Source organism: Paraburkholderia sp. CHISQ3, from assembly GCF_030464945.1.
GTDB classification, from domain to species: domain Bacteria; phylum Pseudomonadota; class Gammaproteobacteria; order Burkholderiales; family Burkholderiaceae; genus Paraburkholderia; species Paraburkholderia megapolitana.
Genome location: NZ_JALPRG010000012.1, coordinates 1 through 230,054, shown reverse-complemented (window position 1 = coordinate 230,054; position 230,054 = coordinate 1). Strand labels below are relative to the sequence as shown.

Genomic DNA, 230,054 nt, shown 5'->3' with positions numbered 1-230,054 from the left:
ACGCGAGCTGGATACGGATAATGCGGCCGATGTCGCGCAATCATCGTTTGAGCGGGCACTGCGCTACGCGCAAAGTCACGAGGTACACTCGCCGCGCGGTTTGCTGTTCGGTATCGCCCGCAATCTGCAGATCGACGGTGGCCGCCGCTTCGCGCGCGTGTCGTGGCAATCGGTCGACGAGGTCGAAGACGATATCGACCGGCTGGCGTGCTCGGAGGTGACGCCCGAGCGTTCGCTCGCGGGTCGCCAGGCAGTCGACCAGCTATGCGATATCATCGACGCCTTACCACCCCGTTGCCGGGAAGCCTTTGTCCTGTGCAAACTGCATCACATGACTTATGAAGAAGCCGCCGATGAAATGGGCATCAGCCCTACGGTCATCCGCAAATACCTTGTGCAAGCATTGCGCGAGTGCCGTGTCGTGCTCGGTTAGCACGCGGCCAGCCACGCTCGTACCTTGGGAATCGTCAGGCCCATGCCGCTGAGTCAGTCCGAACGCGACGCCGCCGACGATCTGTTCGCCTCCGCGAAGTTCGGCGACATCGCACAGCAAAAGTCAGCGCAAACCGCCCTCGACACATGGACCGGCGGGGATTCCGAACGTCTGGCGCATGTCGCCGGTCTCGAAGCCGCCAATCGGGCGCTCGAAATCAACGTCGGGACCTTGCGCAATCGCTATCCGCGTCACATCGAAAGTCGCGTGCCGGTTGCTGCCGCCACGATCGCGCGTGCACCGGGTCTGTCGCGCTTGTGGCCCGGCATTGCCATGGCCTGCTGCGCCATGGTGGCGGCCGCCACGTGGGTCATCAATCCGGTGCTGTCGCACCAGACCACTTCATCCGCGGTCGGTCAGCAACTCGCCTTCGATCTCGATGACGGCAGCCGCGTCCTGCTCAACACCGATACCGCGGTGCGCTTCGTCAACCGGCTGCATTCGCGCGAGCTGACGCTGGAGAAAGGCGAAGCCATGTTCTCCGTCGTGCATAGCAGCGTGCGGCCGTTCCACGTGTACGCCGGCACCGCCGATATCCGCGACGTCGGTACGCAGTTCAGCGTGCGTCTGCTGCCAACCGGCGTGAGCGTCGCGGTACTTGAAGGCCGCGTATCGGTGACGCCATCCGCCGACACACCACCCGCCCTGCTCACCGCCAACCAGGCGCTGCGCACCGACGGTGCGACGATGGTGGCGGTCGACGGACCACAGGCGGTCAACGCGATGCTGAGCTGGAAAGACCAGCGGCTCGATTTCGACAATACGAGCATCGTCGATGTCATCGGGGATCTGCAGCGCTATCGGCCCAAGCCGATCGTGCTGGCCGACAACAAGGCGGGCAAGTTTCGCGTGAGCGGCGGCTTCTCGATCGCCGATCCGGAACAACTGCTCAAGACACTGCCCTCCGTGGCGCCGGTGACAGTTACCATGAAGCCGGATGGCACAGCCGTCATTGCATCGCGCCACTAGCCTGCAGCGGCAACCGGAAAGCAAAGTTCGTCATCGCAGGACACCCGATGTTATCCCGTCATCTGTCGCGCGCCCGGCCGCCTGACACTTTTATCGTGCCTGCCGCATGCAACGTAGATCGCCTGGACCTTGAATGAGAACGAGCTGGACAAGCAAGGCCCTTGTGCAATATCGGCTGGCAACGCTCGCGGGTATGCTGGGCGCGCTCGGCCTGGCAAGCCTCGCTGTTCATGCGCAAACGATCATCGCGCTGCCGGCCCAGGCGTTGTCGCTCTCGCTCTCGCAACTGGCCCGCGAAGGCGCGGTCAATATCCTCGCGCCATCGGAACTCACCGCCAATCACAACGCGCCCGCGCTGTCGGGCAAGCTGACCGTCTCCGAAGCGCTGCACCGGTTGCTTGAAGGCACCCAGCTCACCGTGCAGCAGCGCGACGAGAAGACCTACATCATTCACGGGCCGCCCGCTCAGGCCGCAGCATTGCCGCTCCGCCCGAGCGATGTCGTCACCGTCCTGCCGCCGGTGATGGTCAATGGCACGAACGCGATGAACGACCTCGGCTTTGCCGCGCAATCAAGCTCCCTGGCAACGCGCACCGACACACCGATCATCCAGATCCCGCAGTCCATCGCCGTCGTCACGCAGGACACCCTCGCAAGCCAGCAGGATCAATCGGTGCGGGACGTGCTGCGCAATATCAGCAGCATCACGATCGATCGGGTCGGGAGCTACAGCGCACAGGGTTTGCCTTACATCCGCGGATACGCCGCGCCCGTGCTGCTAGACGGATTGCCGGTCGCGTTGAGCCAGTCCGACATTCCGTTGTCGCTGCCCCCCGTCGCCATATCTCGCGTCGAGGTGCTCAAGGGTGCGGACTCGATTCTTGCGGGGAGCATGGACGCGGGGGGACTCGTCAATATCGTCACGAAACGCCCACAGGCCGACCCCGTGCAGCGCCTTACCGTGCAGGCCGGTTCGTACGGCGACTGGTTGACCTCGCTCGACCTGGCCGGTGCGATCACCGACGATAAAAAGCTGACCTATCGATTCGTGATGTCCGGCGAGCGTGCCGGCCAGGATTCCATCGGCTACGACGGCAAGCGCAATTTCTATGTCGCGCCGTCGATCGGCTGGCACGATGCGCAGACCACGCTGGTGGTGGGACTGCAACAAAACTCGGACCGGGAACCGTTTGCGCCGAATTCGCTGCTGCTGCCAACCGGTCCGATGAACCTGTCGTCCCCGCTTGGTCGCCCGGATGACCGCTACCTGATCAACGACACGGCGGTGTACTACGACTACACGCGCAAGCTCACGAGTTCGCTGACGTTTCACAGCAAGGCGCGCTACGACGCGTCGAGCCAGGACTCGCGGGAGTACCTCATCACGGCGTTACCGTCCCCCAGCGGGACCACCTTTCTGCCGCAAACCAACCAGATACAGCAGGATCAGATCAGCGTCGACAACAACCTGCAGTTCAAGACTCGCACCGGGCCGATCACGCATACGCTGCTGGGCGGTTTCGCGTGGTCGTCGGACCGGTATGCCCAGACGCTCGGCAGCGGGACGTCGGTGACCGTACCCATTCCGGTGCCGCCGTTACCACCGGTCGCGATAACGAGCGTCAACAAGATTCCGTCACAGCGAGATTCCCTCACGACGCTATACGTGCAGGATCAGATGACGTGGGGACCGCTCCACGTGCTGGTTAATCTCGGGCGTAGCCAGGTCTGGACCACCCACGATGCCCCAGGCATTCCCTCCGCACGCGTGACTAACTGGTCCCCGAGCATCGGCATTGCGTACCAGTTGACCGATAGTCTGGCCATCTTTGCGAACACCACGCACAGCTTCCTGCCGCAGTACACGTTTCCCACTTTCAACGGAAGCGTCCCGCAGCCCAGAATCGGTCATTCGATCGATACCGGTATGAAGTTCAGTCTGCTCGACGATCATCTGACGGGGACCGTTGCACTGTTTCGCAGCAAGGAATCCCACGCGGTACAAGACGACTTCAATCACCCGAACTTCTATGCAGTCGTCCCGGATATCGCCTATCGCGGCGTCGAATTCGACATCACGGGCCGTCTGCTGCCTGGCTGGAATGTCATCGCGAGCTATACGTATAGCAATGCGCAGGCGCCCAACGGCGAAGTCGGACAACTGCCGGCTCACGTAGCAAGCCTGTGGACGACCTATGACTTCCAGAATGCGTTCCTGCATGGCTGGGGCGCAGGGATCGGGGTGTGGGCCCGCACTCATTACAACGCGATCGATGCTACTGGAAACCTGTACCGGCAAGCCGGTCAGACACGCACCGACGTGAGCGTCTATTACCACGCCAAACGCTGGTCGGCGACGCTTAGCGCGAAGAACATCTTCAACCGCGCGCTGTATGACGACTACGCGGACCAACGGCTCGAACAACAATCCGGTCGCCTGTTCTTTCTGAGCGGCACGTACGACTTCTAACGCATTCGCGTAACAGCATGCCGGTCATGATGGCTGTATTACCAGCTTCATGATCGCGAATCTTCTTTCTGCTGATTCCACTGGTTCTCTTCCCTGCCTCGTTCGTCTTTAATAACAACGGACTCCGGAATATCGCGCGCATCTATCGCGTTATTCGATCTGCATTACGCGCAGGAGCGTTTCCATGGAATTAAAGGCAGGCATGACCACTCAGGTTCTGGATACCACCGACGCGAAGTTCGAGATCGACGTCGCGCACACGACGTCGCCGGTGCTGCTGTACTTCTGGGCACCATGGTCGGAGCCGTGCGGTGCGATCGATCCGTTACTCGACCAGGTTGCGCGACACCATACGAGCCGCCTGAAAATTGTCAGGGTGAACGTCGACGAACATGAAGCGATTGTTAAACGCTTCGACATCCACCGTATTCCAACCGTGCTGTTCTTCGACAAGGGCGATCTACACACCGCGCTCGTTGCACCGTCCGTTGCACGCGTGCAGGTACTGATCGAGGATCGCTTTGGATCCGACATGCCGTGGAACGCTGCGCGGGCCGACGAACTCTGCGCATCGTCGGCGCTTGCCTTCCAGGGTCAGGCAGCACGCAAAAAGATCTGTCTCAAGCGCCTGCGCGACACGGTTTTCAGTGCCGAGCATCCGCCCTCCCGCTGTGCTGCCGGCGATACCGGACACTTCGTCGACGAGGTGGGCGTACCGGGCGTGCTCGGTGACATGATCGATACGCTCTGGCGTCTGACCTGTGCGACTGAAGGGGCTGCCTATGCACGTGCGCGCACGATCGCGCTGATCGAGGCGATCCCTCTGGGAGCAGACCTGAGCAGTGTCGCACCGGCGGTCACGCATGGACTGCTGCACGATCGCCGCTGGGGACTCGTCCGATACGCGCCGGAAGGCAACGCCCGCGAGATCTTCGCGCGGCTCGCCGTGTTGCATGCTCGCGAACTCATCGGCACGCGGGTCGATGACCGGGCCTGGCTAGAGTTGGCACGCGATGCGATTGCACTCGCGGATGTTCACAGCCTGCGTCAGTCGGAAGACACGGCGACACCGCTGGATCTGCAACAGATCTTCATCGAACAGATGGAACACGTCGCCCGTCCGCTCGCACGACTGGACCTCGACATGTTGCTGCAGATGGTTCTGTCGCTAACCTATGCACGCGAGCAGCCCAGGTTCTGGACCGACGAAGACGAGCGCAACACGAGGATGATGGGGGACGCGGCGTTACGCGAAGTCGAGCGACAATGCGGACTCAAACCTCCCGACGACGATATCGAAACCGTCAACCGATGGCGTCATCAGGTACGCACGCTGATCGACAAACTGGAAGCGACCCAATCTACCGCGGACCCGACAACCTCCGTGCGCCTCGAGATCTGGAAAAGCCATAGGGACTCGCTTGCGGCAGAGCTTTATTCCACTGTTTGCGAACTCATGGTGAGCCGCTTCGACCGTGCGCCGAAAACCGTCGTGTTGCACTAGATCAGATCAGTCGAGATGTTTTTTCAGAAAGACCTGCATCAAGGAAGCAATCTCGTCGACCTGCTCGTCGAGCGCGAAATGACCCGCATCCAGCAGATGAATCTCGGCAGCAGGTAGATCGCGCCCGAAGGCCTCTCCCCCGGCAGCAATGAACGAGGGATCGTTACGTCCCCACACCACGAGGGTCGGTGGCTTGTGCTCGCGCAACCACGACTGCCATGCCGGATATGCAGCGACATTCGTCTGATAGTCGTATAGCAGCGCCCCCTGGATGTCGCGTTGACCGGCTCTGGACAGGTGGGCGTCCTCATCGGTCCAGGTGTCCGGGTTGTAGCGTTCGGGATGCGACGTGCCGGCGGTATGGCGCTGTTCGTTTGCCGCCGGCGACATGAACGTATCGAGCACTTCAGGGTGCGCCTTGGGATCGGCCCAATACTGCGCAATTCCCGTCCATTTGACGCCTAGCCCTTCGCGATAAGCGTTGGCATTCTGGATCACGAGCGCCTGCACACGCTCCGGATGCGCGAGCATGATCCGGAAACCGACCGGGCCGCCATAGTCGTGCAGATAAAGGCTGTATCTGTCGATACCCAGTTTCTCGAGCAGATGGTTAGTGGTTTGTGCGAGATGATCGAACGTGTAGGTGTACGACGATGGCGGCGGCGCATCGCTTTGACCAAAGCCGGGGAAATCGGGTGCTACGAGGTGATAGCGGGTTGCCAGCAACGGAATCAGCGTGTCGAATTCGCGCGACAAGGACGGATAGCCGTGTAACAGCACGATTGTCGGTGCGTTCTTCGGGCCCGCCTCGCGATAGAAGATCGAAGTGCCGTCGACCATCACGCGATGATAGGAAGTCGTAGCCGACGTCGACTCCAGCATGGCAGCCTGCGCGGTGTGAGCAACCATCAACGCAGCAACCGTTCCCAACAGAATTCGAGCTTTCACAGTGGTAATCCTCTTGCGCGCGAGGCAATCAAATTACCACGGCAGCAGCAGCGTCGCAGCCAGGTGCGCATGACGGTAAAATCGCGCATGGCGATGGCGCCCGCATGAGAGGTGGTAGTTTGACCGAGCTTGAACAGGGTTTCATTTTGACCCGGCATTGGCGCGACACACCGGCCGGTACGGAAGTCGATTTCTGGCTGGCAACGGACAGCGGGCCCCGCCACATCCTCCTGCGTCACCAACCCTCGGTGGCATTCATTCCCGCTGGACATCGCGAACGCGCCGAAACCATTCTGCGCCGCGAGGCACCGCTCGATCTACGGCCACTCGATCTGCGCGACTTCCATCATCGGCCGGTCATGGGTCTTTACTGCCCGCAGTACCGGCAACTCACTAGCTTCGAGAAACGCCTGCGGCAAGGCGGTGTCGACGTCTACGAAGCCGATATCTTTCCGCCCGAACGCTACATGATGGAGCGGTTCATCACTGCTCCCGTGCACTTCAGCGGCGATGTGCAGCGCGACGGTTCGCTGCTGAACGGCGAACTAAAACCGGCCAGCGGTTATCGTCCTTCGTTGAAGCTCGTGTCGCTCGATATCGAAACCAGCGCGCAGACCGAGCTCTATTCGATCGCGCTGGAAGGTTGTGGGCAACGCCAGGTGTATATGCTGGGACCTCCTAACGGCGACGCAGGCGAACGCGATTTCGACCTCGAATACTGCGAAACCCGTGCGCAGATGCTCGAAAAACTGAACCTGTGGATCGAGCGGCACGATCCCGATGCGATCATCGGCTGGAATCTCGTGCAGTTCGATTTACGCGTGCTGCAACAGCACGCCGAACAGTATCGCGTGCCGTTGCGGCTCGGTCGCGGCGGTTCGGTGATGGAATGGCGCGAGCACGGTCTCAAGCAGAACCATTTCTTTGCCGGCGCTGCGGGGCGGCTGATTATCGACGGCATCGAGGCACTGCGATCCGCGACGTGGAGTTTCCCGTCGTTCAGCCTCGAATATGTGTCTCGCACGGTATTGGGCGAAGGCAAGGCGATCGATAATCCGTATCAACGCATGGATGAAATACAGCGGCGCTTCGATGAAGACAAGCCCGCGCTCGCCCGCTACAACCTGAAAGATTGCGAACTGGTTACGCGCATTTTTGCGAAGACCGAGTTGATGTCGTTTCTGCTGGAGCGCGCCACCGTTACCGGCTTACCCGCGGATCGCAGCGGCGGCTCGGTAGCGGCGTTCACGCATCTGTATATGCCGCGCATGCACCGGCAAGGCTATGTCGCACCGAATCTCGGCGATGTGGCCGGCGCGGCAAGCCCGGGCGGCTTCGTGATGGATTCCCGACCGGGTCTCTACGATTCGGTGCTGGTGCTCGACTACAAGAGCCTCTATCCGTCGATCATCCGTACCTTCCTCGTCGACCCGGTAGGTCTGGTAGAAGGCACGCTGAACCCCACTGACGAAGCATCCATACCCGGCTTTCTCGGCGCGCGCTTTTCGCGCACGCACCATTGCTTGCCGGCGATCGTCAGCCAGGTGTGGCAAGGACGCGAGGCGGCTAAACGCGAACACAACGCGCCGCTTTCGCAGGCACTGAAGATCATCATGAACGCCTTTTACGGCGTACTGGGGTCGACCGGTTGTCGCTTCTTCGACCCGCGTCTTGCCTCGTCGATCACGATGCGCGGCCATGAAATCATGCACACCACGCGCGAGCTGATTCAGGGCGAAGGCTACGAAGTGATTTACGGCGATACGGATTCCACGTTCGTATGGCTCAAGCATGCGCATGGAGAGGAAGACGCGAGCCGCATCGGGCGCGCGCTGGTCGAGCATATTAATGCCTGGTGGCGCCAGAATCTGCCGCTACGCTTCGGCATTGAAAGTGCACTGGAGCTGCAATTCGAGCGGCATTACCGGCGCTTTTTCATGCCGACCGTTCGCGGTGCCGAGGACGGCAGCAAGAAACGCTATGCCGGGCTCGTTGTTTTGCCGGACGGCAGCGAGGACATCGTCTACAAGGGGCTCGAAACGGTGCGCACCGACTGGACGCCACTTGCACAACAGTTCCAGCAGGAGTTGTACCGGCGCATTTTCACGCGGCAGCCGTATCAGGACTATGTGCGCGACTACGTGCGCGATACGCTCGCGGGCAAGCTCGACGATCAACTGGTGTACCGGAAACGCCTGCGCAGGACCCTTGAGGAATACGAGCGCAACGTACCGCCCCATGTGCGCGCGGCGCGCGTCGCCGACGAATTCAATCGCCGGCAAGGGCGGCCCCTGCAATACCAGAACGGCGGCTGGGTCAGCTATGTGATGACAGTCGCGGGACCGGAGCCGCTGGAAACGCTGCGCTCGGCGATCGACTACGATCACTACCTCACGCGGCAATTGCAGCCGGTGGCCGATGCGATCCTGCCGATGTTGCGCGACGATTTTACGACTTTGATCTCGGGGCAGCGGCAGTTGTTTTGAGGTGTGGCGCGAGCGCTGGGGCGCCCGCGACTAATCGGTATCCCCGCTATCGAACCGGTAGAACAGCCGTATCTTCGCCGCGGCATTGCGCGCTGCGGCGACGGCATGCTCCGCATCGTCTCCTACGGCTATGACGAACGCCGAGCGATCCGCACTGGCGTTGATCTCTCCACCCCGCGCACCGGGCTTTTTCAGAACACCCACCTGGCGCACATCCGGACAGCGCTCGGCCTCGTCTACGCCACGCACTTCGGCGACGATTTGCTGTTCGAGCGATCGCTCGAGCAGATACCAGACCGCAGCTGCTTTCGCTTGCGGCGTTTGACTCACCAGGTTCTCCATCGGAAGGTGCGCCATCTGCCTCGCGTAGAGGTCGTACAGATCCACCCCCGTGACCTGTTGAACGAGATCGCCGATCCTGTCCCCACCAATTCGCGTGTGCGTTTCCACGAGACGCGGCCCCTCGGCGGTCACGATGACCTCCGAGTGTGAAGGACTGTTATAAAAACCGAGCGCAGTCAGTACCTTGCGGACGTATTGCTCGATGGCTTCACGGCTGTTCTCGCCGAGCGGCGCTGGCACCACGTGCCCGTATTCGACGAAGTTGTGATCGTCCTTGTATTTGCGGGTAATTGCGACGACATGATGTTCTCCCGCTATGGAAATCGCCTCGACGCTATATTCGTCGCCCTCCAGAAACTGCTCGACCAACAGCTTGCCATCAAGCGCCGGACCCTCGAGCGCCGCGATAAAAGTCGCTACGTCCTCGACGCTGCGAAGCTTGCGCACATTGCGGCTACCCTCGCCCGCGACTGGTTTGACAATGCACGGCAAGCCGACCGAGTCGATCGCCCGGGCAAGCTCATCTTTCGTCGACGCGACGCTGAATCGGCAATAGCATAGTGCGTGCTGTTCCAGCAACCGGCGCGTCGCCCACTTGTCGCGCGTGAGCTCCACGAGCTTCGACTCGATGACGACCGGCAAGTCAAGCTCCGCGGCGATACGATTCGCCAGCACCTGCGTGCGGTCGACAAACGATGTCACAAAGTCGAGCGAATCCGCCGTATGCAATCCCTTCGCCAGCGCGATCAGCGAGGCATCGTCCGCATCGTCGTCGTGAATCAGGATGTGCCGATACTTCTTTCCAAGATCGCTCGTCAGCGCGCGTGACCTGCCGATCAGAAGTGAGACACTCACGCCCGCCGCCATTAGCCGGTCGTGACATTGCCGCATGACTCCAATGACTAGAACGTGCCTGCTTTTCATCTCCGCCTCACTAAAGCTAACCGGTTTGCTCCGATGTTGTTCGTCACGCCCGCACATCGAGGTCGTGGTGCCTTTTCAACGACTGCCTGCAGTAATACGCAAAAGATGCGGAAAAGCGCTTGTCGGTGGTAATCCAGTCGCGTGCTTCAAGTGCGAGGTCCGCCGGGATCGCCTGAATCTCGCCCGCGCTTGCCGCAAGCAACTGGAGCCTGGCCGCCCGTTCGATCAGCACCGCGAGTACACACGCCTCCTCGATCGATCGACCCGCCACCAGCTGGCCGTGATGCGCCAGCAGGATCGTTTTCTTGTTGCCAAGCGCGCGCGAGATGATTTCCCCCTCCTCGTTGCCGACGGGAATACCCGGCCATTCGGACAAGTAAGCGCAGTTGTCATACAGCGGGCACAGGTCCATTTGCGAAATCACAAGCGGTTGACCGATCATCGACAGGGCGGCCACATGCAATGGATGCGTGTGAATGACGCAATTCACGTCGGGACGCGCCCGATAAATCCACGTATGAAACCGGTTAGCCGGATTCGCCATTCCCGAGCCGGATTGCACGCGGAGATCTTCGTCGACCTCAAGCAGGTTATCGGGCGTGATCTCGTCGAACCCCAACCCAAGTGCCTGCGTATAGAACCTTCCGGGTGCCGAGCGAAAGGTAATCTGCCCTGCCAGGCCCGAATCGTGACCGTGGTCGAACAGAATGCGGCAAGTCAGTGCGAGTTTTTGTCGCACATCGAGATGCGAATCGGCTATCGCGGCTTTCATTTCCGCGTGGGCTCGTTCCACCAGACCGGCCTTCGACGCGCTCAGTCCATTTGTCATGTATTGCCTCGCTGGGCCAACGGGGTTGTGCGGCAAACGCGGCGCGTTAGTAGATCGCGCCGAACGATGTGTCGGTGCTGGTTGCCGATCCCTCCGCATCGCCATAACCTGCGTGCGGCACCGTCACCTCGCTGTGCCACGGGTCGGACCTGCGCCCACTGTCACTCGACGCGCGCTCGGTGTCCGGTTGTCCGCTTTCGCGGTTTTGCCCAGTCGCACTTCGCGACGCAGTTCCAGAAGTCATTGCATTTCCTCCACCTGTTCGCCATGAAGTTCTCACCCAACCCGGCGTTGCCGAATCGCTGAACCCTGTGCGCGTCGCGCGCGGTTTCCATCAAGACTGCCAGACGACATTTGCGCGGAGCCAGTCGGAGAACTCTCCGACCCGATCCATCAACTGCCCGTCGCTATTCGCTACCACGACTGCACTCAGCACGTCATCCGTGTACGTCGTGGCCCTTTCATGGCATTGCCCTTCGCTACCCGTCAGGCAAACGGTCGACACCCAGGGGAAAGGCATCACCAGAGGTAGCCGAAGCAAACGCTTATCCCGCGCCGGGACCCGTAAGGATGCAGCGAAGACGCCAGGTGCATGGATACGTTCAGTCTGCGGCGGCAGGCCAGCCTGCGCCCGCGCCCAGGCACGATGCAGGTTGATCCCGTAGCTGCGTTCGATCAATTCGATCGTGAGCGAACCCGCCGTGCGTGCAGCAACCTCACACAGCAGCAATCGATCATCGGACGTGTGAAATATCTCCGCGTGGAATGCCAGCGGATCGGTGGGCGGAAGTGCCTTCAATACCTGCTGTGTAAAAGCAATGAGGCGACTCGCTAGCGGTGTCTGCGGATCGATCGTGCGACTACCAAACAGGCCGCCCGTCTGATAGTCCAACGCGCCGTTGATATACGCGCACGGCGCAAAAAAGTCCTCGCCCAGCGTGGAAACCAGTCCGTTGACGTGATACATGCTGCCTGGCACAAACGATTCGATCATCTGCGATCCAGGCCTCGCGTTAAGCGCTTCTCCGGCCGCGGCCTGGCGGAGTTCCGCGAGATCGTGCACGACCGACACATTGTGTGACCCGCTGCTGTCGACCGGCTTGATCACCAGAGGAAAACCGTGCTTGCCGGCGAAGTCAAACAGATCGACTGGCGATACGCAACGTTGAAACGCAGCCACGGGAATTCCGGCCCGTACCATGTACTCCTTCATCACGACCTTGTCCCGGTACGCATTCGCGCTCTCGACACTCTGGCCCGGTATGTGCAGAAATTCCCGCAGGCGCGCGGCCCGCAGAAGATCATATTCAGAGTGAGCGACGATACGTGACAGGGACTCGCTTTGCGCAAGCTCGATGGCGGCTAGCTCCACCACACCGCCTGCATCGAGATCGGCGACTCGCTTGACGATCCGGTAACGATCCTGCGCCGGCAGTTGTACGGATGAGATGGCCAGCAAGCTCTCACTCGAATCGGAAAACCAGTTTGCGTAGTCGAACTTGATCGTTCGAGCCAGGCAAAGTATTGACATTGGGAAACTCCGACGTTGAGGGGATTAAGCAAAACACGCAATACGTCACACCGGAAAACGACACACATGTATCGCAACTGCCGGTTTATCCGTCGCCGCGCACGACCGCGAGCGCGGGAAGCCCTTCGACCTCGAGACCCTGATCCTCGATTCGAGCAGTCGACTGGGCAGCGCTCTGGCATTGCGCAATGAAAGACAGAAAACCGTGCCAGGCATCGCTACCTCGCGTCACGATCTCCGGCACGTAATCCTCGTTGAGGCGCAACGGTACGAGCGACACACTGGCGCCTTGCCCGCGCGACAGATCGATGCGCGCCACAGCGGTCCATCGTGAGGTTTCGTCAAACAGAAATCCCGATCGACGCGGAAAATGCGCGTAACGGCCGAAGCGTGCTTCCATTGCTTCGTCACTCCATCCCGCGCAATCGGCATGCTCCCGCCTGAATTTGTCCGCGTACCCCAATTGGTCGAACACGAGATGACCGAGCCCGTACAGAACCGGCATCTCGCCGATGAACTCGATCCCCCGCAACGCATGATGGTGATGACCGACGACCGCGTCGACGCCAAGTTCGCCCAACCGCCGCGCGGTTTGCCGTTCGAGCTGTGTCAGCCGGAACGGCGCGGTATGGTCGCCCCAATGCAGGTTCGCCACGACCCATTCAGCCTGCTCGCGCGCATCGCGGACCGCCTGTTCAAGCCGGCGCCAGTCCTCTTCGTTGACTTCAGTGTGGATACGCGGAGGTGCGCCGGGCACGATCGCCCCGGGAAATTGCGACGCGTAGAAATCCGTCGAGCGTAGTGCCGCAATTCCCGGACTGTTTGCTCCAGCCTCGTATCCCACGCGCAGGATGGCTGAAGCCGCTATGAACGCGACCGTCGTTTCGCGGCACGCCATCACCCGTGGCGCCCACGCTTCATGGCGCGAGCGACCCGCTCCGACCGAGCGTACGCCGATGCTGTCCAACGCCTTCAGCGTGCTAAAGAGACCCGGATGGCCGGCGTCGAGCGAGTGATTGTTTGCGAGCGAAACGACGTCGAACATCGTGAGACCCGCGACATTCTCCACCGGTGCGATAGCGATGCCGCCCCTGCCCGGCAACGGATCGACATCGCTGCCCAGCACCCCTTCGAGATTGCATGTCGATATGTCGGCATGGCGCAGCAGTGGCGCCAGACTGTGCAACGCAGATTCCGGTGCCGGGCGGTTGATCAGCACGTCGCCCGCCGCCGCAATACTTATCCTGCTAGAAGTCATGGTCGATACACATCCGAAGATTGACGGAAGATTAATGAGTCTCGGGGCAATGGGTCTTAATGCAGGTCAGGTGACGTTCGAAAACCGGAGAATAGCGTCGTAAACCCTGAGCCTCGCGTTGATTGCGATTTCGGCCGACTGGATCGCGCACAGCTCTTTCTCCGGTGAATTAGCTGTCAGATCACCAAGAATCCGGTACATGGTCTCGGCGTGGCCATCGTCGCATTCAATATGAATTCTGAAAAAATCAAGATCTTCCTCCGATACGTCGTGATGCCGGAATCCCTCGATGATTGCCGAATATAGCGATGGAACAATGGCTTCCGCCCCAAGACAAAGCGCACCCAACCCGGCAATTCCTTCGGGTTGGCGGCACAACATGAACACCGTTTGAATCTGACTCTCGGTTTCCGGGAAGGCTGCATGTTCCGCTATAGATATATCAAACCGGGTCAACAAATCGGTATAAATCTGCGAATGCGGAACATTGACGTCGTCATGCCCGAATCCAAGCTCCTCGGCAAGATTTTCCGCGAGTTTCAGGACATCGGCTCCATTTTTGAGCTGGGAAATCAGTGCGCACAGATATCGCGTGAAATAAGCCGAATATTTACCGTGCTGCACAAGAAAGTGCATCAATGCACGGAATGGAACATTTCCTTCCCGGCAACTGACGAGAAACGGATGGTCTAGAATTTTCTTTGAAAAATCAATTGCTTGCTGCTTCATATAAGGTGACATTGACGATTTTTCAACGGAAGCTTCGTCAAAATTTGCCGCGTAAACTCTCATGTTCACTCCGAAGATGATTGCTGCTCCCATGCCCCGAGCACAGCGTTAATTGTCGCAAACGCGAATTCAAAGATTAGCCGCAGTAACAAATTCTTTCATTTTCAAACATTGCACTGCAAAACATACTCAATGATGTTCAAAATCAATGATCCATCCATTTCGCATGAAGAATATGCCATTCGCATCGTATTGCCCGCGCATCATGCAGAATAAATACGAAATGATCCATCGCTATCTTTTCCAAAATTAAATCTTGACTCATTGTCACAGTCGATCCATTCTTTCGCAAGAAATTTTGATTTGAAGCTGTCACCCCGTTGACACACTTAAAATGATATGGTTTAAATAGACACAGATCATAAGCATTATCGGGCACCACAATCGGCCACCTCCATTAATTGCATTTTATTAAATGCAATTAATCGGCTATTTATTTGCCTGTCGATTATGTACAACTTCAGTCAATGCAAAGCGAGGCAATGCAGGTATGGATAATGCTATTGATAGCATCACGCAACCCCATTCAACTCCGGTTAACGAACCCGGACTCAATCCGGCACACCACGCTTTTCGCCGTTTCGAATCCAACGTACGCAGCTATTGCCGCCGGTTTCCTGCGGTATTTTCCCGGGCTCGCGATTCGTATCTGATCGACGACGAAGATAACGAGTACATCGACTTCTTCTGCGGCGCAGGTTCGCTCAACTACGGCCACAACAATCCTGTCATCAAGAACGCGTTGCTGGACTATCTGGGCACGGACGCGATTGTTCAGTCGCTCGATCTCTACACACCCGCCAAGCGGGAGTTCCTGCTGCAGTTTCAGCGCGAGATCCTCGAGCCTCGCGGCTACGAGTACAAGGTGCAGTTTTCGGGGCCGGCCGGGACCAACGCAGTCGAGGCGGCGCTCAAACTGGCAAGAAAGGTGACCGGGCGGCGTAGCATCGTCGCGTTCTCGAACGCTTTTCACGGGATGTCGTTAGGCGCATTGGGCGTATCGGCTCGCTCGTGGAAACGCAGTTCGGCGGGCACACCGCTTGACGGCGTCATCCGCATGCCGTTCGAGGGCTTTCTCGACGATGGTGTGGATTCGATCCAGATCATCGAGAGCATGCTTTTCCGCACAGGCTCAGGCAATGACCGCCCCGCCGCCATCATCCTCGAGACCGTCCAGGCCGAAGGTGGCCTTAACGTGGCATCGAACCTGTGGCTGAAACGCCTCGCCGATCTCGCGAAAGCACACGACACGCTATTGATCGTCGACGACATTCAGACTGGCTGCGGACGTACGGGATCCTTCTTCAGTTTCGAGGCCGCGGGTATCGAACCGGATCTGGTTTGCCTATCCAAATCCATCTCCGGATTCGGCATGCCAATGTCACTCGTGCTGATCAAACCGCACCTCGACAAATGGGAACCCGGTGAACACAACGCGACGTTCCGCGGCAACAACCTCGCCTTCGTCGGCGCCACAGCGGCGCTGTCCTACTGGCGCAACCGGGAATTTCAACCGTCGCTCGCACGACACGAACAACACATTCGTCAGGTACTGGAATCAATCCGGCTGGAGGCGCCCGAGCACGTCATCGAGGTCCGCGGGCGTGGTCTTCTGCAAGGACTCGTATTCCGCGATCCAAAACATGCAGCCGAAGTGTCGCGCATTGCATTCGGCATTGGCCTGATCGTCGAACTCTGCGGTGCGGAAGACGAAGTCGTCAAAGTCATGCCGCCCCTCACGATTACCGAAACATGTCTCGCGACCGGTCTCGACCGGTTACGCCAGGCCGTACGGCGATTGCGCTGAGAGCGACATGAAAATGTTCATAGCCAAAGTCGAAACCGGCCATGACAGGACGGTTCATCCGAAACTCACGCCCGAACATCGGGCGCGTTACAAAGTGAGACCCCTGGGCGAGCACTTCGATGCACAGACATGGCGCAGTTTCCGGCAGGCATGGCGCGTTCACGCTGCGCCCAATCGCCCGCTGCGCATCGACAGAAAGCGGTTTGCATTTTCGCTGCGCACAGCAGCACTACCGGCATGCGAGAAGAGTCGTGAAGCCGCACCGTCCGGCTACCTCGACAGCCTGCAGGGCGACGGTCCTGCGCACGCGTTACTGGACAACCTGTACTTCATTGAGCTCATTGCACTGTGCGTAGAAGCCATTCCGGAACATGACAGGCAGGCAGCGGTGCGAGTGGACGCGCAGTTGGTACGCATCCAGGACAGCTGCGTCGATGTCGAAACGATGCTGTTCGACCGGGCCAGGCGCCCGCGGGATGCGGTGCTCGGCGTCGTACTGATCAGGCGCAACGGCATCGTCATCGGAGACATCGACATCCTTTCCAGAACCGGTACCCGGGTGGAGAGTCTGCCGCTGTCGGATCCGCTCGATGTGATTCTGCTCGACTCCAGACAGTTCGCGCTCGGGCCGCTCTACTGGGTCGGCCTGCAGACACGCTCTCAGGGAAGCGCAGATCTCTTGACGTTGATGGTGTCCGTCGACGGCAACCCAGAATGTTCGAACCAATCCAAGAAGGAGACTTGATGTGAGTACCGTCAACTTGTACGACCCGGCTCAGGACACGGACGATCTCGGCCTCGATCACACGATTCTGAAGGATCGACTCGCGCGGCTTACTGCGGACGAGCGCCGCGAGGTAGCGGCTGCCCAGGCGCGGTTGTCGCAATCGGTATGGGACGCCGGCCTGAATTTTGAAGGCAAACCCTATCCGGTTTCCCTGCGTCCGCTTCCCATCGCGCAAAAGCTGTCGGACAGTCTCGCCGACACGGCAGAACGTTTCGTCAAGGTGTTCGACACGGTGGCGCGGCTGTATTGCAGTGAACCGCATGTAAGAGACCTGTTCCCCGCGTATCGAAACATGGAGCGGTATACCGTCGCGCTGCCCAATATGACGCCGCTCGTGAGGATTTGCCGCCTCGACGGATTGTTCGCACCGGACGGTCGCTATCAGGTTCTCGAGACCAACACCGACTGCCCCGGTGGTGTGATCCAGAACGGTCTCGCTGGCCAGATATGGGCGAAGGCAGACAACCCGCTCATCGAAGGTCTCGATCTTTCCGCGGACAGCCAGCCGTTCGTTCGCGACCCCGATAGTTTTCTGAAGGAACTGCTTGCCGCACACCTCGAGCGTACTGGCAACGCAGCCCAGAGCGCGGCGGTGGTGACGTTCAAGGGCCGCTTCACCAACGAAGTCGAGCGTATGGTGTCGGGGTTGAACCGTCTCGGTGTGGAAGCCTGGACCGTCGATGCAGCAGAACTCAAACGCAGCAACGGCCGTCTCGTCGATGCGCGGGGACGCGCAATCGATCTTGCGTATAACAAGCTCGATTTGCGCGATCTGATCGACGATCCGCAGGTCGAAGATTACCTGCAGGCCACCGCCGACGGCGAGGTCACGTTCCTTAACCCGCTGATCTGCCAGTGGCCGCTTGCCGACAAGGCGATTCTGGCCTTGCTGAGCGATCCGCAATACGGACATCTGTTTTCCGCACAGGAGCGCGAGCTGTGCGCGAAACACATTCCGTGGACCCGGCTTCTGCGTTCGGAGACCTTGAGCACCGGTATCAACGGCGAAACCACCGATCTGCTGTCCTACGCGATCCGAAATCGTAAGACGTTGATCCTCAAACCGACCAATGCGACACGCGGCGAAGGCGTGCTTATTGGTCACACCGTCGACCAGAACGCGTGGGAGGCCGCGCTGGCACTCGCGTTGCGCGGCGGCCCGCATGTGATCCAGCAATACATACAGGCAGCGCAGATCGCCGCACCCCACCCGATTAGCGGAGAAATCCAGCAGATGTGCTCCGGCGTCGACGTGTATGTGTACGGCGGACGCTTCGCGGGATTCCAGGCCCGTGCGAGCCTCGACCCGATCATGAACGTCGGCAAGCGCGGCATTCTGCTTCCAGTCGCTACCTATCAGGAGTAACCGAAACATGTCATCGACACTGAATGCACAAAGCCGGCCGCGCCTGCAACCTACCGTCGTGGTCGTGCCGCTCGACGAGCAACGGCTCGCCGTACACCGCGGCACACGTCAATCCGATCCCAGTCTGATCTTCGACGATCACAACGGCTGGAGAGGCGCGGCGCTTGCGCGTTGCACCGGGGAGCACACCCTCCAGGAAATCGCCGCCTCGTTGGACGGCACAGGGCACCCGGTAGCTGCGGCCGAACTCGCCGGGTTCTTCGAGTCGCTCGCGACTTCCAATGTTCTCGCCGACGCGACAGCGTATTCGAATGGTGAACTGACGCAGGCTCAGCAGGAACGCTATTCGCGCAACCTGAACGGATTCGCAGCGACGGCGAGCGGCGATGAAACACCAGGCAGCCTGCAGCAACGACTATTTGACGGTCATGTCCTCATGTTGGGCGCGGGTGGACTCGGCAGCCTCACTTCGCTCGCACTCGCCATGGCGGGCTGCGGAAAAATCTCCGTCATCGACTTCGACACGGTTGAACTGTCGAATCTGAACCGGCAGGCGTACACCGTGGCCGACGTAGGTTCACAAAAGGTCGAAGCGCTGCGCGCCCGTATCGCCGCGGCAAACCCGGAGGTGATCGTCAACACCGTGGCGCGCCGCTTGAACGGCCCGGGTGACGTCAAAAACGCGCTTGCCGATTTCGCTCCCGACATCGTCGTCGCCGCGATCGACCGACCGACCATCGCGGCAGACCGCTGGATCAGCGACGCCTGTTTCACGGCCGGCATACCGGCCGTGTTCAACAGTGTCTCGGCGGGCAAGGGGCTGCTCTGGTCCAAGGTTCCCGGTTCGACCGGCTGCTTCCAGTGCGATGAGTTGTGGGCTGCGCAGAATAGTCCCGAACATTACCAGGTGCGGCGCTACCGCGAAGAACACGACCTGATTCCCGCGACGTCCGCTTCCAGCTATTCGGCGATGACCGTCGGCGGCTTCATGGCGTCCGACATCATTCGTCATTTGCTGGGCAGGCCCATGGCCTCAGCCGGCAAGCTGATCGTGATCGACTTCGCGACACTTGCGGTGAGCATTCAGGAAAAACCGGCCCATGCAGATTGCAAGATCTGCCAACCTACCCGATAAACGTGACGATGAACCACGCCACTCCGTCGCTCAAGCAAGCACCCGTGGACGATCCTGCCGCATGGACCAGCAGGACGCTCGGCGGTTTCGAGACCCTGCGCTATAGCCTCGCGCCCGATGAAATAGACGCACTGAAAGCCGTGCTCGCGCAAACGAAATCTCAACGGCCGCAGTCGACCACTCGAGAGGATTTTCTTCACCCGGCGCTCGTGACGCTTTATCGCGACGTCCAGCACGCGCTGATGGATGGGCGTGGCGCGATCGTCATTAGCGGTGTGACTCAGGAGCAATTCACCGCCGAACAGTTTGAACGGATTTTCTGGGGTATCGGCACGCAACTCGGAACGGCCGCCGTGCAAAGTGCGGCCGGCGACCGGCTGGGTCATGTTCGGGTCGAGGACAACCCTAAAAATCGCGGTTATCTGTCGTCGCGCGAACTGGGCTTTCATTCGGACGCGTTCGAATTGATGGGACTGATGTGTGTCGAGCGGGCAGAGCGAGGCGGCGTAACCCGTCTGGCCAGCGGCCTCGCGGTCCACAACCGGATCCTGGCTGAGCGCCCGGACCTGCTCCCGGCACTCTATGAAGGCTACTACTACGCCACCGCTGAAGGGGCCGACGGCAAGCGGCCCGTCACACCCTACAAGATTCCGGTCTTTTCGCAGGTCGACGACAAGGCAAGCTGTATGTGCCTTAAGGCATATATGTCCGCCGCCGCCACCCGATTGAATACGACATTACCGGACGATCTGAATGAGGCACTACTGCTTTTTCTCGAGATCGCAGAACGTGAAGAGATAAAAATTGAGTTTCTTCTAAATCCCGGCGACATCCTGCTTTGTAATAATTTCGCCCTTCTTCATGCCCGCTCACCTTTTGAAAATTCCCCGGAACACAAGAGGCATATGCTGCGCCTTTGGCTCAAGGTGCCTGACGGCAGGCCTGTCGTGGCGCCCTTGCTGGAGCGCGGCGTAGAGTATGAGAGAATCTGGCTCGAGCAAACCACGCTCGAACAGCCTTAGCCCTTTTTACCCCGACATAACGGTACCGCGCCCGGCAGAGGTGCGGACCGGTCATTATCCGAGAAGCATTTTTTGCCATGATATTGCTCTTCGTTCATGACTAGAGAAAAGCCAGAATTATCCAATCCGGATATCGAGATCCGTTTGACAGACGTCGAGCAACCGGAGGCACGCGACTTCATTAGTCGCAAACTCGACGAATATAACGATTCGATTACGAACCAGGCAGATAACAGGGTTCTCGACGTCCTGATTACCGACCCGGTGACGAAAGAAGTCGTGGGTGGCCTGGTCGGACGAACGTCGCTCGGTCTTTTTTTCATCAACCTTGTCTATGTGCCGGAAAATCTTCGCAAAGGCGGTATCGGCACAGCCATGTTGAAAGAGGCGGAAGCGGAAGCGAAGCGGCGTGGCTGCAGCCGGGCGGTCCTTTTCACGATCACGTTTCAGGCCCCAGAGTTTTATCTGAAGCACGGTTATCGGATCTTCGGCGAAATTCCCTGTGAGCCCGAAGGGACAGCCCGCATTTATATGGTCAAAGTGCTCGAGGCCGGATGCTAACTGGCTCCGCGCGACTGCTCCCGCCATGACAGAACTCACCTCGATTCCCGCGCATCGGCTTGCGCGTCTGATCGCCCTTGGGGAATTGTCGCCGGTCGACACCGTCGATGCGTTTCTTGACCGGGCAGCCCGGTTGTCGCCCCGGCTCAACGCATTGAGTGCGCTGTATGCCGACGAGGCACGAGCCGCAGCCATCGTTGCGCAGCGCTCCATCGAAACCGGTTCGGCACCCGGTCCGTTGCACGGCGTCCCGATTGTGCTGAAGGACTCGATCGACATCGAAGGAAAACCGACGACAGCAGGCTCTGCGCACTTTCGGAATCGCATCGCATCCCGCTCAGCGCAGGTTGTCGACCGTCTGCGGGCCTGCGGCGCGATCGTGATCGGCAAAACCCGGATGGTCGAGTTCGGTCTCGGCGCCATGGGTCTGAACGAGACCTTCGGTACGCCGTGGAACCCCTGGCAGATGCACGCGCATTACGCACCCGGCGGTTCGAGCAGCGGTGCCGCCGTGGCAGTCGCCGCCCGCATCGCTCCATGGGCGCTCGGCACCGATACAGGCGGGTCCGCACGCATACCCGCGGCCTGGTGCGGCGTTGTGGGCATGAAGCCGACACAGGGGCACTTCAGCATGAACGGCGTCGTGCCGCTCAGTCCTACGCTCGATGTGATCGGTCCGATCTGTCGTACCGCGGAAGAGCTCGCCTATCTATTCCATGCGCTAACCCACGATCCTCGCGTATCCACCGCGGCGTCCACGCCCAACGCGCAGCCCGGCTGGGCCGGTCATGCGGCGCGGGAGGTTCGCCGTGACGGCTTGCGAGGATATCGACTCGGCATGCTGAGCGCCGGCGAGCTCGCGGGTGTCGACAGCAATGTGCTCGCCGGTTATCACGCGGCACTCGAGGTCTTCGCATCGCAAGGCGCCACACTCGTGCCACTTGCATTGCCGCGGCCGCTGCAGGAATACCGGGTCCGGACGAGCGCGATCACGTTTCGCGAGGCATACGAACTGTATGGCGAACTGGCGCGAGATCCAGCGTCAAAACTGGACTCCGCAGTGAGGCAGCGTCTGCTGCACGCCGCGCAATACTCACGTGAAGACTACACAGCGACGCTGGCCGCACGACCACAGTTGCAGCAGGAATGTGCGGCGGTGCTGGCACGCGTCGATGCACTGCTCTCACCGACCACCCAAAACCTTCCGCCGCTGGTGTCGGACGCCGCTCGTGCCGATCCGCCCAATACGTTTACCCGCTTCGTCAACTTCCTCGATCTCTGTGCCGTCTCCGTTCCGACCGGCCTGACGAAGGAGGGATTTCCAACCGGTCTGCAGATTATCTGTAACGGCCACCACGACACTACCGCGCTGGAAATCGCGATCGAATATCAACGCGTCACCGCCTGGCATACCCGAATACCCCCGCTCTAACGGTGCATGTCCAGGCATCCCGTGCCACCCCCGTCCTTCATTAACTTCGTCCGAGCGACTACTCAATGAACCTGACAAACCACCAGCGCATGACCCTGTTTGCCACGAGCATCAGTTACGTGGTCGTGATTCTGGACACGTCGATCGTCAACGTGGCACTGGCGAAGATTTCACAAGGTCTGGGAACCGATATCAGCGGACTGCAGTGGATCGTCAACGCGTATGTGGTTGTATTCGCAAGCCTGTTGCTCTCAGGTGGCGCACTCGGCGATATGTTCGGTGCACGCAAGGTCTACATCCTCGGCCTCGCAATCTTTACCGTCTCCTCCTTGCTCAGCGGCTGCGCGCCGACGTTACCCCTGCTGATTACGGGGCGGATTCTTCAGGGCGTCGGTGCATCGCTCCTTGTCCCCTGTTCACTTTCGCTCCTGACGCACGCGTACCCCGACAGCAAGGAGCGCGCAAAAGCGATCGCTTCATGGGCCAGTTGGGGAGGCGCTGCACTGGTGCTCGGCCCCCTGGCAGGCGGCGTCCTGCTCGCCGTCTTCGACTGGCGCAGTATCTTTCTCGTCAACGTTCCGATCGGCCTGGTCGGTATCTGGTTGACGCTAAGAACGGACAGCGACGTCGGCGACCACGGTGGCCGGCGCCTCGACTTGCCGGGGCAGCTCAGCGCAGCCACCGCGATGATTCTATTGACGGCGGCGCTGATCGAAGGCGCACAGTATGGGTACAACACGATCTGGGTCGTTGGCGCATTCGCCGTAGCTGCGCTGTCGGCACTTTCGTTCGTCGTCATCGAACGCAAAACGCGCTCGCCGATGTTGCCGCTGTTCCTGTTTACCAATCCTGTTTTCTCGTGGATCTGCTACATCTTCCTGTCGGGATCGGCGGCCTTCTTCGGCATGCTCTTCGTGTTGAGTCTTTACTTCCAGCGAGTCGCGGGCTATACGCCATTGCAAACAGGTATCGCACTGTTGCCACTATCGCTATTCGTCATGGCGGGCAACATGGCTTCAGCGAGACTCGCGCACAAAATCGATCCGATGAGCCTGATGTTTGCAGGTGCCGCGATTCGCCTCGTCGGATTTGCCGGTGTGGCGTTTGCCAGCACGGACTATTCGTACCTGTTGATCGCTCCGCAGTTGCTCCTGATCGGCTTTGGCGGCGGTCTCGGCTCGCCGATGTCGACATCGGTTTTCATGTCGACGGTCGACAAGCAATACTCCGGAATTGCATCGGGTGTATCGAGGGCGACAGGACAGGTGGGCTCGGCGATCGGCGTGGCCATTTTCGGCGCTTTCGTCGCGGACATGCATCAAATCGCTCAGGGAATGCGTATTGCGGCAGCAATATCCGCAGCGCTCACTGCGTCGATCGTGCTGATCGTCTGGTACCTGTCTCGCCGCAGTACCCGTGCGGTGTGCTGAACACAGCCAGCAGAACGCGCGACCGGAACCGGTCTGCTGGTTGCGCGCTCACGCCACACCCGAATGCGTCCAGCTCCCCTCCACCTCGATCACCGTCTTCACCGAATTCGCGAGATAGCACGACTCGTGCGCTTCATGATGCAGGTGCCGGAGCGCTTCGTCGTCCGGCACTTTCGTTCCGCCGAACACGACGAGTGGCCTGAGCACAACCCGCGTCACGACTTCCTTTCCCGCTTCGTTATGCCCCATCTCTCCGAGCGCTTCGTCGCGATACGACTCGATGGCATATCCCGCCTGCGAGGCGATGTCGAGGAACCACAGCATATGGCAACTCGAGAGCGCCGCGACATAGCCTTCTTCCGGGTCCACGCCGGCAGGATCGGAGAACGGCACACGCACGACGTGCGGCGAACTCGACGCGGGCACGACCGCCCCGCCATCGAAACTCCATTGATGCGCGCGGCTATAACGTCGATCGGTAAACCGGCTGCCGTTGCTGCTCCATTCGACGGTCGCGGTGTGGGTTGCCATCTGATCGCATCCTTATGAAAGAAATCGTGCAGGAGAAACTGTGTGTGCGGCACGCGTTCAGATCGGCGTCAGCACGGCCTCGCCGGCAAAGTGCCGTTGCGCATTGACGAGAAAATTCTGCATCGATGCCCCGATCGCTTCCGGCGACGATCCGGCCACATGCGGCGTCAACACGATGTTCTTCAGATGCACGAGCGCCTGTGGCAGATGCGGCTCGCCCTCGTAGACATCGAGCCCCGCGCCGCCGAGCGTACCCGCTTCGAGCGCGGCAGCCAGCGCCGCCGTATCGACGACACTGCCGCGCGACACGTTCACGAGAAAGCCCTGCGGCCCGAGCGCGTCGAGCACCGCCCGATCGACCAGATGATGCGTGCCCGCACCACCCGGCGTCGCGATGACGAGAAAGTCACTCCACTCGGCCAGCGCCACCACGCTCTCGAAGTACCGCAGCACCGACCCTTCGCGCGGCTTACGGTTGTGATAGCCGGTTTCGATATCGAAGCCCGCCGCGCGCCGCGCGACTTTCAGTCCGATATTGCCGAGCCCCAATACGCCGAGTCGCTTGCCCGATACGTTCGGCCTCAACGGCAGCTTGTCGCGCCAGACGCCGTCGCGCGTCGCCTGGTCGCGTTGCGCGATGTCGCGCACCGCCGCGAGTAACAGCGCGAACGCGTGGTCGGCCACGCAGTCGTCGTTGGTGCCGGCGCCGTTGACGAGCACGATGTCGCGGGCACGGGCGTAATCGACGGCGATGTTTTCGTAGCCCGCACCCAGCGCACTGACGAACTCGAGATCGGGAAGTTGGTCGATCTCGGCGGCGGTCAGGCCGGTCGTGCCGTTGGTCAGTACCGCGCGGATCGTCGCACCGTGCGTCGCGATGATCTGCTTGCGCTGCTCGGGCGTCGGGGCGTAAAGGATGTCGAAGGAGGCTGCGACGCTCGCGTAGCTATCGTCGCGAAGGGAAATCAGGACCAGCAGGGAGGGCTTCATGACCTGGGCGCGTTGTGTGGAGACGGCGACAGGCGAAAGTGTAGCAAGGAGCGGCATGGCGCGCTTCGGGATCTGCCTTTAAAACTTCCGCTTACCGGGTCATCGCCCGGGCAGCAAGCTAGCCGGCCTGCGCCGGAAACCGCAATTCGAAGCGCGCCACGCCCGGCGTCGGACACTGAGCGCTCGCCGTGCCGCGATGCAGGTTCATGATCGCCTTGACGATCGCAAGTCCGAGTCCGTTCGATTCGGTGAACTGGCTGCGCGCCGCATCGGCACGATAGAAGCGGTCGAAAAGACGCTGCAGCTGCTCCGGCGCAATCGCCGCACCGTCGTTCTCGACGACGACAGTCGCGCCCTGCCCGTCCTGGGTGCCGGTCAGGCGCACCACCGTATCGCGCGCACCGTAGCGCACGGCGTTCACTACGAGGTTGTTGATCGCGCGCCGGCACAACAGCGGGTTCGCCCACGCGACCCCGTCCGCCGATACGGCGAAGCGCATGCCGCGTTCGTCCGCGATGCCTTCGAAGTAGTCCGCGATCTTGTGCAGTTCGTCGCTCAACGCAACCGGCGAACGCTCGATCGACAGCCCTGCGTGATCGGCCTGCGCGAGAAACAGGATGTTCTCCGCGATATGACTGAGGCGGCTCAGCTCTTCGAGATTCGACTCGAGCACCTGCTGATACTCGGCCACATCGCGCGGCTGTGCGAGCGTCACCTGAGTCTGGCCGATCAGCGCGCCGACCGGCGTGCGGATTTCGTGCGCGAGATCGGCGGAAAACTGCGAGAGCCGCTGATAGCCGTCCGCAAGCCGGTCGAGCATCGCGTTGAAGGCAAGCGTCAGCTGGCGCAGTTCGACCGGTGCATCGTCGCTATTCAGTCGCACAGCGAGATTGGTCGGGCTGATCTGCGCGGCGTGTGTCGCGATGTGCCGCACCGGCCGCAGTCCACGCCGCAATACGACGTACGCGAGCAACGTCGTCGCCAGCATGCCCGCCAGCGTCGCGGCAACGATCAGGTCGCGATACGCGGCCAGCATGCGTTTCTCGGCGGTCATCGGGTGCCCGGCGATGATTTCGACCGCCGCACCGTCCTCGCGAGCCGGTGCGAGCGCGACGGCCCAATGCATGATGACGCCGTTCGGCAGACGTGTCTGTTGAATATCGGCGAGCGTGGGCAGCCGCTGCACATCCAGCGTGCGTAGCGCCGGCACCGGCACGTTCTGCGGATTGACGTCGATGAATGACGTTTCGCCCGGCCGGCGAAACAGCAACACGTCCTGCTCGGCGCCAAGCATCGTTTCGAACAGCAACGGTCGGTCTTTCAGCTCGCTGACGGTGTACATCTCGCGCACGAGCCGGCTGAAATGTTCGACCCGGCCGAGCAACACGAGGTCGGCGCGGCGCTGCAGCGACACCTGCGCGGAGCCGTAGAAGTACGCACCAAGCGCGCCGTTCACGAAACACGCGATCAGCGCGAGCAGGATCGTGGTGCGGGTGGTGAGCGAGCGCGACGTCCAGAGCTTCATGTCTCGAGACCGAACGTGTAGCCGATGCTACGCACCGTGTGAATCAGCTTGCGCTCGAACGGATGGTCGATCTTCGCGCGCAACCGCTTGATCGCGACATCGACGACATTCGTATCGCTGTCGAAGTTCATGTCCCACACTTCCGATGCGATCTGCGTGCGCGACAACGCCTCGCCCTGCCGCTTCACCAGCAGATGCAGCAGCATGAATTCCTTGTTGGTGAGCGCAATCTCGATACCCTCGCGCGTCACGCGCCGGCGCAGCACATCGAGCTTCAGGTCTGCGACTTCGAACACATCCGCTTCGCGCACGATGCCGCGCCTGAGCAACGTGCGGATGCGCAGCACGAGTTCGGTGAACGAGAACGGTTTGACGAGGTAATCGTCGGCGCCGAGTTCGAGACCGTGGATACGGTCGCTGACGTGATCGCGTGCGGTCAGGAAGATGACCGGCAGGTCGCGCCGCGCGCGCAGCGTACGCATGATTTCCCAGCCGTCGATGCCCGGCAGCATCACGTCGAGCACGACCAGTTCATAGGCATGCTCGAGCGCCATGTGCAAGCCGTCCGTACCGGTGCGCGCGAGATCGACTGCATAGCCGCTCTCGCGAAGCCCTTTTTTCAGGTAGTCGCCGGTCTTCGGGTCGTCTTCGATGACGAGAATGCTCATGGTTGCTGAATCGTCCGCGGGCGCGCGTGCAGGGAAACTACAGGGTAACGCGCATTCATCAAGAATGTTTTGCCGCATTCTAGCCGGCTGTCTCCGGGAATTAATGACGTTTTTGTCATCCAGAAGTCAGACGCACGAGCCATCTCGCGCACTACGCTTCTCCCGTCCTTCACCACCGGGAAACACCATGAAACCTGCTGCACCCAGCGCCGTACACCATTTTTTGCGCGCAGTCGCCGCGCCTGCACTGATCGTCGCCGCCTTCGCTACGACGGCGCCCGCCGCCTTCGCACAGGCCAGCGCGCCGGCCGGTGTGCGCGGCACGGTCACTGCGCTCGCAGGCGACACGCTCAAGGTGCATGAGAACAGCGGTCAGGATGTCGACGTGAAGCTCGCCAAAGACACGCCGATTCGCGGTGTCACGCTCGCAAACATCGGCGACATCAAGGCGGACAGCTATATCGGCACGGCCGCGATCCCGCAGGCCGACGGCACGCTCAAAGCACTCGAAGTCCACGTGTTCCCGGCCAGCATGCGCGGCATGGGCGACGGCCACCGCCCGTGGGATCTGGGCGCGAACAGCTCGATGACGAACGGCACGGTGGGTAGCGTCGTCGTGAGCAACGGCCGCACGGTCACCATCAACTACAAGGGCGGCGAAAAGAAGGTCGTGATTCCTCAGGATGTGCCGATCGTCAATCTCGAACCGGGCGACCGTTCGCTGCTCGTGCCGGGCGCGCACGTGGTGCTGTTTGCGCACAAGGAAGCTGATGGTTCGCTCGCGGCGAACTTCATCTCGGCGGGCAAGAACGGCGTCGTTCCGCCGATGTGATTGCATGCGCCACCGCATGCGCGTGCTTGATTGCGTGCGGCGGCGCTTCGATTCGATCGTCTTCTGGTTTCCCTCATTGCCATGCCGCAGAACCCCTCGCGCGTCGTCGCGCATCCGCTGGTCGTCCGGATCACTCATTGGGTCAACGCGTTCGCGATGACCTGCATGATCGCGAGCGGCTGGGCCATCTATAACGCCTCACCGATCTTCGCGTTCCGCTTTCCAGTCTGGGCGACCGTCGGCGGTTGGCTTGGCGGGTCGATTGCGTGGCACTTCGCCGCGATGTGGCTGCTGTGCGCGAACGGCCTCGTCTATCTGACCTACGGGCTCGCGAGCCGGCACTTGCAGCGGCAGTTGCTGCCGGTTCATCCGCGCGAGGTGGTACACGACGCGCTGCTGGCAATGCGCCTGCGCCTGCCGCACGAAACGGGTCGCTACAACGCCGTGCAGCGCGCACTTTATGTCGCGGTGCTGCTGCTCGGTGTGCTGCTCGTTGCGTCCGGACTGTCGATCTGGAAACCCGTGCAGTTCGCGTGGCTCACCGCGTTATTCGGTGGCTTCGACTTCGCGCGCAAGGTGCATTTCGGCGCGATGGCGGGCGTGGTCGGTTTCGTCGTCGTGCATCTCGCACTGGTCGTGCTCGTACCGCGCACGCTACCGCCGATGTTCACCGGGCGCGCGATGAAACCGCGCAACACACAGAAAGGCCACCACGCATGAACGACCGGCACAATCTGTCCGCGGGCCGTCCCGACGACACCGACGTTGCACCCATCGAAACGCCCCGTGCGGCAAAGCCCGAACGCATCGTACTCGCGGATCACCGTCCGCAACTGGAACGCCTGCAGCGCCGCCTGTTTCTACGCTCTACGTTGTCCGTCGGCGCGCTTGCCATGCTGTCCGGCTGCAACATGCAGGACGGCGATTCCGTCGACAAGGTGTTATGGGCGATGTCGCGCTGGAACGATCGCGTGCAGGCGTGGCTCTTTAGCGGCACAAAGCTCGCGCCAACCTATGCGGCAAGCCAGATCACGAAGCCGTTTCCGTTCAACGCGTTCTATCAGGAGTTCGATGTGCCGGAGATCGACGGTGCGTCGTACGCGCTCGAGGTGTCGGGGCTCGTTGCAAACAAGCGCTCGTGGTCGCTCGCGCAATTGCGCACGCTGCCGCAGGCGTCGCAGATCACGCGGCATGTGTGCATCGAAGGATGGAGTGCGATCGGCGAATGGCGCGGTGTGCCGTTTCGCACGTTTCTCGAGCGCATCGGCGCCGATACGACGGCGCGCTATGTCGGCTTCAAATGCGCGGACCGCTATTACTCGAGCCTCGATATGGCGACCGCACTGCATCCGCAGACGCAATTGACGCTCGACTTCGGCAGCGAACCGCTGCCGCCGAAGTACGGTTACCCGCTCAAGCTGCGCGTGCCGACCAAGCTCGGCTTCAAGAACCCGAAGCATATCGCCGAGATCTTCGTGACCAACACGAACCCGGGCGGCTACTGGGAAGACCAGGGCTACAACTGGTTCAGCGGGCTCTGAGCAACGCGCGCTTCCCAAAGAGCCTTCACTCAAACCGCCGTCACGTACTGTCGAACCGGCGGCAGGCTGCGCGGAGCCGGCGGCTCGAACGCATTGCGCATCCGTCGCACTTCGTCGACGGGGCTCAGACCGAACAACCGCTTGAATTCGCGGCTGAACTGCGACGCGCTTTCGTAACCGACCTTGCCCGCCGCCGCGCCCGCATTCAGGCCATCCTGAACCATCAACAGCCGCGCGTGATGCAGGCGCGTGGTCTTCACGTACTGCATCGGCGAAGTGGCCGTCACGGCCTTGAACTGCGCGTGGAAGACGGCGAGGCTCATGCCCGCTTCGCTCGCAAGCGTCTCGACATCTAGCTCGCTCTCGTAGTCCGCATGAATGCGCCGCAACGCCTTCGCAATACGGCCGAAATGATGCTGATGCGTGAGCGCCGCGCGGATCGCATCGCCCTGCACGCCCGTCAGCACCCGATAGCAGATCTCGCGGACCATACCGGGCCCGAGGATGCGCGCATCGAGCGGCGACGCCATCACTTCGAGCAGCCGTAGTACCGCGCAGCCAAGCGTCGCGTCGAGCGGCGTCGAATAGATACCGCGCGGCTCATCGTGGGTCGCGCCGCGCGTGTCGTTCAGCATCAGCACCAGTTCGGCCACGACGCCCAGGTCCACGCGGATCGAGATGCCGAGAAACGGTTCTTCCGGGCTCGCCTCGGTCTCGCATTCGAACGGCAGCGGCACCGACATCACAAGATACTGCTGCGCGTCGTAGAAAAACGTCTGTTCGCCGATATAGCCGCGCTTGCGACCCTGGCACACGATCACGATGCTCGGTTCGTACATCACCGGCTTGCGCTCCACGGGCCGGTTCGAACGCATGAGCTTGACGCCGTCGAGCGGCGTCTGCGTGAAACCTTCGGCGGGCGCGAGCACATCGAACAGCTCGACCATGCTCTGCTGCGCCGCCGAGGCTGCGGCATCGAGGGACGCGCCGAAGGCAGGCGGTAATGAGGAGGGAGACGGAATCGGGTTCATCGCGGGAATCTGCGCTTATTGATAAACAGGCTTGAAATCTAGCATTAAACAGGTTGTGGTGCTTGCCCCGGAGAGAAATAGGCAAACCTTCAAGATATTCAGGTATTCCCCAGGACGCGCCCGGCCCCTACGATGGGAACCCTGTTGCAACGGCGTTCGAAACAGCCGGAACCACCCCGGAAACGCCCCCGAAGCCCCCTTTTACGCTCGCACACGCTGCCTCTCGACGAGGTTCACAGCATCCGCCGTGAACCTCGCCGCGCGGCCGGCTGGCGGCACTCACCCATCTGCAGGAGCGACCATGACGACAACCCAGGCCTACGCGGCCCACAATCCGAATTCGAAGCTGGTGCCGTTCACTTTCGATCGCCGCGCGCTGCGCGATCTCGACGTGCAGATGGACGTGCTGTTTTGCGGCGTCTGCCATTCCGATCTGCACCAGGCGCGCAACGAATGGAAGAACTCGATTTACCCGGTGGTGCCGGGCCATGAAATCGTCGGCCGTGTTACCGCGGTCGGTGCCGGCGTCACGCGTCATCGCGTCGGCGATCTCGTCGGCGTGGGCTGTCTCGTCGACTCGTGCCGCACCTGCCCGAGCTGTGCCGAAGGGCTCGAGCAGTATTGCGAGAACGGCTTTGTCGGCACCTATAACGGCGCCGACCGCATCACCGGCGACATCACGCTCGGCGGTTATTCGACCAGTCTCGTCGTCGACGAAGCATTCGTGCTCGGCGTACCGGACAACCTCGATCCGGCCGGCGTCGCGCCGCTGCTGTGCGCAGGCATCACGACGTACTCGCCGCTGCGTCAATGGAACGTCGGTCCCGGCCACAAGGTCGGCATCGTCGGGCTGGGCGGTCTCGGCCACATGGGCGTGAAGTTTGCCCGTGCGCTCGGCGCGCACGTCGTGCTGTTCACGACATCGCCGTCGAAGATCGAGGATGCGAAGCGGCTCGGCGCGCACGAAGTCGTGATCTCGAAGAATCAGGAGGAAATGGAGGCCCACCTGAACAGCTTCGATTTCATCCTCAACACGGTAGCCGCACAGCACGACCTGAACCCGTTCATCAACCTGCTGAAACGCGACGGCACGATGACGCTGGTCGGCGCACCGGAGCACGATCATCCGTCGCCGCAGGTGTTCGGCCTGATCTTCAAGCGCCGGCGTCTGGCCGGTTCGCTGATCGGCGGAATCGCCGAAACGCAGGAGATGCTCGATTTTTGTGGCGAGCACGGCATTACGTCGGATATCGAAGTGATTCCGATGCAGCAGATTAACGACGCATACGAGCGCATGTTGAAGAGCGATGTGAAGTACCGCTTCGTCATCGATCTCGACTCGCTGAGGCAGTAAGACAGGCAGCAGGACACCGCACCGCATTTCCTCCTGGGGGCTGCGCTCGCGCGCGGCCTCCTGTCCCGCTCCCCGCCTTACGCATGGCTCGTTGCGCCGGTTCACCTCCCTGATGGGAAGGTGCACCGGCTGCTTGCCGTGCACGCTGTCGACGTTTTACGCGTTACCCGCAATCAATTCGTTTCGTTCACTCTGGAGATGTCCCGTGATCGACCGTATTCAGGCGATGCGCACTTTCGTCCGCATCGTAGACACAAACAGTTTTAGCCGCGCCGCAGAGTCGCTCGACATGCCGCGCGCCACCGCCACGACCGTCGTGCAGAATCTGGAGGCCCTGCTCGGCACTGCGTTACTGACGCGCACGACGCGCAGGCTCAGCCTCACCACCGAAGGCGCCGCGTACTACGAACGCTGCGCGCAGATTCTCGCCGACATCGACGAACTCGAAGCCGGTTTGCGCGGCACCACCGATGCGTTGAGCGGCCGTCTGCGTGTCGAGATGCCGGGCGCGGTCGCCACCGAACTGGTGTTGCCGGCGCTCGACGATTTCCACATGCGTTTTCCGCACGTGGATCTCGCGATCGGCATCAGCAATCGCAGCATCGATCACATCGCCGAAGCCGTCGATTGCAGCATCCTGCTCGGCGAGCTGCCCGATTCGGGTCTCGTCGCACGGCGCCTCGGCACGCTCGATCACGTGACCTGCGCGAGCCCCGCCTATCTGGAGCGCTACGGCACGCCGCTCGAACTCGACGATCTCGCCACGCACATCGCGGTGAACTGCATGTCGTCGCAGAACGGCCGTGCGTGCGACTTCGATTTCGAAGTCGGCGACAACGCGACGCGTGTGAAGGTGAACGGCTTCGTGAAGGTCAGCGATGAGCACGCGTATCTGACCTGCGGCCTGCAAGGGCTCGGTCTGATCCAGCCGTCGCGCATCGCCGCGCAGGCGTACCTCGATTCCGGCGCGCTACGCGAAGTATTGCCGCAGTGGAAGCCGGTGCCGATGGCGGTATCGGTGGCGTATGTGAAAAGCCGGCGCGTGTCGCCGCGTGTGCGTGCTTTTGTCGACTGGCTTGCGCAACTGTTCGAGCAGGCCGGGCATGTGGAGAAGGACTTGCAGCGTGTGCGGCAGTTGCTGCGCGGCGGGTTGCATCCGGCTTGATGGTTGGGCCTGCCTAGTGATCCAATGTAGCAATCCAACGCTCAAGCGGCCCGACCCGGCCGCCTGAGCGTTATCAGTTCTGCGGCAGCTTCACCGGTACCGGCCGCGTCAGCAGATCGACGTAGTAATCGAAAAAGCGCGCGTTGTCGAAGCGCTTCACGATCGTCATCTTCTGCAGGCCCGCCGGCGGATTGCTCGCGTAGCCGGTGGCCTTCCCGTCGTTTGCACCGACGCGCGTGTCGACATCGACCCACTCGTCGACGGTCTGCGTCGCGAACGTTGGGTCCATCAGGTACGCGATGGTCAGCGTGTCCCAGACGCTCGTCGTGTAGTTGGGATTGGTTTCGAAGCCGTTCTTGCCGTCGAAGCCATAGCCGTTCAGCTTTTTGAACATCCGTGTGATGACGGTCTGGTGTTTGGGATCGTGTGCGATACGGTCGTAGGTCGCTTTGTCCATCTTTACCGTGTCCGTTACGTCGAGCGGCACGACCACCTGCTTGACCGGCAGACGCAACACCTCCCGCGCGGCCACCGGGTCGAACCACCAGTTGAACTCCGCGGTCGGCGTGGTGTTGCCGGGCACATCGATCGCGCCGCCCATGTAGATGATCTGCTTGATCATCGGCACGATTTCCGGATGCTGGCGCGTCGCGAGTGCGATGTTAGTCAACGGGCCGATCGCGAGGATCGTCACTTCGCCAGGATGCTGCTTCACGCTGTCGACGATGAAGTCGACAGCGCTCTTGTGCTGCACTTTGGTGTGCGTCGCGAAACCGTCGGGCGGCGCGACGAGGTCGGCGTTCGACTTCGGCTCAGGCGTGCCCCATGCCCCAAGATAGCCGTCGCCGCCGGGGAATTGCGCGAGCTCCTGCTTGATCGTCGCGTAGTCGTGCGAGAGCGGATAATTCGCACCCACATAGACACCGATACGGTTGCCGGCCCCAAGCCGCTCCATCGATTTCAGCGCATCCGCTACGCCTTGCTTCAACCACTGGTTGCCGCTGACGACCGTGATGCCGAGCACATCGATCTGACCTTGCGCCTGCAACTGCACCGCCATCACGCCCAGCTGGCCATCGTCGCTCAACGTGTTGTAGTCGCTGTCGATGATGACCTTCGGACCACCTGTATGCACGGTGCCTCCGTATGCGGTCCCTGCCGCGATGCCAGTTAATCCTGCTGCGCACGCCAACGTCACGATCAATCGCTTCACACACTCCTCCTGTTTTATTCCTGTTCTGTCCGGGCTCTACGCATCGTCACGTTCGCCGAACGCGGCATGCCGGAAGGCGGTCCATCATAAGCGTAAACATCGCGCAGACAAAACGTCATGCCGCGTGCATGGCATGCGCGGCAACGTTCGTGTGAATGGGTTCGGTGATGGAGATGAACAGCAGCGAGCGCCGACTGATTCGTGCGCGTCGCATACCATGCGCAAAAGAAAAAAGCCGCGACAGAAGTGTCGCGGCCGTCGTTCAGGGTTGGTGTGCCTGGTTCGCATTCGGGCACGCAGGGTCTTTGCCCCAGTGCCCATCGCATACGTGCCAGCGACACATCTGCTCGTCGAAGAAGCCGCGTGCGCCGCATTCTTTCACGCGCTGCGCGAGCGTGGTGGCCGGCGCGCTTGCGGCAGCCGGCGGCGCGGCTTTCGCAGCGCGTGCACTCTTCGCTGCCGCAGTATCCGTTTTCGCACCGGCAGGTTTAGTACGGGCAACGAGCGCCGCCAGCAGATCGGCATCGGAATCCGTACGCGCGCCGGACTTCGCATCGCGCGCGGCCGGCTTCTTCGCCTGCGCAACCGCAGTGGCCGAACTCGCATGATGCGCGTTGGCGGCTTCACGCTTCGCGCGCGCTGAACTTGCTGCGTGCTTCGCACTGCTGCCAGCCAGCGTCGTCTTCGCCGCTGCGGCAGGCACCGCGACAGCGGATGCGGACACCGCGGAAGCCGCCGGCGGCGATACACCGCTCGCCTCTTCGGCGCCGCTCGCGAGTGCACGCGACAGACGGTTATCGCCATCGGCACCCGAAGCGCCAGCAGCCGTTGAATCGGACGCGGCCTTATTCGTCGTATCTTCAGAGATGATCGTGGCGGCCTGCGGTGCCGACGCCTGATTGTCGGCTTTCGCCATGACCTGAGCTGTCGCGCTCGCAGCAACCGGCGCGACCGGGTTTGCGCTGGCGGGGACCGGCACGGCGGCAACGGTGGCGGTTTGCCCTTCGCCGCGATGCTGAAGATGCCATGCGCCCCAACCGCCTGCCGCGATTACCAGCAGCGCGACGATGACGATCGGTGCGCGGGAACGCTGTTGTGGTTTATCGGGAGGTGGTGCAACGCGGCCCTCCAGATTCGCGAGAATGCGCGAGCCATTGGCTTGCGCAGCGTTCTCCTTATCGGAAAGCAGGCTGGGAGGGGCTTTGTTCGAATCGGAGCTATCCGGCGCACTCATTCACTGTCTCTTTGAAACCTGCTCATTGAATTCAGGCTTATTTAGCCGCGATAATACGCTTGAGCCCATGTTCGGGCTGGCCTGATTCTAAGAGCAAGCATTACAAAATACAATTGTTTCGAATTTTCCGGGGGTTCTTTGATTGCTGTTGCACTGGTTGCTTATTTTGCCATCGCCGTCCTTGTGGCAGCCATTCTGCTATTACCGTCGGTACGGGCATCACTTTTTGGCGGCGTATTCAATCTGCATAACCGCATAGTACGCCGGGCTTCGCGGGGCGCCGCACACGCGCGTGGCACAATTGCAAAATCGGCAAGAATTTCGCAATCCACGCTCGGCGATATGCAAAATTTACTTGTGCGCCGGCGCTTGCTGATTTTTACGACCACAGGTATTCTTGCGACGCCGCCATTGGTGGCAATTGCATTACGCGGACGACAGTTTTTTCAATATGACGACACTATCAGGGTGCCCGACGAGAAAATAGCCGCACTCCTGAACGGCGAACAACTCGTCCCACCGCCGCCGTTGCCACCCGAGATTTTCGAGACGCAGGAAGTTCAGCAGATCCGGCCCGCGCTAAAGGGCGCAAGCCGCGACTGGAATCTGCTCGATGCTGACTTCAGGACACGCTTATTGCTCGTTTACAAAATGATGCACGAGCAATACGGTTATGAAATGGCTTTGCTGGAAGGTTATCGCAGCCCGGAGCGACAAAACCAGCTGTCGAAAATGGGGGGAGTCACGAATGCCGCTGCGTTTCAGAGCTACCACCAATATGGCCTCGCCGCGGACAACGCGTTTTTGCGCGACGGCAAGCTCGTCATTACGGAAAAAGATCCCTGGGCCATGCGCGGTTATCAACTGTACGGACAGTGCGCCGAACAGGTTGGCCTGACATGGGGCGGCCGCTGGAAGTTGATGGACCTCGGGCACGTCGAATATCACAAACCCGGCTTCGTGATGGGAAAGTCGAAACCGCTCGTCGTGCCCAGCCAATGACCTTATCCCCGATCCGCGGACACTGTTTCGCAACCCAAATCCGCTACGCTCGCGAGCGCGCACCCGCATACGGACGCGCAACGCCCGCCGCTACACCGCACCCCGCTACAACGAATAGCGATAGCCCCAACAGCAGCAATCAAGGCACCAGGACCTGAACGGCATATGCGACGCTTTCTCAACGTGTTGACCCATCCCCGCACGCTTTCCATCGTCGGCCTGATCGCGCTGGCAGCGGTGCTGTTCATAGCAGCCGATACGCTGCAGATCCCGTTGATATGGCCTGCGATCGCAGTCGGCGTCATCGTCGCGCTGTGGCTGCTGGTGTGGCTGATCAGAGTGCTGCGCACCCGGCGGGCCAACAGCAAGCTCGGCGACATGCTCGAGCAGCAAGCCGAAGCGGGCAAGACGACAGTCGCCGCCACCCCGGCCAAGCAGGCCGAACTCGATGCGCTGCGCCAGCGGCTCGTCGAGACCGTAAAGACGATCAAGACGTCGAAAATCGGCCAGATGTCGGGCGGCTCGGCGCTGTACGAAATGCCGTGGTACATCGTGATCGGCAACCCGGCGGCCGGCAAAAGCAGCGCCGTGCTGAATTCCGGATTGCAGTTTCCTTTCACCGAAAAGAACGAAGCGGTGATTCACGGCATCGGCGGGACGCGTAACTGCGACTGGTTCTTCACGACCGAAGGCATCCTGCTCGACACCGCGGGCCGCTACTCCGTGCACGAGGAAGACCGCAGCGAATGGCTCGGCTTCCTCGGCCTGCTGAAACGCTACCGGCCGAAGGCGCCGATCAACGGCATCATCGTCACCGCGAGCATCGCGGAGCTGACCGGCAATCGCCCCGAGTTCGCGATCAACCTCGCGAAGAACCTGCGCCAGCGCGTGCAGGAACTGACCGAAAAGCTCGAAGTGTTCGCGCCGGTCTACGTGATGTTCACGAAGGTCGATCTGATCACCGGCTTCACCGAGTTCTTTACCGGCAACGACCGCCAGGAATACGACCGCGTGTGGGGCGCCACCCTGCCCTACGAGCCGGACGAAAAGCGCGATGTCGTCGCACAGTTCGACGAGCGCTTCGAAGAACTCTACGAAGGGTTGAAGGAAATCAGCATCGCGCAGATGTCGATCAACCGCGGCGCCAAGCTTTCGCCGGGACAACTGAGCTTCCCGCTCGAGTTCTCGACGATCAAGCCGGCGCTGCGCGCGTTCCTCGCCACGCTGTTCGAAACCAACCCGTTCCAGTACAAGCCGATTTTCCGCGGCTTCTATTTCACGAGCGCGCTGCAGGAAGGCGAAACCAACAGCGCCGCCGCGCAGCGCATCGCGACGCGCTTCGGGCTCGCCACCGACAGCCTGCCCAAACAGACCAGCGCGTTCTCGAAGAACGGCTTCTTCCTGCGCGACCTGTTCTCGAAGGTGATCTTCGCCGACCGTCAGACCGTCAGACAGTTTGCAAGCCCCGCGAAAGCGCGCTTCCGGTACATGACGTTCTTCGGCTTCGTCGCCGCGCTGGCCATCGCGCTGGGCGGCTGGACATGGTCGACGATCGGCAACCAGCAGCTCACCGCGAACGTGCAGGCCGACCTCGACAACGTCGTGAAACTGCAGCAGAACCGCAACGATCTGCAGTCGCGCCTGCAGGCCATGGACATTCTCGAAGACCGCATCGAACAGCTCGAACAGTTCCGCCGCGACCGGCCGCTGTCGGTGTCGCTCGGTCTGTATCAGGGCGATCGTCTCGAGCAGCATCTGCTGACGCAGTATTACAGCGGCGTAAAGCAGATCATGCTGGCGCCGGTCTCGCAGAATCTCGCGTCGTTCCTGAAGGACGTCAACACGCACCCCGATCAACTCGCACCGATGACGCATGCGCCCGATTCCGGCGCAGTGCAGGTGTCAGCACATTCGGCGATGGCGGCAAACAACCAGGGCGGCCTGTATAGCGACGCGTCGCCGACCAACGTCGAAGATGCGTACAACGCGCTCAAGACCTACCTGATGCTGTCCGACAAGCGCCACGTCGAAGCCGCGCATCTGACCGATCAGATCGCCCGCTTCTGGCGCGGCTGGCTCGAGACGAATCGCGGCAACATGCCGCGCGACCAGATGATCAAGAGCGCCGAGCGGATGATCACGTTCTATCTGTCGCGCGTCTCGGACGACGACTGGCCGATGGTCGACGAGAATCTGGCGCTGGTCGACCAGACCCGCGAAAACCTGCGCCACGTCGTGCGCGGCATGCCGGCACGGCAACGCGTGTACGAAGAAATCAAGGCGCGCGCGTCGACCCGCTTCGCACCGATGACCATCGCGCGCATTGTCGGCGAAGGCAACACCGCGCTGGTCGCGGGCAGCTACGCGATTCCCGGCACGTTCACGCGCGAGGCGTGGTTCCAGTACGTGCAAGGCGCCATCCGCGATGCCGCGACCAAGGAACTGCAGGCGAAGGACTGGGTGCTCAACACCTCGGCCACCGACGACCTCACGCTCGAAGGCAGCCCCGAGCAGATCCAGAAGGCCCTCGTCGCGATGTACAAGGACGAGTACGCGATGCACTGGCAGAAGTTCATGCAGGGCATTGCGGTGCAGAGCTTCGGCAGCTTCAATCAGGCCGTCGATGCAATGAACCGGCTTGGCGACCCGCAGGATTCGCCGATCCGCAAGGTGCTCGAAACTGCCTACGACCAGACTTCGTGGGACAACCCGTCGCTCGCCAACGCGAACCTGAAGCTCGCGCAGACCGGCGTGACGAGCTGGTTCAAACGCCTGTTCTCGTCGCACACGCCGTCGGCCGTCGGCCAGCTCAGCGCGAATATCGACATCAACGGCAATCCGGTCGAAGTGCCGATGGGGCCGATCGGAGTAGAGTTCGCGGGCCTCGGGCGGATCGTCTCGACGCAGGACAATACGTCGATGCTGCGCGGCTATATGGACACGCTGTCGAAGGTGCGGACGCGCTTTAACATCCTCAAGAATCAGGGCGACCCGGGGCCGGGCGCGCGTCAGCTGATGCAGCAGACGCTCGACGGCAGCGGCTCCGAGCTGGCCGATTCGCTGAAGTACGTCGACGAGCAGATGCTGACGGGCCTCACCGATACGCAACGCAAGGCGCTGCGCCCGCTGCTCGTGCGGCCGCTGATGCAGGCATATGCGGTCGTGATCCAGCCGGCCAGCGTCGAAGTCAACAAGGTGTGGAACGCGCAGGTCTACCAGACCTTCCAGAGTTCGCTCGCGACCAAGTATCCGTTCTCAGGCAGCGCGAGGGTCGAAGCCGCCGCCAGCGAAATTGGCCAGGTGTTCGGTCCGGATGGCTCCATCGCGAAGTTCGTCGGTACAACGCTCGGGCCGCTCGCGGTACGCCGCGGCGATACGCTGACCGCGCGGACGTGGGGCGACATGGGCCTCGCGTTGACCCCCGACCTGACGAACGGCTTCGCGCGCTGGGTGGCTCCGCTTGCGGGCGGCGCTGCAGGCGGCGGCGGGGGTGGCGGTGGCGGCGGTTCATCCGAGCCGCAGACCGTGTTCCAGATCCTGCCGCAACCGGCCACCGGTACGACCGAGTACACGATCGCAATCGACGGGCAGCAACTGCGCTATCGCAACACGCCGCCGCAGTGGACCAACTTCGTGTGGCCGAACCCGTCCGGTTCGCCGGGTGCCACGCTGTCGGCGACGACGTTCGACGGCCGCACGATCCAGCTCGTCAACGAGCCGGGCCACTACGGTCTCGAGAAGCTGATCAACTCGGCGCAGCGCAAGCGCCGCCCCGACGGCACGTTCGATCTGGTGTGGACGCAGGGCAATGTGTCGGTGGAAGTCAGCATGCGCATCATCAGCACGTCGACGCCGACTAGCGCCAGCACCGGCAGCGGTAGCGACACGCCGCAAGCGCAGAGCCTGCGCGGGCTGCAACTGCCGTCCTCGGTCGTCGACGTGAGCGCTGGTGCGAACGCCGCGGCCGCGATCGCGACGGGTATCACGCCAGGCGCCCCTGGTGCACCCGGCTCGGCACCGGCCACGGCAACCGCCAATCGGGCCCCGGCCACCACGGGAGGTGCGCAATGACGCCGACTGTCCAGGCGCAAATCGCCTATTTCGGCAAGATCCCGTCGCGCGGCGACTTCGTGAAGAGTGCGCACAACCCGCAACTGCTACAGACGCTCGACCGCTGGATCGCGCAGGCCATGGAAATGCTCACCGACGATCCACGCTGGAAGATCGTCTACGAAAACGCGAAGCCGATGCATTTCGCGTTTCTCGGTTCGCGCAGCAAGCTCGCAATTGCCGGTCATATCGTCGCGAGCCACGATCTGTCGTCGCGGCGCTTCCCGTTTCTCGCCGCAACTGCGCTCGAAGTCGAGCGGCCGCTGGCGTTCCTCGCGCGCAGTCCGCTGGCATTCGCGCGGTTGTGGTCGCGTGTCTCCATGCAGATGAAGCCGCTGCTCAGCGCCACTGAACCCGCGGGCGCACTGCAGGCACTCGGCGACATGCAGGTGCCGATCGATATCGGCGCGCCGGGCAATCCGCATGACGGCACGTTCGACGACTTCGTCGAACATCAAACGCTGTCGGGCCTCGAACAGATGCTGCTCGCGAGCGGCCACCCGGTGCGGCTGCGCGGTGCGATGCTCGCGCTCGGTTCGCTGCTGCGACCCGTAATGCAAAGCGGCTCGTCGCACCTCGAGCGCGGTCTCACATTGCCGCTACCGACCGATCCGTTCTATCGCACGCTGATCGCCGCGTTCTGGCTCGAACTGATTGCGCCGTTTGTCTCGCAGGCCGATTTCGAACTGGCGATCTTCATCGGCACGATTGCGGAGCGCGAGCGGCTCATCATCGGCTTTAACGGCGCCTCGGCGAAAACGCTGCACAGCGTGGTCGATCCGCAGGCCTATGCAACGCACAACATCGACATCGACGACCCCGAGTGGATCAACGATCACGCACAGAACGATCATGGCATCAGCAAGCTGGTCAGCTACCTCGATCAACCGCAACTGTCGCTGCGTGTCAGCATCGATACGTTCCGCGAAGCCTTCATCGGGGGAGTAACGCAATGACCTTCTACTTCGGCACGATCCGCCGTACGTTGCCCCTCGCGCTGCTCGTCGGCGCGCTGGCGAGCAGTCCCGTATGGGCGGACGACGATGGCGGCGGCGCCCGTGTCACGCCGATCGACAACAGCGGCGTGCAGGTCCGTACGACCGTGCTGCCGGCCACGCCCAATGCGACGACAGGCGCTGCAGCAGCCACCATTACGCCGGCCGCGGCCAATCCCGTTCCCGGACAGGTCGTGGTGGGCGGCAAGGTGCCCGACGAAGCGACCAAGGCCGCCGTGCTCGGCCAGTTGCGCAACACGTATGGCGCAGGCAATGTCGTCGATCAGATCGAAGTCGGCGATGTCGCGACGCCGCCGAACTGGGCCACCAACGTCCAGAAGCTGCTCGGCTCGCAACTTACGCAGATCCACAAAGGGCAATTGACGATCGACGGCACGCAGATCGACGTGAAGGGCGAAGTCCCGAACGAATCGCAGCGTCAGAAGATTGCCAGCGACATGGCCAACGCGCTGAATCCGACCTACACGATTCGCAACGGTCTGCGCGTGAGCGCGTCCGAACAGGGCGTGCTCGACCAGACGCTCGCGAATCGCACGATCGAATTCGAAACCGGCAGCGCGACGCTGACACCGCAGGGCACGCTGATTCTCGATCAGATGGCGGCGGTACTCGCGAAGCTGACGACGCGGACCGTCGCGATCATCGGGCACACGGACAACTCCGGCGCCCGCGCATCGAACATCGCGCTGAGCCAGGCACGCGCCGACACGGTGAAGGGCTATCTGATCGCGAAGGGCATTCCGTCGCAGCAATTAACAGCGACCGGCGTCGGCCCCGACCAGCCGATTGCCTCGAACGATACGCCCGACGGCCGCGCGCGCAACCGGCGCATCGAGTTCCGCGCGGGCTCGTAGTACACGTCCGTCACACGCCTCGGGATTCTCGAGGCTTCCTTCATGCAGGCGCAAAACAACGCGGCCGGCATCGCAATCCTGCGAGCCGGCCGCGTGTCTTTTCAGACCGCCTGGTCAATCGATCAGCTACCGCCTGTATCCGCCTGCTTCACACCGAGCATCTCGCGAATGTGCGAGAGCGAAGCGTCGTCCTTCACCACAGTCGAAAGCCACTGGTCGAGCGGCATGCCGGCCCACTCCGCAGCTTTGTCCGCCAGGTAGGCGACGGGGCTGTGCGGTTCGGTGGCACGAAAGAACTTCGCGACTGCACGCAACTGGTCAACAGCCTGCGCGCGGGTCTGGATTCCGGCCTGCGGGACCACCGGCGTTGCGGTGTGCGAGCTCGGCGTCGACATGTTTCCCTCCGGCAACGACGGGGTCTTGAAACTGGGTTCGTTACGCTCGGGGATATCGGACGGGCGTGTGACTTTCGGCGCGGCGTTGAGATCGACACCGACTTCGCGCGCGAACCGCTCGGCGAGTCGATAAACGCTCTCCTGAGCCTCCTTGATCTGACGGAAACTCGGCGACGCATCGCCCGCGCGGCGATTCAGTTCCTGTTCGAGGTCGAGCACCGCCGCTTCAAACGCTCGCAGATCGGCCAGCAGCGCCAGGTAAAACGTCCCCGGTGTGATGCGCCTGGCCGCATCGATCTGTTCGACCGACGGTTTGCCGCGTGCAATGTCGTCCGCGTTCTCCGGGTCGCGCTTTACCGCTTGCGCGACATGTGTAGCGACTTCCCAGTCGATCGTGCTGTAGCGTGTGCCGGAGGTGAGCGGTATCGCGCGCAGCAACTCCACCGAGCGCCCCACCAGCCAGCCGACATTGCCGAGCCGGTATTCGGTGTCGTCGCCTTCAGGCAACGGATGCACCTGCTCCCAGAAACGCTCGCACAGGCCCGTGAGCAGCGCGTAGCCCTGCGTCAGACCTGTTACGCCGTCTTCGATCGCCCAGCCCTCGGTGAGCCAGACAGCGAGCCGCAAGTCCTTCGTCTTCGTCTGCAGCAGATCGGTGCTGCGCTCGACGACAAACGACCAGTCGGCTTCCTTGACGTCGGTGATCCATTCGCCCTGGTCGAGCGTCGCGTCTTCGAAACGGCGCGCGTTCTGGATCGCGTCGAAGTCGGACGAGAACAGCATGTCGTCGCCGCACGGCGATGACTCGTTGATGGGCGCTAGCAGCGCGTTAAGATCGGTCGGCATGACGGATGCAATGAATGCGATAGATGTCGGTTGTGAAGCTTCAGACTACCGTGTAATCGAACGCGCCCGATTCGTCGGCGCGCACCGTGATCTTCTCGATCGCCGCACCTTCGGCGATCCGTTCGAGCACCTCCTGCGCGATCTCGGGCAACAGCGTGCCGTTCAGGATGTGATCGACATTGCGCGCGCCCGAATCGACTTCGGTGCAGCGCGCGAGCACGGCTTCGACCAGCGAATCGTCCCATTCGAACGTCGCCTTGTGATTCGCCTCGATGCGCCGGCGAATCCTGTCGAGCTTCAGTTCGATGATCTCGACGAGCACGTCGTCCGAAATCGGATAATACGGCACGACCTTCATACGGCCGAGAAACGCCGGCTTGAACGCCTTGTACAGTTGCGGGCGCAACGTCTCGGTGAGTGCATCGGCGTCGGGTAGTTCTTCCGCGCTCTTGTTCAGACACTCCTGCATGATCGCCGTTGAACCGACGTTCGAAGTCAGGATGATGAGCGTATTGCGGAAGTCGATTTCGCGCCCTTCCGCGTCGTCCATGGCGCCTTTGTCGAACACCTGGAAAAACATTTCGAGCACATCGGGGTGCGCCTTCTCGACTTCGTCGAGCAGCACGACCGAATACGGATTGCGCCGCACAGCCTCGGTCAGCACGCCGCCCTCGCCGTAGCCGACATACCCCGGCGGCGAGCCTTTCAGGCCCGACACGCTGTGCGCTTCCTGGTACTCGCTCATGTTGATCGTGATGAGCTTGCGTTCGCCGCCGTACAGGATATCGGCAAGCGCCAGCGCGGTTTCGGTCTTGCCGACGCCAGACGGGCCGACGAACATGAACACGCCGCGCGGCTTGTTCGGGTCTTCGAGACTCGCGCTCGCGGTCCGCACGCGCTGTGCGATTGCTTCGAGCGCATGGTCCTGGCCGATCACGCGCGCGCCCAGCAGCGTCTGCAGATTCAGCACAGTCTGGATCTCGTCCTTGACCATCCGCCCGAGCGGAATACCGGTCCACGATGCAACGATTTCCGCGACCACGTGGCCGTCCACCTGCAGCGGCACCATCGGCTGGCCCGCTTGCAGCGTCTGCAATTCGTTCACGCGCTCCGTCAGCGTGGTGCGGGCAGTTTCCGCTTTCTGCGCCTGCTCGGCATCCGCACTACCGCCGCGCGCCGCATCGATGTCCGCGCGCAGCGTACCGATTTCCGTCACCAGCGCGCGCTCCTTTTCGTAGCGCGCTTCGTCGGTAGCGACCGATTGCAGATCGGCTTCCCGGCGCGTGCGCAGTTCGGCAAGCCGCTCGTCGTGCGTGGCACCGCTTGCCGCCTCACGTTCGAGCGACGCGATTTCCGCATCGATGCGCTCGATACGTTTCTTCGTATCGTCGATCGCGCCCGGTGTCGAACTGTGCGCAAGCGCAACCTTTGCACACGCGGTGTCGAGCACGCTGATCGCCTTGTCCGGCAGCTGACGTCCGCTGATATAGCGATGCGACAGACGCACGGCTTCGGTGATCGCATCGTCGAGCACGCGCACGTTGAAGTGCTTTTCCATCAGGCCGGCCATGCCGCGCAGCATCGCCGCGGCCAGCACTTCGCTCGGCTCTTCGATCTTCACGACCTGGAAGCGCCGCGCGAGCGCCGCGTCCTTCTCGAAGTACTTCTTGTATTCGCTCCACGTCGTCGCGGCAATGGTGCGCAATTCGCCGCGTGCAAGCGCTGGCTTCAGCAGGTTCGCCGCATCGTTCTGCCCGGCCTGACCGCCCGCACCGATGATCGTATGCGCTTCGTCGATGAACAGAATGATCGGGTGCGCGCTTTTCTTCACTTCGTCGATCACGTTCTTCAGGCGGTTTTCGAACTCGCCCTTCACGCTCGCGCCGGCCTGCAGCAGACCCATATCGAGCACGTGCAATGCAACGCCGCGTAGCGGTGTCGGTACATCGTCGGCGGCGATGCGCAACGCGAGCCCTTCGACTACCGCCGTTTTACCGACACCGGCCTCGCCGGTCATGATCGGATTGTTCTGGCGGCGTCGCATCAGGATGTCGATAGCCTGGCGGATTTCGGCTTCGCGGCCGATCACCGGATCGATCTTGCCTTCGCGGGCACGTTGTGTGAGGTTGGTCGTGTAGGTGTCGAGCGCGGGCGTCTTCGACACGGTTCGCTGCGGCGCGTCGACCGCATCCTGTGCGGCGCCCTCCGGCGTCGCCGCGGTGCTGCGTTCCACTTCGCACGAACTGGCCGTCAACTCGTCGAACTTGTGCTTCAGGTCCGTCACGCGCACGCGCGCGAGCAGCGGCGACATGCGCTGCGCAAACTGCGCGAGGTCCGGAGCAGTCAACAGTGCGAGCAGCAGATGGCCGGAGCGAATGCGGCCGATCTGCGAATCGAGCGAAGCGATCAACCACGCCTGTTCGAACAGCGCGATCAGATGCACGGAAAAGACCGGTGTGCGCGTATTGCCGGTCTTCACGCGTTCGAGTTCGTGCTCGAGATCGGCGCGCAACGCGTGCGCATCGATGCGGCTCGCGCTCATCACCACCGATACGTCGCTCGCGGGTTCATCGAGCAATGTCAGCAGCAGATGTTCGAGATCGACTTCATAGTTGCCACGCGACAGACACAGGCTCGCGGCCCGTTCGGCTGCCTGCCGGCAGGTGGTGTTCAGTTTCGCGATCAGGGTTTTCAGCGGCGTACTCATGTCGTGCGATCCAGGTCTGGGTTTCAACGCTTATGGGTCAATGACGGTCAATGTATGACGTGCAACTCGTAGCGTGCGTCGGCGCGGTCGCGATCGGCATCGTGCGTGCAGAGGAACGCATCCCAGCCGAGCCGCGCGCCGGCGCCGAGATGGCTCGGCCCGACTTCGTCGCGTCGCAGCACCAGCGATACTTCGTATTCGAGCGTGACACCGGCCAGCAGCGTCAGCATGCGTTCGAGCGCCACCGCGCACTCGGAACCGGGCAGAAACGCTTCATAGTCGCGCTTCGACAACGGACCGACCACGAGCCGCGCACGCATGTCGCGCTGCCAGACGCGCTCGCCCGCAAGCGCAGTCGCGCCGAGCAGTGCGTTCACCTGGCCCAGCACGGTCAACTGGTCCTTCGGTACGTCGTACCACTTGCCGACAAACTGATCGACCCGCACCGGCACCTTGAAGTAATCGGACAACGTGCGCTGCAGGTAGGCCGCCGATACCGGTCGATGCCGTGCGGCCAGCGCATAGCCGGCAATTGCTTCGTCGAGCAGCGCGCCGGTGCCGTCTTGCAGGCTTTCGCGCGAGTCGTCGTTGGCGACGCCGGCAAGCGAAAGCAGCAGCGGCAGATAACGTTCATCACGATCCAGCTCGTAGTGCAGCGGTAGCCGGTATTTCTTCCACGCCGCATAAAACAGCGCGGTCGCGCGGTTCGAAAAAACGTCGAAGAATTCGCGCGCGGCGCGATCGCGCTTCAGATACTCGCGCGCGACAATCTGTTCGGTGTAGTGCAGCGGCAACGCGCCCTGCCCGCCTAGCAGGCCGAAGAACGCGGGCGTCAGATCGACGCGCTGCACTTTCTCGTCGTCGAGCGCCGCGCTGCGCTGCGCCTTTTCCCTGAGCGCCACGCCTTCGGTGTCGTACGGTAGTGTGCTCTCGATCTCGCTCGGCGGAAAGCCAAGCGAGATCGAGTTGCGAAAAGCGATGCGCCGGGCCACGACGTCGCCTGGACGCAGCGAGGTGTCGCCGTCGGTAAACCAGCGTTCGAGCAACCGCACCGCCTGGAAGAACTCGAAGCGGTGAGGCTCGTCGAGCAGACGCTCGATTACGCCAGGATCGATTCGCCGCTGCGGGGTTTGCATCGCAGAATTTCCTCGCCGGTGCGCTTCGACAGCACGACCAGTTGCACAAAGCTGTTCAGGTGAACGTAGAGCCCGAAAAACGTATCGATGACCCGCACGAACGCGCCAAGGCTCGTGCCGACAAAATGCTCTTCATCGATCGTCAGGCGGATTTCGATGCCGCGCACGAAGGTAGCGAACGGCTTGCCGGGCAGCCACTGCACGGCCGCATGCTGTTCGATGCCGGTGATGCCGTCGATATAGCGCGCCGACACCGCCGTGCGCCGCAGATCGTAGAGCACGAGCATTTCCTTCAGCGCGGCCAGACCGTTGCTCGCGAGCGAGACATGATTCAGCGCGAGATGCGAGATCAGGCGCCAGTGCGCGGCGCGGCCGCGCTCGAAGTGCACGCTCGGCGTCGGCCGGCGCAGCATCGAGATGCTGCCGGTCAGCGAACCGCCTTCGAGAAACAGGTCGCCGCCTTCGAGCCCAACCGCGAGACTCGCCGGCAAGTCGCGATTCGTGCAGGTCAGCTCGATGCTCAACGTATCGGTTTGCGGCGACGACGGTTCGAAGTCGATATCGACGATCGAGATCTCGGTTTCGTAGCCAGGACTTTTTTGCGCCACCCAGTCGTTGCGCCGCGAGAACCAGTAATGGCCCATACGCGCGGCTTCGCCGTGATGCAGCGAATAGAACGGCCGGAATTCGATCACGGTTTCTTCGTGCGCCTGCTGGCGCACGAGTTGCACCGAGTCGATCGAATAGACCTCGTAGGCGAACGCGCGCCGCGATTCCGCAATGACCGGATACGAAATGGCCTGATGGCTGACGCGCACCGGTTCGCCGTGCTGCTTGAACAGATTGACGACCGGCGTGCAGAAGAGCCGCATGTGATGCGATGCGAGACCGTCGAGCAGTCGCGCGACGTGCGAGTCGCTACGCACTTCCTTCAGGACGATGTGCAGCGTGAGCCGCTGGCAGCGGCCGCTTGCGCGTGTCATCGCGGGCAGATCGAAATCGACGAAGTTGAACTTGTCGGGGAAGGCGAAGTATTCGGTCAGCAGCCGGTACGCTGGGTGCGACTTCGCCGGGTAGTCGATCAGCGCGTCGTCTTCGCTGTAACCGACCTCGGCGAACGGCAGCGTGCGCAACGCCGTCCACACGCCGCGCCGGTCGCCTTCCACATAGGCCGCGAGCCCGTTGACGAACAGGCAGTCCGACAACGCGGCGATAAACGACTGCTCGCCGTGCAGATAGGCACGCAGCTTGTCGATTTTCATCGCACTGAGATCGAGTTGCGGCGAGGTCGACTCGAACGTCACCGACACGATTGCGGTGGCATTGCCAGGCAGCACGGTTGCGCTCGGCGCCATGGCCACCGACGTGTACTTCGCCTCCGAAATCCGGATCGGCGCGAGCGTGACGTCGTAGGCGGTACGGAAACGGCATTGCACGCCGCGAATCGGGCGCGATTTGAATTCGGTGCCGCGCTCGATGGTGGCGGGTTCGGTCAGATGGCTGAACGCAGCAGCCGTGCCGAGCTGCGCGATCGAACAGGAAGGAAACGGCCGCAGATAATGCGGGTACAACACCTCGAGCAACGCCTCGGTGAACTCGGGGTAATCGTCGTCGAGTTTCTTGTTGATGCGCGCGCCGAGCAGCGCAAACGATTCGATCATCCGCTCGACGTGCGGGTCCTCGCAGTGCTCGCCCGACATGGCGAGACGCGCCGCGATCTTGGGATATCGCTCGGCAAAATCGCGCGAATAACGCCGCAGGAAAGATAATTCGCGCTCGTAATACGGCAGCAGTTCTTCCATCAATCGTCCCCGAACTCCCCGTTGCTTCCCGGTCGATCTCGCCGCCGCTGCCGTGGCGCGTCCCGGCCAAGCAGCGGATTAAAGCTTCGCGCGTGCGCGCGTCACCGAATACTGCAGCGTCGACGGCTGCAGCATCGCATCGAAACTCACCGGCTCTTCCGCCGGATGCACAACCAATAGCGCCTGGATAGCGAAATTCAGTGCGTTGGTAGACTGCTGGCTCATTTCGAGCGTCACCGCCACCTGCTGCAGGCGCGGCTCATGCCGCTCGATCGCCGCCTGGATCGACTTGCAGATGAACGTGCGGTCGTAATGACTCGCGAGGCTCAGCCCGGCGAAGTCGTTCAATCCATAGGTCAACACCGATTTGCGGCACTCCGGCAGCGCCAGGAGTTCATGCTCGGTCAATGCGATGCGCGTATTCAGAATCGCTTCGACATCGCGCGCGACCGTTGCCTTCAATTCTTCCAGCGACAATTGCCGCATGGCCGGAGAAGCCGGCAAATGCGGTTCGTCGTCAAACAGCTTGTCGAGAAAACTCGGTTCGAATCGCTTCATCGGGAAGGGTAGAACCGGTGGTGATGCATCATGTCGCCTCGAGAGGGTTGCCATGCAGAGTCTTGCGGACCGCCTGATGGACCCCGAGCGACCAGCAGGCGGCTACCTGCGCGCAGCAACACGCGCGGTAGCCGCCTCAACCATCAGACAGCGTAGGTCTTGTCGTTCTTCGTCAGGCTCCACGCGCCTTGTACGTTACCGCCCTGGCCACCGCCGACGTTCTGCTGCGTGTACGTCCACTGCACAGCAGCGTACTTCAGCGAAAACTCTTCCGTCGGCAAGCCTTCGCCCACGACGGACGGCGTGACGCTCGAGATGATCACGTACTTCATCTTGAGCTGCATGTACTTGACGCGCTTGCCTTCACCGTCGGCACGCATGAAGTCGACCGTCACCTCATCGAATGTCGTGCCACCCGACGCATGCTGATACAGCAGCGGGCTGACCAGATCCATTTCTTTCGTGAAGCGCATGTCGCTGTGTTCGCAGCGCTCGGACGTGCCGCCGCCCGACGACGAAGTCGTGGCGGAACGCGGTTGCAGAATCGAGTGGCTCCATGAGGTGCACTCGATCCACTTACCGTGATCCTTATCCGCCGATTCGCCCTGAATTGCCGGGCTACCGAACTTGAGATAGATGTCCTTGTTGGCCATGATGCTTCAACTCCCCAGATAGGTGGTTTCTACAGCACGCCCGGGAAGCCCGGGCATTTTTGACTTCGTTTGATTCTCAAGAGCCGGCCGGCTTCGGCAGATCCGCGACGAGCCGCAGGGAAATCGACAACTCGTCGAGCTGGAAGTGCGGACGCAGGAATGCCACCGAACGATACGAACCAGGCTTGCCCGGAATCTCCGAGACCTGGATCGACGCTTCACGCAACGGAAACTGCGCTTTCTGCTCTTGCGGCGCGTTGTCGTCGAGTAGCACGTACTGCGAAATCCAGCGGTTGAGAAACACCTCGACGTTCTGCGCGGATGCAAAACTGCCGATCTTGTCGCGCATCATCGCCTTCAGGTAATGAGCCACACGCGACACCGAGAAAATGTACTGCAGCTGCGCGGACAGAACGGCGTTCGCGTTCGCGCTGTCGGTGCTGTACTTCTTCGGTTTCTGCGTGGACTGTGCGGCAAAAAACGCTGCATAGTCCGAGTTCTTGCAATGGACGAGCGGGATAAAACCCAGATCGGCCAGTTCCTTTTCACGCCGGTCGGTGATCGCGATTTCGGTCGGGCACTTGAGCGCCACTTCGCCGTCATCGGTCTTGAACGTGTGGGTGGGCAGGTCTTCCACCAGACCGCCGCCTTCCACGCCGCGAATCGCCGCACACCAGCCGAAATCGTCGAACGCAGCAGTCAGGCGCGCAGCGAATGCCCACGCGGCGTTACACCACAGGTACTTGCTGTGATCGGTGCCGTCCACGTCTTCGACGAAGTTGAAGCCTTCCGCCGTCGCGCCGTCCTTCGGATTGAACGGCAGACGACCCAGATACCGCGGCAGTGTGAGACCGACGTAGCGCGAATCTTCGGAGTCGCGGAACGACTTCCACTTAGCGTATTCGACGGTGTCGAACACCTTGCCGAGATCGCGCGGCTTGCCCAGATCGGCAAACGACTCGAGGCCGATCAGTTCCGGCGAAGCCGAGGCAATGAACGGTGCATGCGCGGCAGCCGCGACGTGCGCCATCTGCTCGATGAAATAAACGTCTTCCGGCTGACGCGTGATTTCGAAGTCGCCGACCAGCGCACCGAACGGCGCACCGCCGAACGTGCCGAACTCTTCTTCATAGACCTTCTTGAAGAGTGCGCTCTGATCAAATTCGATGGCGGTCTTGAAGTCGCGCACGAGGTCGCGCTTCGGCGCATGCAGCGCCTTGATCTTCACGGTCGCGCCGGTATTGCTTTCCTTGCACAGATAGTCGAGCCCGCGCCACGTGCTTTCCAGTTTCTGGAATTGCGGCGCATGCATGACTGCGCTCAACTGGTCGGAAATCAAACGGTCGAGTTCGGCCACGCGCGCATCGATCGTTGCCGACAGGTTGTCGGATACAACGACGGTGCCTTCCAGCACCTGATGTACGAGTTCGCCGATCAGATCCTTTGCGCGTGCATGCTCGGAATCGGATTTCGCGACCTTGCTCTTCTCGACGATGTCGTCGAGCAACGAAGTCGCAGCGCTGGCCTCCGGTGCGCCCGCTGCCTGATTTGCAGCCGTTTGCTGATTCATCTCACACCCCGTGGCTATTCGCCCTGCTTGTCATTGTCCGGCTTGCCGTCGTGCGGGTCGCCCACGCTGCTGTCGCCCTTGAGCGTCTGCAGTTGCTGCGTATTCGTCAGCACTTCGCTGAGCAGATCCTCGAGCTTGTCGTTGCCGGCAAGCTTGTTGCGCAGATCCGCGAGCTTCGAACGCGCGTCGAGTAGACGTTGCAGCGGTTCGATCTGCGAGACGACTTCGTCCGGGTTGAAATCGGCAATCGAACGAAAGCGCAGGTCGACAGCGAACTTGCTGCCGCCTCCGGCCAGGCGGTTTTCCACCTGGAACGCCGCGCGCGGCTCGATGCCTTTCATCACGTCGTCGAAATTGTCGCGGTCGATATTCACGAACTTGCGGTCGCGTAATTTCGGCTGCTCGACTTCGGACTGTCCCGCGAGGTCGGCAACCACGCCGACGACGAACGGCAGTTCCTTGATTTCGATCGCATCGCCACGTTCAACCTCATAAGTCAATTGAACGCGCGGAGGGCGCACTTTTTGTAAGCGCTTTTGAATACTTTCTTTCTTCGCCATCGTCGGCTCCCCAGATGCAAGAAAAACTAGCGTGTGATATCAGCGATAGATAAGACGAAACTCAACGCAACGCACTGAAAGGATCTGATGCGGCACCTGAACCTTTTGCTGCTGCCGCTGCCGGCGCAACCGGTTTCGGGGCTACTGGCGCAGGTGCGGGTGCAGGCGTCGGCGCGGTTGCTACAGCCGCTGCCGTGGTGCCCGCCGTCGGCGTTGCGCCCGGCGTCGTGCCCGCTGCAGTCGCTGCGTTGTCCGTGGCCTTCGGCTTGCTGCGTACATACCTGCGTGGCTTGTGAACCGGCTTGTCGGTGACTTCGGGCGGAAACAGCGAAGCCTCGCCGAGCGTGTCGCGCAGTTCCTTCGCGAGCGCCTGGGCATCGGACTTCGCGTCGCCGGCCAGCGATGCATCCTGCCGCAATTCGCCAAGCGACTGGGTTGCCACCCTCAGCCCGGCTACCGCCAGCACGCTCTTGGCCTGCCGGTCGGTCTGATCGCGCTGCAGCGCTTCCTGCGCAGCGACGATCGCCTGTCCATAATGCGCCTGCGAGAACTGGATCTGTGCAATCCGCGACCACGGTTCTTCACGGGTCGGATCGGACTTCGCCAATGCCTGATAAAGCGCCATTGCACGATCCTGGTCGCCGCCCTTCGCGACCGTATCGGCGTCCGCCAGGCTCTTATTAAAAGCCTCCGGTGTCGGTGCAACGTTGTTCGCCTGTGTTGCGCAGCCTGCAATCACGCCGCACGCCAGTACAACCCCAGATAGTTTTAAAAAGAGTCTCTGTTTCATCGTTTTTCACCGACTTGCGATTTTTTAATTCAAGGAAAAACCGGAGTTTTGCTTTGCTTGAAGTGCGCGGGTATAGTACAGGCCAATTTTTGATAATTCAACTTTCGTGTGAAACGGCTGTGGATCAGAAAAATCGTATGCCGGTTATGTCGCGGCGCCAAGAAGAAATAGTTTCCGGCACCGAAACAAAACCAATGCAAGATGCGGAAAAAATTGCCGGATTCTTTATGGGGTAACGGTCTGTTCGATGCGCTTTGCATGAAAACGGTGCGTTCCAATTTGACTTTCCTTAACGCTTTGACAGGGGCGGCCGGCGCAAAGCCAGCTGGTATAAATGAATTCGCGTTTTATCCGTTATACAGCGATTCTTTCGGCGTGCGCAGTACTCGCCGGTTGTGCAGCCGCAGTGCCGATGCTGGGCAGTGCGGCCTCGGCAGTCATGCAGGCGACCGGTCTCACCAAGCCCGATGTGCCCGATGCGCAAAAGCCGCCGCGCAATGTCGGCCTGACGCTCTACGCCGCCCCGAACCTGAACGCCGCGAACGACAACAAGCCGCTGGCACTGGTCGTCCGGCTGTATGCGCTGAAGGACCCGACCTCGTTCCTGCAGGCGCCGTTCGACATCTTTACCGACCCCGACAAGGAAAAGAGCACCCTGGGCGGCGATCTGATCAGCGTGCGCGAAGTGACGCTGATTCCGGGCCAGCGCTACACCGTGACCGAGAAAGTCTCGCGCGAGGCACAGGGCTTTGGCATCGTCGCCCTGTTTCGCGCTCCGGCGCTACAACGCTGGAAATTCGCTTTCGATCCTGCGAAGTCGGAGAAATCCGGCATAATGATTGGCCTGCATAACTGTGCAATGACCGTAACCAACGGCACCGTGATCCCGCCCGAACAGGGATTGCCCGCACAACCGCTGAATCTGCTTTCATCGGTCAGTTGCGGTTAAAGGACCTAAAAGGAGCGACAGGACAATGTGATGGATGTCGCTCAAATGTCATTTAACAGTCTTTGGCGATTCAAGGTTGCTTTGTATGGATCTGCGGTTCGCCCGACGCATATAACAGGTTTGACATGAGTTATTCAGCTAAGGTGCTCTGGGGGGAAGGCCTTTTTCTGAGGCCGCAGCATTTTCAGCGGCAGGATGCCTATCACGAGGCACGCCTGTTCGAATCGATCCAGGCGATCCAGCCGTACAACTGGGGCGTGCGCTCGGTGCGCTTCGATCGCGACGCGCTCGGCAGCAACGTGCTGCGCGTGAGCGAGCTGTCGCTGGTGTTCCCCGACGGCGCGCTCTACTCCGCGCCGCAGGCCGACGACCTGCCGCCGCCCATCGCGCTCGACACCCTGCCCGACGGCATCAACGAATTCACGTTCTATCTGGCGCTGCATCCGTTGCGCGAGACCGGTGCGAACTATTCGGCCGACCAGAACGCGGGGTTCGTCTCGCGCTATGTGAGCGAGCAGTCGCCGGTTGCCGACCACTTCACCGACGCCGCCGAAGCCGACATCACGTTCCTGAAAACGAGCGTCAAGCTGCTCGCGCACAGCGAGCCGCGCGACCAGTTGCTGTCGGTGCCGCTCGTGCGCGTGCGCCGCACCGCGACTTCGGGGTTCGAGCTCGACGAGACGTTCGTGCCGCCGTGCCTCGCGATCGATGCTTCGCCGATCCTGCATCAGCGGCTGCGCCAGCTGATCGACGCGTTGCAGGCAAAGGTCAATGCGCTGTACGGTTTTCACCGCGAGCCGACCAAGAACATTATTGAATTCCGTTCCGGCGACATCGCGTCGTTCTGGCTGCTGCACACCGCGAGCGCGGCTTTCGCATCGCTTGCACATCTGTACCAGCACGCGGCCCTGCATCCGGAGCGACTGTTCCAGGAACTGCTGCGCCTCGCCGGCCAGTTGATGACATTCTCGAAAGGCTACGCGCTCGCCGATCTGCCGCCGTACCGGCACGACGACCCCGGCCCAGGCTTCGCGCGTCTCGACACGATCCTGCGCGATCTGCTCGAAACCGTGATCTCGACGCGCTACTTCGCGATCGCGCTCGACGAAGTGCGTCCGTCGTTCCACGTCGGTCGCCTCGACTCGGGCAAGATCGACGACAAGACGATGTTCTACATCGCGGTGTCGGCAGACATGCCGACCGTCGAACTCGTCGAAGCGGTGCCGGCGCGCTTCAAGGTCGGTGCACCGGACGACGTCGACAAACTGGTGCTGTCGGCCATGCCGGGCGTGCGCCTCGTCTACACGCCGCAGGTGCCGCCCGCTATTCCGGTACGCCCCGGCGCATGCTATTTCTCGTTCGAAACGCGCGGTGCGCTGTACGACCGCATGCTGCAGGCCCAGTCGGCGATGATCTACGCGCCTTCCGGTATTAACGATCTCAAACTCGAACTGATCGCGGTCACATCATGAGCCACGCGCCCTCCCTGTTTGGCGACGCCAGTCCGCCGTCCCCCAGCCCGTCGTCCGCGCCGCTGAGCGAACCGAACTATCAGGTACGCTCGCTGCTCGATCTGCTGTACGACGGCTTCTTCATGCTGTTCCTGCTGAAGAACGGCCGCGAACCCGGCGATGCCGGCGAATTCACATCGCGCATCCAGCAGTTTCTCGGCGACTTCGAGCGCGGCGCGAAAAAGCTGAACGTCGCCGCCGAAGATGTCTACGCGTCGAAGTTCGCTTTCTGTGCGGCTATCGACGAATCGGTGCTGTCGTCGTCGTTCAAGATCCGTACCGAGTGGGAACGTCGCCCGCTGCAACTGGTGCTGTTCGGCGAGCAGCTTGCCGGCGAGAAGTTCTATCACTACCTCGAGGAATGCCGTGCTCAGGGTGCCGCGCGCCTGCAGTCGCTCGAGGTGTTCCACATGTGTCTGCTGCTCGGCTTCCAGGGCAAGTATCTGCTCGAAGGACCGGAGAAGCTCGCTTACCTGACGGGCCGCCTCGGCGACGAAATCGCGCGCATCAAAGGCAAGCGCGCGCCGTTCGCACCGCACTGGGCGCTGCCCGACCAGGTCGCGCACCGGCTGAAGCGCGAAGTGCCGATCTGGGCCATCGGCGCGGTGTTCGCGCTGGTCGCGCTGCTCGCGTATCTGGGCCTGAACACGTATCTGCGCGATTCGACGTTGCGCACGCTCGCACCGTATTCGCAGGTCGTCCAGCTTGGGCCGCAGTCGGCCAACCTCACCATCTCGCTGCCATAAGCGTGTGAAGCGGGGCGCGCGGTGTAACGCGCGCCCTGTCCTCAACCGTCAGCCCGCGCGCCACACATCGCGCAGAATCGCGAGTCCTTCGCGAATCCCCGCTTCGTCCACCCCGCCGTACCCGAAACCGATCCCGCTGCGCGCACTGCTCCCCGCGTAATACGCGCCGAGCGATTCGAGTCGCACGCCCTTGTCGCGCACGCGTTTCAGCATTCGCTCGATCTCGTGCGGCTCCACATTCGCGAACGCCGCCAGATGCAAACCGGCATCGGACGCAATCGGCTCGAGCGAGCCGGCGAAATCGCGCTGCAGACACTCCAGCAGCACGCGTCGCCGCGTCCCGTAGATCTCGCGCATCTTGCGCACGTGGCGCGCCAGATGCCCTTCGGCGATGAACGCCGCGAGCGTATCCTGCGGCAGCACTGCCGGATGCCATTCCGCGTGCTGCCTGAGCGAGACCAGCGGTCCCTGCGCCCACGCCGGCGCCACGACATAGCCGAGCCGCAGCGCCGGGAACAGGCTCTTCGAGAACGTTCCGACGTAGAACACCGAGGCCGTGCGGTCGAGTGTCTGTAGCGCGTCGAGCGGCCGGGCGCCGAGACGGAATTCGCCGTCGTAGTCGTCTTCGACGATCACGGCGCCGTGTGTCTGGGCAAACTCGAGCAGCGCGGTGCGGCGACGCATCGACATCGCCGTGCCGAGCGGAAACTGGTGCGACGGCGTGACACAGATGATTCGGGCATCGGCGGGTAAGAGATCGACGATGAGCCCTTCCTCATCGACCGGGACCGGCACCACGCGCGCGCCGGCCAGCGCGAACGCGGCGCGCATCGGCGGATAACCTGGGTCCTCGACGGCGACTGTCGTGCGGCCGGGCGTTACCAGAATCCGTGCGAGCAGGTCGAAGGCCTGTTGCGCACCGGCCGTGACGATCACGTCGTCCGCCCGGCAGGCCACCGCGCGCGCAAACGCGACGTGCGCCGCGATCGCTTCGCGCAGCGCTGCACGGCCCTGGGCATCCGAATAGATGGCAGGCGCTTTGGCTAGCGCCCGGATAGCCCGGCTCGACAGTCGCTGCCAGATATCGAAGCGCAAAAACGCCTGCTCTGGCACGCCGAACTGGAAATCGCGCGGCGCGGGCGCCGGCATCGGCACATACGGCGCCGGCGCCGCGCGCCAGTACGCGTTCAGCCGCGGGTCGCCGTGCCGCGGACCGTCCGGTTGCGCGAGCGGCTGCGACTGTGGCTGCGCAGGCGTCCGGGCAGACGGCAGCGGCAACACCTGGGCCACATACGTGCCGGCCTTGCGACGCGTCACCAGATAACCCTCGCTGAGCAGCAGGTCGTAGGCGGCGATCGCCGTATTGCGCGATACACCGCACGCTTCGGCAAACGCCCGCGTGGCCGGCAGGCGCAGACCCGGCTTCAACCTGCCGTCCAGAATCGCCGTACGCAGTTGCCGATGCAGCTCACGCAGCAGATTGCGGGAATCGCGCGGCGGCAGTTCCAGTGGGAATTCGAAGGGGGAAGACAGCATTGAGGAAGACACGGTCGCCGTCGATTCTGGTTCCATAAAATTCCTCATTTATGGCGCTTTATACGTACCAGAAGAATGCCTATTCTGCGTCTATGGCGCAAGCTTTCCTGTTCCTCTTGAACCCTGCTCGATGCGAGGTTGCTCATGATCGATCTGTACTTTTCCCCGACGCCGAATGGCCTCAAAGTCCGGCTTTTCCTCGAAGAAACGGGCTTGCCGTATCGCATCGTCCCGGTGAGTCTGAGCAAAGGCGAGCAGTTCGCGCCGGCCTTTCTCGCCATCTCGCCGAACAACAAGATTCCCGCGATCGTCGACCACGCGCCCACAACCGGCACCGCACCCGCCGCCGGCGAACCGCTGCCAGTCTTCGAGTCTGGCGCGATCCTGCTGTATCTCGCGGAAAAGTCGGGGCGCCTGCTCGGTTCATCGGCGGCGGAAAGGGTCGAGATCCTGCAATGGCTGTTCTGGCAGATGGCGGGGCTCGGCCCGATGGCCGGCCAGAGCGGCTACTTTCGCGTCTATGCGAACGAACGCGTGCCATTCGCGATCGACCGCTACACGAAGGAAACCGCGCGGCTTTACCGGGTGCTCGATACGCGCCTCGCCGGCCGAGCGTTCATTGCCGGCGATAGCTACTCGATCGCCGACATCGCGTGCTACCCGTGGATCGTGCCGCACGAACCGCACGGCCAGGACCTGCGCGATTTTCCGAACCTGCGGCGCTGGTACGAATCGATCCGTACCCGCCCCGCCACGCAGCGCGTGTACGAAGGCGTCGCCGATGTTTATACGCAACCGGGCAAGCCTGTGCAGCAAGCTGCCGTTGCTGGCGGCGGTTGAGCCTGCCGCACCAAAACCACCCGCAGCTGAAATCCAGATACCAGGGAGCATTGCCATGAAACGGTCCGATCTCGCTATGCTGATTTCGCTCGCCGCGCTATGGGGCGCGTCGTATCTGTTCATCCGCATGGGCGCGGGCCAGTTCGGCGCCGTGCCGCTCGCCGGCGCACGCGCCGCGCTCGCCGCGTTGATGCTGACCCCGCTGCTCGCGCTGCGCGGCGCAGGCGGCCTTCGTGAGCTGCGTATGCACTGGAAGCCGATCGCGCTCGTCGGCATCACGAACTCGGCGTTGCCTTTCGTGCTTTTCAGTTTCGCCGCGCTGACGCTGCCCGCCGGGCTCTCGTCGATATTTACCGCAGCGACGCCGCTCTTCACCGCGGTGATCGCGTGGCTCTGGCTGAGCGAGAAGTTGAGCGGCATGCGCGTCGCCGGTCTGGCGGTCGGCTTTGCCGGCGTGTTGTGGCTGGTGTGGGACAAGACGGCACTTGCCGCACACGGTGCCGCGGGCCTACATGTCGCTACGCACACCGCGATGCATGCAACCGCGCTCGCGATTGCCGCGTGTCTCGCAGCCACCCTGCTCTATGGTTTTTCGGCGAACTTCAGCAAGCGCCGTCTTGGCGGTGTCTCGCCGCTCGCGGTTGCGACCGGTAGTCAGATCGTATCGGCGGTCGTGCTTGCAGTGCCCGCTGTTTCCTTGTGGCCAGCAACTGCGCCGGCGCCGCACGCGTGGGCCGCGCTGTTCGCGCTCGCGCTTGCTTGCACCGCATTTGCCTACGTGCTGTTTTTCCGGTTGATCGCCAGTGTTGGGCCGTCGCGCGCGATGACGGCGCTGTTCCTGATTCCCGCGTTCGGTGTGCTGTGGGGCGCGCTCTTTCTCGGCGAAACGTTCACAGCGGCGATGGCGATCGGTTGTGGCGTGATACTCGCGGGTACGGCCTTGACTACTGGCGTACTGCGTCTGCCGTCGCGGCGCGAGGCGCCGGTGGTGCGCTCCGCAGCCGTGGCATGCCGCGATCGGTCAGCATGTCCGGCAACGGGATCGTGAGTGAAGTCTCGCGTCTGCAAATGCAACGCCAGACAGCGGATGCACACACCGTGGCATGCCGCGCTCAACCAGCGTGGCCCGCAACAGGATCGTGAGCGAAGTCACGAGTAGTGGAAGTATCGGCAGGATCGTGAGCGCGCCGGGCGCGCGTTCGCGCTTCGCCGACCACACGTGCCAGCGTCGCGGCACTCATCCTCGCTGCGATATCGCGCACGTAGTCGTGATGCCGTGTATCGAGCGGCGCATGCAGATGCTCCGCCTGCAAATAGCGGATCAGCGCAATCCGCCGATGACCCAGCGCCATACTTTGTTCAAGCAACGTAATTGCTGCCTGCGCATCGCCGGCATCGTATGCGCGCCTGACGAGTTCGGAGGTGTGGGCGCGCGGCATCGTCGATGAACTGTGCCTGGGCGCCGCGCCGCTCAGCTCGCCACGCCCGGCGCAGCGGCACGGGCTAACCACGCGTCGTAGTCGGCGCGGGTGCAGTCGAGTTCGACGCCGATGCGGCGCGTACCCTCGCGGATCTTCGGCTTGTGCAACGCCAGCGTCAGTGCATCGAGCGCGGGCCACTCGCCGAACGACAGCACGGCAAGTTCGACGGCCAGCGTTTCCAGCGTTCTGGTGTGCGGCTTCGTCGACAGAAACGCCGTTACGCGCTCGCAATACTGCTCGTAGTCGATCAATCCGTGCGCGCCGGTTTCCGACGGCTCACAGCGATATACGAGGCTCGCATCGAGTGCGATCGGCTGGGCGGCAGCATGCTCGTGCGGATGGATACCGATACGCGTTGCGACGCTCAGTTCGTCGACGAACACGCGCCAGCCGCGCCCCTGTCTCGCTACCAAAGGCGCGGCAAACGCGGCGACCGGTGCGTCGAATGGCTTCATGACATGAGCGGCTCGGCCGCGTCGAGCATGATGCGCACGAAGTAGTCGGCAAAACTACGGCGCACGACCAGTTCATACGTGGTATCGGCCACCGGAATCAGCACGATCGATGCCTTGAAGTAGTGGCTCTGCGCGCACTGCCCCGGTGCGAACACGCGTGGATGCAGATCGAGCGGACAACCGCGTGCAATCACCTCACGCACCTTCTCGCCGCTAATCTCCAGCACGGTATATCCGCTACCGATATCGACCGCCGCGGCGAACTGCCCTGCCAGCGCCGCCGTGAGCTTGCCTTCGAGCGTCGCCGCCTGTTGCTGCTGCGAACGCACGAGCCACTCGTCCGGGCCGAGCCACAGCACGTCGTAGCCGTTGCCGCGCACGACGGTATTCGGTTTGACCGGCAGCCGGCAGCCCGTGACGCTTTCCACTGCGTTGACGAACGCGGCATCGGTCGCATCGCCGCGCAGATTCACGAGATCGCGAAACGGCCGTTCTTCGAGCCGGAACTTCTTCGCGGCGCCCGCCTGATGCGCCTTCAACAGATCGCCGACTCCGACGAGCGGCGACTCCGCCTGCACGATCGCCGACGCAGTGCCCGGTACATTGCTTCTGGTTTCATTCCACATGTTGACGGACTCCTTCGGTGTCGTAGAAAACCGGGCTCGCGATCTTCGCTGCGATCTGCTTGCCGCTCGCGAGCGGAATCGTCACGCTCTCGCCCATCTTGTCGAGGCCGCCCTTCACGACTGCCAGTGCAATCGAACGCTTCAGGATCGGGCTGTAGTAGCTCGACGTCACGTGCCCGAGCATCGGCGCGGTAGCGCCCTGGAACGGCCCGGCGACGATCTGGCTGCCCTCCGGAATCACGTATTGCGCGTCGTCGGCAAGCAGACCGACGAGTTGCTTGCGGCCCGCCTTCGCGGTATCGGAACGCGCGAGCGAACGCCGGCCGAGAAAGTCCTTCGACTTCGCAACGAGCCCGCCCATGCCGAGATCGTGCGGCGTGATCGACCCATCGGTGTCCTGCCCGACGATGATGTAGCCCTTCTCCGCGCGCAGCACGTGCATCGTTTCCGTGCCGTACGGCGTGATGTCGAATTCAGCGCCCGCGGCCATCAACGCTTCCCACACCGCACGGCCGAGATTGGCCGGCACATTCACTTCATAGGCCAGTTCGCCCGAGAAGCTGATGCGCATCACGCGTGCGGCCACACCCGCCACTGTGCCTTCGCGATACGTCATGAACGGGAACGCGGCGTTGGCGAAGTCGATGTCGCTGCACACTTTCTGCAGGACCTTGCGGCTCTTCGGCCCGACCACGGCGAACGTCGCCCAGTGATCGGTGACCGATGCGAGCCGCACTTTCAGGCTCGGCCATTCGGTCTGCAGCCAGCGTTCGAGCCAGGTCAGCACGCGCGCCGCGCCGCCTGTCGTCGTGGTCATCATGTAGTGCTGGTCGGCGAGACGCACGGTCACGCCGTCGTCGAACACCATGCCGTTTTCGTCGAGCATCAGGCCGTAACGGCACTTGCCGACTTCGAGCTTGCTCCACGGATTCGTGTAGACCCAGTTCAGCAGTTGCGCCGCATCCGGGCCTTGAATGTCGATCTTGCCGAGCGTCGATGCATCGAGAATGCCGACGCTGTTGCGCACCGCGAGGCACTCGCGCGCCACCGCTGCATGTAGGTCCTCGCCCGCCTGCGGGTAGTACCACGGACGCTTCCAGTTGCCCACGTCCTCGAAGGCCGCACCATGTTCGACGTGCCATTCGTGGATGCAGGTCTTGCGAATCGGATCGAGCAGGTCGCCCAGTTCGCGGCCGGCAAATGTGCCGAACGTAACCGGCGTGTAGTTCGGCCGGAACGTCGTCGTGCCGGTTTCGGGAATCGTCTTGCCGAGCGCGTCGGCGAGAATTCCCATCCCGTTGATGTTGCCTAGCTTGCCCTGATCGGTGCCGAAGCCCATCGCCGTGTAACGCTTGACGTGTTCGACGGATTCGAAGCCTTCGCGCGCTGCGAGCAGGATATCGGCGGCCGAGACGTCGTTCTGGAAATCGACGAACTGCTTCGGACCGCGCGGCGCCGCCTCGCGACTACCGACGAGCCACAGCGGCAACAACGGTGCCTCGGCGATGTCCGCCGCCTGCGGGGCCTGCGGACGCGGTGCATCGAAGCCCGTTGCCTTCGCGGCCTCTACACCCGCATCGACGGCGAACCGCAACCCGCGCGCGAGACTGAATTCTCCGGCCGCGGCGCCGATACTCGATTCGGCCTGCGCGGCCTTGCCCGGTACGAAGCACGCCTTGTCGTCGTTCCAGTGCGCCTTGCCGCCCGACTGTGCGAACAGATGCAGTACGGGGCTCCAGCCACCCGACATCGCGAGCAGATCGCACGGCACATCGGCTTCGCGTGCGCCGACCTTGCCGTTCTCATAAGCGGCGACTTCCACCGACGCAACCCGCAGCTTGCCCTGCGCCGCCGTCACGACCTTACCGTTGAGCACTTTCACGCCATGCCGGCGCGCCGCGGCGGGCAACGCGCCGTTGCCCTGCTGGCGCGGATCGATCACGGTCACGTTCGCGCCGCACGCCTTCAGGTCGAGCGCGCACTGATAGCCATCGTCGTTGTTGGTGAACACCACCGCCGTGCGGCCCGGCAACACGCCGTAGCGATGCACGTAGGTCGATACCGCCGATGCGAGCATCACACCCGGCAGATCGTTGTTGCCGAACACGATCGGACGTTCGTGCGCACCGGTCGCGAGAATCACGCGCTTTGCGCGGATCTTCCACAGCAGTTCGCGCGAACCCTTGCGCATCGATACCGGCAGATGATCGGTCAAACGCTGCGTCACGGTGACGAGGTTGTGATCCTGATATCCGAACGCGGTACTGCGGCTCAGTATCTTCACATCGGGCAGACGTGACAGTTCCGCCTCGATTTTCTCGACCCATTGCAGCGCGGAACGTCCATCGATTTCCGCGCGGCACGACAACAGGCTGCCACCCAGTTCGCGCTGATCGTCGACGAGAATCACGCGTGCACCGGCGATACCGGCCGCATGTGCTGCGGCGAGACCCGTCGGGCCACCGCCCACGACCAAGACGTCGCAATGCGCATAGCACTTGTCGTAGCGATCGGCATCGAGCGTATCGGGCGCCTTGCCAAGACCCGCTGCTTCGCGAATCTTCTCTTCGTACTTCGGCCACCATTTGCGCGGCCACATAAACGTCTTGTAGTAGAAGCCCGCAGGCAAAAAGCGCGAAAACTTCTGGTTGATCGCCATGCGGTCGTGCTCGAGGCTCGGCTCCGCGTTCACGCTAGTCGCGACGAGCCCCTGATACAGCTCGACCTCGGTGGCACGTGCATTGGGCACCGTGTAGGCGCCGCGCTCGAGCTGAACCACTGCATTCGGTTCCTCGACACCCGCGGTCACGATGCCGCGCGGCCGGTGATACTTGAAGCTACGCGCAACGAAGTGCACGCCGTTCGCAAGCAGCGCGGACGCCAGCGTATCGCCCTGAAAACCCTGATATGTGCGGCCGTTGAACGTGAAAGTCAGCGGAATCGCGCGGTTGATGCGCCCACCGGCGCCGAGGCGGTCTTTCTGGCTCATCAGGAATTGCCCTCGCTGGGGGTGCTGGCCGGCGTCGGCCGGTCGAAGGTTTCATAGCCCTGGAACGCATACGACACGGTGTCGCGTGTCGCCATGAACCAGCGGCGGCAACCCTGTGTGTGCAGCCATTGCTCGCGATGCACGCCGCGCGGATTCTTGCGCATGAACAGGTAGTCGCCCCACTGTTTGTCGGTCAGGGCATCGGTATCGAGCGGACGGGCAATATCGGCCTCGCCGCCGCAGGAAAATTCGGATTCGGCGCGCGGTCCGCACCACGGGCATTCGATCAGCAACATGTGGTTATCTCCGTTGTGCGTGGGGTTAGTGCGCGACTGCGGCCGCGCCGTGTTCGTCGATCAGGTGACCGGTGTAGAAGCGATCGAGCGAGAACGGCGCGTTCAGCGGATGCGGCTCGTCCTTCGCGATCGTGTGTGCGAACACCCAGCCCGAGCCCGGCGTCGCCTTGAAGCCGCCGGTGCCCCAGCCGCAGTTGAAATAGAGGCCCTTCACATCGGTCTTGCTGATGATCGGGCACGCATCCGGCGACACATCGACGATGCCGCCCCACTGCCGGTTCATGCGCACGCGCGAGAACACCGGGAACATTTCGACGATGGCCTGCAGCGTGCCTTCGATGATGTTGAAGCTGCCGCGCTGGCCAAAGCCCGTGTACTGGTCGACGCCCGCGCCGATCACGAGATCGCCCTTGTCGGACTGGCTGATGTAGGCATGCACCGCGTTCGACATGATCACCGTGTTGACGACCGGCTTGATCGGCTCGGACACCAGCGCCTGTAGCGGATGGCTTTCGAGCGGCAGCCGGATGCCGGCCATATCGGCAAGCGTCGACGTGTTGCCAGCCGCGACAACCGCGACCTTCTTCGCCTTGATAAAACCCTTCACCGTATCGACACCGATCACCGCGCCGCCCTCGCGGCGAATCCCGGTGACCTGGCAGTTCTGGATGATGTCGACGCCGTGTTGATCGGCACCGCGCGCAAAACCCCACGCAACCGCATCGTGACGCGCGACACCCGCGCGCCGCTGGATCGATGCACCGAGCACCGGGTAGCGGCTATTCAGATTGATGGTCGGCTCGATCGCCTTGATCTGCTCGGGCGTGAGGAATTCGGCATCGACACCGTTGAGCCGGTTCGCGTTCACGCGACGCTCGGTGTCGCGCACGTCCTGCAGCGTGTGCGCGAGATTCATCACGCCGCGCTGGCTGAACATCACGTTGTAGTTAAGGTCCTGCGAGAGCCCTTCCCACAGCTTCATCGCCTTCTCGTACAGCGCCGCCGATTCGTCCCACAGGTAGTTCGAACGCACGATCGTCGTATTGCGCGCCGTATTGCCGCCGCCGATCCAGCCTTTCTCGAGAATCGCAATGTTGCGCACGCCGTGCTCTTTCGCGAGGTAATACGCCGTGGCGAGCCCATGCCCGCCGCCGCCGACGATCACCACGTCGTATTCGCGTTTCGGCTCGGGGCTCCTCCACTGACGCTCCCAGTTCTCGTGATACGACAACCCGTTGCGAAACAGACTGAATATCGAATAGCGGCTCATGTGACGGGTTCCTTGCTGATTGCTTTTCTGATGATCGGTTGGTTCAACATTCGGCTCAACTTTCAACTCAACATTCGATGACGTTCACGGCCAGGCCGCCGCGTGACGTTTCCTTGTATTTGGTTTTCATATCGGCGCCGGTTTCGCGCATCGTCTTGATCACGTTGTCGAGCGACACGTAGTGCTGGCCGTCGCCCTTCAGCGCCATCCGCGATGCGTTCAGCGCCTTGATCGCGCCCATCGCATTGCGCTCGATGCAGGGAATCTGCACGAGGCCGCCGACCGGGTCGCAGGTCATGCCGAGGTTGTGTTCCATGCCGATTTCGGCGGCGTTCTCCACCTGGGTCGGGGTGCCGCCCATCACCGCTGCAAGCGCCGCCGCAGCCATCGAACACGCGACGCCGACCTCGCCCTGGCAGCCCACTTCGGCACCGGAGATCGATGCGGTTTCCTTGTAGATGATGCCGATCGCGGCTGCGGTGAGCAGGAAATCGACGATGCCGGCGTCGTTCGAACCGGGCACGAACTTGACGTAGTAATGCAGCACCGCGGGAATCACGCCCGCCGCGCCGTTGGTCGGCGCGGTGACGACGCGGCCGCCCGCGGCGTTTTCCTCGTTGACGGCCATCGCGTAGAGGTTGACCCAGTCGAGCATCGACAGTGGATCGCGCAACGATTCTTCGGAGCGCTCGCGCAGTTGTGTGGACAGATCGGCGGCACGGCGCTTCACGCGCATCGGACCGGGCAACTCGCCGCGCTCCTTGCAGCCGCGCTCGACGCAGGCCGCCATCGTGCGCCAGATGGCGAGTAGACCATCGCGCACCTCCTGTTCGGAACGGGACGCGCACTCGTTGCGCAACGTAACCTCGGCAATCGACAGCCCGCTGTCGCGACACACGCGCATCAGGTCGTCGCCGGTACGAAACGGATACGGCACCTCGCCGCCCGCTCGCACACCGTTCACGCGATCACCCTCGCGATTGACGACGAAACCGCCGCCCACCGAGTAATACTCTTTCTCGACCAGCAACTGGTCGTTCTCGTCGAAGGCCTGGAAGCGCATACCGTTCGGGTGCACGACGCCGGTACCGGCCATCAGCTTGCGGTAGAACGACAGATGCTCGCGCTCGTCGAACTGCACCGCTTGCTGGCCGAGCAGCCGCAGCGACTTCTGCGCACGGATCTCGGCAAGACGCGGCGCGATCATATCGGGGTCGATCGTATCGGGCAGATGGCCTTCGAGCCCGAGCAGCACCGCCTTGTCGGTGCCGTGGCCCTTGCCGGTTGCGCCGAGCGACCCATACAGCTCGATCTTGACGCGCCGCACAAAGCCGAGCAGATTGGCGTCCTCGACGTGCGAAGCGAAGCGGCACGCCGCGATCATCGGGCCGACCGTGTGCGAACTCGACGGTCCGATGCCGATCTTGAACAGATCGAAGACGCTGACGTTCATGGGGAGCTGCCTCGCGAATGGGGGCGGAAATCGGCGCGGCGCGCGTTTCTCCAGGATGGCGCCAGTACACCAAAGCGTAAAATCCGCCGATAGAACAAAAACGGCATCGACGTGGGACGGCGACGCCACGACGGGGTTGCCGGCCCGTGCCGTTCGTTTCTGCGATGGTTCACGGCGGAAAAGCGCAAGTCGCGGCGCACCCGATCGGCGACGCTAGGACCATCGCGCCGCCCCAGCAGCTCGCCCGATACCACAGCAGGCCCAGCTTCACGATGAAAACCGCAGAACCGTTACCACTCGCCTCCATCGACGGCGCGCCGAAAGAGCGCATCCGCTTCGGCATCGTCTTGCTGCCGAACTTCACACTGACCGCGTTCTCGGGCTTCGTCGACATGTTGCGGCTGTCCGCCGACGAAGGCGATTACAGCAAACCCGTGCGCTGCTCGTGGAGCGTGATCGGCGATACGCTGGCGCCCGTGCGCGCGAGTTGCGGCATCCAGATCACACCGTGGGAAACCTTCGCGAGCGCCGAGCCGTTCGATTACGTGGTCGTCGTGGGTGGCTTGCTGCATTCGGGACCGCAGGCCAGCGACGAAACGCTGCAGTTCATTCGCGAAGCCGCGCGCACCAGTGCGACGCTGGTCGGCATCTGCACCGGCGTGTTCGCGCTGATGCGCGCCGGCGTGCTCGACGCGCACCGGATCTGCGTGAGCTGGTTTCACTATTGGGACTTCGTCGAACGCTTTCCGGCCGTGAATTCCGACCTGCTGATCGCCGACCGGCTGTTCGTGATCGACCGGCGGCGCATTACGTGTTCGGGCGGTCGTGCGTCGATCGACGTCGCCGCCGCGATCCTGCTCAGGCATTTCGAGCATGCAACTGTGCAGAAGGCGCTGCGCATCCTGCTGGTCGGCGAAATGCAGAAAGGCAATGCGCCGCAACCCCATCCACCGGGGCTCGAACCGGCCACGCATCCCAAAGTGAAGCGCGCGATCCTGCTGATGGAACAGCACGTCGGACGATCGCTGCCGCTCGAAGAACTCGCCTGCAAGCTCGACCTGTCGCCGCGGCAGCTTGAGCGTCTCTTCAAGGCAGAGACCGGCAAAAGCCCGCAGGTCTTCGCCAAACAGGTGCGGCTGCGCACCGCGGCCTGGCTGCTGACCAGTTCGGATCGCACCGTGGCCGATATCGCCTCGAGTTGCGGTTTCTCGGATGCCTCGCACCTGGGACGCGAATTCCGCAAGCAGTTCGGCGTGCCGCCGGTGATGTTTCGCGAGCAACGAGGTGCGGCCCCCGCCGACGATGCGGCGGCGATCAATGAAACGTTTCCGGGGCGGGTGGACGTGTACTAGCGTCGTTTCTTCGTTGACGACCGGTTCTGGACCATCAGGAATGTTCATTCCTGGTTCTTTTGTGTGACCCGGTACAGAACCACAATATGCACAACGGTTCTGTCTCCCCGCGCGTCACTCATTGGATGAACAAGCTATCGTGAACCTCGCCATCATTCGATGCGTGTGCGTTGTCCTCCTCACCATGACACTCTCCCATACCGTTGCTGCGAATCCGCCCGGGAAGATCGGCTATCTCGGGCCGGCCGGCTCGTGGACACATCAGGCCTGTCTGGATCTCTATGGCCCGGACGAACTGGTTCCACTGGACCGGGAAGCACTGTTTTCGGCGTACGCATCCGGGAAGATCGAGCGCGCGTGTATACCCGTGACGACCTCCGCCGTCGGCATCACACCCTATCTGGATGCCGTACTCGATTTACCCGACGTACAGGTCGTCGCGGAGTACCCGAAGATGCTCGGCTACAGCCTGCTCGCGCGTCCCGGAACCCGTCGCGAAGATATCCGGCAGGTCTATGCGCATCCGGTCGCATTTGAAGAGGTGAAGCCCTGGCTCGACAGGGAAATGCCAACTGTCACGCGCGTAGCGGCAAGCAGCGGCGGCGCCGCGGCACAGACCGTCGCACAGAGCGACACGCACGACAGCGCGTCTTTCGGTCCGAAAATCGGCGGCACGATTTACGGACTGGTGTCGCTTGCCGATGGCATCGAACAGGGACCGCAGAACGTGACCCGGTGGTGGGTACTCGGTAAAACCATGCCGGCGCCGACGGGCCACGACAAGACCTCCCTGCTCGTCGAAGTCGCCGATGAGCAACTGTCCGGTCTGCTGTCGTCGTTTGCCGAGGCCGGAATCCAGGTACTGACGATATACGAACGGCCAAGCAAAAAAACACTCGACACCCATCGCTATCTGATCGAGGTCGCGGGCCACGCTCACGAGGGCGCACTCAAAACGTACCTGCCCGAACACAAGGACATTCGCGTCCTCGGTTCCTATGCCCGAAGGTACTGACAAGGCGTGTCCCCATGACAGAAAGCACTCAGTTCGCCCGACTGGCGAACTTCGGCCTCGATGGATCGTGCACGGGCCCACATGCGTCGCGCACCGGCACACAGGGACCACGTATGAGAAAGCACGAGACGCTAACAACCGAGACGTGGCACATGGACGATGCCACGGCCGGCACGTGGGTACGCGCCGCGCATCTAGGGCGTCGTAAAAGGTACGGCAAAGGCGCCACGATCTATCGGCAAGGCGACCAGGGGTCCACGTTCTACTTCCTGCTGTCCGGTCGCGTCCAGGTGTCCATTTTTCAGAACGACGGCGCCGAGTTCATTCTCGAGGTCATGGGATGCTGGTCGATGTTCGGTGAAAGCCCCGCAGTAGACGGCTATCCGCGCATCGCCACGGCAATCACCGTTGAAGACTCGGAGCTGCTCGAATTCGACATCGGGGTCATCACAGCGGCCATACCCTCAAACCCGGAGCTTGCGATTTCGTTGCTACGCGTCATCGCGCTCAAACAGCGCATCCTCGCATCGCGCATTCAGTACCTGGCGCTCCCCAAGCCGGAAATGCGTATTGGAGAACTGTTGGGACGACTGTCGGATCTGTACGGAGAACAGTACGACGGATGCACGCTGATCACGATTTCCCTCACGCACGAGCAGATCGCGGCGATGACCGGAGCGACACGCGTGACCGTTACGCGTGCGCTGAAACGATTGTCGGAAGTCGGCGCTATCGAGATCAAGCAGCGCCGCATCTGGGTGCTCGATCCGTCGAAACTTCTCGGTTGATTTCGTAAACGCCTATACAGACTTGCATCCCGCTCGTCCGTAGAGTCCGGTACATCGGCAATCCTGCCGTGTGCCCTCTACGTTACGAGAAGGAAAAGTCATGAGCAGAATAGAACGATTGCGCCTCCCCGAAGACGACGCGACTTTCGGCAGCAACCGTGTGTTCGATCTCTTCCAGTATGCGCCGGCCGTCACGGCCAACGGCCTCGTGTTTATCGCAGGACAGATCGGCTTGCGCGCCGACGGTTCGATCCCCGAGTCGCCCAAAGAACAGATCGATGTGGCCTTCAGGCGGATCGAAGCGATCCTCACGCATCTGCATCTGGATTTCACGGACATCGTCGAACTCGTGTCCTATCACGTCGATGTCGGCTCGCAGCTGGCGGATTTTCGCGCGGTGAAAGAGCAGTACATTCGCGCGGATTTCCCGGCATGGACGATTCTCGGTGTCGCGGCATTGGCGCGTCCGGAACTCATCGTTGAAATCAAGGTGGTCGCGGCAACGCGCGACGCTTGAGGCTTAACGCGCACTTAAGCGTTGCTGAAAATCAGGAACCGGATATGACCACCCAGGTTAAAACAGATGGATTCGCTTTCGTCGAGTTCGTCTCGCCACGCCCCATTGAACTCATCGAGTTGTTCGAACGTCTCGGCTTTCGCCGTCGCGGCCGCTCAGCACACGACATGGTCTTGATGACCCAAGGCTCGGCCACGTTCATCGTGAACGGGAATCGCAATGCGTTCCAGCAACAGCACGGAGCGTCCGTGCGCGCAATCGGCATTCGCGTCGACGATGCGCGTGTCGCACTGGAACAGGCGCTGGCCGGCGGTGCGCGTGTTGCATCGCCGGAACACGAAGGCGCATTCGTCATGGACACGCCCACCATCCTCGGAATCGGCGATAGCCTCGTGTACTTCGTCGACAGCGACTTTCGCGCGGCGTTTCACCTGCCGGTCGAACCGCGCGACGTACCAGCCGGCGACGCAAACATCGTCGCGGTCGATCACACGTCGAACATCGTGCGTCCCGACAATCTCGATCGTTGGGCGGACTTCTATCGCGACAACTTCGGATTCGTCGAGAAGCAATATCTCGAGGTTAAGGGTGACAGGTCGGGTATGCGCGCGCGATCGATGGTCAGTCCGTGCGGGCGCGTGTCGATTCCAGTCGCGGCAGCGGCGCACGACAAACCCGGCGTACTCAACCAGAACGACGAGTTTATTCGCGACTACGGCGGCGAAGGGATTCAGCACATCGCGCTGCTGACTTCCGATATCGAGGACACGATCGACAAGCTCACCCACGCCGGGATCGAATTCATGGTGGCACCTTCGCAGACCTATTACGGCGGTATCGATGCGCGTCTACCGGCGCATGGGCTCGACGTGAATCGTCTCGCCGGTCGCGGCATTCTCGTCGACGGTACGGGGTCGCAACGTATCCTTCTACAGCGCTTCACCCGACGTCAGATCGGGCCCGTGTTCTTCGAAATCATCGAACGACGTGGCGAGGACGGATTCGGTGAAGGCAATTTCAAGGCGTTGTTCGAATCGCAGGAGAAGGATCAGCAGGAACGGGGTTCGCTGCAGTCATAGTCGCTATGCGGCGAGCGGACGCTGGTCAATGTGTCCGAGCAGTGAGGTCACGCCGCGCAGCGTGTTTCGCTGATGCCATTGAAGCGCGTCGAGATTGGTCAGGCGCAGGTCGGGGAGCCTTCGCAGGATCGTTCCCAATGCAGTCTCGAGCTCGAACATGGCTAGACGAGCGCCGAGACAATAGTGGATGCCGCCTGAGAACACGAGCGGTGCATTCGCGCTCTCTGGCCGCTCGATAAGCAACGTGTCCGGCTGGTCGAATTGCATGGGGTCGCGATTCGTCGCGCCAAGCGACAACAGGACGATCGTTCCTTTCGGGACGGCTACGCCGTGGATGTCGGTATCTTCAAGTGCCACGCGTTGCACGATCTGTACGGAGCTGTCGTAGCGCATGCATTCGTTGATCGCTTGCGTCAGGAGCTCTGGATGCGCTCGTAGTTTTTCGAGCTGGTCGGGATGCTTGTGTAGCGCAATCAGTGCGTTGCCGATCATGTTCGAGGTCGTTTCATGACCTGCGGCGAAAATGAAGATCACGTTCCAGATGATTTCGTTTTCGCTGAATGTCTCGCCGTTGTCGTTTATCGACAGCATTGTCGATATTAGGTCGGTGCCTGGGTGCGATCGGCGGGTTGCGATGACGTCTTTGAAGTAACGTTCGAGGTTTTCCAGGGCGGTGTTGGCTGCTGCTATCTGCTCCGGGCTGAGAGGGGCGGCTTCGAGGGTCTGGGCTAACCGGCCGACGTTCGCACCTAGCGCCGGAGCGTGATCGAGCGGTACGTCCATTATTTTGCAGATGATCCTGATGGGCATCGGCGCTGCGAATTCCGACACGAGATCGATTGGACGGTTTGCCTCCAGTGCGTCGATCAATTCGTCTGCCGTCGACTGCGAGATATCTCGCAGCAGATCGATTTGCCTTGAATTGAAGGCTTTCATGAGCAGCGCCCGCAGTCGTGTGTGTGCGGGGGGATTCATCATCAACAGCATTTTTGAAAGCGCCTGGAAAGCTGGCTGACTTACTCCAGCTTCGCCGTAGCGCGTACGGACGGCCTCCAGATAGCTTTTCCCCATCTTTCGATCAGCCAGCACGGTCCGGGCAATGTCGGCATGCCCGGTTATTAGCGTTCGGGGCGCAATAGGAACAAGATTGCCGGCTTGCCGAAGGAGTTGATAAACCGGATAGGGATCGCGGTAGAAATCGGGGGAGGCGAGATCGGTATAGTTCATGAAAGTAAGGTTGGCAGACGCCGCTGCACTGCCAGCCGGCGCGTTTCGTTATTTCCACTTGGCGATCTTAGTTAGCTTCGCCAGCCTTTTCCTTCTCTTGCAAAGGCGACTGGAATGTGCACGAGTTATCCGCGGCTCGACTGCACATTCGGGTCGTTCCAACCGGGGAGGCCGAAGGCGACGCAAATCTCCTCGGCTACCGTATCGGCTGACTGGTCTACTTCGACGCGGACGAAGTGATACCCATCGTTTATCCCGACACTGCTCAGTATCTCGCGCGCCTCTGGCTCTGTAGCAAAAGCAAAGGCGTCACGAATGCCGGAGGGATTGGTCTTCGACCAGAACGGCGTACCGGAGAGAGTTCCGAGGTAGACACCGCGCGTATCCGATACGGCGACATAGACGACCTTCTTGCCGTCGAGAGTCGGAAGCAAGCCGCGCTCGGCCGCGTAACGTGCTGCGTCCCTGACGTTCCTGGTGCGAGCTTTCGCTACTACCTCGGGAAATACTCGCTTCAGAACATCCCGTTCACTGATATCGAGTGCCGACGCGATGTCCTTCGCGGTGTTACCGGATGCGACGGCCTTGAGTACCCGAAGATCGCGAGCGTTGAAATTGCGATCATTAAGATCCTGCGCGCGTCGGGCCGCCAACTGCCAGTCGAATATTTCAGCGCCGAGGCCACGAAGAAAAACCGTATTTTCCTGGAAGGGGCGCTCCCCACCGTCGGCCGGAAGTGTGGGCGAGGTAATGTAAAACATCCCGAAATCATTCGTCCCCGGACGATGCGTAGGAAACCCGGCCCAACTGCATAACCCACAACCCCGGGCAGTAACACCCATGTCGCGCCAGCTACCCGTCAAGTTGTCCAGCAAGCCTATGGAGGAGCTATAGATAGGTGTGTTGGACGCAGCCGCGTGAGTGAGGAAAGGATCGATTGCGAACCACCGCTTTTCTACGAACATCTGCAGGAATCCGTTGTCGCCCGAGGCGAGCACCCGATACGTGCGCGGTTGACGTGTCTGCGGGTCGGAAGTCACATAAATTACGCCGAATGCATTAGCCCCAAACGGGCTAATCATTCCCAGGATCGTGCGACATAGCTTCGCTTCCGAAGTAATACCGGCCAATGTCTGAATTTGATCCGTCACCGGGTCACCCCGGTCAGTCGGGCGGGACCGGAACCGGCCAGTCAGAAATTCTGTGCCGCGCATGCTTAGATGGATGTCCGGATCATGCGAAACCAGATCTTCAATTCGAAGCGCGGTGTCCGCATATACGACCGTAAAGCTGATTTCACCTTCCCGCCCAGCTCCAATAAGCGTTTCGCGCTCGACAACCACGTCGGCATCTTGCTCAAAGATGCGTAACCTGTTTTCGTAGTCGTGCCCCGTAGATACAAACATCTTTACCAAACGCTTTACTTCCGAACCCATACCCCCTCCATCCGCACTGCTATCGCCTCAGTCATGCTCGCCTAGACTCGTACCAATCCGGAAAGCGGCACCTAGCCTCTTTCCTTGCTATGTCGCCCCTCGTTTCTTCACAACGACATGCGAAGCAACGCCAATTTGCGACCTCGAACAAATATGCTTATTGCATACTCCTTCGCAGGAAAAGATTTCTTACTAGCTTCGATAAAAATCCATTTCCCTATTTAACTGCGTTCGATTGAGAGAGTCCGCTGTGATCTTACTCTCACGATAAATATTGCGTGTGGCAGTTGGCAAGACGGGGGAATAATCAAATGCCTTTGGGAATCGCGGCGGACAATCTATTCCAATGACACGCTCGGTCGGCGAGTATGAGTTAAATCGCACCGCTTTGCGTCTCGAAGAGACCGCTGCGCGTTCGATCTGGACGACAATTCGTTCGGTTCTTTAACGCACCAATGGAACAGAGGGTTTCTGGCCCATTTTCCACGCTTGCAGTGCCTCCTCTGACGTCGTCAGGCTCTCGACGAATCTAGAGACCTCGGCATCCGTAACAAAGCTCGCCGCCGAACTCGCCGCGAGAATCGCTGCGCTTTCTTGCGGCTTTGCGATGGCAAAACCCTGGACGTAGTCGACGCCGATTTCCTTCAGCGCACGCAGCGTGTCGATATCTTCGACCCATTCGGCGATGCTGCGCATGCCGAGGTTGCGCGCGAGCGCGACGATCGCCTCGACGATCGCGGTGTCTGCCGGATGAGCGCACATCGTGCGAATAAACTCGCCGTCGATCTTCAACGCATCCGCCGAAAGATCTTTCAGGTAGCGGAACGACGTATAGCCCGCGCCGAAATCGTCGAGCGCAATCTTGCCGCCCATCTCATGCACGCGCGCGATGAAACGCTGCGTGTTCTCGAGATCGTGCAGCGCAACGCTCTCGGTGATCTCGAAGCACAGGTAGTGCACCACCGACCGGTAGCGGCTGAACAACGCGAAGATATCGTTGACGAACTGCTCGTCGTTCAGCGAACCACCGCTCAGGTTCACGCAGATAAAACGCGTATTCGGCAACGCGGCGCGATTCGCATCGACCCATTCGAGTACGGTGGTCAACACCCAGCGATCGATCGCGGCGATGTTGCCAGATTCCTCGGCGGCGACCACGACCTTGCCCGCCGGTAGCGTCGAACCATCCTGCGCACGCATGCGCAACAACACCTCGAAGTTCAGAGAGGCGGTCGGTGCACTCAGCGACATGATCGGCTGCATCACGACGAAGAGACCGGCCGGCACGCGGTTCTGGCCGAGCGATTCGACGAGCATGCGTTCCTTCGCGCGCTCCTCGAAGGCGGCCGAGCCCTTGCGATACGTGACGAGCCGCGCATGCGCGACGCGCTTGGCCTCGCGGCACGCGCGATCCGCGTTCGATAGTGTGTCCTGGACGCGCGCGCCCGTCGAACATTCGACAAGCCCGATCGAGGCCTTCACCTGGAACGAGCGCCGGCCAACCCGATACGGAGCTGCACTCAACACGGTGATCAGTTCGTGGCACTGTTCAATCGCATCGTCGATCTGTGTGTTACTCATCACACAGACGAATTCATCACCACCGATCCGGCCGACCGGATAGCGCTCTTCGAACAATGTCCGCGTGCGCACGGCGACCTGCTTCAGGACTTCATCGCCGGCACGGTGGCCGAACAGATCGTTGATCAGCTTGAAGCGGTCGAGATCGATATACGCAAGCGCCCACGGTTGCGGATCCGTCGCCTGAACGGCAATGGCTTTCTCCACACCGCGGCGGTTCAGCGAACCGGTGAGCGGATCGTGCTCGGCGAGAAAGTGCAGTTGCTCGATAGCCTTCGCCCGCTCCGTGACATCCTGCAGCGACCCCTCTATCCAGCCATTCGAATGCGTCGCTTTCAGCAGAAAACGACGCTGCCGGCCCCCCTTGCTCGCCACACCGTCGAGTTCAAGTTCGCCGTCGCTGCCTTTGGCCGCGAGTGTCTGCAACGCATCCCACGCACCTGGCTCGAAGTAGTCGTTCCAGCGGCGCACGCGATAATCGGCGCGACGCAGATCGAGCATCGTGCGCAGTGCAGGATTGGCGCGCACGAAATTACCGTTGCCGTCGAGCGTGAAGAGACCGATCGGCGTAACCTCGTATGCGTTGCGCAACTCGATCTGCATCTGCCGCCTGCGCTCGCGCTCGGCACGCACCTGTTCGGCAATGGCAAACGCCGCCATCATGCTAGACGACAACGCAGCGACGACCGGATTCACGCCGCCGAACAATAGCTTGATGCCGAAGGCGGCACTCAGCACCTCCGAAAACGTCGAGAACAGCACGACCGCCATCGATGCGACATACCACATCACCGTGCGTGAGCGCGCTAACCAGACGAGCCGCCCAAGAAGGAAAATCAGCACGGCCATGCAGAAGCTGCCCAGCACCCATAGCACAGGGATGAAGTGCGCGTAGCTGAGCGTAAGCGATGCGACGAACAACACCAGACCGTTGTACTGGACGACGCGCAATACCCTCCGGTAGCCGACCCGCTTCAGCTCGCGCCGAAACAGCTGGCCGAACAATGCGACCGTCAGCAGGTAATACACAGCGAACGTGATCTGTCGTAGCGGCTGCATCGCTTCCGGTGCGATCGTGTGACCGAGCCACTCGGTGTCCCAGCCCATCGCATTCGCACACAATCGCAGGTTGCCGACGAGCCACGCGGCGAAGATCACGTAGGTCAGTTCGCGATTGATCAACGCGGTGACGAACACGAACACGGCGAGCGTCAACAGGCCGCCAGCGATAAGTGCAGAACTTTCTTCGAAATCGAGCGCGGACACCGCAAGACCAGACCGGTCCCACGCGAACACGTTAATGTAGGCCGGTCCCGAGAACGTGCCACGACAGAGGATCGACTCGGCACTCGTGAGCGTACCGAGTTCGACGGAAAATCCGGCTTTCACCGGACGCATCTGGCCGCTGGTAGACGTGCGGCTGGCAGTTCCAAGCGGTGTCATCGTCGAGGCAACCCAGCACGCCAACGTTTGCGCATGACGCGACGGAAATTCGATGAGCAAGGGACGCGCCGGCTGCATAGCAGGCGCATCGAAGGTAAACCAGATGGGGGATTCGGCCAGCTGCGTGCTGTAACGTCGCGTGCCGGAGGCCTGCTGCAACAGTTTCATCGCTGCCGCGGGTGCAAGGGTTGCGCGATTGTCGTGGATCGCGCGCAATGTAAGCGGCATTGCGCCACTCGACTCGAATCGGTGCGGCGACCACAACAGGATCAGGACGCTGGCAGCCGCAATCAGCACTGGCACAACGTAGACCGAAAATGCATATAGCAACCGGTCGATGCCCGCGCGCATATATCTTGACCGCGAAAATAGAGCCGCCGGTTCCATACGTAGTTGTCCCCTCATGCACCATGGGCGTCGCGAAGGCGATGGCGAAAACCTCAAAAATTCGCCATCGCCGTGCTGGACTAGCCAGCCTTCCGGAGTACCTCGTTCTGATCGCCTAGGCAATTTGCGAATCTCTGGGGCATCCTACCGTTTCCGCCCCGAAAGATAAATGCACAGAATTCAGATCGATATCCGGATGATAAGTTTGAAAAAAGAACGGGCATAGCGGATGCCGGACCGCTTCCCAACGCTTTTGCACGAGCGCGACCGGCTTCGCCATTACTCTGTGCGGCAAACCACCAACATGCGCCATTGGCAGAAATTGTTCCTTTGCGAAAACGTCAATAAATAACATCGCATCGTATTCGCGGTCCAGCGGCGCGCGCGCGGTAATCACCATCCAGTCGATCTGCTCTTGTTCGCTATACAGAAATAGCGCCTTGCACAGCGCGATCTTGACCATTCTTCCTATGGTACCTCCGGCTACCCCAAGCCGCGTCGCTTCCACGAGCCGACTCCCGCTCAACCACTCCGGCAACACCACCGACTGCTCAAGCGCAAGCGGCGCCATCTCGTTGCTCTGAATACGCATCGTCCCGAGCGGCCCACCATCAAGTTTCGACTCAGCAAGCAGCACGACCGTACCGGGTTCGCGATCGCTATTTTCTATCGTCATTTTGTCTGCAAAATCTGGTAAATGACGACGATAAGCAATACGCCGCATTTGCACGGCTTTCTCAAGGCCGTTGTCATCGGCAACGATACGAATGGTAAAAGGCAAGCGCTCCTGTTTCAGTAAGGTCGGTTGGGCCGGAAAGTCCGGGCTATCGGCGTGTTCGCGGAGAAATTGAGTCTCTATCACCGCGGAATTAAGGCGATCCATTGTGTGGCCTCTTTTAAGTGACAAGATAGGAAAACGCCATGCCGAGACACGAAAAGCGTGCAAACGGCATGACCGACCTAGCCTCTCACGAAGTCAAATTCCGGGGTGAGCGCTACCGAATTTTTCCAGGCAAATTCCGGTGGGCATACATAAAATGCGAACCCGCCGGTTCATATTTGAACGATCAGGGGGCCTAATCGGGGAAAGAGGAACACAAAAGAAACGGGCCCGTATCGCCGGTGTAGCAATGGCGATACAGGCCCGTTTCTATCTGCTGGAACCGCTGGCGCGTAGCGATGAGGCATCCGCGCCTCATCTACGCACCGCCCGGCGTACTCAGGATTCTTCAGCCCATACGATGTTTTCCCGCGCCACGAGCGTGGTCGCAGCCGACGGTCCAAAGGTACCTGCGGTATACCCGCGCGGCCGGTCGCTCGATTGCTTCCAGCCTTCGAGGATCGGATCGGCCCATGCCCAGGCCGCTTCCAGTTCGTCGCGGCGCATGAAGTGCGTGAGTCGGCCGCGCACGACGTCGATCAGAAGACGCTCGTACGCTTCGGCACGTCGCTCGGTGAAAGCCTGCTCGAGATCGAGATTCAGGTTCACGGGCAGCATGTGCATGCCGCTACCGGGTTCTTTCGCGAGCATCTGCAACTGGATCGATTCCGCCGGCTGCAACTGGATGACGAGCCGGTTGCCGTAGTTGCGCGGACCGCTCGGGATGATCGAGAACGGCAGGTCGGCGAACTCGATGACGATCTCCGATACCTTCTTCTGCATCCGCTTGCCGGTACGTAGAAAGAACGGTACGTTCGCCCAGCGCCAGTTGTTGATATGCACACGCAGCGCAACGAAGGTTTCCGCGCGGCTATCGGCCGGCACGTTGTCTTCCTGCAGATAACCCTTCACCGGTTCGCCGCCCACCGCGCCCGCGGTGTACTGGCCACGTACCGTATCGTGCGCGATGTCTTCGGGCGTCATGCGGCGCAGCGAGCGCAACACCTTCAGCTTCTCGTCGCGCACGGCGTCGGGATCGAGCGATACCGGCGGCTCCATGGCCACGATGCACAGCAGTTGCAGCAAGTGGTTCTGCACCATGTCGCGCAATGCGCCGGTTTCGTCGTAGAACCCCGCGCGGCTACCGACACCGACCGTTTCCGCCACCGTGATCTGCACGCTCTTGATATACGGCGCCTGCCACAGCGGACCGAAGATCGCGTTGCCAAAGCGCAGCACCATCAGGTTCTGCACCGTTTCCTTGCCGAGGTAGTGGTCGATCCGGTAGATCTGCGCTTCGTTGAAATGCGTGCCGACCGACGTATTGATCGCCTGGGCCGATGCGAGATCCGAGCCGAGCGGCTTTTCGAGCACGACGCGCGAATGCTCGTCGACGAGCCCCGCCGACGCGAGGTGATCGCAGATCGTCGTGAACAGGTTTGGCGACGTCGCGAGATAGAACACCCGCCGCACGCCGGGACGCGACACCTGAGCGAGCCGCGCATAGTCGTCGCCCGAACCCACGTCGACCTGCACGTACTCGAACAGCGCCAGAAAACGGTCCCATGCGGCTGCGTCGATGACCTTGTCGCCGACAAAAGGCTTCGAGTGCTCTTCCATGAACGACAGGTACTCGTCGCGCGACCAGGGCCGGCGGCCGATGGCGAGAATACGGGTATCGGCGGGCAGATTGCCGTGCACATGCGCCATGTACAGTGCGGGCAGCAGCTTGCGGGCCGACAGATCGCCGCCGCCGCCGAAGATGATCATGTCGAGCGGAAGGTCGGGCGAAGCAGGAGCGGTCTGGGTTGTCATGGTGCGGTCGCAGCGTCGTGGTAAAGGTCGGCGCGAAAAACGGCGGTGCGGCGGCGTCTTGCCGGGCCCCGCTTTTTTCGCAAGACGCCTATGGTGCAACGTTTTGGGAATGTTTGCACAGCAGCATGCGCCACCTGAGCGACACTTTTTTGTCGATGTGAGCTGCTTTGCATGTGCCGCGGTTCAGGTCGCGGCCGGTGCCGGCTTGCTGGCTGGCCCGTGCGGCGCGGCTACGAAGGCTGTGAAGGCTGTGAGGGCTACGACCCGTGCGCCGAAGCAAGCGTGCTACGCGCGACGCGGCAGGCAGCCAGGTCCCACGCCGCGCAGCCAACCGACTTGAAGACGACCGGCCGGTCGGCCGGGGCCGCGGATGCAGGGCGCTCCAGCGCCGCCGCGATACCCGTAACAGTATTCCAGTCGACCCCCGCCTGCAGGAAATCGCCGGCCTCGTGCTTCGCGCCGGCCAGATCGTCGGCAAAGAGCGCGCTGCCCAGCACCGTGCGCGATCCGAGTTCGATCATCTCCGGCGTAAAAGCGCCAACGCCGATCACCAGCCGGTCCGTGCGCGGCGCTTCGTCGTACACGGCGGCGCGACTGGTCGTCAGTGCGATCACGAGATCGACCGCGACCGGGGTTTGCGCGTCGTTGCAGGCTTCGAGGCTACGCACCTTCGTGCCATGCGCCGCGCAGAATGCCCTCGCCCGCTCCGGTGCACTACCGCGCACCCGCACATGGGCATCCGGATACAGTTCGCCAATCGCCTCCAGATGGTTCGCCGCCTGCGTGCCGGTGCCGATCAGCAGCACGTCGCGCGGCGCCGCACGACCGAGTGTGGCGACGCCGAGCATCGACATCGCCGCGGTGCGGCGCCCGGTCACCGTCGGACCGTCGAGGATGAACAGCGTCTCGCCGGTATCGGCGTCGAAGGCCATCACCTGACCGTGGATCGTCGGCAGCGAGCGCTCGCCGTTGCGCGGACAGACGTTGACGAGCTTGTGGATTGCGAGGTCGGGCGCGGTAGCGGGCATCGACAGCAGGATGCCGCCGTCGTTGAGCGGCACGACCAGTCGCTCGGGGCTCACGATGCGCCCGCTCGCGTAATCGCCGGTGGCGCGGCGCAACGCTTCGACGAGCGCCGCATAAGGCGTAACGCGCGCGGTTTCGGCGGCGTCGTAGATCTGCGTGGTCCTGCTGCTCATCCTGCGCTGCTCCTGTTGTCGATCGTTATCGATGCGCGGCGTCGCGCTCGCTCAGCGCACCAGAAAACCATAGGTCAACGGATCGCGCTCGTCGACCAGCCAGTTCGCGAAGCCGCAGATATGTGCGTCTCCCTCGATCTCGGGAATCACCGCATCGAAAGTGCCCAGCTTCGTTTCCGCCAGCACCCGGCCGCGAAACACCGTGCCGATCACCGATTCGTTGACGAGCGTCGCATCGCGCGCCAGCTCGCCGCGCAGATACAGCTGGGCGACGCGGCCCGCCGTGCCCGAACCGGTCGGCGAGCGATCCACCTCGCGGTCGGCGAACACGCAGCAGTTCGCCTGCGTCGAGCCCGCATGACGCGGCGCGTTATCGATGATCGTGCCGTAGATATGGTTGATCTCGGGAATCTGCGGATGCTCGACCTTGAACGCCGCGTTCGCTGCACGCTTTACTTCGGCGCCGAACTGGATCAGCCGGTCGACCGCGTTTTCGCGTACTTCGAGTCCGAACGGCTTGCCCGAAGTATAGAAATAGAACGCGCCGCCGAACGCGATATCGCCGCGCACTTCGCCGAACGACGGCGTATTCACCGTGACGTCGCGCTGCCAGATGAACGACGGCACGTTGACGAAACGCACGCTGCCCACATGATCGCCGTCCCATTGCACGAACGCTTCGATAAAGCCGCACGGCGCATCGATGCCGACGCGCGTTTCCGGTTCGCTGCGTTCGACCCAGCCGAGCGCGACGGCCGTGGTGGCGAGTGCGATCACGCCGTGTCCGCAGTAGTCGCTATAGCCTTCGTTGTGGACGAAGATGATGCCGAAATCGGCGCCTTCGCTGACTGGCTCGGTTAGATAACCACCGTACATATCCGCATGACCGCGCGGCTCGAGCATCAGCGCGCGCCGTAGATGATCCGCGTGTTCCTTGAGCCACGTGCGACGCTCGACGATGGTCTTGCCGGGGAATTTCGGCAGCCCGCTCGTCACGATCCGGAACGGCTCGCCGCCGGTGTGCACCTCGACCGTACTGATGACGCGATTCAGTTTCATGTTGCTGCGTGCCCTTCTTGTACGTCCCCGACCATCCTGTTCTCCTCGATGCTGTTTTATACTGGCCCAAAATCTAGACCACATTGGATTTCGCATCAACCAGTTTCAAAATAATCGCGGCGATCTGGTTTGAAAGCAGATCAGCCGTCTTGTGCTGTTTCCCCGCAGTCCTCGAATCCTGGCGATATGGTCACGACAACTTTCGCATCCGAGAGCGCGTTTCGCCCGAAGCAGATCTACGAGCAGGTGTCGGAGCGGATCCGCGCCGACATCCGCGGCGGCCAGTTCGCGCCGGAAACGCGACTGCCGTCCGAGCGTGAACTGGCCGCGCGGTTCGGCGTTGGCCGGCCGGCGGTGCGCGAGGCGATCGGCGCGCTGCAGAACGAAGGGCTCGTGCTCACGCGGCGCAACTCCGGTACCTATGTTTGCGCGGATGCGCTGCAACGCCTTTCGGCCGTACCGCCCGACAATATGGCGCCGGCGGCGGACCCCGACTTCAGTCCCAGTTCGACGCTCGACGTGCGGCTAATCCTCGAGCCGGCCATCGCCCGGCGTGCCGCTGCGCACGGGCGACGCGATCCGCTCGCCGAGCACTATCTCGCGCAGATGGATTCGATCGTCGACGTGACCGATGCGGGGCAGCGGGCGCTGTGGAACGATAGCGACCGGCTGTTTCATCGCCAGCTTGCGGTGATGACCGGCGATGCGTTACTCGTGAAGATCGCCGATGAAGTCGCGAAGACGATGGATCAGCCGTTGTGGAAACGGCTCAAGGACGATGGGATCGATGACCCGGCGCGCATCCGGCTTTATGTGTCAGAGCATCGGTTGATTTATGAGGCGATTGTCGGCGGGGATGCGGATGCGGCGGCGTTTTATGTGGAGCAGCACATTATGCGGGTGCGGCGGGATATAACGCCGAAGTAACGCGGCGCTGTGCTTACTCAGCGCGAGTCAACACAATCCCCCGACTCGCATAAAACCTCGCCAGCACATCAAACGGCAGATAAGCATCCTGCTGATACGGCGCAACGCCCGACGGATTATGAAACCACACACCGTCACGATCGCGCCCGTGCAGCAGGATCAGATGACCGCCGCGCCTGCTGTTCGAACGGTCGGGATAGCGAACCTCCGGGCTCACCGAAACGATGACCAGCGTCTCGCTATCGATCCGCGCGGCAATATCCTCGATCGCGATATCCGTCAACACATCCGCCTGCAAACCGAAATCAGCGGCTACCCAGTTCGCGAACGGCCGATAGATCAATCCATCGACACCGCCGTCGTCACGCATCCGGTAAACCTCGTGACGTAACGCGTCGTCGAGCAGCATGGCGCGCGGCGCATGCGCGATGCGCCAGAAGTCCAGCGCCGATTCAAGACAGGTCAGTCCGCACAGACGTTTCGCCCAGAACCGGTAGCGCTCGGGATCGACAAAACCGCTGCGCATCCACGCCGGATCGGCGCAAGGATCGGCGCCGTCTTCGACGATCGCACGGACCCATTCGGGACTGCCCCACTGCGTGTAATACGGCACGCCGGCATGGCGAAGTTCGGTGTCGTGCATCACAGCATGCTCCGCGGACGCTGCGTCGTACCATCCGCAAAGCGCCGCAGCCGGAACGCCGCAAGATCGAGCGAAGGCTGCCCGTCGTCGATCCACTCGGCCAGCAAACGCCCGACAATCGGCCCCATCGCGAAACCATGACCGCAAAAACCGGTCGCCACCAGCAACCCGTCTATCTGCGACGGCGCATCGATCACCGGAATCCCATCCGGCAGCACATCGATCAACCCACCCCATGCTTCCACCACCTGCGCATCCTTCAACGCAGGGAACAGCGCGCGCAATTTGTGCAGCGCACGCGGCGCATGAGCGCGGTTCGGTTGCGGCTGCGGATCGCGCGGTTGCAGCACGCGTTCGCGAGCGGGCACGACGCCAGGTATGCGGTCGCGCAGATCGCGCAGGAACGCGTCGTTCAGATGAAAACTAAATGAATCGCGCTGCGTCCACAGTTCGGGCAGGAACCAGCTGAGCGCACGCAGATGGCCGAGCGTCATGTCGACATCGACCTGCATCTCGTCGGCCAGATTGATCGTGCCGTTCGCGCGCTGGCGAATGCCGACGCCGCCGCCCCAGAACGCCGTCGCCGTGACGGGCGGCAGCGCATTGGTGCGCATGCAGGTGCCGCGCACCGTTTGCTGCGGCAGTGCAATGCCGAGTGTCGCAAGCAATTGCCAGCTACTCGCGCCGGCCGCGCAGACGAAGTGCCGCGTGCGGATCGTCCCGCGCTCGGTGACGACACCGGCAATCGCTCCACCGGCACGCTCGATAGCGAGCACGCCGCAGCCTTCGAAAAACCGCGCGCCCGCTTCGACGGCGCGGGCAGCGAACGCCGGCGCCACGCGCCGCGGCTCGGCCTGGCCGTCGCTCGGCGTGTAGAGCGCGCCGAGTGCTGCACCCTGCATGCCACTCACATGCGCATCGATCTGCGCGCGATCCAGCGTCCGTGTATCGAGCCCATACTGACGCGCGACGTCGATCCATTGCCGGAACGAAGCCCAATCGCTTTCGTCGGTGGCGGCGTAGAGGCAACCGCCCTGACGCCATTCGAGATCGAAGTTCAGCTCCGTTTCGAGCTGCGCCCACATGCCGATGCTGGCCATCATCAGCGGCACTTCGGCCGCTTCGCGACCCTGCTGCCGCACGAAGCCCCATGCACGCGTCGACTGCTGTCCGGCGATGCGCGACTTGTCGAGCACGACCGCCTTCAGGCCGCGCCGCGCGAGATAATACGCGGCGGCGCAACCCATGATGCCGGCCCCGGCGATCACGACGTCCGCGGCGTCGGGAAACGGTTCGTCAGCGGGTGTTAGTGTGGCGTGCAGCGGATACGTAGTCGTCATCGGATCGGTGTAGTGGCGAGATGCGCGTTGAGTCGAAACCCGGGCAGCGCGGTAGAAACACCCGCCGCGCCCGTGCCGCAGCATCTTCGCAGGCTCGTCCGCCGGCTGCAATCCCGCGGCACCCGCCTGCGCCGGACCGCACGCCCGTGCACAACGCCTGGCCGAGGTCGGCTTGCGGCGCCGCGCTTCACATAAAAGCAGCAACGGGGCATTTTTTTGCGGTACATTTGCTGTCCCCAGGACGTCCGACAGGCGTCCCAGGTATTGCATCGCGCCGTCTTGAACGGCTCATCGGCTATCCAATTTACATCGGCGGGCATTTTTCGCAGCATGGCCAACGAAGCAACTTCACCCGACTCCCTCGCGGTCGCCGAACGCGTCCGCGAGCTGATGAGCCGGCACGGCATCGGTAAGCGTCAGCAGACTACCGAGCTGTGCCGGATTCTCGATCTGAGCTTCTCCCAGGGGCACCGCAAACTGCGCGGCAATAGCCCGTGGACGCTCTCGCAGATCAAGAAAGTGGCCGAAGTGTACGGCGAGCCTGCCGCGCAACTGTTCGGCGCGCAATCGCTCGACCCCGGCATGGTCGGCGCCATCGCACAGGAAGCCGTGTTCTCGGTCGGCGCAATCGACATGTCGTGTACCGCATGGGTCGGTGCGGCGCTCGAGCCGGGCAGCCGGCCCGAATTCGTTGCCTATTCGAAGCTCGGCCAGTGGCGCGTGGTCCGACACGACGGCGCGCTCTATCAGAACGCCTACGAAGTCCACAAGATCGAGATCTATCCGCGCCGCGCGGAAACCGACAAGCCGCTGATCGCCGTCGTCGACGACGATCATTCATCCGCCGACAACCTGCGCGATTACCTCGAACGCAGCGGTTTCGCCGCGCTCGCCCTCTACGGTCTCACCGCGTTTGCCGAAGCGTTGCAGACCCAGGTGTTCGACGGCATCGTGATCGACTGGCTGTTCGGCAGCCAGACCTCCGCTGCCGCGATCCGCGCCGTGCGCGCCTCCGAAAACCCCGATGCACCGATCCTCGTGCTGACCGGTGAACTGCTCACCGGCAAGGCAAGCGAATCGGAGATCAGCGCGGTCATCCGCACCTACGACGTCGCGTGCTACGAGAAGCCCGCACGCATGGCGATTCTGGTCGCCGATCTGTCGAAGCGGCTCAACCGCGCATGACGTCGGGCCGCATGCGCGTGGTCAGCGCACGCTGTACCGCTTCACGCAACACTTCGTAGTGCACCGGCTTCGCCAGGCAATCGAAAAACGCAGTGGTTTCGTCCGACGGTTGCTCGGGCGCATAAGCGCTGACCACGATCACCGGCGCGCCCGCGGCCGGTCCGCTGCGCGCGGTGAACTCTTCGATGAACGCGTAGCCGTCGCGCCCCGGCATGTGCAGATCGAGCAGCACGACGTCGCAGTGATGCGTGTCGAGCCAGCCGATCGCATCGTCCGCACCGCCCAGTGCGGCCGCATCGCAGCCCATGTGTTCGACCATTTCGCGCAGCGACTCGCGCACCAGTTCGTTGTCGTCGACGATCAGCACGCGCGGTCGTGCGCCGTCGTCCGGCGCGGGTGTTGCGGCCGGCGGCGGCGCGGCCAGTTCCACCAGCCCGACCGGGATCGAAATCGTGAACGTCGTGCCTTCGCCAAGCCGGCTTTCGATCTCCAGCTGACCGCCGAACAGATCGACCAGCCCCTGCACGATCGCGAGCCCCATACCCGCCCCTTCGAAGCGGCGCGAGCGCGATGAATCGAGCTGCGTGAACTCCTTGAAGATCAACGGAATCTGCGCATGCGGCACACCTGGGCCAGTGTCGCGAACCACGATCGACAGTACGGCGGGCACGTGTGCCCCATCGAGTGCGAAACGCACGTTCACCGTGCCCTTCTCCGTGTAGCGGATCGCATTCGTGACGAGGTTGTTGACGATCTGCCGGATGCGGTGCGGATCCGAATCGACGCGCGCCGCCACACCCTGTGCATCGCCGTCGAGCTTCAGTCGCCTGGCAAGCGCCGCCACATGGTGTTCATCGATGATCGACGCCAGCAGTTCGCGCGGATCGAACTGTTCGTGCCGCAATTCGAGCTTGCCGGCGCCGAGTCGCGCGTAATCGGTCAGGTCTTTCATTTGCGCTTCGAGGTGGCGCGCCGCCGTCTCTAGCCGCCGGATGATCTTGCTGTCGCTATCCGAATGAAAGTTGAAGCCGAGCAGTTCCACCGACGAGACGATCGCGTGCAGCGGCGTGCGCAGTTCGTGGCTGATCATGCCGAGGAAGGTGTCTTTCGCGAGACTCGCTTCGCGTGCCGCACGGCTTGCCTGGTGCTCGGCTTCGAGCGCCGCGTGCTGCTGACGGATCAGGTTCGTACGCCGCCGGCCGTTCAACACCAGCAGCGCTGTCGAGGCCGTCGACAGCAACATCAGCACGAGGCCCGCCGCAAACAGCAAGCGCCGTTTCTCGATGAAGTCGCGATTGAGCGCCTCGCGGTCCGCGATGTCGGCGAAGCGCCGGCTCAGTGCGAGGTCGTTTACCTCCATCCAGTGTGCGCGCAGCACCGCGATGATTTGCGCCGCGCGAGCCGGATCATGCTGTAGTGCATCGACATCGGGGCTGATGGAGTTCAGCACGGCATCGAGGCTGTCGAGTTCGCCCTGCTGTCGCTGTGCGAGCGCTTTCTGGCTGCCCAGCATGCGCGTCGAGACGGTCACCACACCGACCTTGGACTGCACGACCTGCAAACGCAACTGGATCTTCGAGTAGTCGCTGTCGACCCCCGCCTTGTAGAGCAGCAACTGGTTCTCGAGTCGCCCATAGGCGATCTGCAACTGCGCCGCGTCCCAGTAGAAGCTGTCGTAGGTGGCGGTGAGCTGCTGGGTGACACGCGGGTTGAGCAGGTTCGCGTACAGCAGATAGCCGACCGCCGCGATCGGCGCTGCAAGCGCCGCGAGCCAGACGATGATGTAGAGCGGACGTCGCAGCGGACGCCGGATTACTTGATGATGAACGACTTGATCTGCCATATGAACTTCGAGTCTGCGGAAACGTTCATCAGTTCGCCGGGGAACGCGTCGCGCGGATAAACCAGAAACAGTGGGCCGTAATCGCTGACCTTCAGGCGCGTACCGTTCATCGCATACGCGACGATCACGCCGTAGTGCGCGGCGTCGGACACCGGAATCGTGTACGAATAGTCATCGTACGAATGAAACTCGATCTCGGTCCCGGTTGCGCCGACCGTCTTCAGGATGTCGCTGAGCAGCGGGCCCGTGAAGGTCGACTTCGGCGTCCACGTGGTCGTGGTCGCAATCGCGTGCACAGGCAACGCCAGCAGCGCGGCTTCGGTGAAATGGAACACCTTGTGCGTGGGGTCGTTGGTGTTGCGGATCTTGCCGCTCACGTCCAGCGAGAGCGGCGCAGCCTGCGCGGACGTCCAGGCTGCGAACGCGAAGACGATCCAGAGTGCCTGCCACCAGCCTTTCCTGTTGTGCATCAAAACCACCCCTTTGTCACATCGATATGGCTGTATACGCCGGCGTCGCATCGTTGCGCCCGAGCGTGGCGAACGGCCGCCCGGCATGCTGCGCCTGCCCCGCGCGTGCGTTCGCGGCCCGATTCCGTCGGCCCGGCGCAGATCCGCCGAACCGCATGCATAATATCGTCATTCCGAATACGTCTCAAAAACGCGGCCCCGCCGTCGGCGGCGCGCTTCAGCCTCACGCCCTGTGACTCATGAACCGACCCGTCCTTCCTCTGACGTACGAACAGCTCGATCACTGGATCGAATCGCTGCAGCCCGAACTGGCAGCGGAAAAATTCACGGCAGCCATCGGCATCCTGCGCGGCGGCGCACCGCTCGCCCTGATGGCGTCGCACGTCGGCGGTATCCCGGTCGCGTTTCTGCGCTGTGACCGGCGCTCGCGCCACGTAACGTGGGACTCGACGCTGCCGGTGCCGCCGCACGGCTCGAAGGTGCTGCTGTGCGAAGACATCGCGGGGCGCGGCTTCACGTTGATCGACTGCATTGCGTTTCTCGAACAACACGGCCTCGTGGTGAAGACGCTGACCGGCACGTTCGATGAAGAGAGCCGCATCCGCCCCGATTACGGGCTCGATGCGACCGGTTACTTCTCGTTGTTTCCGTGGGAACGCCTTGTATCGTCGGAACGTCATCGCGACGACTGGCCCGGCACCGACGACCAGGCGGACATCGATCCCACCGATCCCGCAAGCGACAATCAGCAGCACGCGACCTACGCGATCGATCTGGACGGCATCCTGCTGCCGGATGTACCGCCCGCCCACTACGAAGCCGACCTCGCCGCCGCGCTGAACGAACGCGACGCGCTGTCGCCTTACGAGGCGCTGCCGGGTATCGATCTGACGCGGATCCGCGCGATCGTCACAGGAAGGCCGCTCTTCGATCGCGAGCGCACGGTTGCGTGGCTCGAGTGTCACGGCTTCGGTCATCTCGAACTGGTGATGCGAACGCCCGACGCGCACGATGGAACGCCGGCCGGCACCGCCGCGCACAAAGCCGCAGCGGCGCTGCGTTGCGGGGTGACACATTTCATCGAAAGCGATCCGGCGCAGGCGTTGCTGATCGCGCGCGAGGCGCCGCTGTTGCGCGTGGTCTGGTGGGACGCGACGACGCGCACCGGCACGCTCGCCAGTGCATCGTCGTGGGGCTAACTGGCAAGTTGAAAGGCGGATTTAAAAGCGGCTAGAAACCGCGCGACCGCACAGCGTCATTCGTCAGCGCGCAGATGCGCCGCAGCGCGCTGCGATGCGACCACGATCAGCTTCATCGTCGCGCGCGTCGCCCCGACAAACAGCTTGCGTGCGATGCGCTCGTCGAACGCATCGAAGTCGACCTCGGTGAAGATCACGCACGGCGCGGATTGCCCCTTGAAGCGGTAGATCGATTCGAGCAGCACATCGCCCTCGCGATACTCCGGGCTGCCGAACAGATCGTACTTGCCGGTGAAGCTGCGCAGCCGGTGCGGCCCAAGCTGGTCGAGCTCCGTCAACACCGAACCCTCACGACCGCGAAACGACAGCACGGCGATGTCCTGGCGACGAAACCCGAGTGCCAGCGCCTGGGTAATCGCGCGCTTGGTCGCTTCGATGCAGCCTTCGGTAGCGTTCGCGTCGTCGTAGGTCGATATCGACACGTCCGAGCCATCGAACGGACTGCCCGACGCCAGTGTCGCGGCAAACGGCACCGACGCACCGACGATGTCGCGCACGTAGTCGAGAATATCGCGCGGGCTGCGGTAGTTCGTCGTCTCCTTCAGCACGGTCCAGCCCGGCAGCTCGACGGGCGGTCGCATGTAGAGATTCTGCAGCGGATCTTCGAGCCACCACCATGCGGCGCCCGGCGCGAGCAGCCGTTCGAGCGCGCTCACCCATGGTTGCTGGAAATCCTGACCCTCGTCGACGATCAGCACGTCGTATTGCCAGCGCGTATCGATCGGTGTCTGCACGAACGTTGCTTCGAGTTGCCGGAAGATGTCCGCGGCCTGGAAATCGGGCGTGCGGCCCGCGTCGCGCGCGATCCAGTCGCACAGCTGGTGATAGTTCGCGACCTTTGCCTCCGGCGGAGCCACCCGCGCGATGTGATCGGCGAGCGGCCGGTTGAAGCACACGTACAACGGCCGCTGGCCGCGCGCGACGGCATCCTTCATCACCTGCACCGCGAGCTGTGTCTTGCCCGAGCCGGCCGTGCCGATCACGCGCAAGCGGAACGGCGTGAATTCGAGGCGGCGCGCCCACGTGGCGAGTCCACCGGCAAGGCGCGTGACGAGCGTGCCGGCCTGGCCGACCAGTGCGCTTGCGTCGGGGGTTAGTGCGAGTTCGTCGGCGAGAAAAGGATGGAGTTTCGCGGCGCACGGCAAACGCGGTTCATCGGCGGGCAGCGCATCGAGAATGACCGACACGAGCCGGTCCTTGCGCGTCGCATCGACGATGCGCGCCGGGTTCACACCGGCGATCGCCGCCTCTTTGACCACATGATCGGGGCAATACAGCAGCTCTTCGATGAAATAAGTGCCCGCGCCGAACGCCGCCGTGAACCGCCGATGCAGCCCTTCGATGGTCCGCGCCAGTCCGATCGCTACATTGCGCTCCGTTTTCAGATGCACCTTCACGAGCCCCTTCGGCGTTTCGCGCAGAAAGCCGGTGCGCTGCTCGACGATCATCGTGCGCCCCGCCGGACTTACGATCACGAAGTCCGCTTCGCCGAACACCGAGAAGCCTTCGTTGAGCCGCGTCCAGTGCACACCGTGATAGACGGTGTAATCGGCGGGTAATGCATCCGCAAACAACGCGAGGGTTTCGCGCTCGCGTGCGGCGGCGCCGGTGGCGGCGAGATGCATCCAGTCGTCGGGAACAATACGGGCCATGCTGTGCCTCATCACGTTCGGGTGCGCACATTGTACGCAACGCGCGTGACGTGGCGCGGCCGTGAGGACGGCATGCTTGCAGTGCGTGTGAGCCTCTCACACAGCGGCGGTTTTTTCATCGCGCAATGCGACGCCCCGTCATCGTGTATCGTTAGCGACTGAACGCCGCGCCAGGTGCGCGGCTTGCCAAATACTGAAACGGAGATTGACCGGATGATCACACTCTGGGGACGCGCCAACTCGGTGAATGTCCAGAAACTTCTGTGGTGCTGCGACGAACTCGCACTGCCGTACGAACGCATCGACGCCGGCCTGCAATACGGCCGCAACAACGAACCCGATTACCTCTCGATGAATCCCACAGGCCGCGTGCCGACGCTTGTCGACGGCGACTTCGTGCTGTGGGAATCCAACTCGATCCTGCGTTACCTGGTCATGCAGTACGCGCCGTCGAGCTTTCTGTACCCTGTCGAACCGCGGGCACGCGCGAGCGTCGACCGCTGGCTCGACTGGTCGTTGTCCACGCTGCAACCGGCCGAACGCCCCGTGTTCTGGGCGCTCGTGCGCACGCCCGCTGCCGAGCGCGACACGACAAAACTCACCGCCGATCTGCTGAGCGTGGGCGCGCTGTGGAAGCTGCTCGATACGCATCTGCAAGGGCGCTTCTTTATCGAAGGCGAGCACTGCACGCTCGCGGACATCGTGCTGGGCTCGTATGCGAAGCGCTGGTTCGGACTCGACGGTGTCGAGCGTCCACTGCTGCCGAATCTCGAGCGCTGGTATTCGCGTCTCGGCACGCGCACCGGCTTCAAGAAGTACGTCGACCTTCCCTTGACCTGACCCACGCCGGCGCAACCATATGACAATCACGCTACATGCATGGGGCACGCCGAATGGCCGCAAGGTCACGGTTGCGCTCGAAGAAATGGGGCTGCCTTACACGATCAAGTCGGTGAACATCGGCCGCGGCGACCAGTTCGAGCCGGAGTTCCTGCGCATCAGCCCGAACAACAAGATCCCCGCGATCGTCGATACGGACGGCCCCGACGGACAACCAATCAGCGTGTTCGAATCGGGTGCGGTGCTGCTCTATCTTGGCGAAAAAACCGGCCAGTTCCTGCCGAAACCGCTACGCGAACGCGTGCCGGTGCTCGAATGGCTGATGTGGCAGATGGGCGGCTTCGGTCCGATCCCGGGACAGGTTCATCATTTCGCCGCGCTCGAATCGGAAACCGACCGGCGCTATGGCTTGCAGCGTTATTCGGAAGAAACGCGACGACTCTATGGCGTGCTCGACCGGCGCCTCGCACAGGTGGAATTCGTTGCGGGGGATTTGTCGGTGGCGGACTTCGCGATTCTCGGCTGGGCGTGGCGCCATGAACGCCATCTCGTCGATCTCGCCGATTATCCGCACGTGCAGCGCTGGTACGAGACGCTGTTTGCGCGACCGGGCGTACAGCGCGGTTTCGCGGTTCAGTTCGAGTGACGGCAGCCGCTCGCGATGCCGCTTATAATCACGCGATGAAGAACGCCAAGCCCGCTCCGGCAGCCAGAAAACCGGCTGCCGCACCGCACGACCATCACGACGATAGCGCCCACACGCATGCCGGTTCGCAGGAAAGCGCGCTTGCGCTCGCGGACGAATATTGCCGCGAACGCGGTGAAAAACTGACGCCGATTCGCCGCAAGGTACTGGAGTTGTTGCTGGAATCGGGCCGCGCGACCAAGGCGTATTCGTTACTCGACGACATGCGCCAGATCCATCCGGGCTCCGCGCCGCCTACGGTTTACCGGGCGCTCGATTTCCTGCTTTCCGCGGGGCTCGTCCACCGGATCGAATCGATCAACGCATTCACTGTCTGCCACGATCTGACGCAATGTCAGCACGGCATCCTCGTCGTGTGCCAGCAATGCGGCGACGTCACCGAGCTGCATCAACCGAAGCTGCGTCAGGCACTCGTCGCGCAGATCGAAGACGCCGGTTACCGGCTCGCTGGCGATGAAATCGAATTGAAGGGCCTGTGCGCTGCGTGCGAAGCAGCACAGCATTCCGAGAAGGTTGCGAGCGCTACCGGCAGGTAAGCGAGCAGATAAGCGCCGATTGTGCCCGGCTCAGTGCATCCCCGCCGCACGTGCATCGATTGCATCGTGCAGCAGCGTGACTAGTTCGTCCGGCTGTGCCGGCTTCATCATGAAATGCTGGAAGCCTTCGCCGATGCTGCGCAACCGGTAGCTGTCGTCGGTGTGGCCAGTCAGCGCCACGGCAACCGACGGCGCATGATCGCCGCGAATCTCGTGATCGCGTAGCCGCTGGATCAGATAGAAGCCGTCCATGGTGGGCAGGTCGAGGTCGCAGATCACCGCATCGGGCAATTCGCGTACAGCCGCTTCGACACCCTCTTCCGCGTCCGCTACCGCCACGACGCGTGCACCTTCCGATTCAAGCAACATGGTCAACGACGCCCGGCTATGCGGGTCGTCTTCTACCAGGACGATGGTTGCCTGATCGAGTCTCAAGACTGCGTTCATTTTGCGTATTTATTGCGTTGTTGCTGTAAAGCCGTTAAGAACCGGTAAGGCATGCGCATCGCATCGCTACTGCTCGCCTGCTCGCGACGCGTCTGTCGCATCTGACAATCGGACCCGCTGACGCGCGCCAAGTTGCAATTGTGGCACGCCTCGCAGACTAGACGGCCAGCAAGGCACCGAAATGAAAAACGGCGCCGCCGGCGCCGTCTCTCTCGCAGCTAGCGCCCATGAAGCCTATCCGTTGCCCGCCACCGCTTCCGCATAGCCGAGTTGCACGGAAATCGCGCGACCGGCCTCTTTCAGTAACGCGACGTAATGCGCCTTCGTATCGGCGCCACAGCGCATGCTCGGAAACGATACCGACAAACCTGCAATCACATGGCCGAAACGGTCGAACACCGGTACGGCAATGCATTGCAGGCCGTCTTCCTGCTCTTCGTTGTCCTCGCCGTAGCCCTGCTCGCGTACGCGCGGCAGGATGCTCAGCACGGCATCCGCGGAACCGAGCGTTTTCTGCGTCGATTTGCGGAACTCGATGGTGGATAGCACGTGGCGTGCCTCATCCGGCTCCATCCATGCCAGCAGCACCTTGCCGATCGCGGTGCTGTAGAGCGGATTGCGCCGGCCGATGCGCGATTGCATGCGCAAGTCGTAATCGGCATCGATCTTGTGGATGTAGACGATGCTGTCCTCGTCGAAAGCGCCTAGATGCACGGCTTCACGCGTGAGCCGCGAAATATGCCGCATCTGCACATCGGCTTCGCGCACGAGATCGACGCTTTGTAATGACTTCGCGCCGAGTTCAAACAATTTGATCGTTAGACGATAGCGGTCGGTATCTTCTTCCTGGGCGACATAGCCGAGTGCTTTTAGCGTCTGCAGAAAGCGGTGCACGGTGCTCTTCGACATCACGAGCCGCTGCGACAGCTCGCTGATGCCGATCTGGTTGTTTTCGCCAAGCGCCTGCAGGATCGCAAACACCTTGTTGACCGCCGCCACCGATTCGACGCGCTCCGCCCCGCCGCCGTCCGCGATCAGATCGGCGGAATCGGCGAGCGCGATGTCGTCCGCTTTCGTTTTTCTTGCCGCCGCTCTTGCTGCATCTCGCATAGTCACTATCCGTTCTTGCCCGACTTCAGGCCGTCAGCATAACGCGATTAATTTCTGGCCGGCATAACGCCGGGCGCCGTTCAGCGCGCGAGCCATCCGCCGTCTACCGCTAGCGTGTGCCCATGCATATAGTCCGACGCCGCGGAAGCGAGAAACACAATCGGTCCTGCGAGGTCGTCCGGCGTGCCCCAACGCCCTGCCGGAATACGCGACACGATCTCGTCGTTACGCTGCGCGTCGTCGCGTAACGGTTCGGTGTTGCGCGTCGCCATGTAGCCCGGCGCAATCGCGTTGACGTTGATGCCGCGCGCGGCCCACTCGTTGGCGAGCAGCCGCGTGAGTCCGAGCACGCCGCTCTTCGCGGCCGTGTACGAAGGCACGCGAATGCCGCCCTGAAACGACAGCATCGATGCGATGTTGATGATCTTGCCGCCGCTTTGCTGCGCGACGAACTGACGCGCGACCGCCTGCGAAAGAAAGAACACCGTTTTCAGGTTCACGTCGATTACCGCGTCCCAGTCGGCTTCGGTGAAATCGAGTGCATCGTTACGGCGGATCGTTCCGGCGTTGTTCACGAGTATGTCGATCTTGCCGAAGGCCGCGACGGCTTCCTGCACGATGCGCTCGACCGGTTCGAGCGTCGCGAGGTTCGCCTGTACGTCGATACAGCGGCGACCGAGATCGCGCACGATGCCTGGTGTGTCGCCCGGCCCGCTGTGATGCACACCGACGATATCGCAGCCGGCCGCAGCCAGCGCCTGCGCCATGCCCGCGCCGAGCCCGGTATTGCTGCCCGTGACGAGCGCCACCTTGCCGGTCAGATCGAACAGACGCGCGGCCAGCGGATTTTCACCCACAGCGGAGCGCTCAGCGCAGATCGGCGACGGCGACATGATCCATGTCCTTGAACACGAGGTTTTCGCCGACCATGCCCCAGATGAACGTATAGGCCCGCGTACCGACACCCGAATGAATCGACCAGCTCGGCGAAATCACCGCCTGCTCGTTATGCACGAGGATGTGCCGCGTTTCGTGCGGCTCGCCCATCATGTGGAAGACCGCCGCGTCGTCGGCGAGGTTGAAGTAAAAGTAGACCTCCATGCGGCGTTCGTGCGTGTGGCACGGCATCGTGTTCCACAGGTTGCCTTCTTCGAGCTTCGTCATGCCCATCGAGAGCTGACAGGTCTGCAGCACCTCCGGCACGATGAACTTGTAGATGGTGCGGCGGTTGCTTGTCTTCGGATCGCCGAGCGTTTCCGGCGAAGCCTCGGCCAGCGTGATGCGGCGCGTCGGATAAGCGGTGTGCGCCGGCGCGCAGTTCAGGTAGAACCGTGCAGGACGCGCGGCATCGACGCTGCCGAACGTCACCGACTGCGTGCCCTGGCCGATATACAGCGCCTCCTCGTTGCCGACGTCATGGCGCTTGCCGTCCACTTCGATCCAGCCCGCGCCGCCGATGTTGATCGCGCCCAGTTCGCGCCGCTCGAGCAGATAGTTCACGCCGATCGCCTTGCCGAGCGACGCCGATATCTCGACGGGCCGCGTAACCGGCAGCGCCCCGCCGACGATGATCCGGTCGATATGGCTGTAGGTCAGTTTCAGCGCGTTCTCTTCGAATACGCTTTCGACGAGGAACTGCTTGCGCAGCCCCGCGGTATCGAGCGTGCGGGCGTGCTCGCTGTGGATGCTTTGCCGGACGTCCATAGTTGTCTCCGTGATGAAGGTTCGAGGCCGCCGTGGGAGGCGTGCGACCGTCCATGCGGCGCATTAAAACATAGATTGTTTAATTTCGGAACGACGGTCCGGATTTTGTAATGGTGGCCGCTTCATACTTCATTACGCATCGACTTCGCCCGGTTTACGTAGGTGTAAACGATAGCCACAAAATCCGAAACGCCGTTCCACGTCAATGCTAAATTGCGATCCAGGCGCTGACCGCCGCGCGCTCGCAGAAGCGCGTGCCCAGCGCCGCACAACCACACCATCAAGACATAAACCGATCGGGCGCAGGCTCGTGGAGGAGCAATCCGCATGAACATCAAGAGGTCCATCGACCGCATACCGGGCGGCCTGATGCTGGTTCCGTTGCTGCTCGGCGCATGCGTGCACACGTTCGCGCCGCATGCCGGCAAAACCCTCGGCTCGTTCACCAACGCGCTGATCACCGGCACGCTGCCCATCCTCGCGGTCTGGTTCTTCTGCATGGGCGCCAGCATCAGCCTGAAGGCGACGCCGGTCGTGCTGCGCAAGAGCGGCGTGCTGGTACTGACGAAGGTCGCGACGGCAGCGCTTGGCGGTGTGATTGCCTCGCACTTCCTGCCGCCCGGCGGCATCACGTCGGGTTTTCTCACGGGGCTGTCGGCGCTCACTGTGATCTGCGTCATGAACGAGACCAACGGCGGTCTCTACATGGCGTTGATGCAGCAGTACGGTACGAAAGAAGAAGCCGGCGCGTTCTGTCTGATGTCGCTCGAATCGGGGCCGTTCATGACGATGGTCACGCTCGGCATTGCGGGGCTCGCGAGTTTTCCGTATGCGACGCTGTTCGGTGCGTTGCTGCCGTTCTTGATCGGCTTCGCGCTCGGCAATCTCGATCGAGAACTGCGGCAGTTCTTCAGCCAGGCGGTGCCGGTGATGGTGCCGTTCTTCGCGTTCGCGCTCGGCAATAATCTCGACTTCGCCGTGATCCTGAACACCGGTCTGCTGGGCGTGCTGATCGGCGTCTGCGTGATTCTTGTCACCGGGACCACGCTCGTGCTCGCCGACATCTTTCTCGCGAAAGGTAACGGGACCGCCGGGATTGGCGCGTCGTCGACGGCCGGCGCGGCCGTAGCGGTGCCGCAGATCATCGCGGGGATCGAGCCGCGCTATGCCGCGGTTGCGCCTGCTGCGACGGCGCTCGTGGCGACCTCGGTGGTCATCACCGCGCTGCTCACGCCGATCCTCACCTCGCTGTGGTCGCGCCGCTGGGGCACGCTGTCGCCGAAGCATCGCGCGGCGGCGGCATTGTCCGGCGGCGGCGCTGCGCTCGATACAGGACTGGATGGTCCGCTCGAAGCGCGTTCGAACGCGCACTGATCCTGCTTTGCCGGCAACTCATGTCGGCAACTTAGGCTGGCCCCCCATACCGGCGCCATATTGCAGCGCTATCATGAGCGCTCGCCCTGCCCGCTAACGCGGGCGGGTTCCGCGACGGCGGGCCAAGCTCTCCCGCCCGCCGGACGCGAGCACGTACCACGCGCCCACCCTCCTGCTCCCATACGACGATGCCCGCCCCCGATTCCGTCACGCTCGAAGCCCTGCGTCACGTCAGCACCGCGACGCTCACCACGCAACTGTTTAAACGCGGCCTGCGCAATACCTTCATGCAAGGCGTCGCACCGCTCGCTGCGCACAGCGGACCGAACCTCGTCGGTCCCGCGTTTACGTTGCGTAACATCCCGTCGCGTGAAGATATCGATGTGCTCGAACTGTTCGCGAACCCCGAATACGCGCAGCGCAAATGCGTCGAGACGATTCCCGCCGGTTACGTGCTGGTGCAGGATTGCCGCGGCGAGCGCGGCAGTGCGTCGTTCGGCTCGATTCTCACGCAACGGCTACAGGTGCGTGGTGTGGCGGGCATGGTGTCGGACGGTCCGGTGCGCGACAGCGTAACGATCGCCGCGCTCGGCCTGCCAGTGTTCTGCGCAGGCGCCAGCGCGCCGCCGAACCTGCTGCGCCATCACGCGATCGACATCGACGTGCCGATTGGCTGCGGCGGTGTCGCGGTTTTTCCGGGCGATGTTATTGTCGGCGACACGGACGGTGTGGTCGTGATTCCGCACGAAATGGCCGCCGATGTCGCCCAGGCCGCCGTCGAACAGGAACATCTCGAAGAATTTCTGACTGAGCGCATTCGCGACGGCGCGGCATTGCCCGGCACCTATCCGCCGAACGAGGTGACCCGCGCTGCGTACGACGCGTGGCGGCAGGCGCGCAAACGCTAAAAAAAACGCCGGCCAAGGCCGGCGTAAGGGTTCTGGCTATTCCGAGGGCGTACCAGAACCTGAGAGACGGTACTGCGTTGTGCTCCGTGTTCATGCTCGCTGCCGCACGCTGCGACGCACGTTCGATACCCGTACAACGGTTCGCACATGGCGGGAAAGTATAGCCGTGCATCATTGTTTAGTTAAGCCCAACATCTTTCTTTTCATTCCACCGGTACAGACCTGTCTACTCACGTCTGCTGCGAGTGAATCGTATGATCAATACCGCGTGTGCAACTGGTCAGCATCGCCGCCCCACCGCACGATGCAGCGCTAGAATTCGCGCATGACTACCTATATCGCCCTGTTGCGAGCCGTCAATGTCGGCGGCACCGGCAAGCTGCCGATGTCCGAACTGCGGGCAATGTGCGAATCCATAGGTTGCACGAACGTGCGCACCTACATTGCGAGCGGTAACGTTGTTTTTGCCAGCACGCTGTCGAAAGCGTCGGTCAAGACGAAACTGGAAGCTTGCCTTGCGGGTTATGCGGGCAAGCCGGTCGGCGTGGCGATCCGCACCGGTCCGGAAATGGCGGCAGTCCTCGCTGCGAATCCGTTCAAATCAACGCCGCCGAACCGCACAGTCGCGATCTTTCTGGACGCTCCGCCACCCGCCGATACGCTTGCGCAGATTAGCGGCCAGCAAGCCGAAGAGGTCGCGCTCGGCAAGCAGGAGATCTATGTGCACTACGGGGACGGCATGGCGCACACGAAGCTGAAAATTCCCGCTGCGAAAACCGGCACCGCGCGCAACATGAATACCGTCGCCACGCTTAGTGAATGGGCGGCAACCTGAAGCCTAGGCTGCGCCCAGCGCATCCACCAGCAACACCTTCAGGCTTCCTACCAGCAATGAGTCGCCGCTGCCGTGCGCCGACGCGATCGCCATGCCGAACGACGGCAATGCCGGCAGCCCTGTCTGCGTATCGAGCACCGTCAGATCGGCGGGTACCGCGCCTTCAGTGAGGACCGTGATTGCGATGCCGGCGCGGACCATCGCGAGCAGGCCGTCCTTGCTCGCGCTCTCACACGCGACGTGGTACGCAATGCCCGCGCCGTCCAGTGCGCGCCGCGCCGCCTGGTGATCGAGCGTGTCGGGTTCGGAAAGCGCGAGTGCCAGCGACGCATCGCCGTGTTCCGCAGCCCGTGCATGCGCGCCTACCCACACGAGCTTTTCGTAGCGCACGGCCGCCTCGCCGTCGTCGCCTGGCGCCAGTGAGATCAGCGCGAGGTCGATCCGCTTGTCGCGCAGCATGCGCCGCAGATGCGTCGTCGACGCACACACCAGATGCACGGCAACACGCGGATGACGTCCCGCGATCTCGCGCAACAGCGAAGGCAAAAACGTAATGCAGTAGTCGTCGGGACAGCCGAAGCGGATCGCGCCGCTCAGACTGCGTCCGGTCAGTTCGGCGAGCGCCTCGTCGTGAATGCGCAGCAGTTCGCGTGCATGCCGCAGCAGTGTTTCGCCGCGCGCTGTCAGTTCGACGCCGCGCACCGTGCGCAGCAACACCGCGCCGCCGGCGACCTCCTCGATGCGCCGCACCTGCATGCTGATCGCAGACTGCGTACGACCGACTTCGGTCGCGGTACGCGTCAACGAACGCGTGTCGGCGATCGTGACGAAGGTTCTGAGCAGGTCGATGTCGAGGTTGGTCATGATTTATCGAGGCGGATAACAACGCGGGTATCAACTCAGGTATCAAGCTAGCGAATGGCATCCATCAACGGTATTCGTTTCCTGTGTGACGGCGTTCGGTCGTAGCATCGGGTCAAGCCGGCGTCATTTGTTTTGTACCCTTCGCGCCGGCATCTTCGTACAGGAAACGCACCTCATGACGCCACTCTCCGAAACGGCATTCTGGTCGGCCGCGCAGCGCCATCTGATCCGCTATGGCGGTTCATTCTCGCCGGTCATCATCGAACGCGCCAGCGGTTCATACGTATTCGATTCGACCGGCCGCGCGATTCTCGACTTCACGTCCGGACAGATGAGCGCCGTACTCGGTCACGCGCACCCCGAAGTGGCCGACGTGATCGCACACAGCGCGCGTGAACTCACACATCTGTTTAGCGGCATGCTGTCGCGGCCGGTGGTCGAGCTCGCGACGCGTCTTGCAGAGATCGCGCCGCGCGGTCTCGAACGTTCGCTGCTGCTGAGCACCGGTGCCGAGGCAAACGAAGCGGCTATCCGGATGGCGAAGCTCGTCACCGGCAAATACGAAGTGGCCAGCTTTGCGCGCTCGTGGCACGGCATGACCGGCGCGGCCGCGTCGTCGACCTACAGCGCAGGTCGCAGCGGTTACGGCCCGGCGGCCGTCGGCTCGTTCGCGATCCCTACGCCGTATCCCTATCGCCCCGCGTTCGAGCGCAACGGGCGCTACGACTGGAACGCCGAACTCGATTACGCATTCGATCTGCTGGATCGCCAGTCGGCGGGCAGCCTCGCTGCGTTTATCGCCGAGCCGATCATCAGCTCGGGTGGATTGATTCCGCTACCGTCGGGTTATCTGCGCGCGCTGCAACGCAAATGTGCGGAACGCGGCATGCTGCTGATCATCGACGAGGCGCAGACCGGGATCGGCCGTACTGGCCTGATGTTCGAATGCGAGCGCGATGGTGTCGTGCCCGACATCCTCACGCTTTCGAAGACATTGGGTGCCGGGATTCCGTTGTCGGCGGTCTTGACCACATCGGCGATCGAGGAGCGTGCCTTCGAGAAAGGCTACCTGTTCTATACGACTCACGTGTCGGACCCGCTGCCTGCGGCGGTCGGTGTGAAGGTGATCGAGATCGTGCTGCGCGACAGGCTCGCACAGCGTGCAGCGCAGGCAGGCGAACGACTGCGTGCAGGGCTGCTCGAGATGCAGCGGCGCCATCGCTGCATCGGCGACGTGCGCGGCGAAGGGTTGCTGCTTGGCATCGAGATCGTTGCCGATCGGGACAGCAAGGCGCCGGCGCCGGAGCTATCTGCAGCGATCACCGAACGCTGCCTGCAACTGGGGCTGCACATGAACATCGTGCAGTTGAAGGGGATGAGCGATGTGTTCCGGCTTGCGCCGCCGCTGACGATCAGCGACAGCGAAATCGATCAGGCGCTGGGGATACTCGATGACAGCATGGGGTACTGCCTCAATCGACATTGAGCACAAGTGCGGCGCTTGTCTCTACGAGCGATCATCAGTCGCTCAACAGGCCCGCGCCTCCCGACAACGAAACGAGCGAGGCGCAAATCATATTGTGGCGAATGTCATAACATGGTCCGCGCGGTCATAGTGCGTGACCAATGATCCGCAGTGTCACGCACGACATTGCACACCTGTACTCTGAATTCTGCAAAAAGCGCGCTTCCCCCTTTCTTGTTTGCTTGCGCGTACTCCCGATGTCTCGTCCAGGCACGCACGTCTTCCTCAGACTCGAACTCCACGACGATCACACGTTCGCCATCTTCTGCAATGAAATCCCTGTGTGAGATATAACCTGGTACCTCGGACGCCACCACACTCATGCGGGCCAACCAGCGTTTGTAATCTTCCTGCGCATCGGGATTCAACCTGGACCTCAAGACAGTCACGATCATTTTTTTAACTCCTTCGCAAAACCGCGTTGGCGACGTTCTGGCTGGCAACACGGAGTCTAGGTGCCCACATCATTCATGTAAAATGAATAAATTAGAAAATCTTGTTCTCATTTCAAGAAAATGGATCTGACTGATCTGCGTATATTTCAGGCTGTCGCACATACGGGCGGCATCACGCGTGCTGCGGCATTGCTGCACAGAGTGCCGTCGAATATCACTACGCGCATTCAGCAACTCGAAAGCGATCTGGACGTGTCGCTCTTCATACGTGAGGGCAAGCGTTTTCAGCTATCGCCGCAAGGTAAGGTTCTGCTCGACTACGCGACCCGCTTGCTGGCACTTGCCGAGGAAGCGCGCGAAGCGATGCACGATGAAATCCCGCGTGGCGTACTCAACCTCGGAGCGATGGAAAGTACTGCGGCGATTCGGCTGCCATCGCTGCTCGCGCAGATGCATGAGCGGTATCCCGATCTGGCAGTGGAGTTGAGAACTGGCGCCCCTCGGCCTTTGATCGCACGCGTCCTTGCAGGTGAACTGGATGCCGCGCTGGTCGCTGAACCAGTCTCCGATACGCGACTCGATACGACCCTCGCCTATGTCGAAGATCTGGTGATCATCGGGCCTCGGAATCATCCGTCGATTCGGTCAGCTCGCGATTTGCGTACGCATACGCTCCTGGCCTTCGAGCCGGATTGCCCACATCGCCAGCGGCTGGAGGCATGGTGCGCGAATGACGATGTCGTCCCGCAGCGGATCATCGAGGTCGGCTCTTACCACGCAATTTTAGGCTGCTGCATCGCTGGTATGGGTGTCGCCCTGATTCCTGCTGCGGTCCTTGATACCTATACCGAACGAGACAGGCTGTCGGTGCACAAACTGAAAGGGGAATACCGCAACGTCCGGACCCTGCTCATCTGGCGTAAAGACGCTTGCGCGCCGAAAGTCAGCGCCTTGGCCAGCTTGCTACAGGAATCCACGCAAAGATGAATTTGCGTGCAACATGACGTACGTCACCGCACCGTCGTCCAGCTACCATAACGCGCAACCGCACTTTCATCAAAGTTAAACCCAAGCCCAGGCGCATCGTGCAACACCACCCGCCCATTCCGATGCCCAAGCTGCCGATCGATCAACCGCCGAAAGTTCAACACCTGATCGTCCCAGAAGAACTCGACATAACGCGCGTTCTGCGTCGCGGCAACGAGCGGCGCATGCACGTCGTGAAACCAGTGCGGACACATCACGACGCCATAGCTCGCCGCGGTCGCCGCGATGCGCCGCCACTCGGAGATGCCGCCACACACCAGCGCATCGCTCTGCAGGATCGCCGCAGCGCCCTTGTCGAGCAGTTCCTTGTGATACCAGCGGCCATAGCCGATCTCTCCGGTGGCAAGCGGAATGCGCGTGAGCTTCGCGAGGCGCGCGTGATTGTCGATATCGTCGGGAGAAAACGGCTCTTCGACGAAGTACGGATCGTACGGTTCGAAACGCTTCAGATATTGCAGCGCCTGTGTCGTATCGGTCCAGCCGTTGTTGATGTCGAGCATCAGTTCGACGTCGGGCCCGACCGCCTCGCGCGCCGCGCGCACACGCGCTTCTTCTTCGCGCGGCGACAAACGCCCTGCTTTCATCTTCACGGCCTTGAAACCCATCTCGACGTAACTTGCCATTTCTTCGCCGAGCATCTGCGGTGTCTTGCCGTCGAGGTAGTAGCCGCCGCTCGCATAGGCCGGCACCGATTCAAGATGCACAGCGCCGAGTAATTTGTGCAACGGCAAACCATGCGTGCGCGCATTCAAATCCCACAGCGCCGTATCGAGAATACTGAGCGCACGCATCACCGTCCCCGCGCGTCCATGCAACAACGCCTCCTGATACATCGCCTGCCACAATCCTTCCACCGCATAAGAATCCTTGCCGATCAGCACCGGTGCAAGCAGTTGCTCGACCGCGACCCTGAGCAATTCGCCGCCCGCACTGCCGACATAGCAGAAGCCGAGCCCTTCGACGCCATCGGTCGAGCGAACTTTCACGAGACCGTAGTGGCGCATAGACACGGTGCGGGTGGCAAACGAGGTCACGCGATCGAGCGGCACGCTCGCCGCGCACACCAAAACCGATTCGATTCTGGGCATTGCAGCACTCCTCCGTTGAACACAGTCGCGGCAAGGGCGCGACCGTCAGCAACGCAGTGTGATGGCGGCCACGGTTCAAAAACAGTATCCTTTGGCTTCTTTAAAAGATAAAACTTTTATCGATGGATTCGCGCTACCTGCAAAGCTTTGTCTACGTGGTCGAGCTCGGTTCGATCGCGGAAGCCGCGCGCCGGCTGGATCTGACGCCTGCCGCGGTGGCGCAGCGCGTCAAGATGCTCGAACAGGAACTCGGCGCGAAACTGGTGCGCCGATCGGGGCGCACGGTCGGCACGACCGAAGCCGGCGAGCGCATTCTCGAGCGCGCGCGGGCGGTGCTGCACGATATCCGCGACCTCCGCTCCGATCTCAACGATGCATCCGAGCTGGCCGGGCAACTGAGGCTCGGCGGCACGCCGACGATGATGACGAGCCTGATTCCCGATGTGCTCGCCGGGCTGCTCGCGCGTCATCCGCAGATCGACATCTATCTCGAACCGGGCACCTCGCTCGATCTGTACCGCAAGGTGGTGAGCGGCGATCTCGATGCGGCGATGATCGTGCAGCCGTTATTCGAGCTGCCGAAAAGCTGCGACTGGCGAACCTTTCGCGAAGAGCCGCTGATCCTGCTCACGCCCGCATCGATGCCGGTGAGCGATCCGCACGCGGTACTCGCGAGCGAGCCGTTCTTGCGTTATGACCGCAATGTGGTCGGTGGTCAGCTTGCCGATGCGTATTTGCGCCAGCATGGCATCCGGCCGCATCAACGGTGCGAACTCGACGGGCTCGATGCGATTGCGGTGCTCGTGGATCGCGGCATCGGTGTGTCGCTTGTGCCGGACTGGCTGATGACGCGCTTTGCAGGACTGTCGCTTGCGAAGTGGCCGCTGCCGCATCCGTTTCCGAAGCGCGTGGTTGGGTTGCTGTGGGGGCGTTCGTCGGCGCGTATGCGGCTCGTGCAGGCGTTTCTGAATACTGCGTTGGCGCTGCCGCATCGATGAGCGGCGTGTCGGCATCGAGCAAGACCCGCCCGAAGCAAAGTTTTACTGATGTCTGAAGCAACGCCCACGCAATGCATCGCCGCGCCCGACGCCGCGATAATGTCTGCTTGAAGCCGTTACTCGCTGCTCGTTGCTCGCACGCGTCGTGGCCCTTGCATGCTCCTGTCAACTTTCTGGCTCCGGACACTCGATGACCGCCCCGCTCCCTCCCGCTCCCAGCGCCGCCGACGACAACACTGCCGACAACGCCCACACCGGTCTGCGCAAAGGCCTCACGAACTACGGCGACAACGGTTTCTCGCTGTTCCTGCGCAAGGCCTTCATCAAGGGCGCGGGCTACACCGACAGCGCGCTCGATCGACCGGTAATCGGTATCGTCAACAGCGGCAGCGCGTACAACCCGTGTCACGGCAACCTGCCGCAACTGCTCGAAGCGGTGAAACGCGGCGTGATGCTCGCGGGCGGCCTGCCGATGGATTTCCCGACCATCTCGATCCACGAATCGTTTTCGCAGCCGACCAGCATGTATCTGCGCAATCTGATGTCGATGGATACCGAGGAGATGATCCGCGCGCAACCGATGGATGCGGTCGTGCTGATCGGCGGTTGCGACAAGACCGTGCCGGCTCAGTTGATGGGCGCGGCTTCGGCGGGTATTCCGGCAATCCAGTTGATCACCGGTTCGATGCTGACCGGTTCGCATCGTTTGGAGCGTGTCGGCGCGTGCACCGATTGCCGTCGCTACTGGGCGCGTTTTCGTGCCGACGACATCGGCGCCGAAGAGATATCTGACGTCAACAACCAGCTCGTTGCAAGCGTCGGTACCTGCTCGGTGATGGGCACCGCGAGCACGATGGCATGCCTCGCGGAAGCGCTCGGCATCACGGTGCCAGGCGGCGCCTCGCCGCCCGCGGTCACCGCCGACCGCATGCGCATCGCAGAGCTGACCGGCACGCAGGCGGTGCAGATTGCGCGCGAGCGCCTGACCATCGACCGCATTCTCACCGCCGATGCATTCGAAAACGCGATGCGCGTGCTGCTCGCGATCGGCGGTTCGACCAACGGCATCGTGCATCTGACCGCGATCGCGGGGCGGCTCGGCTTCGATGTCGACCTGCAGGCGCTCGACCGTATGGGTCGCGAGACGCCGGTGCTGCTCAATCTGAAACCGTCAGGCCAGCACTACATGGAGGATTTCCACAGGGCGGGCGGTATGGCGACGCTGCTGCGCGAACTGAAGCCGCTGCTGCGACTCGATGCATTGACCGTCACGGGTCGCACGCTCGGCGAGACGATCGACGACGCCGGCCCTGGCTTCGCGCAGGATGTCGTGCGACCGTTCGCCGATCCGATCTATCCGCAGGGCAGCATCGCCGTGCTGCGCGGCAATCTTGCGCCGGGCGGCGCGATCATCAAACAGTCGGCCGCGGATGCAAAGCTGATGGAACACGAGGGCCGCGCCGTCGTGTTCGAGGACGCCGAAGATCTCGCTAGCCGCATCGATCGCGACGATCTCGACGTCGCCGCCGACGATATCCTCGTGCTCAAGCGCATCGGTCCAAAGGGCGCACCGGGTATGCCGGAAGCGGGCTACATTCCGATTCCGAAGAAGCTCGCGCGGCTCGGCGTGAAAGACATGGTGCGCATTTCCGACGGCCGCATGAGCGGCACCGCGTTCGGCACGATCGTGTTGCACGTCACGCCGGAAGCGGCCGTGGGCGGGCCGCTCGCGTGGGTGCAAACCGGCGACCGGATTCGTTTGAGCGTCGCTGCGCGTGAACTTACTTTGCTTGTACCGGATGCGACGCTTGCACAGCGCGCCGAGCAGGCACCGGTCACCGAACCGACCGCGGAGCGCGGTTACCGCAAGCTTTTCCTGCAAACCGTCACGCAGGCGGACCGTGGCGTCGATTTCGACTTCCTGCGTGCTGCGCAGACCAATGGGACGACGCCGCGGAGTTAGTGCATACGGCTGTCACACCCCTTCCGCACTACGCGTGCTGGTACTGGATGCGGTGCAGTTGCGCATACAACCCGTTTTTTTCCAGCAGCTCAGCGTGACTCCCTTCCTCCGTTAGCCTGCCGTGCTCCAGAACCAGAATCCGGTCCGCCCGCTCGATCGTCGAAAGACGGTGTGCGATAACAAACACCGTGCGGCCCTTCATCAACGTATCGAGAGCAACCTGGACGTGATGCTCCGATTCGGAATCGAGCGCCGAGGTGGCCTCGTCGAGGATCAGGATCGGCGCATCCTTATAGATCGCGCGAGCAATCGAGAGTCGCTGCCGCTGTCCGCCCGACAGGCGCGCACCGTTATCGCCAACCAGTGTATCGATTCCCAGCGGCATGTCCGCTACGGTGCTCCACAAATTAGCCGCGCGTAACGCCGCTTCGACGCGCTCACGATCCGGCGTTTGCCCGTACGCAACATTCGCTGCAATGCTGTCGTTAAAAAGGATGACGTCCTGGCTAACCATCGCCATCTGGCTGCGCAAATCATGCACGTCGTAATCGACATACGGCACCCCGTCTAGCAGGATGGTGCCGCCTGTCGGATCGAAAAATCTCGGCAGCAAGTTGACCAGTGTCGTTTTGCCGCCGCCGGATGGCCCGACAAAGGCAATCATCTGTCCCGGCTTGACGCTGAACGAAATGCGATCGAGCGCCGCCCGCTCGGCGTCCGCATAACCGAACGAGACGTTCTGGAACTCCACTTCGCCGCTCGTCTGGTCGAGATGACGTCGGCCCGGAACCTGCTCCGGCGGTTCGTCGATCAGCTTGAAGATCAGTTCGGCCGCGGACATGCCGCGCTGCAATGTCTGGTTGACCGACATCAGTTGCTTGAGCGGGTTGATCGCCAATAAAGTCGCGGTGATGTACGCAACGAAACTGCCCGCGCTCCCCTGGCCGTGCAACGACTGAAACAGCGATATGGCGATCACAATGCCTATCGCGGTCGATGCGAGCAGTTGCGTAGTCGATTGCGCGAGCCCGCTCGACACGATCATCCGGATCGCGTAGCCCTTGAGGCGCCGGTTCATTGCCATGAAGCGGTCGACCTCGTATTGCTCGCCGCCGTGAATCTTCACCACCTTGTAGCCCGATACAACCTCTTCGACGATGTACGACAGACCGCTCGTCATGGTTTGCTGTTCGCGACCAAGGCGGCGCAAACGTCGATTGACCTGTGCGGCGAGCCATCCAATGCACGGAAAAACCGCTGCGATGATCAAGGTCAGCCGCCAGTTCAGGTAAAACAGGCCCGCCAGATATCCGATGGCTGTCAGGAGATTCTGCACCGACGAGAACAGCACGGATGTGAAGATCGAGAGCAGCTGGTTGACCTCGTAGACCACGGCATTGATGACCGAGCTTGCTGTCTCCCGTTGAAAGAATGATGCCTTCGCTGACACGACACGCTCGAACATGTCCTTTCTGATCTGGACCAGAATCGTGTTCGATGCATACCCAGTCAGATACCCGGAAGCAAACTGCGCGATCGCACGAACGACGGCCAGCGCGACGAATACGAGGGAAATGCGCCACCAGGCGGACGACGGGGCATCTGGAGCAAACCCGTCGTTGAGCATCGTTTTCATAAAAAGTGGTACCGCGGCCTCGGTTGCGGAAACCAGCGCGGTGAAGATCAACCCAAGCGCGAATATTCCTGCAACTGGCCGAAGGTAACCCTTCAACCGAATCACCAGAGCTTTAACAGTGAGTTTCATACCGGTTTACGAAAGCTGTTGCACATGGACCGGACAGGCAAAGTCCGGATGACTGGTCAGAAACCTCTGCCCGACATCATAATCCCGTTGAACCAACCGAATTTCCGCCACGACCTCGATGAGATGAAAGCAAAAATACGTCCGAATTTCGCGGCGCTGCGCGCCCTGGAGGCTGCAGAACGACACAGAAATTTCTCGCTTTCGGCCGAGGAACTGCATCTAACTCATAGTGCAATCAGTCATCAAATCCGGCAACTCGAAGCGGTACTTGGAAATACGCTGTTTACTCGCGTTGGCTCGGAGATGATTCCTACGCCAGCTTGCAGTCGCCTCGCAGAGCGTTTGCGGCGTGGTCTCCTGGAAATTGATGCAGCGCTGGACGAAGCCAGGACGGAAGGTCAACCATCGAGGAGGCAGCTTAGTGTTAGCGTAATGGCGGATTTCGCGAATGTCTGGTTCATCCCGCGGCTCGCAGACTTCGCCCAACTCCACCCCGATATCGATCTGACGCTGACCGTGCACAATGACTTCACGCCGCCCGATCCGCGCTCGGTGGACGTCGGAATATGGCACCGTCGCATCGACGAGCGAGGATTCCGCTCCGAGAAACTCATGAAAGATCAGGTCATAGCAGTGTGTAGTCCAGGATTTCAGAAGAAGCATGGACCACTCACGCTCGACAGATTGCAAGATATTCCTCTCCTGCATTTTCATAGCCGGTCCTGGCGTGAGTTCTTTCAAGCCGCGGGGCTTACCCGTGCAGAGCCAGGCCCCGGACCGACGTTTAGTGACGCTGCATCGTTGCTCAATGCCTCACTAGCCGGTTTGGGTGTTGCCATGATACGGGAGCAACTCGCTCGTACTTTCCTGCGCAGTGGTGCGCTCGTGCAGATAGGAGACGTGCGCATACCGGCTCATCTCGAGTACTACTTCGTCTGGCAAGAGGAGAATCTCAGGGAGTCAGCCATACGTTGCCTTTATCTATGGCTACAACAGGGCATCGAAACAACGTAGGTCAAGGTTATTCTTGTGGCGCGCGCATCGCGCGACATCGTCCAACACACGATGCCGCGCAATGCAAAATGACACAACCCCTGCTCCTAGTGGCGTCTATGGGCGTCGTGGAAGGTAACGTCTTCGCCATCGCGCAAATCGAGGACCTCACAACCGTCGTCTGTAACGGCGACGACATGCTCCCAATACACCGCGAGAGATTTGTCCAACGTCTGTGCCGAACGGGTGACATTCGGCAGGCGGATGCCCTCACCGCTACCCGCGCAAATAAACGGCTCGACCGTGATCACCATGCCTTTTTCCAGAACACGCCCTTCATTGCGGGGATCCCTGTAGTAGGGAATAAGCCATCCATCCGCATGAACCTGGCCGGTCGAATGCCCTGTGCCGCTCGGCACTCGCAGCATCGAAAAACCAAACGATTCGACATACTCCTGCACCCTGATTGCGATGTCCTGAAGTTTCGCACCTGGACGCACCAGACTAATGCCGAGGCACATTGCCTGATACCCCACTGACATCAACAGACGCGCTTCCGAACTCGTTTCCTCACCCACAATCCACATGCGCTGCGTGTCGCCACACCAGCCTTCTTTCTTTATGCTGACATCAACGCCGAAAAGATCGCCGCGCTTTAACGGAATATCGCTCGGCTCACCGCTAAAAGCGTTTTCATTATGAGCGATGGAAATGCACGCATACTCGCTGGAGTCGTAGCCGGCCAGGTCTTCGCGGTCAATCTCCGCGCCGTACTTGTTCACGATAAGGTCATACGCAATATTATTGATCTGCCGTGAGGTAACCCCGGGTTGAACGTGCGGCGTCAAGTCCTGCAAAACCTGCGCGGCAATTCGACCTGCGGCGCGCAACATCGCAATCTGCTCAGGCGTCTTGATGGAGATCTTGTTGTAGTCAACTTTTTCACTCATGATTTACTCCGGTGAGGATGATCAATTAACTTCCGCTGTTTAATGAATTTTCATTCGATGCAGTTTTTCTTTGCATCAGATGCGCTGAAAACCGGAGACCGATAAGGCTGCACGGCGACCGTTCACCTATTATTCAAATCTGAAGCGATCCGGTCCAACGAAACCTGTTCCAGCACACTGTGAAGAAAATTTGACGCGGTTTCAGACGAACCGGTCATCCTGATTTCCAGGGCCAACTAAATCCCGCTGCGTGGTGTCGGTGGGAGGGCTTTTAAGTCGCGCCGTAACGGTCCGGACACAAAAATTATTAACGTTTGAAGCAACCGGGCCGCTCTTCTTCGCGGGTCTGTGCCACGCAATACTGCGCTGGCGGATCCAGACAGCCAACGAAGGAGACGACCGCCCATGAACGCATCGACTGCCCGCCTGCGCGGCGTGCTCGCGCCGGTACTCACGCCGTTTTCCGCCGACGGCACACCGTCGGCGGCGCGCTATGTCCGGCATTGCCGCCTGCTGCTGAATCAAGGCGTGAGCCTCGCGGCATTCGGCACGAACTCCGAAGCGAACTCGCTGAGCGTGCGCGAAAAGCGCATGCTGCTCGATGCACTCGCCGAAGCCGGTCTGCCCACTGCGCGCATGATGCCAGGCACCGGTGCCTGCGCGATTCCCGATACGGTTGAATTGACGCGTCATGCGCTGGCGCATGGCTGCGCCGGCGTGCTGATGCTGCCGCCGTTCTACTACAAGGGGGTGAGTGACGAAGGCCTGTTCCGCAGTTTCGCGAGCGTAATCGATACGGTTGCCGATCCGCGTTTGCGTATCTACCTGTATCACATCCCGCAAGTTGCGCAGGTCGGCATCAGCGCGGCGCTGATTGAACGTTTATTGCGTGCCTATCCGGGCATCGTCGCGGGCATCAAGGACAGCTCCGGCGACTGGCAGAACACCGAGGTCCTGCTCGATGCATTCCAGCCCGATGGCTTCGATGTATTTGCCGGCAGCGAGACGTTTCTGTTGCGCACACTGCAACGCGGTGGTGCGGGCTGCATCACCGCGACCGCCAACGTCAACGCAAAAGCGATTGCGCGGCTCGCACGCGAATGGCACGCAGACGATGCGCCCGCGCAGCAGCAGGCACTCGATACGACGCGCGCTGCGCTCCAGCGCTTTCCGATGATCGCCGCGATGAAAGCGGCGATTGCGTGGCAATCGGGCGACGATGGCTGGGCCGCCGTACGGCCACCGCTCGTCGAACTCGATGCGGCACAGCGGCGCGATCTGGAGTCTGCGTTGACGAACATTGGCTTTCATATCGACGACGCCGCGACGCTGGCAGAACACGCAGAGGAAGTCGTGCATCCAGGCAGGTAGCGCCGCACAGCAAGCTTCGCCTACGTTCAGACGCAGCACGACAACGCCCGCGGCCACACGCAACAACTACACGTTTCGCGCCAGCGGGTCAGGAGACAACCTTGTTCATCCGCACCGCCCTTTCCCCGGCAATCGGCGCAAACACCGCCGACAGACTGTTTCGTCGTGTCGCGCTGCGCTTCATGCCACTGCTGTTCGCAGGTTACGTGGTCGCGTATCTGGACCGCGTGAATGTCGGCTTCGCGAAACTGCAGATGCTCGGCAGTCTGCACCTCAGCGAAGCCGCATACGGGCTCGGCGCGGGCCTCTTCTTCGTCGGCTACTTCCTGTTCGAGGTGCCCAGCAATCTGCTGCTGCACCGGCTCGGCGCGCGCCGCTGGATCGCGCGGATCATGGTGACGTGGGCCGTACTGTCGATGGCGACCGCGTGGGTCACGACACCGGCGATGTTCTACACCGTGCGCTTTCTGCTCGGTGTGGCGGAGGCCGGTTTCTTTCCCGGCATGATCCTGTACCTGACGTACTGGTTCCCGTCGCACCGGCGCGGCAAGATGGTGGCGGTGCTGATGGCGGGCAATCCGGTGTCGGGACTCGTGGGCGGACCGCTATCGGGCTACATCATGCATGCGACACACGGTGTGTCGGGCATGGCGGGCTGGCAGTGGTTGTTCATCATCGAGGCGCTGCCTTCGGTTGTGCTCGGCATCGTGATCTTCTGTTTTCTCGACGACCGCGTCGCCGATGCACGCTTGCTCGACGAACACGAAAAACGACTGATCCAGCAGGAGATCGATGCGACGGCTGCCACGCGTTCGCATAGTTCGGTGCGCGCGGTATTCACGTCGGCGCGCGTATGGCTCATGTGTCTGATCCTCTTCGGCATCGTGATGGGTTCGTATGCGATCGGTTTCTGGCAACCGACCATCATCCGCGGTACCGGCATCGACGATCCGTTCGTGATCGGTCTGCTCACGATGATTCCCTACGCCGCGGCCCTCGTCGCAATGATCGCCGTGGGCCGTCATGCGGATCGCACGCGCGAGCGCCGCTGGCACGTCGCCGGGCCGGCTCTGCTTGCGGCGAGCGGGTTCGTTGTGTGTGCACTGAACGGCGATCACGCGTTGCTCTCGATGGTCGGGCTCACGCTCGCCGCCGTCGGCGTCGTGACCGCGCTGCCGATGTTCTGGGCACTGCCGACCGCGTTTCTCGGCGGGACCGGCGCGGCGGCCGGCATCGCGTTGATCAACTGCACCGGCAACCTCGCGGGTTTTATCAGTCCGGCCGTAATTGGCTGGCTGAAGACCGTCACGCATACGCTGTCGTCGGGGCTTTTTGTCGTGGCGGCTTCGCTTGCGATATCGGCGCTGCTGATCGTCGTGCTCGTGCCGGCGCGGCTCGTCAACAGATAGCGCTCAGCCGCGCGCTGGAGCGTCACCGTTCGAAATAACGCGCCCGATCAAGATCGGCAATCAACCCAGGCTGCGTCGGCGTCCAGTTCAACCACGCCCGGGTTTGCTCGCTCGAGGTTGGAATATCGTTGCCAACGAACTGCGCTAACCGGCCAAAGTGGTCCGCCGCCTCTTCAGCGGAAATTGACACGACCGGCAGCTCGAGACGCCGACCAATCACACCGGCAATCTCCTTGAACGCGATCCCCTCTTCCGCGATCGCGTGATAGCGACTGCCGGCGCTGCCGCGCTCGATTGCCAGTCGGTAGACACGCGCGGCATCGAGCCGGTGCACAGCAGGCCAACGGTTGAGCCCGTCGCCCACATAAGCCGACACGCCGAGCCGCCGCGCGATATCGATCAGCCGCGGCACGAAGCCGCTGTCGCCGTCACCGTGCACCGACGGCGCGAGACGCACTGCGGACGCGTGTACGCCGCGCTCCACCAGCAACGTAGCGGCCGCTTCCGGCAGACGCGGAAACACAGCGGGATCGGGATTGCGCGTATCGTCCTCGGTCGCGAGACGACCGGGTGCGAGCAGCGCGACGCCCGACGAAACCAGCAGCGGACGATCGGAGCCGGCCAGCGCAGCACCGATCGCCTCGATCGCACGTCGTTCCACTTCGCTGTTTTCGGCGAACTTCGACATGTCGTGATTGAACGCGGTGTGAATGACGCCGTCCGTGGCGGCCACACCGTTTCTCAAACTATCGAGATCTTCAAGCGAGCCATACAAGGCCTCGCCTCCCCGCGATGCAAGCGAGTGCGCCGCGGCCTCCGAACGCACCAGACCCAGCACGTGATGGCCGGCGGAAAGAAGTTCGTTGACCACGGCCGAGCCGACAAATCCATTTGCTCCAGTAACAAAGACGCGCATCGTGCAACCTCCGGATTGAGACGAAGGATTACTATCTACGCGTCACCGCACACGATGAAGCCGTGACGTTTTAGGGGTATACGGACTAACAGGATGAGCATGGCGGACGCAAACGAAAATCTGCTTGGAGCCTACCTCAAGGATCGCCGCACGAAACTCGACCCGGCGGCTTTAGGGTTCTCCACCGCGCGTCGGCGCACGCCGGGATTGCGGCGCGAGGAAGTTGCCCAGCGCGCCCATGTCAGCGCGACGTGGTACACGTGGCTCGAACAGGGACGCGGCGGTGCGCCTTCCGCCGAGGTGCTCGAGCGCATTGCCCGGGCGCTGATGCTGACCGATGTCGAGCGCGAATATGTCTTTCTGCTGGGACTTGGGCGTGCACCGGGCCTTTCCGGACACGCCGAGCCTCGCGACGATGCAGCCGACAGCACACTACCGCGGCTGCAACACGTGCTCGATTCAATGGAATTCAGCCCGGCCGTGGTGCGAACCTCGACGTGGGACATCGTCGCGTGGAACCGCGCGGCGCTCGTGACCCTCACCGACTACGAAGTGTTCCCGCCCGAGCAGCGCAACGTCCTGCGCCGCATTTTTTTCGATCCTGCCGTGCGCGCCGCGCAGCCCGACTGGAACCGCGTCGCGCGCTTTGCGGTCGCGGCGTTCCGGGCCGATACCGTGCGTGCGGGGACGACGCAGAAGGTGCAGGCTCTTGTCGACGAACTCCACCGGCTGAGCCCCGAGTTCGCGGCGATATGGCGCGACAACGATGTTCGCGCACACGACAGCAGCACGAAACAGATTCGTCATCCGCTGGTTGGACCGATCGCGCTGGAGTATTCGGTCTTTGCGGTGCACGGGCATCCCGATCTGAGCCTCGTGACCTACACACCCGCCACACCGGCCGATGTCGAACGCATCAAATTGCTGATTGCTCGCCGTGCGAATAGCGTCGTCAGCATGGAAGATGCTGCGTGAATCGAACGGGATTGGACTGGACCGGATAGCGCGCGCGAATCGTAACAGACTGTCAAACATCGCCTTCGTGAAGTTCGTCGTCAGTCAGAATGCCTGCGACGTGCGACCCGATTTTCCAGCCACCTTTGCGGCGCCTCTTCCGGATGAAACCCCTCATGAACAAATACGCAGCAGTCGCTTTATGCGCACTCGGTGCGACGGATTTTATTTTCCCGAACATCGCGATGGCCGCCCAAAGCACCGGCATCGAAGTCGCGGTTCCAGCCTATGTCTTTCCTGGCGACCCTTTCCTCACGACGATGGAAGACCCGGTGAAGATGCCTGTGCCGCCGTCCATCGTGATCGTCAATATTGCCAACGGCGACGCCGACGAATCCATTCTCGATCATGATGCCGACCTCCTGCGCGCCAGGATCGCGGCGAGCGGCGAACACGTCAAGGTGATCGGCTACGTGCATACGACTCACGGCGCCCGGTCCGTCGCGGATGTCGAAGCCAGTATCGACCGGTATCTCGCGCCGCGTAACGGCGCGGTGCATTACGATGGCATCTTCTTCGACGAAGGTATCGCCGATTGCGGCCCGACCGCCGGTTCGATGCAATACCGCGATTACTACCGCACGCTGCGCGAATACGTCTGGTCGAAATATCCCACCAGCGCGCAGAGCCTTGAAGTGATCAACATCGGCACCGCCGTCAGCGACTGCTACCTCGATCCGGCCCATCGCGCGGCGGACGTGTTCGTCACGTTTGAAGACACGGCCGATCACTACATGACCAATGCCGTCGATGTCGGCTGGAAGTATGGCTGGGTTGGCGGCAATGTGATCGTCAACGGTACATATGCGCTGGGCACGCAGTACGATTCGACGAGCTTCTGGCATCTGGTCTACAACACCAGCCAGGCCACCTGGTCTTCCGTGCTCGATACGGCGCTCCAGCGCTACGCAGGCTATGTCGATGCAACCGATGCGTACATGGTCGGAACGTCGCTCAACCCATGGGCGCAAATGCCGAGCTATCTCAACTCGGAAGTCACGTACGCGAATACGTTGAGCCACAACTAGCGCGATCCGGCTGGGTTTTGTCCGGATAGATCCCTGCTCAACGCAACGCGGACGCGAAATCGTCGAGTTGCGTGATGCAGGTATTCCAGCCATCGAAGAACCCAAGTGTTTCGTGGCGCTCGCGCGTGGCGTTATCCGGATGCATGACACGCGCTTCGTAGCGGCTGCCCGCGCCTTCGTCGGCCATCGTGATGATCGCGGTGAAGCCAAGCCACGGTGTATTGGGTCGCCACTGCGCGGTCAGCATCGACGTAAACACGAGGCGCGCTTGCGGCACGATCTCGAGAAAGCAACCGGGGTTGTCACTGGTGCCGCCGTCGGGACCGCGCATGAGGGTATGAAACGCGCCGCCGGGGCGTAAATCGAAGGCGAGCACCTCGGTGGTCCACGGTCGCGGGCACCACCATTCCTTGAGCAGATCGGGTTCTGTCCAGGCGCGCCACAACGCGGTGCGCGGCGCGCGCAGCACGCGCGAGATGACGAGGTCGTTGCTTTCAGCGGGTTCGGCGTGGTTTGCGGGGTTTACTGGCACGACGTTGCTCCTCTTCATGAAGACGTTCGACGAAACCGACCATGCGGTCGGATCGCGCTTCCCATATGGCTCGCTGACCTGCTATCCACTGCTCGGCTTCCGACAATCTGCCTTGCATCAGCTCGCAGGTGCGCGTGCGCCCCGCCTTTCGCGTCCGGATCAGGCCGCTGCGCTCGAGCAACGAAACATGCTTCATGAACGACGGCAGCGCCATGTCGAATGGCGCTGCAAGCACGGATACCGCCTGCTCGCCCCGGCAGAGCGCGCTAACGATCGCGCACCGGGTCGGATCGGAGAGAGCGTGGAAGATGTCGCTGACGCCAGCCTGATAGTTAGCCATGTGGCTAACTATAGACCAACTGTGGTGGAGAGGAAAGTCTGTTGGCGCCGGCGCGTGCCAGTCCTTTACTTCGCGAACAACGACGCCATATTCGCAAACGCCTTGATCTCGACCGCATTACCCGACGGATCGAGGAAGAACATCGTCGCCTGCTCGCCGACTTCGCCCTTGAAGCGGATATGCGGCTCGATCACGAACGCGGTGTTCGCCGCCTGCAGCTTGTCCGCCAGCGTCTGCCATTGCGGCACCGACAGCACGACGCCGAAATGGCGTACCGGCACCGCATGGCCGTCTACCGCGTTCGTCGTGCGGTGGCCCGTTTCTTCGGGTGAGAGATGCGCGACGATCTGGTGCCCGTAGAAATCGAAGTCCACCCATTCCGGCGAGCTACGGCCTTCGGGGCAACCGAGCAGATCGCCATAGAACTCGCGGGCAGCCGCCAGGCTGTGGACCGGAAATGCCAGATGGAACGGCGGAATGACGGCGGTGGAATCGCTCATGTCGAAGATCCTGGTAGCGGTGGGGAGTGGTTTGTAACTCCGGGCGGAGTCAATGACAGCCAGTTTATGTACGAACAAAATTGCTGAAAAGCGATATATTTTCGATCTGACCACCAACAAAATCGATGAATCCGCGATGCTCCGGGAACTCAAAACCTTCGTCGCCGTTGCGCAGCACGGCACTTTCGCCGCGGCCGGCGAGCGGATCGGGCTGACCCAGTCGGCGGTCAGCGCGCAGATGCAGCGGCTCGAAAAGAATCTCGGCTTCGCGCTGTTCGATCGCACCGGGCGTTCTGCGACGCTCAACGACGCCGGCCGCGAAACGCTCGCCCTCGCCGACGATCTGCTGTCGTTGTACGCGCAGCTCGGTGGCCATACCGCGCACGCGGCGGAGCGCGGCGGCACGCTGACAGTTGGCGCAATCGCCTCCGTCCAGCCGACCTTCATGGCCGACGCACTGGCAAATTTTCGTAAAGACTGGCCCAGCTGGCGGCTGCGCATCGTACCAGGTGTATCGCTGAACCTGCTCGGCCAGGTCGATGCCGGCGAACTCGATCTCGCCGTCATCATCAAGCCGCCGTTCTCGCTGCCGCCGGATCTCGAATGCCGGACGCTCGTCACGGAGCCGTTCGTGCTGCTCGTGCCCGCGCGGCTGGCGCGCAAGCCCTGGCGCGAATTGCTCGCGTCGGAGCCGTTCATTCGCTATGACCGTCGTTCATTCGGCGGCGGTCAGGTTGATCGATTTCTGCGGCGCCTGCGCGTGAACGTGTCCGAATCGATCGAACTCAACGAATTGCTGGGGATCGTGCAACTGGTGGCGCGCGGCGCCGGTGTCGCGCTCGTGCCGCTGGCCGCCGCATTCGGTGCGTTGCCGCGCACGGTCAAGGCGCTCGCGCTCGGTGGCGAGACCTTCGAGCGCGAGATCGTGCTGGTGGAGCGGCGGCGCCGTGCCGCTGAAGCACCCGCCGCGCGGCTCGGCGAGTGCATCGCGGAGGCCGCGCAGGCGCTCGCCGGCAAAAATCGCCGGCGATAAAACCCCACCCAAAGCTTTACGTCGTTACTTCGGCGAAAACTCGTGATGCCCGCCGAAGCCGAAGCGCATCGCCGAGAGCATGCGCTCGGCAAACGACTCGTCGTCACGCGAACGAAACCGCGTATACAACGCCGCCGACAACACCTGCGCCGGCACCGCCTCTTCGATTGCAGCTTCGATCGTCCAGCGTCCTTCGCCGCTGTCCGCCACCTCGGTCGAATAGTTGCCGAGCGCACCGTCTTTCGCGAGCGCGCCGGCCGTGAGGTCGAGCAACCACGACGACACGACACTGCCGCGCCGCCACACTTCGGCCACGTCCGCAAGATCGAGGCTGAAGCGTTCGCTTTCGGGCAACTCGGTCGATGCCTTGTGCTTCAGGATGTCGAAGCCTTCGGCATAAGCCTGCATCAACCCGTACTCGATACCGTTGTGGACCATCTTCACGAAGTGGCCCGAGCCGGTCGGCCCGGTGTGCATATAGCCGTTCTGCACGCGCGTATCGCGGCCTTCGCGGCCCGGTGTGAGCGGCACGTTACCGGCGCCGGGCGCGAGCGTCGAGAGAATCGGATCGAGCCGGTGCACCACCTCTTCCTCGCCGCCGATCATCATGCAATAGCCGCGCTCGAGGCCCCACACACCGCCCGACGTACCGACGTCGACGTAGTGAATGCCCTTCTCCTTGAAGCGCACCGCACGGCGGATGTCGTCCTTGTAGAAACTGTTGCCGCCGTCGATCACGACGTCGTCGGGGCTCAGGATCGGGTACAGGTCGTTCAGCGTGTCTTCGGTGATCTTGCCGGCCGGGAGCATTAACCAGATCACGCGCGGTGCAGCGAGTCCCTTCACGAGGCCGCCCAGGTCGCTCGAACCGGTCGCGCCTTCCTTCACGAGCGCCTCGGTGGCTTCCGGGCTGTGATCGTAGACCACGCACGTATGCCCGTTGCGCATCAACCGGCGGCCGATGTTGCCGCCCATCCGTCCCAATCCCACGATACCGATCTGCATAATGTCTTCCCCCTCGTTAACTGGATTGCCGAACCCGCGCGAGCTGCTGCTTCGCCGCTTCGTAGACGTGGTCCGGCGTGAAGCCGAACTTCGTTTGCAGCGCCTTCAGCGGCGCCGACGCGCCGAATGTATGCATCGCGATCAGCGAGCCGAGACGGCCCACATAGCGATCCCAACCGAGTACGCCCGCCTGTTCGACCGCGACCCGCGCGTCGACAGCGGCCGGCAGCACCGACTCTTTATACGCGTCATCCTGCTTCTCGAAGATGTCCCACGACGGCATCGACACGACGCGCGCCGCGATGCCTTCGCTCTTTAGCTTCTCATACGCGCCGACGCACAGCGACATTTCGCTGCCCGTGCCCATCAGGATCACCTCCGGCTTGCGGCCGTCGGGCGCGTCTGCAAGCACGTAAGCACCGCGTCGCACGCCGCTAGCCGCAGCGTACTTCGTGCGGTCGAACGTGGGCAGCGCCTGGCGCGACACCACGATGCAGGCCGGCACGCGCGGATTCGACAGCGCGACGCGCCATGCTTCGGCGACTTCGTTCGCGTCTCCTGGGCGCAGCGTCGTGAGACCGGGCACCGCGCGCAGCGAGGCGAGCTGTTCGATCGGCTGGTGCGTGGGACCGTCTTCGCCGACACCGATCGAGTCGTGCGTGAAGACGTAGATCACATTGACTTCCATGAGCGCGGACAGGCGGATCGGCGGCTTCATGTAGTCGCTGAAAATCAGGAACGTCGAACCGTAAGGCCGCAGGTTCGACAGCGCGATGCCGTTGCAGATCGAACCCATCACGTGCTCGCGAATGCCGAAGTGCAGGTTGCGTCCGCCGTAGCTGTCCGCTTCGAAACTACCGGCGCCTTCGAACTTCATGTCGGTCTTCGTCGACGGCGACAGATCGGCTGAGCCGCCGATCATCCACGGCAGGCGCTTTGCAATCGCGTTGAGCACCTTGCCCGACGAGTCGCGCGAGGCAATGCCCTTTTCGTCTGCATCGAACGTCGGGATATCGGCGTCCCAGCCCTCGGGCAACGTGTGCGCTTCTATCGCGCGGAATTCTTCGGCTAGTGCGGGATATTTCGCAGCGTAGGCTTCGAAGGACGCCTGCCATTGTTCGCGCGCCGCCTTGCCGCGCGCACCGATACCTTCCTGGAAGTGCGCGTAGACGCCGTCCGGCACGAGAAAGCTCGAATCTTCAGGCCAGCCGTAAAAGCGCTTGGCGAGCTTGATCTCTTCGACGCCGAGCGGTTCGCCGTGCGCCGCCGACGTGTCCTGCTTGTGCGGCGCGCCCCAGCCGATGATGCTGTGCACGACGATCAACGTCGGTTTGTCCGTATTCGCTTTCGCCTGCTTGAGCGCGGCGCCGAACTCGGCTGCGTCGTTGGCATCGGCGACGTGCAGCGTGTTCCAGTGATAACCGCGAAAACGCGTTTCGACCTCATCGCTGTACGCGAGATCGGTATGGCCTTCGATGGTGACGCGGTTGCTGTCGTAGATCCAGATCAGGTTCGACAGCTTCAGGTGTCCGGCAAGCGATGCCGCTTCATGCGAGATGCCTTCCATCATGTCGCCGTCGCCGCATATCGTGTAGACGCGGTAGTCGAACAGCGTCGCATCGGGCTGATTGAAGTGCGACTCGTACCAGCGCGCGGCCATCGCCATGCCGACGCTATTGCCGAGCCCCTGACCGAGCGGACCGGTCGTCGTTTCGACGCCGGTGGTCATGCGGTATTCGGGGTGGCCGGGCGTCACGCTATCTAGCTGGCGGAACTGCTTGAGGTCGTCGAGCGATACCGCGGGCGAGCCGTTCGGGCGGCCGGCTTCGTCGACGGCCTGCACGCCGGTCAGGTGCAGCAGCGCATAGAGCAGCATCGAAGCGTGCCCGGCCGACAGCACGAAGCGGTCGCGATTCGGCCACAGCGGCTCGGCCGGGTCGTAGCGCAGGTGTTCCTGCCACAGGTGATAACCGACGGGCGCGAGTGCCATCGGGGTGCCGGGATGGCCGGAGTTGGCCTTCTGTACTGCGTCCATCGCGAGGGTGCGGATGGTGTCGATGGAAAGACGATCGAGATCGGTGGGTGGGTTCGGCATGCTGCGACTCCTTGGACGTCTTGTAACCGGGCGGCGCGAGGTAATCGCGTCAGGACAAGCGGAGTAACCGAGCAAGTGTAATGCCTCGTTCCAGAACGGGTGCGTAAACTGCACGCCGGCCCGCTCAGTGCGGCGGCAACCGGGTGGGCGTGCGGTTCCTCAAGTTGCTATTACCTGGAAGACTTCGCAAAACCGGTGCGCGGATGGAAAATCTTGCCGGTGCGCGTTTCAGTGTGAAAGCGCGCGATGTCGATCCTGTGTCAGCTTTCTGGCGGCTTGCAATGCGCTGAGCCGCAGCGCGCTCAAAAGAAAAGCGCCCCGAGGGGCGCTTGACTTGTATACCCGGCAGCCCTGCCTGTGGCTAGAAATTGAAGTTGTCGATATTGCTCGCATCGAAGGTCGTGGGCGGTCCGAGGATCACCTCGCCCTTCGGGCCGATGGTCCGCTTGCCGAGCTTGCCCGCATCGAACGATTCGCCTTCCTTACCCGTAATCGTGCCCGACGCGAGACCCGCCGCGGCATACGCCGCCAGATAACCGAGTTGACCCGGGTCCCACAACTGGAACGCCTGCACGGTGCCGTTCTTGACGAATGCGCGCATCTGGTTCGGCGTACCGAGCCCGGTGACAGCCACCTTGCCCTTGCTCGACGACGTCGAGATATAGCGGGCCGCCGCGGCGATCCCGACCGTCGTCGGCGAAACGATCGCCTTCAGGTTCGGATACGCCTGCAACAACCCTTGCGTTTCGACAAACGACTTCTGGTCGTCGTCGTTACCGTACGCGATCTTCACGAGCTTGATCTTCGCGTACTCGGGCTTCTTCAGTTCCTCCTGCATCCACTTGATCCATGTGTTCTGGTTCGTCGCGTTCGGCGTCGCCGACAGAATCGCGAACGCGCCCTCGCCGCCCATCAGTTTCGAAACGAGCTGGATCTGGCCGCGCCCGATGCCTTCCGCGTTCGCCTGGTTGACGAAGATCTGCCGGCCGTCCGCTGCGGTATCGGAATCGAACGTGACGACCTTGATGCCTTGCGACATCGCTTTCTTCAGGTACGGCACGACCGCGTTTTCATCGTTCGCGGCGATGACGATTGCGTTCTGCCGCTGCGTGATCAGCGTGTTGATGTACTGCACCTGCGACGACGCGCCCGCATCCGATGGCCCCACCACCTTACCTTCGCCCTTGAACTCCTTGATCGCAGCGAGGCCGCCGTCGTCGGCGATCACCTCGTAGGGGTTGTTGATCTGCTTGGGCAGGAACGCGATTTTCAGCCCGTCCTTGATGCCGGCCGCGTCGGCTGTCGTGCTTATCGTGCTTAGGCCGAGCAGCAGCGCACAGAGCGCCGTGCTGGCGGCCACCGTGCTTATGTTTCGTAATGGTCTCAACATGAGTGTCTCCTCTTCCTGATAATCGGACGTGTGCCCGAAGTTGTGATGTCGTTACCTACCGTGCTACATCTCGTGCTTTGTGTCGTACCGCGTTGCCCCTCAGGTCGACCCCGCGATAAAACGCCGGTCGCGCCGCGCCCGCCAGCGCGCGGCCAGGTTCGGAATCAGCACCGACGCGAGCAGCAACGCGCCGGTCACGATCGTCAGCACTTCGCTCGATACGTCGACGAGCGTCAGCGCATTGCGCAACACACCGACGATCAGCAACGACAACAGCACGCCGACCATCGATCCGCGTCCGCCGAAAATGCTCACGCCGCCGAACAGCACCGCCGCGATCACCGACAGCTCGAAGCCCTCGCCGTTGTCGCCGCGCGCGCTCGTAAAGCGCAGCGTATAGACGATGCCGGCGAGCGCACTGACCGTGCCCGACAGCACAAAGAGGCGCAGTCGCGCCTTCGCGACATCGATGCCGGAGAACGCCGCGGCCGTCGGGTTCGCGCCGATCGCAAAGAGACTGCGGCCGAACGCGGTGGCCTGCAGCAACACGGTGAACAGCACCGCACAAACGATCACAATCACGAACGGCAGCGGAATAAACGTTGAGCCGAGCGCGTTCATGCCGAACGCGGTATAGCCCGGCGGAAAGTCAGCGACCGCCTGATCGCCGAGCAGTACGTAGGCGAGGCCGCGAAACAACGCCAGCGTGCCGATCGTCACCGCAAGCGACGGCAGGTTCAGCTTCACGATCACGAGACCGTTCAAAAGACCCGCAAGCGCGCCAGCCGCGAGCACCAGTGCAATCACAAGCGGCATCGGCAGACCCATGTGCCACAGCACGCCCATCAGCGCGCTCGATGCACCCAGCACCGACGCGACCGACAGGTCGATGTCGGCCGCGACGATGATGAGTGTCATCGGCAGCGCCATCAGCGCGACTTCGGTCAGGTCGGCCAGCACGTTGCCGAGATTCGCGCCGCTCAGAAACTCCGGCGACAACACGCGCCCGAGCACCAGCGATAAAACGAACAGCACCACCAACAACGTTTCCCAACGCAGCGGGACCGTCGGCTTGCGCGTGCTCAATGCGGAATCGGGTTTAGCCATGATCGCGTTTTCTCATCATGCGTTTTGCCACCGAGCGGGCCAGCAGCGTATCGGCAGCGATCGCGACAACGATCAACGCCCCTTCGATCGCCTGTTCCCAGAATGGCGAGACGTGCAGCACGACCAGCGCAATGCTGATCACACCGAGCACGAGTGCACCGAGCGTTGCGCCGAGTATCGTGCCGACGCCGCCAGTGATCGCAACGCTGCCTACTACCGCGGCTGCTACGACCTGCAACTCGATGCCCTTCGCGGTGCTCGCATCGACGGTGCCGAAGCGCGCGAGCCACAACGCGCCTGCGAAACCCGCGATCGCACCGGAGATCAGAAAGCCCGTCATCACGCGACGCTCGACGGCTACGCCTGCCAGCCGCGCCGCTTCGGGGTTCGAGCCGATCGCGTAGTGCTCGCGGCCGCCGCGAAACTGCTTCAGGTACACCGAGAGACCGATCAGCACCACGGCCGCGATCAGCGCAAGCGTTGGAATGCCGAGCAACCGGCCGGTCGCAAGACGCGAGAACGCTTCGGGAAGGCTCGTGGCATTGATCTGTCCGCCATGCACCCATGCGTAATCTGCGCCACGAAAAATGTAGAGCGTCGACAGCGTTGCGACCAGCGACGGCACCCGGCCGATCGCCACGAGCGCGGCGTTGATCGCCCCCGCGAGCAAACCGATCGCGAGCCCGGCTGCGAGCGCGACGACCACCGGCATGTGAGGAAACGCGACGTACAGGCTGCCAACCGCATAGGCGCTCACGCCGACCGTCGAACCCACCGACAGATCGATATGACGCATCAGGATCACCACCGTCATGCCGGCGGTCAGCAGACTGATGATCGACACGTTCAGCAGAACGTCGCGCAGATTCTGCAGGTTCAGGAACTGCGGGCGCGCGAGTGCTGTGCCCGCTATCAGCAGGATCAGCACGACAAAGAGCGTCGTTTCGCGGCTCTGTGCAAGTGCGGCGATGAAGCCACCACGCGGTCGGACGCGTGAAGGGCCGTCGGCATGCAGATCGGCAGGACGGGTTGTCGATTCGCGCATCATGCCGCGTGCCCCAGATGACCACCGGACTGGCCAAGCGCCGCGCTCATGATGCGTTCTTCGCTCGCGTCTGCGCGCGCGATCTCCGCGCTGATACGCCCTTCGTGCATCACGAGGATGCGGTCGGCCATACCGAGCACTTCAGGCAGCTCGCTTGAGATCATCAGCACAGCCATACCCTCGCGCACCAGTTCGGCGAGCGCGCCGTACACCTCCGCCTTCGCGCCGACGTCGATGCCACGCGTCGGCTCGTCGATGATCAGCACCTGCGGATGCGTAGCCAGCCACTTGCCGAGCACGACCTTCTGCTGGTTACCGCCCGACAGCGTACCGACCGGCGCGGCGGGATCGTCGGCTTTCAGTTGCAGCCGTTTGCCCCAGCGGTTCGCCAGCTCCGTTTCGCTTCGCGCGGAAATCAGACCGAATCGCACGAGCCTGCCGAGCACCGTCATCGATGCGTTGCGTGCGATGCTCAGTTCGAGCGCGAGACCCTGCTGCCTGCGGTCTTCAGGTACGAGCGCGAGACCGGCTTGCACCGCAGCAGCCGGACGGCCCGGTGCGAGCCGCTTGCCCGCGATACGGATCTCGCCCGCGTCGAGCGGATCGATACCGAAGATCGCACGCGCAACCTCGCTACGTCCCGCACCAACCAGACCTGCGAGCGCAACGATTTCGCCCGCGCGAACGTCGAACGACACATCCTTGAACACACCAATGCGCGTCAGCCCGCGTACTGCCAGACGCACATCGCCAGGTACGACGTCGGCTTTCGGATAGAACGTCTCGAGATCGCGCCCGACCATCTTCGCCACGATCGCGGCCGTGTCGAGATCGGCGGTCGGTGCGTCGAACACCTTCGCGCCGTCGCGCATGACCGTCACGTGTTGCGTGAGCGTGAACACTTCGTCGAGCCGGTGCGTGATGAACAGGATCGCGACGTCGCGCTCGCGCAGCTTGCGCACGATCGCGAACAGGCGCTCCACTTCGGGCAGCGACAGCGCGGCGGTCGGCTCGTCCATGATCAGCACGTTTGCGTTCAACGACAGCGCCTTGGCGATCTCGATCACCTGCTGATCGGCAATCGACAGGCCACGCACCAGCCGGTCCGCGTGCAGATCGACGCCGAGCGACACGAGCAGCGCATCGACCTCGCGATGCATCGTGTCGTAGCGAATCCGGCCGAGCCGGTCCACCGGCTGCCGGCCCATATAGATGTTTTCGGCAATCGACAGATCGAAGAACAACGTCGGTTCCTGATAGATCACGGCGATGCCCGCATCGCGTGCCTGCGCGGGACTCGCGAATTCGCGCAACTGGCCGTCGATACGCAGTTCGCCCGTGTCGGCACGATGCACGCCGGCAAGGATCTTCACGAGCGTCGATTTGCCCGCGCCGTTCTCGCCGAGCAGCGCATGTACCTCGCCGCTGCGCAGCACGAGTTCGCCATCCGAGAGCGCACGCACGCGGCCGAACGACTTGCTCGCGTGGGTTAATTGCAGCCGCGAGACGGCGGTGGTCGGTTCCTGCACAGGCTGCCTCCCTCTTCGAGCGACGTGGACACGTCGCACTTCTCTTGTGAGTTTTTTGCTACTGCTTCAGATGCGGTAAATCCGCTCGGCGTTATGCCTGAACAAGGCCGAGCGCTCCGTATCGCTCGCTCCCGCGACGATCGCCGCATACGCATGCCACAGCGCGGAATACGAGCCAAACAACCGATCGACCGGAAAGTTCGATGCAAACATCGCCCGCTCTACGCCAAAAGCATCGAGCGTTTCGAGTACATAAGGACGCAGACTCTCTACCGTCCAGTCGTGATCGAACATCGCGAGCCCGCTGATCTTCACCGCGACGTTCGGGCATGCGGCCAGCACGCGCAGCCCGTCGCGCCACGCGCGATAGCCCGCTACGCTGTCGCGGTCGACGAACATACCCGCATGATTGAGAACGAACTGCGTGTCCGGATGCGCACGGGCCAGCGCTGCCGCTTCGTCCATTTGCGACGGATACACCTGCAGATCGAACGACAAACCATACCGGCGCAGCAGCGCGAAGCGCTCCTGCCACACCGGCTCGCGCATGAAATGCCGGCCCACGTAGTCGAACAGCTTCTCGCGATGTACGTTGAGAATCTGCCGCACGCCGCGCGTATTCGCGAACGATGCGTGCGCTTCGAGTACCGCCGGCGCATCGGGCGCCGCGAGATCGATCCCCGCGACGATGGCGTTGGGCATGCCGCGCGAACCGTCGGCGGCGGCGATCTGTTGCAGCCAGCGCGTCTCTTCGACCGGATCGGCGGGATCGTGATTCGCCTCGACGTGCACGACCTTCAGCACCTCGATGTCCTGCGCGTCGACCAGCAGATGTTCGAGCAGATAGTCGTGCTGCAACTCCCGCGCATCTCCGACGAACGACACACCGGGCTTCTCGAGCCACGGGTAGCGGTGCGTGCGCAGGTCCCACAGATGAATGTGCGGATCGACCACTTGCATGAAGCGCGCTCCTTGGGTGTCGGTTCAGCGGGTTAGCGGTTGCCGCGCGGGAAGCTCGAATACCGGCACGAGCGGTTGCTGGAACGGCGTGCGATCGGGTGCCGTCTGCATGATGTCGGCCATCATGTCCCACCATTTGCGCATCACGGGCAGATCGGGCAGCGCGTCCATCGTGTGGTGATCGGTGCGCGTCAGGACCGCAAACAGCGCGCCGGTGGATTCGTCGAGGAAGATGCGGTAATCGTGCACGCCCGCTTCGTGCAGCGCGTCGACCAGTTCGGGCCAGATCTCGCGATGCCGCCGTGCGTACTCTTCACGCATGCCGGGGTTGAGCGCCATCCGGAAAGCGATCGTCTCCATGCGAACCTGTCTCCGTTCATGCTCCTGCGCCTTATAGACGAAGCGTCTGGAGCGACTATAATTCCGCGGTCGATAGCGTCTCAATCCGTTGTTGGGATTGGGCGATCCAGAAACCGAATCGCACAGGTCCCATGAACCGACAAGCCGCCACGGTCGCTCTCGTCAATCGCCTCAAGTTCAAGCACCTTGCGCTGCTGGTCGCGCTCGACGACACCCGCAACGTCCATCAGGCCGCCGACGCGATCAACGTCGCGCAACCGAGCGCGAGCCGCATGCTCGGCGACATCGAGGAAGCGTTCGGTTTCCTGCTGTTCGAGCGCAACGCGCGCGGCATGCAGCCCACGCCGCTCGGCGTCGTCACGCTCGCGTATGCACGGCGCGCGCTCGCCGAACTCACCCGATTTGCCGAAGACCTCGACGTCAAGCGCCGCGGCGGCCACGGCCAGTTGACGGTCGGCGCGATCATGGGCGCGGCACCCGATCTGCTCGCGATGGCCGTCGCGTCGCTGAAAACCGAACGGCCGTTGCTCAACGTGCGGATACTCGGCGAAACCAGCGACCAGGTCGTGCAACTGCTGCATCGCCGCGAAGTCGACCTCGCGCTCGGCCGGCTCACCTCGCCGCTGCAGCACAACGATTTCAGTTTCGAGCCGCTCGCGCGCGAACCGCTCGTACTCGTAGTGCGCGTACGGCATCCGCTCATTTCGCGCAGCAGCGTTGCGTTGCACGAACTGATGGAGTGGCCGTGGGTCGCGCAGCCGATCACGAGTCCTGCGCGCGTGCTGTTCGAGGAAGAACTCGCGCGTGCCGGGCTCGCTACGCCGGTCAATCTCACCGAATGCGCGTCGATCTTCGCGACGCTGCAACTGCTTGAAAACTTCGATGCGATTGCGATGCTGCCGGAATCGGTAGTACGCGACCACGTGCGCGGCAAACTGCTCGTTGCACTGCCTATCGAAATCGGCAAGAGCCTGCCCGGCTTCGGCATCCTCACGCGCAAGGGCGAACCGCTCGCCGAACCGGCCGAACATTTCGTCGGGCTGCTGCGGCGTTTTTCGCAGCCGTTCGATACGGAGCACGGTGCGCCGCTTGTGCATACGCCGGCTCATTGAGCGGTTCATCAACGTGGTCACTGCAGGTTGACGAACAAACCGCCATCGACAAGCAACGCCGCACCCGTCACATAGCGTGCCTTGTCCGAGGCGAGGAACACGACACAATCGGCGACATCTTCAGGTGCGCCTAAACGGCCCAACGGAATGCGCTTCTCGAAGTACGCTTTCTTGGTTTCGTCGGCGAGATCTTCGGCGTTGAGGTCGGTGGCAATCGTGCCTGGCATCACCGAATTGCAACGGATACCGTACGGCCCGAGCGCGATCGCACACGACTGCATCAACGAATGAACCCCCGCCTTGGTCGGCGTGTAATGCGTCTGCATGCCGCCGCCCACCAGCGCGCTGATCGAACTGGTCGCGACGATCGCACCGCCGTGGCCCTGCTCCTTCATCTGCCGCGCGGCCGCCTGGGTCACGTAGAACGCACCGTTCAGATTCACGCCGACTGTGCGTTCGAGCACCGACGGCGGCATGTCGAGAAACGCGTGGAATGGGCAGATGCCCGCATTGCTCGCGAGCACATCGACCTTGCCGAATGCTTCGACAGTCTGGCGCACCAGGTCGACGCCGGTCTGCGGCGCGGCGACGTTGCCTTCCACCGCAATCGCGCGACGGCCCAGCCGCTCGATCTCGCCGATCACCTCGGTGATCGCAGAACGGCGACCATACGATGCGTCGTTGTCGCCCCAGTAGTTGATCGCAACGTCCGCACCTTCAGCCGCACAGGCCACGGCAATCGCCCGGCCAATGCCGCGCGAACCGCCTGTCACGATGACCGCCTTGTCCTTGAGCAGCACGGGTACTCTCCTGATCGTTGGTTGAGGGGCGTTGCGCGATTAATGCTGATACGGTCGCACCAACGCACAGTCCGGATTGAGCCGCACGCCGAAGCCCGGCGTCTCGGGCACCTTCATCCGCCCATTAACAGGCACCGGTTCGTCGAGCAGCAACGGCGTAAACATCGGCACGACTTCATCGGCCTTCGGCGCCATCATCAGAAACTCGGCGAACGGCGAGTTATGCCGCGTCACCACGAAGTGATAGCTGTACACCGACGAGCCATGCGGTATCACCATCACGTTGTGTGCATCGGCGAGCGCGGAAATACGGATCAACTCGGTGATCCCGCCGCACCAGCCCACATCGGGCTGGATGAAATCGCAGCATTGCATTTCGAGCAGCATCCGGAAGCCCCAGCGGGTCGCTTCATGTTCGCCGGTCGACACCAGCATGCCGCGCGGCACGTTGCGGCGCAGTTCGGCGTAGCCCCAGTAATCGTCGGGGGGCAGGCATTCTTCGATCCACTTCAGACCGTACTCGTGCGTGGCCTGCGCAAGACGTGTCGCGTAACGCACGTCGAGGCTCATCCAGCAGTCGTACATGAGCCAGAAATCGTCGCCGACACGGCTACGCATGTCGGCGAGCTTCTCGATATTCTTCCTGAAGCCTTCTTCGCCTTCCGCGGGACCATGCTGCAACGGCAGTTTGCCGCCGATAAAACCCATCTCTTTCGCCAGATCCGGCCGCGCGCCGGTTGCGTAGAACGTCAGCTCGTCGCGCACCGGGCCACCGAGCAACTGGAACACCGGCTCCTTACGAACCTTCGCGAGCAGATCCCATAGCGCGAGATCGACACCGGAAATCGTATTCAGCACGACGCCCTTGCGTCCGTAGTAGAGCGTCGCAAAGTACATCTGATCCCACATCTTTTCGATGTCGGTGACGAGCTGGCCTTCGAGAAACCGCGCCAGGTGCTTCTCGACGATGAACGCGCCGATCTCGCCGCCCGTCGTCACCGCGAAGCCGACCGTGCCATCGCTTGCCTCGATCTCGACGACCAGCGTGCCTAGTACGTTGATACCGAACGACTGACGGCTCTGCCGGTACTCGGGGTAGCGCGCCATCGGCGTAGCAATGTGGTCGTCGATCCAGTGACCGTCGGGCTGATCGTGATAGTCGGCGCCGCCGCCGCGAACGATGAAGGCACGCACGTGCCGGATGGTAGGCATGGCCATGTCGATGAGCTCCTGAACTTCGTTATGTTGCTTGAGGCTGTCGCCACTGCACGGCGGCGCCCTGTTCAATACGTGTCTGCTAGCGGGCGCGCTGTGCCCGGTGTGCAAGCGCGACTTGCGGCCCCGCACGACGATCGTGTGCAAATACACCGATCAGCAGCGCCGCCAGCAAACTCGCGCCACCAAGCACGACCAGCCCCGCCGAAGTCGATTGCCAGGCACGTTCGGCGACGGTGCGCAGCGTCGGCGCGATAAACCCACCGAGTCCACCGAGCGAGTTGATCAATGCGATGCCGCCCGCGGCAGCCGCGCCGGTCAGGTAGCGCGTGGGCAAGGTCCAGAACAGCGGCTGCGCGGCGATGAATCCGCTGGCCGCGCAGCACAGCGCAAGCAACCCGAGCACCGGACTGTGTGCCAGCCCCGACGCACCGATGCCCAACCCGGCCACGATCAGAAGCACGACTGCCCAACTGCGATGGCTACCCGCCTGGTCCGCGCGCCGCGGCACCCACCAGGTCACCGCCACCGCACATAGCCACGGCAACGCGGCGACCAGCCCGACGCGCAGGCCGACTTTCGTGCCGAGCAGCGCGGCAACCTGCTGCGGCAGATAGAAGATCACGCCGTACACGCTCATCTGAATCAGCAGATAGATTGCCGACAACGTCAGCACGCGCCGGTCGAACAACGCAGCAAGCACGCTCTGCGGACCATGTGCCGCTGCCTGGTTCGCGTCATCGGCAAGTGCGGCGCGCAGCGTGTCGCGCTGCGCGGCGTCGAGCCAGCGCGCCTCATCGGGACGGTTGTCGAGATACCAGAACGCCCACACGCCCACCGCCGACGCCAGTCCGCCCTCGATCAAGAACAGCCATTGCCAGCCGGCAAGACCGAGCGCGCCATGCAGATCGAGCAACAACCCCGACAACGGACTACCGAAGATAAACGCGAGCGGCGCGCCGAAATAGAACACCCCGACGGCCCGGCCACGCGCGGACTGCGGAAACCAGTGGGTCAGGTAATAAATGATCCCGGGGAAGAACCCGGCCTCGGCGACGCCGAGCAGAAAACGCAGCCAGTAGAACATCGCGGGGCTCTGCGCAAACGCCATCGCGGCTGAGACGATGCCCCACGTGACCATGATGCGGCACATCCAGATCCGCGCGCCCACGCGATGCAATAGCAGGTTGCTCGGCACCTCGAACAGCGCATAGCCGACGAAGAACACGCCCGCGCCGAACGCGAATGCCGCGTCCGACAAACCGGTGTCGTGCTGCAGCGCTTTCTGCGCGAAGCCAATGTTCGCGCGGTCGAGAAACGCCAGTACGTACATCAGCAGCAGGAACGGCAGCAAGCGCCGCATGACGGTGCTGACAGCCGCTTCCAGCGGAGCGTGCGAAGCAACCGGTTGTGCGCTCATCGAGTCTCCCGAAACGGACCGGCTACAAGCCGATGCGAAATACCTTGCCGCATGTGCCAGGCGCTCAATACGTCGCGCGACCGCCCGACAGGTCGAACACGGCGCCGGTGCTGAACGCGCAGTCTTCCGACGACAGCCACAGGATTAGCGACGCGGCCTCGTCGGGCAGAAGAAAACGGTTCATGGGGATTTTCGACAGCATGTAGTCGATGTGCTCCTGCGCCATCGAATCGAAGATTTCGGTTTTCGCGGCGGCCGGCGTCACGGCGTTGACGAGGATGTTGCTGGTGGCGAGTTCCTTGCCGAGCGACTTCGTCAGGCCTATCAGGCCCGCCTTCGACGCGCTGTAGTGCGAGGCGTTCGGATTGCCTTCCTTGCCCGCCACCGAGGCGATGTTGACGATGCGCCCGTAGCCTTGCTTGAGCATCTGCGGGACCACCGCGCGGCAGGTCAGGAACGGGCCGATCAGATTGACGTCGATGACGCGGCGCCAGACGTCCGGGGCGAGTTCCCAGGTCTTGCCGTTGCCGCCGGTGATGCCGGCGCAGTTGATCAGCACGTCGATCGCGTTGTGCCGCGCGATGGTTTTGCTGGTTGCATCGGCAACCGACTGCTCGTCGGTCAGCTCAACCGCCACCGACGATACGTCGCCGAGTTCCGCCAGTTCCCGTTCGCTTTTCGCTAGCCGCTCGGCGTCGATGTCCCACAGCGAAACCGCCGCCCCCGAGCGCAATGCGCGTTGCGCCACCGCGTAGCCTATGCCGCGCGCGCCGCCGGTGATGACGACGACGCGGCGCTCCAGATCGATCCGGTTCATTTTGTCTCCTGCATTGGAATGGTTCGTATGCCGGCCAATATACGGGGCCGTCGATACGACAACAATCCGGGTATCGGATGGAGCGATAGCAAAAGCGGATTGATGAACCTCGATCGGGTCTGGTTGCAGCTCGCCGGGGATGTACGAGAACGTGGGGAGTGCCGCCGGACGGGCGCCAGGGGGCCTGTGCGCTTCTTGCGGCTGCCGGGATGTCAGCGACCCTGGGCGCTATTTGCGGGCTTAAGGCCGTCGTGAGCCGATTACAGGCGCCGCAGCAGACCACCCTTTCAGCAGCACCTGCGTCTGACCGCGTAGCACCGCGACAATCAACTGGCGTTTTTCCACATCGAACGCCGGCCATCCGAGCAAGGACAACGCCGCGCGCGGCTTGAGATGGAACATCATGAGCTGTCCGTACAGGCTGACGGCGCGGATCGTCGTCACAGGATCGTCGGCCGCACTGCCGGTAATCCGCGCGATCAATTTCGCTGCCACCGTATGCAGCGGATCATGGATGCGCTTGCGCACGATTTCCGGCCCGATCGCCGGATCATGGCCAAGCGGCTCGCCCGCAAAGAAGAGTCGGCGGCTCTCGTTTGGGACCATGAAGAGGCAATCGCCGAGCGCTTCGTGGAGACGGATGAACACATCGATCAGCGCATTGACGCGCGCATTGCCCTCAAGCAGGCGCATCGCCTGATCCACCACCGGCGCGAGCCGCGTCCATGCGCAGGCAGCGATATGCTCCGCACACGCGCGATAGACCCCTTCCTTGTTCTCGAAGTAATACTGCAACGCCGGCGTGTTGACACCCGCCCGCGCCGCGATCTCGCGAGTCGACGTATGCTCGTAACCGTGTTCGCCGAACAGATCGATGGCCGCCTCGACGATCCGTAACCGCGTCGCTTCTCCACGCACGGATCCTTTGGTTCGAAGAGGTATCGTCACAGCGGGCCTCGATCTATATCGCCGGTTACGTGAAGCGTGTCAGGACTTCACCTCTTCCTGCTGCTGCCATCCGCCGCCGAGCGCCTTGTAAAGCGTGACGACATCCGTGGTCAGCGTCAGCGTGCTCTGGATGAATTGCTGACGTTGCTGCTCGAGGGTGTTCTCGGCGGTCAGCACGTCGATGAACGTCGATACGCCGTTCTTGTACTGGTTCGTCGCAAGCGCGAGCGCTTTCGTTTCGGCCGACACGGTTTTCTCGAGCGCCTGATGGCGGCGCAATTCCGCGCGATACGCCGACAACGCGTTGTCGACGTCTTGCAGCGCTCCAAGGACGGTCTTCCGGTAGCTCAGTGCCGCTTCGGCCTGATCCGCTTTCGCCAGTTTGAGGTTGGCGCGAAGCTGGCCGCCCTGGAAGATCGGCAGCGAGACGGACGGACCGAACGAGTAGAAGTTATTCGCCCACTTCGTGATATCGCCGGGCTTCGTGCTTTCCTGCCCCACCTGGCCGGTCAGCGAAATGTCCGGATAGAACTGCGCGACCGCGACACCAACCTCGGCGGTCTGCCGATGCAACTGCGCCTCCGCGACCCGGATGTCGGGACGACGGCGCGCGAGGCTCGCCGGCAAACCGACCGGGACCTGCGGAGGCGGTGGCGGGATCGGTGTGGCGGTTGCCAGTTCGGCGTCGAGCGCACCGGGTGCCTCGCCGAGCAGCACGGCAAGCCCGTTCAGGCTCGCGGCGATCTGCTGGTCGTATTGCGCGAGCGACGCTTCGAGCGTCCCGACCGCCGAGGTCGCGCTTTCCACATCGAGATCGGTGACGAGGCCATTCGAAGCACGCTCGCGAGTCAGATCGAGGATTTGCTGTTCGGCGACGAGATCGGCCTGAGCGGTGTCGCGGCTCGCCTGGGCAGCACGCAGTTGCGCGTAGGTTTGTGCCACTTCGGCCTGCAACGTGACGAGCGCGTCGTCGCGATTGCCGATTGCCGCCACCGTGGAGGCATTGGCCGCTTCGACCGAACGCCGCACCCTGCCGAACAGATCGAGTTCCCAGGAAGCGTCGAGCGAGCCCTGGTAGATGTTGACCGGTTTGGTCAGCGAGTCGACCAGTGCGGCAAGACCCGGGTTGCCTCCGGGCGGCGCACTGGAACTGCTGCTGGCGAGCCCCTGGCCGACGTCTTCGTGGGTGTACGACGCGCTCGCATTGATCGACGGCAGGCCGGCGGCAGCAACCGACCGTTCGCTCGCGCGCGCTTCGGCAATCCGCACCACGGCGATCTGCACATCGAGATTGCCGCGCGTCGCCCGGTCGATCAGCGACGTCAGCGTCGCGTCGTTGAAGCTGCGCCACCATTGCGGGTCGGGGTCTGCTTGCGCGGTGACACGTGTCTCGCCCGACAGCGCCGATTGCGTAGCGAGCGCATCGTGCCACGTGGCCGGTGTACTTGCCTCGGGCGCCTTGAAGTCCGGGCCCACTGTGCAGGCGCCAAGCAAAACCGCACTCGCGGCAAGGGGCAGTAGAAATTTCGCGGTGGTCATAGGTGGCCTCCTTCGCCAGCGGGACTGCCGCCCGCTTTCGATTTCGAGAACAGGAAGGTGAAGGGAATCGCGAGGAACGCGAGGAAGGCGCAGATCGCAAATACATCCGTGTACGACAGCAACTGCGACTGGGCGATCAACTGCTGGTAGAGGTGACCGACGGCGCCCTGCTGGGCAAGATCGCGCGGCACACCCGACGCCTGCAACGTGCGCGCCGTACTCGCGACCGTGTCGAGATAGGGCTGCGAATACGGTGTCTGGTGTTCGCCCAGATACGCCATACGCACCTGACTGCGTGTCGTGATCAGCGCCGTCGACAGCGAAATGCCGATCGACCCCGCGATGTTGCGGAACATCGTGAACAGCGCCGCGGCATCGCCGTTCAGCCGGCGCGGCAGCGTCAGATACGTGATCGTCGAGATCGGCACGAACAGGAACGCCAGCCCGCTCGTCTGGAACACGCGCATGAGGACGAGTGTCCGGAAGTCGAGATCGGGCGTGAGCTGGTGCGAATAGAAGAACGCCCCACCCAGCAACGCAAACCCGAATGCAATCACGTAACGCGTCTGCACCAGCGGCAGAATCTTGCTGACGAGAATGATCAAGCCGATCAGCGCGACTGCACCAGGCACGAGGATCAGGCCGGCCAGCGTCGCGGTATAGCCGAGCAGTTGCTGCGAGAGTTGCGGCAACAGCACGGCACTCGAATAGAGAATCACCGCCATCGCAAAGATCATCAGACTCCCGACCGCGAAGTTGCGATCGGCCAGCACGCGCAGATCGACGATCGGCTTTTTCGTGTACAGCAACCAGAAGACCGCACCGACGATACCGGTGACGGCGAACGCGGCCATCACGCAGATCAGCGGCGAACTGAACCAGTCGTCGGTTTCGCCGCGGTCGAGGAAAATCTGCAGCGCGCCGAGACCGAGGATGATCAGACCGAGGCCTACATAATCGAGGTCGGCTTTGCGGCGTTCGTCGCGCATCGACGGCGGATCGCGCACGAGCGCCATCACGCAGAAGAAGGTGATGATGCCGACCGGAATGTTGATGAGGAAAATCCAGCGCCAGCTGTAGTTATCGGTGATCCAGCCGCCCAGCGCCGGTCCGATGACCGGGGCTACGACTGTCGCGAGTGCGGTCACGCCGAAGGCCTGGGCTCGTTTGGCCGGCGGGAACGTATCGAGGATGATCGATTGCTGGTTCGGCTGCAAACCGCCGCCGAAAAAACCCTGCAACAGCCGGAAGATGATGATCTGCGGCAGGCTCGTCGAGATGCCGCACAGAAACGAGCAGACCGTGAACATCGCGATGCAGATCAGGAAGTAGCGCTTGCGACCGAGCAACCGCGTCAGGTAGCCCGAAATGGTCAGCACGATGCCGTTCGACACGAGATACGACGTGAGCGTCCATGTGCTCTCGTCGGTACTCGCCGACATGGTGCCCGCGATATGCGGCAGCGCCACGTTGACGATGGTCGTATCGAGCACTTCCATGAAGGCAGCGAGCGTTACGACTATGGCGATGAGCCATGGGTTGGCTCCATCGCGCGACTGCGGCACGGCTACGGCCCCGGCGCTGCTCATTGCAGGTCCACTTCGGGATCGACCGACGCACCGAGCGGCAGCGGCAAGTTCGCATCGAGACCGCTATCGATGACGATCTTCACCGGAATGCGCTGCACGATCTTCACGAAGTTGCCAGTGGCGTTCTCGGCGGGGAACGCACTGAAGCGCGAACCGGTGCCCTGCTGGATGCTGTCGATGTGCCCTTTCAGCCGGAGCTGCCCATACGCATCGACGCGGATCGAAACCTTCTGGCCGACACGCATCCGGCTGAGCTGGTTCTCCTTGAAGTTCGCGGTGATCCAGACATCGGGCGCAACAAGCGAGAACAGCGATTGCCCCGCCTGCACATAGCTGCCGAGCTGGACGTTACGCAAGGTCACCCAACCGTCCTGCGGCGCACGGATTTCCGTGTACGAGAGATTCAGTTGGGCCGCTTCGAGTTGCGCCTGCGCCTGCCGCACCTGGGCATTGGCCTGGTCGACCTGGGCCTGTGCTTGCGCAACTGTCTCCGGAATGAGCTTCGCGATATCGACCTGCGCCTGATTGTTGGTCAGCGTCGCCGCGGCGGAGCGCAACTGCGCGCTGGCCTGGTCGCGTGCCGCCTGGGTCGTGGCGCGGGCGTCGAGCGTGGTTTGCCGGCGGTCGTCGGCGGCTGCGAGCACCTGGTTCGCCGAGGCCTGGGCAACCTGCGCTTTGGCCTGAACCAGTTTGGCCGGTGCGCTGACTCTCGTCACCGTCAGGTTGACCTGGGCATTTTCGAGCTGCGCGCGGGCGACTTCGAGTGAGGCCTCGGCCTGGTCGCGCGCGGCGATGTAGTCGCGCGGGTCGATCTTGATCAGCAGATCGCCGGCCTTGACACGCTGATTGTCGCGAATCGCCAGCGTGACGACGTAGCCTGCCACTTTGGGCGCAACGGTCACGGCGTTGCCGTCGACCTGGGCGTCATCCGTTGTTTCGGTATTGCGCGTGCTGAAGTAATACCAGCCGCCTACAACGAGCAGAATGCACGCGATAACGATCGCGATGAGCACCCCTTTCCCGCCCGGTTTGCGCCCCGGCGATGTGCCGTTGCCCGGCGCACCGGGCTGCTCGTTCGGTGCGGTTGCGCCGGCGGTCTGCCCGCCCACTTCGGTGTGATCTGTAGCCATCTGGAGAGCCGTTGATTACGATCGCCAGATGCTGCGCTCCCGGTAATTTTTTGTCAAATTCAAATTTGAAATTTATTTTCGCCGCACGGGGCGACCGGGCTTGTCGCCCGTCTCCGCCTGAACGTGTTGCGCGACAGCCGCCAGACCTGCGTGGATAAAGCGTTCGAGATGGTCAATGAGCAGTTCGACTTCGACGTCCGAATCGGTGATGCCAGGCATCATCAATGAAAGCATCGTGCGGTCGGAAATGGCGAGGATCAGGCACGGTGCCACGACCGTCAGGATGGCCCGCCCCACCACGGGGTCGTCCGGCTTCACGCCGATCAACTCCGCAAGGATGTCGCCGAGGATCTTCTTTTTGGGCAGTATTTCGGTCTGGATGAAGGCCGCTTTAACCGGCGACGGCGAAAGCACCTCGCGGCTCAAGAGCCGCATTTCCCACGACGCGGCGGCAGGACTGGCGAGGCGCCGCACCACCGGCGCGATGTAGGCGCGCAGCTTGTGCCGCGCGCTTGCATCGCTCGATGCGATCTCCTGCAGCACCTCGATCGTGACGATTTGCCGGTGCGCATGCGCAAGCGTGGCCGCGTAGAGCGACTCGATACCGTCGAAATGGTAGTTGACCGATGCCGCATTCATGCCGGCTCGCTCGCAGATTTCCTTACTGGTCGCCCGGTCGTAACCTTTCTCGGCGAAAACCTCGCCGGCGGCTTCCAGTAATCTCTCGCTCGCACGCTCACCGGCGGACGGTTGGCCTGAATCGGGACGACGACGCATTTTTGTAGACATGCGCCATGCTATCGGGAAATCGATCGCCCGGTCAATTTCAAATATAGATTTGATTTTTTTACAAACAGGAAGCCAGGAGTCGGCGCCCGAACCGACGACATCCTCCCGGCCATGCCATCACGCCTGCACTTCCGGCTCGCTCACGTTGGTCTGCTCGAACGCCGGCAGCACCTGTTCGGCGAACCGCCGCATCGACGCGAGCACCCGCGCTTGCGGCAACGCGCCGAACCAGAAGCTCGCGTTGAAGTAATCGCAGCCGATACCGTCACGGATGCGCTGCAGCTGGCGCACGCATTGTTCGGCGGTACCGATCACCACGAAGTCGTCGCGTAATGCTTCGTCGGAAGGCTCATCCTGAAGCGGATCGGCGCACACCACGCCATCGACCACTTCGCCCAGTTCGTGCCGCAGCCGCAGGGTCGCGCGTCCGTTCCAGCGCACGTGCTCGATCGCGTCGCGTGCGTCGGCCTCGCTCTCGGCGACATAGACGGGCCGTTGCGTGCCGATACGCACGCCATCGAGTTGCGGTGCGAGATCCGGATAGCGCTCGCGGATATTGACGAGCTTCGAGATCGGCTCGAGCCCGCCCGTGAAGAAATTCATGCGCCGCGCGATCGCCGTTTCGATCTGGTCGCGCCGCGTCGAATTGACGACGACCCAGAACGGCATGCGCTCCTGCACCGGACGCGGATAGAGCCGCGTGCGCGGAATCTGGAACTCGGTGCCGTCGAATTCGACGATCGGATTGTGCAACGCGCGCTGCAGGACCTCGAGCGCTTCGTCGTCACGCTTCGGACGCGCACCTTTGACGAGCCCGAAACGTTGATACTGATATTGCTGGTAGCCCTTGCCAAAACCGGCTTCGGCACGCCCGCCACTGAGCACGTCGAGTATCGCCAGTTCTTCCGCGACGATGAGCGGATGATGCAGCGGCAGCGGCACGATCGCGGTGCCGAGCCGGATGCGCTTCGTACGCGCGGCGATATGCGAGAGCAGCATCAGCGGCCGCGACGAGTACGCGTAGTTCGTGAAGTGATGCTCGGCAAGCCACAGATGGCTGAACCCCAGTTCTTCGGCGGCGACCGCCACCTCGATGCCGCGCGCGAGAATCTCGGCGGACGGACGCGGCTCCGGCGCGGGCATGGTCAGGAACGTGCCGATTTGCATTTCTTCTCCTTGCTGGCGCGCGAAGCGCACGGTTTGGTAACACCCCGCTAGCACGCGTTCGCGCGCTGTGTCTGGGTACGTGGCGTATCTACTCACGAGAAATGCATAACGCACCCTGGCGAGTCATGCGACACCGGGAACATTAGATATGGCTGATTCCGCGATGTCTGTCCCGGAAAAAGCCGACATTGCCGATCAATTCGATGCGCGGTGAGTGGTTGTATCTGTGCCGGACAGACCACTCGCTCGCGTCGTTGCGGCCACCCCCGCTTCAATTCAGTATTCGTCCGACAGCGCGCTCGCGGCGATGCGCGGCTCCGGCCGGTCGTTGCTGCGCAGGTAGATCAGCGTGGCCAGTGCGGCGAGCACGGTGACCAGCGCGAGACCGTCGCTCAACCACTGGAACGCGGCAACGTAATGCTCGCGCAGCAGCGTCAGCGGCACGCCGGGCAAACTGGCGGCTGCGCCGGCGAGGTCGCCGGTGGCGAGTCGCTGTGCCGCCGCGGCAAGACCTTTACCGCCGGCAGTTTCAGTTTCCGCCGATGCCGGCAGCACCGCCCTCAAGCGAAACGCCACGATGGCGGCGAGCGCGGCGCTGACCATCGCGAGCGCGAGCCCTTCACCGGCCACGCGCGTCGTGCTGAAAATCCCGGTCGCCATCCCGGCACGCTCTTTCGGCACGACGCTCACCGACAGGCCATCCATCAGCCCCCACGGCAACCCGGCGCCGATGCCGATGACGACCATCGGCAGCAGGATCGCGAACGGCGCCGCATGCGCCGGCACGCTACCGAGCCACACCAGTGCCGCCGCGGAGATCAGCAGACCGGCCGCGGATACCACGCCCGGCGACGCGTACCGCGTGCACCGCACCGCCAGCATCGGTACGAACAGCATCGGGCTGCACAGCGCGAGCATCATCAGGCCCGCGGCAAGCGGCGTGTGACCGTCGATGCCGACGAAGCGGATCGGCAGCAACACCAGCAGCACGACGAAGCAGTAGCAGGTGGCGATCGGCAGCATCTGCACGCCGATGAAACGCCGGTAGCGGAACAGCGACAGGTCGAGCATCGGGTGCGCGGAGCGCCGTTCGATCGCGATGAACGTCGTCAGCGCGAACGCCGCCGCGACGAGCAGTACGCAGATCGCCGGATGGGCCCAGCCGATCGACGGCGCTTCGAGTATCGCCACCGTGAAAAGACACAACATCGCGGTGAAGCTGGCGACGCCGGGCCAGTCCATACGCCCGGTCGTCGGACTGAGGGTCTCGCGCATGCGGGGTGCCGCGAGCAACAGCGCAACCGTGCCGAGCACCGCCGTCGATGCAAACACCGCGCGCCAGCCAAACGCTTCGATCAGTCCGCCCGCGAGCACCGGGCCGAACGCGAGCCCAACACCGAAGGTCGTGCCGAGCAGACTGAACGCACGCGCCTGCTCGTGGCCTTCGAACTCCTGCGCGAGCGCCGCCGAGCCGCCCGCCAGCGCCGCGGCCGCCGCAATGCCCTGCGCGCCGCGCAGCACATCGAGCCAGACGATGCCCGGCGCACACGCAAGCAGCAGCGACAACAGCGCGAACCCTGCGATGCCGCTGAGAAACACACGCCGCCGCCCGAACTGGTCCGCCAGCGCGCCCGCCGCCATCAGACAGCTACCGAACGCGAGCATGAACGCATTGGTAATCCAGTTGAGCGCGACGGGACCACCACCGAGCGCACGGCCGATTGCAGGCGTCGCGATCGCGCCCGCCGAAAAACTAAGCGGCAACACGACGGCCGCGCAACATACGCCGAGCAGCACGAGCGAACGCGCTGCCGCAGGCTGAAGCGAAGAATGGGACATGACGGTTTCCGTAGAGAAGGCGGTTTGAATGCCGCCCAGTCTAATTACGGACACCATGTTGATAAATAACGCCGATGTACAATCACCACGGACTCAAATTCCGGAATCGGCCATGGAAAATCTCACTGGAATCGTCGCGTTCGTGCACACGGCCGAAGCGCTGAGTTTTATCGGTGCGTCGCGTCAGCTCGGATTGACCGCATCGGCGGTCGGCAAGAGCGTCGCGCGGCTCGAGGCACATCTGGGCGTGCGGCTATTGCAGCGGAGCACCCGGCGCGTCAGCCTGACCGAGGACGGCGAGCGCTTCTACGAGCACTGCCGGCGCATTCTCGACGCGCTCGGCGACGCCGAAACCATGATGATGCAGGCCAACGCGGCGCCGCGCGGCCGCCTGCGTGTGACGCTGCCGACCATCGGTTACCGGTTCCTGCTGCCGGTCGTGCCGGAGTTCATCGCGCGCTATCCGGAGGTCGATCTCGAGCTGGATTTCAACGATCGCATCGTCGACGTGATTGAAGGCGGTTTCGATGCGGCGATCCGCAGCGGCGAGCTCGCCGATTCGCAACTGACAGCGCGTCGGATCGGACCGTTTCGCTTCGTGCTGTGCGCAACGCCGGACTACCTTGCGCGGTACGGCGAACCCACCGTCCCCGCCGATCTCACGCAGCACATGTGTCTGCGCTTCCGCTTTCCGACCACGGGCAAGCTGCACGACTGGAACATTCGCGACCAGCCCGAGAACTTCATGACGAATTGCCACGTCGCGCTCACCTGCAACAACATGGAAGCGTTGCGCGGCGCCACGGTGCTGGGACTCGGCATCGGTTATATGCCCGACTTTCTGGTGCGCGACGACATTCGCAACGGCACGCTACGGCTAGTGCTCAAGGATTATCTCGAACACGAAGGGCAATTCTCGGTGCTCTGGCCGTCGAGCAAACAGCTCTCGCCGAAGCTGCGCGTGTTCGTCGATTTCCTGACCGAGCGGCTGTTCGCCGATACGAAAACCTAGCGCTAGCCGCGCTGCGGTCCGGCGCCGTGCGTCAGCAACGCGACGGCGTGCCGCGCGATGTCGTTCGCGGTCAGCGACTTGCGCACCGGGTCGTTGCGCCACATCTTCGACGTTGCGAGCGGCAAAATTGTCAGCCCGAGCACCGTGAGAAACACCAGCGACGGCTCGATATCCGCATTCAGCCGGCCCGCCTTCTGCCACCTGGCAATCGCCGCCACCGACTCCTTCTGATGCGCATCGCCGAAACGCTCGAACATGCGCTGCCGCAACAGCCCGCCTTCGGTGATCACTTCGCGTATCCATAACGCCGGAAACCACGGATACCGGCTCGACACATCGACGAGCCGACGCGCCAGTTGCGTGATGCCTGCGAGCGGATCGTCGGGATGCTCCCCGAACGGATTGCCGAGTTCGGCGCGTAGCGGCAGGAAGCGCTCGTCGATCAGCACGTCGATCAACTGTTCGCGAGTCTTGAAGTAGTAATGGACCATTGCCGGCGTGAATCCGGCCTCGCGGGCAATCGCACCGAGCGTCGTATCGAAGATGCCCTGCCTTGCGAACAGTTCGAGCGCCACGTCGAGTAAGCGGGCGCGCTGTTCCGGCCCGCGCGCGCTGCCCGTCGGGCGGCCGGGACGACGCGGCGGCGTGGCGGCAACGCGCGGCTTGCGTTCCTTTGGTTTCAACGTGTTAGCGGCGGATCGGGTCGTGGCCATGTAAGTGTTTCGGATTTGACGAACAGGGAATTGTCGAATATATTAATCTCGTCGTTAATTAATTTCAAGGCCGGATCCCCGGCTGCCCGTTCCCATGACCCTCGATACCACCGTCTCCGCGCCCGTTGCCAGCGCGCCTGCCCACCCACCACTGCGCCTGCTGCTTTCGGCGCTGCTGCTGGTCACGCTGCTGTCCGCGCTCGACCAGACCATCGTGTCGACCGCGCTACCTACCATCGTCGGCGAACTGGGCGGGCTGGCCAACCTGTCGTGGGTCGTGACCGCCTACATCCTCTCGTCCACGGTCGTGGTGCCGCTGTACGGCAAGTTCGGCGATCAGTTCGGCCGCAAGATCGTGTTGCAGGCCGCGATCGGCGTCTTTCTCGTCGGCTCGGTGCTGTGCGGGCTCGCGCAGAACATGACGCAACTGATCCTGCTGCGCGCGCTGCAAGGTCTCGGCGGCGGCGGTCTGCTGGTGGTGACGATGTCGGCGATCGCCGACGTCGTGCCGCCGGCTGGACGCGGGCGCTATCAGGGGCTGTTCGCCGGTGTGTTCGCGCTTGCGACGATCGTCGGTCCGCTGCTCGGCGGCTTTCTCGTCGAGCATCTGTCGTGGCGCTGGATCTTCTATATCAACGTGCCGCTAGGCCTGATGTCGTTCGCCGTGATCGGCGCGGTGTTCAAGCCGCACGTGACACAAGTCCGGCACACCATCGACTACATGGGCGCCGCGTTTCTCACGTTCGCGCTCACCGGCATCATTCTCTTCACGAGCCAGGGCGGCACGATCCTGCCGTGGTCGTCGGCGCAACTGTGGTGCACGCTGGTGATGGGGCTGATTTCGATCGGCGGCTTTATCTACGAAGAGCGCAACGCGCCGGAGCCGATCATTCCGCTCGAACTTTTTCGCGAGCGCACGTTTCTGCTCTCGAGCCTCGTCAACTTTATCGTCGGTGTCGCGCTGGTCGGCTCGGTGACGTTCCTGCCGCTGTATCTGCAGATCGTCAAGGGTTCGACGCCGACCCAGGCCGGCATGCAGATGCTGCCGATGATGGGTGGCCTGCTCGTGATGTCGGCGGTGATCGGCCGTGTGATCAGCCGGATCGGCAAGTACCGCATGTTCCCGATTACCGGCACGTTTCTGGTCAGCATCGCGTTGGTGCTGCTCGCCACACTGAAGGTCGACACGCCGCTGCACCTGATGTTCCTGTACACGGGGCTGCTTGGCTGCGGCCTCGGGATGGTGATGCAGGTGCTGATACTCGCCGTGCAAAGCGCCGCCGATCCGAAGCACATCGGTGTCGCGACGTCGGGGGTGACGCTGGCCCGTTCGATCGGCGGCTCGATCGGTGCTGCGTCGTTTGGCGCGGTGTTCTCGAATGGCGTCGCCACACGACTGCAACGGCTCGTGCCGGCCGGCACGGAACTACCCCACACGCTCAGCCCGGCGACGATCCAGCAGTTGCCCGAGGCGTTGCGCAACGACTACCTGCAGGCGTTCGCAGGCGCGCTGCACACGGTGTTTTTCTTCGCAGCCTGTTTCGCCGTCATTGCGTTCGTGCTGACGTGCCTGATCGAGGAGAAGCCGTTGCGGGCGCGGTGATGGACGCATGTTCCATCGCACGCTGCAACGCTTCGTAGACTTTCGGCCGGTTGCATTGCGACACGTTGAAACGCAGGAAGCTCGTTGCGCCATGCGACACACTGAACACGTTGCCCGGCGCGAACACGATGTTCTCCGTGAGCGCGTAACGCGCGATATCGGTGGCATCGAGCCCGTCAGGCAGGCTGGCCCAGACGAAGAGACCTGCGCGCGGTCGCGTCCAGAGCGTGAGACCCGCCGAAGTGAGACGCCGCACCGTCTCGCCCATCGCATCGGCGAGATGCACGCGCAGGTTTTCGAGGTGCCGCCTGTATGTGCCATCCACCAGCAGCCGGTGCACGACGCCGGTCGCGAGCTGGCTGTTGCCGAACGACGTCGCGAGCTTCAGATCGATGAGCGGTTCGATCCATTCGCTGCGCGCGGCGATGTAGCCGCAACGCACGGCGGCGGACAGCGTCTTCGAAAAACTTCCTATCGATACGACACGCGCCAGCCCGTCGAACGACGCGAGACGCGGCGCCGGTTCGTCCTCGAGATCCGCGAAAATTTCGTCCTCGACGATCAGCAGATCGTGTTCGTAAGCGAGCTTCAGCAAACGATGCGCTACCGCCGGCGCCAGCGTCGCGCCGGTCGGATTGTGGAGCGCGGAATTGGTCACGTAGAGCCGCGGCCGATGCGCAACGAGCGCCTGCTCGAACGCGGCGAGATCGGGGCCGACCGGCGTGTACGGCACGCCGATCACCCGCACACGATGCGCGCGCAGCAGCGCCTGGAAATTGAAGTAGCACGGGTCGTCGATCAACACCGTGTCGCCCGGTTCGAGCAGGAAACGGCACACGAGATCGAGCGCCTGGGTACCGCTGTCCGTCAGCACGATCTGCTCGGGCAGCACGGCGGTGCCATGCTGCCCGAGCCGCCATGCGAGTTGCTGGCGCAATGCCGGCAAGCCGGCCGGCGTTGCGTAGTCGGCGAGTTGCGCAGTCTGGTCGCGCGCGATCGCACGCAACGCGCGCCGCACGCCGTCCTCGGGCAGCCACGACGCCGGCAGCCAGCCGCAGCCCGGCTTCAGCGCACGCGTATCGGCTTCGAGCGACTGCCGCGTGAGCCACAACGGATCGACGTCGCGATCCAGACGCGGTCCGAGATCGGCGAGCGCAAGCGGCGGCGCATGACCCGAGACGAAGAAGCCCGACCCGCGACGCGCCACGAGCACGCCTTCGGCCACGAGCCGGTCATACGCTTCGACCACCGTCGATTTCGATACGTCGAGCGTGCCCGTCATGCTGCGCAGCGACGGTACGCGCGCGCCCGGCATCAGCGAGCGGTTGGCGATCCGCTCGCGCAATGCGTCCATGACAGTGTCGACGCGCGTGCCCGAGGTAACCCCCGTAGCAACTGGAGTGTCCTGGCCGGATCGGTTCATCTGTACTGCTCCTTTGTAAGTACAGTTTGAATGAATTGTACTGACCTGTAGCTTACCCTTTCGGCTGCACCGGCGGATACTCGCTGCTTGCGCTTCACAGGGATGCTCCGATGGACAAGACGACGGACGGTTGGCTCAGCGGCATGATTGGCGTGGTGATTTTCAGCGGCTCATTGCCGGCCACGCGCGTAGCTGTGCAGGGGCTGGACCCGCTCTTTCTGACGCTCGCGCGCGCCGCCATCGCCGGTGTGCTCGCCCTCGCGCTGCTAATCGTGTTTCGCGAAAAGCGGCCGGCGCGCAGCGACATCGTGCCGCTGCTGATCGTCGCACTGGGTGTCGTCGTGGGTTTTCCGCTGCTGACCGCGCTCGCGCTGCGTCATGTCACGTCGGCACATGCGATCGTGTTCATCGGGCTGCTACCGCTCGCCACCGCGATCTTCGGCGTACTGCGCGGCGGCGAGCGGCCGCAGCCGGCCTTCTGGATTTTCTCAGCGCTCGGCAGTACGGCGGTCGTGGGGTTTGCGGCGCGCAACGGGGTGACGGCGTCGCTCGCCGGCGATACGTTGATGCTCGCGGCGATTGTCGCGTGCGGGCTCGGCTATGCGGAAGGCGCGCGGCTATCGCGGCATCTGGGCGGCTGGCAGGTGATCTCGTGGGCGCTCGTCCTGTCGCTGCCGGCCATGCTGCCGCTCGCCTGGTGGCTACGGCCCGCCTCGTTCGACGGCGTCAGTCATGCCGCGCTGTGGGGCCTAGCGTATGTGTCGCTGTTCAGCATGCTGATCGGCTTCGTGTTCTGGTACCGCGGGCTCGCACTCGGCGGTATCGCAGGGGTGGGACAGTTGCAGTTGCTGCAACCGTTCTTCGGTCTCGTGCTGGCGGCCGGGCTGCTGCACGAACCGGTGCCGCCGGCGATGATCGCGGTTACGGTCGCTGTCGTCGCCTGCGTGGCGGGAGCCAGGCGATTTGCGCGGCGGGAGCCTGTGCGGAGCTGAAGCTACGGTTGCGATGCCGATCCACGCGATCCGCCCGATCCGCCCAAGGTGCCGGACGCAGCGATGGACTCGCAGCCCTGCGGTATCCTGACACCCTTGCCGAACAGGAGCCCTCATGAAGTTCTCGCACTACCTCGCGCTCGCCGCACTCGCGTTGCCGGTGCTGCCGCTCGCGGCGCACGCGCAAACCTCGCAGACCTATCGCTTCGGCGAAGGACAGTCCACGTTGCAGCCCGCCGCCGCGCCTCAGCCGGCGACACCGGCGGCGCAGCCCCAGATGCAGGCACGGCGACAAGCCGAAGCGCGTCCGACGAAGCGGCCGAAGCACAAGATCAAGAAGCATCGCCGGCGTATTACACCCCGGCTGTCGACTCAGTCGATTTACTCGCACCCCTGAGACACAGGCAACGCTCTACGGAATCAGGGAATCAGAATCACCGAGCCCGTCGTCGCACCGGTTTCCATTCGCCGGTGTGCATCCGCCGCGCGTTCGAGCGCCAGGCGCTCGCCGATCTCGACGTGCAGACCGCCTGCCACACGATCCAGTGTTTCGCGTGCCGCGCGCTGGTACTGCACCGTGTCACGCATGAGGCCGAGCACACTCGGCCGCGCGAGGGCGATCGAACGTGCGGGGCCGAGTTCGTCGAGCGAAACAGGCGCGGCCTCTCCGGCAACCTGCCCGACGCTCGCCACCATTCCGAACGGCTTCACTGCACCCAGCGTACGCCGCAGCGTATCGCCACCGATGCCATCCACCGCGTAGTCGACGCCCGCCCCGCCGCCAAACTCACGGGCTGCTTCGACGAAATCCTCGTCGCGATACAGCACCGCCTGATCGAGCCCGTGCGCGAACGCCAGCGCCGCCTTCTCGCGCGACCCGACCGTCCCGATCACGCGCGCACCGAGCGATTTCGCCCACTGCACGAGAATGAGTCCGAGGCCGCCCGCCGCCGCGTGGACGAGCAGCGTGTCGCCAGGCTTCAGTTCGCGTACGCGCTGCAGCAGCATCCAGCTAGTTACACCACGCAAAAGCGCGGCGGCGGCCGTTTCATCGGAGATGCCGTCGGGCACCGGCAGCACACGATCGGCCGGCAGGTTGCGCAGATTCGTGTAGCTGCCGGGCGGCATGCCGCCATACACGACGCGCTGGCCGATCTGGATGCCGTCGACACCCAGCCCCACCGCTTCCACGACGCCCGCCGCCTCGACGCCAGGCACGGCCGGCAACTGCGGCAGACGATACAGACCAGAGCGGAAGTAGACGTCGACGAAATTCACGCCCACGGCCGTCTGCCGGATCTGCACCTCGCCGGCGGCCGGCGCCGGCACCGGATTCGAAAACATCCGCAACACCCCCGCGTCGCCATAGGCTTCGAAACCGATCTGATACGCGTCACGCTGTCCCATCGCTGCACTCCATCAATTGACGATGGGCGATCATAGGCTTCGTGCATAATCGATTGGAATTCCAGATAAATCGTCAACTACTGTGCAAAATTCGACAGATAGCTCGAAGCCCGTGCCCGGCCTGCAATGGGACGACGTCCGCTACTTTCTGGCGGCGGCACGCGGCGGTAGTCTCTCCGGGGCCGCGCGCACGCTGGGCGTCCAGCATTCGACAGTCGCGCGCCGCATCGACGCGATGGAGCAGATGCTCGGCGTGCGTCTGTTCGACCGGCTGCCGCGCGGCTGGCCATTAACAACCGAAGGCCAGTTGCTGGTCGATCACGCGATGCGCATCGAAGAAGAAGCGCATGCGTTCGAACGTGCATCGCGCGGTGTGGTGTCGCTGCAGGGCACGGTGCGGTTGTCGGTGCCGCCCGGGTTCGGCAGCCATTTTCTGGTGCCCCGGCTCGCGGTATGGCGGCGTGCATGGCCTCGTATCCAGCTCGACATCGTCGGTGAAGCGCGCGCCGCGAACCTGTTTCGCCGTGAAGCGGATCTCGCGGTGCGGCTCGGCCGCCCACCGGAACCCGGGCTCGCGGCGCGCAAGCTCGGCACGATGCGGTTTTCACTGCGTGCTACCGCGCACTGGCGTAGCCGGGCGCCCAGCGAATGGGAATTCATCGGCTACAACGAAGCGCTCGCAGATGCGCCGCAGCAGCAGTGGCTCGTGCAGTTCGCGGGAGCCCGGCCGTTCGCGCTGATCGCGAACGACCTCACGTCGATCTACCAGGCGTGCCGCGCCGGTGCCGGCGTGGCCTTGTTACCGGGCTTTATCGCGAACGGCGATGATGCGTTGACCGTTCTCAATACCGACGTCGTATGCGATGTGGAACGCGAGATCTGGCTCGCCGTTCATCCTGACGTGCGACGCTCACCGCGCGTCCAGGCCGTCGCCGAAGCGATCGCGCAGGCAGTGCACGATGCCGGTGACAGCCTGTGATGCCGATGCCCGACAACACACGCAATGTGGCCGCTTTCGTTGCGCGTCATTTTTGATCTGCTTCAATTCGCTGGCTCACGCTGGCATAGTGAATCCCGAACCAGAACTCCTACTGCGCCGTGTGCGCTGTCCCGCTTCGACGCGCACGACCTATCGCTCTACCCGACACCCCATGCTCACCCTCCCCACCGACACAACCCAACTACGCGACGCCACCGACTCCGACCTGCCCGCCATCCAGGCCATCTACGCGCATCACGTGTTGACCGGCGTCGCCTCGTTCGAGGAAATACCTCCTTCCGTCGACGATCTACGAACGCGCCGCGCCGCCGTGCTGGAGCGCGGCCTGCCGTACATGGTGGCGGAGATCGACGGCAAGGTCGCGGGCTATTGCTACGCAACGCCATACCGCCCGCGCGCGGCCTATCGCCACACGATCGAAGACTCGATCTACATCGATGACGCCTTTCGCGGTCGCGGCCTCGGCCGCGTGTTGCTACAGGCACTGATCGAGCGCTGCGAAACCGGCCCCTGGCGGCAGATGATCGCGGTCATCGCGGACGGCGGCCGCGGCGGCTCCCTGTCGCTGCACGCAAGCCTCGGCTTCGAACTGATCGGCACGATCAAGGGTGCCGGCTTCAAGCACGGCCGCTGGCTCGACACCACGCTGATGCAGCGCCCGCTCGGCAAAGGCAGCGACGTCATGCCTGACGACCAGCGTCCGTGAGCAACCTGACCCCACGCGGTGACGGCCCGATCCGGCAAGCTATTTATTGGATGCGCCCGGTTCGCGGCGCGGCGCGTTAAAATCGCGGCATGCCCAAGACGCCCTCTCCCGCCGTAGCGACGCCAGCCACGCCGCGCAACGAATACACCGTCGACGAACTCGCGCGCGTGACCGACACCACCGTGCGCAACGTGCGCGCCTATCAGGATCGCGGCCTGCTCTCGCCGCCGGAAAAACGCGGTCGTGTCGGCGTGTACGACGACACGCACGTTTCCCGCTTGAAGCTGATCAACCATTTGCTCGCACGCGGCTACACGCTTGCGAACATCCAGGACCTGATCAAGGCCATCGACGAAGGCCACGACCTGCGCTCGATCCTCGGGCTCGAAACCGCGATCGGCAGTAGCTGGTCGCAAGAACGGCCGAAGAAATACTCGTTGCTCGAACTCATGCAGCTGTTCGGCGGCAAGGCTTCACCGACGATGCTCGGCAAAGCGATCGAACTGGGATTGCTCGAACGCGAGGGTCTGTCGTTCGTCGCGCGCAGCCCGTCCACGCTCGCCGCCGGGGCGACGATGGCGCGCGAAGGCGTACCGACTCCCGACCTGCTCGACGCATTGCGCGTGTCGCGCCCGCACTTCAACGCGATCGCCAAGGCGCTGGTCGATCTGGTGGTCCGCCGGCTGGACCACTACGAGGCCGGCGCGTTGCCGCCTCCCGCCGATGTCCCCGCACTCGTCGACGCTATCTGGCGTATCCGTCCGCTCAGCATGGTGCTCGTCGAAAGCGAGATGAATCGCGCGCTTGAGGAAGCATCCGGCGACTATCTCGGCGACCGCGTCGCGGGGATCATGGAGAAGATGGGCCACCTGCACGACGGCGACTCCGCGACACAAGGCACCCAGGTCAAACCGGCGGACCCGCCCAAAAGCCGCAAGAAGTAGCGCGCCCAACGCGCGGCGCCCTGCCGCGCGTCATATCCAAATCTGCATTGCTTGGTTTGCGCCGGCGTGTGTGCGTGCGACGATCTCCCGCACCTCGTAACCGCACAACCACGCACGACCACCGTTCAGAGCGTGGCTGCTGCGCATTCACCCCTGGAGCTTCCGATGAAATCTCAACCGGCGAGAAACCGGCGCCGACTCGCGCTCGCTGCCGTTGCGCTCGCGCTGTCGTTTGGCGCAACCGGCGCGGCGTTCGCACAGGACACGAGCCATGCCGGCGGCGATCGCGTGCTGCGCGTCGGTTATCAGAAAGCCGGCCTGCTCGCGGTTCTGAAAGCACAAGGCACGCTTGAAACGAAGCTCAAACCGCTCGGCTACAGCGTTAAATGGTTCGAATTTCCCGCGGGCCCGCAACTGCTCGAAGCGTTGAACGCGAACAGTATCGACTTCGGCTATACCGGCGCACCGCCGCCGGTGTTTGCCCAGGCGGGCGGCGTCGGCTTCGTGTACGTCGGCGCCGAGCCGGGCAGCAAGCTTAGCGAAGCGCTGATCGTCAAAGCCGATTCGCCATTGCGCGCCCTGGCCGATCTGAAGGGCAAGCGCGTCGCCTTGCAGAAGGGTTCGAGCGCCAACTATCTGCTGCTCGAGCTATTACGCCAGGCGGGGCTCGGCTACGACGATATCCGCCCGGTGTATCTGGCACCCGCCGATGCGCGCGCCGCCTTCGAAAAGGGCGACGTCGATGCATGGGCTATCTGGGATCCGTACTACGCGGCTGCGCAGCAGGCGCTGAAGGCGCGCACGCTTGCCGACTACACGGCGCTCCCACCCGCGGGCCTCACGTATAACTTCTACGAAGCGACCCGCGACTTCGCGCAACAGCATCCCGATGTGGTCAGCGAGATCCTCGTGCAACTGCGTGCGAGCGGCCTGTGGGTCAACCAGCATCCCGCGGAAACGGCCGCGCTGATCGCGCCGAAGGTCGGGCTCGATGCCGCGCTGGTGGAAAAATGGATACGCCGCGTGCCGTACGGCGCGACGGCCGTCACCGACGACATCGCGCGGGCGCAACAGCACGTCGCCGATGCGTTTTACGGCGCGAAGCTGATTCCGCAGAAAATCGCCGTGAAGGACAACGTCTGGCAAAACAGCAGCGCCAACGCGCGGCTTGCCGCCCAGTAAGACACCGCCGTACTTCCCCTCGTTTTTCCTGCCGGCCTTGCCGCACCGCCCTTGCGCGCGCGGCAAGGCCGGCCAGCACCGCTCTCCCCCTCCCCATAGAGTCCCCCGTCTAAACAGGGACTTGCGTCATCCGGGCTTCATCTCTATCGTTACATCAATCAATGTAACAGTTATGAGCGGATAAAAAAGGAGACAGACCGGATGAATGCGCGCACGATGCCTCCGGACGCCGCGGCGTCCATCGATACCGACGTTGCGATCATCGGTTCCGGCTTCGCCGGTCTCGGGATGGCGATCCGGCTGCGTCAGAGCGGCCAGACCGATTTCATGATCGCGGAGAAGGCCGATTCGGTCGGCGGTACGTGGCGCGACAACCACTATCCGGGCTGCGCCTGCGATGTGCAGTCACACGTCTACTCGTTCTCGTTTGCACCGAACCCGCGCTGGACGCGGATGTTCGCGCGCCAGCCGGAAATCCGCTCGTATCTGGAAGAATGCACGACGCGCTTCGGCGTGCAGCGCCATCTGCGCTTCGGTCACGAACTCGTCAGTGCGATCTACGACGAGGTGAGCCACCGCTGGCAATTGCGTTTCGCGAACGGTCAGCAGTGGTCGGCGCGCGTGCTGGTGTCGGGCATGGGCGGCCTGTCGCGTGCGGCAATGCCGAACATTCCGGGTATCGAGAGCTTCGCGGGCAAATCCTTCCACTCGCAGCACTGGGATCACACGTATTCGCTGGAAGGCAAACGCGTTGCCGTGATCGGCACCGGCGCCAGCGCGATCCAGTTCGTTCCGCAGATCGCACCGAGCGTTGCGAAGCTCGAACTGTTCCAGCGCACGCCGCCGTGGATCATGCCGAAGGCCGACCGCGCGATCAAACCGATCGAGCAGTGGCTCTTCAAGCATCTGCCGTTCACGCAAAAGATCATGCGTACGGGCCTCTACTGGATGCTCGAATCGCGCGTGCTCGGTTTTGCGATTCATCCGTCGCTGATGAAGACGGTGCAGAAGGTCGCCGAGCGGCATCTGCGCCGCCAGGTGCCCGATCCGAAACTGCGCGCGACGCTCACGCCGAACTACACGATCGGCTGCAAACGCGTGCTGATTTCGAACGACTACTTCCCGGCGCTCTCGCGTCCCAACGTGTCGGTGGTAACGACCGGCATTACGCGCATCGAGTCCGATGCGGTCGTCACTGATGACGGCGTACGTCACCCGGTGGACTGCGTGATCTACGGCACGGGCTTCCAGATCTCCGATCCGTTTCCGCGCGGCGTCGTGCTCGGTCGCGACGGCGTCGATATCGTCGATACGTGGCGCGATGGCGTGCATGCGTATCTCGGCAGCACCCTGCCCGGCTATCCGAACTTCTTCATGATCGTTGGCCCGAACACTGGCCTCGGTCATAACTCGATGGTGTACATGATCGAGTCGCAGGTCGAATACATCCTGCGCGCGCTGCAGACAATGCGCACCGAACGCGCGGCAGCCGTCGAAGTGCGCCCGCAAGTCGAGCGCGCGTACAACGAGAAGATCCAGAAGCAGCTCGATCGTGCGATCTGGTCGACGGGTGGTTGCACGAGCTGGTACCTCGATCCGCGCAGCGGCAAGAACACGACACTGTGGCCGGGATTCACGTGGCGTTTCCGCCAGGCGACGAGCAGCTTCAGCATGGGCGACTACTACGCGTACGCGCCGACTGCGGCGCACGACGCAAAGCTCGTCCCGACGCAGGACCGCAATGGCGTAACCGCCACGACGGCCTCCGCGGAAGCGACCTGAACACCCGGCACGGCAAACGTATTCCGGATATCGAAACGCACCGCACCGCAACGCAACGCAAACGCATTGAAAACGACAAAGCATCGAGAGAGACAGGAGAAAAGCGCATGAAGAATTTCACCGACAGAGTGGCCGCGATTACCGGTGCGGGCTCAGGCATGGGCCGCTCGCTCGCGATCGCCCTCGCCCGCGAAGGCTGCCACCTCTCGCTGGCTGACCGCAACGCGACGAGCCTCGCGGAAACGGCGCAACTCGCGCAGGCCGCCGCACCGCAGGTGGTCGGCGCGCCGCTGCGTATCACGACGCGCGCGCTCGATGTTTCCGATCGCACGGCGATGTTCGACTGGGCCGCCGAAACGGTTGCGCAGCACCACCGCGTGAACCTCGTGTTCAACAATGCGGGCGTCGCGCTGTCGAGCACGATCGAAGGCATGGAATACAGCGATCTCGAGTGGATTGTCGGCGTCAATTTCTGGGGCGTCGTGCATGGCACGAAAGCGTTCCTGCCGCATCTGAAAGCATCGGGCGCGGGGCACATCGTCAATACGTCGAGCCTGTTCGGCATCTTCGCGCAACCTGGCATGAGCGGTTACAACGCGACCAAATTCGCAGTGCGCGGCTTCACCGAATCGCTGCGTCAGGAACTCGATCTGATGAACTGCGGCGTATCGGCAACCTCCGTGCATCCGGGCGGCATCCAGACCGGAATCGCGCAGTCGGGCCGCATCTCGAAGAACATGATCGGTTTCATGATCGAGAGCGAGCAGCAGGGCAAGGACGATTTCGAGAAGTTTTTCATCACGACCGCTGACGAAGCGGCCCGCGTGATCCTCGATGGCGTGCGCAAGAACAAGCGCCGCGTGCTGATTGGTCGCGATGCAAAGGCCGGTGACTGGCTTGCACGCATCCTGCCCTCCGCATACCAGGTGCTGGTCGTGATGCAGACGCGCCGCATGGCGCGCATCGCGCACAAACGCGCCCTCGCACGCGATGCGGCGGCGACAAGCCGGCGCGCATGATGTGCCCGAAACGGCGCCGCTTACTGAACCACGAGAACGCTACTGTCATAGAGTCACAAGGAGCACAACGATGATACCGATTCGCCGCGACCTGCGGTTCGCACTGCCGCCTGAACGGGCCTCCGACTGGCACGCATTCGGTTCGCACGTGACGCACTATTTCAACGCGCTGTCGCTGCTGTTTCCGGCCGGCGAGCGCTTCTTCATGGACAGCGTGCGCTACTACCGCGACCAGATCACCGACCCCGTGCTGAAGAAGCAGGTGCTCGGCTTCATCGGTCAGGAAGCGATGCATACGCGCGAGCACATCGAATACAACGACCTGCTGCAAGCGGCCGGATTGCCTGCGCACAAGCTCGACAACAAGCTCGCGGCGTTCCTCAACTTCAACCGCAAGATACTGCCGCCGTCGTTCCAGCTCGCGATGACCATCGCGCTCGAACACTACACGGCGATGCTTGCGGGGTTGCTGCTCGAAGACGAAACGCGCATCGCCGGATCAGTCGAGGGTTATGCGCAGATGTGGACGTGGCACGCGCTCGAAGAAACCGAGCACAAGGCTGTTTCGTACGACGTCTGGAATACCGTCGTCAAACCGGGCCCGGCGCGCTATCTGGTGCGTACCGGCACGATGCTGGCCACCACCGTCGTGTTCTGGCTGATCGTGTTCGACTACCACGTGCGGCTGATATTCGCCGACCGCAAGCGCGGCGGCCATCTGCGCGGCATGTGGGAAGTCGTCAAGTTCCTGTACGGTCCGCGTCACGGCGTGTTTCCGCGTATCGCACTCGAATGGTTGCGCTTCTTCAAGCCCGGTTTCCATCCGTGGGATCACGATAATCGCGCGCAACTGTCGCGTATCGATGGACTGGTCGCTGCTGTCGAGGCCTCCAACGCGGGGAACCCCGCGCTGAAGGCGTCGCGCCGTGGCGTGCGAGCCGCAGCATGATTCGCGACACGCTCGTCGTCGACGCGGGCGATGTGCGGCTCGCCGTCTATGTCAGCGGCCCGCGCGACGCCACACCGATCGTGCTCGTGCACGGCTATCCGGATTCGGCCACAGTGTGGGAACCGGTACGCGCGCAACTCGATTCGCGCTATCGCGTGATCTCCTACGACGTGCGCGGCGCCGGTGCATCGGAGGCGCCCGCCGCTCGCTCGGGCTACCGGCTCGAACGCCTCGCCGCCGATCTCGCCGCCGTCACCGCGGCGACTTGCGGTACGCGGCCGTTTCACCTGGTCGGTCATGACTGGGGTTCGATCCAGTGCTGGGAAGCGGTCACGGACCCGGGGTTCCAGGGACGTATTGCGTCCTACACGTCGATCTCGGGACCGTGCCTCGACCATGCGGCGTTGGGCCTGCGCGGCGATCGCGACCAGAAGGCCGCACAGGCGGGGTCAGGCAGCAGGCTCAAGCAGATACTGAAGTCCTGGTACATCTTCTTCTTTCACCTGCCGCTCATTCCGGAACTGGTGTGGCGCCTGGGCGGCGCACGCAGCTGGCCGCTGTGGCTGCGCGTGACGGAACGCGTGCGCCCCGAGCGCGACCCCGCGCAACTGCGCAACGCGCTCAACGGCATCAACCTGTATCGCGCGAATTTCATCGACCGTCTGCTGCATCCGCGCGCACGGCATGCGCACACGCCGGTGCAGTTCATCGTGCCGACGCGCGACCGCTATGTCGGACCGCCGCTTTCGCTCGGACTCGAGCGCTGGCTTGGGCCCTATGTGCGCACTGAGATCGATGCGAGCCATTGGGTGGTGCTGCGCGATCCGTTGCTGATCGCCGCGGATATCGACAGTTTCGTTGCGCAACATGCGCAGATGGATGGCGCGGTTGGTGTTGTCGATACTGTTCGCAGCGCAACGCCTGGTGGCGGCAACGCTATCAACGCACAGGCGGCAGGCGCCTGACCATCGTCGGGTAGTCGACGACGAGACCGTCGTCGTCGACCTTCAGGTGCGTCGTGAAGCCGCTCAGCAAACCTTCGTAGCGATACTCGCGATCCCGCTCGATGCACGTGTACGCCTGGTCGACGCGTGTCACCTGTAGCTCGGGCGCGGCGATATAAGCCACTGCAATAGTCCTTCGCTCACCCTCTGCGAGTTGCAGGCGGCGAATCGGCAGCGTGTTGGTGAATGGCGTGACGGTAATGTCGATATCGATGCAGCCATCGAGCGCGGTTAGTGTCAGACCGTGTCCGTCGCGCCAGTGGCCCTCGCCGTCCGCGTGCAGTTCGAGTTCGCCGCCGCCGGTGATCTTCAAAAACGCGTACGTCACCCGCCATTGCGGATCGCATCGGACGGTGTAGTAAAGGCCGTAGGTTTGGCCATCGCGCTGCCCGATCACCGTGCTTTCGATGAAAAATCCCTCAGGTCGTGCATCGAACGTCAGATGCTCGATGCCGTCGTCGTCTTCGGATGCCCAACGCACTGTGCGCATGACCGTGCCTCCTTGGGTAGAGCCGCGCACACCCAATCCGATATCGTCGGGGCGCGCCGTTTTCGAATGGGGGTCATGGTAGCGCGATCCCCGGGTGACGCTCTGAGTGCCGGGCTGAACTGGCACCGCCCCGGGCATCTGGACCTGGCCCGGTATCGTAAGCTCGAACCAGTTGCGGCCCGGATGTGCGACCCTATGCGCGACATTGTGCACATAGGAATCGACCATGGCCTTTGAACAAGCCCCTCAGGCAGACAAATTGTCCCCGTCGCAACCGGCACGCAAAGTCATCCGCAAGCCCACGAAGGTATCGTTGCCGTCCAATCTGCTTGACCGCGCCAAAGAACTGGGCGTCAACATCTCGCGTGCAAGTGAACGGGGACTGCGAGCGGAGGTTCGTGAAGCCGAGGCGCGTTTGTCGGCAGCAGAGCATGCAGATTTCGTCGCAGAAATGAACGCACGCATCGAGCACGACAGTCTGCCGCTCGACGAACATCGGATGTTCTGATGGCTCGATTAGTCGTAGGCAACCGCGCCGGCTGAATCGCACGACCCGCCGCGCTAGTGGCTGTTAGGCATTTCTCTCATGACTCACTCTGCGGACGCACGATGATTCATACGAGCCCCATCGTCAAAGGTAAATTCAGCCGCTATGAGCCATTGCAATGGAGGGCATTGGATTGTCAGCTTGCTCACATCGCAGCATCAATGCAAACTGCGATATGAGATAGGGCGAAGCGTGGCTAGCAGTCGGTCGGTGCAATCGCTTTTCGCCGGTGCCTGCTTATGCAGATTCACTGATCGCATCAATGGGTTGCCTAATATAACGGAAGCGAGATAGGAAAAGATGGTGCCGCCATGGATGAATATGACTGCTGGTGCGTGGTGACTAGATTTGTCAAGAATAAAGAGTATGATAAGGCAATTGCTTTTTGCGAGACGGAGCCCTACTCAACGCTTCAGTATTGTCAGAATTACCTCGGATGGACGTTTTACCAGCAAGAAAAATATGAGATCTCAGCGTACTGGTTTGGTAAGGCTGCAGATCAAAATAATGGTGAAGCATCATTCGGTATGGGCAGCATCCTTATGATTCAGCATGATTTTCGTGGGGCGCTTTCTCGTTTAATGGATTCTGTGAACAATGGATATTCAAGGGCATATTTTTGGATTGCGTTAATATATTATTATGGTGGCAACGGGGTTTCTCAAGATATAGAGCAGGCAATTCGTTATTTTAAAATTGGCGCCGATCACGAATCTTTGATGGCAGAGCGCTTTATGCTATTCATTGAATCTCGAAGAGGATGGAGGGAGAGGGTAACATCGTGGGTCAGAATGATTCCATTACTGATTAAAGCCTGGGTCATTTCTGCTCGAAATCCGTATGATTTCAGGGTTGTTGATATTGATTATCAATTTGAAGGTGAATTTTCAAATCCCGACTACAAGCCCGCTCAGATCTATAATAAATAACTTATTTTCTTCGGATACGGGGTGAATTTGATTCCAGTGCAGTTTTCCGGCCAGATGCCTCTAGAGCGTGTTGGGCACTTTCCGCCGGACCTGGTAACCTGGCGGAATGACAGCACGCAAACCCTACCCGACGGATGTATCGGATGAGGAATGGAGCTTCGCCGCTCCGTACCTGAGCTTGATGAACGAAGACGCGCTGCAACGCCGATATGAACTGCGAGAAATGTTCAATGCGCTGCGCTGGATGGCGCGAGCCGGTGCATCGTGGCGAATGTTGCCGACCAACTTCCCGCCGTGGGAGTTGGTCTGCCAGCAAACGCAACGCTGGCTGAACGCGGGTTGCTTCGAGGCGATGGTCAACGATTTGCGTTCGGTGCTGCGCGTGGCGCAACAGCGTCAGGGCCAGCCCAGTGCGGTTATTCTGGATGGACGCACATTGCAGTCCACGTGCGAAAGCGGGCCGCGCGCGGGTTATGACGGTTACAAACGAAAGCGAGGCAGCAAGGTTCACATGGCCGTCGATACGCTGGGCCATCTGCTGGCTGTTCACATCACGCCGGCCAGCGAGCAGGAGCGCGCGCAGGTGGCCGAGCTTGCGAGCCAGGTTCAGCATGTCACCGGGCAGACGGTGAAAGTGGCGTTTGCCGATCAGGGTTATACGGGTGAAACCCCTGCACAGGCCGCTCTTGATAAGGGGATCGAACTGCAGGTCATCAAACTGTCCGAGGCGAAAAAGGGTTTCGTACTGTTGCCTCGCCGCTGGGTAGTCGAGCGCAGCTTCGGCTGGCTCAACCGCTTCAGACGACTGGCGCGAGACTGCGAGCGCCTGCCCGAAACCCTGGCAGGTCTGCATTTCGTTGTCTTCGCCATGCTCATGCTTGTTCATGCCGTGCCCATTATCCAAAGTGCCTAACACGCTCTAGCTTTTTTCTGCCTGCGAGAGTCCCCGAACATAACCCTTCATAAAATCCACCCACGCCCGGATCTTCTGCGGCACATGCCGCGTCGGCAGATACAGCGCGTAGACCGCCTGCTTCGGAAACCGATAGTCCGGAAGTGCATCGATCAGCGCCCCGCTGGCAAGGTCGTCGCGCACGAGCCATTCCGGCAGTAGCGCGACACCGCTTCCCCGCAGAGCCAGCGCCCGCAACACCGACGCGTTATCGGCCACGATGCGTGGTTTCGCAAGCGGACGAAATACATGCTGCCGGCCGTCGCGGTCCTCGAGTGTCCACGCGGCAATCCGCTCCAGCCGGCTATGGCCGAGTCTTGCCAGACCCGCCAACGCATCAGGTGACTCGATGCGTGTCATGCCGGTTCCAGCGAGCAGTGCTGGCGACATCACTGGCCGTACTTCATAGGTGTCGAGACAGACACCCCGATACGGCGAATCTTCGAACTGCTCGAGCCGGCCAAGCCGGATCGCCACATCGAACCGCTCGCGCGCGAGATCGACCTGCGCCGTATGCGTCTCCAGACGGACCTGCAACCCCGGATGCACCTGCATGAATTCGTGCAACGCAGGCGCGATGACCATCAGTCCGTATTCGACCGTCGATGTCACGCGCAAGCTACCTTGCATGCCGCCGTGCTCGCCACGGGCTTCCTCGATGGCGCCTTCGGCTTCCGCGAGCACGCGCAAACAGCGCTTGTAAAAGCGCTCTCCCGCGTCGGTCAATTCCACGCGGCGCGTCGTCCGCGTCAGAAGGGTGACGCCGAGTTCGGCCTCAAGTTGCTTGATGTTGAAACTGACGGCCGCCCGCGCCTGATTCAGCAAGGTCGCGGCGACCGTAAATGAACCTGTCTCCGCGACCACGCGGAATACGTCGAACCGGTTCAAGCTCACCATGGCGCCCTCTATTGTCAATATTTTTTGACCAGTCAAGCCAGATTGATCGTCTTACCGAGACGAATCGCGGACTTTACACTACGCCGTCCAATCCGGTTTCCTGCGTTCATGTCCCCTCGTTCGAAAATTGCCGTCGTCTATCTGATCGGTTTCGCCATCGATCTCGCCAACATGTTCGTGATCAACACCGCATATCCGGCGTTACAGCGCGAACTGCACGCGTCGGTCGCGCAACTGGCGTGGGTGGGCAACATGTACATGCTGGGGTTGACGGTCGTGATCCCGCTCGGCATCTGGCTCGCGCGTCGTTTCGGCGAGCGGCGGGTGCTGGTGGCATCGCTGCTGATCTTCGCGCTGGGCAGCGCGGGCGCGGCAAGCGCGCCGTCGATCGGCGCGCTACTTGTTTTGCGGCTCATCCAGGGGTTGGGCGGCGGGCTGCTGATCCCCGTAGGACAGGCGATGACCTATCGCGCCTATCCGTCGGAAGCGCGCGCGCATCTGACGTCGATCGTGATGATGGTGGCGCTACTCGTGCCTGCGCTGTCGCCGGCGCTCGGCGGCGTGATTGTCGATCACACGTCGTGGCGCTGGATCTTCTTCGGGATGCTGCCGCTGGCCGCCCTCGCCTGTGGACTCGCACTTGCGTGGCTACCCGCCGACATCGCATCGGACCACTCGCCGGCGCTCGACCTGCGCGGCCTCGCCATCAGCGTGACTGCGCTCGTTTCGCTTCTGCTCGGCCTGACCTTCTCCGGTCAGCGTGGCATGGCTGGCTGGGCCGTCGCGCCGCTTACCATCGCGTTCGTCGCGGCTCTCGCCTATGTCCGGCATGCGCATCGCTCGAAAGCGCCACTGCTCGATCTAACGCTGCTCGCACGACCGTTGCTGCGCGTCGGCATCGTGATCTATCTGTGTGTGCCGGGTGTTTTCGCCGGCGTGAATCTCATTGCCACGCTCTACCTGCAGGACGTACTCGGCCTGCGCGCAACGCAGACTGGCGCACTCATGGTGCCGTGGGCCGCCGCGTCGTTCGTTGCGATAACAACGACGCGCCGCTGCTTTACAAGCTGGGGGGCGAAGCCGCTGTTCGTCTGCGGAATGCTGACCAACTGTGCGGGCATCGCGTTGCTCGCCACACCTTTCGTCGTGCAGGACGCCGGTCGGGTACTTGCGTTCGTTGCGATGGGATTCGGCGCCAGCCTGTGTACGAGCACATCGCAAAGTGCCGCGTTTCTCGACGTGCCCGCCGACCGGATGGGCGACGCGAGCGCACTGTGGAACATCAACCGGCAGTTGAGCTTCTGCCTCGGTGTCGCGGTGCTCGGTAGTGCGCTGAACTTCCTGCTCTCGCATGGTGTGACCGGTGCCGCGCTCACGTCGTATCGTCAATGCTTTCTGCTTGCCGCGTTGCTGACGCTACTGCCTCTTCCGCTCGTCAGGCGGCTCGCAACGCACCGTTCCACCGCTAATCAACTCGCCTCCCGTTAATCGCGCCCTCACACCATGAATCCACCGAACCCGTTCTTCCAGGAAATCGTCGACGCACATGTCGACATCGAGCAATGGCTGTCGGGCCGCGCCGAAGCAGGCCGGCTTGCTGCGCTGCTGAATCGGTTCTCGTCACGCTTTTCGATGGTTACGTTGCAAGGCCTACGGTTTGATCGCACAGCAGTGGATCGGTTGTTTTCGCAGGGGCATGGCAAACGCCCCGGGCTGCGCATCGAGATCGATGAATTGCGCGACATCGATATGTGGCGCGACGGTGCGGTCGTCGGCTACCGCGAGACGCAGATCGACGAAAGCGGCAGTTGCACAGTGAGACGATCGACTGCTGTGTTGGCGTGCGACGAGTCGGGGCGTGTTACGTGGCGGCACTTGCAGGAGACGTCGGTCGCGCTGTGAGCGCGAACGTCAGGCGTGGCTAGTTGTTGCTCCTGGATTCCTCGGCGAAACCCCGCAACACGTTTCGATGATCCGACGGGCTGTCCACCTGGCTTACTCCCCGTCGTCCGCACAAATAGCCACTATTCGTGCAACGGGATGCCTTGGCGGACATCCGTACCCTATCCTCGCGATTCACCCAATCCTGCTGCACCACTCGCTTCATGCACGCCGCCCACGACCCGCAAGCCGCTGCGCTGCGCACGCTGTTGCGCAGCGTCGGCCAGATCGTTCTGCAGCCGAACGCCTGGACCGGCGCCTGCCTGCTCGCGGCATTGCTCATCTGCGAGCCGCGGCTTGCGTGCGCGGCGGCGATGGGCGCCGTGACGGCGAACGTCGTCGCGCTACTCGTCGGCGGTGACGACGCAGCCACGCGTGCCGGATTGCACGGTTTCAATGGCGCCCTCGCTGCGCTGGCCGCGTTCTCGTTCATCGCCGATCCTGCTGAAGCCGTCGCGATCGCGATCCTCGCAGCAACAGCAACCGCGGCACTCGGCGAACCGTGGTCGCACTGGCTGCGCACCCGAGGACTAAGCTGCTATTCGAGCCCATGCCTGATCGTCACGTGGAGCTGGCTGCCGTTCCATCACATCGTTGCAACGCCGACAGCAGCGGCAACAGCAACGCATGCGATCACGACCTTCGCCACGCTGGCTCCAGTCGACGCAGCGCGCGGCGTGTTCGGCGGTCTTGCGCAGATTGCGTTCGCGTCGGGTGTGCTACCGGGACTGCTCGTGTTCGCCGGCATCGCAGCCGCGTCGCGGCGGGCCGCGCTTTTCGCGCTGAGTGGAGCGGCGCTTGCGAGCGGCGCGCAACTGCTGTGCGGCGCGCCACTATCGTCGTTCGATGCCGGCCTGCTAGGATGTAACGGCGCGCTGACTGCGCTTGCGCTTGTCGACAGCGGTGTGGCAACGATGCTCGGGGCTCTGGCGATAGCGGTACTCCTGCAGCAGCTTGCGATCCGCTGGGGCTGGCCCGCGATGACCGCGCCGTTCGTGCTCGCGACGTGGAGCATGCAGTGGTTGCGGCGCCATACGTTCGATACGTTGCGCCGCGTGCCTGCGCTAGACCCGCAGTCCCACGAAGAACCGCAGGTCACGCAGGCACGAGCAACCGGATAGGCACCGCGCTTCGCATATCGCCACACCCGGCCGCACCCGCCGCCCCACGAGGAGACAGACATGTCGTTCACCCATACGCCGACCGGCCGTGTCGCCGCGACTGGTCCGATGACCGATGCCGAGCACCGGACCCGCACCGATCTCGCCGCCGCCTATCGTCTGGTGGCGCTCAACGGCTGGGACGATCTGATCTACACGCACATCTCCGCGAATGTACCGGGCGAATCCGGCCACTTTCTGATCAACCCGTTCGGTTTTTCCTTCGACGAGGTGTGCGCGTCGAATCTCGTGAAGATCGATATAGCAGGTCAAATCGTCGGCACGAGCGAGCACACCGTGAACGTCACCGGCTTCGCCTTGCATGCCGCCGTTCACGCGGCGCGTGCCGATGCTTTCTGCGTGATGCATCTGCATAACTCGGCAGGCATTGCCGTATCGATCCAGCGCGCGGGCTTGCTGCCCGCCTCACAGCACGCGCTGCGCTTTCACGGGCTGCTCGCGTACCACGATTACGAAAGCGTCGCGTTCACACCGGCTGAAGGCGAACGGCTCGTCGGGCATCTCGCCGACAAACCCGCGATGCTGCTGCGCAATCACGGCACGCTCACTGTCGGACGCACGGTCGCGGAAGCGTACGTGCTGATGGCAACGCTCGTGAAGGCCTGTGAAATCCAGTTGCTCGCGCAGGCGCGCGACCCCGAACGCGTGGACCTCGTGCTGCCGTCGGAAGCGGTCGCGGCGCGCACCGCCGAGCAGCTGTTCGACGGCGGCGCCATAGAGGGCGCACTCGAATGGCCCGCGCTATTACGCAGGCTCGACCGGCTCGATCCGTCGTTTCGCGATTGACCCCAAACATCTTTTTCTTCACGAGGAATCGTCATGCCCACGTTTCACATCGAGCTTTTCGAAGGCCGCAGCATCGAGCAAAAACGTCAGTTTGTCGAAGCGATCACGAAAGCTACCTGCGAGTCGCTTGGCGTCGAGCCGAGTAGCGTCGACATCATCCTCACCGATGTGAAACGCGAAAACTGGGCGACTGGCGGACGTTTGTGGTCGGACCCGGCCTAGCCGACACCAGACCCACCGTACCGCTTCACACCTCCCGGCGACGCACTCGCGCCGCCTCCTTCCCCAAGCCTCTGCTGCAGCGCGGTGTATTGCCGCACTCCGGGCGTAATCACCGCACACAACAAGCGTTCACCACGCTACGATACGCCCCATAAATTCCAATACTTATCAAATACTTACGCGCCGATCCGTCAACCAGACGAAACACCCCGCGCGTCCTTTCGCCGCACAGCGCACCGCAGCACAAACGCCTACCCTTGCAACATCTGCACTACGCAGTGCGCATCGACAGGGGTCGACGCGCGTAGTCAGTTTCCGGTCTCACGCATATGAACACCGCAATCTCGGCCTTCGATCTCGCGCGCATCCAGTTCGCGTTCACTGTCTCCTTCCACATCGTTTTTCCGGCGCTCAGTATCGGTCTGGCCAGCTTCATCGCCGTCCTCGAATGGCGCTGGCTGCGCACCGGCAAGGCGTACTACAAAGATCTTTGTCTGTTCTGGTCGAAGATCTTCGCAGTCGCCTTCGGCATGGGTGTCGTCTCGGGCGTCGTGATGAGCTATGAGTTCGGCACCAACTGGTCAGGTTTCTCCGCGTTCGCGGGACCGGTCACTGGTCCGCTGCTGATGTACGAAGTCATGACCGCGTTCTTTCTCGAAGCGGGCTTCCTCGGCATCATGCTGTTCGGCTGGCAGCGCGTGAGTCCGCGCGCGCACTTCGGCGCAACGCTGATGGTCGCGATCGGCACACTGATCTCGACCTTCTGGATTCTCGCGTCGAACAGCTGGATGCAAACACCGCAAGGTTTCAAGATCGTCGACAACCACGTCGTACCGGTCGACTGGTTCAAGATCATCTTCAACCCGTCGTTTCCGTATCGGCTCGCGCATATGGCGATCGCGGCGTTTATCGTCGCGGCGCTGGTGGTGGCCGCGGTCGGCGCGTGGCATCTGCTGAAGGGGCGCCGCGATCCGGCGGTAAAGAAGATGTTTTCGATGGCGCTGTGGATGTTGCTGGTCCTCGCCCCGCTACAGGCTGTGGTCGGCGATCAGCACGGTCTGAATACACGCAAGTATCAGCCGGCGAAGATCGCTGCCATCGAAGGACTGTGGGACACCGAAAAAGGCGGCACCGCGCTGAACCTGTTCGGCATCCCCGACATGCAGGCGGAAACGACGCGCTACGCGGTGTCGATTCCGCATCTGGGCAGCCTGATTCTCACGCATAGCTGGGACGGCGAGATTCGCGGGTTGAAGGAATTTCCGCCGCAGGACCGGCCCAATTCGACGGTCGTGTTCTGGAGTTTTCGAATCATGGTCGGCCTCGGCATGCTGATGATCGCGCTTGCCGTCATCGCGTGGGTATTGCGCCGACGCGGCCGGTTGTTCGAAGCGAAGTGGTTTCACAAGCTGACCGTCGCGATGGGGCCGACCGGTTTCGTCACGCTGCTCGCGGGCTGGGTTACCACCGAGGTCGGCCGTCAGCCATGGGTCGTGTACGGCGTGATGCGCACCGTGCAGGCCGTCTCGCCGCTCACCGCGCAGCAGGTCGGCATTTCGCTGATGGCGTTCGTGGTCGTCTATTTCCTCGTGTTCGGCACCGGCATCTACTACATGCTGAAGCTGATGCGCGCGGGGCCCGCTCTGCCCGGCGCTACGCCGCACGATGCGCCCACCGATAGCACGCGTCACACACACATTACGCACCGCCCGCTGTCCGCTGCCGATTAGCCGATCGACACCGCCCGACACCGAACGTTTCTGGAGATTGCCATGGATGTCACCGTAGTCTGGGCCGCGATCATCGCGCTCGGTCTTTTCATGTATGTCGTGCTCGACGGCTTCGATCTGGGCATCGGCATCGTGTTTCCGTTTTTCCCCGACGAACGCGAACGCGACCTGATGATGAATACCGTCGCGCCGGTCTGGGACGGCAACGAAACCTGGCTCGTGCTCGGCGGCGCGGGGCTCTTTGCCGTGTTCCCGATCGTCTATTCGACGGTGTTGTCCGCGCTGTATCTGCCGCTTGTGTTCATGCTCGCGTGTCTGATCTTTCGCGGCGTGTCGTTCGAGATCCGCGCGAAAGCGAAGCGCACGCGGCATCTGTGGGACCTGGCGTTTATCGGTGGCTCGACCGGTGCCGCGTTCTTTCAGGGCGTCGCACTCGGCGCGTTCCTGCAAGGCATCCCGGTTGCCGACGGCAGCTTTGCCGGCGATGCGTTCGGCTGGCTCACACCGTTCAGTCTGCTGACCGGTCTCGGACTCGTTGCCACCTATGCGCTGCTCGGCTGCTGCTGGCTTGTCGCGAAGACCGAAGGCGACTTGCAGCGCCGGTTGCATCGCATCGTGTGGCCGTTGACGCTCGTGCTGCTCGGCTTCATCGCGCTCGTCAGCCTGTGGACGCCGTTGCAGGACCCGCTCATCGCCACGCGCTGGTTCGACTCGGGGTTGTTGCATCGACTGCTGCCGGTGCCGTTCCTCGTCGCCGTGTGCGCTTTCGTCATGCATCGCGCGGTACGTGACCGGCATCACATCACGCCGTTCGTCGCGGCAATCGCGCTCGTGCTGCTCGGTTATGCCGGGCTGCTCTTTTCACTGTGGCCGTATGCGATTCCCTCGAGCATGACCTTGTGGGAAGCCGCCGCGCCACGTTCGAGCCAGGTGTTCACGCTGATCGGCGCCGCGGTGATCCTGCCGGTGATTCTCGGCTACACGATGCTCGGCTACTGGGTCTTTCGCGGCAAGGTGCGCCATGGCGACACGCATTATCACTAGGCTGGCGGCGCCGGTCCTCGCGCGGCGCGTGCCCGGTTGGGTCTGGTTCGTCGCGCTGTGGTGCGGCGGAGTCGGCGCGGCAATGCTGCTCGGCTTCGCGTTCAAGGTGCTGATGAACGCCACGCTGTTCGCGGTGGCGTAGCTGGTCGCGTTGTTGACCCGCCCTGCGGCCAACCGGCCGCTTTTGGCACATGTAATCCACCGTAAAACACCGAAACTCGTAGTGCACTTCAAAATTTGCGTAGTCACCCCGTCTACCTAACGACTCCCGGCGCAAAACAGTCGCCGGGATGCCGGGACCTGCCGCGAGGGCGGTGAAGTGTCCCGCAGCTCGAACGGCAAGGACATCGGACCGGGCCGCACGGGGGGACCACTTCACAAGAAACAACTGTTGCAGTTGGACCGGGGAACGCCAACAATACCGGGGAACCGCCGTCCGCACGGAGCTCGCAAGGCGCCGCGCAGGACAACCTGAGAGCATCCGCGCCGCCAGGCCGGAAGCCGGCCAACCGGGGGGGTGGCCGGCTTCCGGAGCCGGTTGTCCGGTAATACGGTCATTCGGCGCACAGCAGAGTAGTGAGTGAAACAGCGGATGAAAAAAACAGAGACTGAAGGCAGCAACCGGCCATGCCCCCGCGGGCACAGCATGACGAGGACGCGGGGTAGCAACACCCGGGACCGTGCACCATCGCCGCACGCGCCTCGGACCATGACGACGCGTCAATCAGGGCGCGCCGCCATCGATGCGCACCAGTCCGGCCGCAAGGCCACCGGTCGCAAAGCGGGCAGCGGGCAGCAACGGCACAACAACAGTGGCACAACAAAGCGGCAAGGCCGACTCGCGGAGACATCATGAAGTTTCTAGTGGCCGACGACCATGAACTCATCCGCCAGGGTGTGAAAGGGCTGTTGCGCGGCCTCGACCCGGATGCCCAGTTCGACGAAGCCGATAGCTGGGAAACGCTCGCCGCCGCCGCCCGGCCCGATGCGGACCACGACCTCGCGATCGTCGATCTCAACATGCCCGGCATGGGCGGCGCACCGTCGCTGGCCGTGCTGCTGAAGGCGAACCCGGCGCTGCCGGTAGTCGTGCTGTCGGCGGAAGAATCGCCCGACGAAATGCGTGCCGTGCTCGCCGCCGGCGCGCTCGGCTTCGTGCCGAAACGCCAGCCCGCCAGCGTCATGCTCAAAGCTATCGAACTCGTGCTGTCCGGCGGCGCTTATGTGCCGATGGAAGCGCTGAGCCTGCTCGGCACACGCGAAACCACCACCGCCTCTGCCACGGCATCCGCCGCCGTCGCGGCCGGCGACCAGCCGGTGGCCTCCCTTACCGAAGTGCTGACCGCGCAGCCCGTGCAGGGCCTGCAGCCGCATCAGCAGCATCTGCTGGAAAACCTCTCGCCGCGGCAGCAGGACATCATGCGGCTCGTTCACCGTGGCTGGACCAACAAGATGATTGCGCGCGAACTCGGTGTCGCCGAGGGGACCGTGAAGGTGCATCTGTCGGTGATCTTCCGTGCGCTCGGCGTGCACAACCGGTCGACTGCGATTGCGGTGATCAACGGTTGGCTCGAAGCCGGCAAGACGTTGTAAGTCACGCTGCGGGGCGCTACGACTCGTCGTTCCGTTCGTAGCCCGCAGCTTCTACACATCCCTGTATCGATAGACGCGCGGCCGCCGTCGCCATTAGCACGCTGACGCAGCGCCTTGTCAGGCGAGCTGCCCCGGTCTGCCCAACTGGATCGACGGAGCAGCGCCGACGGTGTCGGCCATCGTGTCGACCGCACTGCCCTGGACAATCCCGGCCCCACTGCCCGAAGTCGCTGCACGCGCGCTGTCCGCCTGCTGCCACAGCAGTTCCAGCGTACGCCGCAGACGCGCCGGCGTCACCGGTTTGTGCAGCACCGGAATGCCCTGCGCGGCCAGCGCCTGCAATTCCACCGACGCCATATCGCCGGTAATCAGCAGCGTCACGACGTTCTCGCGACCGCCGCGCCGCAACGCGTCGCGCACCGCGGCGAGCGCCTGCGCGCCGGTGCGGTGGTTCGCGAGCTGGTAGTCGCACAGCACCGCATCGGGCACGAAGCCGGTGGCGAGCGCCTCGAGCGCGTCGCGTTCGTCGCGCGCGCCGCGCACGATGCAGCCCCAGCGGCCGAGCAGGCTTGCGAGGCCGGCGAGGATCGACGGGTCGTCGTCGATGCACAGTACGTGCCGCCCCTGCGCCGTCAGCACGACGGCCGCCGCCGCGTCGCTCAGGCCTGCGACGGCCCGCACCGGATCGCCTAGCTCGACCGCGAAGCGAAACACCGAACCGCGTCCCGGCACTGAGCGCAGCTGCAACTCGCTGCCGAGCAGCCCGATCAGCCGCTTCACAGTCGGCAGCCCGAGCCCGTGGCCCTGGCGCGCATCGCGCTGCGGGTTGGCGACCTGATAGAACTCTTCGAAGATGTGTTCCTGCTCGGCCTGCGCAATCCCGATACCGGAATCGCGCACCTCGATAAAGCCGCCCATACGCCGGCCCGCACGCCGGAACCCCATCCAGATCGCGCCTTCCTCGGTATAGCGCACAGCATTCGACAGCAGGTTGCCGAGCACGCGCTCGAGCAGCACCGGGTCGTCGTGAATGACGATCGAGGTCGGAGCGATGCGTAGCGCCAACCCTTTCGCCGCCGCCTGCGGCCAGTACTGGTTGCCGACCCGCTCGAACAGTTCCGACAGCCGGAAGTGCATGCGGATCACCTGGGTCACGCCACTCTCGATCCGCGCGAGGTCGAGCACCTGGTTGAACAACTGGTTCAGCGCATCGACGTTGTTCACGATATGGTCGGCGGTCTTCGTGCGCTGCTCGCTGGTGGCCGTCGGGTCGTTCAGCGACGCGGCCAGCAGGCCGATCGCATGGAGCGGCTGGCGCAAGTCGTGGCTCGCGGCGGCAAAAAAGCGCGTCTTCGCGAGGCTGGCCTCTTCGGCCACGTGCTTCTGCACGGCCAGCGATTCAGCCAGATACTGCTGGTCGACCCGCGCCTCGACGACGCGGTGGAACAGCCTGCGGTAACTGATCGCGTAGACGTTGATCGCGCAGAAGAAGAACGCGAGGACGATCGCGAGGATGGTGCGATCGAACGTATGGCTGCCGATGTGCAGGACGATGGCAGGCAGCAGCAGCAAGGGCACCGAGGTCGTGAAATTGAGCCGGTCGAAGCCGTTCGACATGAACACGCCCGCCGCGAGTGTGACCAGCAACACCGTGTGCAGCAACGGCAGTTCGGCCTGCCGGCTATGGAATGCAAACCAGATGGCGAGGCCCGGCGCGCTGTACAGCAGCACGCTGCGCAACGCGTGCAGCCTGATCCAGCCACGCGGCGTCAGCGCCCCCGGCTGACGCCGGTTCCACACCCACATCGCCAGCCCGGCGCAGTTTGCGATGCCATAGAACGTGAAGCAGGCCGCGAACAGCTGCGGCGAGGGCATGTTGTGCCAGTAGATCGAAACCAGCACGGCGATCGAAAACCAGTGGCTAAAAAAAGCAATCGGGTCCTGTGCATACAGCACGCCCACGAGGTCTTCGTCGACCGCACGCTGGATTGGGTCGGCCCGCATCATGCGGTCTCCTTGTCGGGTCTGGCAATTTGAATGGTTTGACGGACGGCGCGCCGGAAAGCCGCGGCGGCCGCACCAGCATTGGCCGGGAGACAAAAAAGCACCCGCCGGGGAAATGATTCGCCCGACGGTTTACCCGGCAGTTTACCCGTCAGCTATCACTTAATCCATATAGGCGAAGTCGTATCTCAAAACGATACTGGGTGCACTTTCAGCGCGGCACACAGTCCTTGCGGACCTCGTCTCACTGCCTGTCTCATCGGCTCCCTGGCGGCTTTCCGCTTCCCGCGCTTCATGTCTCAACCCTTGATGGAGGTTTTCATGAGCGCTCTTCCGAGCCGTGAGCTGGCACGTACCCTCGACGACGCAATCCTGCCCGAACTATGGCGCCGCCGTACCCGGCTGTCGGAAGACGAGATGGTCTCGATGTACGACCTCGTACGCCGTGCGCTGCGTTCGTACCACCCGCAGGAGCTGTCGGCGCTCGGCGAAGACAAGGAAGAACTGGTCGCCCAGTTCATCTACACGAAGGTTCTGCGTCTCGCGCCGGGTCACACCGAATCGAACGCCTGTGCCGAAAGCGCCCCGTCGAACGGCTATGCGCTGTGCGCCTACTTCCGCCGCTATTTGATCGATTGCCTGCGCAGCGCGAGCCATCAGCGCAATGTTTCGATGGAAGACGAAGGCATGGAGCAGGAAATCGACCTGCACGCACATGCGCTCGAAGATCCGGTGGAAAGCGTGCTGATGGAATACGGGCTCGACGAGCACCGCGTCCGGCTGGCCGCGCGCACGTTCATCGCCGGTCTCGACGAGCCGGAGCGGATCGTGCTGGCGGGCAGCCTCGGCTGGTGCTCGGGCTGCAAAGGCGGATTGTCGGCGGTGGCTACGCAGCATCGGGTGCCCTCATATCACTACCGTGCGGTGAAACTGGGCGTCACTATGAAGAAGACGGCGGATGCCGGCGATTTTTCCAATACCAAGATCGGCCGCTGGCTCGTCAACGTGCTCGGCATCGATATCGACAGCGAAAACCGCACGGCGATCCTGATTGCACTGAATCTGCTCGCCGCCGAATCGAGCGAAGACGAAATGATCGACGCCGCTGCATAATCGCGCGTCGGCACCTGCCGCGGGCATTGCCGCGCGACCACTGAGACCTCAGATAGCCGAGGCCGGCATGGCTCGCCCGTTGCAAACGAGCGGTGCGCAGGACTTGATTTTCCGCCGACGCAATGCAGGATAGATGGGCTGAGGAGCGCTCAGCCTGCTTCCCCCAGGTTGTCCAGGGTTTCCCCGCCCTGCCCTAATCCATCAAGGTGGTCGTATGAACCGCTTATCCAGTGCCGTTGAGGCAATGCAGCCGCATTACGAAATCGTGGTCGTCGGGTCGGGTTATGGCGGCGCCATCGCGGCGAGCCGCATGGCGCGCGCCGGGCGCAATGTGTGTCTGCTCGAACGCGGGCGCGAGTTTATGGCCGGCGAGTATCCAGCCACGCCGCTCGAAGGCGTCGCGCAGGTGCAGTACAACACCAGCGTCGCTCAGGTCGGTTCACCGCTGGCGTTGATCGAAGTGCACGTCAATGACGAAGTCAACGCCGTGGTCGCATGCGGGCTCGGCGGCACGTCGCTGATCAACGCGAACGTCGCGCTGCAGGCCGACCCGCGCCTGTGGGACGATCCACGCTGGCCGGCCGCGGTGCGCGCCGACGCTGCGGGCCGTGATGTGGGCTATGCGCGCGCAACCGCTATGCTGCAGCCATCGCCGGTGCCCGCCAGCTTTCCGCGCCTGCCGAAGCTCGACGCGCTCGAACTGGCGGCCGCCAAGATGGAGATGACCGACCGCTTCTACCGACCGCCCATTACAGTCACCTTCGAAGACGGCCCGAACGCGGCCGGTGTCATGCAAAAAGCCTGCAACGGCTGCGGCGACTGCAACTCCGGCTGCAACCACGACGCGAAGAACTCGACGCACATGAACTACCTGCCCGATGCGGTCGCGCACGGCGCAGAGATTTTCACGGGCGTCGCCGTGCATTCGGTCGTGCGCGATGAAGCGCTGCAAAAGTGGTGCGTGCGCTATCAGTTGGTCGGGCTCGGTCGCGAGAGCTACGATGCGCCCGATCTGTTCGTGACCGCCGACATCGTGATCATCTCGGCAGGCACGCTCGGCTCGACCGCGTTGCTGCTGCGTTCGCAGCAAGCCGGGCTGCCGGTCTCGACCCAGCTCGGCCAGCACCTCACGGGCAACGGCGACGTGCTCGCGTTCGCCGTGAATACCGATCACGACATCAACGCAGTCGGCTGGGGCAAGCAGACCGACATCGCGCCGGTCGGGCCGACCATCGCCGGCATCATCGATCATCGCAACACGCCGGATGTGCGCGACGGTTTCGTGATCGAAGAAGGCACGCTCGCGGCGCCAATCGGCGCGGCCATGATGGGTATGTTTGGCATCGTCACACCGGTCGAAGGCGTCTCGATGCCGGGCCTGCATGCGGCGGCGGGTGGCGGCGTGCTGGATCCGGAAGCGCGCATCGTCGATAGCCTGTTGCGCGGTCCGTATCACGGCGCGATGCGCAACACCCAGACCTACCTCGTGATGGCTCACGACAACGAAAGCGGCGAGATTCTCGTCAAGGACGGGCGGGCACGCATAAGATGGCCCAAGGCTAGCCAACAGCCGATCTACGCGACCGTCGAGAAGACACTCGAAGCGGCATCGGCGGCGCTCGGCGGCACCTATGTGCGCAATCCGATGTCTACGGCCGTCCTCAACAACAGCCTCGTCACAGTGCATCCGCTGGGCGGCTGCGCGATGGCGGACGACGCGGCCCAAGGGGTCGTCAATCAGGGCGGTCAGGTGTACTCCGGCACCGCGGGCAATGCCGTGCATCCGGGCCTCTATGTGATGGACGGTTCGGTGATGCCGATCTCGCTCGGCGTGAATCCGCTCCTCACGATCTCGGCCCTTGCCGAACGCAACTGTGCGCAGCTCGCGGCGACGCATGGCTGGCAGATCGACTATGAATCGAAGGGCCGCGCCGCGCCGCCTCCGCCGCCGAAGATCGGGTTGCGCTTCACCGAAACCATGCTCGGCGATTACACGCCGATACCGGCAAACGGCGCGGCAAACGGCGCAGCAGCCGCCTCGGTCCCGATGAGCTTCACGCTAACCGTCGAATCCGACGATCTCGAACACATGCTCGCCGACCCGCAACACGAGGCGCGCATGGTCGGCACGCTGACCTGCACCGCGCTGTCGGCGCAACCACTGATGATCGTCGACGGCCGCTTCAACCTGTTCGTCGACAACGAGGAAGAAGTCGACGTCCGCAACATGAATTACCGGATGACGCTCGAATCGGTCGAGGGCAAGACGTATTACCTGTTCGGCCAGAAGATCGTCACGCATTCGTCACTGCTGAACCTGTGGTCGCAGACCAACACGCTGTACGTGCAGATGCGCGATTCCGCCGCACCCGATGCCCCGCAGATCGGTCGCGCAACGCTGATCATCACGCCGGAAAATTTCCTGCGCCAGTCGCGCACGATGGAAGTCACGAACGCACCCGACATCGAAACGCGGCTCGCGTGGACGCTGAAGTTCGGCCGCTTCTTCGCAGGCGTGCTGTTCACCGAATATGGCGGCATCGCCGCGCCGCTGCAGTACTTCGATCCAGACGCGGCGCCGCGCGCGCGCCGCACGCTGCGCGCACCGGCGCCGGTCATCACGTTCTTCAAGACCGGCGACGACAAGACACTGAAGCTCACGCGCTATCAGGGCGGCACGAAAGGACCGGTGCTGCTGATCCATGGATCGGGTGTGTCGAGCCGGATCTTCTCGACGGATCTGATCGGTACGAACCTGGTCGAGTATCTGTGCGCGGCGCAATACGACGTGTGGCTCGTCGATCTGCGCGTGAGCATCGAACTACCGAGCGCCCCCGAACCGACCACCGCCGACGCCATCGCGCGCGAAGACATTCCCGCCGCGGTCGCGAAAGTTCGCGAGCTGACGGGTGCGCCGGATATTCAGGTCGTCGCACACTGTTTCGGCGCCTTATCGTTCTCGATGTCGTTGCTGTCGGGTTTGACGGGCGTGCGCTCGGCGGTGCTGTCGCAGGTATCGGCGCACCCGGTAGCCGGCGATCTACAGACGATCAAGGCGGGCCTCCACATACCGAACATCCTCAGGCACCTCGGCATCAAGGATCTGACCGCGTACACGAAAGACGAAAAGTGGCCGAAGAACCTGTTCGACGACGCGCTACGGCTTCTGCCGGTCGGGCACTGCAACAACGCGGTCTGCCATCGCGCGACGTTCCTGTACGGGGAGCTCTACGAACACGAGCAGCTCGACGAGCCGCTGCATGAAAACCTGCACGAACTGTTCGGCGTGCACGACATGGAACTGTTCGGCCATCTCGCCACTATGGTGCGCGCGGGGCATGTCGTCGATGCGTCGGGTCACGACGTGTATCTGCCGAATCTCGATCGGATGAAGCTGCCGATCGCCTTCATTCACGGCAAGCAGAACCGCTGCTATCTACCCACGAGCACCGAACAGACCTTCGAGATGCTGGTCGAGCGGTTCGGCGGGACGCACTACTCGCGGCATGTGATCGATGGGTATGGGCATATCGATTGCATCTTCGGCAAGAACGCGGCACGCGATGTTTATCCGGCTATTGCCCAGCATCTCGACGCGTACTGAAACTACCCCTCCGCAACAACGGCCACGGCCAGCGCGTACAACGCTGCCCGTGGCCGTTGTGCGTTACAGCACCTTGCCGGGATTGAGAATGCCGTGCGGATCGAGTGCGTGCTTTATCGCGGCCATCGCCGCCAGTTCTTCGCGCGAGCGCGACACCGGCAGGTACGCGCGCTTCAGCAAACCGATGCCGTGTTCCGCCGACACCGAACCATGCAGCGGCGCGAGCATGTCGTACACGAACGCATAGACGTCGTCGTGCGCGACGCCGGGCACCGAGCGACCGTCGACGGTCAGATGCAGGTTCGAGTCGCCGATATGTCCGAAGAAGTACGTGACGTTACCGGGCCAGCGACGATCGAGCGCTGCGCGACAGCGATCGACGAAGCCACCGATCTCGCCGATCGGCACGCTCACATCGAAATTGATCGGATCGAGGCGCACTGGAAACTCGGCCGTGCATTCGCGGATCGCCCACAACGCGCGCGCGTCGGCCACCGATTGCGCGATCACCGCATCGCGGATCGTCTGCGTCTCGAGCGCCTCGGTCAGCGCGGTCGAAAAACGCTCGCCCACGTCGTCGGCATCGAAGCCTGCATGTTCGATCAACGCATAGAGCGGATGCGCGGCGGCAAACGGCGAGCGGCCGCTTGCGGTCAGCGTCACACCGAAATCGTAGAAGTCCGGCCACATGATCTCGAACGCACCGATGTCGTTGCCGAAGCGCTGCGTGAGGCGCCGCAACAACGCGACCGCCGCGTCGTAGCCATCCAGCGCGACGAGCGCGGTATGCCGCGCGGCCCGCTGCGGATGCAACCGCAATACGGCACGCGTGATCACGCCAAGCGTCCCTTCGGAGCCGATAAACCAGTGCTTGAGATCGTAGCCGGTGTTGTTCTTCACCATCTTGCCGAGCGAACTGAGCACCGCGCCGTTCGCCAGCACGACTTCGAGCCCGAGCACCTGGTCGCGCGCGGTGCCCGACTGGATCACGCGATTGCCGCCCGCATTGGTCGCCAGATTGCCGCCGATCTGGCACGAGCCGCGTGCGCCCAGATCGAGTGCGAGTTCGAAACCGGCTGCGATCGCGGCCTCCTGTGCAACCTGCAACGTCGTACCTGCGCGCACCGTGAGCGTTGCCGCCGCGGTATCGAGTTCCTCGACACCTGCAAGCCGGTCGAGCGCGAGAGCGATATCGGTGGCAGCTGGAATCGCGCCGCCTGCGAGACCCGTCATCCCGCCTTGCGGCACGACCGGTTGATACGCGTCGTGACAGATTGCCAGCGCACGCGCGACGTCTTCGGTGGAACGCGGCAGCAGCAGCGCTGCGGGACGTGTGGGCGCGTGACGCGTCCAGTCGGTCATCGAGCGTTCGCCGATCGCGTCGCCGACGCGCACGGCATCGGCGCCCAGCGCATCGCGCAACGCGGCAACGGTTGCGTTGATCGGCTTGCGCGGATCCGGCGTCATGTGGCGCTCCCTTCTGCGAGCTTCTTCCGGTAACCCATCGAGTCGTTGATGCGGCCAAGGATGTAGTCGCCGGCCGCGATCGGTTGATATCGAAGGTCCGCCTCGGCCGTGCCGAGTTCGCGCGGATCGACGCTCGCGCCGTAGGTCGGATCGTAGAACGTCGCGATCGAATAGCGCTCGCGACCCGACCTGTTGATGACGCGATGTAGCGTCGAGCGAAAGCGGTCGTTGGTCCAGCGCGCGAGCAGATCGCCGACGTTGACGACAAAGCTGCCGGGAATGGGCGGCGCGTCGATCCATGTGTCGTTGGCGATTTCGCGCACCTGCAAACCACCCACCTGGTCCTGCCACAGCAGTGTGATGCAGCCGTAGTCCGTATGTGGCGCAACGCCGAACTGATCTTCACCCGATTGCGGCGGCTGCGTCGGGTAATAAACCATCTGCGTGCGCTGCATGCGCTTCGTGTAACGCGACGCAAAAAAATGCTCGTCGATGCCGAGACCCACGGCCACCGCACGCAGCAGGTCCGCGCCGCACACAGCGAGTGCTTCGTAATAGGGGTACAGCATGATGCGCAGCGCCGGCATGAAATCAGGCCAGTTGTTCGGTCCACGCAGTGGCTGACCGGCGATCACATCGGGATCGGTTTCCGGCAGTTCGAGCCCGATGCTGAAAAACTCCTTGTAGTCGGGACGCTTTGCCTGGTACATCGTCGCGTCGCCGAGCGCATTGAAGCCGCGATGGCGCGCGTTCACAGCGACGCGGCGTTTCATCTCGGTAGAAAACGAGAAGAACGTGCTCGCGCCAGCTTCTGCCGTGTCGATCACTATCTGCGGCACACCGTGATTCACGACGTAGAAAAAACCGATCGTCGTGCACGCGTCGTAGATTTCGCGGCCGACGCGCGCGAGTGCGGCGGGATCGCCGGCACGCAGGCCAGCGAGATCGATAATCGGAATACGGGTGGCCGACGACATCGCAACACTCCTTGAAAGACAGCCATTCCGCTGACGAATAGCGACAAGCGGATGACCAACGACAGATGGCGAACAACACGCTCACAACGGCTGAATTCGCGTGAACCGAAGTTGTATATACCGCCAAAACCAAGGCGGCAAGCAGCGCTGCGATGCTCTGACGACAGTGCGACAAAGAACCTCACTGTTCTGCCGCAGCATGCACATACAAAGGCCATTGTGCACGGCTCATTGTGTCCGATGACATTGCATGAAAACCCTGGTCCACGCGTTCACGTTTCTTTATTTTTGCGAAAAATCTGCGGTATATACTGCCCTTCACATCCCACGCGTGTCCGGCTCGCCTCACGCATTGCCGCTTCCTTCACGGAGAAAAATCCATGAGCATTCTTGCAGGCTGGAAAGGTCGTTTCGCGACACTGGCGCTGTGCGCCGCAAGCGTTGCCCTGAGTGCGACCGCGCACGCGGACGATCAGCTCGCCAAAGTAAAAAAGGCCGGCGAACTGGTGGTCGGCACCGAGATGCAGTTCGCGCCGTTCGACTTCCTCGAGAACGGTCAGCAGTCGGGTTTCAACAAGGACCTGTTCGCTGAAATCGGTAAGGAACTCGGCGTGAAGGTGCGCTTCATCGATCTGCCCTGGCCGAGTGTGCTGCCCGGACTCGAAGCGGGCAAGTTCGATATGGTCGGCGGGCCGATCACAATAACGAAGGCGCGCATGGAGCGCTATACCTACACGCTACCGGTCGCCGATGCGACCGACGCACTGCTCAAGCGCACAAATGACACGTCGCTGAAGCAATCGTCGGATATCGCGGGTAAAACGGTCGGCGCGGGCAAAGGCTCGGCGCAGCTCGACCAGTTGAAAGCCTACGTCGCTACCCTGCCGAAACCGCCGGAAATCCGCGAATACGTCGATAACAATCAGGCGTACGCGGATCTTGCTGCGGGCCGCATCGCTGCGGTTGCGAACTCGGTGACCAACATCGCCTATGTCGTGAAGCAACGGCCCGAAACATTCACCGTCGTGCAACCGTCGTTCGGCGCGAAAGTCTACTTCGCGTACTGCTTGCGCAAGGACGCCGACAGCAAGCCGCTCGCCGACGCATTCAACGCCGCGCTCGTGAAGATGCACGGCGACGGCCGCCTCGCCACGCTGCAGAAGAAGTGGTTCGGCGTCGCGATGGATGCGCCGACCACACTGCCCACCCCGAACTACTGATAGCACCGCTATCGGCTCGCAGGCACCGCACCCATGTTCAGCTTCACGGTCTTCGCGCAAGGTTTTCCGCTGCTGCTGCACGCGGCGCTCGCAACCGTCGGCATCTCGCTGACGGGACTCGTGATCGGCTTTTTCGTTGCGATCGGCGTGTGCGCTGCGCGGCTGTCGGTTCATCGGGTGGCGCGTATTGCGGGCGGCGCGTATGTGTTCTTCTTTCGCGGCGTGCCGATGCTCGTGCAACTGCTGCTCGTGTACTACCTGCTGCCGTTCGTCGGCATCAACGTACCGCCGCTCGCGGCAGCGATCAGCGCGGTATCGCTGTGTTCGGCTTCCTACATTGCGGAGATTCTGCGCGGCGGCTTTCTGAGCATTGCGCCCGGGCAGATCGAGGCCGCGCGCATGCTCGGGCTGTCGCCGTTCGACATGCTGCGGCGGATTCAGGTGCCACAGGCGTTCCGGTTGACACTGCCGTCGCTCGTCAACGAGATGGTGCTGCTGATCAAGGCATCGTCGTTAATCTCGGTGGTCGGCGTCGCGGAGTTGACGCGCACCGCGCAAAATATCGCGGCCAGCACCTATCGTCCGCTCGAAGCGTATCTGGCGGCGGGGCTGATCTACTTTCTGATCTGCGGCACGCTGGCGCTCGTCGCGCACGCGGCCGAGTATCGTTTACAGCACAGCTGAGGCCACGGCGATGCAGCAACTCGACCCCACGGTCATTACCCACAATCTTCAACCGATCGCCGCCGGCCTCGCGACGACGCTCGGCACGTGGGCAGCGGGTGTCGCGATCGGCCTCGTGCTCGGCTTCCTGATCGCGGTTCTGCAACTCTTTTGCGGCCGCAACGTACGCGCCGCGTTGCGCGTCTATATCGAACTCTTCCGCGGCACACCGTTTCTCGTGCAGCTCTTTCTGCTGTACTACGGCGGCCCGTCGATCGGCCTCACGCTCGAACCGATGACAGCCGGCGTGCTCGGCCTCGGCCTTTACGGCAGCGCGTATTTCGCGGAAGCGTTCCGCTCGGGCTTCCAGTCGGTGCCGCCCGGTCACCTCGAAGCGGCAGCGTGCCTCGGGCTATCGCGCTGGCAAGCGGTATTGCGCATCCAGGCACCGCAAATGCTCCTGTTGATCGTCCCGGCGCTAACCAATCTGATCATCGTGCTGAGCAAGGAAACGGCCGTACTGTCCATCGTCACGGTGCCCGAACTGACGTTCGTGCTCACCGGCATCGGCTCGGCGACCTTCGCCTTTGTCGAAACGCTGCTCGTGCTGTGCTTCTGCTATCTCGCGCTCGTCGAACTCACCTCGCGTGCGGGCATGTGGGCCGAGGCGCGACTGATGCGCTTCATCGCTTGAATCCAGGTCCTTCCATGAACGCCATCGTCGACATGCCCTCATCCTCCCCTGCTCCCACCTCGTCGGCTCAGGGAACGCCACTCGTCCAGGTCCGCGGTCTGCACAAACGCTACGGCGAAGTCGAGGTACTGCGCGGCGTCGATCTCGACATCAGGAAGTCGGAAGTGGTCTGCATCATCGGGCCATCGGGCTCCGGCAAGAGCACGCTGTTGCGGTGCATCGCGGCGCTCGAGACCTACGACGAAGGCGAGGTGCGCATCGAAGGCGACCTGCTCGGCTATACCGAACGCAATGGGCAACGCGTCCGCGCATCGCACGGCGAGATCAACCGGGTGCGGCGCAATGTCGGCATGGTGTTCCAGCAGTTCAACCTGTGGCCTCATATGACCGCGCTCGGCAACGTCAGCGAAGCGCTGCTGCGGGTACGGCGACTCTCGCGCGATGAAGCACGCAGCCGCGCACTCGCGATGCTCGAAACGGTCGGCCTCGCGCACAAGGCCGACGCGTATCCGGCGAAACTCTCGGGCGGCCAGCAACAGCGTGTCGCGATTGCGCGTGCGCTGGCCATGGAACCGCACATCATGCTGTTCGACGAACCCACCTCGGCACTCGACCCGGAACTGGTCGGCGAAGTCTTGCAGGTGATGAAGCAACTCGCGCGCGACGGCATGACGATGGCCGTCGTCACGCACGAGATGGGCTTTGCGGCGCAGGTCGCCGACAAGGTCGTGTTTATCGATCAGGGGCAGATTGCAGTACAAGGCGCGCCGCGCGAGATCTTTCACGACGCCGGGCAGCCGCGGCTACGGCAGTTTCTGCAGAACTATTTCGATCGCAACGCGTTCTGGGCGCGCAGCGGCGAGGCGGACGCGCCATGAGCGTTGCGCACCGTCATCCCGTTGCGGCCGCCGCACCGGCGCGCTACGAACAGGTCAAGCGGCACATCCGCGGGACGATCGAATCCGGTGCGCGTCGCCCTGGCGACCGTATTCCGTCGGAGCTCGATCTCGTCGCATCGCTTGGCGTCTCGCGGATGACGGTCAATCGCGCGCTGCGCGAACTCACGAACGAAGGGTTGCTCACACGTGTGTCGGGCGTCGGTACCTTCGTCGCCGAAGCCAAACCGCAATCGACGCTGCTGATGATCGCCCACATCGGCGACGAAATCCGTTCGCGAGGTCATGAGTACACGTCCGACATCCTGCTTGCACAACGTGTGAGTGCACCGCTGCCCGTGTCGAACGCGCTCGGTCTCGCGCCGGGCGCGTCGGTGTTTCATGTGATCTGCGTGCATCGCGAGAACGGTCTGCCGGTACAGCTCGAAGACCGCTATGTGAATCCGGCGGTCGCGCCGGCATTCCTGCAACAGGATTTCTCGACGCTAAGACCGTCCGAGTATCTGTTCAACACCGTGCCTTTGCACGACATCGAACATGTCGTCGATGCGGGTCTGCCGACTCGCGAGGAAGCGGAACATCTTGAGATCGTCGAGAGCGAGCCGTGTCTGACGCTCGCTCGCCGGACGTGGACCAGCGGCGTCGCGGTAACGTATGCGCGCTTCGTGCATCCGGGCTCGCGTTATCGGCTCGGCTGCCGGTTTACGCCCGACGACTCGCAGCGTCAGGGCTGAATTCCTACGCGGGCGCTACACGGCGCCGCATTTCCCTCAAACCTTGCCGGCCAGATGAAAGCGCGACGCCGGGTGCCACAGTTGCACCGACGTCGCCACCGCCGCACCGACCCACGTGCGGCGCCAGAGCATCAGGCAAGGCTCGCCAATCTCCATCGCCAGATGCCGCCGGACATGCGCGTCCGGCTTCTGCGCATAGATACGAAACTCGGCGCGCTGGATCGGCGCGAGTCGCACCATGTAGTGGTTCGGCGTCTCGATCGTGAAGTCCTGTTCCAGGTAATGGGGAAACACCTGCGGATTCACGTAGCGATCCTCGTACTGGATCGGTTCGCCCTCTTCGCTGTGCACGATGCGCGAATGGAAGATCGGCCCTGTGGAAAGTCCGAGCGCATCGACGGCGAGCGGGTCGTCGCTCGGTTCCAGTGTGAGCACGTGGGCACTGTGACGATGACCGCGCGCCGCAATTTCGTCGGCGATGTTGCGAATTTCCAGCACCGTCGATTCGTAGTGCTGCGGCGCGACGAACGTGCCGGAGCCCTGCACGCGCGTCAGCACGCGCTCCGAGGTCAGTTCGCGCAATGCACGCGACACCGTCATGCGGGCGACGCCGAACTCTTTCACCAGCTCGGTTTCCGACGGGATCACCCCGCCCGCTTTCCACTCGCCCTCGGCGATTCGCTGCAGGACGTAGCGCTTGATCTGCTCGTAAGCCGGCATCGGTTTCACCGACGTCTTAACGCCGGGTTCCGCGCGATCCGGCCTGCTGTCGGCCCGCTCTTTTAGATTCATGTTCACGTCGACCTCGTGGGTAGTACGTCGCGTCTGCAACACAGGGTAATGCGTGCGACGCCCTCTGGTGCCTAGCGACCTGCATGTGCTCCTGCCGCGGCCGGTCGCGGATCGTTCGCAGCCGCGCCCGCGGGTCCAGCAGCAACGATCGGCGGGCCACTGTCCGTGCCGTCGTGACGCGGCGGTTGCAGGTTGTCCGGATTCGGTAGCGGCGGAGGCGCTCCATCCGCGATCAGGCGGAACGCGGCAGCCATGTCGTCGGCGAGCGGCCGGTCGTCGCGGTATGTCGCGACTACACCGCGCACGCGCCGCCACAGCGCTTCGGTATGCGGCGCACGCGCTGCATCGACCGCCTGCAGATCGTAGGCCTGTGCCGCCGCCAGCAATTCGATGGCGACAATACGCCCGGCATTATCGATGATTTCAAGCGCCTTTAATGCAGCCGGTGTCGCATGACACAAATGATCCTCCTGCAGCCCCGATGTGATCCCGCCATCGAGACTGGCCGGCGCCGCAAGCCGCCGGTTCTGCGCGACCAGCGAAGCCGCTGTGTACTGCGCGATCATGAAGCCGGAGCAGGTACCGCCCGGCTCCGCGAGAAACGCGGGCAAACCGCTGACAAGCGGATTGACGAGCCGGTCGAGGCGCCGTTCGGCCATCGCGGCGACCTGCGCAATCGCGGTCGAGAGGCTGTCCATCGCAAGCGCGATCGAAGCGCCCACTGCATGCGCCTGCGAGTAGACGCGCGGGGCTTCCGGCGTGCCGGCGACGATCGGGTTGTCGGTGATCGAAGCGAGTTCGCGATTCACGACGTCGGCGGTTGCGGTCAGCACGTCGCGCGCTGCGCCGTGTACGTGCGGGATCGTGCGCATGCTCAGCGGGTCTTGCGTGCGCTGACCGACAAACGACGCGAGGATGCCGCTGTCCGCGAGCGCTGCCCGCATCCGCGAGCCGACCAGATTGAGCCCCGGCGACACGCGCATTGCCAGCGATTCGGCATCGAACGCGGCGAGTTGCCCATGCAGGTTTTCGAAGCTCATCGCGGCGACCGCATCGGTCCAGTCGAGCAGACCCTCGGCGCGCGCCAGCGCCAGCGCCGCGAGCCCGGTCACGCACGGCGTGCCGTTGACCAGACTCAAGCCTTCCTTCGCTTCGAGCACGAGCGGTTCGAGCCCAAGCCGCTGCAACGCCTCGCGGCCGCTCAGCCGTTCGCCGCGATAGCGCACATGCCCCTCGCCGATACACACGAGCGCGATATGCGCCATATGACTCAGGTAACCGACCGACCCAAATGCCGGCACTTCGGGCAAGCAATCGGCCGCAAGCAACGCGACGAGCCGCTCGGCGACTTCAAGGCGAATGCCCGAATGACCGTGCGCGAAATTATTGACCGCTGCAGCGATGATCGCGCGCGTTTCGGTTGCGCCAAGCGGCGTACCAACACCGACCGCATGGCTCATCAGAATGTTGCGCGATAGCGTGCGCTGTTCCGACTGCGATACCACCACATCGCACAGCGCACCGACACCGGTGTTCACGCCGTACGCGCGAATGCTGCGCACGACGATCTGTTCAACGAGTGTGTGAGCGGCGTCGATACGCGCACGGGCATCGGTGGAGAGTTCGAGCGTTTCGCCAGCCGCGATGGCCGCGACCTGACGCCAGTCGAGAGGACGAACGGAACGGATGATAGCCATGATCGTGCTCAGTTGGCAGTGCGGTTGTGATGGCTCGAGACGAACTGACGGAACCGGTCCGACTTCAGTTCGCCGAATACCTCATCGGGCGTGCCGTCCGCTTCGACCTGCCCTTGATGCAGAAACATCACGCGGTTCGATACGTGCCGCGCGAAGCCCATCTCGTGCGTGACGACCAGCATCGTGCGCCCTTCTTCGGCGAGCGAGCGCATCACGCGCAGCACTTCGCCGACGAGTTCCGGGTCGAGCGCCGAGGTCGGTTCGTCGAACAGCATCACCTTCGGATGCATCGCGAGTGCGCGGGCAATTGCCACCCGCTGCTGCTGTCCACCCGACAGATGCGCCGGATAGTGACCGCGCTTTTCCGCAAGACCGACTTTCGCGAGCAGCGCTTCAGCTTCCTCGACCGCCTCGGCGCGGCTGCGCTTCAATACGCGCATCGGACCTTCGATCAGGTTTTCGAGCACCGTCATGTGCGACCAGAGGTTGAAGTTCTGGAACACCATGCCGAGTTGCGAGCGGATGCGATCCACCTGGCGGCGGTCGCCCGGTTGCAGACGGCCGTCACTGCGACGCTTCATCTTCAGCTCTTCGCCGCCGAGCGCCACCGAACCATCGTCGGGCGTCTCCAGCAGATTCAGGCAGCGTAGAAACGTGCTCTTGCCCGAGCCGCTCGCGCCGAGAATCGAGATCACGTCGCCTTCGTGGGCTTCGAGCGAGATGCCCTTCAGCACGTGATGGTCGCCGAACGACTTGTGGATGTTCTTGACCGACAATGCAACAGGAGCCGTAGCGTTCATGAGGTTCTCCTCTCCGGGAAAAGGGGCAATCGCCTAGCGCGCGGCGCGGCGGATTTCAGCGGGCGGCGTAGCCGCGGCAACAGATTGCTTGACGTTGGCAGGCGCGGCACGCAGATGCCGCGACAGACGCCATTCGAGCGCACCGAGCACCCGCACAATGACGAAATTCAGGAACAGGTAGATCAGTGCGGCGCAGATGAAGACTTCAGTGGTGCGGTAAGTCTGCTGGATGATCTGCTGCGCGACGCCGGTCACTTCCCACACCGTGACGAGACTCGCGAGCGCCGTCGATTTGACGAGCAGCACCGCCTCCGTCGAATACGCGGGCAGGCACTGGCGCAACGCAATTGGACCGATCACGCGACGCAGCAGCGCGATGCCCGACAGGCCGATCGAATAACCGGCTTCGATCTGGCCGACCGGCACCGCCATCAGGCCGCCGCGAATGATCTCGGCGGTATAGCCCGCGGTACAGAGCGCCAGCGACAGCACCGCGCACAAATACGGATCGCGCAGCATCGGCCACAAGAAACTCTCGCGAATCACACCGAACTGGCCGAGCCCGTAATAGACGAGAAACATCTGGATCAGCAGCGGCGAGCCGCGGAACACGAGAATGTAGAGTCGCGCGAAACGGTTGGGCAGCCAGTGGCGCGAGACGCGCATCGTGACGATCACGAGCGACAGCAAGCCGCCCACGACCAGCGACGAAAAGAACAGCCCAAGCGTAGTCGGCACGGCTGCGAGCAGTTGTCGCAGCGTGTCGAACAGAAAGTCGAAATCGAATGACATGATGGCGGCGTCCCGTTCAGTTGCGCGCGAAGTTGCGACGGAACGACCGCGCAATGCGCGCTTCCGCCCGGTTGAAGACGCGGTTCGAGATGCCGGTCATCAGCAGGTACAGCGCGCCGCCCGCGCAGAAGAACACGAAATACTGATGGGTCGAGCCGGCTGCAACCTGGCTCTGGCGCAGCAACTCGGCAAGGCCGGTCACGGAGATCAGCGCCGAGTCTTTCAGGCTCAGTTGCCATACGTTGCCGATGCCAGGCAGCGCGAAACGGAGAATCTGCGGAATCAGGATGCGGCGTGCCATCGTGAAGGTCGGCATGCCGATGGCGCGCGCCGCTTCGAGTTCGCCGCGCGACACCGCGAGCACCGCGGCGCGATACACCTCGGCCTGGTACGCGCCGGAGATCATCCCCACCGCAAGCGCGCCGATCACGAACGGCGGCACACCGACGAAACCTTCAGCGCCGAACCACTGGCCGATCGTGGTGACGAGCGTCGAGCCGCCGAAATAGAACAGATAGATGACGAGCAGTTCGGGCACACCGCGAAACACCGTCGTGTACAGATCGCCGAGCACGCGCGCGGCGCGAAAGCGCGATAGCTTCGCGGCGGCGATGAGTGCGCCGAACACCGCGCCGACTGCCAGCGCCGCGAGCGTCAGCGCGACCGTCATCAGTGCGGCGAGCAGCAGCACGCCGCCCCATCCGTCCGGCCCGAAACCGAGTATCTCGATCAGAGTCATGCGTGCGTCTCCTTCACTGCGTCATGTCTATCTGCTGTAACTACGACGACCACCGCACGCGCAGCCACGTGCGGCGCGATGCGCCACGACATCGAGCCATCAAGGCGTTACGTCAGTCTTGAACCATTTTTCCGACAGCTTCTTGACCGTACCGTCGGCCATCGCTGCTGCAATCGCCGTATCGAACTTCGTCCGCAGATCGCCATCCTGCTTGCGGAACGCGAGCCCTTCGCCCGGGCCCCAGATCGGACCGCCGATCTTCGGTCCAGCCAGCACGATCGACGACGTCTCTTTCTTGTCGAGATTCGCCGCGTAGTAAGTCACGTCGTCGAACGATGCATCGATGCGGCCCGCGGCCAGATCGAGATCGCGCTCAGGCGAAGTCTTGTAGACGCGGATCGTCGCGACGTCCTTGAAGTTGTCGTTGATGAACTTCGTATAGACAGTGCCCGACTGGATACCGATCGACTTGCCCTTCAGTTGCTTGCGCAACGGATCGACGGTGGCCTGGTCGGTCTTCGGGTCGCCGGTCAGCTTGACCTGCGCGGCTCCTGGCGCGGCCTTCGGCAGCACTTTCGTATCGGCGACGGCGAACGTAGCGGGCGTGGCTGCATACGGCCGCGAGAACGCAATGATCTTTTCGCGCTCGGGCGTGATCGAGATCGCGTCCATCAGCACGTCGAACTTGCCGGCCTGCAAGCCGGGAATCATGCCGTCCCAGTCCTGCGCGACCAGATTGCATTGCAGCTGGATGCGCGCACACAGGTTCGCGACCAGTTCCGGTTCGAAGCCGCCGAGCTTGCCGCCCGGCAAGGTCAGGTTCCACGGTGCATAGCCGCCTTCGAGTGCGATCGTCACCGTCTTCCAGTCTTTCGCGTGCACGGGTGCCGCGAGTACCGCCGAGGCGCCGAGTACGACGCCGATCAATGCCTTTGCCAACGTGCTGCGCTTGCCCATTGCGAATCTCCGTGATTGAGGTTGCCGGCAGCCGGCTCGACGATCGCTCGCCCCCAGCTAATTTGACTAGACAAGCTTGCCCGAGTAAAAAAAACGCCGCAAGGAGAAATCTCGAAAAAATGGATTTCGTCCGGGTAAGCCCTATAAACAAGGGGTTTAGCAGAGGATTTCAGATCGACCGGATGAGTCTGGCCGGTGCAGGCGTGCGCTGCGATGGTGCGTTTTGTCTAGACAGGTTCATGCAAGGTGCAGAGCGCGGCCCGGGCAACGCCACGGGAGGTTCGGAGCCGACCCGGCTACCAGACGCCGGGAACGAAGCGGTATCGCACCCGGGCGGCATAGGCCGCATAGCCGTCGAGTTGTTCCGCCAGCATGCGTTCCTCGAGCACCGCCCGGTAACCGAGCGCCGCCACCAGCAGCGGCGCACACGCCAGCCCCCACCACGAGCCGAGCAGCAGCGGCGTGCCGACAAAAAACGGAATGGTGGCGGCATACATCGGATGGCGCACATGCGCGTAAGGGCCGGTGTCGGCGACCTTGTGACCGCGCTCGGTCTGGAGCTTCACGACGGGCGCGGCATAGCTGTTGGCGCGAAACACCGAACGCGTAGCAATGACGCAAACGGCGATGCCGAGCGCACCGATAACATTTACCCACACCGGCACCGCCGACCACCGCCAGCGCTGCGCATCGAACGCGATCAGGACGAGCCACACAGGCCATACGATCGCGACGCTCGACATGAAGAACCGGTCCCAGCGGCTCTGCTGCTTCTGCACGATATTACCGAGCCGCTCGGCGAGCAGCGCCGGATCATGCCGTGCGAGCCACAGGCCAAGCCACACGCTGAGTGCGCCGAGTTCCAGCAGATAGCACCAGGCGCCCGGCCATGCGAGCGTGCCGGCCGCACCGAACATCAGCACGCCCATGCCGACGAGGAAAACGAAGGTCTGCGCGAACATCCGGACGATCATCGGTCACACTCCTGGCGCGAGATCGCTGACACGTTCATAGATCGACGCCACGTCGATGTCGCCGGGATCGAGGCCGAATGCATCTCGCAGGCAGGTCTCCAGTTCGCGGGCGCTGCCGAGGGTGCGTTCGCTGCCGCGGCCATCTTTCGATCGTTCGGTGAAGCGGTCGTTAAACAGCGTCAGCCGGCCGTGCGGCTGCACGCGGCACACCACCAGTTGCGTGACGAAGAGCGACTCGGGAAAGGTCGACGTGTACCAGTTCGCCGTTTCGTAGTCGATCCACTCGGCGCGCTGCAAGTCGAAACGATAGATCTTCATCCACGCATCGCCGGAACGCAGTTCGAGATCGAATGCGCCGTTCGGTGCGTCGCTAACACGCAGCGCTTCATGCGACGTCTGCTGCGTTTGCCCCGCTATCAACCGCAGCGGCTCGGTGAGCGTGACCACGCCGAAGCCGACATCGGCGATCCACGGGCCGTCGTCGAGATCGATACGCACCAGCATGTGCGTACGCGCCGTGACCGCATCGGGCTCGCGGCCCCACAGCACGCGCGCGATCAACGGTGTGACGCGAAAGCCGAGTTGCATCAGCACGCGGGCAAACAGCCCGTTCTGCTCGAAGCAGTAGCCGCCGCGCCGACGCGCGACCAGCTTGCTCACGATCGAAGCCGGATCGAGCAGCACGCGGCGCCCGGTGAGCGGATCGGGATTCTCGAACGGGATCGTATAGGCATGCAGGCGCTGCAGTTCGCGCAGCACGTCGAGCGTCGGTGTGCGCGGACCGGTGTAGCCGATGCGGGAAAAGTAACGGTCGAGATCGAGCGTAAACGACATCGTGGCGGTCCTCTTTTGCCCCGGCGCGGGACGCACCGGCTGGCAGCAATCCATCATAGCGCCGGGACGCAGCGAGCAAGCGCACTGCGCTTCGGACAACCCATATGAAGGCATAACGAAAGCATTACGACAGCGAAAAATAAGCTCAAAGATTACACCCCGTAAAGTAGATGCGAATCGTTCTCATTTATGTTGACGGGCATATTCCCCCTGCGTACGATGGCGCCAATCGCCGCATCGGACGTCGCGAACCCGGTCCGGCCATCCACTGAATCGAGGCTTTCAAAGCCGCCGGCAAACTGTCGGGTTCAGTCATAAAACAACACCGAAGGGATTCACATGAAACTCGCCCTGTTCACTGGACACGCTGCGCCTGCACGTGTGCGTCCGGGTCCTGCGCGACGCTCGCCGCTGCATGCGCGGCCGCTGTCGTCGCTCCGCAAGATCGCGCTGTATGTGGCGTTTGCGTGCTCGGCGCTGACGGCTCACGCCGCATTCGCCGAAGCGAATCCGGACGCCACGCCCGAAGCCCCCGAGGCCGACCTGAACATCAAGGCGCAGCAAACCAGCCAGTGGACCGGCACGTGGTCCCGCCAGACCCTGCTCGGCGACATCGGCGGTCTGCGGCCGTGGCTCGGCAAGTACGGCGTGACGTTCGCGCTGACCGAAACCAGCGAATACCTCGCGAACCTGCGCGGCGGTCTGCACACCGGCGGCGACTACGACGGCCTCACGACCGCCACGGTCCAGGTCGACACGCAGAAGGCATTCGGTTTGCCGGGCGGTCTCTTCAACGTCAGTGCGCTGAATATTCATGGGCAGAATCTGAGCGCCAACAAGCTCGGTACGCTAAACACCGCATCCGGTATCGAGGCGCAGGACACGACGCGGCTCTGGGAGCTGTGGTACCAGCAGTCGTTCCTGAACAAGCGTATCGACGTCAAGGTCGGTCAGCAAAGTATCGACCAGGAATTCATCACCAGTCAGTACGCGTCGCTGTTCGTCAATACGATGTTCGGCTGGCCTGCGCTGCCGTCGTACGACATGCCGTCGGGCGGCCCCGCGTATCCGCTCGCCGATCTCGGCGTGCGCGTGCGCGGCCAGATCACGCCATCGCTGACCGCGCTCGCGGGTGTGTTCGACGGCGATCCGCTCGGCAACAATCCGAACAACATCAGCGGGACGAACTTCAATCTGCATAACGGCGCGCTGTATATCGGCGAGCTGCAGTACTCGATCAACCAGCCAGCGGACGGCGAGATGGTCGGTACTGGTTCGAAGGCGCTGCCCGGTACCTACAAGCTCGGCATCTGGTACAACAACGAAAGCTTTGCCGACCAGCATCTCGACAATACCGGCCTGTCGCTCGCCAACCCGGCATCGACCGGCATCGCGAGCCAGCATCACGGTAACTACAGCATCTATGCGGTCGCGGACCAGATGATCTGGCGCCCGGACCCCGACGAGCCGCGCAGCATCGGCGTGTTCGCACGCGTGATGGGCGCACCGGGCGACCGCAATCTCGTGAGCCTCGCCGCCAACGTCGGCATCGTGATGAAAGCGCCGTTCGCCGGCCGCGACAACGACAGCGTCGGTCTCGCGGCAACCTTCATCAAGGTCGGCAACGGTATTCACGACCTCGACCAGGACACGCTCGCAGCGAGCGGCGGACCTTACGGCGTACGTACCAGCGAAACCACGCTCGAAGCGACCTATCAATACCAGGTCAACCCGTGGTGGCAGGTCCAGGGCGACGCGCAATACACGTTCAACGCCGGTGCCGGTCAGAACCCGAGCGACCCGACGCAGCCGCTACGCAACACGTTTGTTGTCGGCGTGCGCACTAACATTACGTTCTAAGCGCCCTTTGGTCGCCATGATTTATCACGCACTTACGCTTCGATCATGACCGCATTTAACGCTTTGTGCGCAGGCACGGAGACTCATATGAAACATCTCACGCGCAAGCTTTCGTCGCGCTCCGCCCGCACTGTTCTCGCTCTCGCGACCGGTGCAGTTGTGTTCGCCACCGCTGCCACCGCGTACGCAGAACCGCAGGGCTTCCTCGAAACCCTGCATCACCATACGACGCTGATCAACACGGTGCCCGACAACGGCGATCAGAACCCGTACGCGCTCGTCGTCGCGCCGGTCTCGGCGGGTACCGTGAAACAGGGCGATGTGCTGGTCGACAACTTCAATAACTCGACCAACCTGCAAGGCACCGGCAGCACGATCGTCGACTATCACCCCGACACGAAGCAGATGACGCTGTTCGCGACGATCCCGCGCGACCTGAAGGATTGCCCGGGCGGCATCGGCCTGTCTACCGCGATGACAATGCTGAAGTCCGGCTGGGTGATCGTCGGCAGCACGCCGAGCAACGACGGCACCACCGGCACAAAAGGCGCCGGCTGCCTGATCGTGCTCGACAGCCAGGGCAAGATCGCATCGACCATCGCCAGCCCCAATATCAACGACCCATGGGGCAACATGGCCGTCGTCGACAACGGCACGAGCGCGACGCTGTTCGTCAGCAATGCGGGCTTCGGCGTCGGCGCCGCGACCGGTAATCCGCCGGTCTTCAAGCAGGCCACCGTGCTGCGTCTCGACCTCGATATTCCGCAAGGCAAGGCGCCAGTCGTGAAGAAGGAAACCGTGGTCGGCAGCGGCTTCGGCGCGCAGGCCGATAAGGGCGTGTTCCTCGTCGGGCCGACCGGGCTCGCGTTGTCGGCGGATCAGAAACTGCTGTACGTGTCCGACGCAATCGGCAACCGCGTCAACGAAATCGACGATCCGATGACACGCGACACCAGTGCGGGCGTCGGCCGTCAGCTCACCGCCGATGGCCTGCTGCACCGTCCGCTCGCGATGGTCACCGCGCCGAACGGCCACCTGCTCGTCACGAACGCGTTGAACGGTCAGGTCGTCGAGATCGATCCGGCGAGCGGCAAGCAGCTCTACGCACGCTGGATCGACACCGACAAGGCACAATCGCCGCCTGGCAACGGCGACCTGTTCGGCATCGTGATGACACCCGAAGGCGACGGTTTCTATTTTGTGCAGGACGACGTGAACACGCTGGTACTGGCGAAGTAATCATGGCAAACGACTCCTCTCCCCCCTCACGGCCCGCGCGACGCGGTTTTCTGAAGGCAGGCGCGGCGACCGTCGCGGCCGGTGCGAGTCTCGGCACCGTAGGGGTCGCGCAGGCGGCGGCTCAAGCGGCGCTCGGCAAGACGCATGCGGACGATCCGCAACTGGCGGTCGAGCCGTTCTTCGCGCCGCATCAAGGCGGCATCGTCACGCCGCAGCAGAGCCATACGTACGTCGTAGCGCTCGATCTGACGACCGAAAAACGCGACGACCTGATCGGCCTGCTGCGCACATGGACCGACGCCGCTGCGCGCATGACGCAAGGCTCGCCCGCCGCATCGCTGCAAACCGCCGACGACAAATCCGCGCCCGATTCCGGCGACGTACTCGGCCTCGGCGCCGCCGGCCTGACGATCACGTTCGGTTTCGGCCCAGGGCTCTTCACGCACGAAGGCAAGGATCGCTACGGCCTCGCCTCGCGCCGCCCCGCCGCGCTCGTCGATCTGCCGCGCTTTAACGGCGATCAATTGGTGGCGGAGAAAACCGGCGGCGACCTGTTCATCCAGGCCTGCGCCAACGATGCGCAGGTTGCATTCCACGCGGCGCGGCAACTGGCGCGCCAGGCCTACGGCATCGCGCAGATGCGCTGGGGCCAGGCAGGTTTCCTGTCCGGTCCGCGCGGACAGACGCCGCGCAACCTGATGGGCTTCAAGGACGGCACCAACAATCCATCGACGCAAAGCGCGCCGCTGATGAACGAGTTCGTCTGGGCCACCTCTGCCGATACACCGTGGATGCAAGGCGGCACCTACACGGTCGTGCGCCGTATTCGCATCACGCTCGAACACTGGGACCAGATGGAACTCGGGTTTCAGGAGCAGGTGTTCGGCCGGCACAAATACAGCGGCGCGCCGATCGGCCAGAAGAACGAATTCGATGCAGTCAATCTCGACGCGCAGGACAAGGACGGCAACAACGTGATCCCCGACAACTCGCACGTGCGGCTGTCGAATCACGCCTCGAACAACGGCGCGCAGATTCTGCGGCGCTCGTACTCGTACAACGACGGCACGAACTTCTACATCGAGCGCTGGCCGCCATGGCGCCAGGAAACCGAATACGACGCCGGGCTGATCTTCATCGCGCACCAGAGCGATCCGCGTACCGGTTTCATCCCGATCAACGAGAAGCTCTCGAAGTTCGATCTGATGAACCAGTTCACGACGCATATCGGCAGCGCGGTGTTTGCGTGTCCGCCGGGCGCGCGCCAGGGGTCGTTTATCGGCGCGGGACTGTTCGAGACCTGAGCGCACGCGCAACCCTACGAACCGACACCATCATCTGAATCTGAAGAAGGAACGCTACGACCATGACTCACTCCTCGTTTGGCACTCGCCTGCGTGTGCTCGGCGCCGCCGCCAGTCTGACGCTTGCTGCCGTCGGCGCATTGCCGCTGTCCGCGCATGCCGCGTCGATCGTGCTGTACAACGCGCAGCACGAACAGGTCGTCAACATGCTGGCGAAGGACTTCGAAAAGGAATCGGGCATCTCGGTGAAGATCCGCAGCGGCGAAGGTCCGGCGCTCGCCGCGCAGATCGTCGCGGAAGGCACGGCGTCGCCGGCCGATGTGTACTTCACGGAGAATTCGCCGGAGCTGATGCTGCTCGAAGAAAAGGGGCTACTCGGCAAGATCGATCCGGCGACGCTCGCGACGATTCCCGCACGCTACAGCTCGCCGACCGGCGCATGGGTCGGCGTCACGGCGCGTGAAAACGTGCTCGCGTACAACACGACGAAGGTTCAGCCCGCGCAGTTGCCGCAGTCGCTGTTCGATCTCGCGAAGCCCGAGTGGAAAGGCAAGGTCGGCATCGCACCGAGCGACGGCGACTTCCTGCCGCTCGTGAGCGCCGTGCTCGCACTGAAGGGCGAAGCGCAAACGGTACAGTGGCTCAAAGGCCTGAAAGCAAACTCGCAGATCTTCGACGACGACGAAGGCGTGGTGGCTGCCGTTAATCGTGGCGCGGTTGCGACCGGCATTATCAATAACTACTACTGGGCCCGTCTGCACGCCGAGATCGGCGACAAGGGAACCCGCAGCGCGATTTATCACTTTGGTCATGGCGATGCGGGCGCGCTCGTCAATGTGTCGGGTGCGGCCGTGCTGAAATCCGCGCACAACGCGGACGGTGCGCAGAAATTCATCGCGTATCTGGTTAGCGAACGCGCGCAGGATCTGGTCGCGAAGAGCCACGTCGAGTTCGAGTATCCGTTGCATGCAGGCGTTGCACCGGACCCGATCCTCAAACCTTTCACCGAGTTGAGCCCGCCCGCCCTGACGATCGAGCAACTCGGCGACGACAGCCAGGCCGGCAAGCTGCTGCGCCAGGCCGGTTTGCTGTAAATGAGCGACGCCGCGTCGGCCGGCATCCCGGCCGTCGAACCACCGGTCGCGGCGCGCAGTCGCGCGCGGGCACCGCGCGGTCTGTTCGCGGCAGCGGCACTCAGCGCATTGCTGGTGCTGCTGCCGATTGCGTTTACGTTCTGGCGCGCAGCAAGCTTCGGGCTCTCCGATGCCATCGATCTCGTGTTCCGGCCGCTCGTCGGCGAACTGCTAGTCAACACGCTGCTGATTACCGTATCGGCAACGCTTGCTTCTGCCGTGATCGGTACGGCTGTGGCGTGGTTCGTCGAACGTACGCGTCTGCCTGGGCGTCGTCTCTGGGCCGTGCTGAGCGCAGCGCCGCTCGCGATGCCCGCGTTCATCACGAGCTATGCGTGGGTGTCGTTCAGCCTCGATCTACAGGATTTCGCGGGGGCGCTGCTCGTCATCACGTCCGCGTATTTTCCGCTCGTGTACCTGCCCGTTGCCGCCGCGTTGCGCAACATGGACCCTGCCCTCGAAGAGAGCGCACGCGCGCTTGGCTGCGGTCGCGTCGCTACGTTCATGCGCGTCGTGCTGCCGCAACTGCGGCCCGCGTTGCTCGGCGGCATGCTGCTCGTTGCGCTTGGCGTGCTGTCCGAATTCGGTGCGTTCACGCTGCTGCGTTTTCGTACCTTCACCACCGAGATCTACGCCGAGTACCGCACCAGTTTCGACGGCGGCGGTGCGTCGGTGCTCGCGTGTCTGTTGATCGGAATGTGTCTCGTGTGCCTTGCCGGCGAATTTCGCGTGCGCGGTGCGGCGCGCTATGAGCGCGTCGATCGTGGCGCTCGTCGTGCCGTGTTGCGCTATGACCTTGGCGCATGGCGCTGGCTCGTGGTCGCCGGTTTCGCGGCTCTTGCGATCGCTACGCTCGGTGTGCCGCTCGGCATGATTGGCTTCTGGCTCACGCAGCCGGGCGCCGCCGCCGTGACGCCCGCCGATGTCTCGCCCGAACTGCTGTTCAACGCGACGATGTCGTCGCTGGGCTTCGGGCTCGCTGCCGCCGTATTGACCACCGTGCTCGTGATCCCGCTCGCGTTTCTGCTGGTGCGCTTTCCGGGTCGTCTCGCGACGCTGTTCGAGCGCACCGTGTTCATCGCGCAAGGCGTGCCCGGTCTCGTGATCGCGCTGGCTATCGTGTCGCTCGCCGTGCATGCGTTGCAGCCGCTCTATCAAAGCGCGGCGCTGCTCGTGATCGCGTACGCGATCCTGTTTCTGCCGCTCGCGCTCGTTAGCGTGCGTGCCGCATTGATGCAGGCACAGCCACGGCTCGAAGAGACGGCGCGGGCGCTGGGTCTCGGCTGGGCACAGACGGTATTGCGTGTGCTGCTGCCGCTGGCGGGTCCTGGTCTTGGCGCGGCGGCTGCAATGGTGTTCATCTCGGTCGTCACCGAACTCAACGCGACGCTGCTGCTCTCGCCCATCGATACCCACACGCTCGCCACCCAGGTCTGGTCCGATACGTCGACCATGGCGTTCGCTGCCGCCGCACCGTATGCCGCGTTGCTGACCGGCATTTCGCTGTGCGCATCGGGGTTGCTGTTTACGCTGCTTGGTCGCTCGGCGCTGCTAGGCGAGCGCTCATGAGCGCTTGGCTGAGTGTGTGAACGCATGAGCGCATGAGCGATATCGGGCCTTCTGCAATTTGATCGGATTCACATGAGCGAACTTCGTATCCGCGGGCTGCATAAATCGTTCGACGGTCACCCGGTGCTGCACGGCATCGATCTGTCCGTCGAACGCGGCACGCTGCTCGCGCTGCTCGGCCCGTCGGGCAGCGGCAAGACCACGTTACTGCGTGTGCTGTGCGGCTTCGAACGCGCGGACGGCGGCACGGTCGAGATCGATGGCAGACGTGTGGTCGGCGACGGTCTGCATCTGCCGTCCGAACAACGGCGCGTGGGCTATGTGCCGCAGGAAGGTGCGCTGTTTCCGCATCTGTCGGTGGCGGACAACATCGTGTTCGGTTTGCCGCGCGCACAGCGGCGTGCGCGGCATCGTGTGGCCGAACTGCTCGAACTGGTCGGCCTGCCCGCTTCGTTCGCGACGCGCGCGCCGCAACAGCTTTCGGGCGGTCAGCAACAACGTGTTGCGCTGGCTCGCGCGCTTGCTCCAGCGCCGACGCTCGTGATGCTCGACGAGCCGTTTTCTTCGCTCGATGCCGCGCTGCGCCTCGAAACTCGCCAGGCCGTCGCGCAGGCGCTTGCCGCGGCAGGCGCGACTGCGGTGCTCGTGACACACGATCAATCGGAGGCGTTGTCGATGGGGCACGAAGTGGCTGTGCTCTGGCGCGGCAAGCTGATCCAGACCGCTACGCCGCAAACGCTTTACCGGCAGCCGGTGACGCGCGAGCTGGCCTCGTTCGTCGGCGAAGCGGTGTTGCTTGCCGGCGATGCACGCGGCGGTAGTGCAACCTGCGAGCTGGGTACGCTGCCGCTGTCCGTGCCGGTCGCCGACGGTGCCGTCGATGTGATGGTGCGGCCCGAGCAGATCCGCGTGCTGCATGCGCATGAGGTCGCGCCAAGTGGTGCGCCGAGCTTCGACGCTATCGTGCGGGATGTGGTGTTTCAAGGGCAGGACGCCGCGGTGACGCTGCAGATGCAGTCGGCCGCGCACACCGTCGTGCGTGCGCGTGTGCCGGGGTATCGTAGTCCGCAGTTGGGTGAGCGGGTCACGCTTACTGTCGATGGCGATGCGACAGCGTATCCGCGCGGTTGATCTCGTATCCTGTCCTCTGCGCTAGCAGATTCAGACATGCAGCGGGCTGTGGCGCGACACAGTTTCGTGCGTCGCGTGAGCGCGGGTATCCACGTGGTTGATCTCATCTCCAGGTTTTCGCTTCGGCCGACTCACATCGGCGGGTTGTTGCACGAGGCGATTTCGAAAACCGCATAAGCACGGGCATCTGCACAGTTGGCCGTATTTTCCCCTCACTGCACCGGCAGATTCACATCGGCAAGTTGTCGCGCGATGCAGTCTCCTGCGCCGGCTGGGCGCGCGTCTGCGCGCGCACCGCAAGATCCTGCACCATCTGCGCAGCCAGATAATCGCAGGTCGGCCGATCCGATTTCGCACTGCGCGCAACAACGATTTCAAGCGGCTCGATAAACGGCAACCCCTGCGCTTCGCCGAGAATGGCGAGCCGCGCCGGCACGCTGCAACGCGCGAGCGCAATCACCGCCAGACCCGCATCGACGGTGGCGACCAGACCGAGCAGGCTCGCACTGCTGTACGCTGCGCGATAGCGGATCTTCGCGGCATCGAGCGCGGCGAGCGTATGCAGACGCGCGACGCAACCGGGTTCGTACAGCCCAACCGGCAGCGGCGAGGCGGCCAGCACGGCCGGTTCATCGGATGAACCCACCCACACCATCGGTTCGCTGCGCACGAATTCGCCGTGCAGCTTGCGGTCGCGCGTGACGAACGCCAGGTCGATCTTGTTGTCGGCCAGCATCGGCGCGAGCGCCGTGCTCTGCGCGCAGACAATCTCGATCTCGACGTGCGGATAGAGATTCGAGAACCGCCGCAACACCGGCGACAGCAACGACGACACATAGTCGTCCGGCGCACCGAGCACGACGCGCCCCGTCACTTCGGGCCGCACGATTGCGGCCCATGCCTCCTGATGCAGATCGATCACGCGGCGCGCGTATTCGAGCAATGTATTGCCCGGCCGCGTCAGTGCGAGATTGCGGGTGTCGCGCGCGAACAGCGTCGTGCCGAGCATCCGTTCGAGCCGCTTGATCTGCATGCTCACCGCCGCCTGCGACCGGTGCACCGCCACCGATGCCTTCGTGAAACTCCCCGTTTCCACCACGGCGACGAAGGTGCGCAGCAAATCGATGTCGAATTCGGGGTGCATGATTTATCAATCCAGCTTATGGAATTTCTAAATTTAATTCGTTTGTCGGCGGCTTACAAGTCACGGATACTCGATCGGTCTATCGTTGCGGAGTCGAGTGTTCATGTCTTTCACCGAGCGCCAGCAAGGCGCCATCACGCTTGCCAGCGGCGGACTGCTGATGGGCACGATCGGCGTGTTCGTCGAGGAAGCGCGACTCGATGCGCTGTCGATGGTGTTCTTTCGCTGCCTGTTCGGCTTCTTCGCACTGGCCGCTTACTGCGCGTGGAAGGGCTTCTTCGCGCGCCGCCATTTCACGCGGCGTACCGTCGTGCTGGCGGTAGTGTCGGGCGTGCTGATGGTCACGCAGTGGGTCGGCTTCTTCGACGCGATCCATCGCACGAGTATCGCGGTCGCGACCGTCGTGTTTCATGTGCAGCCGTTCTGGGTCGTGCTGATCGGCGCGGCGCTGTTTCACGAGCGGCTTGGCATCGACCGGCTTGGGTGGATCTCGGCGGCGTTCGTCGGGCTGGTGCTCGCCTCGGGCGTCGCGACGAGCGGTAATCTGCAGGGCCATTCGAGCTATCTGATCGGAATCGGCGAAGCGCTCGCCGGGTCCGTGCTCTATGCAAGCGTGACGCTGATCGCGAAGAGCCTCGGCGATCTGCGCCCGCATCTGTTGACACTCGCGCAGTGCCTCGTTGGTGTGGTGTGCCTGCCGTTCATCGCACCGCTCGGCGCCGTGCATATCGGGCCGCAGCAGTGGTTCTGGCTCGTCGGCATGGGCGTGCTGCATACCGGGCTGTCGTATGTGCTGATCTACGGGGCATTGCCCAAGCTGACCACGCCCGTGATCGCCGTTCTGTTGTTCGTCTATCCGCTGACTGCAATCGCCGTCGATGCGCTCGTCTACGGCCGCGCGCTGTCGGTGCCGCAACTCGCGGGCATGGCGCTGATCGTGGTGTCGAGCCTCGGCGTCAATCTTGGCTGGCCGCTCGTGAGTGTTGTACGGCATGGCTGGCGGGTGCGGCGACCGGCGGAGTAACAGCCTTCCCGCGCCCCTCGCACCACCAACCCGCCGGCCGCTGCTCCCACAAGGACCAGCGGCCTTTCTACATCTATCGTCCCAAATCGCCTTGACATGTGACCAAATGGTCACCTATTATCCGCTCCATGGACGACGTATTCAGAGCCCTTTCCGACTCGACCCGCCGCAGCCTGCTCGATGAGCTGTTCAAGCAAGACGGGCAGACATTGAGCGCGCTCGAAGCGCGCTTGCCGATGACACGCTTCGGCGTCATGAAGCACCTGAAAGTGCTCGAAGAAGCGGGGCTTGTCGTGAGCCGGAAAAAAGGACGCGAGAAGCTGCATTTTCTGAATGCGGTCCCCATCCGGCTCATCCATGACCGCTGGGTAAGCAAGTACGCAGAGCCGTGGGTGACGGCGCTGAGCGACCTGAAAGACGAACTGGAGAAGACAATGGAAAAGGTTTACGAGATCTATATCAAGACGACACCCGAGCGTCTGTGGGAAGCCATTACGCGCACTGACCTGCGCGCCAAATACACGTTCGGCCTGCAGGTCGAATCGGACTACACACCGGGTTCGCGCCACGAGGCGCGGCCGCCAGCGCCGGCCGGCGCGAGCCGCTCGGACATGCCGATCATTGCGGAAGGCGAGAATCTCGAAGTCGATCCGCCGCGGCGTCTCGTGCAGAGTTTTCGTGCGCTGTGGAGCGACCAGGCGAAGGCCGAAGGTACGTCGCGTGTGACCTGGCAGATCGAGCCGGTCGGCGATTCATGCAGGCTCACCGTCACGCACGACCAGATGCGCGAAGGGGCATGCGAAGAACTCTATGGCGGCTGGCCGATGGTGCTGTCCGGTCTCAAGACGTTGCTGGAAACCGGGCAGTTGCTGACTACGCCGGGCTCGCTGGCTTATATGCCGGACGGACCGCAAAGCTGCGTCTGACGCACTGGCCGATACGGGGATGGCTATGTCATCCCCGTGCGTCCGCTCGTCGTCCTGGTAGTCCTGCATGACCGAATAACCCTTCCTGCACAGTTCGCCGGTTGCAACGACCGGCACGATGTCCCCCCACATTCACGAGCTTGATCTCCCGATGACGCGGACTCCGTCCGACCATCGTCGCACGCTTGTCGAAAGCGCATCTGCGTCGGAGAGGCTCGGCACTTCCACAACGAATCCCACGTTATTGACGATATTTCGATGCGTCAGCGCAGCGCCTTAGCGGCGGCCGCTCGTGCCGCCTATGAACTGAATATTGGACAAATTTCATCACTATTCGTGTTTCACGACAGATGAATTCGCGTTGCGCTTCTTTATCCATGATGCCGATGCCCTCAGCATGCATCCATGTCCCGAAACGCAGAATTGCGCGGTACCTGTATCGCGCGAACCACAGGAATGTCTCACTGATGCATCAAAACTCCCCCAGTGCTTCCGCGGCAGTACCGCGCTCCGCACGCGAAAAAATGCTTGTGCTGATCGCAGTGATTCTGGCCTGCATCAGCCTGCCTTTGAGTCTTTCGGCGGGTCCCGCTGCTCAAACCTTCATTAGTCGTGATCTTGCGGGAGGGACCGTTGCCCTTTCCTGGATCACCAATGCCTTCATGCTGGCTTGCGGCAGCACCCTGATGGTGGCGGGTGCACTCGCCGACCACTATGGCCGCAAGAAGATATTCTTTGCCGGCATGCTGGTCATGACGCTCGTTTCGCTTGCCATGCCGTTTGCGCCAAGCGTTTTGTGGCTTGATTTCCTGCGTGTGCCGCATGGTCTTGCGGCCGCCTGCGCCTATGCGGGCGGCGTCTCGATGCTGGCGCAAGAGTTTGAAGGTCCCGCGCGCGTCAGGATTTTTAGTCTTATCGGCATTGCGTTTGGCGCGGGCCTTGCCTTTGGCCCAACGCTGGCCGGCAGCCTGATCGCTTTTTTCAACTGGCATGCAGTCTTTCTCGGCAGTGCAGTGATCAGTTCAATTGCTCTTCTGTTGTGCATTTTCTACATGAAGGACAGCAAGAACCCTGCGACGCATGGCCTCGACTGGCTAGGCGCTGGCACCTTCACGCTGATGCTCACGCTCTTCACTTTTGCCGTGATTGAAGCCCCCGTGCGTGGCTGGACGAGTTCGCTGGTTCTGGGTCTCTTTCTATTGAGCGGTGTGGCGCTTGTCGTGTTTGTTGCGATCGAGTTGAAAGTCCCGAACCCCATGCTCGATCTCAGCCTGTTCCGCTATCCGCGTTTTGTGGGCGCACAGCTTTTGCCTCTCGCGACCGCGTATTCCTATATCGCGCTACTCATTATCCTGCCGCTACGCTTTATCGGAATTGAAGGGCTCAGTCCCCTCGAGGCCGGGATACTGATGCTTTATTTTTCTGCGCCACTTCTCTTCATTCCGTTTCTTTCGGCAATGCTCACCCGATTTTTTCCGGTTGGCATCCTCTCTGGTCTCGGCATGCTGATATCCGTCGCGGGACTTTTTCTGTTCACACAGGTGCCACTCGGGAATCACGGCATCCTGATGCGCGTCGATCTGCTTCTCATTGGTTTGGGCGCTGCTATTCCGTGGGGTTTGATGGACAACCTGGCCGTCAGTGTCGTCCCCAGCGAAAAAGCCGGGATGGCTATCGGTATCTTTGGCGCTTTGCGCGTCTCGATCGATAGCACGGCGATGGCCATTGTCGGTTCATTGCTGGCGTTTTTCGCCCGTCAAACATTGACCGACTTCAAGCCTGATCAGAACCCCGATGTCCTGACCTCAGGTGCTGCGCAACTTGCCGCTGGAACGTTGGCGAAGGCTGGATCGATCCTTTCGAGCTTTGATCATGCACAACTGCTCCAGGCTTATGAGCTGGCGTTCCAGAAACTGCTCTGGGTCGCGATTATCCTGACCTTGATTGCTGCTGTTCTGGTCTTTGCGTTGCTTGGGCGGGTTCGTTCCGATCATGGCGAGCTTGCACGAGACAAGGATGACGAAGCAAATCACACCATTCCTGCACCGCTATCGGAAGAAGTGCCGGTGACGGTGGAATAGCGTTCACGATGGGTCTGGCGCAAATAGTGATATCGGGCCGACTAGCGTGTCGAGCCCGATATCGATTCACTGATACCAATTCACTCACTGCGGCAGGACTTCGCCCTTCGTCTCCGGCGCAAACGGAATGATGAACAGCCCGATGACAAACGCTATCGCGGTCAACGCAACCGGCACACCGAGCGTATGCATGTGCAGCACGGCAGCGCCGAGCAGGAAGTTCACGCCGGCTCCAACGAAGCGGCCAAACGACGTGCAAAACGCAAACGCCGTCGCACGTACGCGGGTTTCGAACTGCTCGGGCAACCACAGGCTGAACAGCGCGAAATTGCCGCCAAAAAATCCCAGCACGAACAGCCACGCGATAAACGGCGCGAGCCCGTTCGGCAGATAGAACGCCCAGCCGAACGCACCGGCAATCGACACCGCCATCCCCGCGAAATAAATAGCGAGCGTTTTCTTGCGACCGATCCGCTCCGCGAGCGGCGGTAGTGCGAGACAACCGAGAATCGTCGCAATCGACAGCAACCCGGTTGCAAGCGAGGCCGTCTTGATCGCATCGCCCTTCGCCATGCCGGCGCGCGTCGCGAGCTGGATCACCGCCGACGGCTCATACACCGCCCCGGCCCACAAACCGATGATCGCAATCGTCAGCAGCGCGCAGGCCACCCACGTGCGGCGTCGATACGCAGGTCCGAGAATTTCGCGCAACGGCTTCTTCGGCGCACTGCCCGCTTCAGCCTTCTGCCATTTCTCCGATTCCTTCACGCGCAGTAGCACCAGAATCGCGATGACGACCGGCACCGCGCCGGTCAGGAACATCGCGCGCCAGCCGAAGTGCACGCCAACCGTGTAGTTGAGCGCGGCGGCCAGAAAGAAGCCGGCGTAATAACCGGTCTGTAGATACCCCGCCCCCATCTTGCGACGATCCTCCGGCCAGGACTCCGCGACGTAGGTACCGGCCAGCGCCCATTCGCCACCGATCCCCACACCCGCAATAAACCGGTAGATGCCCAGCTCCCACACGTTGTGCGAGGTCGCGGCAAGCCCCGTGAAGATCGCAAACGTAAAGATGGTTCCAGCAAGCACCTTGGTGCGCCCAAAGCGATCGGCAAGCGGTCCCCAGATGAACGACAGCCCCCAGCCGACCAGAAACAGCGCAAACAGAATCGATCCGGCGAGACCGACATTGCCCGGCGTCGCCGCGTAGCCCGAGCGCGGCAACAGCTCGGTCAGCGCAGGCGTGAGGACCAGCGCGTAGATGAACGAGTCCATCCCGTCGAGCGTCCAGCCGGCCCACGCGCCCCAGAAACCGACGATCTGCGACCGGTTTAGCGGTGTGCGTTGCCGCGCGATACGTGCGCGGTCTGTTGTTGAATTCATCATCTCCTCCGGCCATACAGTTGGAATACGTTATGCGTTGTGGTGGCGTGTCTGATTTGCCTCTTGGAAAATCGCCATTTTGTATATAATATTTGATCTTATGAGCAACGCAACCGATGGTTTTCCCCTGGCCGACGACTCCGCGTCCTTGCCCCCCATGCCCGCCGTGCCTCGGTCCAGCACGGCGCGGATGATCGCGGACGCGGTGCGGGCGGCGATCGTCGACGGCACGTTTGCGCCGGGCGCGCCGCTGCGGCAGGACGCGCTTGCGCGGCACTTCTCGGTCAGCGCGATTCCCGTGCGCGAGGCGCTACGGCAGCTCGAGAGCGAAGGCTGGGCCAAGGTGGAGGTCAATAAAGGCGCGACCGTCGCCCTGCTTTCAGCCGAGGAAGCGCGTGAGATCTATGAGATCCGCTCGGCGCTCGAAAGCCTCGCCATCGGCCTCGCCATTCCGCTGCATGACGCCTGCTCGCTACGCGCCGCCGAATCGCTATGCAAGGCCGCCGCGCGCGAACTGGACCCGTCGCGCTATGTCGCGCGCAACCAGGCGTTCCACCTGAGCCTGTATGCACCCGTCGTCCGTCCGCAGTTGGCTGAAATGATCGAGACGCTGCACCGACGCGGCGAACGTTATCTGCGGCTGAAGTTCGGCTTGCCGTTGCACAAAGGCGAGTCCGATGCAGAACACGTCGCGATCCTCGATGCCGTGCGCCGCCGCGACGTCGCTACGGCGCAGTCGCTGGTGGCCGCGCATCTGCTGGGCACTGGCGATCTGCTGTACCGCTTTATCACCGAGCGTGCGCAGGCCGATGCCGCGCAAGCCGAGCCGCGGCGCGCCCGACGCACGCGCGCTTCTCATTCCGGGAGTTGAATCCGCCGATGAACCAGCACACCGAAGCGCCCCCTCCCCCCACTGCGGATGCCGCACCCGCCGCCCGCTCCTGGACCACGCGCCGTGACGAGAAAGCGCGCCGCCTCGCGGCCATCGCACCGTGGCTCGAGGATGGCGTACTGCCGTCCGCGCGCATCGTCGATGCGCTCGAAACGCTGATCCGCCCAGGCGATCGCGTCGCACTCGAAGGCGACAACCAGAAACAGGCCGACTTCCTGTCGCGCTCGCTCGCGCAAGTCGATCCGCAGAAAATCCACGACGTGCATCTGCTGATTTCAAGCATCAGTCGACCCGAACATCTGACGCTGTTCGAGCGCGGCATCGCACACAAGGTCGATTTTTCGTTTGCGGGACCGCAGAGCCTGCGCGTCGCGCAACTGCTCGAAGACGGCCAGCTCGAGATCGGCGCGATCTACACGTACGTCGAACTGTATGCGCGGATGTTCGTCGACCTGACGCCGCACGTCGCGCTGCTGTGCGCCGAAAAGGCCGACCGGCACGGCAATCTGTACACCGGCCCCAACACCGAAGACACCCCGACCATTGCCGAAGCCGCCGCGTTCCGCCACGGCATCGTGATCGTGCAGGTCAACGAGATCGTCGATACGTTACCGCGCGTCGACATTCCGGGCTCGTGGGTCGATGTCGTCGTGCAGGCAGATCGCCCGTTCGCCGTCGAACCGCTCTTCACGCGCGATCCGCGTCACATCGGCGACCTGCAGGTGCTCACAGCGATGATGGTGATTCGCGGCATCTACGAGCCGTACGGCATCACGTCGCTGAATCACGGCATCGGCTTCGACACCGCTGCAATCGAACTGCTGTTGCCCACGTACGGCGAAGCGCTCGGCCTGAAAGGCAAGATCTGCCGCAACTGGACGCTCAATCCGCATCCGACGCTGATTCCCGCGATCGAATCCGGCTGGGTCGACAGCGTGCATTGTTTCGGCAGCGAGGTCGGTATGGAGAAGTACATCGAAGCGCGGCCGGATGTGTTCTTCACTGGGAGCGACGGCAGCCTGCGTTCGAACCGTGTGCTGTGTCAGCTGGCCGGCCAGTATGGCGTCGATCTGTTCATCGGTTCGACGCTGCAGATCGATGCCGATGCAAATTCGTCGACGGTCACGCGTGGGCGGCTGGCGGGTTTTGGCGGTGCGCCGAACATGGGTCACGATCCGCGCGGCCGGCGTCATTCGAGCACCGCGTGGCTCAAGCTGCTGAAGGACGAAGGCCCGGTATCGCGTGGTCACAAGCTCGTCGTGCAGATGGCCGAGACGTACAAGAAAGGCGGCGAACCGACCTTTGTCGATGAGCTCGATGCTATTGCGGTCGGTGCGAAGAACGGTATGCCGATCGCGCCCGTGATGATCTATGGCGACGACGTGAGCCACGTCGTCACCGAAGAAGGCATAGCGCATCTACATAAGGCCGAAGGCATCGATGAGCGGCGCGCTGCACTGGCGGCGGTGGCCGGTGTCACGCCTATCGGATTGCGTGCACAACCTGCGAAAACAGCCGAACTGCGTCGACGCGGCATCGTCGCGTATCCCGAGGACCTCGGCATCCGGCGCGGTGAGGCGAAACGCTCGCTGCTCGCGGCGCGCAGCATCGACGATCTGGTCACGTGGTCTGGTGGGCTCTATGAGCCGCCTGCACGTTTTCGTAGCTGGTGATGCGATGACTGTCTCTGTTCTCGCGTCTTCGCGCGCGCCTGCGCTTGTATCTACCACTGCTCGTATCTCGCCCACATCGGTGCGCGGCGAGCGGCACATGCGTCGCGATGTCCACGCAGCCGTTGCGCTGTCCGACACGCAACTCGCACGACTTGCCGTCACAGCGCTGATCGACGAAGCGCAGCTGACTCCAAAGCCCGCGCTCGTCGATCGGCGCGGCAGCGGTGCGCATCGAGACCTCGATCTTGCCGCGATGCTGCGCTCCGCGCACGCGCTCGAACCGACGTTCGCGGCTCTCGCACGTGCTGCACGTGGGCGCACGCCGTCAGCGGCACTGCGCAGCGAACTCGCACAGATCGGCCGCACCGGCGAACACGCAATGCTGCTGGCCACTGGCGGCAGCAACGCGCATCGCGGGGCGATCTGGATCGTTGGATTGCTGGTTGCGGGTGCGGTTATTCATTCGGCTCAGAGCGATTTTGAAGCCGACACATTGAATGCACACGCCGCACGCATCTGCTCGCTTGCCGCGCAGATTGCCTGCTTTCCCGATCGCCTCGCCGTTGCCACCGAAAGTAACGGCGAACGCGTGCGTCAGCGTTACAGCGTCGGCGGTGCGCGACGCGAAGCGCAGGACGGTTTTCCGCATGTCATCGACATTGGCTTGCCGGCACTCGTCGCAGCCCGGCAGCGTGGAACTGGCGAAGACGCCGCGCGCCTCGATACATTGCTCGCGATCATGGCGTCGCTCGACGACACCTGCCTGTTGCATCGCGCCGGCCTGCCCGGTTTGCACGCGGGCCGCACAGGCGCGGCGCGTGTGCTTGCGTTCGGCGGCAGCTCAACTTCAGAGGGTCGCACAGCACTCGCTGCACTCGAGCACACGCTGCTGTCGCTCAACGCCTCGCCTGGCGGCGCCGCCGATCTGCTCGCCGCAACCCTTTTCATCGACAGCCTGATGCGTCAGGACATCGACAGGAGTACGACCGCATGGAACATCTGACATTCGACTATCCGGCGCAACGCGCCGTCACCGCACGCGCGCATGTGGGCGTGGTCGGCTCCGGCGATCTCGAAGTGCTGCTCTCGCCGGCTGCTTCGATGACGGCAAGCGTGATCGTGCGAACCAGCGTCGATGGCTACAGCCACATCTGGAAGAGCGTGCTCGATCGTTTCTTCACGCGCTATGACGGCGCCGCGCAGATCGAGATCAACGACTTCGGCGCGACACCGGGCGTCGTCGCGCTGCGGCTCGCGGAAGCGGCAGAAGCCGCCGAAGCTGCGCAAGGCGGCGCACCGGAGCAACAGCCATGAGCACCGCCACCGCCCTTCTCGCGCCGCTGCTGCGCGAAAGCTTCATCGAGCTGTCGGCCCGCGAACGCGCTCGTGCGCTGCTCGATCCCGACAGCTTCCGCGAGTTGCTCGGCCCGTTCGATCGCCTCGAATCGCCGTGGCTACCGCTGCAGGGCGTCGTCTGCCAGGCCGACGACGGCGTCGTGATTGCGCGCGGCACGATCGACGGTGCGCCGTCGGTGATCGCGGCGATCGAACCCGCGTTCCAGGGCGGCAGCATCGGCGAGGTGTCGGGCAGCAAGATCGCCGGCGCACTCGAACTTGCTTTGCGTGACTGTGAACGCGGTCATCTCGTGCGCCCGGTCGTGCTGTTCGAAACCGGTGGCGTGCGATTGCAGGAAGCCAATCTCGGGCTCGCCGTGATCGCAGAGATCCAGGCGGCGATCGTCGCGCTGCGACGGTATGTCCCGGTGGTCGGCGTGATCGCGGGAATGGTCGGCTGCTTCGGTGGCATGTCGCTTGCGGCGGCGTTGTGCTCGCAACTGATCGTGACGAAGCAGGGACGGCTCGGCATGAACGGCCCCGAAGTGATCGAACAGGAAGCGGGCATCGACGAACTCGATGCGAGCGACAAGCGGCGTATCTGGCAGTTGATCGGTGGCGAACAACGCGTCGCGACCGGGCTCGCGGATGTTCTCGTCGACGACGATCTCGATGCAATACGCGCGGCCGTGCGCGAGGCCAGCGCGCCTCGTGCGGACGGTACGCATTCTGTGCCCCGCAGCGCGCAGGTCGACGAATATCTCGCGCGACTTATGCGCATCGATCCTGCAACCATCACACCCGAAACGATGCGCGCGGTGTTCAACACGAATCGCAAGGAGGCCGCGTGAACGACTCGAACCCGACAACCCGTGGCGCACGCTGGTTCCACGCACTCGCCGGTACGCCCGTGAGCAGCGCGCCCGTGTGGTACCAGGATGCGCCGCTTGGCGCTAACAACGCGCGCTTTATCGCAGTCGTTCCCGATCCTGACAACCGCTTTCCGCGCGCCGTCGATAACGTGGTCGGTCTCCTGCAAGGCTGGCAACTCGCGCGCGCAGTGCACGACGCGATCGCTGAGGACGCACAGCGTGCAACGAAGCGACCGATCGTCGCCATCGTCGACGTGAAGAGCCAGGCTTACGGCTATCGCGAGGAAATGCTCGGCGTGCATCTAGCGTGTGCGGCCGCTGTCGACGCCTATGCGACGGCGCGCGATGCAGGTCACCCGGTGATCGCATTGATCGTCGGTCCGGCGATGTCCGGTGCGTTCCTCGCGCACGGCTATCAGGCGAACCGGATCGTCGCGCTCGACGCGCCCGGCACAATGGTTCACGCGATGGGCCGCGAAGCCGCCGCGCGTGTGACGCGGCGCACCGTCGAGGAACTCGACAAGCTCGGTGAAACGATCGTGCCGATGTCGTATTCGATGGCGTCGTTTGCGAAGCTCGGGCTGCTCGATGAGCTGATCGGCGGTATCGATGCGGACGCACCTGACGACGCGCAGATTGCACGCGTGCGTCAGGTGTTGATCGATTCGGTTGAAAGCGCTATCGAAAGCACGCGCGCCGGTGCGCGCGATCTGTCGCATCGTCTGCAGTCCGCTAACGCGAAGACGACGCGTGCGGCGTCGATCGAAGTGCGACGGCGGCTTGCCGAACAGTGGGATGCTGTGTGATGTACGCGCACGCCGTAGTGCCGTGTGCAATCGATGCTTCGTTGCCCGTGCATCGAACGGGCCCGCAGCCGCACGACCTGCTGCGCCTGCGAGACATCCAGCACACCGACGACGAACCGCAATGGGTGCACGAAGCATGGAGGCGCGCGCCGTTCGCCGTCGTGCGGCGTGCGCTTGCGACGGAAGGCATGGTACCCGTCGGGCTGCGCGGCATCACCCGTGCGCAGCGCTACGGCACGTGGGCGAAAACGTCCGACATCGAACAGTGCATCGCCCCTGAAGATCTCCTCGACACAGAGTCCTTCACGCTGCCGGTGAGCCGACACGCGCTACCTGCATTCGTAGCACTCGCCGCACTGCGTCACGATGCGCGCTATCTGCACACGTTCGTCTGGGGGCCTACGGGCAGCGCCAGCTTCGAACTTGCAACGCACGCACTCACCGTCACGCCGACGAGCGATCTCGATCTGCTGATCCGCGTACCCGAGCCGTTGTCGCGCGCCGATGCCCTGCTTCTACTGGACGAACTGCAGCACGCCGCGCAACACAGCGGTACACGCGTCGACGCGCAACTCGAAACGCCTTCGGGCGGCATCGCGCTCGCGGAATATGCAGCCGGGAAACCACGCGTGCTCGCACGCAGCGCACACGGCCCGCATTTGATCGACAACCCGTGGAGCGCCGCTCACGGCGTCGCGTGATGCTCGCGTATCTGTTCCCCGGCCAGGGTGCGCAAAGCGAGGGGTTTCTGCATCGCCTGCCGCAACGCGCCTGCGTCGATGCAACGTTGAACGAAGCGTCGCAGGTGCTGGGTCTCGACGTGCTGACGCTCGACACACACGATGCGTTGCGCTCGACAGTTGCTGTGCAGATCGCACTCGTCGTGGCTGGCGTGGCTACCGTGCGCGCACTCGCTAGCGAACAATTGCAGGCGCGCTTCAATGCAGGGCTGTCGGTCGGCGCCTACGCAGCGGCGGTCAGTTGCGGCGCGCTCGCCTTCGACGACGCACTGCGGATGGTTCGTCGGCGCGCGCAGTTGATGGAAGCCGCGTACCCGTCGGGCTATGGGCTTGCCGCCGTGTCGGGACTCAACGAAGCACAGATCGAACGACTGGCCCTTGCGCACGAACACGATGGCTATTCGCGCGTATATGTCGGCAACGTGAATGCGCCGCGCCAGATCGTAATTGCAGGTGCCGACGACGCGCTCGAAGCGTTCATTGAACGCGCACTGGCGAACGGCGCACGCAAGGCGACACGTCTCGCAGTCGGCGTTCCGTCGCATTGCGAACTACTTGCACCTGCCGCCGACGAACTGCTCGCCTACGCCGCGACCGTTCCATTCCACGTACCGCACAGCACCTACGTCGGCAATCGTGGCGGCCGCCCCCTCTACACCGCCGATGCGATCCGCGAAGATCTCGCACTGAACATGCGCTACACGGTCCGCTGGTTCGACGCGTTGACCGCCATGCATGAAATGGGCGCCCGGGTGTTCGTCGAAGCGCCGCCCGGACAGGTGCTGACCGACATCGCTCGCGAAAGCTTTCCCGAGACACCGGCGCTCGCTGCCAGTGCGACCGGCTTCGATGCGCTAGCGGCAACGATCCGCCGCCGGCTCGACGCAATCGCGTAGCAAGATCGTTATGCGCATAAACTAATTAAATTCCTTATATTTTTTATAAATTTAACTAGCATTGCGGCAAACTGCGTGGCGTGACCCAGCGAAATGTCAGGTTGATCCGCTCACCCTGCACATTCGGCTCCTTCGGCACGCGATGCCGCCATTCCGCCTGCGTCCTGCCGCGCATCACCAGCAGGCTGCCGCCTTTCAGCTGAAACGACTGAACGACACCGGTTGCGTTGTGACGCAGATCGAAACGGCGCGCCACCCCGAGACTCACCGAGGCGATCACCGGTTGCGCACCCAGTTCCGGCTCGGCGTCCGCGTGCCAGCCCATGCTGTCGTTGCCCTGGCGATATCGGTTCAAAAGCACGCTGTTGAAGCGCGCGCCGCTTGCAGCTTCGGCAGCCGATTTCAGTTCGGCGACCGCCGGCGTCCAGCGGTCAGGCACGTTGCGAATACCCGAGTACGTGTAGACGGCATCCGGTTCACCCTGCCAGGCAGTGAGGCGCGGTAACGGTATGCGGCCCGCCGGCGTGCCCATCGTGTCTTGTTTCCACGCAACTTCGCTGGCCACGCACGCGAGAAATTGCGCGGCGGCATCGGCAGTGAGCCAGTCGGGCAACCAGGCCACATCGGGGGTGGGCAAATCGTCGAACAGGTCGAGCATCGGCATGAAGTAATCGTCGTCGGCACACACGTATGCGCGCATCGGCGTGGGCTATCAGCAAAGGAAAACACACGCGACATTATCGCGCCGGAAGGTTCGCCCAACGACGCACGAACTTGCGCTTTGATTGCAGCGGCCCGGCAAGCGCGTCAGTCGATCAGCAGCGCCACGTAGAACACTGCTGCGCCGTACGACCAGACCCGGCAACGTTCATCAAAAACGGCGCAAACACCGCCAGAAGCCCGCCCACCGGGCCTCCAGCGGCCGCCGGCAAGTGCCGGTAGAATGGACCGCCGGTCAGCCCCTGCTGTACCGGTGCACTGCTGCCCTTCTTGTCTGCTGCCTCCCTTATGCGCCGCTTTTCGCAGTTCTTCATCCGCTTGATCCTCATCGGCATCCTGTTTCACGTCTATGTCGGTTTTCGCCTGATTCCGGATCTTCCGGTCGGCGGCACCTGGCACTGGCTTGCCGCGCTCTATCTCGTGCTGTCGTGTCTGCTGATTCCGCTCGGCATGCTCGCGCGAAGCATTACCGTGACGCGACCCAAGCTCGGCGACCAGCTGGCATGGCTCGGTCTGATGCCGATGGGCTTCTTTTCGTCGCTGCTGGTGCTGACCTTCGTGCGCGATCTGCTGCTCGCCTCGCTGCTGACCGTCGATGCAATCTGGCCGCACACGATCGCGCTCGCACACTGGCGCACGAACAGCGCCGCCGCGGTGCCGTTGCTCGCTCTGCTGTCTACAGCAGTGGGATTTTTCAACGCCCGCCGACGCGCGCGCGTCGTCACGATCGACGTGCCGATTGACGATCTACCGAACGCACTCGACGGCTTCACGATCGTGCAGATCAGCGACATCCATGTTGGCCCGACGATTAAGGGCCGCTATGTCGATGCGATCGTCGATGCGGTGAACCGTCTGAAGCCGGATCTGATTGCGGTGACGGGCGATGTCGTCGACGGCAGCGTCGAGCAGTTGACCGAACACACACGTCCGTTGTCACGCCTCACCGCGCGACACGGTGCGTATCTGGTCACCGGCAATCATGAGTACTACGCGGGCGCCGATGCATGGATCGCCGAGTTTCAGCGTCTTGGCCTGCGCGTGCTGATGAACGAGCACGAAGTCATCGACCATAACGACGCGCAGCTCGTGATCGCGGGCGTGACCGATTATTCGGCCGGCCATTTCGATCCCGCGCATCGCAGCGATCCGGCCGGTGCGTTGTTGGGAGCACCGGCCGACGTGCGGATCAAGGTGCTGCTCGCGCATCAGCCGCGCACAGCGGACGCCGCCGCCGACGCCGGTTTCACACTGCAACTGTCCGGCCACACGCACGGCGGCCAGTTCTTCCCGTGGAATTTCTTCGTGCGCTTCCAGCAGCCGTTCACCGCAGGTCTCGCGCGACTGAACGGACTGTGGGTCTACACGAGCCGCGGCACCGGCTACTGGGGACCGCCCAAGCGTCTGGGCGCCCCTTCGGAAATCACGCGCCTGCGGCTGATCCCGGCTGTGCCGGGTTGATGCCCACGCACGGGCGCGGCGTGAGCGCTACTAGTATCACTGCTTCCACGCCGAACCAAGAATGATCGAGCAGAAGTTGCCGCGGTGATAATGCGAGTCCTTCAGCGCCAGAACATCCGCCTTAACGTTGCCGAAGGTCGTCTCGGGCTTGTGTATCGTCCCTTGAGCGAAGGCATCGATGATGCCTTCCTTGAAGCCTTCGCCGCGCGGATGGGCATGCGTCACCTGATCGCGCTGCTCCTGCGTGAAGTCGTGATACGCGAGACCGAGCACATCCATTTCGACACCCGCGGTAACCAGCGCGACCACCGGCTTCTTGTGCTTCGGAATGCCCGGCGTAGTGTGCAGCGCAATCGCGTCCCAGACCTGTTCGATGTCCGTTTCGGCGATGCCATGCCGCAGCAGGAAATCGCGCGCGGCATTCGCACCGTCCACCTCGAAGCGTTCGTCCTTGCTGCTATACGGTTCGACGAGTCCCATGTCATGGAACATCGCACCGATGTACAGAAGCTCCGGATCGTACTTCAGTGCCTTGCGCTCGCCGGTCAATGCGCCGAACAGAAACACGCGTCGCGAATGATGAAACAGCAGATCCGTTTCCGTGTCGCGCACGAGATCGGTTGCTTCGCGCGCCATGATGCTGTCCGGAATTTTGATACCTGCAATGGTCGTTGCCATGTGAATGTCCTCGATAGGGGAAAGATCGCGCATCGTGCGAGAGCCGCGCAACGCGCATTCGATCAGCCGATATAACTCGGCGAAATGGGATCGCTGGCCGGAAACGTCTCGGCGAGCGCTTCGTCGAGCAACGCCTCCTGGCGCTCGTGTGCAGCGTTTGCGCGATCCGCATCGGCGAACGATGCGGCGAGTACCAACCGCCGCGCGCGATGTGTCCGACGCCCAGCCGCGAGCGCGCTGCGCGTTCCTGTCCTGAGATGCTTTTTCATGGTGTTCATCCGTGAGGGGGCGATGGGCTCAGTATTGGCAATCGCCCGCCTGCGGACAACGCCAGAGAACCGTGCAACACTGCCAACCGCACGACAAACACTGCCGGGCCGCTCTTTTTGCCTACCCCGCCCTCTGACGAGACCCTCGAATGCGCAGCGTAGCCATCGCGATCTTTCCCGGCGTACAGGCGCTCGACGTCGCCGGTCCGCTCGATGTTTTCAGCGAAGCCAACGGCTTTCTGCCTGCCGGCGAGCATTACGCCGTCACGGTCGTCGGTCCTGAACGAGGCGTGCTGCGCGCATCGAACGGGCTTGCCATCGTGGCCGACAGCACCTTCGACGAAGTGCCGCAGCGTTTCGACCTCGTGCTCGTCGCGGGCGGACCGGCGTTACCGGTCGCGCAGCCCGATGCGCGTCTGACCGCGTGGATCGTGCAGGCGGCTGCGCGCAGCGCGCTCTACGGCTCGGTCTGTACTGGTGCGTTCGCGCTCGGACATGCGGGGTTACTTGATGGACGTCGCGTCACTACGCACTGGCAGCATGCGCGACAGCTCGCGGACCAGTTTCCGCGCGCACAGGTCGACTTCGACCGAATCTATCTGCGCGATGACCGGCTGGTGACGTCGGCGGGTGTGACGGCCGGGATCGATCTTTCGCTGGCGCTGGTCGCCGAAGATCATGGCCCGCGGCTCGCGCTCGCGGTAGCAAAACGGCTCGTGGTGTTCGCCCAGCGGCAAGGCGGCCAGTCCCAGTTCAGCCCGTATCTGACTGCCCCCACCGACGACGCCTCGCCAGTCGCGAAGGTCCAGCGCCACGTGATGGAACACATCCGCGAGCGCTTTACGGTTCGGGAGCTTGCCGATGTCGCGGGCATGAGCGCGCGCAACTTCGCGCGCGTCTTCGTCGAGGAAACCGGCGTCACGCCGCACGAATTCGTGGAACGCGCCCGCATGGACGCCGCGCGCAAGCTGCTGGAAAGTAGCGACGGCGTGTTGAAAGCCGTCGCCTACGACTGCGGCTTCGGCACCGCCGACCGCATGCGTGCGGTCTTCATGAAGCGCATCGGCGCGACGCCGATGCAATACCGCGAACGGTTCCGCAGCCTCGCGGGGTAGCGCGGCGCAGGTCGTTCGCCGGATCGCGGTTACTGATACCATCGTTCGCCGGCTCACCGATTATCAGGCTTGCCAGGCTTATCTGGCGTAACCGCTGGTACAGCGGCTACACCCGGTCCGCAACACTCTGCTGAAACAACCCACGAGCAAACGACCCTTCGCCCACGCGGCGATCCTGTCGTGTGCGCCTGATCGATGTCAGACATGGAATACGCAGCGAAAAAGGGCAAACGGTTCGTCCAGCGCATCTATCGCTTGCGCACGGCGGGGCTTGCGCTCGGCTTCATTTCCATCGCCCCGGTATTCCTGCAACTGCATCACGGCCCGCTGCTATGGGCACTGCTGCTGTTGTATGGCTTCGTCTGGCCGCATCTCGCACGCTACGCCGCGCTGGCAGGCGCCGTGCCGTATCGCAGCGAACAGCGCAATCTGATGGTCGATGCCGTGTTCGGCGGATTCTGGCTCGTCGCGATCCGCTTCAACCTGCTGCCCGGCGTGCTGATGCTCAGCATGTTGAGCATGAACAACATTGCGTCAGGCGGATTGCGGCTCTTTCTGCGTGGCGTTGTCGCGAATCTGGCGGGCGCGGCGATCGGCGTCGCGACACTCGGCTTCGTCCTCGCGCCGCAATCGCAGATGCACATCGTCATAGCCTGCCTGCCGGTTCTCGTGCTGTATCCACTCGCACTGGGCTGGTCGGTGTACCGGATGTCGCGCAAGCTCGCCGCGCAGACCCGAACGCTCGAGCATCTGAGTCGCACGGACGGACTCACGGGCCTGCTCAACCGGCGCTACTGGGAGGAGCGACTCGCCGCGGAATTCGAGCGCTGCAACGCGCAGCACCTCACGTCCTGCCTGCTGCTGATCGATCTCGATCACTTCAAGCAGATCAACGACTCGCGCGGCCATCTCGCCGGCGATACGGTGTTGCAGTCGTTCGCGGACATGCTGCGCGACGAATTCAGGCATAGCGACAGCATCGGGCGCTACGGCGGTGAAGAGTTCGGCGTCGTCTTGCCCGATGCGTCGCTGACCGAGGCGCGCGCAATCGCGACCCGGTTGCTCCATGCGGTCCGCGAGAAAACGAACCAGGAACACGCCGTGTCGCCGTTCACGATCAGCATCGGCATCGCGCCCTGTCCGCCGGACGGCTCCGACTATCACGCATGGCTGCTCGAAGCGGACCGCAGCCTTTATCGGGCGAAAGTGCTCGGCCGCGACCAGATCGCAGTGGCGGGCGAGCTGGAGCCTGCGTCGGGAACGCCGATCGACCCTCCTAGTGTTCATTCGAACATCAAAAAGGGTTGACCCCGCTCGTTTGCGAACATACGATGCGCGTTAAGCTCATTGAGATCAGTCGTCTGACAAATAATGACGCTAAAACACCCGATTCAGCCCGTTTTTGGTGCCTGAATGGTGTCGAGTCATGTGATGACTCATAAAACGAGCAGCTGCCGCGAAGAAAACGCGCGACACAACGGAGACGAATTTGAAGACCGTCAGAGGCCTGCGCTGGTGGATCATCGTGCTGATATGCATCGGCACGATCATGAATTACCTCGCACGCAATTCGCTCGGCGTGCTCGCGCCCGAACTGAAACACGCATTGAATTTCAGCACGCAGCAGTACTCGTACATCGTCGGCGCGTTCCAGGTCGGCTATACGATCATGCAGCCGGTGTGCGGCATCGTCGTCGATCTGATCGGGCTGCGGCTCGGTTTCGCGCTGTTCGCCGCGCTCTGGTCGGCCACCGGCGTCCTGCACGGCTTCGCGACCGGCTGGATGTCGCTCGGCGCGATGCGCGGCATGCTCGGGCTGTTCGAAGCCGCTGCGATTCCCTCGGGTATGAAGGCGGTTGCCGAATGGTTTCCGGACCGCGAAAAGTCGGTTGCGGTCGGGTATTTCAATGCCGGCACATCGCTTGGCGCCCTGCTCGCTCCGCCGCTCGTCGTGTTCCTGTCGCTGCGTTACGGATGGCAGTCGGCGTTTATCGTGACCGGTGCGCTCGGTTTCGTCTGGGCCGCGCTCTGGTATGCGGTCTACCGGTCGCCGGCCGACCATCCACGTCTCAGCACCGGCGAACGCACGCTGATCCAGCAGGGCCAGACGCATTCGCCGCCGGCAAGCAAACGGCCGGTGCGCGACATCCTCCGTTCGCGCCGGTTCTGGGCCATCGCGCTACCGCGCTTCTTCGCTGAACCCGCCTGGCAAACGTTCAGCTTCTGGATTCCGCTATATCTCGTGACCGAGCGTCACATGGATCTCAAGCAGATCGCGCTGTTCGCGTGGCTGCCGTTTCTCGCGGCCGATCTGGGCGGGATTCTCGGCGGTTATCTGTCGCCATTCCTGATGCGCTACTGCCGTATTCCGCTTATCTGGTCGCGCGTGGCCGGCGTGATACTCGGCGCGTTCATGATGATCGGGCCGGCCTGCATCGGGCTCGTCGCGTCGCCGTATGCGGCCATTGCGCTGTTCTGCGTAGGCGGCTTCGCGCACCAGATGATCTCCGCGCTCGTCAACACGCTCAGCGCCGATGTCTTCGATCCCGACGAAGTTGCCACTGCAAGCGGTTTTGCCGGCATGGCGGCGTGGATCGGCGGGCTTGGTTTTTCGCTGGTCGTCGGCGCGCTTGCCGACACCGTCGGTTACGGGCCGCTGTTTGCCTGTCTCGGTGCGTTCGATCTGATCGGCGCCACGCTGCTGGTGCTGCTGATCCGCGGCCAGACGAAGCAGGAACGCGAGCACGCTGCCTGATGATGCCGACGATGTGCATCCGCTTCATAGCTACACAAGATTCGTTCAAGGAACCTGTCCGATGACGTCGCTGCTCCACCCTCCCGTATTCGCCCTGACCCGCACCGACGGTAACGCGCTGCATTTCGCGAGCGCGGCCGGCCCGACCATTGATGTATTCGTACTCGAGGACGATATCGTCCGCGTACGTGTCTTGCCCGACGGCAACGCGCACGGTCCGCGTACCTGGGCGATCGCCCCCGGGCTCGACGACGTGCCCGTGGAAGGTCGCGACCGGCTCGATCTGTCGGGTTTCGCACTGCCCGCTTTCAGCGTCGTTGCCGGTAACGACCGTGTGCAGATCGAAACCACGCAGATTCGTCTTACGGTGACGCTGAACGGCGGCCACTGCGCGTGGGAACTGCATGATGGCAGCGAGTGGCGACGTGTGCTGCAGGATCGCGCGACCCAGGCCTACAACTTTGGCTGGTGGGACGAGCGCGTTTATCACTACCTGCGGCGCGAGCCTGGCGAGATGTATGTGGGACTCGGCGAGCGCGCCGGCTCGCTCGATCGCGCAGGCAGCCAGTACCGGATGGTCAACATCGATGCGATGGGCTACAGCGCCCGCACTACCGATCCGCTCTACAAGCACATCCCGTTCTATCTGACGTGGCAGCGCGAGACAGCGCTCGGCTTCGGTCTCTTCTACGATACGCTCGCCGATTGTTCATTCGACATGGGTCGCGAACTCGACAACTATCACGGCCACTATCGGCACTTCATCGCCGAGCACGGCGATCTCGACTATTACTTCATCGCATCGCCGGCCACACCGCTTGCAGCCGTGCGTCGCTTCACGTGGCTTACCGGACGCCCCGCGCTGATGCCGAAGTGGGGTCTCGGTTATTCTGGCTCGACGATGAGCTATACCGACGCGCCCGACGCCCAGCAACAAATGGGCGAATTCCTCGAGCGCTGTCGCGAACACGATGTGCTGTGCGACTCGTTTCATCTGTCGTCGGGCTATACATCGATCGGCGCGAAGCGCTATGTGTTCCACTGGAACCGCGACAAGTTTCCGGACATCGACGGTTTCGTGCAGCGGTATCTCGCAGAGGGCGTGCGGCTTTGCGCGAACATCAAGCCGTGCCTGCTGCGCGATCATCCCGAGTTCGAGCAGGCAGCGCGCGATGGCCTGCTGATCCGCGCACGCGATGGCGCACCGGCCTGGGTGCAGTTCTGGGACGAGGTCGGTGCGTACCTCGACTTCACGAATCCGGACACGCTCGCATGGTGGCAGGCGCACGTCACCGATGCGCTGCTGCGTCACGGTATCGCGGCGACCTGGAACGACAACAACGAATTCGAAATCTGGACCGACGATGCGCTCGCGCACGGCTTCGGCAAGCCATACCCAGCACGCGAAGCGAAAGTGCTGCAAACAATGCTGATGATGCGTGCCTCACGCGACGCGCAGCGCGCGTATGCGCCAGGCCAGCGGCCCTTTCTCGTGTCGCGCTCCGGCGGTGTCGGCATGCATCGCTATGTACAGACCTGGTCGGGCGATAACTATACGTCGTGGGAAACGCTGCGCTACAACCTCAAGATGGGACTGGGACTTGCCATGTCGGGCGTGTCGAACACGGGCCACGATATCGGCGGATTTTCGGGTCCGGCGCCGGACGCGGAACTGTTCGTGCGCTGGATACAGTTCGGCATCTTCATGCCGCGCTTCAGCATTCATTCGTGGAACGACGACGGCACCGTCAACGAACCGTGGATGCATCGCGAAGCGACCACGCATGTGTCGGATCTGATCAAGCTGCGCTACCGGTTGATGCCGTATCTCTATCATCTGCTGTGGGAATCGACGCAGCGCTACGAACCGGTGCTGCGTCCGATGTTCGCTGAATTCCCGCACGATCCTCGATGCTACGAAGACGGTGACGACATGATGCTCGGTACCGCGTTGCTCGTGGCGCCGGTGGTCGAATCCGGGCAGATGCATCGACAGGTGTGGTTGCCTGCCGGTACGCACTGGGTGTCTTACTGGAGCGGCGAGACGTTCGCCGGTGGGCAAACCGTAAGCTTCCCTGCGCCGTGGGATCAGCCCGTCATGTTGATTCGTGAAGGAACGGCCATCCCGCTGAACATCGCAACGCAGCATTTCGCCCAGCCGTCTGAGCGGCGCGCGTTTGTCGTTGCACCGTGTGTGGGTCGCGGTGTCGTCGAAGGTGTCTGTGTCGAAGACGACGGTATATCGGAAGCCTGGCGCGACGGCGAGCATGGAAGCCTGCAGTTGCGCATCGCATGCGATACCACGACGCTTTCGGTGTCGGTCGATTGGGCGGGACATGGGCGCCCGCCATTCGCTTCGATCGATCTCTTCATCCCTGAGGCGGACACGCGTCGTGTGATCGCGGCTAATGGCACGATCGCCACGGCAGCGCGCGACGCCGGATGGACGCGCTTGACACTCGATCTCCCCGCCCATGCCGGTTGAATGCGTGTGCCTCGGCCGGTACCGCGCAATGGCACACCATCCCTCACAGCGGTTGACTTCGCACGAACGCCCCGCCTAAAATCCGGCCATCCGTCGAACAGGAACCTGTATCTTGGACAGTAGCAGTAGCCGAATCCCGACTTTCCCGCTCGCCTGACCGGCAAGACCCCGCGCCCGATTTCCTCCTGCCGCCGTCTTGCCATCCGGGCAAGCGGCGCGCGTCATACCGTTTCCACGCACGTCGCGCGTTACCGCCATGCATTGCATGTTGCGTATCGGCATCGCATGTCCGTTTCGCGCGCCTGTCATGCGTATCGATCAACCTGTACGTCTGCACGTTTTTGTCTTTCATCTCATGACGCTTGAATTCCTTCTACGGCTTTTCGTCGCGTTTGCCTGTGGTGTCGCGATCGGCATCGAACGGCAGATGCGCCAGCGCACGGCCGGCCTGCGCACGATCACACTGGTCGCAAGCGGCGCGTGCCTGTTCGTTACGCTTGGCGTACTCACCGGCAACGGTACCGCCGGCGTCACGCAGATCGCTGCGTATGTCGTCTCGGGGGTCGGTTTTCTCGGCGGCGGCGTGATCATGCGCGAGAAGGGCTCCGTCCAGGGCATCAATACGGCGGCCACGTTGTGGTGCTCTGCAGCAGTCGGTGTGCTGAGCGGCAGCGGTCACTTCGGTCCTGCGATTGCCGGCACCTGCGTCGTACTGCTGACGAACACCGTGCTGCGCGAAGTCAGCCAGTTGATCAACGCGACACCCGTTTCAAACGCCGACCTTATCCGGGCGTACGTGTTGAGCGTCGTGTGCCGCGATGAAGACGAAATCCATATCCGCACGGCCCTGTCCAACGCGATGTCGTCGACGCCGCTCTCGTTCCAGAGCCTGACGAGCGAGGATGTCGCCGATCAACCAGGACGCATTCTCGTCACCGCAACTCTGAAACTGCATCCGAAAGACCAGCCGAAGCTTGAGTGGATGGCCAGCCGGATCAGCATGGAAAAGAGTGTGTCGAGCGTGAGCTGGATCGCTCAGGAAGCGGAGCCGACGCCGGAATGACGCCGTAATGCTGCATCGCCAGATGCCCTTTGCATGGGGCCTTTCCGGGCTCGCGATACCTCGCGGGTACCTCACGCCAGGTTGCAATACGCTACCGGTTGCTTCAGATATTGTTAATTCAGTATCCTCAGAGATGGACGGCGCCGTCGCCATCGACTAAGCTCCGTTCGGTGAACCCCTCACGTTCAACCATGGAGTCTCGATTATGGAACACGGCATCATTGCATGGCTCATCATCGGTGCGATCGCTGGCTGGCTAGCAGGTGTGCTGGTTAAAGGCGGCGGCTTCGGATTGATCGTCGACATCATCGTCGGCATCGTCGGTGCGTTCATCGGCGGGTGGCTGGCCGGCGTACTGGGTATTACGCTCGGCGGTGGCTGGATCGGTTCGATCATCACTGCGGTAATCGGCGCGGTTATTCTGCTGTTCATCATCCGGCTCTTCCGACGAGGAGCGTAGTGTTTCCGGCGTCAGGCAGCAGCCGCTGCCTGACGCTTTTGCGATCGACGCGTCGTTTCAGTTTGCTTTGATCGTTTTTTTGATCGCCTCATCACGCACCGCCCGGCTACTCACGTAGCAATCTGTCGCATCGGGACGGTTCGATCGAACTGCGTGCGCCGCGTCGTGCCGCACGTTGTGCAAGCTGTTCTTTCTTCTTCTCTTCCCCTCTCTTGCGTTTCTCCATTCGTTCAATACGCGGTCTGCGTATAGCGATGTGCTGCTCGTGCATTACTGAATGCCAGGCACATGCCGCGGACTCATTTGCTTATTCGATATCGAGCTTTGAGCAGCGGCCGAAGCAGCTACAGTTCATGATGTTGCTGTCCTGTCTGACTCTGCTGTCTAGATACGGAGGAACATTATGGGCATCTGGAAACCGGACCCAAGCTTCTATCCTTCGCCGCGCCTCGCTGCGCAGGCACCGCCGGAAAAGTTCGCCTACGTCGCCGCGTTCGATCCCGAACGCAAGCAACCCGACGGCATAGCAGTCGTCGACGTCGACCCGGCCTCATCGCGTTACGCGACGATCGTGAGCAACCTCGCGATGCCGAACATCGGCGACGAGCTGCATCACTTTGGATGGAACGCGTGCTCATCGTGTCTTTGTCCGAATGCGCCTCATCCGCATACCGAGCGGCGCTATCTGGTTGTACCTGGGCTCCGCTCGTCGCGTATCTATATCCTCGATACGAAACCCGATCCGCTGAAGCCCTCGATTGCCAAAATCATCGAGCCGGAAACGATCGCGAAACGGACCGGCTATTCCCGTCCGCATACGGTGCACTGCGGGCCGGGAGGTATCTATGTGACTGCGCTCGGTAATGCGGAGGGCGGTGCGCCTGGCGGTATCTTTCTGCTCGATCCGGATAGCTTCGAGCCACTCGGTCGCTGGGAAGTCGAACGCGGTCCACAGCAGCTCGCCTACGACGGCTGGTGGCATCTCGGCTACGACACGCTCGTCACGAGCGAATGGGGAACGCCCGATACGTTCGAGAACGGTCTGGTTCCAGAGATACTGCTCGGTGGGAAGTATGGACACCGACTGCATTTCTGGGACCTTACCCGGCGTAAGCACCTGCAGGAAATCGACTTCGGGCCGGAGTATCAGCTGGTATTCGAACTGCGGCCGGCTCACGATCCGACCAAGGCATATGGTTTCGTCAATTGCGTGATCAGCCTGAAGGATCTCTCGTCGTCGATCTGGGTCTGGTATCGCGATGGAAACGCATGGGGCGTGCGCAAGATCATCGATATCCCTGCCGAACCAGCCGCCGCTGAACTCCTGCCACCGATGCTGAAGTCGTTCGGCGCGGTGCCACCGCTCGTGTCCGATATCGATCTGTCGATGGACGATCGCTTTCTGTATGTGTCTTGCTGGGGAACCGGTGATCTTCTGCAATACGACGTCTCCGATCCGTTCGCGCCGAAGCTCGTGGGCAAGGTGCGGATCGGCGGCATCGTGTCGCGCGCGTCGCATCCTGGCGCGTCGAACGGTGCGCTCAATGGTGGTCCGCAAATGGTCGAGGTGAGTCGCGACGGCAAACGCGTCTACTTCACGAATTCACTGTACGGTGCTGTCGACTCGCAGTTCTACCCCGATGGTATCGACGGCTGGATGGTGAAGCTCGACGTCGCCGCGAACGGAGGCATTGCGTTCGATCCGAAGTTCTTTCTCGAGTGGCCTGCCGGGCATCGTCCGCACCAGATCAGACTTGAAGGTGGCGACTGTTCGTCGGACTCGTATTGCTATCCATGACACCCTGGAGCTCAACGACGCATCCCGCCTGGATGTGGGCCACGATCGTCGGGCTCGGCGTGTTCCATGGCATCAATCCAGCGATGGGCTGGTTGTTCGCCGTGGCGTTAGGTCTCTATCGAAAAAGCCGGCGTGTGGTGCTGCTGGCGCTCGTGCCGATTGCGCTGGGACATGCGTTTGCAGCAGGTCTGATGCTGGCCGCCGGGCTCTCGTTAAGCGCTGCCATCGGTCATACGACGCTCAACCGCGTGTGTGGCGCGCTGTTGATCGGCTGGGCCATCTGGCATTGGGTGCGAGGGCACAAGATGCGCTCGCGCGTCGGCATGCAAACAGGGTTTGTCGGGCTCGCTGCCTGGTCTTTTGCCATGTCGGGATCGCACGGCGCAGGGCTAATGTTGATACCGGTATTGATGCCGACCTGCAATGCGTTGGCGGCCGTGGGCACGGGTACGCCATCTATTGCGATGCTCGCTTTCACCGCGCTCCTGCTGCACAGCGCAGCCATGCTCGCGACGATTGCGGCGATATCGCTAGCTGTGTTCGACTGGTGGGGATTGGGCGGTCTCAGAACGAAGTGGGTGAACTTCGATTTGCTCTGGACGGGGACGCTTGCGCTGTGTGGGGTATTGCAACTGGGTGCGTAGCGGAGGCGCTTACGGTGAGGCCTGTCAGATCCGTAAACGCCAAGACCCCGCTGGTTGAGGGCGGGGTCTTGTCTTGCAGCATGAGGAGCCTGACGATTACCTACTTTCACACGGGCAATCCGCACTATCAT

205 protein-coding genes and 2 pseudogenes (1 of these 207 running past the window's edge) are annotated in these 230,054 nt (G+C 62.7%); 110 read left to right on the top strand and 97 right to left on the bottom strand.

The genetic code is table 11. The annotated features are described in order from the left end of the window. The 4 genes from M0D65_RS26490 to M0D65_RS26475 form a co-directional block, all read left to right on the top strand. Positions 1-433, top strand: partial view of an RNA polymerase sigma factor gene (locus tag M0D65_RS26490; protein WP_091018021.1) — the 3' portion only. The gene continues 122 nt to the left of window position 1, outside the view; only the last 433 of its 555 coding nucleotides appear in the window; its start codon lies beyond the left edge, outside the window; it ends in the stop codon at positions 431-433. A gap of 42 nt (positions 434-475) precedes the next feature. Next, positions 476-1,462 carry a FecR family protein gene (locus tag M0D65_RS26485; protein ID WP_266255229.1) on the top strand — a complete coding sequence of 329 codons (987 nt, stop codon included), beginning with the start codon at positions 476-478 and terminating at the stop codon, positions 1,460-1,462. A gap of 133 nt (positions 1,463-1,595) precedes the next feature. Then, complete coding sequence (locus tag M0D65_RS26480; protein ID WP_266255228.1) at positions 1,596-3,932, top strand: TonB-dependent receptor; 2,337 nt, start codon at positions 1,596-1,598, stop codon at positions 3,930-3,932. A gap of 184 nt (positions 3,933-4,116) precedes the next feature. Next, positions 4,117-5,436 (top strand): co-chaperone YbbN, encoded by a 1,320-nt coding sequence (locus M0D65_RS26475; RefSeq protein WP_266255227.1) that lies wholly within the window; start codon positions 4,117-4,119, stop codon positions 5,434-5,436. Positions 5,437-5,442: 6 nt separating this feature from the next. Here the strand turns inward: M0D65_RS26475 and M0D65_RS26470 are convergent, their stop codons facing one another. Continuing rightward, positions 5,443-6,384, bottom strand: coding sequence for an alpha/beta fold hydrolase (locus M0D65_RS26470; protein ID WP_266255226.1), 942 nt, complete (start codon positions 6,382-6,384; stop codon positions 5,443-5,445). A gap of 104 nt (positions 6,385-6,488) precedes the next feature. On the opposite strand from M0D65_RS26470, the gene M0D65_RS26465 reads away from it, so the two are divergent. Next, on the top strand, positions 6,489-8,870 hold the full coding sequence (locus M0D65_RS26465) for a DNA polymerase II (protein WP_266255225.1): 2,382 nt from the start codon (positions 6,489-6,491) through the stop codon (positions 8,868-8,870). Positions 8,871-8,900: 30 nt separating this feature from the next. On the opposite strand, the gene M0D65_RS26460 is transcribed toward M0D65_RS26465, so the two are convergent. The 6 genes from M0D65_RS26460 to M0D65_RS26435 form a co-directional block, all read right to left on the bottom strand. Continuing rightward, positions 8,901-10,067 carry an ATP-grasp domain-containing protein gene (locus M0D65_RS26460; RefSeq protein ID WP_266255224.1) on the bottom strand — a complete coding sequence of 389 codons (1,167 nt, stop codon included), beginning with the start codon at positions 10,065-10,067 and terminating at the stop codon, positions 8,901-8,903. A gap of 112 nt (positions 10,068-10,179) precedes the next feature. Beyond that, complete coding sequence (locus M0D65_RS26455) at positions 10,180-10,965, bottom strand: aldolase (RefSeq protein ID WP_266255223.1); 786 nt, start codon at positions 10,963-10,965, stop codon at positions 10,180-10,182. Positions 10,966-11,011: 46 nt separating this feature from the next. Beyond that, the gene (locus M0D65_RS26450) at positions 11,012-11,209 is read right to left on the bottom strand and encodes a hypothetical protein (RefSeq protein ID WP_266255222.1); all 198 of its coding nucleotides are present in this window, start codon (positions 11,207-11,209) and stop codon (positions 11,012-11,014) included. Between the two features lie 90 nt (positions 11,210-11,299). Continuing rightward, complete coding sequence (locus M0D65_RS26445) at positions 11,300-12,496, bottom strand: acetyl-CoA carboxylase biotin carboxylase subunit family protein (protein ID WP_266255221.1); 1,197 nt, start codon at positions 12,494-12,496, stop codon at positions 11,300-11,302. 85 nt (positions 12,497-12,581) lie between these two features. After that, entirely contained in the window at positions 12,582-13,754 is a 1,173-nt protein-coding gene (locus M0D65_RS26440) for a CapA family protein (RefSeq protein ID WP_266255220.1), read from the bottom strand. Between the two features lie 66 nt (positions 13,755-13,820). After that, positions 13,821-14,546 (bottom strand): TenA family transcriptional regulator, encoded by a 726-nt coding sequence (locus M0D65_RS26435; RefSeq protein WP_266255219.1) that lies wholly within the window; start codon positions 14,544-14,546, stop codon positions 13,821-13,823. Positions 14,547-15,033: 487 nt separating this feature from the next. On the opposite strand from M0D65_RS26435, the gene ectB reads away from it, so the two are divergent. The 8 genes from ectB to M0D65_RS26395 all read left to right on the top strand — a co-directional run bounded on the left by ectB (position 15,034) and on the right by M0D65_RS26395 (position 24,083). After that, on the top strand, positions 15,034-16,350 hold the full coding sequence (ectB, locus tag M0D65_RS26430; protein WP_266255218.1) for a diaminobutyrate--2-oxoglutarate transaminase: 1,317 nt from the start codon (positions 15,034-15,036) through the stop codon (positions 16,348-16,350). Between the two features lie 7 nt (positions 16,351-16,357). Next, the gene (locus tag M0D65_RS26425) at positions 16,358-17,095 is read left to right on the top strand and encodes a hypothetical protein (RefSeq protein ID WP_266255217.1); all 738 of its coding nucleotides are present in this window, start codon (positions 16,358-16,360) and stop codon (positions 17,093-17,095) included. 1 nt (position 17,096) lies between these two features. Further along, positions 17,097-18,503, top strand: coding sequence for a glutathionylspermidine synthase family protein (locus M0D65_RS26420; protein ID WP_266255216.1), 1,407 nt, complete (start codon positions 17,097-17,099; stop codon positions 18,501-18,503). A gap of 58 nt (positions 18,504-18,561) precedes the next feature. Next, positions 18,562-19,638 (top strand): ThiF family adenylyltransferase, encoded by a 1,077-nt coding sequence (locus M0D65_RS26415; protein WP_266255215.1) that lies wholly within the window; start codon positions 18,562-18,564, stop codon positions 19,636-19,638. 8 nt (positions 19,639-19,646) lie between these two features. After that, positions 19,647-20,660 carry a TauD/TfdA family dioxygenase gene (locus M0D65_RS26410; RefSeq protein WP_266255214.1) on the top strand — a complete coding sequence of 338 codons (1,014 nt, stop codon included), beginning with the start codon at positions 19,647-19,649 and terminating at the stop codon, positions 20,658-20,660. Between the two features lie 96 nt (positions 20,661-20,756). Then, on the top strand, positions 20,757-21,221 hold the full coding sequence (locus M0D65_RS26405) for an N-acetyltransferase (protein ID WP_266255213.1): 465 nt from the start codon (positions 20,757-20,759) through the stop codon (positions 21,219-21,221). Positions 21,222-21,246: 25 nt separating this feature from the next. Continuing rightward, on the top strand, positions 21,247-22,653 hold the full coding sequence (locus M0D65_RS26400) for an amidase (RefSeq protein WP_266255212.1): 1,407 nt from the start codon (positions 21,247-21,249) through the stop codon (positions 22,651-22,653). A 65-nt stretch (positions 22,654-22,718) separates the two neighbouring features. After that, positions 22,719-24,083, top strand: a complete 1,365-nt coding sequence (locus M0D65_RS26395; RefSeq protein ID WP_266255211.1) for an MFS transporter — start codon at positions 22,719-22,721, stop codon at positions 24,081-24,083. 48 nt (positions 24,084-24,131) lie between these two features. Here M0D65_RS26395 and M0D65_RS26390 read toward each other — a convergent pair whose 3' ends face one another. The 4 genes from M0D65_RS26390 to M0D65_RS26375 form a co-directional block, all read right to left on the bottom strand. After that, positions 24,132-24,614, bottom strand: a complete 483-nt coding sequence (locus tag M0D65_RS26390) for an OsmC family protein (RefSeq protein WP_266255210.1) — start codon at positions 24,612-24,614, stop codon at positions 24,132-24,134. A 57-nt stretch (positions 24,615-24,671) separates the two neighbouring features. Continuing rightward, entirely contained in the window at positions 24,672-25,604 is a 933-nt protein-coding gene (locus tag M0D65_RS26385) for a 2-hydroxyacid dehydrogenase (RefSeq protein WP_266255209.1), read from the bottom strand. A gap of 118 nt (positions 25,605-25,722) precedes the next feature. Beyond that, positions 25,723-27,129: a heavy metal sensor histidine kinase gene (locus M0D65_RS26380; RefSeq protein WP_266255208.1), complete on the bottom strand. Its 1,407-nt coding sequence runs from the start codon at positions 27,127-27,129 to the stop codon at positions 25,723-25,725. Next, entirely contained in the window at positions 27,126-27,797 is a 672-nt protein-coding gene (locus tag M0D65_RS26375; protein WP_091018003.1) for a heavy metal response regulator transcription factor, read from the bottom strand. Before M0D65_RS26375 ends, M0D65_RS26380 begins: the two co-directional genes overlap by 4 nt. A gap of 187 nt (positions 27,798-27,984) precedes the next feature. Here M0D65_RS26375 and M0D65_RS26370 point away from each other — a divergent pair, with 187 nt between their 5' ends. From M0D65_RS26370 to M0D65_RS26360, 3 genes are all read left to right on the top strand, one after another. Beyond that, on the top strand, positions 27,985-28,629 hold the full coding sequence (locus M0D65_RS26370; RefSeq protein WP_266255207.1) for a DUF5666 domain-containing protein: 645 nt from the start codon (positions 27,985-27,987) through the stop codon (positions 28,627-28,629). 81 nt (positions 28,630-28,710) lie between these two features. Continuing rightward, entirely contained in the window at positions 28,711-29,349 is a 639-nt protein-coding gene (locus M0D65_RS26365) for a cytochrome b/b6 domain-containing protein (protein WP_266255206.1), read from the top strand. Further along, positions 29,346-30,170: a molybdopterin-dependent oxidoreductase gene (locus M0D65_RS26360; RefSeq protein ID WP_266255205.1), complete on the top strand. Its 825-nt coding sequence runs from the start codon at positions 29,346-29,348 to the stop codon at positions 30,168-30,170. Before M0D65_RS26365 ends, M0D65_RS26360 begins: the two co-directional genes overlap by 4 nt. 29 nt (positions 30,171-30,199) lie before the next feature. On the opposite strand, the gene M0D65_RS26355 is transcribed toward M0D65_RS26360, so the two are convergent. Continuing rightward, positions 30,200-31,117, bottom strand: coding sequence for an AraC family transcriptional regulator (locus tag M0D65_RS26355; RefSeq protein ID WP_143098153.1), 918 nt, complete (start codon positions 31,115-31,117; stop codon positions 30,200-30,202). Positions 31,118-31,502: 385 nt separating this feature from the next. On the opposite strand from M0D65_RS26355, the gene M0D65_RS26350 reads away from it, so the two are divergent. Both M0D65_RS26350 and M0D65_RS26345 read left to right on the top strand, forming a co-directional pair. Continuing rightward, positions 31,503-32,555 carry an NAD(P)-dependent alcohol dehydrogenase gene (locus M0D65_RS26350; RefSeq protein ID WP_266255204.1) on the top strand — a complete coding sequence of 351 codons (1,053 nt, stop codon included), beginning with the start codon at positions 31,503-31,505 and terminating at the stop codon, positions 32,553-32,555. Positions 32,556-32,760: 205 nt separating this feature from the next. Further along, positions 32,761-33,720, top strand: coding sequence for a LysR family transcriptional regulator (locus tag M0D65_RS26345; RefSeq protein WP_266255203.1), 960 nt, complete (start codon positions 32,761-32,763; stop codon positions 33,718-33,720). A gap of 73 nt (positions 33,721-33,793) precedes the next feature. Here M0D65_RS26345 and M0D65_RS26340 read toward each other — a convergent pair whose 3' ends face one another. Both M0D65_RS26340 and M0D65_RS26335 read right to left on the bottom strand, forming a co-directional pair. Next, entirely contained in the window at positions 33,794-34,885 is a 1,092-nt protein-coding gene (locus M0D65_RS26340; protein ID WP_266255298.1) for a nucleoside hydrolase, read from the bottom strand. Between the two features lie 310 nt (positions 34,886-35,195). After that, complete coding sequence (locus M0D65_RS26335; protein ID WP_266255202.1) at positions 35,196-36,167, bottom strand: hypothetical protein; 972 nt, start codon at positions 36,165-36,167, stop codon at positions 35,196-35,198. A gap of 138 nt (positions 36,168-36,305) precedes the next feature. Here M0D65_RS26335 and M0D65_RS26330 point away from each other — a divergent pair, with 138 nt between their 5' ends. The 4 genes from M0D65_RS26330 (at position 36,306) to M0D65_RS26315 (ending at position 43,149) form a co-directional block, all read left to right on the top strand. Continuing rightward, entirely contained in the window at positions 36,306-37,169 is an 864-nt protein-coding gene (locus M0D65_RS26330; protein WP_091017985.1) for a M15 family metallopeptidase, read from the top strand. 165 nt (positions 37,170-37,334) lie between these two features. Further along, positions 37,335-41,240, top strand: coding sequence for a type VI secretion system membrane subunit TssM (gene tssM / locus M0D65_RS26325; protein WP_091017983.1), 3,906 nt, complete (start codon positions 37,335-37,337; stop codon positions 41,238-41,240). Next, positions 41,237-42,235, top strand: coding sequence for a type VI secretion system-associated protein TagF (tagF, locus tag M0D65_RS26320; protein ID WP_091017981.1), 999 nt, complete (start codon positions 41,237-41,239; stop codon positions 42,233-42,235). The genes tssM and tagF overlap by 4 nt, the downstream gene beginning before the upstream one ends. After that, positions 42,232-43,149 carry an OmpA family protein gene (locus tag M0D65_RS26315; protein WP_266255201.1) on the top strand — a complete coding sequence of 306 codons (918 nt, stop codon included), beginning with the start codon at positions 42,232-42,234 and terminating at the stop codon, positions 43,147-43,149. The genes tagF and M0D65_RS26315 overlap by 4 nt, the downstream gene beginning before the upstream one ends. 122 nt (positions 43,150-43,271) lie before the next feature. On the opposite strand, the gene tssA is transcribed toward M0D65_RS26315, so the two are convergent. The 9 genes from tssA to M0D65_RS26270 all read right to left on the bottom strand — a co-directional run bounded on the left by tssA (position 43,272) and on the right by M0D65_RS26270 (position 54,166). Further along, a complete protein-coding gene (tssA, locus tag M0D65_RS26310) occupies positions 43,272-44,390 on the bottom strand; it encodes a type VI secretion system protein TssA (protein ID WP_091017977.1) in 1,119 nt (372 codons plus the stop codon). A 40-nt stretch (positions 44,391-44,430) separates the two neighbouring features. After that, a complete protein-coding gene (tssH, locus tag M0D65_RS26305; protein WP_266255200.1) occupies positions 44,431-47,097 on the bottom strand; it encodes a type VI secretion system ATPase TssH in 2,667 nt (888 codons plus the stop codon). A 47-nt stretch (positions 47,098-47,144) separates the two neighbouring features. Beyond that, the gene (gene tssG, locus M0D65_RS26300; RefSeq protein WP_266255199.1) at positions 47,145-48,233 is read right to left on the bottom strand and encodes a type VI secretion system baseplate subunit TssG; all 1,089 of its coding nucleotides are present in this window, start codon (positions 48,231-48,233) and stop codon (positions 47,145-47,147) included. Then, positions 48,197-50,035 (bottom strand): type VI secretion system baseplate subunit TssF, encoded by a 1,839-nt coding sequence (tssF, locus tag M0D65_RS26295; protein ID WP_266255198.1) that lies wholly within the window; start codon positions 50,033-50,035, stop codon positions 48,197-48,199. Before tssF ends, tssG begins: the two co-directional genes overlap by 37 nt. 78 nt (positions 50,036-50,113) lie before the next feature. Beyond that, positions 50,114-50,593 carry a type VI secretion system baseplate subunit TssE gene (tssE, locus tag M0D65_RS26290; RefSeq protein WP_091017970.1) on the bottom strand — a complete coding sequence of 160 codons (480 nt, stop codon included), beginning with the start codon at positions 50,591-50,593 and terminating at the stop codon, positions 50,114-50,116. Between the two features lie 143 nt (positions 50,594-50,736). Next, positions 50,737-51,246 (bottom strand): type VI secretion system tube protein Hcp, encoded by a 510-nt coding sequence (locus M0D65_RS26285; RefSeq protein WP_091017967.1) that lies wholly within the window; start codon positions 51,244-51,246, stop codon positions 50,737-50,739. Positions 51,247-51,322: 76 nt separating this feature from the next. Then, the gene (gene tssC / locus M0D65_RS26280) at positions 51,323-52,816 is read right to left on the bottom strand and encodes a type VI secretion system contractile sheath large subunit (protein ID WP_091017965.1); all 1,494 of its coding nucleotides are present in this window, start codon (positions 52,814-52,816) and stop codon (positions 51,323-51,325) included. A 14-nt stretch (positions 52,817-52,830) separates the two neighbouring features. Then, on the bottom strand, positions 52,831-53,376 hold the full coding sequence (gene tssB, locus M0D65_RS26275) for a type VI secretion system contractile sheath small subunit (protein WP_091017963.1): 546 nt from the start codon (positions 53,374-53,376) through the stop codon (positions 52,831-52,833). A gap of 61 nt (positions 53,377-53,437) precedes the next feature. Next, entirely contained in the window at positions 53,438-54,166 is a 729-nt protein-coding gene (locus M0D65_RS26270) for a M48 family metallopeptidase (RefSeq protein WP_266255197.1), read from the bottom strand. A 53-nt stretch (positions 54,167-54,219) separates the two neighbouring features. Between M0D65_RS26270 and M0D65_RS26265 the strand changes: the two genes are divergently transcribed. The 4 genes from M0D65_RS26265 to icmH all read left to right on the top strand — a co-directional run bounded on the left by M0D65_RS26265 (position 54,220) and on the right by icmH (position 57,372). Continuing rightward, positions 54,220-54,402, top strand: a complete 183-nt coding sequence (locus M0D65_RS26265; protein WP_266255196.1) for a hypothetical protein — start codon at positions 54,220-54,222, stop codon at positions 54,400-54,402. Positions 54,403-54,500: 98 nt separating this feature from the next. Continuing rightward, entirely contained in the window at positions 54,501-55,115 is a 615-nt protein-coding gene (gene tssJ, locus M0D65_RS26260) for a type VI secretion system lipoprotein TssJ (RefSeq protein ID WP_091017959.1), read from the top strand. Between the two features lie 125 nt (positions 55,116-55,240). Beyond that, positions 55,241-56,587 (top strand): type VI secretion system baseplate subunit TssK, encoded by a 1,347-nt coding sequence (gene tssK / locus M0D65_RS26255; protein WP_091017957.1) that lies wholly within the window; start codon positions 55,241-55,243, stop codon positions 56,585-56,587. Continuing rightward, a complete protein-coding gene (gene icmH / locus M0D65_RS26250; protein WP_091017955.1) occupies positions 56,584-57,372 on the top strand; it encodes a type IVB secretion system protein IcmH/DotU in 789 nt (262 codons plus the stop codon). The genes tssK and icmH overlap by 4 nt, the downstream gene beginning before the upstream one ends. Before the next feature lie 48 nt (positions 57,373-57,420). Here the strand turns inward: icmH and M0D65_RS26245 are convergent, their stop codons facing one another. After that, the gene (locus M0D65_RS26245; RefSeq protein WP_266255195.1) at positions 57,421-58,908 is read right to left on the bottom strand and encodes a PLP-dependent aminotransferase family protein; all 1,488 of its coding nucleotides are present in this window, start codon (positions 58,906-58,908) and stop codon (positions 57,421-57,423) included. A 144-nt stretch (positions 58,909-59,052) separates the two neighbouring features. Between M0D65_RS26245 and M0D65_RS26240 the strand changes: the two genes are divergently transcribed. Then, positions 59,053-59,748: a glutathione binding-like protein gene (locus M0D65_RS26240; protein WP_266255194.1), complete on the top strand. Its 696-nt coding sequence runs from the start codon at positions 59,053-59,055 to the stop codon at positions 59,746-59,748. A gap of 55 nt (positions 59,749-59,803) precedes the next feature. Continuing rightward, a complete protein-coding gene (locus M0D65_RS26235) occupies positions 59,804-60,796 on the top strand; it encodes a DMT family transporter (RefSeq protein WP_266255193.1) in 993 nt (330 codons plus the stop codon). A gap of 139 nt (positions 60,797-60,935) precedes the next feature. Here M0D65_RS26235 and M0D65_RS26230 read toward each other — a convergent pair. The 7 genes and pseudogenes from M0D65_RS26230 to M0D65_RS26200 form a co-directional block, all read right to left on the bottom strand. Beyond that, positions 60,936-61,187: pseudogene (locus tag M0D65_RS26230) on the bottom strand (hypothetical protein); the annotation flags it as partial. Positions 61,188-61,219: 32 nt separating this feature from the next. Beyond that, on the bottom strand, positions 61,220-61,684 hold the full coding sequence (locus M0D65_RS26225; protein ID WP_266255192.1) for a dihydroneopterin aldolase: 465 nt from the start codon (positions 61,682-61,684) through the stop codon (positions 61,220-61,222). Next, complete coding sequence (locus tag M0D65_RS26220; RefSeq protein ID WP_266255191.1) at positions 61,681-62,310, bottom strand: sarcosine oxidase subunit gamma; 630 nt, start codon at positions 62,308-62,310, stop codon at positions 61,681-61,683. Before M0D65_RS26220 ends, M0D65_RS26225 begins: the two co-directional genes overlap by 4 nt. After that, positions 62,300-65,299: a sarcosine oxidase subunit alpha family protein gene (locus M0D65_RS26215; RefSeq protein ID WP_091017940.1), complete on the bottom strand. Its 3,000-nt coding sequence runs from the start codon at positions 65,297-65,299 to the stop codon at positions 62,300-62,302. The genes M0D65_RS26220 and M0D65_RS26215 overlap by 11 nt, the downstream gene beginning before the upstream one ends. Next, complete coding sequence (locus tag M0D65_RS26210; protein ID WP_091017937.1) at positions 65,299-65,595, bottom strand: sarcosine oxidase subunit delta; 297 nt, start codon at positions 65,593-65,595, stop codon at positions 65,299-65,301. Before M0D65_RS26210 ends, M0D65_RS26215 begins: the two co-directional genes overlap by 1 nt. A 25-nt stretch (positions 65,596-65,620) precedes the next feature. Next, positions 65,621-66,865, bottom strand: coding sequence for a sarcosine oxidase subunit beta family protein (locus M0D65_RS26205; RefSeq protein WP_091017935.1), 1,245 nt, complete (start codon positions 66,863-66,865; stop codon positions 65,621-65,623). 67 nt (positions 66,866-66,932) lie between these two features. After that, positions 66,933-68,318, bottom strand: a complete 1,386-nt coding sequence (locus tag M0D65_RS26200) for an L-serine ammonia-lyase (protein ID WP_091017933.1) — start codon at positions 68,316-68,318, stop codon at positions 66,933-66,935. Positions 68,319-68,590: 272 nt separating this feature from the next. Here M0D65_RS26200 and M0D65_RS26195 point away from each other — a divergent pair, with 272 nt between their 5' ends. From M0D65_RS26195 to M0D65_RS26175, 5 genes are all read left to right on the top strand, one after another. Continuing rightward, a complete protein-coding gene (locus M0D65_RS26195; RefSeq protein WP_266255190.1) occupies positions 68,591-69,670 on the top strand; it encodes a GlxA family transcriptional regulator in 1,080 nt (359 codons plus the stop codon). Positions 69,671-69,854: 184 nt separating this feature from the next. After that, positions 69,855-70,685, top strand: coding sequence for a prephenate dehydratase domain-containing protein (locus M0D65_RS26190; RefSeq protein WP_266255189.1), 831 nt, complete (start codon positions 69,855-69,857; stop codon positions 70,683-70,685). Between the two features lie 14 nt (positions 70,686-70,699). Next, positions 70,700-71,473: a Crp/Fnr family transcriptional regulator gene (locus M0D65_RS26185; protein ID WP_266255188.1), complete on the top strand. Its 774-nt coding sequence runs from the start codon at positions 70,700-70,702 to the stop codon at positions 71,471-71,473. Positions 71,474-71,573: 100 nt separating this feature from the next. Beyond that, the gene (locus tag M0D65_RS26180) at positions 71,574-71,990 is read left to right on the top strand and encodes a RidA family protein (RefSeq protein WP_266255187.1); all 417 of its coding nucleotides are present in this window, start codon (positions 71,574-71,576) and stop codon (positions 71,988-71,990) included. A 44-nt stretch (positions 71,991-72,034) separates the two neighbouring features. Next, positions 72,035-73,069 (top strand): 4-hydroxyphenylpyruvate dioxygenase family protein, encoded by a 1,035-nt coding sequence (locus tag M0D65_RS26175; protein ID WP_266255186.1) that lies wholly within the window; start codon positions 72,035-72,037, stop codon positions 73,067-73,069. Positions 73,070-73,072: 3 nt separating this feature from the next. Here the strand turns inward: M0D65_RS26175 and M0D65_RS26170 are convergent, their stop codons facing one another. The 7 genes from M0D65_RS26170 to lhpH form a co-directional block, all read right to left on the bottom strand. Further along, the gene (locus tag M0D65_RS26170; RefSeq protein WP_266255185.1) at positions 73,073-74,296 is read right to left on the bottom strand and encodes a cytochrome P450; all 1,224 of its coding nucleotides are present in this window, start codon (positions 74,294-74,296) and stop codon (positions 73,073-73,075) included. Between the two features lie 125 nt (positions 74,297-74,421). After that, a complete protein-coding gene (locus tag M0D65_RS26165) occupies positions 74,422-75,732 on the bottom strand; it encodes an autoinducer binding domain-containing protein (protein ID WP_091017918.1) in 1,311 nt (436 codons plus the stop codon). A 444-nt stretch (positions 75,733-76,176) separates the two neighbouring features. After that, positions 76,177-78,984 carry an EAL domain-containing protein gene (locus M0D65_RS26160; RefSeq protein ID WP_308076722.1) on the bottom strand — a complete coding sequence of 936 codons (2,808 nt, stop codon included), beginning with the start codon at positions 78,982-78,984 and terminating at the stop codon, positions 76,177-76,179. Positions 78,985-79,258: 274 nt separating this feature from the next. Next, positions 79,259-80,026 carry a hypothetical protein gene (locus M0D65_RS26155; RefSeq protein ID WP_266255183.1) on the bottom strand — a complete coding sequence of 256 codons (768 nt, stop codon included), beginning with the start codon at positions 80,024-80,026 and terminating at the stop codon, positions 79,259-79,261. A gap of 336 nt (positions 80,027-80,362) precedes the next feature. Continuing rightward, positions 80,363-81,838 (bottom strand): glucose-6-phosphate dehydrogenase, encoded by a 1,476-nt coding sequence (gene zwf, locus M0D65_RS26150; RefSeq protein ID WP_091017913.1) that lies wholly within the window; start codon positions 81,836-81,838, stop codon positions 80,363-80,365. Between the two features lie 257 nt (positions 81,839-82,095). After that, a complete protein-coding gene (gene lhpI / locus M0D65_RS26145; protein ID WP_266255182.1) occupies positions 82,096-83,037 on the bottom strand; it encodes a bifunctional Delta(1)-pyrroline-2-carboxylate/Delta(1)-piperideine-2-carboxylate reductase in 942 nt (313 codons plus the stop codon). 51 nt (positions 83,038-83,088) lie between these two features. Then, positions 83,089-84,096 (bottom strand): trans-3-hydroxy-L-proline dehydratase, encoded by a 1,008-nt coding sequence (gene lhpH, locus M0D65_RS26140; protein ID WP_266255181.1) that lies wholly within the window; start codon positions 84,094-84,096, stop codon positions 83,089-83,091. Between the two features lie 186 nt (positions 84,097-84,282). On the opposite strand from lhpH, the gene M0D65_RS26135 reads away from it, so the two are divergent. Further along, positions 84,283-85,023 (top strand): FadR/GntR family transcriptional regulator, encoded by a 741-nt coding sequence (locus M0D65_RS26135; protein ID WP_266255180.1) that lies wholly within the window; start codon positions 84,283-84,285, stop codon positions 85,021-85,023. A gap of 13 nt (positions 85,024-85,036) precedes the next feature. On the opposite strand, the gene M0D65_RS26130 is transcribed toward M0D65_RS26135, so the two are convergent. Together M0D65_RS26130 and M0D65_RS26125 are read right to left on the bottom strand one after the other, a co-directional pair. Beyond that, the gene (locus M0D65_RS26130; RefSeq protein WP_266255179.1) at positions 85,037-85,666 is read right to left on the bottom strand and encodes a C39 family peptidase; all 630 of its coding nucleotides are present in this window, start codon (positions 85,664-85,666) and stop codon (positions 85,037-85,039) included. Next, positions 85,666-87,006, bottom strand: coding sequence for an FAD-binding oxidoreductase (locus M0D65_RS26125; protein WP_266255178.1), 1,341 nt, complete (start codon positions 87,004-87,006; stop codon positions 85,666-85,668). Before M0D65_RS26125 ends, M0D65_RS26130 begins: the two co-directional genes overlap by 1 nt. Positions 87,007-87,336: 330 nt before the next feature. Between M0D65_RS26125 and M0D65_RS26120 the strand changes: the two genes are divergently transcribed. Continuing rightward, complete coding sequence (locus M0D65_RS26120) at positions 87,337-88,191, top strand: helix-turn-helix domain-containing protein (RefSeq protein WP_266255177.1); 855 nt, start codon at positions 87,337-87,339, stop codon at positions 88,189-88,191. Here the strand turns inward: M0D65_RS26120 and M0D65_RS26115 are convergent. Together M0D65_RS26115 and M0D65_RS26110 are read right to left on the bottom strand one after the other, a co-directional pair. After that, on the bottom strand, positions 88,178-90,034 hold the full coding sequence (locus M0D65_RS26115; RefSeq protein ID WP_266255176.1) for an ATP-binding protein: 1,857 nt from the start codon (positions 90,032-90,034) through the stop codon (positions 88,178-88,180). The genes M0D65_RS26120 and M0D65_RS26115 overlap by 14 nt on opposite strands. Continuing rightward, positions 90,004-90,504: a molybdopterin-dependent oxidoreductase gene (locus M0D65_RS26110; protein ID WP_266255175.1), complete on the bottom strand. Its 501-nt coding sequence runs from the start codon at positions 90,502-90,504 to the stop codon at positions 90,004-90,006. The genes M0D65_RS26115 and M0D65_RS26110 overlap by 31 nt, the downstream gene beginning before the upstream one ends. Positions 90,505-90,743: 239 nt before the next feature. On the opposite strand from M0D65_RS26110, the gene M0D65_RS26105 reads away from it, so the two are divergent. Next, a complete protein-coding gene (locus M0D65_RS26105; RefSeq protein ID WP_266255174.1) occupies positions 90,744-91,703 on the top strand; it encodes a phosphoribosyltransferase in 960 nt (319 codons plus the stop codon). A gap of 56 nt (positions 91,704-91,759) precedes the next feature. Here the strand turns inward: M0D65_RS26105 and M0D65_RS26100 are convergent, their stop codons facing one another. Then, positions 91,760-93,415 carry an ATP-binding domain-containing protein gene (locus M0D65_RS26100; protein ID WP_266255173.1) on the bottom strand — a complete coding sequence of 552 codons (1,656 nt, stop codon included), beginning with the start codon at positions 93,413-93,415 and terminating at the stop codon, positions 91,760-91,762. Positions 93,416-93,628: 213 nt separating this feature from the next. On the opposite strand from M0D65_RS26100, the gene M0D65_RS26095 reads away from it, so the two are divergent. From M0D65_RS26095 to M0D65_RS26085, 3 genes are read left to right on the top strand one after another with little or no spacing between them, the layout of a single operon-like run. Then, on the top strand, positions 93,629-94,255 hold the full coding sequence (locus M0D65_RS26095; RefSeq protein WP_266255172.1) for a glutathione S-transferase family protein: 627 nt from the start codon (positions 93,629-93,631) through the stop codon (positions 94,253-94,255). Positions 94,256-94,274: 19 nt separating this feature from the next. After that, entirely contained in the window at positions 94,275-94,901 is a 627-nt protein-coding gene (locus tag M0D65_RS26090) for a glutathione S-transferase N-terminal domain-containing protein (RefSeq protein ID WP_091017886.1), read from the top strand. Between the two features lie 35 nt (positions 94,902-94,936). Continuing rightward, on the top strand, positions 94,937-95,497 hold the full coding sequence (locus tag M0D65_RS26085) for a Fur family transcriptional regulator (RefSeq protein WP_091017884.1): 561 nt from the start codon (positions 94,937-94,939) through the stop codon (positions 95,495-95,497). 30 nt (positions 95,498-95,527) lie between these two features. On the opposite strand, the gene M0D65_RS26080 is transcribed toward M0D65_RS26085, so the two are convergent. The 4 genes from M0D65_RS26080 to kduI all read right to left on the bottom strand — a co-directional run bounded on the left by M0D65_RS26080 (position 95,528) and on the right by kduI (position 98,758). Next, complete coding sequence (locus M0D65_RS26080; RefSeq protein WP_091017882.1) at positions 95,528-95,944, bottom strand: response regulator; 417 nt, start codon at positions 95,942-95,944, stop codon at positions 95,528-95,530. Positions 95,945-96,178: 234 nt separating this feature from the next. Further along, positions 96,179-97,054: a DNA-binding transcriptional regulator KdgR gene (kdgR, locus tag M0D65_RS26075; protein WP_266255171.1), complete on the bottom strand. Its 876-nt coding sequence runs from the start codon at positions 97,052-97,054 to the stop codon at positions 96,179-96,181. Between the two features lie 80 nt (positions 97,055-97,134). Continuing rightward, entirely contained in the window at positions 97,135-97,947 is an 813-nt protein-coding gene (kduD, locus tag M0D65_RS26070) for a 2-dehydro-3-deoxy-D-gluconate 5-dehydrogenase KduD (protein ID WP_266255170.1), read from the bottom strand. Next, on the bottom strand, positions 97,922-98,758 hold the full coding sequence (gene kduI, locus M0D65_RS26065) for a 5-dehydro-4-deoxy-D-glucuronate isomerase (protein ID WP_266255169.1): 837 nt from the start codon (positions 98,756-98,758) through the stop codon (positions 97,922-97,924). Before kduI ends, kduD begins: the two co-directional genes overlap by 26 nt. Before the next feature lie 327 nt (positions 98,759-99,085). Here kduI and kdgT point away from each other — a divergent pair, with 327 nt between their 5' ends. From kdgT to M0D65_RS26050, 3 genes are all read left to right on the top strand, one after another. Beyond that, positions 99,086-100,132, top strand: a complete 1,047-nt coding sequence (kdgT, locus tag M0D65_RS26060) for a 2-keto-3-deoxygluconate transporter (RefSeq protein ID WP_091017874.1) — start codon at positions 99,086-99,088, stop codon at positions 100,130-100,132. A gap of 188 nt (positions 100,133-100,320) precedes the next feature. Beyond that, the gene (locus tag M0D65_RS26055) at positions 100,321-101,040 is read left to right on the top strand and encodes a ribonuclease activity regulator RraA (protein ID WP_266255168.1); all 720 of its coding nucleotides are present in this window, start codon (positions 100,321-100,323) and stop codon (positions 101,038-101,040) included. Between the two features lie 325 nt (positions 101,041-101,365). Then, on the top strand, positions 101,366-101,875 hold the full coding sequence (locus M0D65_RS26050; RefSeq protein WP_091017870.1) for a DUF1697 domain-containing protein: 510 nt from the start codon (positions 101,366-101,368) through the stop codon (positions 101,873-101,875). A gap of 3 nt (positions 101,876-101,878) precedes the next feature. Here the strand turns inward: M0D65_RS26050 and M0D65_RS26045 are convergent, their stop codons facing one another. Then, the gene (locus tag M0D65_RS26045) at positions 101,879-102,739 is read right to left on the bottom strand and encodes a LysR family transcriptional regulator (RefSeq protein ID WP_266255167.1); all 861 of its coding nucleotides are present in this window, start codon (positions 102,737-102,739) and stop codon (positions 101,879-101,881) included. 175 nt (positions 102,740-102,914) lie between these two features. Between M0D65_RS26045 and M0D65_RS26040 the strand changes: the two genes are divergently transcribed. Further along, the gene (locus M0D65_RS26040; protein ID WP_266255166.1) at positions 102,915-104,225 is read left to right on the top strand and encodes an aspartate aminotransferase family protein; all 1,311 of its coding nucleotides are present in this window, start codon (positions 102,915-102,917) and stop codon (positions 104,223-104,225) included. A 104-nt stretch (positions 104,226-104,329) separates the two neighbouring features. On the opposite strand, the gene M0D65_RS26035 is transcribed toward M0D65_RS26040, so the two are convergent. Then, complete coding sequence (locus M0D65_RS26035; protein WP_266255165.1) at positions 104,330-104,659, bottom strand: antibiotic biosynthesis monooxygenase; 330 nt, start codon at positions 104,657-104,659, stop codon at positions 104,330-104,332. A 120-nt stretch (positions 104,660-104,779) separates the two neighbouring features. Here M0D65_RS26035 and M0D65_RS26030 point away from each other — a divergent pair, with 120 nt between their 5' ends. Next, complete coding sequence (locus M0D65_RS26030; RefSeq protein WP_266255164.1) at positions 104,780-105,646, top strand: LysR family transcriptional regulator; 867 nt, start codon at positions 104,780-104,782, stop codon at positions 105,644-105,646. 23 nt (positions 105,647-105,669) lie between these two features. On the opposite strand, the gene M0D65_RS26025 is transcribed toward M0D65_RS26030, so the two are convergent. Then, positions 105,670-106,794, bottom strand: coding sequence for a mandelate racemase/muconate lactonizing enzyme family protein (locus tag M0D65_RS26025; RefSeq protein WP_266255163.1), 1,125 nt, complete (start codon positions 106,792-106,794; stop codon positions 105,670-105,672). Positions 106,795-106,916: 122 nt separating this feature from the next. Here M0D65_RS26025 and M0D65_RS26020 point away from each other — a divergent pair, with 122 nt between their 5' ends. Both M0D65_RS26020 and M0D65_RS26015 read left to right on the top strand, forming a co-directional pair. After that, entirely contained in the window at positions 106,917-107,792 is an 876-nt protein-coding gene (locus M0D65_RS26020) for a LysR family transcriptional regulator (protein ID WP_091017862.1), read from the top strand. 190 nt (positions 107,793-107,982) lie between these two features. Then, positions 107,983-109,755 (top strand): IlvD/Edd family dehydratase, encoded by a 1,773-nt coding sequence (locus M0D65_RS26015; protein ID WP_266255162.1) that lies wholly within the window; start codon positions 107,983-107,985, stop codon positions 109,753-109,755. A gap of 28 nt (positions 109,756-109,783) precedes the next feature. Here the strand turns inward: M0D65_RS26015 and msbA are convergent, their stop codons facing one another. Next, the gene (msbA, locus tag M0D65_RS26010) at positions 109,784-111,520 is read right to left on the bottom strand and encodes a lipid A export permease/ATP-binding protein MsbA (RefSeq protein WP_266255161.1); all 1,737 of its coding nucleotides are present in this window, start codon (positions 111,518-111,520) and stop codon (positions 109,784-109,786) included. 48 nt (positions 111,521-111,568) lie between these two features. Between msbA and M0D65_RS26005 the strand changes: the two genes are divergently transcribed. Then, a complete protein-coding gene (locus M0D65_RS26005; protein ID WP_266255160.1) occupies positions 111,569-112,534 on the top strand; it encodes a LysR substrate-binding domain-containing protein in 966 nt (321 codons plus the stop codon). Between the two features lie 86 nt (positions 112,535-112,620). Here the strand turns inward: M0D65_RS26005 and M0D65_RS26000 are convergent, their stop codons facing one another. After that, positions 112,621-113,463 (bottom strand): M24 family metallopeptidase, encoded by an 843-nt coding sequence (locus M0D65_RS26000; protein WP_266255159.1) that lies wholly within the window; start codon positions 113,461-113,463, stop codon positions 112,621-112,623. Positions 113,464-113,868: 405 nt separating this feature from the next. On the opposite strand from M0D65_RS26000, the gene M0D65_RS25995 reads away from it, so the two are divergent. After that, positions 113,869-114,834 (top strand): dihydrodipicolinate synthase family protein, encoded by a 966-nt coding sequence (locus M0D65_RS25995; protein WP_266255158.1) that lies wholly within the window; start codon positions 113,869-113,871, stop codon positions 114,832-114,834. Between the two features lie 101 nt (positions 114,835-114,935). Then, positions 114,936-116,243 carry an MFS transporter gene (locus M0D65_RS25990; RefSeq protein WP_266255157.1) on the top strand — a complete coding sequence of 436 codons (1,308 nt, stop codon included), beginning with the start codon at positions 114,936-114,938 and terminating at the stop codon, positions 116,241-116,243. Positions 116,244-116,265: 22 nt separating this feature from the next. Here the strand turns inward: M0D65_RS25990 and M0D65_RS25985 are convergent, their stop codons facing one another. Then, a complete protein-coding gene (locus tag M0D65_RS25985; RefSeq protein WP_266255156.1) occupies positions 116,266-117,159 on the bottom strand; it encodes an SDR family oxidoreductase in 894 nt (297 codons plus the stop codon). Between the two features lie 99 nt (positions 117,160-117,258). Here M0D65_RS25985 and M0D65_RS25980 point away from each other — a divergent pair, with 99 nt between their 5' ends. Then, on the top strand, positions 117,259-118,134 hold the full coding sequence (locus tag M0D65_RS25980; protein WP_266255155.1) for a helix-turn-helix transcriptional regulator: 876 nt from the start codon (positions 117,259-117,261) through the stop codon (positions 118,132-118,134). 155 nt (positions 118,135-118,289) lie between these two features. Beyond that, entirely contained in the window at positions 118,290-119,201 is a 912-nt protein-coding gene (locus M0D65_RS25975; protein ID WP_266255154.1) for a spherulation-specific family 4 protein, read from the top strand. A 37-nt stretch (positions 119,202-119,238) separates the two neighbouring features. Here M0D65_RS25975 and M0D65_RS25970 read toward each other — a convergent pair whose 3' ends face one another. The 3 genes from M0D65_RS25970 to M0D65_RS25960 form a co-directional block, all read right to left on the bottom strand. After that, positions 119,239-119,733, bottom strand: a complete 495-nt coding sequence (locus M0D65_RS25970) for an SRPBCC family protein (RefSeq protein WP_266255153.1) — start codon at positions 119,731-119,733, stop codon at positions 119,239-119,241. Further along, complete coding sequence (locus tag M0D65_RS25965; RefSeq protein ID WP_266255152.1) at positions 119,696-120,073, bottom strand: helix-turn-helix transcriptional regulator; 378 nt, start codon at positions 120,071-120,073, stop codon at positions 119,696-119,698. The genes M0D65_RS25970 and M0D65_RS25965 overlap by 38 nt, the downstream gene beginning before the upstream one ends. A gap of 65 nt (positions 120,074-120,138) precedes the next feature. Further along, positions 120,139-120,573, bottom strand: a complete 435-nt coding sequence (locus M0D65_RS25960) for a VOC family protein (protein ID WP_266255151.1) — start codon at positions 120,571-120,573, stop codon at positions 120,139-120,141. A 136-nt stretch (positions 120,574-120,709) separates the two neighbouring features. Between M0D65_RS25960 and M0D65_RS25955 the strand changes: the two genes are divergently transcribed. Beyond that, on the top strand, positions 120,710-121,606 hold the full coding sequence (locus M0D65_RS25955) for a LysR family transcriptional regulator (RefSeq protein WP_266255150.1): 897 nt from the start codon (positions 120,710-120,712) through the stop codon (positions 121,604-121,606). A gap of 24 nt (positions 121,607-121,630) precedes the next feature. Here M0D65_RS25955 and gnd read toward each other — a convergent pair whose 3' ends face one another. The 8 genes from gnd to M0D65_RS25915 form a co-directional block, all read right to left on the bottom strand. Then, positions 121,631-122,611 carry a phosphogluconate dehydrogenase (NAD(+)-dependent, decarboxylating) gene (gene gnd, locus M0D65_RS25950; RefSeq protein ID WP_091017835.1) on the bottom strand — a complete coding sequence of 327 codons (981 nt, stop codon included), beginning with the start codon at positions 122,609-122,611 and terminating at the stop codon, positions 121,631-121,633. Positions 122,612-122,627: 16 nt separating this feature from the next. Next, positions 122,628-124,706 carry a transketolase gene (gene tkt, locus M0D65_RS25945; protein WP_266255149.1) on the bottom strand — a complete coding sequence of 693 codons (2,079 nt, stop codon included), beginning with the start codon at positions 124,704-124,706 and terminating at the stop codon, positions 122,628-122,630. A 361-nt stretch (positions 124,707-125,067) separates the two neighbouring features. After that, the gene (rhaS, locus tag M0D65_RS25940; RefSeq protein ID WP_266255148.1) at positions 125,068-126,096 is read right to left on the bottom strand and encodes a rhamnose ABC transporter substrate-binding protein; all 1,029 of its coding nucleotides are present in this window, start codon (positions 126,094-126,096) and stop codon (positions 125,068-125,070) included. 99 nt (positions 126,097-126,195) lie between these two features. Continuing rightward, a complete protein-coding gene (locus M0D65_RS25935) occupies positions 126,196-127,203 on the bottom strand; it encodes an ABC transporter permease (RefSeq protein WP_266255147.1) in 1,008 nt (335 codons plus the stop codon). Continuing rightward, entirely contained in the window at positions 127,196-128,251 is a 1,056-nt protein-coding gene (locus M0D65_RS25930) for an ABC transporter permease (protein WP_266255146.1), read from the bottom strand. Before M0D65_RS25930 ends, M0D65_RS25935 begins: the two co-directional genes overlap by 8 nt. Further along, a complete protein-coding gene (locus tag M0D65_RS25925) occupies positions 128,248-129,777 on the bottom strand; it encodes a sugar ABC transporter ATP-binding protein (protein ID WP_266255145.1) in 1,530 nt (509 codons plus the stop codon). Before M0D65_RS25925 ends, M0D65_RS25930 begins: the two co-directional genes overlap by 4 nt. Positions 129,778-129,843: 66 nt before the next feature. Continuing rightward, positions 129,844-130,737 (bottom strand): amidohydrolase, encoded by an 894-nt coding sequence (locus tag M0D65_RS25920; protein ID WP_266255144.1) that lies wholly within the window; start codon positions 130,735-130,737, stop codon positions 129,844-129,846. 24 nt (positions 130,738-130,761) lie between these two features. Next, positions 130,762-131,097 (bottom strand): L-rhamnose mutarotase, encoded by a 336-nt coding sequence (locus tag M0D65_RS25915; protein WP_266255143.1) that lies wholly within the window; start codon positions 131,095-131,097, stop codon positions 130,762-130,764. 131 nt (positions 131,098-131,228) lie between these two features. On the opposite strand from M0D65_RS25915, the gene M0D65_RS25910 reads away from it, so the two are divergent. Further along, on the top strand, positions 131,229-132,209 hold the full coding sequence (locus M0D65_RS25910; protein WP_266255142.1) for a LysR family transcriptional regulator: 981 nt from the start codon (positions 131,229-131,231) through the stop codon (positions 132,207-132,209). A 17-nt stretch (positions 132,210-132,226) separates the two neighbouring features. Here the strand turns inward: M0D65_RS25910 and M0D65_RS25905 are convergent, their stop codons facing one another. From M0D65_RS25905 to M0D65_RS25855, 11 genes are all read right to left on the bottom strand, one after another. Further along, entirely contained in the window at positions 132,227-133,009 is a 783-nt protein-coding gene (locus tag M0D65_RS25905) for an SDR family NAD(P)-dependent oxidoreductase (RefSeq protein WP_266255141.1), read from the bottom strand. Between the two features lie 39 nt (positions 133,010-133,048). Further along, a complete protein-coding gene (gene rhmD / locus M0D65_RS25900) occupies positions 133,049-134,227 on the bottom strand; it encodes an L-rhamnonate dehydratase (protein WP_266255140.1) in 1,179 nt (392 codons plus the stop codon). Positions 134,228-134,306: 79 nt separating this feature from the next. Then, entirely contained in the window at positions 134,307-135,644 is a 1,338-nt protein-coding gene (locus tag M0D65_RS25895; RefSeq protein ID WP_266255139.1) for an MFS transporter, read from the bottom strand. 64 nt (positions 135,645-135,708) lie between these two features. Beyond that, positions 135,709-136,461 (bottom strand): SDR family NAD(P)-dependent oxidoreductase, encoded by a 753-nt coding sequence (locus tag M0D65_RS25890; RefSeq protein ID WP_266255138.1) that lies wholly within the window; start codon positions 136,459-136,461, stop codon positions 135,709-135,711. Positions 136,462-136,701: 240 nt separating this feature from the next. Continuing rightward, complete coding sequence (locus M0D65_RS25885) at positions 136,702-137,409, bottom strand: CerR family C-terminal domain-containing protein (protein ID WP_266255137.1); 708 nt, start codon at positions 137,407-137,409, stop codon at positions 136,702-136,704. A gap of 39 nt (positions 137,410-137,448) precedes the next feature. Continuing rightward, positions 137,449-138,948, bottom strand: a complete 1,500-nt coding sequence (locus tag M0D65_RS25880) for an efflux transporter outer membrane subunit (protein ID WP_266255136.1) — start codon at positions 138,946-138,948, stop codon at positions 137,449-137,451. Then, positions 138,945-140,537: a DHA2 family efflux MFS transporter permease subunit gene (locus M0D65_RS25875; RefSeq protein ID WP_091017803.1), complete on the bottom strand. Its 1,593-nt coding sequence runs from the start codon at positions 140,535-140,537 to the stop codon at positions 138,945-138,947. The genes M0D65_RS25880 and M0D65_RS25875 overlap by 4 nt, the downstream gene beginning before the upstream one ends. Beyond that, complete coding sequence (locus M0D65_RS25870) at positions 140,534-141,667, bottom strand: HlyD family secretion protein (protein WP_266255135.1); 1,134 nt, start codon at positions 141,665-141,667, stop codon at positions 140,534-140,536. Before M0D65_RS25870 ends, M0D65_RS25875 begins: the two co-directional genes overlap by 4 nt. A 72-nt stretch (positions 141,668-141,739) precedes the next feature. Next, a complete protein-coding gene (locus tag M0D65_RS25865; protein ID WP_091017799.1) occupies positions 141,740-142,456 on the bottom strand; it encodes a TetR/AcrR family transcriptional regulator in 717 nt (238 codons plus the stop codon). 117 nt (positions 142,457-142,573) lie between these two features. After that, positions 142,574-143,623 carry an LLM class flavin-dependent oxidoreductase gene (locus tag M0D65_RS25860; RefSeq protein ID WP_091017797.1) on the bottom strand — a complete coding sequence of 350 codons (1,050 nt, stop codon included), beginning with the start codon at positions 143,621-143,623 and terminating at the stop codon, positions 142,574-142,576. A gap of 276 nt (positions 143,624-143,899) precedes the next feature. Beyond that, a complete protein-coding gene (locus M0D65_RS25855; protein WP_266255134.1) occupies positions 143,900-145,462 on the bottom strand; it encodes an MFS transporter in 1,563 nt (520 codons plus the stop codon). A 112-nt stretch (positions 145,463-145,574) separates the two neighbouring features. Between M0D65_RS25855 and M0D65_RS25850 the strand changes: the two genes are divergently transcribed. Continuing rightward, positions 145,575-146,474: a LysR family transcriptional regulator gene (locus tag M0D65_RS25850; RefSeq protein WP_266255133.1), complete on the top strand. Its 900-nt coding sequence runs from the start codon at positions 145,575-145,577 to the stop codon at positions 146,472-146,474. 2 nt (positions 146,475-146,476) lie between these two features. Here M0D65_RS25850 and M0D65_RS25845 read toward each other — a convergent pair whose 3' ends face one another. Then, positions 146,477-147,187 carry a TetR/AcrR family transcriptional regulator gene (locus tag M0D65_RS25845; protein ID WP_266255132.1) on the bottom strand — a complete coding sequence of 237 codons (711 nt, stop codon included), beginning with the start codon at positions 147,185-147,187 and terminating at the stop codon, positions 146,477-146,479. A 94-nt stretch (positions 147,188-147,281) separates the two neighbouring features. Here M0D65_RS25845 and M0D65_RS25840 point away from each other — a divergent pair, with 94 nt between their 5' ends. Then, positions 147,282-148,790 carry an MDR family MFS transporter gene (locus M0D65_RS25840; protein WP_266255131.1) on the top strand — a complete coding sequence of 503 codons (1,509 nt, stop codon included), beginning with the start codon at positions 147,282-147,284 and terminating at the stop codon, positions 148,788-148,790. Here the strand turns inward: M0D65_RS25840 and M0D65_RS25835 are convergent. Next, positions 148,735-150,213 carry a PLP-dependent aminotransferase family protein gene (locus M0D65_RS25835; RefSeq protein ID WP_266255130.1) on the bottom strand — a complete coding sequence of 493 codons (1,479 nt, stop codon included), beginning with the start codon at positions 150,211-150,213 and terminating at the stop codon, positions 148,735-148,737. The two genes, M0D65_RS25840 and M0D65_RS25835, sit on opposite strands and share 56 nt — an antisense overlap. A 110-nt stretch (positions 150,214-150,323) precedes the next feature. Here M0D65_RS25835 and M0D65_RS25830 point away from each other — a divergent pair, with 110 nt between their 5' ends. Together M0D65_RS25830 and M0D65_RS25825 are read left to right on the top strand one after the other, a co-directional pair. Then, on the top strand, positions 150,324-151,205 hold the full coding sequence (locus M0D65_RS25830; protein ID WP_091017786.1) for a DMT family transporter: 882 nt from the start codon (positions 150,324-150,326) through the stop codon (positions 151,203-151,205). A gap of 115 nt (positions 151,206-151,320) precedes the next feature. Further along, positions 151,321-151,602 carry a hypothetical protein gene (locus M0D65_RS25825; protein ID WP_091017785.1) on the top strand — a complete coding sequence of 94 codons (282 nt, stop codon included), beginning with the start codon at positions 151,321-151,323 and terminating at the stop codon, positions 151,600-151,602. A 23-nt stretch (positions 151,603-151,625) separates the two neighbouring features. Here the strand turns inward: M0D65_RS25825 and M0D65_RS25820 are convergent, their stop codons facing one another. Continuing rightward, a complete protein-coding gene (locus M0D65_RS25820) occupies positions 151,626-152,612 on the bottom strand; it encodes a quinone oxidoreductase (RefSeq protein ID WP_266255129.1) in 987 nt (328 codons plus the stop codon). A 121-nt stretch (positions 152,613-152,733) separates the two neighbouring features. On the opposite strand from M0D65_RS25820, the gene M0D65_RS25815 reads away from it, so the two are divergent. The 8 genes from M0D65_RS25815 to M0D65_RS25780 all read left to right on the top strand — a co-directional run bounded on the left by M0D65_RS25815 (position 152,734) and on the right by M0D65_RS25780 (position 161,159). Beyond that, positions 152,734-153,591, top strand: coding sequence for a LysR family transcriptional regulator (locus M0D65_RS25815; RefSeq protein WP_266255297.1), 858 nt, complete (start codon positions 152,734-152,736; stop codon positions 153,589-153,591). A 172-nt stretch (positions 153,592-153,763) separates the two neighbouring features. Further along, positions 153,764-154,318: a GNAT family N-acetyltransferase gene (locus M0D65_RS25810; RefSeq protein ID WP_266255128.1), complete on the top strand. Its 555-nt coding sequence runs from the start codon at positions 153,764-153,766 to the stop codon at positions 154,316-154,318. 89 nt (positions 154,319-154,407) lie between these two features. Beyond that, a complete protein-coding gene (locus M0D65_RS25805) occupies positions 154,408-155,262 on the top strand; it encodes a MerR family transcriptional regulator (protein ID WP_266255127.1) in 855 nt (284 codons plus the stop codon). Between the two features lie 165 nt (positions 155,263-155,427). After that, positions 155,428-156,444: a sulfonate ABC transporter substrate-binding protein gene (locus M0D65_RS25800; RefSeq protein ID WP_266255126.1), complete on the top strand. Its 1,017-nt coding sequence runs from the start codon at positions 155,428-155,430 to the stop codon at positions 156,442-156,444. A 201-nt stretch (positions 156,445-156,645) separates the two neighbouring features. Next, positions 156,646-158,226 (top strand): NAD(P)/FAD-dependent oxidoreductase, encoded by a 1,581-nt coding sequence (locus M0D65_RS25795; protein ID WP_266255125.1) that lies wholly within the window; start codon positions 156,646-156,648, stop codon positions 158,224-158,226. Between the two features lie 107 nt (positions 158,227-158,333). Next, positions 158,334-159,245 carry an SDR family oxidoreductase gene (locus M0D65_RS25790; RefSeq protein ID WP_266255124.1) on the top strand — a complete coding sequence of 304 codons (912 nt, stop codon included), beginning with the start codon at positions 158,334-158,336 and terminating at the stop codon, positions 159,243-159,245. Between the two features lie 70 nt (positions 159,246-159,315). Next, positions 159,316-160,194, top strand: coding sequence for a metal-dependent hydrolase (locus tag M0D65_RS25785; RefSeq protein ID WP_091017770.1), 879 nt, complete (start codon positions 159,316-159,318; stop codon positions 160,192-160,194). After that, positions 160,191-161,159 (top strand): alpha/beta fold hydrolase, encoded by a 969-nt coding sequence (locus M0D65_RS25780; protein ID WP_266255123.1) that lies wholly within the window; start codon positions 160,191-160,193, stop codon positions 161,157-161,159. Before M0D65_RS25785 ends, M0D65_RS25780 begins: the two co-directional genes overlap by 4 nt. Here the strand turns inward: M0D65_RS25780 and M0D65_RS25775 are convergent. Next, complete coding sequence (locus tag M0D65_RS25775; RefSeq protein WP_266255122.1) at positions 161,134-161,688, bottom strand: putative glycolipid-binding domain-containing protein; 555 nt, start codon at positions 161,686-161,688, stop codon at positions 161,134-161,136. The two genes, M0D65_RS25780 and M0D65_RS25775, sit on opposite strands and share 26 nt — an antisense overlap. Positions 161,689-161,914: 226 nt before the next feature. Here M0D65_RS25775 and M0D65_RS25770 point away from each other — a divergent pair, with 226 nt between their 5' ends. The 3 genes from M0D65_RS25770 to M0D65_RS25760 all read left to right on the top strand — a co-directional run bounded on the left by M0D65_RS25770 (position 161,915) and on the right by M0D65_RS25760 (position 164,077). Next, positions 161,915-162,196, top strand: coding sequence for a type II toxin-antitoxin system CcdA family antitoxin (locus M0D65_RS25770; protein WP_266255121.1), 282 nt, complete (start codon positions 161,915-161,917; stop codon positions 162,194-162,196). 350 nt (positions 162,197-162,546) lie between these two features. Further along, entirely contained in the window at positions 162,547-163,164 is a 618-nt protein-coding gene (locus tag M0D65_RS25765) for a tetratricopeptide repeat protein (RefSeq protein WP_266255120.1), read from the top strand. 106 nt (positions 163,165-163,270) lie between these two features. Further along, positions 163,271-164,077 (top strand): IS5 family transposase, encoded by an 807-nt coding sequence (locus tag M0D65_RS25760; RefSeq protein WP_266255119.1) that lies wholly within the window; start codon positions 163,271-163,273, stop codon positions 164,075-164,077. Between the two features lie 6 nt (positions 164,078-164,083). Here M0D65_RS25760 and M0D65_RS25755 read toward each other — a convergent pair whose 3' ends face one another. Beyond that, positions 164,084-165,013 (bottom strand): LysR family transcriptional regulator, encoded by a 930-nt coding sequence (locus M0D65_RS25755; protein ID WP_266255118.1) that lies wholly within the window; start codon positions 165,011-165,013, stop codon positions 164,084-164,086. Positions 165,014-165,121: 108 nt separating this feature from the next. Here M0D65_RS25755 and M0D65_RS25750 point away from each other — a divergent pair, with 108 nt between their 5' ends. The 9 genes from M0D65_RS25750 (at position 165,122) to M0D65_RS25710 (ending at position 173,510) form a co-directional block, all read left to right on the top strand. After that, the gene (locus M0D65_RS25750; protein WP_266255117.1) at positions 165,122-166,501 is read left to right on the top strand and encodes an MFS transporter; all 1,380 of its coding nucleotides are present in this window, start codon (positions 165,122-165,124) and stop codon (positions 166,499-166,501) included. Positions 166,502-166,516: 15 nt separating this feature from the next. Continuing rightward, the gene (locus M0D65_RS25745; protein WP_266255116.1) at positions 166,517-166,915 is read left to right on the top strand and encodes a DUF4440 domain-containing protein; all 399 of its coding nucleotides are present in this window, start codon (positions 166,517-166,519) and stop codon (positions 166,913-166,915) included. Between the two features lie 203 nt (positions 166,916-167,118). Next, positions 167,119-168,075 (top strand): urea transporter, encoded by a 957-nt coding sequence (locus tag M0D65_RS25740; RefSeq protein ID WP_266255115.1) that lies wholly within the window; start codon positions 167,119-167,121, stop codon positions 168,073-168,075. Positions 168,076-168,135: 60 nt separating this feature from the next. Next, the gene (locus M0D65_RS25735) at positions 168,136-168,921 is read left to right on the top strand and encodes a class II aldolase/adducin family protein (RefSeq protein ID WP_266255114.1); all 786 of its coding nucleotides are present in this window, start codon (positions 168,136-168,138) and stop codon (positions 168,919-168,921) included. 33 nt (positions 168,922-168,954) lie between these two features. Further along, positions 168,955-169,143: a 4-oxalocrotonate tautomerase gene (locus tag M0D65_RS25730; RefSeq protein ID WP_091017752.1), complete on the top strand. Its 189-nt coding sequence runs from the start codon at positions 168,955-168,957 to the stop codon at positions 169,141-169,143. Between the two features lie 329 nt (positions 169,144-169,472). Then, a complete protein-coding gene (locus tag M0D65_RS25725; RefSeq protein ID WP_266255113.1) occupies positions 169,473-170,873 on the top strand; it encodes a cytochrome ubiquinol oxidase subunit I in 1,401 nt (466 codons plus the stop codon). A 42-nt stretch (positions 170,874-170,915) separates the two neighbouring features. After that, positions 170,916-171,917: a cytochrome d ubiquinol oxidase subunit II gene (gene cydB / locus M0D65_RS25720; RefSeq protein ID WP_091017746.1), complete on the top strand. Its 1,002-nt coding sequence runs from the start codon at positions 170,916-170,918 to the stop codon at positions 171,915-171,917. Continuing rightward, positions 171,895-172,059: a hypothetical protein gene (locus M0D65_RS25715; protein ID WP_170275706.1), complete on the top strand. Its 165-nt coding sequence runs from the start codon at positions 171,895-171,897 to the stop codon at positions 172,057-172,059. Before cydB ends, M0D65_RS25715 begins: the two co-directional genes overlap by 23 nt. 710 nt (positions 172,060-172,769) lie before the next feature. Continuing rightward, positions 172,770-173,510 (top strand): response regulator transcription factor, encoded by a 741-nt coding sequence (locus M0D65_RS25710; RefSeq protein WP_091017744.1) that lies wholly within the window; start codon positions 172,770-172,772, stop codon positions 173,508-173,510. Between the two features lie 117 nt (positions 173,511-173,627). On the opposite strand, the gene M0D65_RS25705 is transcribed toward M0D65_RS25710, so the two are convergent. Then, entirely contained in the window at positions 173,628-175,514 is a 1,887-nt protein-coding gene (locus M0D65_RS25705) for a hybrid sensor histidine kinase/response regulator (protein ID WP_266255296.1), read from the bottom strand. 321 nt (positions 175,515-175,835) lie between these two features. On the opposite strand from M0D65_RS25705, the gene M0D65_RS25700 reads away from it, so the two are divergent. Continuing rightward, a complete protein-coding gene (locus M0D65_RS25700) occupies positions 175,836-176,627 on the top strand; it encodes a hypothetical protein (protein ID WP_091017742.1) in 792 nt (263 codons plus the stop codon). Between the two features lie 214 nt (positions 176,628-176,841). After that, on the top strand, positions 176,842-180,231 hold the full coding sequence (locus M0D65_RS25695) for an alpha/beta fold hydrolase (RefSeq protein WP_266255112.1): 3,390 nt from the start codon (positions 176,842-176,844) through the stop codon (positions 180,229-180,231). 63 nt (positions 180,232-180,294) lie between these two features. Here the strand turns inward: M0D65_RS25695 and M0D65_RS25690 are convergent, their stop codons facing one another. Together M0D65_RS25690 and M0D65_RS25685 are read right to left on the bottom strand one after the other, a co-directional pair. Next, entirely contained in the window at positions 180,295-181,698 is a 1,404-nt protein-coding gene (locus tag M0D65_RS25690; RefSeq protein WP_266255111.1) for an FAD-binding oxidoreductase, read from the bottom strand. After that, positions 181,695-182,675 carry an isopenicillin N synthase family oxygenase gene (locus M0D65_RS25685; RefSeq protein WP_266255110.1) on the bottom strand — a complete coding sequence of 327 codons (981 nt, stop codon included), beginning with the start codon at positions 182,673-182,675 and terminating at the stop codon, positions 181,695-181,697. The genes M0D65_RS25690 and M0D65_RS25685 overlap by 4 nt, the downstream gene beginning before the upstream one ends. A 380-nt stretch (positions 182,676-183,055) precedes the next feature. Here M0D65_RS25685 and M0D65_RS25680 point away from each other — a divergent pair, with 380 nt between their 5' ends. From M0D65_RS25680 to hutC (M0D65_RS25660), 5 genes are read left to right on the top strand one after another with little or no spacing between them, the layout of a single operon-like run. After that, positions 183,056-183,895 (top strand): transporter substrate-binding domain-containing protein, encoded by an 840-nt coding sequence (locus M0D65_RS25680; protein WP_266255109.1) that lies wholly within the window; start codon positions 183,056-183,058, stop codon positions 183,893-183,895. Between the two features lie 33 nt (positions 183,896-183,928). After that, on the top strand, positions 183,929-184,579 hold the full coding sequence (locus tag M0D65_RS25675; RefSeq protein WP_266255108.1) for an amino acid ABC transporter permease: 651 nt from the start codon (positions 183,929-183,931) through the stop codon (positions 184,577-184,579). A gap of 10 nt (positions 184,580-184,589) precedes the next feature. Next, positions 184,590-185,252, top strand: coding sequence for an amino acid ABC transporter permease (locus tag M0D65_RS25670; RefSeq protein ID WP_266255107.1), 663 nt, complete (start codon positions 184,590-184,592; stop codon positions 185,250-185,252). 14 nt (positions 185,253-185,266) lie between these two features. Then, positions 185,267-186,130 carry an amino acid ABC transporter ATP-binding protein gene (locus M0D65_RS25665; RefSeq protein ID WP_301718921.1) on the top strand — a complete coding sequence of 288 codons (864 nt, stop codon included), beginning with the start codon at positions 185,267-185,269 and terminating at the stop codon, positions 186,128-186,130. Next, positions 186,127-186,882: a histidine utilization repressor gene (hutC, locus tag M0D65_RS25660; protein WP_266255106.1), complete on the top strand. Its 756-nt coding sequence runs from the start codon at positions 186,127-186,129 to the stop codon at positions 186,880-186,882. Before M0D65_RS25665 ends, hutC (M0D65_RS25660) begins: the two co-directional genes overlap by 4 nt. A 36-nt stretch (positions 186,883-186,918) precedes the next feature. Here hutC (M0D65_RS25660) and hutC (M0D65_RS25655) read toward each other — a convergent pair whose 3' ends face one another. The 8 genes from hutC (M0D65_RS25655) to M0D65_RS25620 all read right to left on the bottom strand — a co-directional run bounded on the left by hutC (M0D65_RS25655) (position 186,919) and on the right by M0D65_RS25620 (position 194,467). Beyond that, entirely contained in the window at positions 186,919-187,602 is a 684-nt protein-coding gene (gene hutC, locus M0D65_RS25655; RefSeq protein WP_266255294.1) for a histidine utilization repressor, read from the bottom strand. 143 nt (positions 187,603-187,745) lie between these two features. Continuing rightward, positions 187,746-189,371 carry a histidine ammonia-lyase gene (hutH, locus tag M0D65_RS25650; protein ID WP_266255105.1) on the bottom strand — a complete coding sequence of 542 codons (1,626 nt, stop codon included), beginning with the start codon at positions 189,369-189,371 and terminating at the stop codon, positions 187,746-187,748. 8 nt (positions 189,372-189,379) lie between these two features. After that, positions 189,380-190,171, bottom strand: coding sequence for an ABC transporter ATP-binding protein (locus M0D65_RS25645; protein WP_096723084.1), 792 nt, complete (start codon positions 190,169-190,171; stop codon positions 189,380-189,382). Positions 190,172-190,204: 33 nt separating this feature from the next. Continuing rightward, complete coding sequence (locus M0D65_RS25640; protein ID WP_266255104.1) at positions 190,205-190,963, bottom strand: ABC transporter permease; 759 nt, start codon at positions 190,961-190,963, stop codon at positions 190,205-190,207. Positions 190,964-190,979: 16 nt separating this feature from the next. Then, positions 190,980-191,702: an ABC transporter permease gene (locus tag M0D65_RS25635; RefSeq protein ID WP_266255103.1), complete on the bottom strand. Its 723-nt coding sequence runs from the start codon at positions 191,700-191,702 to the stop codon at positions 190,980-190,982. Positions 191,703-191,801: 99 nt separating this feature from the next. Continuing rightward, entirely contained in the window at positions 191,802-192,659 is an 858-nt protein-coding gene (locus M0D65_RS25630; RefSeq protein WP_266255102.1) for a transporter substrate-binding domain-containing protein, read from the bottom strand. 296 nt (positions 192,660-192,955) lie between these two features. Then, complete coding sequence (locus M0D65_RS25625; protein WP_266255101.1) at positions 192,956-193,633, bottom strand: isoprenylcysteine carboxylmethyltransferase family protein; 678 nt, start codon at positions 193,631-193,633, stop codon at positions 192,956-192,958. Between the two features lie 3 nt (positions 193,634-193,636). Beyond that, on the bottom strand, positions 193,637-194,467 hold the full coding sequence (locus M0D65_RS25620; RefSeq protein ID WP_266255100.1) for an arylamine N-acetyltransferase: 831 nt from the start codon (positions 194,465-194,467) through the stop codon (positions 193,637-193,639). 339 nt (positions 194,468-194,806) lie between these two features. On the opposite strand from M0D65_RS25620, the gene M0D65_RS25615 reads away from it, so the two are divergent. From M0D65_RS25615 to M0D65_RS25590, 6 genes are all read left to right on the top strand, one after another. Beyond that, positions 194,807-196,327: a carbohydrate porin gene (locus M0D65_RS25615; RefSeq protein WP_266255099.1), complete on the top strand. Its 1,521-nt coding sequence runs from the start codon at positions 194,807-194,809 to the stop codon at positions 196,325-196,327. An 87-nt stretch (positions 196,328-196,414) separates the two neighbouring features. Continuing rightward, positions 196,415-197,566 (top strand): hypothetical protein, encoded by a 1,152-nt coding sequence (locus M0D65_RS25610; RefSeq protein ID WP_091017705.1) that lies wholly within the window; start codon positions 196,415-196,417, stop codon positions 197,564-197,566. Positions 197,567-197,568: 2 nt separating this feature from the next. Further along, on the top strand, positions 197,569-198,870 hold the full coding sequence (gene efeB / locus M0D65_RS25605) for an iron uptake transporter deferrochelatase/peroxidase subunit (RefSeq protein WP_091017703.1): 1,302 nt from the start codon (positions 197,569-197,571) through the stop codon (positions 198,868-198,870). 62 nt (positions 198,871-198,932) lie between these two features. Beyond that, positions 198,933-199,964 (top strand): iron ABC transporter substrate-binding protein, encoded by a 1,032-nt coding sequence (locus tag M0D65_RS25600; RefSeq protein WP_091017701.1) that lies wholly within the window; start codon positions 198,933-198,935, stop codon positions 199,962-199,964. After that, positions 199,965-201,572 carry an iron ABC transporter permease gene (locus M0D65_RS25595; protein WP_266255098.1) on the top strand — a complete coding sequence of 536 codons (1,608 nt, stop codon included), beginning with the start codon at positions 199,965-199,967 and terminating at the stop codon, positions 201,570-201,572. Between the two features lie 72 nt (positions 201,573-201,644). Continuing rightward, positions 201,645-202,703 carry an ABC transporter ATP-binding protein gene (locus tag M0D65_RS25590; RefSeq protein WP_266255097.1) on the top strand — a complete coding sequence of 353 codons (1,059 nt, stop codon included), beginning with the start codon at positions 201,645-201,647 and terminating at the stop codon, positions 202,701-202,703. 229 nt (positions 202,704-202,932) lie between these two features. On the opposite strand, the gene M0D65_RS25585 is transcribed toward M0D65_RS25590, so the two are convergent. Next, positions 202,933-203,847, bottom strand: a complete 915-nt coding sequence (locus M0D65_RS25585; protein WP_266255096.1) for a LysR substrate-binding domain-containing protein — start codon at positions 203,845-203,847, stop codon at positions 202,933-202,935. 103 nt (positions 203,848-203,950) lie between these two features. Here M0D65_RS25585 and M0D65_RS25580 point away from each other — a divergent pair, with 103 nt between their 5' ends. Together M0D65_RS25580 and M0D65_RS33190 are read left to right on the top strand one after the other, a co-directional pair. Next, positions 203,951-204,871 (top strand): DMT family transporter, encoded by a 921-nt coding sequence (locus tag M0D65_RS25580; protein ID WP_266255095.1) that lies wholly within the window; start codon positions 203,951-203,953, stop codon positions 204,869-204,871. A 128-nt stretch (positions 204,872-204,999) separates the two neighbouring features. After that, positions 205,000-205,797 carry an SRPBCC domain-containing protein gene (locus tag M0D65_RS33190; protein WP_308076709.1) on the top strand — a complete coding sequence of 266 codons (798 nt, stop codon included), beginning with the start codon at positions 205,000-205,002 and terminating at the stop codon, positions 205,795-205,797. Between the two features lie 39 nt (positions 205,798-205,836). On the opposite strand, the pseudogene M0D65_RS25565 reads toward M0D65_RS33190, so the two are convergent. Beyond that, positions 205,837-205,987: pseudogene (locus M0D65_RS25565) on the bottom strand (AMP-binding protein); the annotation flags it as partial. 277 nt (positions 205,988-206,264) lie between these two features. Between M0D65_RS25565 and M0D65_RS25560 the strand changes: the two are divergent. Further along, positions 206,265-207,878, top strand: a complete 1,614-nt coding sequence (locus M0D65_RS25560; protein WP_266255094.1) for an MFS transporter — start codon at positions 206,265-206,267, stop codon at positions 207,876-207,878. 84 nt (positions 207,879-207,962) lie between these two features. On the opposite strand, the gene M0D65_RS25555 is transcribed toward M0D65_RS25560, so the two are convergent. Further along, complete coding sequence (locus M0D65_RS25555) at positions 207,963-209,261, bottom strand: MFS transporter (RefSeq protein WP_177228325.1); 1,299 nt, start codon at positions 209,259-209,261, stop codon at positions 207,963-207,965. A 100-nt stretch (positions 209,262-209,361) separates the two neighbouring features. Here M0D65_RS25555 and M0D65_RS25550 point away from each other — a divergent pair, with 100 nt between their 5' ends. The 8 genes from M0D65_RS25550 (at position 209,362) to mdcH (ending at position 216,475) form a co-directional block, all read left to right on the top strand. Next, complete coding sequence (locus M0D65_RS25550; protein WP_266255093.1) at positions 209,362-210,132, top strand: GntR family transcriptional regulator; 771 nt, start codon at positions 209,362-209,364, stop codon at positions 210,130-210,132. Between the two features lie 8 nt (positions 210,133-210,140). Continuing rightward, a complete protein-coding gene (gene mdcA, locus M0D65_RS25545; protein ID WP_266255092.1) occupies positions 210,141-211,826 on the top strand; it encodes a malonate decarboxylase subunit alpha in 1,686 nt (561 codons plus the stop codon). A 97-nt stretch (positions 211,827-211,923) separates the two neighbouring features. After that, positions 211,924-212,829 (top strand): triphosphoribosyl-dephospho-CoA synthase, encoded by a 906-nt coding sequence (locus M0D65_RS25540; protein ID WP_266255292.1) that lies wholly within the window; start codon positions 211,924-211,926, stop codon positions 212,827-212,829. Further along, a complete protein-coding gene (locus M0D65_RS25535; RefSeq protein WP_266255091.1) occupies positions 212,817-213,140 on the top strand; it encodes a malonate decarboxylase subunit delta in 324 nt (107 codons plus the stop codon). The genes M0D65_RS25540 and M0D65_RS25535 overlap by 13 nt, the downstream gene beginning before the upstream one ends. Continuing rightward, complete coding sequence (locus tag M0D65_RS25530; RefSeq protein WP_266255090.1) at positions 213,137-214,012, top strand: biotin-independent malonate decarboxylase subunit beta; 876 nt, start codon at positions 213,137-213,139, stop codon at positions 214,010-214,012. The genes M0D65_RS25535 and M0D65_RS25530 overlap by 4 nt, the downstream gene beginning before the upstream one ends. Continuing rightward, the gene (gene mdcE, locus M0D65_RS25525) at positions 214,009-214,839 is read left to right on the top strand and encodes a biotin-independent malonate decarboxylase subunit gamma (protein WP_266255089.1); all 831 of its coding nucleotides are present in this window, start codon (positions 214,009-214,011) and stop codon (positions 214,837-214,839) included. The genes M0D65_RS25530 and mdcE overlap by 4 nt, the downstream gene beginning before the upstream one ends. Further along, on the top strand, positions 214,839-215,540 hold the full coding sequence (locus M0D65_RS25520) for a malonate decarboxylase holo-ACP synthase (protein WP_266255088.1): 702 nt from the start codon (positions 214,839-214,841) through the stop codon (positions 215,538-215,540). The genes mdcE and M0D65_RS25520 overlap by 1 nt, the downstream gene beginning before the upstream one ends. Continuing rightward, the gene (gene mdcH, locus M0D65_RS25515) at positions 215,540-216,475 is read left to right on the top strand and encodes a malonate decarboxylase subunit epsilon (protein WP_266255291.1); all 936 of its coding nucleotides are present in this window, start codon (positions 215,540-215,542) and stop codon (positions 216,473-216,475) included. Before M0D65_RS25520 ends, mdcH begins: the two co-directional genes overlap by 1 nt. 55 nt (positions 216,476-216,530) lie before the next feature. Here the strand turns inward: mdcH and M0D65_RS25510 are convergent, their stop codons facing one another. Beyond that, the gene (locus M0D65_RS25510) at positions 216,531-217,133 is read right to left on the bottom strand and encodes an alpha-ketoglutarate-dependent dioxygenase AlkB (protein ID WP_266255290.1); all 603 of its coding nucleotides are present in this window, start codon (positions 217,131-217,133) and stop codon (positions 216,531-216,533) included. A gap of 350 nt (positions 217,134-217,483) precedes the next feature. Between M0D65_RS25510 and M0D65_RS25505 the strand changes: the two genes are divergently transcribed. Beyond that, positions 217,484-218,656: a metallophosphoesterase gene (locus tag M0D65_RS25505; RefSeq protein ID WP_266255087.1), complete on the top strand. Its 1,173-nt coding sequence runs from the start codon at positions 217,484-217,486 to the stop codon at positions 218,654-218,656. A gap of 36 nt (positions 218,657-218,692) precedes the next feature. On the opposite strand, the gene M0D65_RS25500 is transcribed toward M0D65_RS25505, so the two are convergent. Both M0D65_RS25500 and M0D65_RS25495 read right to left on the bottom strand, forming a co-directional pair. Next, positions 218,693-219,334, bottom strand: a complete 642-nt coding sequence (locus M0D65_RS25500; protein ID WP_266255086.1) for an HD domain-containing protein — start codon at positions 219,332-219,334, stop codon at positions 218,693-218,695. A 62-nt stretch (positions 219,335-219,396) separates the two neighbouring features. After that, the gene (locus M0D65_RS25495; protein ID WP_266255085.1) at positions 219,397-219,603 is read right to left on the bottom strand and encodes a hypothetical protein; all 207 of its coding nucleotides are present in this window, start codon (positions 219,601-219,603) and stop codon (positions 219,397-219,399) included. 149 nt (positions 219,604-219,752) lie between these two features. On the opposite strand from M0D65_RS25495, the gene M0D65_RS25490 reads away from it, so the two are divergent. The 8 genes from M0D65_RS25490 (at position 219,753) to M0D65_RS25455 (ending at position 229,923) form a co-directional block, all read left to right on the top strand. Then, on the top strand, positions 219,753-220,718 hold the full coding sequence (locus M0D65_RS25490) for a GlxA family transcriptional regulator (protein WP_266255084.1): 966 nt from the start codon (positions 219,753-219,755) through the stop codon (positions 220,716-220,718). Between the two features lie 204 nt (positions 220,719-220,922). Beyond that, positions 220,923-222,026 (top strand): diguanylate cyclase, encoded by a 1,104-nt coding sequence (locus M0D65_RS25485; RefSeq protein WP_266255083.1) that lies wholly within the window; start codon positions 220,923-220,925, stop codon positions 222,024-222,026. A gap of 181 nt (positions 222,027-222,207) precedes the next feature. Next, complete coding sequence (locus M0D65_RS25480) at positions 222,208-223,473, top strand: MFS transporter (RefSeq protein ID WP_266255082.1); 1,266 nt, start codon at positions 222,208-222,210, stop codon at positions 223,471-223,473. A 61-nt stretch (positions 223,474-223,534) separates the two neighbouring features. Further along, the gene (locus M0D65_RS25475) at positions 223,535-225,958 is read left to right on the top strand and encodes a glycoside hydrolase family 31 protein (protein ID WP_266255081.1); all 2,424 of its coding nucleotides are present in this window, start codon (positions 223,535-223,537) and stop codon (positions 225,956-225,958) included. Positions 225,959-226,313: 355 nt separating this feature from the next. Further along, complete coding sequence (locus M0D65_RS25470; RefSeq protein ID WP_091018187.1) at positions 226,314-227,021, top strand: MgtC/SapB family protein; 708 nt, start codon at positions 226,314-226,316, stop codon at positions 227,019-227,021. 205 nt (positions 227,022-227,226) lie between these two features. Continuing rightward, positions 227,227-227,481 carry a GlsB/YeaQ/YmgE family stress response membrane protein gene (locus tag M0D65_RS25465; RefSeq protein ID WP_091017649.1) on the top strand — a complete coding sequence of 85 codons (255 nt, stop codon included), beginning with the start codon at positions 227,227-227,229 and terminating at the stop codon, positions 227,479-227,481. A 403-nt stretch (positions 227,482-227,884) separates the two neighbouring features. Beyond that, entirely contained in the window at positions 227,885-229,279 is a 1,395-nt protein-coding gene (locus M0D65_RS25460) for a selenium-binding family protein (RefSeq protein ID WP_266255080.1), read from the top strand. After that, positions 229,276-229,923: a hypothetical protein gene (locus M0D65_RS25455; protein WP_266255079.1), complete on the top strand. Its 648-nt coding sequence runs from the start codon at positions 229,276-229,278 to the stop codon at positions 229,921-229,923. Before M0D65_RS25460 ends, M0D65_RS25455 begins: the two co-directional genes overlap by 4 nt. Positions 229,924-230,054 lie beyond the last annotated feature (131 nt).

Excerpts from the sequence above, each read along its gene's own strand:
- M0D65_RS26435 (WP_266255219.1), bottom strand. The coding sequence starts at position 14,546 with ATGAGAGTTTACGCGGCAAATTTTGACGAAGCTTCCGTTGAAAAATCG.
- M0D65_RS25995 (WP_266255158.1), top strand. The coding sequence starts at position 113,869 with ATGAACGCATCGACTGCCCGCCTGCGCGGCGTGCTCGCGCCGGTACTC.
- icmH (WP_091017955.1), top strand. The coding sequence starts at position 56,584 with ATGAGCCACGCGCCCTCCCTGTTTGGCGACGCCAGTCCGCCGTCCCCC.
- M0D65_RS26100 (WP_266255173.1), bottom strand. The coding sequence starts at position 93,415 with ATGGCCCGTATTGTTCCCGACGACTGGATGCATCTCGCCGCCACCGGC.
- M0D65_RS26465 (WP_266255225.1), top strand. The coding sequence starts at position 6,489 with ATGAGAGGTGGTAGTTTGACCGAGCTTGAACAGGGTTTCATTTTGACC.
- M0D65_RS25985 (WP_266255156.1), bottom strand. The coding sequence starts at position 117,159 with ATGCGCGTCTTTGTTACTGGAGCAAATGGATTTGTCGGCTCGGCCGTG.
- M0D65_RS26085 (WP_091017884.1), top strand. The coding sequence starts at position 94,937 with ATGAAGAACGCCAAGCCCGCTCCGGCAGCCAGAAAACCGGCTGCCGCA.
- M0D65_RS26165 (WP_091017918.1), bottom strand. The coding sequence starts at position 75,732 with ATGGGTTCGGAAGTAAAGCGTTTGGTAAAGATGTTTGTATCTACGGGG.
- zwf (WP_091017913.1), bottom strand. The coding sequence starts at position 81,838 with ATGACAACCCAGACCGCTCCTGCTTCGCCCGACCTTCCGCTCGACATG.
- tssE (WP_091017970.1), bottom strand. The coding sequence starts at position 50,593 with ATGAAGCGATTCGAACCGAGTTTTCTCGACAAGCTGTTTGACGACGAA.
- M0D65_RS25920 (WP_266255144.1), bottom strand. The coding sequence starts at position 130,737 with ATGCAAGTGGTCGATCCGCACATTCATCTGTGGGACCTGCGCACGCAC.
- M0D65_RS25520 (WP_266255088.1), top strand. The coding sequence starts at position 214,839 with ATGTACGCGCACGCCGTAGTGCCGTGTGCAATCGATGCTTCGTTGCCC.
- M0D65_RS25875 (WP_091017803.1), bottom strand. The coding sequence starts at position 140,537 with ATGAGCAGCGCCGGGGCCGTAGCCGTGCCGCAGTCGCGCGATGGAGCC.
- M0D65_RS25975 (WP_266255154.1), top strand. The coding sequence starts at position 118,290 with ATGAACAAATACGCAGCAGTCGCTTTATGCGCACTCGGTGCGACGGAT.
- M0D65_RS26050 (WP_091017870.1), top strand. The coding sequence starts at position 101,366 with ATGACTACCTATATCGCCCTGTTGCGAGCCGTCAATGTCGGCGGCACC.
- M0D65_RS26190 (WP_266255189.1), top strand. The coding sequence starts at position 69,855 with ATGACACTCTCCCATACCGTTGCTGCGAATCCGCCCGGGAAGATCGGC.
- M0D65_RS25645 (WP_096723084.1), bottom strand. The coding sequence starts at position 190,171 with ATGAACGCTACGGCTCCTGTTGCATTGTCGGTCAAGAACATCCACAAG.
- M0D65_RS26395 (WP_266255211.1), top strand. The coding sequence starts at position 22,719 with ATGAACCTGACAAACCACCAGCGCATGACCCTGTTTGCCACGAGCATC.
- M0D65_RS26485 (WP_266255229.1), top strand. The coding sequence starts at position 476 with ATGCCGCTGAGTCAGTCCGAACGCGACGCCGCCGACGATCTGTTCGCC.
- M0D65_RS26475 (WP_266255227.1), top strand. The coding sequence starts at position 4,117 with ATGGAATTAAAGGCAGGCATGACCACTCAGGTTCTGGATACCACCGAC.
- M0D65_RS25610 (WP_091017705.1), top strand. The coding sequence starts at position 196,415 with ATGAAACATCTCACGCGCAAGCTTTCGTCGCGCTCCGCCCGCACTGTT.
- M0D65_RS26170 (WP_266255185.1), bottom strand. The coding sequence starts at position 74,296 with ATGAACTATACCGATCTCGCCTCCCCCGATTTCTACCGCGATCCCTAT.
- M0D65_RS25550 (WP_266255093.1), top strand. The coding sequence starts at position 209,362 with ATGAGCAACGCAACCGATGGTTTTCCCCTGGCCGACGACTCCGCGTCC.
- M0D65_RS25800 (WP_266255126.1), top strand. The coding sequence starts at position 155,428 with ATGAAATCTCAACCGGCGAGAAACCGGCGCCGACTCGCGCTCGCTGCC.
- kduD (WP_266255170.1), bottom strand. The coding sequence starts at position 97,947 with ATGTCGCCGTCGCCGATCTGCGCTGAGCGCTCCGCTGTGGGTGAAAAT.
- M0D65_RS25455 (WP_266255079.1), top strand. The coding sequence starts at position 229,276 with ATGACACCCTGGAGCTCAACGACGCATCCCGCCTGGATGTGGGCCACG.
- M0D65_RS25505 (WP_266255087.1), top strand. The coding sequence starts at position 217,484 with ATGCGCCGCTTTTCGCAGTTCTTCATCCGCTTGATCCTCATCGGCATC.
- M0D65_RS26175 (WP_266255186.1), top strand. The coding sequence starts at position 72,035 with ATGACCACCCAGGTTAAAACAGATGGATTCGCTTTCGTCGAGTTCGTC.
- M0D65_RS26455 (WP_266255223.1), bottom strand. The coding sequence starts at position 10,965 with ATGACAAATGGACTGAGCGCGTCGAAGGCCGGTCTGGTGGAACGAGCC.
- M0D65_RS26440 (WP_266255220.1), bottom strand. The coding sequence starts at position 13,754 with ATGACTTCTAGCAGGATAAGTATTGCGGCGGCGGGCGACGTGCTGATC.
- M0D65_RS26005 (WP_266255160.1), top strand. The coding sequence starts at position 111,569 with ATGACTGGTCAGAAACCTCTGCCCGACATCATAATCCCGTTGAACCAA.
- tkt (WP_266255149.1), bottom strand. The coding sequence starts at position 124,706 with ATGCCGAACCCACCCACCGATCTCGATCGTCTTTCCATCGACACCATC.
- lhpH (WP_266255181.1), bottom strand. The coding sequence starts at position 84,096 with ATGAAACTGAATCGCGTCATCAGTACGGTCGAGGTGCACACCGGCGGC.
- M0D65_RS25810 (WP_266255128.1), top strand. The coding sequence starts at position 153,764 with ATGCTCACCCTCCCCACCGACACAACCCAACTACGCGACGCCACCGAC.
- M0D65_RS25845 (WP_266255132.1), bottom strand. The coding sequence starts at position 147,187 with ATGGCCACGACCCGATCCGCCGCTAACACGTTGAAACCAAAGGAACGC.
- M0D65_RS25535 (WP_266255091.1), top strand. The coding sequence starts at position 212,817 with ATGGAACATCTGACATTCGACTATCCGGCGCAACGCGCCGTCACCGCA.
- M0D65_RS26200 (WP_091017933.1), bottom strand. The coding sequence starts at position 68,318 with ATGAACGTCAGCGTCTTCGATCTGTTCAAGATCGGCATCGGACCGTCG.
- M0D65_RS26240 (WP_266255194.1), top strand. The coding sequence starts at position 59,053 with ATGATCGATCTGTACTTTTCCCCGACGCCGAATGGCCTCAAAGTCCGG.
- M0D65_RS26355 (WP_143098153.1), bottom strand. The coding sequence starts at position 31,117 with ATGGTCGAGCTGTTCGATGTGCTCGCGCCCGCCGAAGGTTTCACGCAG.
- tssC (WP_091017965.1), bottom strand. The coding sequence starts at position 52,816 with ATGAATCAGCAAACGGCTGCAAATCAGGCAGCGGGCGCACCGGAGGCC.
- M0D65_RS25470 (WP_091018187.1), top strand. The coding sequence starts at position 226,314 with ATGACGCTTGAATTCCTTCTACGGCTTTTCGTCGCGTTTGCCTGTGGT.
- M0D65_RS25500 (WP_266255086.1), bottom strand. The coding sequence starts at position 219,334 with ATGGCAACGACCATTGCAGGTATCAAAATTCCGGACAGCATCATGGCG.
- M0D65_RS25705 (WP_266255296.1), bottom strand. The coding sequence starts at position 175,514 with ATGCGGGCCGACCCAATCCAGCGTGCGGTCGACGAAGACCTCGTGGGC.
- M0D65_RS25765 (WP_266255120.1), top strand. The coding sequence starts at position 162,547 with ATGGATGAATATGACTGCTGGTGCGTGGTGACTAGATTTGTCAAGAAT.
- efeB (WP_091017703.1), top strand. The coding sequence starts at position 197,569 with ATGGCAAACGACTCCTCTCCCCCCTCACGGCCCGCGCGACGCGGTTTT.
- M0D65_RS26090 (WP_091017886.1), top strand. The coding sequence starts at position 94,275 with ATGACAATCACGCTACATGCATGGGGCACGCCGAATGGCCGCAAGGTC.
- M0D65_RS25980 (WP_266255155.1), top strand. The coding sequence starts at position 117,259 with ATGGCGGACGCAAACGAAAATCTGCTTGGAGCCTACCTCAAGGATCGC.
- tssH (WP_266255200.1), bottom strand. The coding sequence starts at position 47,097 with ATGAGTACGCCGCTGAAAACCCTGATCGCGAAACTGAACACCACCTGC.
- M0D65_RS25620 (WP_266255100.1), bottom strand. The coding sequence starts at position 194,467 with ATGTCGTTTACGCTCGATCTCGACCGTTACTTTTCCCGCATCGGCTAC.
- M0D65_RS25615 (WP_266255099.1), top strand. The coding sequence starts at position 194,807 with ATGAAACTCGCCCTGTTCACTGGACACGCTGCGCCTGCACGTGTGCGT.
- M0D65_RS26000 (WP_266255159.1), bottom strand. The coding sequence starts at position 113,463 with ATGAGTGAAAAAGTTGACTACAACAAGATCTCCATCAAGACGCCTGAG.
- M0D65_RS26425 (WP_266255217.1), top strand. The coding sequence starts at position 16,358 with ATGAAAATGTTCATAGCCAAAGTCGAAACCGGCCATGACAGGACGGTT.
- rhaS (WP_266255148.1), bottom strand. The coding sequence starts at position 126,096 with ATGTTGAGACCATTACGAAACATAAGCACGGTGGCCGCCAGCACGGCG.
- M0D65_RS26450 (WP_266255222.1), bottom strand. The coding sequence starts at position 11,209 with ATGACTTCTGGAACTGCGTCGCGAAGTGCGACTGGGCAAAACCGCGAA.
- M0D65_RS26445 (WP_266255221.1), bottom strand. The coding sequence starts at position 12,496 with ATGTCAATACTTTGCCTGGCTCGAACGATCAAGTTCGACTACGCAAAC.
- M0D65_RS25555 (WP_177228325.1), bottom strand. The coding sequence starts at position 209,261 with ATGAATTCAACAACAGACCGCGCACGTATCGCGCGGCAACGCACACCG.
- M0D65_RS26400 (WP_266255212.1), top strand. The coding sequence starts at position 21,247 with ATGACAGAACTCACCTCGATTCCCGCGCATCGGCTTGCGCGTCTGATC.
- msbA (WP_266255161.1), bottom strand. The coding sequence starts at position 111,520 with ATGAAACTCACTGTTAAAGCTCTGGTGATTCGGTTGAAGGGTTACCTT.
- M0D65_RS25805 (WP_266255127.1), top strand. The coding sequence starts at position 154,408 with ATGCCCAAGACGCCCTCTCCCGCCGTAGCGACGCCAGCCACGCCGCGC.
- M0D65_RS26235 (WP_266255193.1), top strand. The coding sequence starts at position 59,804 with ATGAAACGGTCCGATCTCGCTATGCTGATTTCGCTCGCCGCGCTATGG.
- M0D65_RS26105 (WP_266255174.1), top strand. The coding sequence starts at position 90,744 with ATGAACCGACCCGTCCTTCCTCTGACGTACGAACAGCTCGATCACTGG.
- M0D65_RS25820 (WP_266255129.1), bottom strand. The coding sequence starts at position 152,612 with ATGGGACAGCGTGACGCGTATCAGATCGGTTTCGAAGCCTATGGCGAC.
- hutC (WP_266255106.1), top strand. The coding sequence starts at position 186,127 with ATGAGCGTTGCGCACCGTCATCCCGTTGCGGCCGCCGCACCGGCGCGC.
- M0D65_RS25965 (WP_266255152.1), bottom strand. The coding sequence starts at position 120,073 with ATGGCTAACTATCAGGCTGGCGTCAGCGACATCTTCCACGCTCTCTCC.
- M0D65_RS26180 (WP_266255187.1), top strand. The coding sequence starts at position 71,574 with ATGAGCAGAATAGAACGATTGCGCCTCCCCGAAGACGACGCGACTTTC.
- M0D65_RS26055 (WP_266255168.1), top strand. The coding sequence starts at position 100,321 with ATGCCCGCCCCCGATTCCGTCACGCTCGAAGCCCTGCGTCACGTCAGC.
- M0D65_RS25755 (WP_266255118.1), bottom strand. The coding sequence starts at position 165,013 with ATGGTGAGCTTGAACCGGTTCGACGTATTCCGCGTGGTCGCGGAGACA.
- M0D65_RS25850 (WP_266255133.1), top strand. The coding sequence starts at position 145,575 with ATGGAAAATCTCACTGGAATCGTCGCGTTCGTGCACACGGCCGAAGCG.
- tssK (WP_091017957.1), top strand. The coding sequence starts at position 55,241 with ATGAGTTATTCAGCTAAGGTGCTCTGGGGGGAAGGCCTTTTTCTGAGG.
- tssB (WP_091017963.1), bottom strand. The coding sequence starts at position 53,376 with ATGGCGAAGAAAGAAAGTATTCAAAAGCGCTTACAAAAAGTGCGCCCT.
- M0D65_RS26030 (WP_266255164.1), top strand. The coding sequence starts at position 104,780 with ATGGATCTGACTGATCTGCGTATATTTCAGGCTGTCGCACATACGGGC.
- M0D65_RS25630 (WP_266255102.1), bottom strand. The coding sequence starts at position 192,659 with ATGGGCAAGCGCAGCACGTTGGCAAAGGCATTGATCGGCGTCGTACTC.
- M0D65_RS25695 (WP_266255112.1), top strand. The coding sequence starts at position 176,842 with ATGAACCGCTTATCCAGTGCCGTTGAGGCAATGCAGCCGCATTACGAA.
- M0D65_RS25700 (WP_091017742.1), top strand. The coding sequence starts at position 175,836 with ATGAGCGCTCTTCCGAGCCGTGAGCTGGCACGTACCCTCGACGACGCA.
- kduI (WP_266255169.1), bottom strand. The coding sequence starts at position 98,758 with ATGGACGTCCGGCAAAGCATCCACAGCGAGCACGCCCGCACGCTCGAT.
- M0D65_RS25495 (WP_266255085.1), bottom strand. The coding sequence starts at position 219,603 with ATGAAAAAGCATCTCAGGACAGGAACGCGCAGCGCGCTCGCGGCTGGG.
- M0D65_RS25915 (WP_266255143.1), bottom strand. The coding sequence starts at position 131,097 with ATGGAGACGATCGCTTTCCGGATGGCGCTCAACCCCGGCATGCGTGAA.
- M0D65_RS25785 (WP_091017770.1), top strand. The coding sequence starts at position 159,316 with ATGATACCGATTCGCCGCGACCTGCGGTTCGCACTGCCGCCTGAACGG.
- mdcA (WP_266255092.1), top strand. The coding sequence starts at position 210,141 with ATGAACCAGCACACCGAAGCGCCCCCTCCCCCCACTGCGGATGCCGCA.
- M0D65_RS26365 (WP_266255206.1), top strand. The coding sequence starts at position 28,711 with ATGCCGCAGAACCCCTCGCGCGTCGTCGCGCATCCGCTGGTCGTCCGG.
- M0D65_RS25860 (WP_091017797.1), bottom strand. The coding sequence starts at position 143,623 with ATGCAAATCGGCACGTTCCTGACCATGCCCGCGCCGGAGCCGCGTCCG.
- M0D65_RS25530 (WP_266255090.1), top strand. The coding sequence starts at position 213,137 with ATGAGCACCGCCACCGCCCTTCTCGCGCCGCTGCTGCGCGAAAGCTTC.
- M0D65_RS25710 (WP_091017744.1), top strand. The coding sequence starts at position 172,770 with ATGAAGTTTCTAGTGGCCGACGACCATGAACTCATCCGCCAGGGTGTG.
- M0D65_RS25960 (WP_266255151.1), bottom strand. The coding sequence starts at position 120,573 with ATGAGCGATTCCACCGCCGTCATTCCGCCGTTCCATCTGGCATTTCCG.
- tssM (WP_091017983.1), top strand. The coding sequence starts at position 37,335 with ATGCGACGCTTTCTCAACGTGTTGACCCATCCCCGCACGCTTTCCATC.
- M0D65_RS26115 (WP_266255176.1), bottom strand. The coding sequence starts at position 90,034 with ATGGCAGATCAAGTCGTTCATCATCAAGTAATCCGGCGTCCGCTGCGA.
- tagF (WP_091017981.1), top strand. The coding sequence starts at position 41,237 with ATGACGCCGACTGTCCAGGCGCAAATCGCCTATTTCGGCAAGATCCCG.
- hutC (WP_266255294.1), bottom strand. The coding sequence starts at position 187,602 with ATGCCGGCTTACGAGCAGATCAAGCGCTACGTCCTGCAGCGAATCGCC.
- M0D65_RS25830 (WP_091017786.1), top strand. The coding sequence starts at position 150,324 with ATGGACAAGACGACGGACGGTTGGCTCAGCGGCATGATTGGCGTGGTG.
- M0D65_RS25825 (WP_091017785.1), top strand. The coding sequence starts at position 151,321 with ATGAAGTTCTCGCACTACCTCGCGCTCGCCGCACTCGCGTTGCCGGTG.
- M0D65_RS25775 (WP_266255122.1), bottom strand. The coding sequence starts at position 161,688 with ATGCGCACAGTGCGTTGGGCATCCGAAGACGACGACGGCATCGAGCAT.
- M0D65_RS25640 (WP_266255104.1), bottom strand. The coding sequence starts at position 190,963 with ATGTCATTCGATTTCGACTTTCTGTTCGACACGCTGCGACAACTGCTC.
- tssG (WP_266255199.1), bottom strand. The coding sequence starts at position 48,233 with ATGCAAACCCCGCAGCGGCGAATCGATCCTGGCGTAATCGAGCGTCTG.
- M0D65_RS25690 (WP_266255111.1), bottom strand. The coding sequence starts at position 181,698 with ATGACGCCGGATCCGCGCAAGCCGATCAACGCAACCGTTGCCGCGTTG.
- M0D65_RS26195 (WP_266255190.1), top strand. The coding sequence starts at position 68,591 with ATGAAAACCGCAGAACCGTTACCACTCGCCTCCATCGACGGCGCGCCG.
- M0D65_RS26335 (WP_266255202.1), bottom strand. The coding sequence starts at position 36,167 with ATGAGTGCGCCGGATAGCTCCGATTCGAACAAAGCCCCTCCCAGCCTG.
- M0D65_RS25770 (WP_266255121.1), top strand. The coding sequence starts at position 161,915 with ATGGCCTTTGAACAAGCCCCTCAGGCAGACAAATTGTCCCCGTCGCAA.
- M0D65_RS26130 (WP_266255179.1), bottom strand. The coding sequence starts at position 85,666 with ATGCACGACACCGAACTTCGCCATGCCGGCGTGCCGTATTACACGCAG.
- M0D65_RS26350 (WP_266255204.1), top strand. The coding sequence starts at position 31,503 with ATGACGACAACCCAGGCCTACGCGGCCCACAATCCGAATTCGAAGCTG.
- M0D65_RS26480 (WP_266255228.1), top strand. The coding sequence starts at position 1,596 with ATGAGAACGAGCTGGACAAGCAAGGCCCTTGTGCAATATCGGCTGGCA.
- M0D65_RS25485 (WP_266255083.1), top strand. The coding sequence starts at position 220,923 with ATGGAATACGCAGCGAAAAAGGGCAAACGGTTCGTCCAGCGCATCTAT.
- M0D65_RS26245 (WP_266255195.1), bottom strand. The coding sequence starts at position 58,908 with ATGCTGTCTTCCCCCTTCGAATTCCCACTGGAACTGCCGCCGCGCGAT.
- M0D65_RS25880 (WP_266255136.1), bottom strand. The coding sequence starts at position 138,948 with ATGACCACCGCGAAATTTCTACTGCCCCTTGCCGCGAGTGCGGTTTTG.
- M0D65_RS26315 (WP_266255201.1), top strand. The coding sequence starts at position 42,232 with ATGACCTTCTACTTCGGCACGATCCGCCGTACGTTGCCCCTCGCGCTG.
- M0D65_RS26040 (WP_266255166.1), top strand. The coding sequence starts at position 102,915 with ATGACGCCACTCTCCGAAACGGCATTCTGGTCGGCCGCGCAGCGCCAT.
- M0D65_RS25665 (WP_301718921.1), top strand. The coding sequence starts at position 185,267 with ATGAACGCCATCGTCGACATGCCCTCATCCTCCCCTGCTCCCACCTCG.
- lhpI (WP_266255182.1), bottom strand. The coding sequence starts at position 83,037 with ATGAGCAGCAGGACCACGCAGATCTACGACGCCGCCGAAACCGCGCGC.
- M0D65_RS25675 (WP_266255108.1), top strand. The coding sequence starts at position 183,929 with ATGTTCAGCTTCACGGTCTTCGCGCAAGGTTTTCCGCTGCTGCTGCAC.
- M0D65_RS25680 (WP_266255109.1), top strand. The coding sequence starts at position 183,056 with ATGAGCATTCTTGCAGGCTGGAAAGGTCGTTTCGCGACACTGGCGCTG.
- M0D65_RS25865 (WP_091017799.1), bottom strand. The coding sequence starts at position 142,456 with ATGTCTACAAAAATGCGTCGTCGTCCCGATTCAGGCCAACCGTCCGCC.
- tssA (WP_091017977.1), bottom strand. The coding sequence starts at position 44,390 with ATGCCGACCGATCTTAACGCGCTGCTAGCGCCCATCAACGAGTCATCG.
- M0D65_RS25465 (WP_091017649.1), top strand. The coding sequence starts at position 227,227 with ATGGAACACGGCATCATTGCATGGCTCATCATCGGTGCGATCGCTGGC.
- M0D65_RS26025 (WP_266255163.1), bottom strand. The coding sequence starts at position 106,794 with ATGCCCAGAATCGAATCGGTTTTGGTGTGCGCGGCGAGCGTGCCGCTC.
- M0D65_RS26120 (WP_266255177.1), top strand. The coding sequence starts at position 87,337 with ATGGCCAACGAAGCAACTTCACCCGACTCCCTCGCGGTCGCCGAACGC.
- M0D65_RS25760 (WP_266255119.1), top strand. The coding sequence starts at position 163,271 with ATGACAGCACGCAAACCCTACCCGACGGATGTATCGGATGAGGAATGG.
- gnd (WP_091017835.1), bottom strand. The coding sequence starts at position 122,611 with ATGCAGATCGGTATCGTGGGATTGGGACGGATGGGCGGCAACATCGGC.
- M0D65_RS25595 (WP_266255098.1), top strand. The coding sequence starts at position 199,965 with ATGAGCGACGCCGCGTCGGCCGGCATCCCGGCCGTCGAACCACCGGTC.
- M0D65_RS25855 (WP_266255134.1), bottom strand. The coding sequence starts at position 145,462 with ATGTCCCATTCTTCGCTTCAGCCTGCGGCAGCGCGTTCGCTCGTGCTG.
- M0D65_RS25840 (WP_266255131.1), top strand. The coding sequence starts at position 147,282 with ATGACCCTCGATACCACCGTCTCCGCGCCCGTTGCCAGCGCGCCTGCC.
- M0D65_RS26270 (WP_266255197.1), bottom strand. The coding sequence starts at position 54,166 with ATGAAACAGAGACTCTTTTTAAAACTATCTGGGGTTGTACTGGCGTGC.
- M0D65_RS25750 (WP_266255117.1), top strand. The coding sequence starts at position 165,122 with ATGTCCCCTCGTTCGAAAATTGCCGTCGTCTATCTGATCGGTTTCGCC.
- M0D65_RS25870 (WP_266255135.1), bottom strand. The coding sequence starts at position 141,667 with ATGGCTACAGATCACACCGAAGTGGGCGGGCAGACCGCCGGCGCAACC.
- tssF (WP_266255198.1), bottom strand. The coding sequence starts at position 50,035 with ATGGAAGAACTGCTGCCGTATTACGAGCGCGAATTATCTTTCCTGCGG.
- M0D65_RS33190 (WP_308076709.1), top strand. The coding sequence starts at position 205,000 with ATGGACGACGTATTCAGAGCCCTTTCCGACTCGACCCGCCGCAGCCTG.
- ectB (WP_266255218.1), top strand. The coding sequence starts at position 15,034 with ATGGATAATGCTATTGATAGCATCACGCAACCCCATTCAACTCCGGTT.
- M0D65_RS25685 (WP_266255110.1), bottom strand. The coding sequence starts at position 182,675 with ATGTCGTCGGCCACCCGTATTCCGATTATCGATCTCGCTGGCCTGCGT.
- M0D65_RS26360 (WP_266255205.1), top strand. The coding sequence starts at position 29,346 with ATGAACGACCGGCACAATCTGTCCGCGGGCCGTCCCGACGACACCGAC.
- M0D65_RS26225 (WP_266255192.1), bottom strand. The coding sequence starts at position 61,684 with ATGAAGCCATTCGACGCACCGGTCGCCGCGTTTGCCGCGCCTTTGGTA.
- M0D65_RS26285 (WP_091017967.1), bottom strand. The coding sequence starts at position 51,246 with ATGGCCAACAAGGACATCTATCTCAAGTTCGGTAGCCCGGCAATTCAG.
- M0D65_RS26080 (WP_091017882.1), bottom strand. The coding sequence starts at position 95,944 with ATGAACGCAGTCTTGAGACTCGATCAGGCAACCATCGTCCTGGTAGAA.
- M0D65_RS26185 (WP_266255188.1), top strand. The coding sequence starts at position 70,700 with ATGACAGAAAGCACTCAGTTCGCCCGACTGGCGAACTTCGGCCTCGAT.
- M0D65_RS25835 (WP_266255130.1), bottom strand. The coding sequence starts at position 150,213 with ATGAACCGATCCGGCCAGGACACTCCAGTTGCTACGGGGGTTACCTCG.
- M0D65_RS26205 (WP_091017935.1), bottom strand. The coding sequence starts at position 66,865 with ATGAGCCGCTATTCGATATTCAGTCTGTTTCGCAACGGGTTGTCGTAT.
- cydB (WP_091017746.1), top strand. The coding sequence starts at position 170,916 with ATGGATGTCACCGTAGTCTGGGCCGCGATCATCGCGCTCGGTCTTTTC.
- M0D65_RS25730 (WP_091017752.1), top strand. The coding sequence starts at position 168,955 with ATGCCCACGTTTCACATCGAGCTTTTCGAAGGCCGCAGCATCGAGCAA.
- M0D65_RS25490 (WP_266255084.1), top strand. The coding sequence starts at position 219,753 with ATGCGCAGCGTAGCCATCGCGATCTTTCCCGGCGTACAGGCGCTCGAC.
- M0D65_RS25745 (WP_266255116.1), top strand. The coding sequence starts at position 166,517 with ATGAATCCACCGAACCCGTTCTTCCAGGAAATCGTCGACGCACATGTC.
- M0D65_RS25585 (WP_266255096.1), bottom strand. The coding sequence starts at position 203,847 with ATGCACCCCGAATTCGACATCGATTTGCTGCGCACCTTCGTCGCCGTG.
- M0D65_RS26155 (WP_266255183.1), bottom strand. The coding sequence starts at position 80,026 with ATGGATCGCCTTAATTCCGCGGTGATAGAGACTCAATTTCTCCGCGAA.
- M0D65_RS25795 (WP_266255125.1), top strand. The coding sequence starts at position 156,646 with ATGAATGCGCGCACGATGCCTCCGGACGCCGCGGCGTCCATCGATACC.
- M0D65_RS25510 (WP_266255290.1), bottom strand. The coding sequence starts at position 217,133 with ATGCTCGACCTGTTCGACGATTTGCCCACCCCCGATGTGGCCTGGTTG.
- M0D65_RS25740 (WP_266255115.1), top strand. The coding sequence starts at position 167,119 with ATGCACGCCGCCCACGACCCGCAAGCCGCTGCGCTGCGCACGCTGTTG.
- M0D65_RS25715 (WP_170275706.1), top strand. The coding sequence starts at position 171,895 with ATGGCGACACGCATTATCACTAGGCTGGCGGCGCCGGTCCTCGCGCGG.
- rhmD (WP_266255140.1), bottom strand. The coding sequence starts at position 134,227 with ATGGCCATGCCTACCATCCGGCACGTGCGTGCCTTCATCGTTCGCGGC.
- M0D65_RS26035 (WP_266255165.1), bottom strand. The coding sequence starts at position 104,659 with ATGATCGTGACTGTCTTGAGGTCCAGGTTGAATCCCGATGCGCAGGAA.
- M0D65_RS26110 (WP_266255175.1), bottom strand. The coding sequence starts at position 90,504 with ATGCACAACAGGAAAGGCTGGTGGCAGGCACTCTGGATCGTCTTCGCG.
- hutH (WP_266255105.1), bottom strand. The coding sequence starts at position 189,371 with ATGGCTATCATCCGTTCCGTTCGTCCTCTCGACTGGCGTCAGGTCGCG.
- M0D65_RS26215 (WP_091017940.1), bottom strand. The coding sequence starts at position 65,299 with ATGAGCCAGAAAGACCGCCTCGGCGCCGGTGGGCGCATCAACCGCGCG.
- M0D65_RS26380 (WP_266255208.1), bottom strand. The coding sequence starts at position 27,129 with ATGAAGCTCTGGACGTCGCGCTCGCTCACCACCCGCACCACGATCCTG.
- M0D65_RS26045 (WP_266255167.1), bottom strand. The coding sequence starts at position 102,739 with ATGACCAACCTCGACATCGACCTGCTCAGAACCTTCGTCACGATCGCC.
- M0D65_RS26410 (WP_266255214.1), top strand. The coding sequence starts at position 19,647 with ATGAACCACGCCACTCCGTCGCTCAAGCAAGCACCCGTGGACGATCCT.
- M0D65_RS26125 (WP_266255178.1), bottom strand. The coding sequence starts at position 87,006 with ATGACGACTACGTATCCGCTGCACGCCACACTAACACCCGCTGACGAA.
- M0D65_RS25780 (WP_266255123.1), top strand. The coding sequence starts at position 160,191 with ATGATTCGCGACACGCTCGTCGTCGACGCGGGCGATGTGCGGCTCGCC.
- M0D65_RS26405 (WP_266255213.1), top strand. The coding sequence starts at position 20,757 with ATGACTAGAGAAAAGCCAGAATTATCCAATCCGGATATCGAGATCCGT.
- M0D65_RS25635 (WP_266255103.1), bottom strand. The coding sequence starts at position 191,702 with ATGACTCTGATCGAGATACTCGGTTTCGGGCCGGACGGATGGGGCGGC.
- M0D65_RS25955 (WP_266255150.1), top strand. The coding sequence starts at position 120,710 with ATGCTCCGGGAACTCAAAACCTTCGTCGCCGTTGCGCAGCACGGCACT.
- M0D65_RS25890 (WP_266255138.1), bottom strand. The coding sequence starts at position 136,461 with ATGAACCGGATCGATCTGGAGCGCCGCGTCGTCGTCATCACCGGCGGC.
- M0D65_RS25725 (WP_266255113.1), top strand. The coding sequence starts at position 169,473 with ATGAACACCGCAATCTCGGCCTTCGATCTCGCGCGCATCCAGTTCGCG.
- M0D65_RS26390 (WP_266255210.1), bottom strand. The coding sequence starts at position 24,614 with ATGGCAACCCACACCGCGACCGTCGAATGGAGCAGCAACGGCAGCCGG.
- M0D65_RS26220 (WP_266255191.1), bottom strand. The coding sequence starts at position 62,310 with ATGTGGAATGAAACCAGAAGCAATGTACCGGGCACTGCGTCGGCGATC.
- M0D65_RS25935 (WP_266255147.1), bottom strand. The coding sequence starts at position 127,203 with ATGGCTAAACCCGATTCCGCATTGAGCACGCGCAAGCCGACGGTCCCG.
- M0D65_RS25475 (WP_266255081.1), top strand. The coding sequence starts at position 223,535 with ATGACGTCGCTGCTCCACCCTCCCGTATTCGCCCTGACCCGCACCGAC.
- kdgT (WP_091017874.1), top strand. The coding sequence starts at position 99,086 with ATGAACATCAAGAGGTCCATCGACCGCATACCGGGCGGCCTGATGCTG.
- M0D65_RS25460 (WP_266255080.1), top strand. The coding sequence starts at position 227,885 with ATGGGCATCTGGAAACCGGACCCAAGCTTCTATCCTTCGCCGCGCCTC.
- M0D65_RS25910 (WP_266255142.1), top strand. The coding sequence starts at position 131,229 with ATGAACCGACAAGCCGCCACGGTCGCTCTCGTCAATCGCCTCAAGTTC.
- M0D65_RS26370 (WP_266255207.1), top strand. The coding sequence starts at position 27,985 with ATGAAACCTGCTGCACCCAGCGCCGTACACCATTTTTTGCGCGCAGTC.
- M0D65_RS25540 (WP_266255292.1), top strand. The coding sequence starts at position 211,924 with ATGCGTCGCGATGTCCACGCAGCCGTTGCGCTGTCCGACACGCAACTC.
- M0D65_RS25670 (WP_266255107.1), top strand. The coding sequence starts at position 184,590 with ATGCAGCAACTCGACCCCACGGTCATTACCCACAATCTTCAACCGATC.
- M0D65_RS25560 (WP_266255094.1), top strand. The coding sequence starts at position 206,265 with ATGCATCAAAACTCCCCCAGTGCTTCCGCGGCAGTACCGCGCTCCGCA.
- M0D65_RS25790 (WP_266255124.1), top strand. The coding sequence starts at position 158,334 with ATGAAGAATTTCACCGACAGAGTGGCCGCGATTACCGGTGCGGGCTCA.
- M0D65_RS25930 (WP_266255146.1), bottom strand. The coding sequence starts at position 128,251 with ATGATGCGCGAATCGACAACCCGTCCTGCCGATCTGCATGCCGACGGC.
- M0D65_RS25580 (WP_266255095.1), top strand. The coding sequence starts at position 203,951 with ATGTCTTTCACCGAGCGCCAGCAAGGCGCCATCACGCTTGCCAGCGGC.
- M0D65_RS26210 (WP_091017937.1), bottom strand. The coding sequence starts at position 65,595 with ATGTTGCTGATCGAATGCCCGTGGTGCGGACCGCGCGCCGAATCCGAA.
- M0D65_RS26375 (WP_091018003.1), bottom strand. The coding sequence starts at position 27,797 with ATGAGCATTCTCGTCATCGAAGACGACCCGAAGACCGGCGACTACCTG.
- M0D65_RS25895 (WP_266255139.1), bottom strand. The coding sequence starts at position 135,644 with ATGAGCGCACAACCGGTTGCTTCGCACGCTCCGCTGGAAGCGGCTGTC.
- M0D65_RS26020 (WP_091017862.1), top strand. The coding sequence starts at position 106,917 with ATGGATTCGCGCTACCTGCAAAGCTTTGTCTACGTGGTCGAGCTCGGT.
- M0D65_RS26160 (WP_308076722.1), bottom strand. The coding sequence starts at position 78,984 with ATGCCGCTTACATTGCGCGCGATCCACGACAATCGCGCAACCCTTGCA.
- M0D65_RS26095 (WP_266255172.1), top strand. The coding sequence starts at position 93,629 with ATGATCACACTCTGGGGACGCGCCAACTCGGTGAATGTCCAGAAACTT.
- M0D65_RS25600 (WP_091017701.1), top strand. The coding sequence starts at position 198,933 with ATGACTCACTCCTCGTTTGGCACTCGCCTGCGTGTGCTCGGCGCCGCC.
- mdcH (WP_266255291.1), top strand. The coding sequence starts at position 215,540 with ATGCTCGCGTATCTGTTCCCCGGCCAGGGTGCGCAAAGCGAGGGGTTT.
- M0D65_RS26135 (WP_266255180.1), top strand. The coding sequence starts at position 84,283 with ATGGTCACGACAACTTTCGCATCCGAGAGCGCGTTTCGCCCGAAGCAG.
- M0D65_RS25625 (WP_266255101.1), bottom strand. The coding sequence starts at position 193,633 with ATGATCGTCCGGATGTTCGCGCAGACCTTCGTTTTCCTCGTCGGCATG.
- kdgR (WP_266255171.1), bottom strand. The coding sequence starts at position 97,054 with ATGCGAGATGCAGCAAGAGCGGCGGCAAGAAAAACGAAAGCGGACGAC.
- tssJ (WP_091017959.1), top strand. The coding sequence starts at position 54,501 with ATGAATTCGCGTTTTATCCGTTATACAGCGATTCTTTCGGCGTGCGCA.
- M0D65_RS26385 (WP_266255209.1), bottom strand. The coding sequence starts at position 25,604 with ATGAAGCCCTCCCTGCTGGTCCTGATTTCCCTTCGCGACGATAGCTAC.
- M0D65_RS26015 (WP_266255162.1), top strand. The coding sequence starts at position 107,983 with ATGACCGCCCCGCTCCCTCCCGCTCCCAGCGCCGCCGACGACAACACT.
- M0D65_RS25735 (WP_266255114.1), top strand. The coding sequence starts at position 168,136 with ATGTCGTTCACCCATACGCCGACCGGCCGTGTCGCCGCGACTGGTCCG.
- M0D65_RS25590 (WP_266255097.1), top strand. The coding sequence starts at position 201,645 with ATGAGCGAACTTCGTATCCGCGGGCTGCATAAATCGTTCGACGGTCAC.